This is a genomic window from Pontibacterium sinense (assembly GCF_015209595.1).
In the GTDB taxonomy this organism is placed as follows: domain Bacteria; phylum Pseudomonadota; class Gammaproteobacteria; order Pseudomonadales; family Balneatricaceae; genus Pontibacterium; species Pontibacterium sinense.
Genome location: NZ_JADEYS010000001.1, coordinates 57,672 through 288,357 on the forward strand (window position 1 = coordinate 57,672; position 230,686 = coordinate 288,357).

The window sequence follows — 230,686 nt, forward strand, 5'->3', positions numbered from 1 at the left end:
AATAAGCTAACTATCAAGCAACAGATTACGTTAAGATTTGTGCAAATACTACGCGCTTTTAGTGACCTTTCGGCCGAATCCGGGAGCGAATTCTACTGGGCGTAACACCGTTATTCATTGCGTCTGGTCAGGTTGTTGAATGAACAACCGTCTTATCAGATCGTGATGTCATATTACTGTCATGATTTTCGAGTCCAATCTCGTGCGAAAGAAGGATGTTGCCCGTGGCCTTTAACAATAGCCAGCGTTTCTACCCCGAGACCCGTATGCGTCGCATGCGAGCTGATGATTTCTCCCGTCGATTGATGCGGGAAAATACACTGACACCGGATGACCTGATCTATCCTATGTTTGTGATTGAAGGGCAGAACGAAACAGAGGTTGTGCCTTCAATGCCGGGTGTCGTGCGAATGAGCATCGACCTGCTGGTAAAAGAAGCGAAAGAGTTAGTGTCTTTGGGTGTACCGGCGATTGCGCTTTTTCCGGTGACGCCACTGGATGTAAAAACTGAATTTGCAGAAGAAGCTTACAACCCGGATGGGTTGGCACAGCGTGCGGTTAAAGCATTGAAAGATGCCTGCCCGGAACTGGGTGTCATGACGGATGTGGCATTGGACCCGTTCACCACACATGGTCAGGACGGCATTATCGACGTGAACGGTTACGTGCTGAATGACCGTACTGTGGATACATTGGTACTGCAGGCACTGTCTCACGCTCAGGCGGGTGCTGATGTGGTTGCGCCAAGTGACATGATGGATGGCCGTATTGGTGCAATACGCAATGAGCTGGAAAGCAATGCCCATGTGAATACCCGAATCATGGCGTATTCTGCTAAGTATGCAAGTGCTTACTACGGACCTTTCCGTGATGCCGTGGGTTCTGCGGGGAATCTGGGTAAAGGTAACAAGTTTGGTTACCAGATGGATCCTGCCAACAGCGACGAAGCGTTGCACGAAGTAGCGATGGATCTGGCTGAGGGTGCAGACATGGTGATGGTGAAGCCGGGTATGCCGTATCTGGATATCGTTCGCCGGGTTAAAGATGAACTGTCTGCGCCGACTTTTGTGTATCAGGTCAGCGGTGAATACGCGATGCATATGGCCGCGTTCCAGAACGGCTGGCTAGACGAAAAGTCGGTCATGATGGAATCCCTGATGGCGTTTAAACGCGCAGGTGCTGATGGCATTCTCACCTATTTTGCCAAGCGTGCAGCACAATTGATGAATGAATAGGCAGTAGCCCGACTTCGAAGGGCTGCTGACCACTACAGGAGTAGAGAAGATGGTTGAAGAGACCGCTGTAGCGCAGAGTGAAGCGGCAGTAGCCCTGCTGGAAAGCCGGGAAAGTGTGCCGATTACGGATGAACCGGTGGAAGAGCCGCCGGTCGACCTTAAAGCGCCCGAGCTTTATATCAACCGTGAACTGAGCCACTTGCAGTTTAATATCCGCGTGCTGGAACAGGCGCTGGATGAGAAACATCCGTTGCTGGAACGTCTGATGTTCCTGCTGATTTTCTCCAGCAATCTGGATGAGTTTTTTGAAATTCGTGTCGCCGAGCAGCTGCATCAGCTCAAATACGGTCGCGAAGCGGTGGGTCCTGATGCGATGCATCCGGAGAAGATCATCAGCCGTATCGCGGAGATCTGTCATGCGCAGATCGAGCGTCAGTATCAGATTCTCAACGAAACTTTGTTCCCGGAGATGGAGAACGAAGGTATCCACTTCCTGCGTCGCCGCATCTGGACCGACAAGCAGCGTGAGTGGATCAGAACCTACTTCAACGATAATGTTGTTCCTGTTATTAGCCCGGTCGGGCTTGATCCCTCACACCCGTTCCCACGCTTGGTGAACAAAAGCCTTAACTTTATCGTTGAGCTGGATGGTAAGGATGCGTTTGGTCGTCAGACCGGTATGGCGATCATCCCCGCGCCACGTTCTTTGCCACGTTTGGTGCGTTTACCGAACGAGATCTGTGAAGGTGATGGCGATCATCTTATTTTCCTCTCCTCACTGATCCATGAGTTTGCGGATGATCTGTTCCCGGGCATGAAAGTGAAGGGCTGCTTCCAGTTCCGCATTACCCGAAATGCCGATTTAACGTTCGATTTCGAAGAGATTGAAGATCTGGCGAATACCCTGCGTGGCGAGCTGCATTCGCGTAAATATGGTGATGCGGTGCGGCTTGAGGTTGATAACCGTACCCCGGAAGAGCTGATTCACTTCCTGCAACAAGAGTACACGCTGAACGAAAGTCAGACCTATCGTGTGAATGGGCCGGTTAACCTGACGCGTTTGATGGCGGTGCGTGATCTGGTCGAACGTAATGACCTGCGCTGGAAACCGTTCTCTCCGGGTATACCGGGAAAAATTAAAGATCAGAAAGATATCTTTAAAGCCCTGAAACAGAGTGACCAGCTGTTACTGCACCCGTTCCAGTCGTTCATTCCGGTCGTCGATTTGCTGCGTCAGTCGGCGAAAGATCCAAATGTGGTGGCGATAAAACAGACGTTGTACCGTACTGGTGTGAAATCCGACATCGTTAATGCGCTGGTGGAAGCCGCGCGTAGCGGTAAGGAAGTCACCGTAGTCATCGAGCTGCGGGCACGTTTTGACGAAGAGAGTAACCTGCATCTGGCAAGCCGTCTGCAGGAAGCTGGTTGTCTGGTGGTCTATGGCGTGGTGGGCTACAAATGCCACGCCAAAGCGATGCTGATCGTGCGTCAGGAAAACGGCAAGTTGGTGCGTTATTCCCATTTAGGCACAGGTAACTATCACTCCGGTACCGCACGTTTATACAGTGACTACAGTTTCCTGACGGCCGACCACGAGGTGGGTGAAGACGTACACAAAGTCTTCCAGCAACTGACGGGTATGGGCAAGATTCAGAAACTGAAGAAGCTCTACAACGCCCCGTTCACCCTGCATGCGAAGATGCTGGAAATGATCCAACGTGAAACGCGTTTGGCCAAGTCTGGCAAAGACGCACATATTATGGTGAAGGTAAATGGACTGACAGAGCCAAAGATGATTCGTGCTCTCTATGATGCATCACGTGCCGGGGTGAAGATTGATCTGATCATCCGTGGTATGTGCCGCTTGCGCCCTGGGATTCCTAAACTGTCCGAAAATATCCGTGTCCGCTCCATCATCGGCCGTTTTCTTGAACACACCCGCGTTTGTTATTTTGCCAATAATGGTAAGCCGGAAGTGTTTGCTGCCAGCGCCGACTGGATGGAACGTAACATGCTTAATCGTGTAGAAACCGGCTTTCCGCTGTTTGGTAAAAACGCCGACCGCATGAAGAAAGAGCTGGATTACTACATGATGGATAACTGCCAGAGTTGGGAGTTGCACGCTGATGGTAGTTACACCCAAAATCATCCGGAAGAAGGTGAAGAGCGTTTCTCAGCGCAAGACCGGCTGATGGATGACTTTGCTCGCTGATCTCACATAAACCACGGCCGATAAAACCCCCGCTTTTATCGGCCAATATGTTTTTGCCCATCCCATTTCTTTACTCTTTTTTTGTGCTACAAGTATTTTCTTTCAATGATGGTTTTTCGTATCACTAATACCAAAGTGGATGCTGAATGGTTGACTGTTGCTGTTTATTTATCACTTGGTAGCCGGTACTTTGTAATTGTGAGCATTCATGAATAAGCGAGGGACCGTTGATGTTGGATCAGAAGCAGATCGAGATACTGGATCAACTCTATAAATGTATCCTTAAACCCGACCATTGGGGTGACCTGATGGAGCGGATCAACGATGACCTGAATGCCAACGGTACCAATGTGTTCGTCGGCGACCGCATATTTCAGGAGCTTCATAACAGCTGGATTACCACGGATATGCAGACGACGTTTCAGGGTTTTATGGAAAATGGCTTTGTTAAGTACGAGTTGCCGCTGGGCGAAACCCTCTCGCGTATCACGCCCTCTCCACAGTTCCGCTTGATGCCGGAAATTGAAACTGAGCACAACAAACTATCAGAACATAAGATGGATAATGGCTTTATCCACGACTGGTTGTATCAACACCATCAGATCAGGCATCGTTACCTCTCTCCGCTCAATCACCACCCCACCCACTTCGATTCGATCTGTGTCAGCTTCCAAGACCGCCCAGAGGTTGAGATCGAACGGGGTATTCAACGGGGTAACTTCTACCTGCCCCATATTGCCAACCTGATCAACGTTTCCCGCCCGTTTATGCTGCTGCAGGCGCGTTTTAACGGGGTGCTGGAAGTGCTGGATCGGTTGCGATTGGGTGTTTTCCTGCTCTCCTTTGACGGTGAATCAATCGAGAAAAACTCAGCAGCAGAGAATGTACTGGATCAACAGGACGCCCTCTTCCTTGATGGCAAACAGATCCTGCGCTTTAGCGATCCCGATACACAGACAGGCTTTACCCAGGCCATGGCACAACTATCAGCCTTTGAAGGCGGTGATGTCGCTCAGGCGAAACAGCGCTTCCTGGTGCCCAGGGCGTCCGGAAAGCGGAACTATCTGATTGAGCTATCGCCCCTGCTGCATGATGACATGCCCCTGGGTGTACTGATGATCGTTGCCGATCCTGACGAAAAGACACTGGTCGACACCGCACACTTTGGTGACCTGTTTGGCCTCACTGAAGCCGAACAGACGGTTTGCCAGCTGTTGGTTGAAGGCCACAAAGCCGGTGATATTGCCGATATACGCAGCACGCGGGTGGATACCGTGCGTGGGCAGGTTAAATCGATCCTCACCAAAACCGAAACCTTCCAGCAAACCGAGCTGATCCGCCTGGCGTTGTCGATCAATATTCCGGTGGATTAATCCCTGGAGCCGAGGCCGCTTCTCATTCAATCGAACTCATGCCCGTGACTTGAGTGGAAGGGCGGGCAGTAAAAGGAAAAACCGGGATGTTAGATCAAAAGCAGTTAGCGATTCTGGATCGGTTATATAAGTGTATTCTCAACCCCGAAGGCTGGGGTGACCTAATCGAATGTATTAAGGACGATGTTGGAGCCTATGGGACCAATATTTTTGTGGGCGACAGGATATTCTTCGAACTGCAAAACAGTTGGTTGACACAGGATATTCAAGCGAAATTCCCGGCATTCGCAGAGCAAGGTTTTATTCAGCGGGAAATACCCGTGAATGAAACGGCAATCAAGATTGTGCCGCAACCCAAGTTCATCTTGATGACCGAGATTGAAGACGCCCATAATCGCATTTCCGACAACAAAGTTGACAATCGCGAGGTGCATGACTGGTTATACGCCAACGAGGGGATTCGGCATCGATATGTTACCCCCATGAACTACCATCCAACACACTTCGACTCTATCTGCATCAGCTACAGAGATGGATCTCAGGCGGCCATCGAACAGGGTGTATCCCGTGGCAATTCCTATCTGCCACACTTGGCCAACCTGATCAACGTATCACGCCCCTTTCTGCTGCTGAAAGCGCGCTTTAACGGCGTTATGGAGGTGCTGGACCGCTTTCGATTGGGTGTCTTCCTGCTCACACTGGATGGTACCTTGGTGGAGCAGAATGAAGCCGCCCGTAATATCCTTGATGCGAAGGATGCTATCCGGCTGGGCCAGAAGCACCGGCTGACGCTATCTGATATGGATAAACAGCGCGAGCTTCAGCATGTCATAAAACAAATGGCATCCACTGAGCAGGGAGCCAAGGGTGCTTTGCAACACAGAATGCAAATACCGCGCGCAGCAGACCAGCGGGATTTACTGCTAGAGGTTGCACCCCTCCTACATAAAGATCTCCCCATCGGTGCCATTGTTATCGCGATAGATCCGGATACCAAAGCACTGATCAATACGTCTCACTTTGGCGAGTTGTTTAGCCTCACTGATGCCGAGCAATCCGTCTGCCAGTTGCTACTGGAAGGCCACAAATCCGGGGATATTGCCGATATGCGTAGCACCCGGGTAGATACAGTGCGCAGCCAGGTGAAATCCATCCTCACCAAAACTGAAACCTACCAGCAAACTGAACTAATCCGCCTGGCATTGTCGATCAATATCCCTGTGGATAAGTAAAAATCGAATACTAAGTACTACGAAGAATTTCGTGTTTTGCAACGGCGTACCCCATATGGGGGATGAAGCCGTTGTAGAGCCGTTGTTAAAGTTGCCTCAATTCTAACCTTATTACCCAAATTCTCACTTCACTGCGTTTTGTGCTGTAAGCAGGAAGCTTGATTACTCAAAGGACCTGGACGATGGCGCAGAATATTCCTACTGATAATGGTTATGTAGTTGTTTGGCAGTCCGAAGGGCAAGATGGCTCAGGTTATGGCATCTACGGGCAACGTTACGATACCAATGATAAATCCGTAGGGGGCGAGTTCCAGATCAATACCCATACCGTAGGCAGTCAATATGCACCGTTGGTTAGCGGTTTGGTTGACGGAAGTTTTGTAGTTACCTGGAATGGGGATGATACTGCTACGGGAGATGCCTCGGCTTCAGGTATCTCTGGTCAGCGCTTTGATGCGGACTGTAACGCCGTTGGTGATGATTTTATAGTCAATACCCACTTGAATGGTAACCAATATGCAACATCGGTTACTGGTTTGGTTGATGGTGGTTTTGTGGTGACTTGGACCAGCTATGATGATGAAAACGGAGATACGTCGTACTCCAGTATCTTGGGCCAGCGTTTTAATGAGGACGGCAATGCGGTGGGTGACGAGTTCTTGGTGAATACGCATACGGTAAGCGACCAGATTGAATCATCCGTTACAGCTTTGGCAGACGGTGGCTTTTTGGCGGTCTGGGTGAATGGTGGTTCTGCAAACGGGCCCACAATTTCTGTTCAGCGTTTTGATGCCGAGGGTTATTTAGTCGGAGAGGAATTCCTGGCTCATTCTGATGCGTCGAACTTTAACTTTTCTCCTTCAGCAACAGGCTTACGAGACGGCGGTTTTGTCGTGACTTGGGATGCCGATGGTGACTTGGAAGGACAACTGTTTGATGCGAGCGGTGATAAAATCGGTTTAGAGTTTCAAGTCAACACCGATGAAAATGCTGCCTACTCTTATCCTTCTGTCGCCGCTTTAAGAGACGGCGGCTTTATTGTGACATGGACGAGTACGAGTGAAAATCGTGACATGGATGGCGAGAGCTTGGAGGATATTCTGGGCCAGTGTTTTGATGCACATGGCGAGAGAATCGGTGATGATTTTAGGATCAATACAAACGCTGACCATACTCAGGAGTGCCCATCTGTTACAGGCCTGAGCGACGGCGGATTTGTTGTGACTTGGGCAGGTAACAGCGATGTTACAGACGATAGCTTGGGTTACGGTGTTTTCAGCCAACACTTTGATGCTACTGGAAATAAAGTTGGTGATGAATACATCGTCAATACCTACATAGGGGATTATCAACGATGCCCGGGCGTTGCTACTTTGGGTTACTCCCCAGTCTTTGAAAAAGCATCGTGAAGTGGTCAAGTAGAACTGGCCACCACTTTGTAGTCATTCCAGTATTTCTGTTCTGCCAGGTTCGGTGGCAACATCCCGTTGTACTGATGTGGCCGCTGCTGGCTGTAATATCCAACGATGTAATCTGTTATCGCGTGTTTGGCTTCTGAGAAAGAGCCATAACCTGTTTCAGGTATCCATTCATGCTTCAGGCTCCTGAAGAAACGCTCCATGGGCGCGTTGTCCCAACAGTTTCCTCGGCGACTCATACTCTGCTTAATTTGATAACGCCACAGTAATCGGCGGAACTTTAAGCTGGTGTACTGGCAGCCCTGATCCGAATGGAACATCAGTCCCTTAGGCTTTCCGCGTAGCTCATATGCCATCGTTAAAGCTTTCTCTGTCAGATCGCTATCAGGATTAAGTGACAAAGCCCATCCCACGGGTTTCCTCGCATATAGATCCAACACTACTGCAAGATAGGCCCAGCGTTGGCCCGTCCAAATGTAGGTGATATCACCACACCAAACTTGATTGGGACGATCAACAGCTTCAGTTCATACGATCAGGAGAACGTTGAAGTGGGCGAAGAGCTTCAGTTGAACTGTTACGCCCAAATGCATCAGGAAAATACGGTTGTGACTAATCCGGCTACCGATCATACACTGGGTGCGCCAGATAGCTTTACATACACCTCAACTGTGTATATCAACGGGGCTCAGATCGGCCTGTTGCAAACCGATGATGGCTTTGTATTGAGTGATATCGTGGCGCAGTTTGGCAATGCTGATACGCTCGAGCTGTCAGGTAGCGAAGTGGTTGTGGATCAAAGTGCACTGCTGGCGCGCATCGATATGGATAATACATTGTTTAGTACCGACGAAGCGGGTGACAGCGTACATTTTGTCTATGAAGGCTGGGTCGAAGTGGCTGCGAGTGGTCTGGACGGTATGGAGATTGATTTAGCAATGGCGAGGTCATTATGATGCTAGATCAGGTATTGTCTGACTTCGATATTTAGGACTTCAACGATTAAACCGATCATTTGAAGCCAAACCGCTAAACAGCGGTGCTGGTATTCTGGCGCTGATTATTTTTATCTTTTCTCAGCCTTAATTACCGATTATCCCTCTATTGTCGATCGCAGTTTGCGACCTATAGGCGCAATAACAAACTGCTAGAAAATTCTGTATTCAGCGGTTACATACCCCATCTGGGGGATGATCCCATTATTGAACCCCTGCTAATATTTCTCTCAATTCTAACGTTATTGTAACAATATCACTTTACTGCATGTATGGGCTGTCAGCAGGAAGTTTAAATATACAGAGAGACTGATGATGGCACAGAGAACGCCGACCGATATCGGTTATGTGGTTGTTTGGCATTCGTGGGGGAAGGAAGGCAATGAAGCAGGATTATATGGACAAAGTCACGATTCAAGTGGAATGCCTTTAGATACTGAGTTTCTTATTAATGCTTATACTCAGGGCTCTCAGGCAGAGACGTCAGTTTCTTTACTGTCCAGCGGAGGCTTTGTCGTTGCATATCAGGGTGAGAATGCCATTTCAGATGATCCGTCAGGTACAGGGATCTCGGCTCAATTGTTTGATGCGAGCGGGAATAAGAAAGGTACTGAACTTCTTGTAAATAGCCAGACTCGAGTCATCGTTCGTGCTGATGAGTTACTGATCTTCCAACTGCAGTCTGTCTGTACTCATATTTCCCGCCAAACGCTCGGTTGAAATATCTGCTGTGGGGCAGCTCGATTTTGCCTACTCCACGTGGAAAAAAGCTTAAAGATAAAAAATCGTATTGAAGCATGGCATCCCGCACACGGGGATGAGGCCGTCTTAGTTCCGGTTCAACCAGCCAGATATCCGGCGGCGAAGGTGCAGATCGGGTCTACAGTGTGGGATACCGGTATTTCGCTAACGAGATTGACGCTGTGGATACAGTGCGGGTGATGACCTGTTCTTTTGTGGTCAGGGCTTCGGTAGCGATATCATCACCGGCTCCCAATCCAGATTGTAGTTGGCTTCTTGTATATGTTCTTTTGGTGGCTGATATTCGGTGTAGGCATCTTCAGAAAGCGGAGTTGCTTCACATAACTTGAGATAATGTCCTATTGTTTTTTTACTTTGTGTTCCAGACTGGAACGGTTAAAGAAAACACTCTTTAGTTCTGATGTTGATAAAGCGGTTCTGCATCCCTCAGCACCGCTTTTTTATTGCCTGTTCAATAGGTTAAGGCATCAGAAGATATACGTTTGAAATCATGCCTAAATGCAGCAGAGTGATGGATTATTCACCAATTGCGCTTTTAGTAAATATCCGGCAAAATTGATCTCTTTTATTTCTTATGCGAAATAAGTGTTTCTAATCCTGCGCGGGCGACCCCCGGCAGTTGACCGCCACAGACGCACAAACACGTGCGCTAAACATGGCTTAGGAATCAGAATATGATCAACCAGCAATCTGCACTTGAGCTTGTTGATATACATAAATCGTATGGTGATATTGAGGTCCTGAAAGGGGTGTCTCTGACCGCCAACGAGGGTGACGTTGTCTCCATTCTGGGCTCCAGTGGCTCGGGCAAGAGTACCCTCCTGCGTTGTATCAATATGCTTGAGCGTCCAAATCAGGGACAGATCCGCGTTGGCGGAGAAGAGCTGGCCCTAAAAACTGCCAAAGACGGCGCGCTGGTGGCTGCCAATCGCAAACAGTTGGAACAAATGCGTTCCCGCATCGGCTTTGTGTTTCAGCAGTTCAATCTGTGGCCGCATAAAACCATCCTGCAAAACATCATCGAAGCGCCGGTTCAGGTGCTGAAACAGCCTAAAGACCAAGCCGTTGTGCGTGCTCAGGAATTGCTGCGCAAAGTCGGCCTGCTGGACAAGCAAGATGCTTATCCGGGTAATTTGTCGGGTGGTCAGCAACAGCGTGTTGCTATTGCTCGTACCTTGGCGATGGACCCTCAGCTGCTACTCTTTGATGAACCGACTTCCGCACTGGACCCAGAGCTGGTCAATGAAGTGCTGAGTGTTATGCGTGGGCTGGCCGAAGAGGGGCGCACGATGCTGATCGTAACGCACGAGATGCGTTTTGCCCGTGATGTCTCGTCACAAGTGATTTTCCTGCATCAGGGACAGGTTGAGGAGAGCGGTACAGCGGAACAGCTGTTCGATGCACCGAAATCTGCCCGTGTGCAGGATTTCATGGCCAGCCACCAGTAAAAAAAATCAAACAACAATAAACTCAATAGAGAGAACCTAGAGATGAAACTTCATAAGCTGATTGGCGCAGTAGCGCTTATGGCAGGCTCCCTGGTGATGGGAACCCAGGCTATCGCCGGTGATAAACTGCGCATCGCAACCGAAGGTGCATATGCACCGTTCAACATGGTGAACGCTCAAGGCGAGCTGGAAGGTTTCGATGTTGATATCGCCCGTGCACTGTGTGCAGAAATGAAGGCTGATTGCGAAATCGTGGCTCAGGACTGGGACGGTATTATTCCGGGTCTGCGTGCGCGTAAATATGACGCTATCGTCGCCTCTATGTCTATCACGCCTGAGCGTCAGCGTGTTGTTGAGTTTACCGAACGTTACTACTCCAACGTTCTGGCATTTGTTGCGGGCAAAGATCAGGCAGCAGATACCTCTGAAGCGGCTCTGAAAGGTAAAACCATCGGTGCACAGCGTGCAACTATCGCGGGTCAGTACCTGGAAGACAATCTGGGTGACATCGTTGATGTGAAACTGTATGACACTCAGGATAACGCCTATCTGGATCTGACCTCCGGTCGTCTGGACCTGCTGCTGTCTGACAAATTCCCAGCGTACGATTGGTTGAATACTGATGCCGGTAGCGCGTTTGAGTTTAAAGGCGACGATATCGATATCAACGATGAGATCGGCATCGCACTGCGTAAAGGCTCTAAATGGCGCACCCGTATCAACGATGCACTGAAAGCGATCGTTGAGAATGGCACTTACGAGAAGATCAACGCGAAGTACTTCCCGTTCTCCATCTACTGATCTGACTGCGGGGCTGGCTTTGCTGTCCCCGCCACTATCCGGTTGAATACATGGATCTGCAAGGATTTGGGCACCTCCTGATTTCAGGCGCATGGGTCACAGTACAGCTGGCGTTAGCCAGTCTGATTGTTGGTCTGATGTTTGGCCTGATGGGCGCTGCCGCTAAACTTTCCCCTTTTCGTGTCCTGCGTGGCATTGCAACGTTCTACACCACGGTTGTGCGTGGTATCCCTGAACTGTTGCTGGTGTTGACCCTCTACTTTGGTGGCTCCCAGCTGCTGATGTGGTTTATGGGTTTTTTCGGCTACGAAGAATACATCGAAATCAGCCCCTTTATCGCGGGGGTTGGCGCGCTGTCGATCGCTTTTGGTGCCTATGCCACCGAGGTGTTCCGTATGGCGATGCTGGCCATTCCGAAAGGGCAGTGGGAGTCGGCTTATGCGTTTGGCATGAGTCCGTTGCAGACGTTCTTCCGGATTATCTTGCCACAGCTCTGGCGTCTTGCGATTCCCGGACTGGGCAACCTGTTTCAGGTGCTGCTGAAAGATACCGCGCTGGTGTCAGTAGTGGGCTTGAACGACCTGATGCGACAGGCGTATGTGGCCTCTGGCTCGACCAAAGAACCGTTCACTTTTTATATGGCGGCGGCTTGTATCTATCTGGGGCTGACCGTGCTGGCGACGTTGACCACCCAGTGGCTGGAGCGTCGTGCTGATCCGGCTGGCAAAGGAGCGCGCATATGACTTGGGAATGGGGCGTTATCCTGCAATATCTACCCCGCCTGCTGGACGGTGCATGGCTCACGCTTGAGCTGGTGCTGGTCTCTGGCCTGATGGGGTTGTCGCTGGCTGTTCCGCTGGCGCTGGCGCGTTCATCTGAGAACTTCTGGATTCGTGTCCTGCCGTTTTGCTACATCTTCTTTTTCCGTGGTACACCGTTGCTGGTGCAGATCTTCCTGATCTACTACGGCGCATCGCAGTTTGCGGCGGTGAAAGAGTCTGTGCTTTGGGTTGTTCTGAAAGAGCCGTACTGGTGTGCGATTATTGCCTTCACCCTGAACACGGCGGCATACAGTGCCGAGCTGTTTCGCGGCGCGATTCAGGCGATCCCTAAGGGTGAGATTGAAGCGGCACAGGCGATGGGCATGAGCCGTCCGTTGATGATCCGCCGCGTGGTATTACCGCGTGCGTTTGGTATTGCTCTGCCAGCATATGGTAATGAGATGGTATTGATGCTGAAAGGCAGCGCATTGGCGTCGACTATTACGCTGCTGGATCTGACGGGTATGGCCCGTACGATCATTGCGCGCACCTACACGCCGCTGGAGATGTTTATGGCGGCAGGTATGGTGTATCTGATTATCGGTGCGCTGATGATCGGTATCTTCCGTCTGCTGGAATATCGCTTCAACCGTTATCAGTATTACAAGCACACGCCGCTGCCTGCGACGCTCGACCCGCAGCTACGCGACGAGCATCTGGATCGTTAATTGTCGGTATGTAATACCGAAAGATAACCTTCCCGATAGGTTGGATAACGGAAGTTGTAACCGGTTGCTCTCAGTAACCGGTTACTGCATCGCTTACTTCCCGTGCGACGACCTGCACTGCGATCAGTAATGTCCACGCCTAGTTTCTGTGCCAGCCATTCAGACACTTCATGCAGTGGCGCGGGTTCGTCGTCGGTTGCCAGATAGACGCGGGCAAGTGGATTTCCATTCAGGCTACGGCTGACCAGGTGGGCGAGCACATCGGCGCAATCATCCCGGTGAATTCTGTTGCTGAACAGCACGAGTTCTGCGGGTGCGCTGCGGCCGTTACGCGCTTGATTGATCAAATGATTCCGTCCAGGGCCATAGATGCCACTGAAGCGCACAATTGTCGCTGGAATTTTGCTGTGCAGAGCGATGTGTTCCGCTTCCAGCATGATCTGGCCAGAGAAGTTGGCAGGTTGTGTTGGACTTGTTTCATCGACCCAGCCATTGTCGTTTTGGTGATAGACCGATGTGCTGGATGTAAAGAACAGATGTTGTGGAGATTCCGGTAGACCTGCCAGCAAATTTTTCAGTCCTTCGCAGTATGCACGGCGATATCCCTCTTCATCATGGCTCGAAGCCGCAACGGCATACACTACAATGGTAGTTGCAGGTAGATCACGAAGTGTCTCAGGATTACCGAGGTCTGCTGCGATACCTTGGATGCCGTCGGGTAGCTGGTCTATATTGCGACGAAGGCCATATACCTCCAGACCCTGATCTAGTAAGTTAAGTCCAAGTTGGCAACCAACATCGCCACATCCGGCGATTAGAACTGACTGCTTCGGCATCACTCTCTCCATATGGTGTGTGCAGGCATAATAGCAAAGGAAGTCTCAGGATGACCCTCACTGAATTGCGTTATATCGTGACCCTCGCTCGAGAGCAACACTTTGGCCGTGCGGCCGAACGTTGCTTCGTTAGCCAGCCTACGCTGTCAATCGCGGTGAAAAAGCTGGAAGAGGAGTTGGGTATACCGCTGTTTGAGCGCAGTAAGAACTCCGTACAAGTGACCCCGGTGGGTGACAAAATTGTGCAGCAGGCACAACGCGTATTGGAGCAGGCGGAAACCATCAAAGATCTGGCGCATGAGGGTAAAGATCAGCTCAAAAGCCCCCTGCGTATCGGTGCGATCTATACGATCGGACCCTACCTGTTTCCCCATCTGGTACCGGAGGTGCAGTCCTTAGCACCGCAGATGCCACTCTACATCGAAGAGAACTTTACCGAAACGCTGCGATTGAAGATCCGTAACGGTGATCTGGATGCGATTCTTATCGCCATGCCGTTTCAGGAACCGGATGTGCTGACACGTGAGCTTTACGATGAAAACTTCGAAATGCTCCTGCCTGCTGAACACCCGTGGGCTTCGAATAAAGAGGTCGACAGCGGTAAGTTATCGGAGACTCAGCTGTTATTACTGGGGGAGGGCCACTGCTTCCGGGATCAGGTGCTAGAAGCCTGTCCTACCCTGAATCAGTCAATGCATGAGCAACATACGGTGATGGAAGGCAGTTCGCTGGAAACGATACGTATGATGGTCGCGTCCGGCTTAGGCGCTAGCGTATTGCCGTCCTCGGCCGTTAAAAATACCCACTACCGTTCTGATATGGTGGTGACACGTCCATTTAAAGCGCCGGGTCCGATGCGCACCGTGGCGGTTGCATGGCGTGCCAGTTTCCCCCGTCCCCAGGCGATTGATGTGCTGGTACAGGCGATTAGTCGTTGTCGATTGTTGGGAGCCAGTGGTCGCTGATGTCCCAACCGCTCGCTGAAATACCGGTTACCGATCTAAAAGGCGTAGGGACCGCGCTGGCCCTGAAGCTTGAGCGTCTCGCCATTCATACCGTACAAGATCTGTTGTTTCATCTGCCGCTACGCTATCAGGATCGTACCCGAATCGTACCGATAGGCTCTCTACGGCCGGGTGACGAGTGTGTAGTAGAAGGTGAAGTCAAAGTTGCAGATGTGGTGCAGGGGCGTCGTCGTAGCCTGCTATGCCGTATTCAGGACGGTACCGGCACGCTGACGCTACGCTTTTTCCACTTTAACGCCGCACAAAAAAACAGTCTGAAGCCAGGCAGTCGTATCCGCTGTTTTGCCGAAGCCAGAACCGGTGCGGCGGGACTGGAAATGGTGCACCCAGAATATACCAAGCTTGATAGCGATAAGCTGACACCTGTGGCAGAAAACCTGACGCCGGTTTATCCCACAACAGACGGACTACACCAAACGCGTCTGCGTAGCTTGGCGACCCAGGCATTAACGTATCTGGATCGTCAGGGCTTGCAGGAACTGTTACCGGACAACATCCGCCAGCAATGGCGATTGCCGGAGTTGAACGATGCGATCCGCTACTTGCACCATCCCCCAGCTGATGTTGATCAGCCCTTGTTGCTGGATGGCAAACACCCCGCCCAGCGCCGGTTGGCGTTTGAAGAGCTGCTGGCACACCATTTTTCCTTGCTTAAGTTGCGTGAGAAAACACGTGAAAAAGGTGCTCCGGTTCTGCAGGCCAGCGGTCAGCTGACGCAACCGTTCTTACAGGGGCTTCCGTTCCCGCTGACCGGTGCTCAGCAGCGAGTCGGTGCGGAAGTTGCGCAGGACCTGCAGCAGCCTTACCCGATGTTGCGTCTGGTTCAAGGTGATGTTGGTTCAGGTAAAACGGTGGTGGCTGCGCTGGCAGCGTTACAGTCGGTTGAAAGTGGCTTGCAAGCCGCGGTGATGGCGCCGACCGAGATCCTTGCTGAACAGCACTTCAATAACTTTACCGCCTGGCTGGAACCGTTGGGCATTAAGGTTGCGTGGCTGGCCGGTAAGCTTAAAGGTAAGCAGCGGGAAACTCAGCTGGAAGCGATGCGCAACGGAGAGGCGCGCGTTGTTGTTGGTACCCATGCATTGTTTCAGGAAGAGGTTGTGTTTCACGACCTCGGATTGGTGGTGGTGGATGAGCAACACCGCTTTGGTGTGCACCAGCGGTTGAGTCTGCGCGAAAAAGGCCGCAACGGTGAATTATCTCCACACCAGTTGATTATGACAGCCACACCGATCCCTCGCACATTAACCATGAGCGCCTATGCCGATCTGGACTGTTCTATCATTGACGAATTGCCGCCGGGACGCACGCCGGTTGCAACCGTGGTCATCGGGGACGAGCGTCGTCATCAGGTGATTGAGCGGGTGCGCTCAGCCTGTCGTGACGGGCGTCAGGTGTACTGGGTTTGTACACTCATCGAAGAGTCGGAAGCATTACAGTGTCAGGCTGCGGAAGTGACTGCTGAGCAGTTAACGGAAACCTTACCTGAATTGCGTGTTGGTCTGGTTCATGGACGGATGAAACCGGCGGAAAAAGCGGAAGTGATGGGCCGTTTTAAAGCCGCTGAATTGGACCTGTTAGTGGCGACAACTGTGATCGAGGTTGGTGTGGATGTGCCCAATGCCAGTGTGATGATCATCGAAAACCCGGAACGTTTGGGGTTAGCGCAATTGCACCAGTTGCGTGGTCGAGTAGGTCGAGGTTCGGTCGAAAGTTTCTGTGTACTGATGTATCACGCACCGCTTTCCAAACAGGGGCGGGAGCGTCTTAAGGTGATGCGTGAAACGACTGATGGTTTCAAAATTGCTGAAAAAGACCTGGAGCTGCGTGGTCCGGGGGAGGTCTTAGGCACCCGACAGACTGGTATGATGCAATTTAAGATTGCCGATCTGCAGCGAGATTCAGACCTGCTCACCCGTGTAAAACAAGTGGCGGGTCAGATGCACGGTTATCCCCAGCATGTCGAGCCAATGATCCGCCGTTGGTTAGGTGTGGGGGAAGAGTACGGCAACGTTTAACGCTATAATGTCGCCTGTTTTAACTCACCTACAAATTGCTGGAATCCCATGTCTGAGCCCTCCGCACACCAACTTGAACTGATCGAAAAACAACTGGGTCGTAAACCCCGTGGTCTAGCCGGTGTCGCCGTTGCGACGGATACGGGTGTGCCGTTGGTGCTTCAGATGCAGTCGCTGGTGGAAGATCAGCCATTTCCCACGCTGTTCTGGTTGTGTTCCAAAGATCTGTACCAGGCGATCGCAGAGATAGAAACCTCGGGTTGGGTGAAACAGATCGAAGCTGAACTGGAAGCCGACGATGATCTACGTACCGCATTCTTGGCGAATCAGCAGGCCTATGTTGATCTGCGCTGGAAACTGATGCGTAAGGAAGACCAGCAACGCATTGATGAACTCGGCTTTACCGATCTGTTTAATCAATACGGCATCGGCGGCATCCGCCACTGGGATAAGGTGCGGTGCTTACATATGCAATACGCCCACCATCTGGCTTCTCAGAATGTGATTGGCGAGCGTCTGGACGCTGAGTTTGAGCTGCACAAGCTGACTATCAATCTTTGATCTGCTCAGCCGATACCCTGATATAACGCAACAAACGGTTGTCATTAACGCTACGAAGCTGCAAAAGCCTTAGTTCAGGGCTATGCTGATTGTTTGCGATTGCGCTCTGCTGTTATTTTCAGCTGGATGAGATATATGGAGTTTCGGTCAGTGAAGAGCTTGTCACTTAAAGCCCTGTGGATATGTTTTTTGAGTCTGATCGGACTCGCGCAAAGTTTTGCCGCCACGCCTGAGTGCAGTGCGGTATTTCCTGACGGCGTGCAAACGAACAGTAACAGCGGCACGGTCAAGTTCGAATGGGCATCTAAAGTTACTGGTAGCCCAGACAACATCCTCTCGACAAAGCGGCTCACCGACAACTCCGGCGGCAACAGCTGCAATACCACCTCCTGTGGCAGTACTGGTTCCGCTGCTACCTCCATGGACTACAACGATTTTCCGAACAACAACAATGACGTTGAAATCGGTTATCGGGAAACGCGTACCTTACTGCCGGGCATTTACGACGATATTCGTCTGAACTCCCGAGCAGTGGCAACTTTGACACCGGGAGACTATCAGCTTCGTGGTTCCCTCACTCTGAAAAGTGATGCTCAGATCAATATAAGCGGTTCTGGTGTCGTTCGTATCCTGTTGAAAGGTAACGGTAAATTTGAGTCTGGATCAGATGTCAATAGTGGTGGTGATGCTTCCCAACTGGTGGTCTTCAGTCGCGGAGAAGTTTCGTTATCCAGCAATGTCACGGTTACTGGATTTATCTACGCTAAGAAAGTCCTGCGTCTCTACAATCGTGCTGAGGTGAATGGTGCGGTCAGCGGTAAGAGTGTCGAACTGCGCAGCTCAGCCTCTAAGGTGAATTACCTTCCATCTGCCGTTTCCGCGGCGGCTTTTGGTGATCTTTGCGGCGGCGGTGCTGTTACACCACCGCCTCCCCCACCAGCGGCGAGTGGCTGTGCGGCAATCTGGCCGGACGGTGTTCAGAGCCATAGCAGCAGTGGTGAAGTGAAGTTTGAGTGGGGCACCAAGGTGATCAACAGCCCTGACAATATTATCGATGCAGTTGAAATTGACGATGATTCGGGTGGTGTCAGCTGTGGCAACACCACCTGTACCGCCAGCTTCAATCCATCCACCGCAATGGACTTCAACGACTTTAAATCCAGCGGCGGTAGTGACTTTAAGGTGGAATACAAACAGAGTCGCACAATTTCTCCGGGCACATACAAGAAGATCGAACTTAAAGGTCAGGCCACACTGACCATGGAAGCCGGGGATTACTACGTCACCGATGATGTGAAGATGAAGTGGGATTCCAGCATTGTTTTGCCGTCCTCGGGTGTTGTACGGATGTTTGTTCGTAAGAAATTTGAGTCAGAGGGACGCGGAGAGATTAACAGCAACGGTAATGCCAACCAGCTGCTGATTGTTGCCAAAGAAGATGTGAAATTTAAAAATACGGATGACGTAAAAGCGCTGATTTATAGCCAGAAAAAGGTAGAGCTAGGGCATGGCTCAGATGTCACTGGTGCCATCAGTGCAAAAGAGGTAAAGCTCAAGTCGTCTTCATCTACAGTGACCTATGATGCTTCTGCAGTGACCAGTGCCCAGCTGGGCGAGATCTGTAGTGGAGGTCCCGCGGAAAGTCCTGAACCGATCGCTGAGTATCGATTTGATGAATGTACGGTGGAAAACGTCCTTGCCGATCAGCTGGACACCTATTCCGCAACTGCAAATGAGGTGGAGACGGTGGACGATGCGCGGGTGGGTAAAGCCCTCGATCTTTCTGCTACCGGTACTGATGACTGGTTGGATCTGCCTCGTTCATTGATTAATGGCCTTGATGATCTGTCCGTGTCCCTGTGGATAAAAACTTCGACCAGTAAAGGTCAGCAAGAGATTCTTCAGGCACTGGGCTCCAATACCGATGATGATGAGCTGGAGATCTATCTGGTCAATAGCAGTCGTGTACGCCTTCAGATCAAAGATGATGATGTTTATCTCGATAGCGGTGTCACATTGACCAATGGTGCCTGGCATCATCTGGTCATCACGCGTCAGGATGATCGCGGTTGCCTGTACGTTGACGGCAGCTTGCAGGAGTGTGATACCGGATTGGGTAGCGGCGCGTTGTCCGTGCCCAGAGATGCTGTGGTGATAGGGCAGGAACAGGATTCCTATGGCGGCGGTTTTTCGTCCTCTCAGAGCTTTGAAGGCCTGATGGATGAGTTCAAGGTGTATAACCGTACCTTGAGCAGCAGCGACGCTAGTAGCATCTATACCAATGAGCTGGCGGGGAATAATGCAGATGGCAGCACACGTGAGCCTTTGGATTGTCAGATAACGTTTGAACCACTCGCCGAGCTGCGCTTTGACGAGATTCGTTGGAGAGGTGTTGCCAATGAAGTCAAAGATAGCAGTGGTAACAATAACCACGGGTCCCTTGTGGGGTGGGTGGATGATGTCGATGTAACCAGCCCTGTCCAAAATATTGCGGAAGGTAAAATTTGTCGGGCCGGTAGTATCGGTTCCAATTCCGACGCGGATGCTATCTATGCGATTGATTCGGAGATTGACCTTAACGGTGTGGGTGATGCACATACGGTCAGCTTCTGGTATCGACCGAGCAATGCCTGGAACGATGGCAATACCCGGGTGCTGATGGATGCGTCGGGCACAACCGGGAGCAAGATCTATTACTATCTCGCCAAAGAGAGTGACGGGCGATTGGAGTTCGGTCTGAAAAATACCTCGGATGGTGATTACCGCCAGAAAAGCTCATCGAGTTATAATTTCACCTCTGATACCTGGGTTCATTTAGCGGTCACCGTAGACGCCGATAGCGGGAAAATGAAGGCCTACGTGAACGGTTCTAAAGCGCTGGAGAGAGATTTCTCCGGAACATTAGGCGATATCTTCAGCCTCTACTTTGGTGATAACCGTAGCTCTTATACTGCGGGCCCGGGAACCGGGCGTTCAGCACACGGTGATTTCGATGAAGTGCTGGTGTTTGATGACGATCTCAGCAGTGCTCACATCGCGACTATCTACAACTTCCAGAACGAAGGTAAGAACCTGGATGGGTCATTGCGGGAGTGTGCAGATGCCTCCCCTGTTGATCACTACGGTATCTCAGCTCCGGCAACCGCGTTGACCTGTGATGCCGCACAAGTAGTGATCACCGCGTATGATGTTGACGGTAATCCCGTCGCACCATTAGCCGACACCGTGATTACGTTAACCACTGATTCGGCTGTGGATGGCTGGTCTCTCAAATCTGGCAGTGGCTCGTTTGATACCCCCAATACCTATACCTTTGATGGTGAAGAAACTTCAGTGACTTTTGACCTGATCAACACCGATCCGGAAACCATCGATATTGATGTGATGGATGGGGAGGAGATCAGTGCGCCGGAAGCTGAAGGTACGATTATATTTCAGGATACAGCCTTCAGCTTCAGCACGATTGCTGCCCAAATTTCAGGAAAAGACAGCGATAACGTGACACTGAGTGCGCTCAAGACAGATGCTGAGACCGGTGCCTGTGTTGCCCTGAACCCTGGTTCGACTGTAGATGTGGGTATTGCGTACAGCTGTGAGACACCGGGTACCTGTGCGACTGCCCAAGACGGCTTAACCATCGATGGGACATCGCTTGATAGCTTGGCTGAGGGTTATACCACGGTATCGCTGGCGTTTAATGGGGATGGTGAAAGTGAATTCGAGTTTGCCTACCTTGATGCGGGTGAGATAAAACTCCATGCACAAGCAGAACTGTCAGTTGATGATGAGCTTGAAGGTACGGCTACGGTGACGGGCAGCAGCAATGCTTTTGTGGTGTCACCGGCAGGGTTGTGCATAGAAGCACTGGATGCAAGTGATGATCCTTTTGTCTGTGGTACCGGGGATGCGTCTTGTGATCCATATGCAGCTGCGGGAGCAGACTTTAAGCTGAAAGTGTCTGCGCGGCGATGGCAAACGGGAGAAAGCACCCCGGCCAATTATTGTGATAATAGTGGCCCCACACCAAATTTCTTGCTGAATGACATTGAACTCAGCCATAAACTCGAAGCACCTATTGTGGGTTCAGACGGGGATTTAGGTGTAACCTCCGTGAATATCGAATCCGGTGGCGAAGTGACCATCAACAATCAAACGATTGACGAAGTGGGTGTGTTTACTATCACTGCTGCGGAATCATCGTATATGGGGCAGACCATTCCTTCGGCAATCAGCGATGATATCGGTCGCTTTTACCCCGCCCACTTTGCTATTGGGGCAGGTGGGACCGGCGTTACAGATAGACATGATCTTAGCTGCTCACCGGCTTCAGATTTCACCTATATGGGGGAAGAGTTCGAAACTAATTTCGTATTGGTTGCGCAAAATACAGCAAACGAGGTCACACTAAACTATTCGGCTGAAGGTGGATTTGCCAAGTTAAACGACGTTGAACAGCTGGACCTTAAGCTGATCAACAAGCCGGATGGTGGGACAGTAAACCTTCTCAGTGACCGCGCACCGGATACCACAGTGACAGCTGAAAAGGATGCGATTTCTGATTCCTTTATCTGGTTTGAGGGCAGGGGCTCTATCACGTTGGAACTGTTGTTGAAGCGTTTGTCTACAGAAGACGGCCCCTATACCGATCTGACCTTAGCCATTGCTCCAAACGATGGTGATGCAACACTGAACAGCTTTGATGTCGATATTTCGGGAGATGGAGGCAACGATCATGCGGCGGTGGGAGCAAAAACCGAAGTTCGCTATGGGCGGATGCAGATCCAGAACACCTACGGGCCCGAAACCTCTTCTCTGAACCAGCCCGTGTTTATCCAGTATTACGACGGAACAGGTTTTGTAACAAATACCGATGATAGCTGCACGTTGCTGGCAACCGGTAATATCACCCTGCAGGTCGATGGGGAAGACGCGTTGGCTAATAAGGGTGTGGTCAGCAATGTCTCAATTGGTTCAGGTACCACGGATCTGGCGATCGAATCGAATGTTGACGCGGGTGAAGCGAATCTGACTTATACCGCGACGGGGGCGGGGAACACCGGCGCCGTGACTATAACTTACGATGTACCGGATTGGCTGGAATATGACTGGGGCGGATCGGACGATCCTTCAGCGACCGCAACCTTTGGCCGTTACAGAGGCAGTGACCGGGTGATTTACTGGTTAGAGCAGTAAGCTTAAGGAGACAGCATTCTGAATGCGATAAACCCGTAGCTGGATTCCGGTTACGGGTTTTTTAATGGTTTTCCTGATACCAATGAACGGCTTGGGTGCGGTTAACCACGCCAATTTTCTTGTATAGGTTATACAGGTGGGTTTTAACCGTATGCTGGCTTAAAAACAGGGTCTTGGCGATATCGGCATTGCTTTTGCCCTGAGAGGTCAGATCCAGTACTTCCATTTCGCGAGGACTAAGTGCTTCAGCGATTTTAGGAGCCGGTGTACGCGGCGCCTGACGGAAACTGGCCATCTGATTCATCTGACTGCGGGAGAACCAATAGCGGCCTTCCAGCAGTTCATCAAACCCCTTCAGCAACAAGTCAGCACCCATACCTGTGGTAAATATCCCGCGTAGTACCGGCCACTTCAGGGCTTGTTTAAGGCTTTGTTTTTCTGGGACATTCAGTAATGCGACAGTTGATCCCTGCGCATTCTTTTGAAGCTCTTCAAGTCGGTGAAGCGTATCTGTCCAGCGGCTGGAGGAGCAGTCGATCAGGATGAGTGTTATGGCCGATTTTTCAGTATCCAACATAGACGATACCGATGGGGAGATGTGCAGATCACAGGTAGCAGGAAACAGGCTTGTGAGGTGTGGAACAAGCGAAGTGTTATCCGAAATCAGGAATACATTCCTTACCTCAGAGGGCAGAGCTGCTACAGCCACGTCTGACATGATTCTATCCATAAACGATGATCTGAAAAAACTCCTATAGTCTAGGCTAATTTCCGTTGTGGAGGGGAGTTTTCTCTCAGAAAATTGGCATTAATACGTCAATCGCAGCGGTTTTTATGAGATAGCGCAAATTTTATGGGTATGTTGCGGCGGGATCGAATAAAAAGACAATAAAAAAGCAGGCATAAAGCCCGCTTTTTTGAAAGGAATCAAACGCTTATGAACCAGTCAGCAGCTTGTATTTTTCCATCAGCTGATCTTCGTTTTCCACGTGATCTGGATCTTTAGGGATACAGTCAACCGGGCAAACTTCTACACACTGAGGGGTGTCATAGTGACCTACACACTCAGTACATTTAGACGGTTCGATTTCGTAAATTTCGTCCCCTGGAGTGATCGCCTCATTCGGGCACTCCGGTTCACATACATCACAGTTGATGCATTCATCGGTAATGATCAATGCCATGACGGCTACCTCACTGATTCAAATAATTTATTAGTTGCCCAGATGCTCTTTCAGGGCTGACGCCACTGCTGGATGTACAAATTTGCTCACATCGCCTCCCAGCGTGGCAATTTCACGGATCAGGGTCGATGAAATGAACGACAGGTGTTCCGCTGGAGTCAGAAAAATACTTTCCGCTTGCGGGGCTAGCTGACGGTTCATGTTTGCCAGCTGAAACTCGTACTCAAAGTCCGATACAGCCCTCAGACCACGCAATATAATGTTAGCATTGTGGTCTTTGACAAGGTCGGCCAACAGGCAGTCAAAGCCTGCAACTTCTACATTGTCCAGATGGCCTACCACATCAAGGACCAGTGAGGTGCGTGCTTCTAAAGGCAACAGAGGTTGCTTTTTAGGGCTCTCAGCAATGGCGACAACAACTTTGTCGAATAGCTTTGAGGCACGTTCCACCAAGTCTGAATGACCATTGGTGATAGGATCAAATGTTCCTGGGTATACGGCGATATTCATACTTTACCCGCAGGGGTACGCTTCCGATGAAATATTAGCAATATTGCATTTGCGGCATATTATCCGAATTGCAAGTGCCGTACAAATACTATAATGGAATGGTTTGATTTGAATCAGGAATAAAAAACCGTCTTTTTATGCAATTTATCTATATAACGTAGGGGTATTATCTGATGCAACGGATGTTCAGGATGGTAGTTGCCGCAGGTGTGTTTGCACTTCTGGGTGGGTGCCAGACTTTACAGCAGATCGACAAAGGTCTGTATCAGGTGGCTGATGCTGTCAGTGAAGAAGATCGGGTGACCGGTCAGCGTAGTCTGAGTTTTGCGGGGCGTTCTGAGCAAATTGCTCAGGGTAACCGCTATGTAGAACAGATGCTGGCAAAAGAGAAAAAGGAAGGACGTAAGGTCGATGCGGCACTGGATCGCAATCAGTACTACCGCTTGGTACGGATCTTCGACCGGATTCATACATCCAGCCATCTGCGCAGCGAACGCTGGCGACCCGTGTTGATCGACCGTGACAGCTTTAATGCGTTTACCACCGGCGGCACCTATATCGTCGTGCATCTGGAACTGATGAAACAGCTGAAGAGTGATGATGAGTTAGCGGCGGTGCTGGGGCATGAGATCGCCCATACAGTGGCGAACCATGTATTCGAACGACAGAGTCATGCTCAGCTGAGTGCGCTGGCCCGCTCTAACTCTGCCCGTAAAGGGGGGTATCAGGCGGCCTTTACCCACGAAAGTGAACGTGAAGCTGACCGGATCGGTATCCTCTACAGTGCCTTGGCCGGATTTGATCCGATGGCGGCCAGTCGTATCTGGGCGCGTCAGTATAAGTTGGAAGGTAATGCCCGAGCGCTATTTGCCCATGATCATCCGGTGAATGCAGAGCGCCAGTCTGAGACCGCGAAGGTGGGGCAGGCTGTAAGGCAGTATTACCAACCGGGTAAACAGAACCCTCAATATGCCCGTTTGTTAAAAGATAATGTGCTCTGGCAGCAAAGTCAGGGTGCCAAAGCGGGTGAAGGTGGCGGTGTTCAGGCGTTATTAGGCACCGCGTTTGGTGCGTATGTTCAACATGAACAGGCGAAACAGGAAGCGCGTCGTCAGCAGGCGCAGGCGAACTTCGTAAAAGCAATTGAGTCGCGCCTGAAGCTGGAGAAAAGCTCATCGCCTGATGCCCGCACGCTGGATACAGTGTGGCGTTATCGTGAAGGGCCGTTGCTGAAACAGGTGGTCATGGGATTGTTGCTCAAGAAAGGTGATAAAACCCTACGCTCGGTTGCGCATGTAAGTGGTCAGGTCAGAGCGGGTGGGCAGTTTAAAGCGCGCTTTACGTTGCCGGCCGGGGTTACTGCCGGGGAGCTGAAGAATATGGAAGGGCGATTCTACCTGGATGATGCGTTGCCCGTGCGGTAACACCTCCGTCACCGTGCGTTAACCTTAATCTGTTTGTAACAGGGTGTTCCGGCGTTTTGCGCTAGCATAGCGAGGGCAGTACAAACAGGAGTTAACGTGGCCAGACGAACCAAAGAGCAAGCGGAACAAACGAAGCAGGCATTGCTGGATACAGCGCTTGAGATGTTCAGTCAGCAGGGAATCAGTCAGACCAGTCTGAAGTCGATTGCGGCGGGGGCTGACGTGACGCATGGCGCGCTGTACTGGCATTTCAAGAACCGGAGAGATCTGGTTGAAAACCTGTATCACGAACGACGCCTGCCATTGGATGAAGTGTTTCTTGATCAGCTTCAGGCTGCGCGTCAAAGTGCGGTGGTTGCGATTAAGCAGTTTCTGTTGGAGTGGTTTGATCTGGTGTTGGGAGATGATAGCTATCGCCAACGCTGGCAAGTGTTCCATCAACAGAACGGTGTAGCCTGCCCTGAGTTGGAAAGTTTGTCTGAGCAGATCAGGGAAGAGAGAGCTCAGTGGCTGGTAAGTCTGGGCAAATTGGTTAAAAAAGCGCGTAAGCAAAAGCAGATTGCGGCGAAACCCAATAAAGGTAAGCCGGATCTGCTGGCGGATAACTTGCTGGTGCTGATGTACAGCCTGATCAACACATCACTGATGACGCCTGCTTTGTGCAAAGGTCACAAGCAGGCGGAACAAGTGATAGATACCTATCTGAAAGGGGTGAGTCGTTAGCCCCTCTCACCGTGTTGGTTGAAGATCAGGATTGATCTTCGCGAATAAACAGCTGATAGCGTACCTGACCGGCTTCCTTTTGACGGTGAGGGTGCCAGTGAGCGGGTGCGATGCTATCACGCAGCTCTGATTCTGTTTCTACGTAGATCACGGCTTCAGCCGCCAACAGTCCCTGCCTTTCCAGTAATTCACAGCAGGGTGCGGCCAGATCTTTATGGAAGGGAGGGTCCATAAAGATGATGTCGTATTGTTGTTCCTGTCCCGCACAGCGATTTTCCAGCCAATTGAGCACTGAATCCTGCACCACTTCCGCTTTATTGCATTTAAGCAGCTGAAGATTGTTGCGTAGCTGGCGTACGACAGACGGTTCCTGATCGATAAAGGTGACTGTTTCAGCACCACGTGACAATGCCTCCAGACCCAGCGCGCCGCTTCCACTGAAGAGGTCCAGACAATGCGCGCCCGCGATATAGGGCTGCAGCCAGTTAAAGAGTGTTTCACGTACCCGGTCCGGTGTCGGGCGTAATCCCGGCACGGGCGTGAACGAGACACGGCGACCGCGCCACTCCCCTCCAATGATGCGTAGCTGAGAGGTTTTTTCTGTGGTCGGGATGTTTCTTCGGGGGGCGTTTCGTCTTCCCATTGAAGGTCTGGCTCACTCTTAATTAGCGGATGTACGGTTAGCTAACCGGATGCGGATCTGATTATCTGGCTGAACGCTGGCTTTGGCTAGTTTCACGATGTTGGAAATATCCACGCTACCGAGCCTTTTGCTGTAGGTATTTAGCGTATCAGCAGGCAAACCGTAAAACGCAACTTGTTGCAGAGCACTGATCTGGTTGCGCTCCTCTGTCATTCGCTCTCGCCACTGGCTGATTACCTGATCACGACTGTTTTCGGCCAGTTCTGGTGTGATTCGATTCTCAAGTGCCTGCATTAAATTGTCCAGGGGCTGGTCGGCATGCAGCAGCAAGGCTCGATAACCAACATCTTCCAACGATGACCAAAGCTGTCGATACTCAAACTTCAGACTGGTGCTGGTTTGAGCCAACGCATTCTGCAGGGTGTGAGCGGCAAGTTTATGCACAATGAAGTCAGCACTGTTGCGTACCGGAATCTCAGCGCCGACAAGCAAATGATAACGACGGTCATTACCTGACGGCAGAATCTTCTCAAGCTGACTGCTGGCGATATTCCGATCCGGGCGGGTGGACGGCACCAGTCGTGGCGGCTGATCCATCAGCTGTTCGGCCAACTCATCGCTGTCGTTTCCACTGATGAAAAAGCGCGCGTTATTCAGCATGCTTTGATAACGGCTATTGAGCAGCGCCAGGGGATCGCTCAGTTCACCACCTGTCAGCTGCTGAAAATAGCTGTTGAGCAGCTGATTATTGGTCTTGTGTGATTGCAGGTAATCACGGGCTTTCAGTTTCTCCAACACCGGTTGCCAGCGACTGGCTTCGATAGGAGACAGTAATCCGTTAAACAGGGACGACCAGTCAGGTAAATTGTCCTGATCTTCCCACTGGAACGTCAGAATCAGTTGATCGGGAGCCTGCTGGAGCTGGTATTCGATACCTTCTGGAAGAACCTGTGCAGCCATTTGATTCTCCAGCACCTGCGCGAGCAGTGTTTGGAGCTGCTTTTCGCTGCGGGTGAGTGCGCCGCCGGTAGGAAGCAAAACGGCTACGTTAGTCTGCTCAGATTCATTCTCAACCCAATAGATAGGGAGCTTTTCGGCACTATTGAGTTCCAGGTAGTCGGGTTCCCGGCTGCCCATCGTTGCCAGATACAGTACGGCGAATGCGGACAGCCACACCAGTATTTTCAGGTAGGTGCGATTAAACAGAGGCTGATAGGGTTCAGACATAAGTCTCTACTGTCCTTTCCTTTGTATGGATATTGGTGCTCTATGATAAGATACCGGGCGGTAATTCAAAAAGACTCCTGCATAAAAGTTTATCTGCAACGAGTCAGCGTTATATTGAGCTGGTCTTCTTTATCACTATTCGGGTTTTTTCACCGGATTACAACAGCATAGACCCTCGTCAGACGCCGGAACCTAATTTATTAATTTATGCGCTTGTATCACAGTATTGGCAACAACTGACGATGATTATATCGGTTGGGGTTGCGTACTGTATTGAGGAACACTGATGTTTAAAAAGCTGAAATCGCTCTTTGGTGGCGGCGACGCAGAAAAGGAACAGGTTGTTTCCGCCGAAGTAGCGGCAGAAGAAACAACGACCACAGAATCTGAAGCAGCCGCGGAGACGCAATCGTCGGCGGATGTGACGGCCGAGCCTGAAGCACGCACGGAATCGGTGCCGGAACCGGATGTTGAATCTAAACCTGAAACGGTTGAAGACGCTCCCGCTGTAGAAGCTCCGGTTGAAACAGTAGAAACACCTGCGCCGGAAATTGTTGAGCCAGAGCCAGAGCCAGAGCCAGAGCCAGAGCCAGAGCCAGAGCCAGAGCCAGAGCCAGAGCCAGAGCCAGAGCATGAGCATGAGCCACCGGTCGTAGCTGCTGAGCCTGAAGTGATTGTCGAGCCAGAACCTGTTGCCGAACCTGAACCTGTTGTTGCAGCACCTGTACCGGTTGCAGAGCCTGAGCCAGAGAAAAAAGGCCGCTTCTTCTCGCGTATTAAAGCAGGCTTGAGTCGTACCAAGGCCAATCTGACCAAGCAGTTGGGCAACCTGTTTTTAGGTGCCAAAGAGATCGATGATGATCTGCTGGAAGAGATTGAGACCCTGTTGCTGATGGCTGATGTGGGCGTTGAAGCGACATCGGACATCATCGAACGTCTGACGGACAAGGTTGAACGCAATCAGTTGAGTGATGCTCAGGCGCTGCAGGCAGCTTTGAAAGATGAGCTGGCTGGCTTGCTGGGTGATGTGGATGAGCCCTTGCAGGTTGAGTGCAAAGACGGTCCGTACGTGATTCTGATGGTCGGTGTAAACGGCGTGGGTAAAACCACCACCATCGGCAAACTGGCTAAGCGCTTCCAGAGTGAAGGTAAGTCTGTGATGCTGGCAGCCGGTGATACATTTCGTGCGGCGGCGGTAGAACAGCTGCAGGTCTGGGGTGAGCGTAACGACGTCCCAGTGGTCGCTCAGCATACGGGTGCGGATTCTGCGTCTGTTATCTTTGATGCGCTGCAATCTGCTCAGGCGAAAAATGTTGATGTGCTGATCGCGGATACCGCAGGTCGATTGCAAAACAAAGATCACCTGATGGAAGAGCTGGAAAAAGTGGTGCGCGTGATGAAAAAGCTCTCGCCTGACGCGCCTCATGAAGTGATGTTGGTGCTGGATGCCGGTACTGGTCAGAACGCACTGAGTCAGGCTAAGCACTTTAAAGACTCCGTTGGGGTATCAGGTATTACACTGACCAAGCTGGACGGAACAGCGAAAGGTGGTGTGATCTTTGCGATTGCGAAACAGATGGGACTGCCTATTCGCTTCATTGGTGTTGGCGAACAGATCGATGATCTGCGTCCGTTTAACTCCACGGAGTTCGTCGACGCACTGTTTGAAGAATAATAAAAAGAGTACAACGGATGATCCGTTTCGATAGAGTCGGTAAACGCTTTGTCACCGGGCAGGATGCCCTGAGTGATATCAGTTTTGACCTGAAGCATGGGGAAATGGCTTTCCTCACAGGGCACTCTGGGGCGGGTAAAAGTACTCTGCTGAAACTGATCATGCTGATGGAAAGGCCAACACAGGGCAGTGTCTTTGTCGGTGATCAGGACCTCTCCAGCCTGAAAAGCAGTGAAATTCCATATCTACGCCGCAAGATTGGTGTGGTGTTTCAGAATCATCAGCTGTTGTTTGATCGCACTGTGTTTGACAACATTGCGCTGCCGCTGGAGATCTCCGGTTACTCGCCGGAAGATGCAGCACGCCGTGTCCGTGCTGCATTGGATAAAGTAGGTCTGCTCACCAAAGAGAAGATGACACCGGTTATGTTATCCACTGGTGAGCAGCAGCGCGTGGGTATCGCGCGCGCGATTGTGAATAAACCTGAGCTGCTGTTGGCGGATGAGCCGACGGGAAACCTTGACCCGTCACTCTCGGAAGAGATCATGCGCCTGTTTATGGAATTTAATCGTCACGGGACCACCGTGCTGATTGCCAGCCATGACCTCAACCTGATCTCCCGGATGCGTAACCGTATCCTGACTCTGAAAGGCGGGAGGCTGGTCGCCGGTGCCTAATCGTACGGATGAACGTCGCCGGGGTGCTGTGCGTCAGCCATCGGCCAGTGCCACGCGTCAAACCAAGCAAGCGGCACCTGCACCACAAGCGCCGCCGCAAAAAGGGGCTGAGCGTCACAAGATCAGGTTTGCTGACCAGCGCCGAAACTGGACCCGCAATCACGTCAATGTTGCCGCGAAGGCGTATCACCGTCTCTGGGCATCCCCGCTCTCCACATTTATGACACTGGCCGTACTGGCGATTGCACTGGCGTTACCGGGTGCGTTACTCGCGGGTCTGAAAAACTTGCAGGAACTGAGTGCGAACTGGGGCGCAGAGCCTCGTATCTCGTTGTATCTGCATACCGAAGTGCAAAACGACAAAGCGGAACAGTTGAGCCGTGAATTGTTATTGCGCAATGATCTGGCAGCGGTTGAACTGATCAGCCGTGATCAGGGATTGCTGGAGTTCCGCCAAAGTACGGGTCTGGAAGATGTCTTACAGTATCTATCGGATAACCCACTCCCTACCGTGATTGTTGTCTTACCGTTAGATAAGAGCGCCACGGCGTTACCGATCTTACGGGAGAAACTGGCAGCTATGCCGGAAGTCGACGAGGCGGTGCTGGATATGGAATGGGTGCAGCGCCTGTCAGCCTTTGTGGCCGTGTCTGAACGCGGTGTTTTGGTCTTTGGTACGCTACTGGCCTTCGCTGTGTTGATGGTGGTGGGTAATACCATTCGTTTGCTGATCGAAAATCGCCGTGATGAAATTGTCGTCGCCAAGCTGGTGGGTGCCACCAATGCTTGGGTGAGACGTCCGTTTCTTTACACCGGCGCATGGTTCGGTCTGCTGGGTGGCGTAATCGCGTGGGTGTTAATCCAGGTGAGCCTGCTGCTCTTGGAACCGCCGGTTGAGCGTCTTGCTGAGTTGTACGAAAGCCAGTTCGAAATCAGTGGGCTGGGTTGGCAGGGATCTATCCTGCTGATTCTGGTGAGTACATTGCTGGGGCTGGCCGGGTCGTGGCTTGCTGTCGGTCGACATTTACGCGAAGTTGAACCGCGGTAACTAAAGCCCTCTGGTATGCGCTTTACCCCCCGTTTTTGCCATCATTCGGCCATTGTTGCATTTGCCGAACGCAGATTTGCTTGATTTATCTTCATATGAGGCGAATCTGCGCCTTCAGTGCCTTGTAATCTGTATGCATCCCCGCTAATTTACACTGTTCTCTTCGGGCGCAATTGCCCGTGTTGGAACTAAATCCTGCTAGGCGGGTCATATTGGCGAGTTTATTTTCGTCATATGCTATGAGGTCAAAATAAGTTGAGCAAAAGCTTACAAGTCATCACAAACCTCTCTCCGGGTCAGAATCTGGATGCTTACGTGCAGTCGGTCAGCTCGATCGCTGTGCTGAGCGTAGAAGAGGAACGTAAACTGGCGGACCGTCTGTTTTACGAAGAAGATGTGGAAGCAGCCCGTCAGCTGGTTATGTCCCATCTGCGATTTGTTGTGCATGTGGCGAGATCTTATTCTGGTTATGGTTTGCCGCTGGGTGATCTGATTCAGGAAGGTAACGTGGGACTGATGAAAGCGGTACGCCGTTTTGATCCGACCATGGGTGTGCGTCTGGTGTCGTTTGCCGTGCACTGGATCAAAGCTGAAATGCACGAGTTTATCCTGCGAAACTGGCGTATCGTAAAAGTGGCGACCACTAAAGCACAGCGTAAGCTGTTCTTTAACCTGCGTTCCATGAAGAAAGGCCTGACCTGGATGACCAATGACGAAGTCGATGCCGTGGCTTCTGATCTGGGCGTTGAAGCTAAAGCTGTACGTGAGATGGAAGGACGTCTGGCGGCGCGTGACTCGGCATTTGATGCGCCGGTTGCTGACGATGACGAAACCCCTGCCTACGCTCCGGCTAACTATCTCGAAGACATGAGTGCAGACCCTGCGTCTCAGGTTGAAGATGCCAACTGGAAAGCGGACTCTGAACAGCGTCTGATGGCGGCAATGAAGCAGCTGGATGACCGTAGTCAGGACATCCTGATTCAACGCTGGTTGCATGAAGAGAAAGCAACCTTGCATGAGCTGGCCGCGAAATATCAGGTCTCCGCAGAACGTATTCGTCAGCTTGAAAAGAACGCTATGAAGAAGATCCGAACCTCCCTGGAGGCTTAAAGCGGGGTAGTTACCCAACGGATCATCGAAGAGTCGCTATTACGCGGCTCTTTTTGTATCTGCCCGTTACGTTTTGTACGCTGTCCGGCGTGATTTCAAATCAAGACGATCCCCAACGCTTTGCGCTATAATCCCGCATCACGAGTATCAGAGACAGAACATGCCTGCATCCATCTTTCTGTTTATTGCCGCCTGTAGCGGATTTATCGCTGTTGCACTGGGAGCCTTTGGCGCTCACGGCCTGAAAGGCCGGTTGGCACCGTATCTGATGGATGTGTTCCAGACCGGCGTGCAGTACCAGTTCTACCATACATTGGCATTGTTGCTGGTGGCGGTACTGGTATTGCGTCAGAACGGGCGGGCCCTGCGGATTGCAGGCTGGAGCTTCACGCTGGGCATGATTCTGTTCTCCGGCAGTCTTTATTTGCTGGCCTTAACCGGCACGCATTGGCTGGGTGCGGTGACCCCTATTGGCGGTCTGGCGTTCCTGACCGGCTGGGCTGCACTGGCATATTCAGCACTACAACTGAGCAGGAATCCGAACAATGCAGATTAATCTTAACGGTGAATCTCTGGATGTACGCGACGGTGCATCACTGATCGATCTGGTCGAGCAGCTGGGTCTGACCGGCAAACGCATCGCCATCGAGCTCAATATGGAGATCATCCCGCGTAGCGAGCATCCTTCTACGATGCTGGCGCAGAATGACACTGTAGAAATTGTAAATGCGATTGGTGGTGGTTGATCGGTTCAACCTCATTTTTACGCACGCGACAACAGCCATACGATAACGATAAACCTGGGAACAATAAGATGTCAGAGCAAGCGAAAGACGCATTAGTAATTGCCGGCAAGAGCTACAACTCCCGTCTGCTGGTAGGTACCGGCAAATATAAAGATCTGGATGAGACCCGTGAAGCAATTGAAGCCAGTGGCGCTGAGATTGTGACGGTAGCGGTACGACGTACCAACATCGGTCAGAACCCGGATGAGCCTAACCTGCTGGACGTTATCACCCCGGACAAATACACCATCCTGCCAAACACCGCAGGCTGCTACACCGCTGATGATGCAGTTCGTACCTGCCGTCTGGCACGTGAACTGATGGACGGTCACGATCTGGTTAAGCTGGAAGTATTAGGCGATCAGAAGACGTTGTACCCGAATATGGTTGAAACCATCAAAGCGACTGAAACACTGGTCAAAGATGGCTTCAAAGTGATGGTGTACTGTAATGACGATCCAATCGTTGCCAAGCAGCTTGAAGAGATGGGCTGTGTGGCCGTTATGCCGCTGGGCTCCCTGATCGGTTCCGGTCTGGGCATCCTGAACCCGCATAACATCAAAATCATCATGGAAACCGCTCAGGTTCCGGTACTGGTTGATGCCGGTGTTGGTACTGCTTCTGACGCGGCTATCGCGATGGAGATGGGTTGTGAAGGTGTACTGATGAACACCGCGATTGCTGCGGCTAACGATCCTGTGCTGATGGCATCTGCCATGTGCAAAGCGATCGAAGCGGGCCGTGAAGCGTTTCTGGCCGGTCGTATGCCGCGTAAGAAGTATGCCAGCGCATCGTCTCCAATGGACGGCCTGATCAAGTAACACCCCTAGGGTAATATCCACAGGCCCGATGCATCCGTATCGGGCCTTATTATTTGTAAGACAGTATTAGACAGATCCCCATGACCGAAGAACAGAACAGCACCACACCCGAATCTGAAGCGGGCGAAGAAAAGAAATACATGCGTACCGTCCGCAGCTTTGTCCTGCGTGCAGGCCGTATGACCGAAGGCCAGCAGCGTGGTCTGGATGAAGCCTGGCCTAAATACGGACTGGATCTGGCAAACGGTGCGATTCAGCTGGATGAAGTATTCGGTCGTGATGCGCCAGTGGTGCTGGAGATCGGTTTTGGCATGGGCGACTCGTTGCTGTCGATGGCCAAAGATCAGCCAGAGAAAAACTACATCGGCATTGAAGTACACCGTCCGGGTGTTGGCCGTCTGCTGAACAACGCACAGCTTGAGGGTGTGGATAACATCCGTGTGTATTGTGATGACGCTGTAGAAGTGTTGGCGCAATGCATCCCTGACGGCAGCCTGGATACGCTGCAGCTGTTCTTCCCTGATCCGTGGCACAAGAAAAAGCATCACAAACGCCGCATCGTGCAGCCAGAATTCGCACAGACGATCCGCCGAAAGCTGAAAGTGGGTGGTGTTTTCCACATGGCGACGGACTGGGAAAACTACGCAGAGCACATGATGGAAGTGATGAATGTGGCTGAAGGCTACAACAACGTCGCAGGTGACGGTCAGTTCTCCCCACAGCCAGAATGGCGTCCGGTCACCAAGTTCCAGAAACGCGGTGAGCGTCTGGGGCATGGAGTCTGGGATCTGATGTTTGAGCGTACTGAGTAAGTCGGTATTCTCGGACAAAAATAAAGGGACCTTCAGGTCCCTTTATTTTTAGATAAGCTGTGGTTGTTTCTGCAGCTTACTTCGTCAATTCGTAAGACAGGCCATCGGTCTTAGCGGCTGCTGTTTGCTCATTTTCGTTTTCGCATTTGTCCGGATCATCGCCGCATACCGGGCAGGTGTAGTCTTTCTCACCCAGCGCTTTGCCCACACCACCGCAAGAGCCTTTGATCGGCTTGCGTCCCATCAGTACGCCTACAGATGCACCAATGACAACAACTAACAAAACAACAAACGCAAGAAATACAGTTTCCAAGGGCCACCTCCTCGAAGTGGGATAGCGTCGCGAAAGTTGTGCTTATGGCACTGGTATTTCGCGTGCAGCAGATTAAAGATCGATTAGCTCTGAAGCCAATATAGGCTGAATTGTGAGCAAGTTTACCACTTTACAGCCGCTTCGTGGGGGCTAAGTCTACCGTTACGCTCAGAAGTTTTAAAGTGTATTGATTATCCATTTTAAACCATGAAAGCATTAGAGGTGAACGATTAAAAATGTTTAATGTTGGTGTCTCCGGGGGCCGGTACGTAACTTGCTATAAGAAAAGGAGTTATTGGGTTGTCGGGGGATTCCGCGCTTTTTTGCGCAGGTTATTGCCGGTTCTGCTCTGTCGCACGCATCACATGCGGAAGGCACTTGCCGTGAGTATCACCGAGTGACCCCAACACTCACATTTTGAAGCAATAGGCATGGACTGCATATGAGCATCTCACTCTCTACCATTTTGCCGGGGATTACGCCCGGACAGATTCAATCTCACTCAGCAACCAGTCGTGAAGTTCAGGAACTGAAAGACGAAGGGCTGGTGGGTGAAAATACCACTGCCCTGAATGTGATGTCTGTGGACACCATGGACCGCTTCCGCGTGACCCAATGGAGCGAGGAGATCAACAGTCAGTGGTGGGGACTGACAGGGGAAGGTGATCTGGGAAAACAGGCCGCAGGTTATCTGGAGCAGATGACAGCCGAGCGGCGTCAGATCGCCACCGATTATCTGGATGATTTCTTTAGTCTGTCGAATACGCTGGCAGAAGCGCTACAGGATGATTATCCCGCATCGGCCGATATGGATCAGCTGCTGGACAATGTGGCCGCCGGGCGCAAATCCAGTGAAAATGCTGATGGCAGTATGTTACCCAAGGCGGACATTATTGAAGCCTTCTGGGCTGATAATCAGTCTTCGATCGAAACGCTGCAGCAACGTTATCAAGATCTGAAGGATTTCCCTGAGCATTTATCATCCTGGCTGGACAACAACAATATCGATCGTCCGCTGGCGCTGGATCAGCTTGTTGAGAAACACCGTTACAGTGGCCTGAACGGAAAATATGAGGGTGCAGGCGGTTTGCTGGATAGCGCAAGGTTCCAGCTGAATGCTGCGGGTGACGGCAGTCAGCTCGATGGGATCGGTAAGCTGGGTATCATGATGGATACCATGGATATGCCGATGACCGACCGTTACGACCTCAGCGCATCCGAAGCGATGATGCAACACAGCATCGAGATAGGACTGCGTCTGGGTGATGCGCGCACGTTAAAGCATGCGATTGCCAGTGAAATTATGCACAGTGAACGCAAAGCTACGCTTGTCGATTATCAACAGTCGTTCCAACCGTTGGCCTCGGCGTTTTATCAACAGCTGGGAGAGCTGGAGCCGCGCTTCAGCCTGCAAGACATGCTCGATAATATCGTTCAGGGTAATGACCTGTCTCAGCTGGACACGGGTGGACAGCATCCGCAGACAGAACAGATTCAGCAGTTTGCCGATCAGTACGCTGACCAGCTGACGCAATTAAATGAAAAACAGCAGGCCATGGATGAATTGCCGCGTACCCGCCTCGAGTGGCAGACCGATCCTGAAAATAATCGCCTCGCCCAGCAAGTGGTATATCAGGAGTACGGTCTGGAGCCTTGGGAGTTTGGTAGCAACAGCCGTGCTGCTCGTCCGGGGCAATGGTTGGGTCTGGAAAGTTTTGAAGCCGCCGGTGCCGTCACTCGGGAACAGATGCTGGAAGCTGCGCGCGAACGGACCTCTCATTTGCAGGGTTTAGTGCGGGAGACCGCAGGTTTTGGGGCAGGACAAACGCTTGATCTGGATCAGATAATTGATAATTTCCGCAGCGGGCAACCACTGGGCATGATGGAGAACGGCTCGCTGCACCCCAACTCTGTGGCAATTGATGAGATGTTCGCCGCCAATGAAGAGGATTTTATTGCCTATATCGATTCCCTCTGGATGTCGGGCCAGCAGGAAAATCTCAGTATGGTCGATTACCGTAGCTGGATGACGGAAGACAACCGGGCCGATTTCGCCGGGGAGCTGCTCGATCTCATCCAGCAGAGCCGGACGGCGATTAACTTTGATACGTTGAGTGAGCCGTCTGAGTCATTGCTGGCGGTGAACACAGATAACCCACTTGATAGGGTGTGATCCGATGGAAGGGGTTTCAGTTACTATTCAGTTCGTCCTGCCTACTCTGTGTCTATCAAGTGAGGAGGGGACGTGATGAAGCTCGCAACAAAAACACTGTGCTTAGTGTTGGGCGCTTGGATGCTGACCGGTTGCAGCCTGCACCCGTTGGGTATTGATGACGACGAGTGGGCCAGAATGAGTCAAAGCGATCAGCTCCGGGCTTATGAAAAGCAGGCCGAACTGGACAAGGTGCGGGCTGAGGCTCAGGCGCGGGAGCGACAAGCGCAGGCTGAAGCGGAGGCACGCAAATACGAAGCGATGGCTGAGATGCGGCGGAACGCGCAATATGGCGACATTGTGCAGTGTGTATTGGACCCCGTGGATGTGCTTTACAGCTCAGACTGGGTGGCGCTGAAACCACAGGTATTTGATCTGGTCAGAGGCGAAGAGCGGGCACTGAGCCTGCAAGAGCAGATAAAACACTACAGCACAAAAACGCGTGTCAGTTTTGCAGAATCGGGTCTCGAAGTGAGGCTGTGTCGTGACGACTATTACGCCAATCGTCGCGATGGATGTTTCCGGTTACTGGGCACCAGCCGTGATTTTCAGCGTGGGCTTCGTAAGGATTTCATGATTGATGGCTTTATGAAAGGTACGCTGCGCTGTGATCTTAAACCGATAGGGCGTCGGCGTTACTAAATCAAATTAGCCGGTCTTTACCCCTGATGGAGTAAAGACCGGGAGATCCGTTGGGAACGGTAAGCTTGGATCAGGTGCGGCAGTGCTTTCCACCTTTGCCTTCGCCGTTGTGACCACCGAAATGGTGTTTACCACGTTTATCCCATTTCTCTGCCATCTTCTCTTTCATGGCAGCCAGTTCAGTACGCTGTTCGTCGTTAAGAATGTTATTAAAGTCCTGACGCTGCTCTGCACGCATCAGCACCATTTTTTCAGTGGCTGTGGCGATGTCCGCCGCCAGCTGGGTAGATTTCTGCTGGTAGTCAGCCGCGGTTGGGTCCAGCTTACGCAGCTCCATGCGCAGGTCTTTCATGTTGCGGATGTTCTGGCGCATGTCTTTCACATTGGCTGCGATCATGTCGTCTACCTGACGCTGCTGTTCTTCAGTCAGATCAAGCTTCTGGCTGATGCGTTCCAGCATATGGCCGCCCATCATACCGTCCATACCGTGACCAAATTTACCGCTCGCAACGGCTGTACCCAGTCCACCCAGAGTCAGTGCTGCTGCAGTCAGTCCGATGATTAGTGTCTTACGCATTGTCATATCTCCAAGTTGTTTTGCGTTGTTGGATCTATTGTCGAATCTGTCATCGCTAAGTTGGGTTACGGCGGTGTAAAGATTGGTAAACGTGATATGCCAGGCAAAAAAAGCCGGCTGCGGGAGGGTCCGAGAGCCGGCTTAATAGAATGGAGTCCTTAAGAACCTAGAGCACTGAGGGTGTGGGTTATAACCACCTGTTGTGGTGATATAAACCGGGTTGTTCAGTCTCCATCCGAGGGGTTATTCACTGCCGCCAAAGACCAATAAGGCGCAGCACTGGTTCCAGATGTAGGGTCATAGAACGCAATCTATTCTGTGGCAGCCATCGGTTAACTTTAGTGTCGGTTGTGTAAAGTTTGGTAAATTGGGCTGGGCGTAGCGCCACGGGCGATTATGATTTAAGCACTGAACGAATATCTGGAGCAGATGATGAGCGAACAAACCCGTTTACTGATGGTGGATGACGATACTGAGCTGTGTGAGCTGATCGGCGACTATCTGGAGAACGAAGGCTTTCTGGTGGAGTTTGCTCACAACGCGGACGATGCGCAGCATAAACTGCAACGTGCTGAACGTTATCAGCTGATGATACTGGATGTGATGATGCCGGGGCGTAGCGGTATGGACCTGTTGCAGGAGATTCGTCCACGTTTGCAGTTACCGGTGATTATGCTGACCGGTCGTGGTGAGGATATTGATCGTATTCTGGGGCTTGAGATGGGGGCGGATGATTATCTCAGCAAACCCTGTAATCCACGGGAGTTGGTGGCGCGTATCAAAGCGATTCTGCGCCGGGCAGGCCCCAAAGAACACCAGACGTTGTTTCCCGACCAGCCGGTGTCAGAAGCGGGGATACAACTTGATCCCGGCATCCGTGAAGTGCGTATTGCTGAGCAGATGCTGGAGCTGACCGGTACGGAGTTCAACGTGCTGGCCTATCTGATGAACAATGCTGGCACGGTGATCAGCAAGGAGCAGCTCACAGAGTTGGTGTTGCACCGTAAATTAACCGCCTACGACCGGGCCATTGATGTGCATGTGAGCCGGGTCCGTCAGAAGCTGGGTAAGTTGTTACCCAATAGCGATGTGATTAAAACCGTGCGCGGTGTGGGTTATCAGTTTGTCCGGGGGGCCTGATGCGCTGGTATAAGCGGCTCTTTGTTAAGATCTTTCTCGCGATCTGGCTGGCCAGTACGATTGTGTTGCTGGCAACCATTGCCATCGTGGGGGGCGTGTCGGAGCGTTCCAATTTTCGCAACTTAGTGGTTGCAACCGCACAGGGGCACGCGGAGCGCGTCATAGACCGTTATGAAGGGGACGGAAATTGTGATCGTCCGCTCCGTCGTCCCCCGCCTATTCGCGCGCTGCGCTTTGATCGTCATGATTGGGACGATGATGACGGTGACCATCGTGGTCGAGACCGTCGTCACCACCGTGAAGAGATGTTTGAACGCTGGAAGAAGCGTAACCTGATTCGTATCACCGATACGGACAAGGATAAGATCGTCGTTGGTCCACGTGAGGGCTGGCCGACGTCGTTTGAAGTGATTAGCTTTGATTTGATCTCCGATCATCAGCGCAACTATCAGGTTGAGGTGGCACTGGACCTTAAGCACTCATCATTTATCCACATCCTACAGGTGCTGATCTCCTTCCAGATTGCGCTGAAGGTTATGCTGATGTCGGTGGTTGCCGCCAGTCTGGTGACCTGGATTATTGTACGACCGATTAATCGATTGCGTGATCACACACAGGCGCTTTACAGCGGTGAACTGGCAACCCGTTCAGACAAAGCGCTGAGTAGCCGGGGGGATGAGATCGGCGCGCTGTCGCGGGAGTTCGACCAGATGGCTGAGTTTGTCGAGCAGACGCTCACCTCTCATCAGAAGCTGATGCAGGATGTCTCCCATGAACTGCGTGCTCCTTTAGCGCGCTTGCAGGCGGCCGCTGGGTTAGCTGAACAGCGCTGGGGTGACGACGATAAAGTAGTGCAGCGGATTATCCGTGAATGTCAGCGACTCGATGCCCTGATCGGAGAGATTCTATCCCTGTCCAAGCTGGAAAACAGCGAAGCTTCAGGTCCTCCGTTTGCGTTGAGTGAATTGTTGCAGGAGATGATCGAGGACGTACGTTTCTCCAACAGTCAGCGTCAGGTTAACTTCAGTTCAGACTGTGAGTGTCATGTGGAGGGCAGCCGGGCTTTGCTGGAACGAGCGCTGAACAATGTGCTGGGTAATGCCTGCAAACATACCGCTGAGGATGTGGCGATTGATGTGGCGTTAAGTGAAGCAGGCAAGCAGTGTGTGATCCGTATCCGGGATTATGGTACGGGTGTGTCGTCGTCAGCGCTGGAGCATCTGTTCGAACCCTTCTATCGCAGTACAACCGAGAACAACGGTTACGGTTTGGGGCTGAGTATTGCGCAGCGTGCAGTGCAACGTTTGAGCGGTACGATTGAAGCGCATAACCATCCACAGGGCGGGCTGGAAGTGGTGATTAGTATCCCTTCGAAAAAGGTGTAGCGAGATAGCTGTGGCTCCGCCGGATCGGATGATCGGGAGCCGCAGGTTTGCCCATTACAACTTAAACAAAGTTGTACAAACCGGGCAGATCCAGAATTTGTTCGAGTACACCGAGTGCATTGTGGATCTCATCAATTAACGCCGGATCGCGCAAATCCTCCGGACCGAGCTGATCGCGGTAGTGGTGATTGATCCACCGCTGTAATGCCTGATATAGCGCGGGGGTGAGCAATACACCCTGATGCATGGCTGCCAGCTCGGTATCACTCAACGGGACACGCAACCGCAGGCACGCCGGGCCTCCACCGTTGTTCATGCTCTGGCGCAGGTCCATGAACTCGACCTGTGTCAGCGGATTATAGGACACCAGCAGTTTCTCAATCACGGCGCGGGCCGCGTCCTGCTCCTGGCACTCAAGGGGGGCCAGTAATAGCATCTCACCGGAGCTTAGCGTCAGCAGCTGGCTGTTAAACAGATAGCTTTTCACCGTGTCTTCTACATTCAGATCCCGACGGCTCACCTGCTCGATATAGAGCGGTGTATTGTCCGGTGTTAAGCGTTCCCAGCACCGCTGTATCTGGTCCAATGTGTGTGCCTGATTCAGCCACGCCTCTTCATGTAGCAATAACAGATTCCGGTGGCCGACAGCGATCACGTCGTTGTGAAATACACCCCGGTCGATACTGGCGGGCAGCTGTTGCATGCTCAGGCTATTGTGGGGTCCAAGCTGGTGAGCGCGAATGATAGCTTCGGTTGCTTGCCGACTGTGACGGGCGGGAAAGAGGTTGGGCGTGAGACTGTCCGGTTGCTGCTGATAACCATAGGTCAGCAGAGTCAGACCGGGTTGGTTATGATCGGCACAGAGTCGGGTGTGGTTGGCGGCGCCTTCATCACCGAACTCAATACTGGCGGGCAGTGGTGGGTGGTGGACAAAAAACTCGCTGTTGCCAAAAATCCGTTTCAGGATGCGGTTGCTCTCTTGTGCTTCCAGACTGCGATGCAGGTTAAACAACAGATTGGCGGGTGTGAAATGCAGCTTATGATCGGCGCTGTCTGCCGAACAGGTGACGGTTGCGCTATTGGCTGCCCACATACTGGATGCGGAATAACAGGCAGCCAGTAATTCAGGTGCCTGCCGCGCTGCTGCATCGATCAACTGTGTATTGTTTCCGCTGAAGCCCAGTGTTCGCAACATCTCCAGCCGCGGTCGTAGCTGGGGGGGCATCACCGCTTGCGGTATTCCCAGTTGATGTAAGCGCCACATCTTTTCCAGCCCTTGCAGAGCCGCTTGTTTGGGGGATGCGTCTTGCCCACGATGATCTTCGGACGCCAGGTTGCCCGGCGACAGGCCTGCATAGTTGTGACAAGGGCTGACCAATCCATCGAGGTTTAATTCCTGATAGCGCATACATCCTCCCACTTACTCTGTGTCGGGCGGGCTCAGGCCGGGTGGTTGTGCCGCGGGGGTAGTCAGTGTTTCGCTGAGTTGAGAGGCGACCGGATAGGCGCAGTAATCCGCTGCATACCACGCACTGGCCCGATGATTCCCGCTGATCCCTGTGCCGCCAAAGGGCAGGGCACTGGAGGCACCCGTAAGGGGGCGATTCCAGTTGATGAGTCCTGCCCGCACGGCCTGATCAAACTGATGAAAGACCTGTGGGTTGTCACTCAGTACCCCGGCGGACAGTCCGAAACGGGTGTTGTTGGCTTCCTGAACTGCATGATCCACATCGGTCACCCGTATCACCTGAAGTAAGGGACCAAAACACTCTTTATCATCTCGGTTTTTTATCGGTGTGACATCGATCAGGCCGGGTGTGAGATAGGCACGATGGGCCTCTGGGCGGGACAGCGGTACCAGCGGTTGTGCACCTTGGGAGATGAGCGCCTGTTCAGCAGATAAAACGTTGTCGGCCGCCTGGTTGCTGATCAGCGCACCCATAAACGGGGGCGGTTGCTGGTTGTAGGCACCAACTTGAATCTGACCGATGGCGGCGATCAATGCCGCGATAAAGCGATCACCCTCGACGCCGGTGGGTACCAATAACCGTCGGGCACAGGTGCAGCGCTGACCCGAGGTGATATACGCTGATTGAATCGTATGAAACACCGCCGCCGCGGTGTCTTTTACGTCGGTGACCAGTAAAGGGTTGTTACCCCCCATCTCCAGCGCCAGAATTTTTTCAGGTTGGCCGGCAAACTGTTGGTGCAGGTAACAGCCGGTGGTGGCACTGCCGGTAAAGTAGAGTCCGTCGACCTGAGGATGGGCGGCGAGTGCCGCGCCGGTATCCCGGTCACCTTGTACCAGATTGAGTACCCCGTCGGGCAGTTCCGCTTTTTGCCACAGATGGACCAGTAGTTCAGCCGTGCGGGGGGTCAGTTCGCTGGGTTTAAAAATGAGGGTATTGCCCGCCAGCAGGGCAGGCATGATATGCCCGTTAGGAAGATGTGCGGGGAAATTGTAGGGGCCAAAAATGCCCATGACCCCATGAGGACGGTGCTGTAACCGGGTGATCAGCTCGTTCTGACTGCTCTCCCTGCTGGGTGTGCGTTCCTGATATGCCCGGATGGAGATCTCCGCCTTGCCAAGCATCGCGGTAACTTCGGTTTCGGCTTCCCAGAAGGGTTTGCCGGTCTCTTGCCCAATCGTATCGGCCAGCAAAATACGGTAATGATCCACCACCTCGTTGAAACGTCTGACCTGAGCCACACGTTGCTCAAAGGTGTGGCCTGCCCATGCGGGAAACGCCGTTATCGCGGATCTGACCGCGAGATCGACCTGGTCTGCTGTGGCCGCGCGTCCTTTCCAGATCTGTTCACCGTTACCCGGATTGAGAGATTCCATCGGACTGCCTTCACCGGCGACCCAATCGCCATTGATAAACAGTGATGCGACAGGATTCATGTTGACCTCCCTTTGAGTTCGACGATGCGCAATGTATCCCCCGCGCTAACCTGCAACGCATCGGCCGTGGCCTGAGTAATCGTGGAGATGCTGCCACGTGTGTCTATGCAGGATTTGGTACAGCGGAAATCTGCCAGACCGGTGTTACTGAGTAGGAACTCAGGACCATCATTGTCCACGTCACCAATCGCGACCTTTTGATAGCGGCTACTGTGAATCGCCCGGATGTCGCCCAAACGGGTTGACAGGGTTGGGCCTCCATCAAAGATGTCGACGTACTCTTCGTAACGGAATCCTTCACTTTCCAGCATCCTGCGGGCAGGCTCCGTATTGGGATGGACCTTACCAATCACCGCTTGTGCGCTGTCGGGTAGCAGATGGATATAGATGCTGTGTTTGGGCATCAGCTCAGCGATAAAGACTTTGTTGCCGGAGCCGGTCAGGTAATCTGCTGTGCTGTATTCCATGGAGAAGAAACGTTTACCCAGCCCGTCCCAGAACGGCGACTCGCCATTGTCGTTGGTGAATCCGCGCAGCTCGGCGATCACCTTATCGGCGAACCGCTGAGGGTGTTCGGCCATGAATAAAAAGCGGCTCTTGGAGAGCAAGCTACCGTTGGCTGAGTGGCGGGCTTCGGGTTGAAGATACAAGGTACACATCTCGGAGCAGCCGGTGTAATCGTTACACAGATAGAGAGTGCGGAAGCTGTTGTGGACGTTCAACTCACGTGAGGCATGGACGACGGTGCCGATCCGGTAGTGATAAAACGGTGCGGTCATCCCCACGGCTGAATCAATGCCACAGGTACCCACGACTTCGCCGGTATCGGTCTCTTCCATAACGAACAGGTAGTGATCGGGATGAGACGGCTCCGTCTCTTTTACCAGTGCCTTTTCGGTCGCGGCGATGCGTTTCTCAAGTAACTCCCGGTTATCCGGCAGTGAGGTGAAGCCGGGTCCGGTATCGATAGCGATCTGATGCAGAACATCCAGATCTGCGGTGCAAATAGGTCGTATCACTTTCATGTGTTCGCCCCCCTAATTCACAACCCCTGAACCCGCGGCTCAGGTCTGCCGTTTCTGTCTCTGCGTATACAGTGTTATCTGGCAGATCAGTTGCTGCGTTTTACATCGGTACTTTCAAAGATACGATCAGCCGATGCGGCGACAAAACCCTGATAGAGCTGACCGTTGGCCAGCGGGTAACGCTGGGCAAACTCGTAGTAGCAGCCCGGAATTTCTGCGTTGCGGTCGCTGAACGGTACAAGAATGGGCTTCGCTAAGGTGGATGACTGCTCCAGAAACTCTTCCGGTGATCCTTTAACCAGACCGCCAGCACTGTTGAGTGCGAAGCCTTGCTGCAGCAGAAAGTCGTTTACCTTATCGATGGAGTGGTGCGACTGCAGGGCGTTTACCAACAGGGTGAAATGGTTAGGGCGGTAACCAAAGGCGCATAACCAGGCGGCGTATTCACTCTCGTCCAGCAGTTGCAGATAGGTATCATGACTCAGTGCCCAATGCCGGCCGGAATAGCTGAAACCGGTCTGGGCTGGTGCATCTTCAGGGATCTGGCTGACGCATTGATGGATGATTTCGGCGGCGCTGTCTGAGAGCTGGTCCACATGCAACTCACTGATAAAAATCTTGGGTAACGTGCTATCCGGGTGTTCAAAGTGTTCGGCAAACAGCTTCTTCGCCGGGAAGTAATATTCACCTCTGGGTTTGTAGCCGGCATCCACAAACGGCGCGGCGATCGTGCGGATACTGACCTTGGGCAGATCAAAGGTACGCAGCGCAATGTGGTCATTGATGAGGGTTGGGTTACGCTCGGCAAACAGCTGGTGGATCAATCGCGCATCAGGATTAATCTTCAGGTAGTCCTGCCACATCGCATCGAGCAGGTTACGCAGATCCTCGGTATTCATAGAGTTACCTCCCGTCCGGTGAGACCGGGTGGCAATCCATCGCGGGCCAGTTGAAACAGCAGTAAAGCGCTGAGGCTGGCACGTTCGGTCAGGCTGTCTAGACAGATAAATTCATCGGCGCTGTGGATAAGTCCCCCTCTTACGCCCAGCGTGTCGATATTAGGCAGGCCATGGCTACTGAGATTGTTGCCATCGCAGCACCCCCCTGTTGGTTGCCAGCTCAGGTCAAGATCCAGCAGGCCGGCACAGTTTTTTAATAGGCCATAAAGGGATTGGTGAGCATCGTCCATGACTTTTGGCATGCGGCCAAAGCTGCCGTGCAGGCTGGCACTGAAGCCTTCCCGCTGGTTGATGGATAGCTGAATGTTTTCAAGCTGAGTCAGGCACCAGTCGGCATCGTCCGGGCGCTGGATACGGATATTAAACTTCACCACGCAGGTATCCGGCACCTGATTGGTCGTTGTCCCGCCCTCAAGAATACCGGTGTTGAGGGTAAGGCCTTCGCGCGCACCATTCAGCTGTTCCAGTTGACTGATCGCCCATGCAGCGGCACTGATCGCGTTACGGCCTTCCTGTGGGTTGCGTCCTGCATGGGCACTGCGTCCGTTGATACTCAGGGTAAAGTTACCGCTGCCTTTGCGCTCCCCCGCCAAGTTTCCATCGGGCAGGGCGGGTTCAAATACCAGTCCCAAATGATGGCGTGGGGCTTCACGGGCAAACCAGCCGGATGATCCGGGGGAGCCGATCTCTTCATCCGGGTTAAGCAGTACCGTCCAGCCAATGTTGTGATGATCGGGATGTTGCTCAAGGGCTTCCAGTGCACTGAGCATCACCAGAATACCGCCTTTCATATCCGCTGCACCGGGCGCGTTTAAGGTGTTGTTGTCCTGGTACTGTGCGCTTTGGAAGGCTGAATCTTTGCCGAATACCGTATCCAGATGACCGGTGAGCAGAATACGGATGGGGGCGTCGGGACGTTTTCGAATTCGCCATAAGCCCCCCAATTCCTGTTCGATGACCTGGCCCTGCATACTGACCCGTTGCCAGGGATCGAGCGTGTACTTATCCACTGCGGCTTCCAGCCGTTCGGCAAACAGTGCGGCGTAATATTCGCCCACGCGATTGACCCCTATAGGGTTATGGCTTCCACTGTTGATACTGACCAGTTCCAGCAGTCTGTCTTCCATCCATGCGCGGTGCTGACTGAGCCAGTGTAGTGCGGGCTGATCGCTCTCGTGCATGCGCAGGTACATGGTCAGGCCTCCTCTGTACGTGTGTGCAGAAACTGCACCATAGCTTGACCCAGCCGTTCCAGACCGGTGTGGATATCGTCAGGAGGAATAATTAAAGACGGTGCAAACCGCAGGACATTGGGACCGGCAATCAGCACCATGACACCCGCGTCCTGGGCGTGAACCAGCAGGTCGCGCGCTTGCCCCTGCCATTGATCATTCAGTTGGCAGCCGATCAGCAATCCGTGTCCGCGAATATCGCTGAACAGATGATGCCTGTCGTTAAGTTCATCCAGTCCATCCATAAACATCAGATGGCGTTCACGCACACCGTCGAGCAGATCGCGATCATTGACTAACTCCAATACCCGAGATGCGATGCGACAGCCCAAGGGGTTACCACCATAGGTACTACCATGGGTACCCACCACCATGGCTTGAGCGACCTCGTCAGTGCATAGCATCGCGCCAATCGGGAAACCACCACCTAGTGCTTTGGCGGTGGTTAGGATGTCGGGTTTCACGCCAGTGCGCATGTAGGCATAGAGCTCGCCCGTACGGCCGACGCCGGTCTGAATTTCGTCAAAAATGAGCAGGGCGTTGTACTGGTTGCATAACTCGCGGGCACGGCGGATGAAATCAGGATCGGCAGGTAGAATACCGGCCTCTCCCTGTATGGGTTCCATGATCACCGCACACGTGTGGTGTGAGATCGCTTTTTCCAGTGCCTGGATGTCGTTAAATGGCAGATGGCTGATGCCCTCAGGCACCGGCCCAAAACCCTCGCTGTACTTGGGTTGACCACCTACGCTCACCGTAAAAAAGGTGCGTCCGTGAAAGGCGTTATCAAAGGCGATGATCTGGTGTTTGTCGGCGCTGTATTTATCCACCGCATAGCGACGTGCCAGTTTGAGGGCGGCTTCGTTGGCTTCCGCACCTGAATTGGCAAAGTAGACCTTGTCGGCAAACGTCATCTGGCAAAGCTGCTGCGCCAACTTAAGTGCCGGTTCGTTGGTCCAGACATTACTCAGGTGCCAGAGTTTATTGGCCTGATCGGTCAGTACCTTCACCAGCTCAGGGTGACAGTGCCCCAGCGAATTAACCGCAATCCCACCGGCAAAATCGATGTAGCTGCGACCGTCCTGATCCCAGATATGGGAGCCTTCACCACGCACGGGAATCACAGCTCCCGGCGCATAGTTGGGTACCATCACTGCGTCGAACGTGTGGCGATTAAGTTCATGAGCCATCCGGCACCTCCTGTGTTGGAGCGATACCTTTCAGTTTAGACACAGTTTCAGAAAGGAAGTTGTTAACTGGTCAAAAAGTGATTAATAGCGGATAAGCTGCAGTTATCTGACGTTAACTTCTGAAATCTTTCAAATCGGATGGAATTGTTGTGCAGGCAGAAAAAGGCGAAAAGGGGGGAGGTTGTGAGCGTCAGGCAATAAAAAAGCACCCCTTGAGGTGCTTTTCTAATTCGTGAGCAGTGTGATCGCTTACAGTGCGTCAGGACCGCTTTCGCCAGTACGGATACGGATAACCTGTTCCAGTGGCATAACGAAGATTTTACCATCACCGATTTTGCCAGTGTTTGCAGTAGAGGAGATCGCTTCGATCACCTGATCAACCATATCGTCGTCGACAGCGACTTCGATTTTTACTTTTGGAAGGAAATCTACAACGTACTCTGCGCCGCGATACAGTTCGGTATGACCTTTCTGACGACCGAAACCTTTGACTTCAGTAACAGTGACACCCTGGATACCGATTTCGGACAGGGCTTCACGGACGTCATCCAGTTTGAACGGTTTAATAACCGCGCTGACCAGCTTCATAACGTTCTCCTATTTGTCTTCTTGTCGCCCCTGCGGGCACGAGACATATTTATACTCAAAAGTAGATTTTGACCTAGTATACCCAGATTTCGCGAACTTTTCTCAGGGCTGTTTATAAATTGACCCTGTAGGTTTTACGAAAACGGAAAAAGGGTGCCGAAGCACCCTTAACTAATTGAGGCAGATGGATTATTTCGCAGAAGTGAATTCTGGATACGCTTCCATACCACACTCGGACAGGTCGACACCTTCGTACTCTTCCTCTTCGGATACGCGGACACCCATCACAGCTTTGATTGCCAGCCATACGACCAGGCTTGCTACGAATACCCAACCGAAGATAGTCAGTGCACCAATGATCTGACCGGAGAAGGTAACTTCACCGTTGGTAACCGGTACCAGCAGCAGACCCAGCAGACCCACTACACCGTGCACAGAGATTGCACCAACAGGATCGTCAATCTTCGCTTTATCCAGTGCCAGAATGCTGAAGACAACCAGCGTACCACCGATAGCACCAAACAATGTTGCCTGCAGTGCCGTTGGCGTAGATGGCTCAGCGGTGATTGCAACCAGACCGGCCAGTGCGCCGTTCAGTGTCATGGTCAGATCCGCTTTACCGAACAGCAGGCGTGCGACGATCAGTGCTGCAACAACACCACCCGCTGCTGCTGCGTTGGTGTTCATGAATACCACCGCAACAGAGTTAGAGTTTTCTACATCGGAGGTCGCCAGTACGGAACCGCCGTTGAAGCCGAACCAACCCAACCACAGTACGAATGTACCCAGTGTTGCCAGTGGCAGGTTTGCACCCGGAATCGCGTTAACCGCACCGTTTTTAGCATATTTTCCTTTACGCGCACCCAGTACCAGCACACCCGCCAGCGCTGCAGCAGCACCTGCCATGTGTACGATGCCGGAACCTGCGAAGTCAGAGAAGCCCAGATCGCCAAGGTTGTACATACCGAATACGTCGTTGCCGCCCCAGGTCCATGAGCCTTCCAGTGGGTAGATCACACCGGTCATCACAACTGCGAACGCTAGGAATGCCCACAGCTTCATACGTTCAGCCACTGCACCGGATACGATAGACATCGCCGTTGCAACGAATACCACCTGGAAGAAGAAGTCAGCCGATGGAGCGTAGGTTGCTGGCTCTTCAGCACCGGTGAAGCCGTCACCCGTGATGCCGCTCAGCAAATATTCACCGCCGTACATAATTGCGTAACCGGACACCAGATACATGGTGCAGGAGATCGCGTACAGAGCGATGTTTTTGGTCAGAATTTCAGTGGTGTTCTTAGCGCGAACCAGACCGGCTTCCAGCATGGCGAAACCTGCCGCCATCCACATGACCAGTGCACCACACACCAGAAAATAAAACGTATCCAGTGCATATTTAAGCTGGGTTACATCACCCGCTGTTGAATTCAGAAGTTCTTCCATTGGTAAGGTCTCCAGAAAATCTCAAATAGGGTTTATAGGGCGTCGTTACCGGTTTCACCGGTACGGATTCGAATAGCCTGTTCCAGCGGCATAACAAAAATTTTGCCATCGCCGATTTTTCCGGTTTGTGCAGCGGTGCTGATCGCTTCTACAACCCGATCAACCAGCTCATCGTTGACGGCTGCATCAACACGGACTTTTGGCAGAAAATCCACGACATACTCGGCGCCACGGTACAGTTCGGTGTGACCTTTCTGACGGCCAAAACCTTTAACTTCACTGACGGTGATACCGTTAATACCGATTTCAGATAGTGCTTCCCGGATGTCATCCAGTTTGAACGGCTTGATAACCGCAGATACCAGTTTCATTTGTGTTATCCCCCGATACTCTGTTGTTACTGTGAGTGCATGTCACAGCGTAAATGAATCAATTGGTTTGATCTGTGTATAGCGAGGGTCGTGCCATGTTTTTAAAAGTTGTTTTAAAACATGCGGTTACTCTATTTTGTGTGAATGGGTGAATGATTAAGGCGCAGTTATGGCGCACGAGTCTGTAGTCTGGCAGTGCACAATTCGGGTGCGTGCACCATTTTGAGGCGCGCCCCAATAGTGCGCGTGAACCTGCTATAGTCGGGGTCTGAAAAATGCATAATGTTGAGGCACAACATGATTAACCAGAAACTGATTGATGGTCTGAGTGACCAGTTTGCGCAACTGATGTCTGGACAGGCGCAACTGCCCGGTGAAGAGATGATGAAAGAGCAGGTGAGTGCGATCCTGCAAGGCACCTTTAACCGACTGGATCTGGTGACCCGTGATGAGTTTGATGCTCAGAAAGCTGTGTTGATGCGTACGCGCGAAAAGGTTGAGCAACTTGAGAAAACGTTAGCAGAACTGGAGCAGAAACTGACAGAGCGCGACGCCTGATCTATTTCTGACGAGCTGGTAGGCGACAACGGAACCTGTCGCGGCCAGCTTGCTGTAATCCCCGATCCAAGGAAGGATGTTATGTCACTCGCAATCGTCCACACCCGTGCACAGGTGGGTGTTGAAGCCCCTGAAGTTACTGTTGAAGTCCACCTGTCCGGTGGTCTGCCCGCACTTTCAATCGTCGGCCTGCCCGAGACTGCGGTGAAAGAAAGTAAAGAGCGTGTCCGTAGCGCGCTGATCAACTCCGGTTTTAAGTTCCCCCAACGCCGCATCACCATCAATCTCGCCCCTGCGGACTTGCCTAAAGAGGGTGGCCGGTATGATCTGGCGATTGCCATTGGCATTCTGGCGGCCAGCCAGCAGGTTCCGATGGAAGCATTAGAGCAGCGGGAGTTCCTTGGCGAGCTGGCATTGTCCGGGCAGGTACGCTCGGTGCGCGGAGTACTGCCTGCGGCGATGCGTTGTGCGGAGAAAGGTCATAGCCTGATTCTGGCGCAGGATAACCGCGAAGAAGCGGGTATCGTACGCAGTCTGGCCATCTATCCCATTGAGCACCTCCTGCAGCTGGTCTCACATTTGTTGGGCAGCGAGCCGGTGCCCCGATATTGTGCAGAAAACAGTCAGGCACTGGCTGCGCCGAAATACCCTGATCTGCAAGATGTTAAAGGACAGAGTAAAGCGAAGCGGTTGTTAGAGATTGCAGCGGCTGGGCAGCACAATCTGATTTTGGCAGGTCCGCCAGGTAGCGGGAAAAGCATGTTGGCGAACCGTTTACCCGGATTGTTGCCCTTGATGCAGGAGGGTGAGCGGTTAGATGTGGCGGCGGTGTATTCGGTGTCCGGTATCAGCGGGGATGTTATCAGCGGACGGCGTCCCTTCAGAGCGCCCCATCATACCGCATCGGCGGTGGCACTGGTGGGAGGGGGCAGCAGTCCCCGTCCGGGTGAGATCTCACTGGCCCATCAGGGTGTCCTGTTCTTAGATGAGTTACCCGAATTTAATCGCAAGGTGTTGGAAGTGCTGCGCGAACCGATGGAGTCAGGCGAGATCCTGATCTCTCGCGCGGCGCGCCAGTGTAGTTTTCCTGCCCGCTTTCAGTTGATCGCGGCCATGAACCCCTGTCCTTGTGGGTATTACAACGACGGCACCGAACGCTGTCGTTGCAGCCCGGATATGGTGCGCCGTTATCAGGAGAAAATATCGGGTCCGTTGCTTGATCGTATCGATATGCAGCTTTGGGTGAGCGCCATCTCCAAGCAGGAGATGTTAGAGCACACTGGCACCAATGAAACCAGCGCTCAGGTGCGGGAACGGGTGGTGGCTGCCCGTGAACGCCAGATTCAACGTCAGGGATGCTGTAACCAGCAGCTGGAAGGTCCTGAGCTGGAACGACAGTGCGCAATCAGTGAAGACGACAAGCTGTTACTGGTGAATGCGCTGGAGAAGATGCAGCTGTCGGCGCGGGCCTTTCATCGCATCTTGAGGGTCGCCAGAACCGTCGCGGATCTGGCTGGGCTGGAGCAAGTGGGAACCTCCCACCTGCTGGAAGCCCTGAGTTACCGCCGTGGACTTACGCCTGCTCCAGCATCTGCACGAAGTCTTTAAACGGCACCGGCGGGCTGTACAGATAGCCTTGTACCTGATCGCAACCGTGCTGGATCAGGAAGTCGAGTTGCTCAGGGGTTTCGACCCCTTCTGCGACTACTTTTTTATCCAGACTGTGGGCAAGGTTAATAATCGCACGCACGATTTCGGCATCGTTCGGGTTGTCTGCCACATTACGGATAAAGGAACGGTCTATTTTCAGGGTACTGATCGGCAGTTTCTGTAGCAGGGCGAAAGATGAGTAACCGGTGCCGAAATCATCCAGTGCAAAATCGATGCTTAGATTAGACAGTTCCTGCAGGCAGTAACTGACATGTTGTTCATCGCTGATCAGGGCGGACTCGGTCAGTTCAAACTCCAAAAATGCACTGTTGATCTGATTCTGGCTGATAATGCGATGAATAGTCTGTGACAGATTACTGTCCTGAAACTGGCGGAATGAGAGATTCACACCAATACGGCAGTTGTCGTAGCCCTGTAGCTGCAACTCTTTGAGTTTTATCCCGGCTTGGTGGATGGCCCAGTATCCAATCGGGATGATCATGCCGTTGCGTTCGCAGAGACTGATAAATTCCGCTGGCATAATCAGGCCCCGTTTAGGGTGACGCCAGCGGATTAAGGTTTCTGCACCGGCGATCTTGCCGCTTTCCAGATCAATTTGGGGTTGGAAAAACAGCTCAAACTGATTGGCCCGCAAGGCAAATGCCAGCTCGGGTTCCAATTCGCTTGCGCTGCACTGTTTGTCATCCAGCGACGGATCGTAGACCTGATACGTGCCGGGATGCTCTTGTTTAGCCTGCAAACGGGCGCGTGCGGCGCGGCGCATCAATTCATCCAGATCCAATTCATCGGATGAGGTGTAATAGGCAATGCCGATGCTACACGGAAGGATTGAACTGCGGTTGTTGGTTTTGTACGGGGAGCTGGTGGCGAGCAGCAGTGTTTTGACCTGGTGCCGGGTGATTTCGTGCAGATCATCGTTGGCATCGCACGCGAGCATAATAGCGAACTCGTCGTTGCCCAGGCGGTGTATGTTATGTGCGTGTGGTGTGGCGTTGATCAGCCGATCCCGAAGTTGTACGACAATCTCATCACCGGCCTGATGGCCGTGCTGGCTGTTAAACTTGCTGAATCCGTCCAGATCTCCGGTCAGTAGCGCTAGTTGATACTGACCGGAGACAACCTGCTTGATGAGGTTCAAATTAGTTTGGTAGAAGCAGCGGCGGTTACCCAATCCTGTTAAAGGATCGGCGTTACGTAGTTGATTAATTTCAGTTTTATTTTGATGTGCTTCGCGGGCGTAACGGAAAGCTCGGAACAATACTTCAGGTGTGGCGTGATCCAGCGAGATATAATCGCTGGCTCCTTGCGTGAGTAATTCGTTGCCAGGTTCGCCGCCGACCTCAGGAGCCAGTACAATGATGGGCTGGGTCGGTAGTTGAGCGGTGAGCAGGCGTAACGTATGGAATGCTTCCTCGCCACAATCACTTAAGCCCAGCAGAACAATGTCGTCGGCATGTAAAGATTCCGCAGACAGCGCGTGCAGGGTTGGAAAACAGAGCAATTGTGTCGCGGTGATACCTAAAATATCACGCAGCCGATCACAGCAGCCGCTGTCACCATCGATTAATAACAACCGTGGCTGACTGTTTTTAAGCTTTTTGGGTGCCGATAACATCGGACGTTTCCCCCTTCACGCCAAGGGTCCTGGGCTTAACTGAGCCATGTTGTTGAAATGCGAACATGTCATAATTGTGTTTTGACGATATCTGCATCATATAGTGTTCTTGAGCTAAATTTCAAACGTACGTTTTAATTTGTTTGTTCTCAGTGTGTTATGAGTTACTTAGTGTTTAAACCTCGGTCAGAAGTTACCTTTTTTGAATCATTAATCAAGTACTTGTGTCGACAAAATTTCCGGAGTGTCACTTAAATGTCCCGATTAAACCCCCGGCAGCGGGAGGCAGTTAACTACATCAGCGGTCCGTTGCTGGTGCTGGCGGGTGCTGGTTCAGGCAAAACCAGTGTGATTACCCGGAAGATTGCGTACCTGATCAATGAATGCGGCGTGTCCGCCCACAATGTGGCTGCGGTAACGTTTACCAACAAAGCGGCCCGTGAGATGAAAGAGCGTGTATCGTCGCTGCTGGTGGGGAAGCCGACCAAAGGACTGACGGTCTCCACATTTCATAACCTGGGTCTCAACATCATCCGTAAAGAACATCGGGTGTTGGGCTTTAAACCGGGATTTTCCATCTTTGATGATCAGGACAGCAAAGCGCTGCTGAAAGATTTGATGCTGCATAATGGCGAGGATACCGATCAGGTTGACGCTGTGGTGCATCAGATATCGAACTGGAAGAACGACATGGTTGAGCCGGAAACCGCGTTGGCCACAGCTCAGCTGCCGCAGGATATTCTTGCGGCACGTGCATATGAATCGTACAACAGCCATTTGCGTGCTTATAACGCGGTGGATTTTGATGATCTGATCCTGATCCCGGTGAAGTTGTTTACCGAGCATCCCGATGTGCTGGACCGCTGGCAGAATCGCATCCGTTATTTGCTGGTGGATGAGTATCAGGATACTAACTTGTCTCAGTACCGACTGGTGCGTCAGCTGGTCGGCCATCGCGGAGCACTGACCGTCGTAGGTGATGATGACCAGTCGATTTACGCGTGGCGTGGCGCGAGGCCTGAAAATCTGGTGCAGCTGAACGAGGACTTTCCGTCTCTGAAGGTGGTGAAGCTTGAGCAGAATTACCGTTCAACCAGCCGTATCCTGAAGGCGGCCAATACCCTGATCGCGAATAATCCACACGTGTTTGAGAAGACCTTGTGGAGTGAAATGGGGTTTGGTGATGAATTGCGGGTTATCCACACCCGGAATGAAGATGCTGAGTGTGAACGTATCGCCACCGAAATTCTTGATCAGCACCTGCGTAAAAAGGTGCAGTTCAAGGATTTTGCCGTGTTGTACCGCGGGAACTTTCAGGCGCGCCTGATGGAGATGAAGCTGCAGTCTTATCAGGTGCCTTACAAGCTCAGTGGCGGCACCTCGTTTTTTGCACGGGCTGAAATTAAAGACCTGATGTCTTATCTCAAGGTGCTGGTGAATCCGGACGACGACAATGCGTTCCTGCGTATTATCAACTTGCCGCGCCGTGAAATCGGGCCAAGTACCTTGCAGAAGCTGGGGCAGTACTCTGTCGAACGCCAGATCGGCATGTTTGCCGCGTGTGATGAGCTGGGGCTGGAGCAATCGTTGCCTGCCGCGGCGGTGGATCGGTTACGCCGGTTCTGTAAGTGGATGCACAATATCTATCGTAAGAGTGAGCGGGGCGATCCGATTGAGGCCGTACGTGAGCTGATCATGGATATTGATTATGAAGGTTGGATCCGTCAGAACAGTTCCAGCGAAGCGATGGGCGACAAACGCATACAGAATGTCTGGTTTCTGGTCGATTCCCTGAAGAATACGCTGGAACGGTTGCAGGAAGACGACCCCGATGCAGGCCTGAAGGAAACCATCGCGCGCTTGATGTTGCTCGATATGCTGGACCAGCAGGCGGAAGATGAAGACGACAACCGCGTTCAACTGATGACCCTGCATGCCTCCAAAGGTCTGGAGTTTCCGCACGTGTTTCTGATGGGTATGGAAGAGGAGTTGTTACCCCATCGCAACAGTATCGAAACCGACAATATAGAAGAGGAACGCCGTCTGGCGTACGTGGGGATTACCCGTGCCCGTGAAACCCTGACCATGACATTGGCCAAGCAGCGTAAGCAATACGGTGAAGTTGTGGATTGTGCGCCAAGCCGGTTTATCGCCGAGTTGCCGCAGGATGATCTGGATATTGAAGGTGGATCAGAAAGTTGTCCGGTGCGCAGTCGTGAACGGGGTCAGGCGACGTTATCTAACCTACGCAACATGTTTGATTGAAGCGACCGCTGAATATCAGGCACAAAAAAGGCCGCTCATCAGCGGCCTTCTTTTTCGACTCAGGCTAAATTATTTAGCGCTGTCCAGCATGTACTGGATAGAGCCCTGAATCTCATCGTCAGAACAGTCAGCACAAGTACCACGTGGTGGCATTGCGTTGATACCGTTGATCGCATTCGCCATCAGAGTTTCCATGCCTTTACCTGCACGGTCAGCCCAATCAGCTGTGCCGAATTTAGGAGCGCCAGCAACACCTGTACCGTGACATGCTGCACATTTAGTGTTGTAAACGTCTTCAGCAGAACGAGCACCGCCGGAAGCCGCAACCGCAGGAGCGCCACCGCAAGTGTCGTCGCCTTCTACGCAAACAGAGCCTACCGCTTTGATACGCTCAATAATTTTTTCTTCTTCAGTAGCCGCCTGAACAGAAGTAGCCAGCATAAAGCCCAGCCCCAGAGCGCACAGCATAGAAGCAAATTTCTTCACAGTTACGACCTCACAATCATCCTAAATTTAAAAATATTTCACAGTCTGGTCTGCCGGATGCCCCTCACGAGCGAGTGCAGACTCCACTGCGCAAAACTTAATCGGCGGGCATTATAACGGTAAATACGCACAACGGAAACGGGGCTTTGGCAAAGGTCTAAGGTGAAATTTACAAAAGCATCCACATTGGCGTGCTATTTGCCCGTTTTTTGACCTGAATTAACAAACTAAGCTGTCTGTTTTTTGTACGCCCCGCGGGTCTGGATAGATCAATCTTTAACCGCCTTAAACCCGCATGAACAAAGACTTGGCAAATGGGTCGCAGATACGTAATATTGGCGCCTGCAAACACTTCCTAGCGCCTGTAGCTCAGCTGGATAGAGTAGCAGGTTCCGATCCCATCACCTCTAATACCCTCTCAAAATCAATCAGATACGCCCTGAACGCTGCCTCACTATGTATTGGCGTTTTGGTCGGATCATCCTCTTTTCGTCAGTAGCTATGTTGTGATGCTCAGCGGCACATTGTGGTCACATGTTATGAAATAACAGTTATCATTTATTATGAGGCGCTCTACTAAATCAGTTTCCACTACTGCCTGTTTTCTGTCCTAAACTAGTCAGGTAAGCGCCTTGGTATACTTGCCACGGAGGATTAAACGAGTTAGGTTGTCTTAATTGGCGAACTAATAGATCAAAAAACACCCAGTTTCGTTTACACTATACGTAGTTACATGTATTATGTGCGTCCCGCTGAAAACGGCGGTGTTTTATATTAAGTAACGTGTAAGTAATGTTGTCAGTGTAACGTCTTGGGAAAAAGGACTAATAGGAATTCATCATGAGCACTCAAGAATTTTTACAGCAATGGGCTACGGATAACGGCGTTAAAGGAATCCGTTTTTACCCTACTAATCCAACTGCAGATTCTGCAGAGGGTATCCTTGCTGCAGCACATGAGGCTATTGTGAATCTTGATAACGGCCGTGCTGTTGCATTTGTAGATCCTATCCAAGCTTCTGAATAAACTATTCTCCTAATATAAAAGCGGGCCCTATTATGGCCCGTTTTTTATTGTCTGAGTTTTACTTCAACTTCGAAGTTATCTTTTCCATCTGAGCGGGCCTTTGCTCAGGTTATGTATCGGCGGGATTGCCATGACAGAATTTGAAAAGCTACTAGTATCCAGAGCTGAGGATGTAAGGATGTCCCTATATAATGCTCTGGAATTCAACCCATCAGTTAAGTATGCAACCGCACATCTTATTCATGCGATCGAAGAAGTATCTGGTTGTCAAATACGGTCACTGGCAGTGAATATGGAACGGGACGAGTTACGTGGAATGCTTGCTGTTTTTGATTCTCCAGGTGCTTTTAGTAAATGGTTAGATCAGCGTCCAGGATACAAAGCGCATCTGCAGCCGATTAGCGATGGAGCGAAAGGTGTGGGGCTCGTGATACTTAGCTCTAAGATCAATGATTGCTGGAAGCGATTCACTCTCATAAAAGAAGCGTCGCATCTATTATTTGAAGCAGATGAATTAATAACACATTCTACGGATATTCAGGCTCTAGCAAAGGCAGTTGTTGATATCCCTGCTCTGGGCAGGCCTGATGCGCAAGCAGAGCTTTTTGTTAGGGATTATGCGGGTATAGCAGCCGCACTTGAACTGCTTATGCCAGCACATATTAAAGAGAATGTTAGTCACTGGGTGAATGTTGACAAACAAACACCCTATCAGGTTGCTGAGAAACTCCGCATACCTGAAAAGTTTGTAGAGATAAGACTAAATCAGTGGAGCTTACCAGGAGGGTAATCTCCACCTAATCAACTGGAACGACTTTGACTTGGGTTTTAACTCGCTCAACAGATAAATAAACCGTTGTTCACTCACATGCTCAATACGAAGGGGAACCAGTAACCATGCTGCTTCCCCTTTGTTTTGCCTATTCCTCATATATCGTGCCGGATGTTCTGGTCACAATCTGATCACACTTCTTCCAATTTTTCCCCCGACACCGTGTGACCGGCCCCCTAAAATCGTTATCAGCTTATCAAGTTGATGTTGATCTGTCGGGAGTCGAAACATGGCAACAATCCGGAAGTTAAGAAACAAATGGCAGGCACAGGTGCGCCTGAAAGGGCACAAACCGCAAGCCAAGTCCTTCACGCTGAAATCAGATGCTGTGGCGTGGGCTAGAATGATCGAGGCTGAGATTCAGAAGGGTGTGTTTGTCGATACATCAGTGGCAGAGCGTATGACCGTCAGGGATGCGATTGAGAAATACCTATCCTTGTTAACCGATCCAAAGAAACAGCGCGTAGAGCGATCCACGGCGCGTCCAGTGATTGCTTTCCTCGGTCATACTTCATTGTTTAACCTTTCTAATCAAAACCTTGCGGATTTTCGGGATGATCAACTCAAGCAGGTCGGACCTACTACGGTTGTTCACCGTCTGTCTCTTCTGAGTAAAGTCCTGAAGCTCGCACATCAAGAGTGGGGCGTGCCTTTCCCGAAGGGTATTCCAACTGTGAGGAAGCCTAAACGCCCCAGAGGACGAGATCGACGGTTATTGGACTCTGAGTATGATCAGCTGTTGGTAGCGCTCACAGAGTCACCAGTGGTCCAGAAAGTTGTTGTGCTGGCAGTAGAAACCGCTATGCGTCGAGGCGAGCTGGCAAAGATCAAATGGGAACATATCGATTTCAAAAATCGGACGCTTCATATCCCTGAGACTAAGACTGGGGTGCCCCGTAATGTGCCGCTGTCAGATCGGGCCGTTGCGTTGCTTGAAGGTATGGATAGGAATGCGCAGAGAGTCTTTGAAATCCAGCCAGACAGCATCTCACAGGCGTTCGAGCGTGCATGTAAACGGGCTGACATCGAAGGACTTCGGTTCCACGATCTGCGGCATGAAGCCACCAGCCGCTTTTTCGAAAAGGGTTTGAATACGATGGAGGTGGCGACGATTACCGGTCACAAAACATTGGAGATGCTGAACCGCTATACCCATCTCCGCGCCGAGGATTTAGTCAGCCGAATCTGAAGTATAAGGTTACTGAGTGGCGGGCGGTTTTCATCGCCTGCACTACCTTCATCAACTCCGAAATTTTCTAGGGGTTATCCACGTCATCCGGAAAAATCATTGATGAACTGTTGACTCTGAAGTCTTCTTTAATTCCGCGAGCTTTTGGGTATGGATGGAATAACCCGTAATATAGAAAAGTCTTATTAATATAATGGAAGAGAGGCATATACCCAAAAACTCCATGGGGTTGGTTGGATGTTTGTTACCGGAGTAAATAATCATTGGCGGAGTAGCACTGACAAGAGTTAGAGGATGTTATGTGGCTTACGCCGAAGACATGGATCAATGCGTTAGCATGATGAATGGAATGAATTGGAGAAGATTGCTCATTAGGAAAGACATGACTTCCCCTACCCCACGGGAAGGGTTAAACCTTCAACCAGTGAAGTAAGTCGGGTCGATCCTAATGTCCTCAGACCGCGTATAGCGGCTTGCTCATTGAGGGGGCGACTTCGCTGTATTTTGTATTCAAACTATGGGGAAAGTTTGTCACTAGCAGACCTACAGCGACCTCTTTTTAGAGTAGACTCCGGTCATGAACCCTATGCCAGTTCCCTTCTGGGTTCCGTCAATCTTAGACTGACTTTACGACCATGCCCGAACGTTCGAACTCTCACCGATAAAGCATGGAAGGTAACAAGTATTTATTTTACTATGTCTAGCTTGTCTAAGTCAAAAATATCCTTTGCTATCAAATAGATAATTAAAAAATATTTAGTTTATAATTTCGCTCTGCTTCCGACATGTTTAAGCGAGTCTATTGCAATGATTGTCGAAAGGTCCTTGATTCTCTACAAGCTTTTTTGAGAGGCTGATCGCTGCAGTTTCTTCCTATCGCCGGCTTTGTTCAATGAGTGCATTTGACGGTGACAGTTTGGGCAAAGTGCCGCAACGTTGTCAGTGGTGTCCCGGCCGCCTTCGGATAGCCACTCAATGTGGTGCACTTCTAAATACGGCTCACCGCCAGGTTTCAGGAATGGAGCTGGTTGTTCGCAAAGCTCACAGCATCCCTGAGCCCGTCTGAGAGCGAATTCAACAACGAGTGGATCACGTGGATGCTGCACGGAACAAACGCTTCTATCTGTTCGTGCTGAGCTCTTAGGGCGATTGCGGAGTCTCCGTGTAAGGTCTTGATCTGAAAGTGCTTTAGCGGCCTTCTGGCGCGCGATTAACGTGACTGAGAGCTCGTCGACTTGAATCTCAGGTGCAGGAGCTCCTGTAATGAGCTTCAATGGGAAAACCCACACGCTGCGGTAATTTCCTTCGGTGTCGGGTTGGACCTCCTTATATGGGCTGTCAGCCAGTTCTACTTCGCCAACAAAGATGTAGTCAGTCGACTTTCCGGTGAATCTCTCGAAATAAAAAACTTGGATGCCGGTCATAGGAGACTCGGCGAGTGTCTTATTGCTCCTGGATAACGTTTGGTCGCCAATGAGCCCCATGCCGGTGTAGTGCAAAATACCGTTCTCGTCCCATCGATCGTCATAGAGAGACTTAGCGTGGTCTGTGAACAGCACCAAACAGTTGCGTCGGTTGCTTTTACGCATTCCACCTTGAGGTCCACACAGGAAGAGATCGCAAAGGTCCTGGTTGGAAATACGCTGCCCCGGGGCTAAGTTGGGCTGGAACGTCATGTCATCATTCCCTAATGAATATATGTTCGGGTAATGGATATTAGCAGCAATGCCTGTAGGTGCTAAACTGGCGGTCCCATAATCATGACAGGGATTTAATATGGCAAGGAAGCGCCGCACCTCACCTCTTGAAGATCTCGTTGAGATTGCTTCAATCCTCCCATATTGGGCGAGCCTGATCATTGCTGTGGTTTGCTACATGCTCTTTCACCATTACGCAACATCGGAACTAGATCTTGCAGTGAAGCAGGGATCAGCAAATCCATACGATATGAGTGGTATGCTGTTTAAGGCCGTTGCTTCGGCTCTGCAATACATCGTTCCGATGGCGTTTGTCATCGGTGCGGCAGTGTCCGGTCTGAAAGCGTTCAGAGGACGGAAACTGGCCGAATACTACGTATCTACACCTACTCAGAACACACCCCGCACAGAAGCACATAGCACGCCTGGCGATACATCCAAGCCCACGGACAGCATGAGCTGGACGCAGTTTGAGTTGTTGGTTGGTCATGCATTCAGGCAGCTTGGTTATAGCGTGATTGACGGTGGAGAGTCCGGTGCCGATGGCGGTGTTGATGTTCACCTCCGAAAGGACGGCCATGCTTACCTTGTTCAGTGCAAACACTGGAAGACAAAGAGTGTCGGCGTCTCTGTGGTGCGTGAACTCTATGGTGTGATTGCCGGTGATGGAGCACGAGGTGGATTTGTTGTGACCTCCGGTTATTTTACTGAGGAAGCCAAAGCATTTGCCAGCGGGAAACGTATAGGTCTTATCGACGGCGTTAAGCTCGATAAGATGATCCGGTATGCCAAGAAGTCAGTTCCGGACGATGCGCTGAGGCAGGTTGAGAGCGCTCCTGGGAGTCCGTCATGTCCAAAGTGTTCATCTGTGATGGTGAAGCGTAAAGCACGTCAGGGGCAGCATGCAGGGCTAGAGTTCTGGGGATGTTCGCAGTTTCCGAAGTGTCGTGGTATTAAAGCAAGCTAAGTGACCACACTCAGGTCACAGTGCTGAATCATAATCCACTGTGACCGCTTCTCCTCCGGATTTCGGTGTGATCACCTACCCTTATAAGGTCTGGAGATCCTTGTTTTGAAGGCTTCTGAGGGCTTCTTAGCCCGGTTAGTAATCCGTTGCCTAAATAGTTCAGGAGAATATAAGGGAGACAGTCAAAATGCTGGTTTCCCCTTTTATGTGATGGCCGCATAAATGGGTGTCCCTATTGATGCGGCGGCACTCCTAGAATGACTGACCGAGCAATAATTACAAATATCTACTAATAAATCGTTCATCTAGTTCAGAAAAGAGAACCCTTCTTGATTCTGCAACTAGAGCAGCATAACCGGTTTTAATAGCTTTTTCTGTTGCTGCACTTGCTTGAATCTCGATAACTTCATCGAAGAAATAACTTTTCTCGACCTTCCCGTTGTTTTCAATTTCTAGAAGGATTTTTAAGTTCATCCGATAAGGAGTATCGCTATCTACTGCTAACAAACCAAAAATTGGAAATTTTGACATCCCTCCCCACACCCAGTAGGCATCAGCTTTATAGATAGTAACTGTTACTGAATCCGAGGAGTTATGGTTTTCTTGAGTAGTTTCTACAAAGTAACGGTGTATATCATTTTCAATGGTCAACCTAGTTGGTTGTGCTGTCTGAATTGGAAAATGAGTATCTGAGCCCAGCATAGTGTTAACTAACTTGCCAGGCGTCGCTTTGTTTACGATGTTTAACGCACGAATGTTCATCTTATGAACAACATCAGATTGATATTGCGAGGATGACAAATCGACTTTAAGCGGCGCGGAAGAACAACCTACAACAAGTATGCTTGAAGTTAAAATCATGAGGATTTTTTTTAGCATGAGAGAACCTTTTCCTTAAGGTGAACTGAGCTACTCAGAGTAGCACTTAGCGTTTTTGCGCAAGATAGCAATTATTTTAAGCGCTTACAATACAACAGCTTATGGGCGATGCGGAGAGTTAGGCAAGGCGCACACTGGTCACAGTGCCGCTGTAATTTCACTGTGCCGGAACTCTTTGATATTGAGTGACTTTTGACCAAGTGTGCCGCTAAATCTTGCGCGCCTGGAGGGAATTGTTCCTCTGACCGTCAAGATCGGTAGGAAGCACTTGGCAAATGGGTCGCAGATACGTAATATTGGCGCCTGCAAACACTTCCTAGCGCCTGTAGCTCAGCTGGATAGAGTAGCAGGTTCCGATCCTGTTGGTCGGGGGTTCGAATCCCTCCAGGCGCGCCATTTTTTATTAGGTGGTTGGTGGGAGTTTGTAAACATCTCTTTGAGATATGTGCCGCTATAGCTCAGCTGGTAGAGCAACTGACTTGTAATCAGTAGGTCCCGAGTTCGACTCTTGGTGGCGGCACCATTTATAGGCTATTCCTCGATAGCTCAGTTGGTAGAGCAGTAGACTGTTAATCTATTGGTCGCTGGTTCGAGTCCAGCTCGAGGAGCCAAACCGTTGCGGAGCGGTAGTTCAGTTGGTTAGAATACCTGCCTGTCACGCAGGGGGTCGCGGGTTCGAGTCCCGTCCGTTCCGCCACTACTGCGGGGAAGAGTGTTGATAAACATCTTCACCACAGTGCGAGCCATGGCGTAAGTCATGTCTCTATGTAAATGCCGCTATAGCTCAGCTGGTAGAGCAACTGACTTGTAATCAGTAGGTCCCGAGTTCGACTCTTGGTGGCGGCACCATTTACAGGCTATTCCTCGATAGCTCAGTTGGTAGAGCAGTAGACTGTTAATCTATTGGTCGCTGGTTCGAGTCCAGCTCGAGGAGCCAATATTCAGGTGAAGCGCGGCGATATCCGCTTTATTGTCTTCGTTTGGATCAGAGTCATGACTCTCAGTCATGTCTTCACATCTTTTAGCCGCTATAGCTCAGCTGGTAGAGCAACTGACTTGTAATCAGTAGGTCCCGAGTTCGACTCTTGGTGGCGGCACCATTTCTCATAATCTACACCCCTCCTTTTTTGTGTTGAATAGGATAGTTAACACATGATCAAACCCATGATGATTGTTTTGATGGCGCTCATGCTGAATGGCTGTGTGTTGACTAAAGTTGTGACCGTACCTATGCGTGTGGGTGGTGCAGTTGTATCGGTGATCCCCGTGGTGGGTAATGCGGCGGATGCGGCAATCGACACGACCGCTGATGTGATTGATCTGGTACCGTTGTAATCACTGTTCAGCTTTATCTTAGTATGAGTTCGTTTCACTCCAGAGATGCAGCGATTACCTTCAGAACAGACTTTTTCGAGCTTAATTCCTTGGCTAAGAGTCCATACGCTGATTAAGATGGAATGAAGTGAAGGTCTGGTATTATTCGCCCCTATTTTCTTTGCTCTGATATCTAAGGGTTTGTATATGCTTAAAAATATTAAAAAAAGTCTCTTTGTATTTGCTCTCGGTTTTACAGCATTAACTTTACAGGGATGCTCGCCAGAGATCGGTAGTAAAGAATGGTGTGCTGATATGAAAGAGAAGCCAAAGGGTGAATGGACGGCAAACGAAGCGAAAGAATTTACCAAGAACTGCCTGCTTTAAAATGTTCTGAACAGAGAATGTTACCATGAGACGACTATTTTGTCGTCTCATGAAACTTTTCTAGTACTCTCGTATCCTACAGGACAAGATGTTATATCTTGGCAGCACTTAATCATTGATGGATCTATGATGCTCACAGCACTCAGAACAATCAGCAGCAGGACACTGGCAGCAATCGCATTGCTGTTTTTTGTCGTCTATTGCTCTGTGGGTGTGTGTACGAATTGGGTAGGTTCGAGCAATTCGGATCCATTCTTCACCCATGATCTGGTCATGGACCATAGTCAGCATCAGTCTGGCGATGCGCCTATGAGTGATATGTCCCATTGCGGCAGCGACGAAAGCGGCTGTGACTGGGGACGTAATCTGGTGGCTGATCCTATGCAGGATGCCGACCCATCCACCAGTTTCTTTGTTCTCTATCTCCTTTCTGCCAGCATTTTGCTGGTGATGCTCTGGCGGCAGCTGCGTCTGTCTGGCCCTTTTATCCGTGAGCGAGTTTTCCTCCGCGGTTATCCGCGTCTACATATTCAGCACGCTGTTTTCCTGAATTAAGCCCCCTGTTTTCTGCCTAAATTCGGTCCGCCGGCATGATTCCGCGCGGAGAGTTTTTCTATGCAAGAGACAGGATTATGCGTTTTTGTATTCCCACTATATTTGCGGCAGCCATTGCCATTACATTGCCGGTTCAGGCTGATTTGCGTCTTCAGGATGCCGTTGCTGAAGCGATTCACAGCGATCATTGGGCCCGCAGCAATAACTTCCAGGAACAGGCGCTACGTTCGCAGGCACTCGCCAGCGGTCAGTTGCCTGATCCGAAATTACGTTTGGCGCTCGCCAATCTGCCGACCGATACCTTCGACTTTGATCAGGAAAATATGACGCAGTTGCAGGTCGGATTGTCCCAGCAGTTTCCGCGTGGAGACAGTTTGAAAATTCGTCAGCAGCAGCTCGGTCAACAGGCTGATAAAGGCCCGATCCAGCGCCGTTTGCGCGCAGCAAAACTAAAACAGCAAGTCTCCAATCGCTGGCTCAAGCTGCATGCCTTGCAGGAACAGCTGATGTTACTGGAGAACAATCGCCATCTGTTTCAGGAGCTGGTGGATATCAGTCGAGCCAACTTTCGCAGTGGCAAGGCGCGGCGCTTTGAGGTGATTGACGCTGAGTTGCAGATTACCCGTCTCAATGATCGCATTACCCGTATGCAGCAACAGGACGCCGTGTTGCGTGGCCAGCTTAACCGTTGGTTACCTCAGGCGATGAGTGCTGAATCCCTGCCGATCTCTTTACCGGAAATTAAGCCATTGCTGGCGCTGGATAACGTGTCGGCATTGCAGTCTGCTGTGCAATCTCATCCCCAGTTACAGCTGTTGGCGCAAGACGTTGAAATCCGTCAACGAGGGATTGAGCTGGCGGATCAAGCCTATAGACCGGGCTTCCGACTTGATACCAGCTATGGCTTGCGCGATGACATGCCAAATGGGCGTGATCGTGCTGACTTTTTCAGTGTGGCGCTGACCTTTGACCTGCCGTTATTTCCTGAAAAGCGGCAGGATGCTAAACGCAATGCGGCGGTGCAGCAGCGGGAAGCAGCGCGGGAAGATCGTTTGCTCAGCCTTCGGGAGTACGAGGCAGAGCTTCACCAGGCGATCAGCAACTATCGGGGTTTGCAGCAGCGTTTAGCAATCTATAACCAAGATTATCTGCGTCAGTTACGTGAAAAACGTATCGCGGCGATCCGTTCTTATGCGGCTGCGGATGGCCGTTTCTCTGATGTGGCTGCCGCTGCAATGGGTGAGCTTGAAACCAAGCTGATGAAAGTTCAGCTAGAGCATCAACAGGCCCAAATGATTACCAACATGAACTACTGGCTGGCAGGTGCAGATCCGCTGTTGATGGCCAATGAAGGCGAGGTGAATCCATGAACAAGTTTCTTCTGACGAGCGCAGCGTTATTAATCGGTGCCGCTGGCGGCTATCTGGCACCTCAATATCTCGGCATGAACGGGGATATGGTTGGGGAAGCCGCACCTGCTGCCGATGAGCCGCTGTATTGGGTGGCCCCGATGGATCCGAATTTTCAACGTGATAAACCGGGATTGTCGCCTATGGGGATGGATCTGGTACCGGTCTATGCCGAAGATCTGGCCGGTGGCGGTGATTCGCCGGGTACGGTGAGTATTAATCCACAGGTCGAAAATAATCTGGGAGTGCGCACTGCACCGGTGGTATTCAGTCCATTGCAGGAAACCATCAATACGGTGGGTTATGTGGGTTATGACGAAGAACAGCGGATGGATGTGCATTCACGGATCTCCGGTTGGTTGGAAGTGTTGCATGTGCAGTCGGAAGGCGAGTATGTCGAAAAAGGCGCGCCTTTGTATGAGATCTATTCGCCGGATCTGGTCAATGCTCAGGAAGAGTATGTAGCTGCCATACGCAGCGGCAACCGGTATTTGCGAGATGCCAGCCGGGCAAAATTGAGCGCTTTGGGTGTCCCTGAGCAAGTCATTTCGAGGTTGCGTAAAAACCGAAAAATCCTGAACAGTATTCCATTTTATGCATCGCAGTCCGGTTTTGTCAGCATGCTGAATGTCCGTCAGGGGATGTTTATTAAACCGGCGACACGGGTGATGAGCATTGGTGCGCTGGATCAGGTCTGGGTAACCGCGGAGTTGTTTGAGCGGCAAGCCGCGCAGATCAATATCGGTGATCATGCGCGGATGAGACTCGATTTCCTGCCCGAACGATTCTGGGGTGGAACGGTGGATTACATCTATCCCACGTTGAATGAAAAGACCCGCACCGTGCAGGTGCGTCTGCGCTTTGATAACGCGGATATGGCGCTGAAGCCGGGCATGTTTGCGCAGATTGATGTGCAGGCCCAACCAACCGCGGAAACACTGAATGTTCCCTCCAGTGCAGTGATTATCACCGGTACACAGAAACGGGTGGTGGTGGCACTGGGTGATGGTAAGTACAAGTCTGTTAGGGTGGAAACTGGCACGCGTTTAGGGAACCGTACTGCGATTGTGGACGGTGTGTACCCGGATGATCAGGTGGTGGTGTCGGCGCAGTTTATGCTCGATTCGGAATCTTCCATCAACTCTGATTTTATGCGCATGACGCCCCCTGAAATGGGCAGAATCGACGAAACCTGGGCACATGCCAGTGTTCGCGAACTGAATGTCGAGAATCGTACGGTGTTGCTGCAGCATGCCCCGATTCGACTGTGGGATCAGCCGGCAATGCTGATGGAAGTGCCTGTGGACGATGCGGTTGACCTTGATCAGTTGCAGCCTGGTACGACCGTTCAAGTGTTGCTCAATGGCGGTAACATGCGTGAGTTAAAAGTCGTGGATGTGGTCCTGCCACAACCTAAAGCGCCACGTGAGCAAGGAGACGTTCTGTGATTAAGGGACTGATTTTCTGGTCGATCAGGAATCGCTTCTTTGTCCTGCTCACGACCCTGATTCTTGTGGGTTGGGGAGCGTTTACCCTGAAGCAAACGCCCATCGATGCGATACCGGACCTGTCGGATGTGCAGGTGATTATCAAAACCAGCTATCCGGGACAGGCCCCGCAAGTGGTGGAGGATCAGGTCACCTATCCGCTGACCACCTCGATGTTATCGGTACCGGGTGCTAAAACCGTACGGGGATTTTCCTTCTTTGGTGATTCCTATGTGTATGTGATCTTTGATGAAGATACCGATCTTTACTGGGCGCGCAGTCGGGTACTGGAGTATCTCAGTCAGGTCGCGTCACGCTTACCGGCCAGTGCCAAACCACAACTGGGGCCGGATGCCACCGGTGTCGGTTGGATCTATCTCTACGCGCTGGTGGATCGTACCGGTCAGCATGATCTGGCACAGTTGCGCAGCTTGCAGGACTGGTTCCTGAAGTACGAGCTGCAAACGGTGCCGGGTGTGTCCGAAGTGGCACCCGTTGGCGGTATGGTAAAGCAGTATCAGGTCAGCGTTGATCCGGAAAAACTGCGCGCGTTTAATATCCCGCTGTCTCATATCAACAACGCCATTAAACGGGCGAATCAGGAGAGTGGTGCTTCGGTCTTAGAGATGGCGGAAGCAGAATACATGGTGCGCGCCAGTGGCTATCTGGACGGTATAGATGCGATTCGTGCCATTCCTCTGGGCGCGACGGATAAAGGTACGCCCATCCTGTTACAGGATCTGGCGGAGGTAAACATCGGTCCACAGATGCGCAGGGGCATTGCCGAGCTGGATGGCGAGGGCGAAACCGTCGGCGGTGTGGTGGTGATGCGTTTTGGTGAAAACGCCCAAAAGACCATCAATGGTGTGAAAGCCAAGCTGGAGGAGTTAAAGCGCAGCCTGCCAGAAGGCGTGGAGGTGGTGACTGTATACGATCGTTCCGGGCTGATCGAACGGGCAGTGGATAACCTGGTCGAGAAACTGATTGAAGAGTTTATCGTGGTGATCGTGGTGTGTGCCGCGTTCCTGTTCCACTTCCGCTCCTCGCTGGTGGTCATCATCAGTCTGCCGATCGGTATTCTGGTGGCGTTTATCGTCATGTATTACCAGGGCATCAACGCCAATATCATGTCGTTGGGTGGGATTGCGATTGCGATTGGCGCGATGGTGGATGGCGCCATCGTGATGATCGAAAACGTCCATAAGCATATCGAACGCACCCCGCTGACGCCGGAAAATCGCTGGCAGGTGATTGGTGATGCCGCCGCAGAGGTCGGGCCCGCACTGTTCTTCAGTTTGTTGATTATCACCATGAGTTTCCTGCCGGTGTTTACACTGGAAGCGCAGGAAGGGCGGATGTTCTCTCCACTGGCGTATACGAAAACCTACGCTATGGCTGCGTCCGCAGGGCTAGCGATTACACTGGTACCAGTGTTGATGGGCTATTGTATCCGCGGCAAGGTGCTGCCTGAACACAAGAACCCTCTTAATCGACTACTGATCGCGATCTACCTGCCGGTGATTAAAGTGGTATTGAACTGGCCAAAAGCCACTGTCGTAACCGCATTGCTGATTACCGTGGTGGGTTTCTGGCCGCTGGACAAGTTGGGCAGTGAATTTATTCCGCCGCTCGACGAAGGCGATCTGATGTATATGCCGACCACTTATCCCGGCATCTCCATCGGTAAAGCGCGGGAACTGTTACAGCAGACGGATAAGCTGATCAGTACTGTGCCGGAAGTGGAACGGGTGTTTGGTAAGATTGGTCGTGCAGATACTGCCACTGATCCCGCCCCGCTGACGATGATCGAAACCTTTATTACGCTGAAACCCCGGGATCAGTGGCGTGAGGGGATGACCACCGAAAAGCTCACCAAGGAGATGGATAAGCTGGTGAAGTTCCCCGGTCTGACCAACGCCTGGGTGATGCCGATTAAAACCCGTATCGACATGCTCGCCACAGGGATTAAAACCCCCGTGGGTTTGAAAGTGGCAGGCCCTGATCTGAAGGTGATTCAGGATATTGGTCAGCAGCTGGAAAAGGTGGTGGCAGAAGTGCCGGGCACCGCGTCGGTGTATTCCGAGCGTGTCGCGGGTGGGCGCTATATCAAGGTAGATATTAAACGTCTGAAAGCGGCCCGTTACGGCCTCAATATTGCGGATGTACAGGCGGTCATTACCAGTGCGATTGGTGGTATGAATGTCTCTCAGACCGTCGAAGGGCTGGAACGTTATCCGGTAAACGTACGTTATCCACAGGACTACCGTAACTCGGTTGAAAAGCTGCAACTGCTGCCGTTGGTAACACCCATGGGGCAACGTATCGCGCTGGCGGATGTGGCTGAGATCTACATCGAAGATGGTCCGCCGGGGATCAAAAGCGAAAACGCCCGTCCTAACGGCTGGACCTTCGTGGATATAGAAGGTCGCGACCTCGGATCTTATGTGGTCGATGCGCAAAAGCATGTAGCGGAGAATATCGAGCTGCCACCGGGCTATTCGATCAACTGGTCGGGCCAGTATGAGTATCTGCTGCGGGCGCAGGAGCGTCTGACCTACGTGGTTCCACTGACGCTCGCGATCATCGTTATTCTGCTTTATCTGAACTTCCGGCGTTTTGCCGAAGTGGCGATCATTATGGGCACCCTGCCGTTGGCACTGATTGGTGGTATCTGGATGCTCTACCTGAACCAGTTCAACTTCTCCGTTGCGGTGGGTGTGGGCTTTATTGCCTTGGCCGGTGTGGCGGTAGAGATCGGGGTGATCATGTTGGTGTACCTGAATCAGGCATTTAAGGCCAAACAAGCGGAAAAACCGGATGGGCTAGCATTGTCGGATCTGCGTGAAGCGGTGATCGAAGGTGCGGGAATGCGCGTCCGTCCGGTGATGATGACCGTGGCGGCGATTATCGCCGGTCTGCTACCAATCATGTATGGCACCGGTACCGGTTCGGAGATTATGCAGCGGATTGCGGCACCGATGGTGGGGGGCATGGTCAGCGCGGTGGTGCTGACGCTGGTATTGGTTCCGGCGGTGTATTTTCTGTGGAAGAAGGGGGCGTTGAAATCCTGAACTGGGATTCTGATTGTGCATGAAGCCCTGTGCCTGCAGTGTTGTTGCAAAAGGGCAGCACTGCAGGGCTGAAAGGGGCTATTCAATTTAACTCACGATCATATCGGTCGTCAGGGAGGACTGACCGGCTGTTTCGATAAAGTGTCCAACATCGGCGGCGCTCAGGTCTTTGAACTCGGAGGATTCACTAAAGTTCTGAACGATCTGGGCACGACTGAGCGTATTGCTTTCTAATTGTCCGCTCCAGTATTGATGGCCCTCAGAATCAGCGTCACGATTCAGCACGTTGTTATAGAGAGTGTCTAGAAATTGTGAGTTATCCAGTTCTGAATAGGTGTTAATGAATTCGGGGCTGACCAGGAAGTTTTCAACGACATCATCAAAGTTGACTCCGGTATCCAGACGTTCGCTCCAATATTGGAAACCATCGGTGTCAGGCATGCGGTCAAACACCGCTTTGTATAGACGGGCGAGAGACTGGTCTTCAGCCAGTGCATGCTCAGGCGACTCGACTTCCCGATGGCTACCGTCTTCCTGTCGAATATTGATACCTTGTGGGGTTTCTTCATCAGGCGAGCTATAACGGTGCTCAATGGTGTGGGATTGGCCTTCATGCTCTAGCTGCTGGTCAGTGGTCTGGTAATAACCGTCAGTTTCACGTTCAAATACCTGACCGTTGATGACGTGGTATTCGTCATCGCCCACTGTATACACGCCGTCTACACGGGTATCAAACGGATAGCTCTCATGTTCGTTATCATCTCCATCGCTAGTTTCTTGGTGATCGTGATCGTCGCGATGGTCTAGATCCAGCCCGTCGTGCCCCTGTGATGATGACTCGTGTGTTTGATAATAGGTATCGGAACCGGGTGTTTTGAGATACACCTCGATTTCTTGCTGACCATGTTCGTTTTCTGTTTTGATGATGCGGTCTCCGGAGACATGATATGACTCTCCGGGTTCAGGGTATTCTTGTTGCCATTGGCCATGCTCAAATTCAAATATCCGAACTACAAGTCCGTTTACAATCTCAAACTTTTTATCGCTCATCACATTCACCGCTTTATTCGCTACTCGTCAGATGGGTAACAGCCTAAAAGGGCAAACTTAAAACAAGCTTAAAGCCGAGTGAGAAAGATCCAGATTTTTAGAATGTAGTCAGTGGCATTCCATCTCGGGCAACAGCGATACATGCTTCTGATAACTCATTGTCCAGCAGCCAATCGTCTAGCTCATGCCCAATATGGGTCAGAATCATCTGCGTTGGTCTTAATGCTTCGAAGGTCTGATTACTCAAATTCAGGTCGTTGTGATTCCGGGGAGGCTTGGCTTGGGGCGGTAGGCTGGTATCAAGCACCAGCAAGTCCAGTTTGAACTGTTGCAGGAATGTTCTTGAGGCCGTGGGCAGGCCCACGGTATCGGTGAGATAGGCGATGCGTTTGCCGTCCTGCTCGAACAGGTAGCCAAAGGTGGGTTTGGAGTGCTGCATCGGAATCGGGGTGATGCTGAGCCCCGGTTGCAGTGAAATCGATTCGAAGGCTTTCAGGGAAGGGAGAAATTCCAGGATACCCGGATGCTTTTTTAGATCATCACCTGCACCGCCGTCTTCAGGCCCATACACCGGAATATGGTCGTTGATACCCCAGCGCAGATGGAACAGACCCTGAATGTGGTCCATATGGTAATGGGTGAGCAGAATGCCGCTGAGTTGGCCGGGTCTGAATCGTTCACACAGATCGGTCAATCCACCATCAATGAGGAGGCGCAGGTCACCGCTTTCAAATAACGCGCTACAAGGTTTTCGACGCAATGCCGGTGTTTTCCGTGCGTTTTGGCAGGCGCGGCATTTGCAGCCGTATACCGGAACCTGACGAACATCGCCGGTGCCTAACAGAGTCAGTTGCATCAGGCCGTCACTCTTCGAAGTTATGTCGTGCTTTAGTGTCCAACGCCTGTCGGTCCATAGCAATCTTGTTTTCATGTGTATCAATAAATGAAGGTACCTCACTGGATGTTAACGGCGTTTTGGTAAAGCCGGATCAGTTGTGTCTTTCCCGTGGACGGAAACTGTCGTTCCGGGCTGCGGGTAGGCCCCGGAAACAACGATGTAGGAAGTTTGAGGTGGAAACCCGTAACGGTTTTGGCAGAAGGTAAGGAACGAAAGTGGAACATCTGATATGAGGGTATCGAAGGGTGTTGTGAAGGCGAGAATTTTCGTTTACTCATCCTGTGAATAATTGTCGGCATCCCTTCCCGCAATGTGGGTGATGTACAGAGATGACTGAGCGTAGGTGTGGTGGCCGTTGGTTTGGAGCAGGGTGTGGATAATATGTCGCTGATACCGGTTCAGTGAAACGACGTATATATCACGGAAGCGGAGGCGACGGGCAAAGGAGTGGATGTGATATCGACTGATAAATCACGCGCTTTGGTCCATAACAGTGACGTTGCTGTTTGGTCAACATGATGCTGTGGTACCTGCGGGGTATCGCCCGTGGTTTCTGTGCTTTGGGGATTTTTAGGTTGTGATGAAAGTTATCGCTTTCGAAACTGTTCGGTCAATCTCAGGTGCAAGCGGGACGATTGATCATGGGGCGGAGTCGCGATATGAAATGTGCTTAGAGAGGTACCATCCCTGGTCAGTCCTTGCCGGTGACACTCCTGACCGGTCTTGTGGAGTATCTTAACCGGACAGTGTGAAAGTTTTGTGAAACCGAGCGCCGAATCTTATCCAAGAAATCTGTGTATAACTGTGTGAATTACTTTGGGGCAGATGCTTGTAGCGCCCGTGCGCCGCAGACTGATCAGTTTTGCCTCGCTTTTATACAAGTGTAACAATTTTTTAGGCTAATTATTTCTTTTATGTATCATGTTATGGAGAGGGGATTCCGTTGCTAAGCGGTGATCGTCGCTTCATATTTCTAGAGGTGTTAATGAGTGAGTATTGATGGGTAATAAGGTACTTGATCGCTTTGCGGTCATCCTACTGCTGGGATTGTGTGTGATCTGGGGTTTACAGCAGGTTGCGATTAAATTTGCACTGGAAGGGATCTCGCCAATGATGCAGGCGGGGTTGCGTTCTATTGGTGCAACGATTCTGCTTTGTTTATGGATGCGTTGGCGCGGCGTCAAAATTTTCGAGCGCGATGGCACTGCCTGGTGGGGCCTGTTGGCGAGTCTGTTGTTTAGCGGCGAGTTTCTTTTGTTGTACTGGGCGTTGGAATACACGACAACGTCTCGTGGCGTTGTTTTTCTGTATACATCGCCGTTTATCGTGGCACTCGGCGTACATTTTTTTGTGCCGGGTGAGCGCTTACGCCTGCTTCAGGTGATTGGTCTATGTTGTGCGTTTGGTGGCATCGTGGTGGCCTTTGGCGATAACGGCGGAGCGGGAGATACATTGGTTGGCGATATGATGGCATTGCTGGCCGCAGTATTTTGGGGGGCTACGACTGTTGTAATCAAAGCCTCACCCCAGAGAATGCTGCCAGCTGAACGCGTTTTGTTATACCAGCTGGCAGGTTCTGCAGTCGCGTTGCCGCTCTTGTCTCTGGCCTTTGGGGAAGCCGGTGTCACGTCTTTGACCATGCCGGTGATTGCGTCGATGTTGTTCCAGATTGTGATGGTGGCCTTTGTCTCATACCTCGCCTGGTTCTGGCTGATTCATCGCTATCAGGCATCCAAAATTTCATCGTTTGGTTTCTTCTCCCCGTTATTTGGTGTGTTCTTCGGTTTCCTGATCATGGATGAAGCGATTACACCTATATTCATCGTGGCCCTGGTCTTGGTAGCGGCAGGCATCTATCTGGTGAATAAACCTCAGGCGGTAAAACAAACGCTCGTGGATAAAAGCTCGCTACCAGAGTCCTGATGCACGAACCCACATGCTTATTCACAGAATCTGTGTATAAGCATGTGCATAGGGTTTTGATAGCTTCCAGCAGCCCCGTGAGATGGGGGATGCTGAGGGTTGGTGGTAGATTGCACAGGCAGGACACAATATCAGGGCATACATGTACAAACGTTCGTTTGAATGTTGTGCGGGTCGAGTCTATCTTAACTGTTTGCGGTCACGTTGTTATGATGCTGACTAGCTTATCGGTAACCCACTGATGTTGTAGCAAAATGAATAGACTGAAGCAGATGTTTAATAACTGTGCCAAGGATGGGCTAAGTATGATCCTGGGCTTGGTGTTGATGCTGCCGGGTTTGGTGACCGCCAAAGAAAGTTACAGCTTTGCCGTTGTGCCTCAGTACAGTGCTAGTGAAACCTATCGGGTTTGGCAGCCAATCATTTCATATCTGAATAAACACCTCTCTTTCTCCTTACAGTTGGAAACAACGCCTGATATCGAATCTTTTGAAAAACAGTGTCAAAGAGGGATATTCGATTTTGCGTTTGTGAACCCCTATCACACCCTCTGGTTACATGAAGCTTTAGGATATGTGCCGGTGTTAACGGATCTGCAGAGTCAGGTGAACGGTATCATTGTCAGTCGTAAAGGGGCGGGGATCAGCCAAGTGACACAGCTGGCGGGAATGCAGCTGGTGTTTCCTTCGCCAAACTCGCTGGGTGCATCGATGATGATCCGGCGCGACCTCACCGAGCGGTTCCAGCTCTCTTTTTATCCGCGCTATGTAAAAAGTCATTCGTCGGTCTATCTGAATGTTGCTCTGGGCATGGCGGAGGCAGGCGGTGGTGTGCAAAAGACACTGGAAAGACAGCCTGCACATATTCGGGATAAATTACAGGTGATCTATCGCACGGAAAACTTTCCATCCCATCCGATCATTGTTCACCCTCGGGTACCAGACGTGATTCGGGAAACCGTGGTTGCCGAACTACTCAAGTTGTCTCAGAATGATGAATTCAGGGCGCTACTAAGGAATGTGCCTGTTAATCAACTGGGTCCAGTGTCTTTCAGCGATTATAAACCGCTGCAGCAGTCAGGATTGGAAGCCTACTACGAGGAACAACGCTGATGCGGAGCTTTCAGGCGAAGCTTGTACTGCCCTTGGTGCTGCTGGTTCTGCTGATCGGTGCATTCATGGAGTTTCACTGGTTGCCAAATTGGCAACAGCATGAGGTAGAAGATCGTCTGACGCAGGAAAAAGTTTATTTGGAACTGCTGGGGACAGTGCTGCGTAACCCCATACTGACCAGTGATATGGCGGCAGTTTACGATGTGTTAGACCAGCTGTCGTTAGACCGAAAACACTGGCAAAGCCTGACGCTGACCCGCACGGACGGTTTACTGCTCTATCCGATGACACAACCGGATCAACAGTTTGCCGCAACCCATTGGCTGGCCGCAGATGTGATGTTTGAGGATCGCGCGCTGGCAAAGCTGAGTCTCTCTCTGGATCTATCACCGTTCCTCGAAGCTGAACGGGATCGTTTGCGGATGTTAGAGCTGATATTGCTGGCGGTCGCGTTACTGGCGGCCGTTGTTATCGGCTGGATGCAGCGCCAACTGGTGTTGAAACCGATCGACCGGATATCCGGTACCGCCCGTCAGATCGCAGAAGGCGACTTCTACTCTCCGATTCCCGCCCATCCGCCACAAAGTGGATTGCAGGATTTCTTTCAAGCATTTCGCGTGATGCGCGATTCCATTGCGGAAAAACACGAAGAACTCAGTCAGCAGATTGTTGAACGTGAAAATGCTGAGCGTCGTTTGAACGATTCTCAGCGTGTAGCGCTACTGGGGTGTTGGGAGTGGCACGGAGAAACAAATAGTTTCTGGTGTTCTGACAGTATGCTGCCGATCATGTATTTGTCGGAACTGGGAACGCTGGATTTCGACAGTTTCTTTTCTCAGATCCATCCGGCAGATGCGTCAGCGGTGAAGTCGGAATTCGAACGCCTTGCTCAGGACGGTGGTTCATTTGAAGCCGAGTTCCGGGTGAACTCTCCCGCTGGATTGAAATATGTGCACATGATCGGGCAGCACGACCGCAGCAGCGGGCGGAGTTTTGGTACCTGTCAGGATGTGACTGAGCGGAAAGATATTGAGTCGTCTCTGCGGAAGTTATCCAGTGCGATTACCTACAGCGGCTCGTCGGTGATGATCACCGATATTATTGGCACCATTGAATATGTGAACCCTAAATACACGGAAGCGACCGGTTATCATCTGGGTGAGCTGCTGGGACAGCAACCCGAAATCCTCAGCCGACAGTGGATGTCGACCAGCAAATACGAAACCCTGTGGCAGTCTATCCTGGCGGGCAAAAACTGGCGGGGTGAACTGCAAAGCCTGCGCAAAGATGGTTCGACGTTCTGGTCTCTGGTATCGATCTCGCCGATTAAAAACGAATTTGGTGAGCTGACCCATTTCGTGATTGTGCTGGAAGATGTGTCTGAGCTGAAACTGGCCCATGCCAAAATGGAGCAACTGGCGCTCTATGATGAGTTGACGGGGCTGGCTAATCGTCGCCTGTTTTACAGTAAGCTCGGACTGTTGCTGGATAACCTGAATGAATCCACCATCGGTGCAGTGATGTTGCTTGATCTGGATTTCTTCAAAACAATCAATGACACCCGTGGCCACCATATTGGTGATGAACTGCTAAAAGCAGTGGCCCGTCGCTTACGCCATGCATTGCAGGAACAGGATGTAGCGGCCCGTTTAGGCGGTGATGAGTTTGCGTTGTTGATCAGCCCGGTGGAAAGTGAAGAGCGCGTGATGCATATCGCCGAGCGAATACTGTCTGCACTCACTCGGCCGTTCAGCATTGATGATACCGAGTTACAGGTCACCACCAGTCTGGGGATTGCACTGGTTCCCAAAGACGGTACCGAGCCGGATTCTTTGCTCAAACATGCGGACCTCGCGATGTACCAGGCGAAGGAGATGGGACGTAACCAGTTCCGTTTCTTTACTGAATCTTTACACGAACAACTACAGACCTATATTCGCTTTACCCGTGAAATGCCCGTCGCGCTGGAGAAAGGTGAGTTCTTGCTGAACTATCAGCCGCAGGTGGACCTGAAGACGGGCGAGATTATCGGCGCGGAGGCCCTGATCCGCTGGCAGCATCCGGAGCTGGGTATTGTGCCGCCGCCGGAGTTCATTTCTGTGGCAGAAGAGACCGGATTTATTGTCCCGCTGGGGCGCTGGGTGATCGCAACGGCATGTGAAGCCCTGCGCGAATTGAAAGCATCCGGGTATGGTCATCTGCGTGTGGCGGTTAACCTCTCTGCCCGCCAGTTCCGTGACCCGCAGTTGATTAGTATGATCAGTCAGATCCTTAAAGATACCGATGTCGCACCCGATCAGCTGGAAATTGAGATTACGGAAACCCTGCTGATGCATGATGTGCAGCAGGCGATTAACACGCTACAGGAGCTACAGGCGCTGGGTATGACCATTGCGATTGATGACTTCGGGATCGGTTATTCTTCGTTTAACTATCTGAAAACACTGCCGATTAACGTGTTGAAAGTGGATCGGGAATTTATCAAAGATATTCCGGATCATCTGGATGATATGGAGATAACGGCGGCTATCATTTCAATGGCTCACCGTCTCAACTTACGGGTAGTCGCTGAAGGGATTGAAACTCAGGTACAGCAGGTCTTTCTTGAAGAGCATGCCTGTGATTTCGGTCAGGGTTATTTGTTCAGCCGCCCCGTACCACTGGATCGGTTTATGGCGCTGCTACCGGCCACGGAAGCCCGTGCCCAGGAACTCAGTGACTGATCTATGTCGTTGAGATAAAGGAATATATGTCATATTGGATCGACTTGCTGGGTGCCGGTGTTCTGGATCTAACCACTGTACTGTTGTTGATTATTGCCGCAGCGTTCACTTCTTTTCTGACCGCTGCAGTGGGGATTGGCGGGGGCGTTCTTCTGCTGGCGATTCTGGCCAGTATTCTGCCGATAGGCGCGCTGATCCCGGTGCATGGGTTAGTGCAGGTCGGTTCCAACGGCAGTCGCGCGATGATGACATGGCGGCATATCGATTGGCCAATGCTACGCTACTTTGCCATCGGTGCGATCTTAGGTGCGGTACTGGCATCGTTTGTGGTGGTGCAGTTACCGCTGGAGTGGATTCAGTTCAGTGTCGCATTATTCATTCTCTATCTGGTATGGGGACCTAAACCGGCTAAGCGTGAGTTGAGCAGCCGTGGGCGTATCGGCGCGGGTGCGCTGACAACACTGGTATCGATGTTTGTCGGGGCCACGGGCCCGCTGGTGGCGGGTTTCGTTCATCGGCAGGACTATGACAAGTTACGCCTGACGGCAACATTTGCCAGCTGTATGACCTTCCAGCACCTGCTAAAAATGCTGGTGTTTACCGTGGTGGGGTTTGCCTTCTGGCAATGGTTACCGCTGGTGTTGTTGATGATCGCGGGTGGGGCCGTTGGATCATGGCTGGGTTTGAAAGTGCTGAACCGGGTGTCGACCCGGCAGTTTAAGCGTCTGTTCCGACTGGTTGTCTCTGTGATGGCACTGCGGCTCCTGTGGGAAGCCGCCAGTGTGTACATGATCTGACATTAGATCAGGTGTTTGGTGCTGAACAAAAGGCGCAGGCGGTCTGCTAACTCCATCTCCAGATGACGTACCTCTTCCCAACTGTCCGCATGATGAAAGTCCCAACGAATATGTTGAGTGTCTGAGGCCAGCTCAGGTAATGCCGCGTGTGACTTATCGCACAAGGTGATAATCATATCGAAGGCCTGATCTTTCATATCGTCCAGTGTATTGCTGGTCAAAGCAATCTCCGGGCCGTTCAGGTCGCTCGCAAGCTGGTGAATAAAGTCAGGAATAGCGTGTGGCTCGGGGCCTGCACTGTAGGCACTCACACGCCCATGGCTGATCTTTGTTGCAAGGATTTCGGCCAATTGAGAACGTACAGCGTTGTGGCGGCAGATAAACAGTACTTTCGCAGCAGTGGTGTCAGTCATGGAAAAGCTCCCTTCGTTATAAATGACTGTGTCTTATCTCTGCATAACGACAGCGCATAAGTACAGGATAATAGATACTGAGCATAGCCTAACTAACTGAACTGCAAACATAAAAAAACACCGTGTCATAAAGATGTAAACTTCTGTCGTTTGAAACTGAGTTCAAAACGTCGGAAATCTGTCTGTATGAGACGGTGTTTTTAGCAGACTTCGGGACGCGGGAAACGTCCCAAAGCCATTGGTCTGTATCAGTCCAGCTGACTCAGGTCGCGTACCGCGCCTTTATCCGCTGACGTTGCCAGTTTTGCATAAGCCTTCAGGGCTGCAGACACTTTACGTGGACGCTCTGCGACCGGTTTCCAGCCCAGCTGGTCCTGTTCCGCACGACGTTCAGCCAGCTCTTCATCGGACAACAGCACGTTGATCGTGCGGTTCGGGATATCGATACGGATGATGTCGCCGTTTCGTACCAGACCAATTGCGCCGCCCGCCGCCGCTTCCGGAGACACGTGACCGATCGACAGGCCGGAAGTACCGCCAGAGAAACGACCATCGGTCAGCAGAGCACAGGCTTTACCCAGACCTTTAGACTTGATGTAAGAGGTTGGGTACAGCATTTCCTGCATACCCGGACCACCACGTGGACCTTCGTAACGTACGATCACCACGTCACCGGCTTTCACTTTATCTTCCAGAATGTTGCTGACCGCTTCATCCTGAGATTCGGTGATGTGTGCAGGGCCTTCAAAGACCAGAATGGATTCGTCTACACCGGCAGATTTCACCACGCAGCCGTCCAGTGCGATGTTACCGTGCAGTACGGCGAGACCACCTTCCAGAGAGAAGGCGTTTTCCAGGGAACGGATACAACCGTTTTCACGGTCACCGTCCAAGGTAGGCCAGCGTGTTGCCTGACTGAAGGCGATCTGAGTTGGGATGCCTGCAGGACCCGCTTTATAGAATTCCATCACTTCTGGTGTTGGGTTGCGCATGATATCCCATTCGTCCAGCGCGTCTTTCATCGTTGGCGCGTGTACGGTGGGTACGTCGGTGTGCAGTTTACCGGCGCGGTCCAGCTCGCCCAGAATACCCATGATACCACCGGCACGGTGAACGTCTTCGATATGGTATTTCGGCGTGTTGGGTGCAACTTTACACAGCTGAGGGACTTCCAGAGACATACGATCGATATCTTTCAATGTGAAATCGATCTCTGCTTCCTGAGCAATCGCCAGCAAGTGCAGGATGGTATTGGTGGAACCGCCCATGGCGATATCCAGCGTAATTGCGTTTTCGAAGGCTTTAAAACCAACAGAACGTGGCAGTACGCCTTCATCTTCCTGTTCGTAGTATTTCTTCGCCATCTCAACGATGGTGCTACCTGCACGCAGGAACAACTGTTCACGGTCGGCGTGGGTTGCGACAACAGTGCCATTACCCGGCAGTGCCAGACCCAGCGCCTCAGCCAGACAGTTCATGGAGTTCGCGGTAAACATACCGGAGCAGGAACCACAGGTTGGGCACGCAGAACGTTCGACTTCGTCGACCAGTTCGTCAGAGGCATTTGGATCAACGGCCAGTACCATCGCATCGACCAGATCCAGCTTGTGCTCGGACAGTTTGGTCTTGCCGGCTTCCATTGGGCCGCCAGAGACGAAAATAACCGGGATATTCAGGCGCATCGCCGCCATCAGCATCCCCGGTGTGATTTTGTCACAGTTGGAGATGCAGACCAGAGCGTCAGCACAGTGGGCGTTAACCATGTACTCAACGGAGTCAGCGATAATGTCACGGGAAGGCAGGGAGTAGAGCATTCCGTCGTGACCCATTGCGATGCCGTCGTCGACAGCAATGGTATTGAATTCTTTAGCGACACCACCCGCTTTCTCAATTTCACGTGCGACCAGCTGGCCCATGTCCTTCAGATGGACGTGGCCTGGTACGAACTGGGTGAAAGAGTTGGCAACGGCGATGATCGGTTTATGAAAGTCATCGTCCTTCATACCGGTAGCACGCCACAGAGCACGGGCGCCCGCCATGTTGCGACCTGCGGTGGAGGTCTTGGAGCGATATTGAGGCATGAAAAGATCCTTCAGGCTTAATTCTTGGATGTCATTGGATCGGCCAGTATATCAGAACTGATGAATATCTGACCTCTACAGAGTGTCCTACACTGTAAGACTGTATCTCATATGACTTAATTTCATGGAATGGAGGTAGGTTATGCTGATTGGCATCCCCAAAGAGATCAAAGTGCATGAATATCGGGTGGGGTTAACCCCCGCGGGTGTGCACGAACTCATCAATCAGGGGCATCAGGTTCTGGTTGAGCAGTTTGCGGGCATGGGTGTTGGCTATGTGGACGACGACTACGCCAAAGTGGGGGCTTCAGTGGTGGGTACCGCTGAGGAGGTGTACCTCAATTCCGAAATGATCATCAAAGTGAAGGAACCGCAGCCGCGTGAGTGCAACATGCTTTCCGAAGGGCAGCTGCTGTTTGCCTATCTGCATCTGGCGGCGGATCAACAACAGACCGAAGCGCTGATGAGGTCTGGCTGTACAGCTCTCGCATTTGAAACGGTGACATCCCCCAGTGGTGGCTTGCCGTTGCTGGCTCCGATGAGTGAAGTTGCAGGGCGCATGTCGATTCAGGCCGGGGCACACTGCTTGGAAAAAGCGCAGGGCGGTAGAGGTATCCTGCTGGGAGGAGTCCCCGGCGTGTTACCAGCCAAAGTGGTGGTGCTTGGCGGTGGTGTGGTGGGTGAGAATGCAGCCCGCATGGCGTTGGGACTGGGGGCGCAAGTCACAATTATTGATCGCTCGATTCCCCGTCTGAAACAACTGGATGCGCAGTTTGGTGGTTGCTTACAAACGCTTTACTCCACACAAGACAATATTGAAAATGCAGTGTTAGCAGCAGATCTGATCATTGGTGCGGTGCTGATACCGGGCGCGGCGGCTCCTAAGCTGGTGACCTGCGATATGGTGTCGGCGATGAAGCCTGGTACCGTGATGGTAGATGTGGCAATTGATCAGGGTGGTTGTTTCGAAACCAGTCGTCCAACAACCCATCAGGAACCTGTCTACGAAGTGGATCATGTGGTGCACTACTGTGTGGCCAATATGCCCGGTGCTGTCGCCCGCACATCTGCACTGGCTCTGGAAAATGCGACACTGCCCTACGTTTTGGCCTTGGCGACAAAAGGTTGGCAGCAGGCTTTGTAGGACGATCCGTACTTTGCGAACGGGTTGAATATCCATCATGGTCAGATCACCTGTCCCGGTGTGGCGGATGCGTTTAATCTGCCCCTCATACCAATGGAGCAGGTGCTTGAGAATAATCGGACTTGATTGCTGGCGGTTGATCGGGGAGTCTATGGCAACCTTGTATAGGGAGACCAAGATGTCCTCAATTGATAAGAAAAAATTACGCTCCGATATTTGGATGCAGCGTCTGATGAAAACCGGGATTCCGGTGGCGATTGTCAGCGTTTTGAGCCTGTGGTTAGGCTGGTGGCTGCAAGAACCTGCATTGGGTCAGGTATTTATTGTGACGGCAGGGATTGCTCTGATTATCGGCCTGATCTACAACGTACGTTTTGTCATCCTGTCTGTGCGCCAGCTCAAAGATAAAGAAAAAGGCAGTAAATGAGTGCAGAGGCGCTGATAGATCGTTACTCAGCGCTGGCTGAGCTGGATGCAGAAGGGCGTGAACTGCTCTTGCAGGCACGCCGGGTTGAGTTACCAGCAGGCACGGTGATCTTTCGTCACGGAGATTCCTGCGACCATTTTGTGATGCTGGTGTCGGGGCGTATTAAGGTGATGACGCGTTCGGCAGCCGGACGGGAATTACTGCTCTATCGTATTGATCAGCTCGGTACGTGTGTACTGACGACGTCTTGCCTGCTTGGGCATCAGAACTACCCCGCGGAAGGTATCGCTGAGACCGATGTAGTGGCTTATCTGCTGCCGCGATCAGCTTTTCAACAGGCCGTGGATAATTCTCCAGCGCTGCGCACCTTTATTTTTGACTCCTACGCTGAACGGCTGGCGGGACTGATTCATCTGGTGCAGGCAGTTTCCTTTGAAAACATCGAACAGCGTTTATCCGCACACCTGCTGCAACGGGCCGATGAAAAGGGTGTCGTGCGTGAGTCCCATCAGTTGATTGCGGATGAACTGGGTACCGCCCGGGAAGTGATTAGCCGCAAGCTTCAGGTGCTGGCTCAAAAAAATATTCTGGTGTTAGGGCGTGGGCGAATCACTCTGCTTGATCCTGATGCACTGCAATACCCTCAATGTGACTAAAGTCACAGATGGCGAGCTCCTTGGACGGGATACTGAATGTAACTTCATGTTTATCTGTCCGGGAGAGCGTTATGGAAAAGAATATAGGTAGTTTGGATAAAGCTATTCGTGTCTTGGTGGGCCTCGTTTTACTGGCGCTGGTATTTGTCGGTCCGCAGTCTGTTTGGGGCTGGGTCGGGTTGCCGGTCATCCTGATCGCTTTGTTTGGTTGGTGTCCGCTATACAAAATATTGGGTGTGAGTACCTGTAAACGCTGCAATAACTGATCCACACAGGTTATTTCCTTCCTTACGATAAAACGCCGCTTCTTTAAGCGGCGTTTTTTTTCAGTTCAGTAAAGATTCATCCGCTGGCCCCTACTCTGTAGTCATTCTTACAACGAACCTGCTAAGCAGATAGGAGTGACGTGATGAAAAAGCTGATACTGACCGCCCTGCTCAGCGTGGGTGTGATAGCAACCCAGGCGGAGGCACGCAGCTGGGATAAGGGACATCCAAAACATAAGGACTTTGCCCGCGTTGTGCATGTACAGCCCATCTACCATCGGATTGAACGCAGTATTCCCCGCGAAACTTGCTGGAATGAGCGCGTACAGGTGCAGCAGCCACACCGTTATCGAAACGATTCTTATACGGATGAAATACTGGGTGGCATCATCGGTGGTGCTATTGGTAACGCCGTGGGGCATAACAAATCGAACAAAAAGGTTCAGGCCGCCATTGGTGCTGCATTGGGCGCTTCGATCGCGCACGATATGAACCGTCCCCGTCACCGTGATTACGGTGTAAGCTACCGGGATGAGCAGCGTTGTGCGGTCGAACATGATGTGGAGTATCATGAAGAAGTTTCTGGATACAACGTTACGTACCGCTATCACGGACGGGAATATCAAACCCGGACACGGCGGCATCCGGGTAAACGCATCAGAGTGCAGGTTGATGTTCGGCCGGTACACTGAGGTTAATGCTTAAGGGGTTGGGAATGTACAAAGGGATTGGCACAACGACGGCAAAAGCAGGCGGTGTATTAGGTTTATCACTGATGCTGATGTTCAGTCCGGCTATATCTGCTGCGCCGGTAACCAGCCCAGCGGCCAGTATGCTACTGGCCCAAAATTCGATCAGCCTGCAGCAGGCGGTCGCCCGTGTTAAGGAAAAATATGGCGGGCGGGTTTTGAAAGCAGAACCCGTTACAGTTAAAGGTCGGGCCGGGTATCGCATCCGGGTTATGAGTAACGGACGTATTCGTGAATTTCTTGTAGATGCGTCCAGTGGAAAGTTGATGCGACCCTGAACAGCCCGAAAGAGGAAGGTGCAATGAAACTGCTTGTTGTTGAAGATGAACCGGATCTACGTCGTCAGCTGGTCAAAGCGATGGAAGGTCGTGGTTACACAGTCGAAGATTGTGAAGATGGCGAAGAGGCGCTCTATCTGGGGCGCGAATATCCGTACGATCTGGCGATTGTGGATCTGGGCTTGCCCAAGTTGTCGGGCGTTGATGTGATTAAACGCTGGCGTGCTGAAGAAAAGCGTTTCCCCATCATTATTCTGACCGCCCGTGGTGATTGGCAGGATAAGGTGGAAGGATTGGAAGCGGGGGCGGATGACTATCTGGTTAAGCCGTTTCATATGGAAGAGCTGGCTGCACGCCTGAATGCATTGCTGCGTCGTACGGCGGGTCATGCTAAGCCGGAATTTGAATTCGGTCCACTGCGCATCGATACCACAGGCCGGGTGGTTTACCGTAACGATGAGCCGGTGTCACTCACCAGCTACGAATATAAAACGTTCGAATATTTAGTCCTGCATGCGGGTAAAACCGTGTCTAAGACTGAGCTGACTGAGCACTTGTACCATCAGGATTATGACCGCGACAGCAACGTACTGGAGGTGTTTATCCGCCGCCTGCGTCAGAAGCTGGATCCGGATCAGGATATACAACCGATCACGACCGTACGTGGTATGGGATATCGATTTGATTTGAAACCGGTGCAAAAAGACTGATGACAGCTGCTTGGCCCTTTCGCTTGTCCTTGTTGCGTTCGATTCAGGGCCGTTTGTTGGTGGCATCGGCGCTGATTCTACCTGTTGTTATGTTGCTGGCAGGGTTGGCGCTAAAAAATGCCTATTACAGCAGTCAGGAAGTGGCCGTGAAAGAGCGGCTGCAGTTACAGGTTTATCTCCTTTTGGGCAGTATCGAGCTGGGTGATCAGCTGGTGGTACTGCCACAATCTCTTCAGGAACCCCGTTATGCCCAGATTGGTTCGGGTTTATACGGTGTTATCCACAACGGTAGCGGACGACTGTTATGGCGATCGGAGTCTTCACGGTTGTTGCCCGAAAGCCAGGTCAGCGCCAATTTTCAGTTGCCGACCGTATTAACGGCAGGCGCATCCACGTTTGATCATTTGCCCGACGCGGGCATGTTCCGTTATCGCTTTAGTGTGATCTGGGAGCTTAATGGCAAAGAGATGCCGTTGCAGTTCACGGTTATGGAAGCGGATCAACCTGTGTTGAAAGCCTCTGCGGCTTATTTCCGACAGTTGATGTTCTGGCTGGCGGCGGTGTTAGTGGTCGCACTTCTGGCACAGGTGTTGATTATGCGCTGGGGTATTCATCCACTGAAAGGTCTGGCGCGTGATCTGAAAATGATCGAGCAGGGCGATGCAGATCGATTATCCGGGCGCTACCCCAGTGAAGTTCAGCCGGTGACCGATAACCTCAATCGCCTGATCGACAGCGAACGTCAGCAACGGGAACGGTATCGCAATACACTCGGGGATCTGGCCCACAGTTTGAAAACGCCGCTTGCCGTCATACGTGGTGCCGGCGAAGAGCAGTTACCTCTGCACGAATATGGATCGGTTGTTGATGAACAGGTCGAACGCATGGATCAGATCGTCCAGTATCAGTTGGCGCGTGCGGTCAAATCTCAAGGTGGTGGGTTGGCGCAGGCGGTCTCAGTTAAAGCGGTTGTGGATCGCATGCTGGGAGCGCTGGATAAGGTGTATCGGGATAAAGGTGTGTGTTCGGATGCGCAGGTCAGCGAAATGCTGGGTTTTGCCGGTGATGAACGTGATCTGATGGAAGTGCTGGGTAACCTGTTAGAAAACGCTTACAAGTATGGCGACAGTCAGGTACGGATTACCGGCCAGCTTGCAAAGGAAAGTCTGTACCTGGAGATCGAGGATGATGGGCCCGGTGTTAATCCGGAGGCACGGCAGGTGATTTTGGAGCGTGGTGCGCGTCTGGATACCTCTATTCAGGGACAGGGTATTGGTCTTTCAGTGGCAGTGGATATTGTGAGCTCATACGATGGACAGCTAGAAGTCGCAGAATCAGACTTAGGTGGTGCGCGGTTTAAAGTGACGCTGCCGGGTGGCAGCGTCTAATCCAGCTGTTCAGCGGGATTACTTGGCATCCTCTAGCATCTGCACACGACGCTCTGTGGCAGGATGGGAGCTGAACCAGTCGGGCATATTGCCGTGTTTGGTGTTGTTCTCCAGCTTTGTCAGCAACGCCGCCAAGTGTTTTACGTCCATATTCTCCTGTCGCATATAGTCGATGGCAAACTGATCTGCCTCTTCTTCAAAGCGACGTGAGTAGCTCTTTTCAACCAGTAAAGTGGGCAAAGCCGCGAGCACGGTGGTTGCTGCACTCATATCTCCGGTAACTGCCGTGATAATCAGCGGATAGGTGCTACTTTGCAAAATCATCCGCAGGCTGTGCCGGTGTTCCACATGACCAACTTCATGGGCTAATACACCCTGAATCCCTTGAGGGTGATCGGCGAGTTCGATCAACTGGTCGGTAATCACAATATCCCCTGAAGGCAGCGCGAATGCATTGGGGCCCATGATGCCACCGTCACGGAAATGCAGTCGATAATTGAAATCAGAATGCTGATTGTCGGCGATCTCGCGGAACTGTTGGCGCAGCGCCTGTTGCTGCTCCTCGGGTAATTTACTGTCGCTGAACAGCCCCGATTGATCCAATACTGTGAGTGTTTCAGCGCCCAGTTCCTGCATGATGCTGATAGGCAGGCGCTGTGCTACCTTGTCGGCGATAGCAGGCAAACCGGCGGCCATAAACCACCAGATCATCAGTCCGGTGATCACGACGGCGGCTAAGGCATAACGCAACTTGCTTTCCAGTGTGTGAATCAGATCAGGGCGCTTGTGGGCCTCCGGAATATACTGCTCACAGAGTTGATCAATCAGGTCGTTTTGGCTGGATTCCAGGCGACTGCCATCAGGCAGGTCCAGAAAACGTGGCGTATTACCGATACGGGGGCTGACCTTCAGCTGCTGCCATTGCCATTGCAGGTCATTCGGTAACTTGAAATAGCCGGACGGGCCAATCTCCAGCATACAGGCTGTGCGCTTGGAGGTTTGTCCATCGTAAAAATAGGCTTCGAGTTGCATTAAACACCAAACTCCAGATCCAGGGTTTCACCCAGTTCCTCACCTAACGCGTTCTGCTGATCCTGCTGTGCCTGTACAAACTGGTCCAGATCACCGTGTATGTGAGCCGATGTGCAGGTGGCGCGGTAATTCGCGCTGCGGATCATTGCCCAGGGAGTGGCCAATCCTAGCGTGAACACGATGGCAAAAGTATTGCTGATAAATATCCACAGGTAGGCCAGCGTTCTCATTCGGCTTTCAAAGCGGTGCTCACCCAAGCGCAAATTGTTCAGCGTTAGATTCATCACCTGAACTTTGATATACGCATAAACCAAATAGTAAAACGGCAGAATCACCAGTGGGATCAGCGGTATCAGTGTCGGTGCTGCAGTTTGTACCAAAAAGAATAAAACACCGGTAGAGATCATCAGAAACAAGGCTGACAGGTAGATGGAATAGAACGCACCCGCTTTAAATTCTGCAGACATTTGGGTATCACCAAAGCGGCTGTGGTTTGCCAGCCACCGTTGCTGTCGGCACACGGCGTAGGGATAGAGTAATCCGGCGGTGAGCGCACTGCCTATGGGTAGTAAGACATAGGCGATCAGTGCTTGCACATAACCGCCGTCAAAGCCAAAGCGGATGTTACGGTAACGGGTATTAAAGTGTCGGAACATCATGGAACGAACGATAATCCAGGGCAGCACTGCGGCGAATAGCAGCATTATCGGAAAGGCTGCGAGAGGGAAAAAATTAGTAATGACCTGATAGAGTATAAACAGACCGAATGCGATCAGGCGTCCTTTCAGTATCTGTATCGGTAGGGCGGTATACTCAAAACTGGAGCCGCCGAGGGTGGTATGTCCGTAAAAGTATTGATGCGTGCGGACTTTGGCCCAGGCTGAGTAGATGCCGAGCGTCAGAATCGTCAGGCATAGGTTGACGATCCAGATACGGAAGAATTCACCGGCTTTGCCGTGAAACTGAAAATCGAGTACCTGAGGCTCCTGTATAGCGAGCTTGGGTTGAACCGGTTCGTTCATGGATGATATTCCTTAATCAGTCTGGGGAGGCCTCATCCTGAGGCCATGGTTAAAACCGTATTTGAGTTTAGAGCGGTTTAGCGAACACTTTTGAGTTTCGCTGTAAATTGTAGAGTGACTTTTTCTCGGTGGGCAGAGAGCCTACCGGCACCTCTTTGAATCCACGCTCCACAAACCAGTGTGCGGTGCGGGTCGTCAGGACAAACAGCTGTTCCAACCCCTGAAGGCGTGCCTGTTTCTCCACGGCTTGCAGCAACATATCGCCGCGATCTCCTCCCCGGTACTCCGATGAGATCGCCACGCAGGCCAGTTCTCCGGTTTTCTCCTGCGCAAAAGGATAGAGCGCAGCGCAGCCGATAATCGCACCATCACGTTCCACCAATGTGAAGCGTTCGATTTCGCTCTCCAGCAACTCGCGGGAGCGACGTACCAGAATGCCCTGCTCCTCCATTGGCTGGATCATTTCCAGCAGGCCGCCAACGTCTTCAATGCTGGCCTGACGGATTTGCTCGTAGGACTCCTGCAGCACCATCGTGCCGGACCCTTCGCGGGTGAACAGTTCGGTGATCAGTGCGCCGTCTTCCTGATAGCTGATCAGATGGCAGCGGTTCACACCTTCACGACAGGCTTGTACTGAGGCCAGTAAGTTTCGTGACAGCTCCGTGTGGGGTTTATCGCTTTGCTCCAGCCCTGCCAGATAGCTGCTCACCAGCCGTTCGGCTTTCCGGGTGAGCACTTCACTGCGCAGTTGCTGTTTACTGTCGAGGACCCCTTTGTCCGCGCCAAACAGCAGTAGCTTGTCGGCGTTAAGCGATACGGCGGTGCGGGTGGCCACATCTTCAACGGCAAGGTTAAAAATTTCGCCGGTCGGTGAGTACCCCAGATGTGACAGCAGGACGATATTGCCCTGATCCAGGTGTTGATTGATCGCTTCACTGTCGACCCGGCGAACTTCGCCGGTATGCCCCAGATCCACACCGTCATCCACTCCGACCGGACGCGCAGTCACAAAGTTACCCGACACGACACGGATTCGGGCTCCGTGCATAGGGGTATTGGACAGGCCCATCGATAGCCGTGCTTCTATCTCGGTGCGCACCGAGGCTGCGGCCTCAATCACGCAGCGCAGCGTCTCGGCATCGGTGACACGGCGGTGATGATGCAGTTGTGGTTTTAACCCCTGCTGGGCCAGACGGGTCTCAATTTGTGGACGCGAGCCATGCACCAGCACCAGTCTGACACCGAGACTATTCAGCAGCGCAATGTCATGGACGATGTGGTCGAAGTTGGGGCTGGCCACAGCTTCGCCACCCAGCATCAGCACGAAGGTTTTACCCCGATGTGTATTGATGTACGGCGATGAGTGGCGGAACCAGTTAACGTATTGTTTTATATCGTTTATCACAGGCAGTACTTAGCGATCATTTGCTCTAGTATCGCAACTGTAGGCTTAATCTGGTCAAAAGCCAAATACTCGTCTGGTTGGTGCGCCTGATCAATTGATCCAGGCCCCATAACAATAGTATCCATGCCCAGATCCTGCAGGAACGGTGCTTCAGTGCCAAATGCCACACTTTGGGCTGTATAGCCCGTGAGCTTTTCGGCGGTTTGTACTAGTTCAGAGCTGGCGTCATTCTGAAACGGCGGAATGCCAGGAAACAGCGATTCAGAGGTGATCTGTACGCCGAACTCCTGTTCCAGCGGTTTAACGCGCTGCGCGACCGATTCACGTAAGTTATTGAGGTTCATGCCCGGCAGTGGCCTCAGATCGTATTCGAGATCACAGTGGCCACAGATCCGGTTCGGATTGTCTCCGCCATGCACGCAGCCCAGATTCAGCGTAGGTACGCTGACGGTAAAGTTGCTGTTGCTGTAGTCACGCTGAAGTTCCTGACGAAAGTCGATCAGCTTGCCCAGAACGGAATGCATTGCTTCCAGCGCGTTGGCACCCAGCGAAGGATCAGATGAATGACCAGCGCTGCCTTTGATGCGGATGCTCTCCATCATCATGCCTTTGTGCATGTATACCGGACGTAATCCCGTTGGTTCACCGATAACCGCATAGCGTGCTTTCGGCTTGCCGGCTTCTGCTAGCGCACGTGCGCCGTTCATGGAGCTTTCTTCATCCGCCGTGGCAAGAATAATCAGCGGTTGCTGCAGAGGCTGTTCGAGGAATTTTTTCGCCGCGGTAATTGCCAGTGGGAAAAAACCTTTCATGTCGCAGGTCCCCAGCCCGTAGAACCGATTATCTTTTTCGGTCAACCGAAACGGATTACTGGCCCAGAGTTCATCGTTGTAAGGCACCGTATCGGTATGGCCTGACAGAACCAGTCCCCCCGGACCACTGCCCAGTGTAGCGATCAGGTTCGCTTTATTGGGCGCCCCCGGAATGGGCATGACTTCGGTTTTGAAGCCCAGATTGGATAACCAGGTTTCCAGTTTTTCGATGACGTCGAGGTTGCTTTGATCAAGGCTGGGGTTGGTACAGCTGACCGATGGGCTGGCAATCAGTTCGGCAAGCATCGTAACAATATCGGGGCATTGATGGTTGGACATGGAGTCTCCGTTCTTCTTGTTATATGACCATCCCCATGACAGCAAACATGGGTGGGCGTCCGTATGGAATACCTTATTGTGCAACCATCAGGGACGAGGGTCTACGCTGGTCGGCGAAAAGTCTGAGATTCGTGTGCGGAGAGCGACAGGAAAGAAAAAGGATTTGAGGAGGCAGAAGGGAAGCTTGAAGAAGGAGGAACCTGCAAGAGCAGACGGTACAGGGTACCGTCTGCTCAACGGGGTATTAGCTAAACATGCCCTTGAACATAAAGAAGAACATGATTGCCAGACCCGCACCCGCAGGCAGGGTTACAACCCAGGATACGAAGATTGTACCGACAACTCGCAGGTTCAATGCAGCCATGCCACGTGCGATACCTACACCCAGTACAGCGCCGACCAGAGTGTGAGTTGTGGAGATTGGCAAACCGGTGCCGGATGCCACAACCACAGTCGTTGCAGCGGCCAGCGTTGCAGCAAAGCCACGGCTTGGTGTCAGCTCGGTAATGTTGTTACCAACCGTTGCGATAACTTTATGGCCGTACGTTACCAGACCGGCAACGATACCCCCACCACCCAGCAGCAGAATCCATGCCGGCATGGCTGACTTCTGCAGTACTTCACCACCAGCAGATACAACACCAACAATCGCTGCCAGAGGACCTACGGCGTTCGCTACGTCGTTAGAACCGTGGGCGAAAGCCATTGCACAGGCGGTGAACATCATCAGGATGCCGAACAGTTTCTCAACACTGGAGAAATGATACTCGCGATCTGCATCGGCATTCGGCTGGATCTTCTTCAGCATCATGGTGCCGATAAACATGGTGAAGAAACCGAATACGATCGAGATAAGCGCGCTCTGGCCCCAGCTCAGATCAAGACCTACGTGCTTCAGACCTTTAGTAAAGGTCACCATCGCGATGATAAAGCCCACCATGAAGATGTAGAACGGGATGTATTTCTTCGCGTTCTTAAATGGATCTTCAGTATCGAGGATGAGCTTTTGCACCGTTCGGAAGAGGAAGAACGATATGACCCCGGCGGTTAGAGGAGAGACCACCCAGCTCGCAACGATTTTAGCCACTTTGCCCCAGTTAACCGCATCAGCAGAAATACCCACGGCTGCGAAGCCTACAATCGCGCCGACAATCGTATGTGTCGTAGAGACCGGCCAGCCGAAGTAAGTCGCGATAAGCAGCCATGTACCCGCTGCAAGCAATGCCGCCATCATACCGAAGACCAGTAATTCGGGGGTGCCGGTGAGCAGTGCGGGGTCGATAATCCCTTTACGAATGGTGGCGGTTACAGCACCACCCGCCAGGTATGCACCGGCGAATTCGAACATGATGGCGATGATGATCGCCTGTTTCAGGGTCAGTGCTTTAGAACCAACCGAAGTGCCCATGGCGTTTGCGACGTCGTTTGCGCCAACACCCCAAGCCATGAAGAAACCAAAAATACACGCAAGGATGACAATCGTGTCACCATACTGAGCGATGATATCCATGAGGAATAATCCTGAAAAAACTTAAGAATTAACGAGCCATCAGCAGCTGTAAACGGCTGCCAACCTGCTGTGCGCGATCCGCCAGATCACCGATCCAGTTAATGATCTGATACAGGAACATCACATCAATCGGGTTCATATCTTTTTCGATCTGGAACAGTTCGAAACGGATGCCGCGTTCCAGTTCGTCGGTGCGGTGCTCCAGATCATCCAGTTCACCGATCATCTTCTCGACCAGATCGACTTCATGGCCACTGAAACCACTGGTCAGCAATTCATCCAGTTCATTCAGTGCAACCAGTGCTTTTTCGGACGTACTAAGTGCTGCGCGGACAAAATCAGTCATGTGGGGCTGAATAGCTTCCGGGATTGCCATCTGGCGACCCAGCATCAGTCCCGCGATATCCTTGGCACGGTTCGCGATCTTGTCCTGCATGCGCAGCAGTTCCAGCAGGTCCGTACGGGGTACCGGCAGGAAGATGCTTTTAGGCAGGTGTTGGCGAACCTCCTTTTTCATTACATCAGCTTCGCCTTCCAACGTTGCGATACGGTGCTGTACCTGAGAAGCAGTTTCCCAGTCATCAGCTTTTACCGCTTCGAAAAATGGAATCAGTTCTGAAGCACATTCCTGTGCCTTTGCAATGTGCTCCTGCATTGGTTTAAACGGCGAGCGCGCAAACATCTGCAAGATCGGATTATTGGTTACCATGGGAGTTAACCTGTGAGTGTAAAATTTGCGCGCCAGTATAAAGTGGCCTGTCACATGTTTGTAGTTGTATATACACGAAATATTCATGAAATTGACATCAAACTGACGCAAATCGAATTTGGACCCAAGACTGGGTTAGACTGTCGACTGAAGTAGAAGGAAGCTGTGGGTTATGGCGAAAGAAATCGAGTTAAAACTGAGTGTCAGTCGACACCACATTGAGTCTCTGAAACAGCAGCCGTTGTTTCAGTCTCCGCAGGTGATAGATCAAGGCGCTAAGGCGTTGAAAAATATCTATTTTGACACGCCGGAACAGGACCTGACGCAAGCGAGAGTTGCACTGCGCATCCGCGAGAAAGAGGGCCGGTATATTCAGACACTGAAAACCAGTGGTAAGGCTGAAGGTGGTTTGCATCAGCGCGCTGAGTGGGAATGGTATGTTGATCAGCCTGAACTGGACTTTGAACTGCTAAAGCAAACCGAATGGCCGGCGGCATTAAACGATCCCGCATTGCTGGCGCGGATCAAGCCTGTATTTGCGACGGACTTTATGCGCAATACCTGGTTGTATGATGGTGTTGGTGATGACGGTGAGCGTTTACTGATCGAAATTGCACTGGATCGCGGCCAGGCCTGGATCGGACAGGGTGAGGAGCGTAAACACGATGAAATCTGTGAGCTTGAGCTGGAATTGATGGCGGGCAGCCCGGCAGGCCTGTTCCGGGTTGCGCTGGAGCTGGGGCAACAGATTCCACTGTTGAGTTCTGATGTCAGCAAAGCGCAGCGCGGGTACCGGCTTTGCGCGCCGGAGAGTTATCAGGTGCGTGAACCTGAACAGAGTTTTGTCGAAGATGCGACGCTGGAACTGGCGTTCTGTCAGATGTTGCAGCGTGAATTGATGCTCTGGCCGCAGTATCTGGAAGCTTGGCAGTTTACGCGCGACTGGCAGTACGTGACGCTGGCACTGGAGTCATTGCGCAACATCGGCGGGCTGTATGAAAGTTTCAGCGATATCATTCCGGCTGATCCTGAAGGTGATCTGGACCAGTTGCTGACGAAACTGATTCGTCAGCTACGTGATGTGGATGCGTGGCACCGTACTGCGGGCCTGATGAACGGCAATGGCAAGGAGTGGCAGCACGAAGCGCAGAAAAAAGCGGAAGATCGTATGGAGGTGCTGTTGCAAACCGTAGGGCTGGGACAAATTGCTTTGCAGATCGGATTGCAGCTGGTTTCATTAAGTTGGCGAACACGCTGGAGTGAGGGGCACCAGGAGCGTGCGCAACGAAGATTGAATCTGGTGTGACAAAGCTCATGACCTCAGCTGCAGAGATTTGATAGGCTGGGGTCATGTCCGGCGAGCATTTGGGTTGTATCGCCTGCCGGTACAGCTGAACTCGCCGGGCTTTGATCTGATATGGCCCGGTTTGGACTCTTTTGGGAGAGCAAACGGACCATGTACACAGCGCTAACCGATACGGTAACCGACTCACTACACCCCCTGCTGGAGCAAAACTGGCAGCGTTTCGAAGAAAAGCTTAACGCAGTAGAAGGGGTATCCCCCGAACTTTTGACTGAGCTGACGCGTGTGAGCGTAGGCAGTGATTTTGTATCTGAGCAACTCAGTCGCTCTCCCGTCCTGTTACAGGACCTGCTCACCAGCGGTGACTTGCACCGCAGTTACGAGCCTGACTATTACGCAACTGCGCTGACACAGCGTCTTTCCGGCATTGATGCCGAAAACGATCTGCATCGTGAGTTACGTTTGTTCCGTAACCGCGAACAGGTACGCATTATCTGGCGTGACCTGACCCGCCGGGCCGATATGCGCGAAACCACCCGTGACCTGTCTTTGATGGCAGACGCTTGTATCGATGGTGCGCTGAACTGGTTATATGACTCGGCATGTGAACGCTGGGGCACACCCTATGGTATCGGTGAGAGCGGTGAAAAAGAGCAACAGCGCCTGGTTGTGATGGGTATGGGTAAGCTGGGCGCGAATGAGCTGAACCTGAGCTCCGATATCGATCTGATCTTCTCATTCCCGGAAAACGGCCAGACGGATGGCGAGAAAAAGTGTCTGGAGAATCAGGACTTCTTTATCCGCGTAGGCAAAAAACTGATTCAGGCGCTGGATAATATGACCGTGGATGGTTTTGTATTCCGTGTTGATATGCGTTTGCGTCCGTTTGGGTCGGCGTCTCCGCTGGCAGCCAGCTTTGATGCGATGGAGATGTACTATCAGGAGCAGGGGCGTGACTGGGAACGCTACGCCATGATTAAGGCGCGTATCGTTGCCGGTGACAAACAGGCTGGTGCTCAGTTGATGCAGCGCTTGCGTCCTTTTGTTTATCGCAAATATATCGATTTCAGTGCGTTTGAGTCTCTGCGTGAAATGAAGGAGATGATCAACCGCGAAGTGCGTCGTAAAGGGCGGGAGCAAAATGTAAAACTCGGCTCCGGTGGTATTCGCGAAGTTGAGTTTATCGCACAGGCGTTCCAGCTGATCCGCGGTGGTCGTGATAGCCGTCTGCAGCAACGTGAACTCTGTAACATCCTGCCTCTGTTACCTGATTCCGTTGGTATGCCGCAGGAGGCGGTCGATGACCTGCTAAACGCCTATGAATTCCTGCGTAATGCCGAGCACGCGATTCAGGCAGTGGCGGACAGGCAGACACAGGAACTGCCAATGGATGACAAGGAGCAGCTGCGTCTGGCGTACAGCATGGGTTTTGAGCAGTGGGATGCGTTCTATGATCAGCTGGAAGCTCATCGTGCCAATGTGCGCCGTCATTTTGCGGATGTTATTGCGCCTGCCGAAGAGCAGGAGGAAGGACAGACGGAAAATGCCGCAGAGGAGTGGCTGGAGCTGTGGGACGGCGCGCTGAATCAGGAACAAGGCATTATCTTCCTTGCAGAAAAAGGCTATGACGACGCTGAGGCCGCCTATAAGCAGCTGGTGGATCTGTATCGGTCACGCACCGTGCAAATGCTGCAGCAGATTGGCATGGAACGTCTGAGAGCGGTGTTGCCAACGTTACTGGCAGAGGTGTCGCGTACCGACAATGCGACAGAAACTTTGTCGCGTGTCCTGACATTGGTGAGCGCGGTCCTGCGCCGGTCTGCCTATCTGGTGTTGCTGGCGGAAAATCCGGGCGCGCTGAAGCAGTTGGTCCGTCTGTGCTCAGCCAGTGAGTGGTTCTCGGAAAAGCTGGCGAAACAGCCGATTCTGTTGGATGAGCTGATCGATCAGCGGACGCTGTACACGCCGCCGGATAAAGGTCAGATCAGCAATGAATTGCGTCAGCAGTTGTTGCGTATCCCGGAAGAAGATACCGAGCAGTTGATGGAAGCGCTGCGTTACTTCAAGAATGCGGTGACTCTGCGTGTGGCGGCTTCTGAGATCACCGGCGCGCTGCCACTGATGAAAGTCAGCGATTACCTGACCTGGACCGCTGAGGCTGTGTTGAACGTGGTGCTGGAGATCGCCTGGCGTAATCTGTCTGAAAAGCATGGCGTGCCGATGAAATCTCCCGGTGTGCCTTGTGATCCGAACTTCATCGTCGTGGGTTACGGAAAAGTCGGAGGGATTGAGTTGTCCTACGGCTCGGATCTGGATTTGGTGTTTGTTCACAATGCAGATCCTAACCTGTTCACCGATGGTGACAAACAGATCGCGAACTCCGTGTTTTTTACCCGTCTGGGGCAGCGCATCATTCACATTCTGAACACCTTTACCCCGTCCGGTCAGTTGTACGAAGTGGATATGCGTTTACGTCCGTCCGGTAACTCCGGCCTGCTGGTCAGCTCGTTGAAGGCGTTCACGGAGTATCAGAAGAAAGAAGCATGGACCTGGGAGCATCAGGCGTTGGTGCGAGCCCGTGTGGTCGCCGGAGACCCAACGTTACAGCGCGAATTTGAAGCGGTGCGTGCCGAGATTCTGGAATCGCAGCGTGAAAGTGGCGCACTGAAAACAGAAGTGGTTGAGATGCGTCAGAAGATGCGCGATCACTTGGGTAGCAAGAATACGCAGAATACCGAAAAGCCAGTGTTCCATCTGAAGCAGGATCGCGGTGGGATTGTGGATATCGAGTTTATGACGCAATTCAATGTGCTGGCCTATGCCCATGAGCATCCTTCGCTGACGGAGTTCACCGACAATATCCGTATCCTTGAAGGCGTTGAAGCCTGTGGATTGATGTCTGCGGATGAGGCTGAGAGCCTGCGGGAGGCTTACATCAGTTTCCGCTCAGTTGGGCACAGCCTGACGTTACAGGGGCGTTCCAGTGAGATTGCAGATGATGAGCTGCGTGAGAGTCGTGATCTGGTGGCAACCAGTTGGGACAAGATGATGCTGGACGCGTAATGCGTCACCCAGCGGAATAAGCAAACAAAAAAGCCAGACTTGATGTCTGGCTTTTTTACACGTGGATTAAGCAGTGATCAAACGCTGGTCAGCCAGCCGTATGGATCTTCCGCTTCACCCCACTGAATGGCGTTCAGTGCGGTACGCAGTTTCACGGTGGTTTCACCGATACCACCGTTACCTACATCCAGCTCCTGACCTTGGTAGATCAATGTGCCAACCGGAGCCAGTACCGCAGCAGTGCCAGACAGAGCTGCTTCACAGCCTGGCTTCGCCGCACGCTCCATCAGTTCCTCCACGGACAGTTCACGTTCCTGTACGTCCATGCCCATGTCGCGGGCGATGGTTAGGATCGAGTCGCGGGTCACACCGTGCAGGAAGCTTTCATCCAGCGACTTGGTGATCAGTTCATTGCCGTCGATCAGCAAGAAGTTGGCTGCGCCGGTTTCCTGAACGTCGCCATTTGGACAGAACAGAACCTGATCGGCCTGCACTTCCGCACGAGCGTGCATGATTGGCTGCAGTGCAGCGGCGTAGTTGCCACCACTTTTTACCATGCCCATATGCGGTGGGCAGCGCATGTTCTGATCTTCAATCAGCAAGCGCAGGGCTTTATCACCACCGGCAAAGTAGTCGCCAACCGGTGATAGCAAAATGTACTGACAAGAGGTCAGCGATGGAACGGCAGCCTTACCGATGGCCGGTTCCGTACCGATGTGCGTCGGACGGATGTACATGGAACCCGGAGGTGCCGGTACTTCGTCAGCAAAGCGTGCAACGATGTCGCGGATCATTTGCGAAGTGGTTTCTTTATTCAGTTCTGGCAGACCCAGCAGCTGAGAACTCTGCGCAAAACGATCGATGTTCTTATCCATGCGGAAGATCTTCACCGAGCCGTCTTTGTGGCGGAATGCTTTCAGGCCTTCAAAGCAGGTGCTGGAATAGTGCAGCACATGGGCACCCGGGTGTACCTGGATGCTATCGCTGGCGACGACTTCAGTCGCGCTCCAGTCAGAACCATCAAACCAGGAGATTGCCATTTCAGGCATGAACACGGAACCAAATGCTGTCATGTGAAGCGTCCTACAAAAGCGGTTAGGTGAAAACGCCCCGATGGATTGGGGCGGCTGAAACTGAGCGGAGTACGCCCAAGGATGTTGATTTTAAGCATCTGAGCCAAAAATGGAATTCCCAGATGCACAAAAACATTGCGTCCAGACGGATTACTGTGTGTTTAGCGGTGATTTTAGTATTATTGCGGCATATTAATTGATTACAGCCGCCATGCGGTTGTCCCTTTCCGTCGTATTTTACCAAGCAGGTCCGCCGTGACACAGATCTGGATCATCAGTGATGACAAACCGGGACACTTAAATCAGAGTCTCGGGCTGGCGGAAGCGCTACAGCGTCTTGAGCCTTCGATGACGGTGGAAACAAAACCCGTGCTGTCTAAATCGCAGGCATTTAAAACACTGTGTTTTGGTGTGCGTGACACCCAATCGGACCCACTGCCTGATGTGATTATCGGTGCCGGGCATCGTACCCATTTGACCTTGCTGGCGTATAAACGCGCCACGGGTGCACGGGCGGTATTGATGATGAAACCTTCGCTGCCAACCAATTGGTTTGATCTGTGCCTGATCCCTCGCCACGATGAGCCCACGCCCAAACCTAATATTGAGTTGACCGACGGTGCGCTCAATCGGATGCAACCTCTGGCGACCCGTTCAGCGGACGCGGTTCAGGGAATGGTATTGATTGGCGGACCCTCAAAGCACTTTGGCTGGGATGATCAGTCGATCATTGATCAATTGGCTGCGATTGTGGGCGGTGACAAGCCTTGGTTGCTCACCACCTCACGCCGAACGCCCAATTCTTTTTTGTCACAACTGCGTGCTGCAGATCTGCCCAATCTAAACATTGTACCGTTTGAAGAGACGGGGCCCGGCTGGTTAGGTGAACATCTGCCAAATGCCGAACAATGCTGGGTGAGTGGTGACAGTGTTTCGATGGTATTTGAGGCGCTGACTGCGGGATGTGCGGTGGGGATTCTGGATGTGCCGCAACAGAGCAGCAATCGAATTACCCGCGGTTTGCAGCTGTTGATCGATGATCAAAAAGTTACACCGTTCAGTCGCTGGCAGCAGAGTAATGCGCTGCCCAGTCCTGATAGTCCGTTTAATGAAGCTGCACGCTGTGCTGATCTGGTTCGCAAGAGGTTGTTGTCATGAAAGTTGTACAGTTATTACCAGATCTGGATGGTGGCGGTGTTGAACGTGGCACATTGGAAGTGGCAGAAGAGCTGATCAGGCGAGGTCATGAATCTGTGGTGATCTCTGCGGGCGGCGGTATGGTGAAACAGCTGGAAGCCGAAGGTACCCGTCATGTCAGCTGGGACTTGGGCAAAAAATCGCTCTGGACCTTTCGTCACGTTTGGGCGTTACGTCGCTGGTTGAAACAGGAAAAACCGGACATTCTGCACGTTCGTTCCCGTTTGCCCGCCTGGGTCGCCTGGTTTGCCTGGCGTGGCATGAACACATCAGAGCGTCCACATCTGGTCACAACGGTGCATGGTTTGTATTCGGTGTCTCGTTACAGCGGCATCATGTGCCGGGGCGAGCGGGTCATCGCCGTTTCAAAAACGGTTGAGGCCTATATTCGCGACAATTATCCACAGACGGATATGGCGAATGTGCGTCTGGTGTACCGGGGGATCGATCCGCAGGAATTTCCGTTGGGTTATGAGGCATCTGCCGAATGGTTGGCGCAGTGGCAACAGGATTTTCCTCAGCTGGTGGGTAAAAAAGTCATCACACTGGCCGGACGTCTGACCCGTCTCAAGGGTCACAACGATATGATCGATATGATCAAAGCCCTGTTATCGCAAGGAGTGCCGGTGCATGCGCTGATCGTAGGTGGTGAAGATGCAAAGCGTAAAGCCTATGCGCAGGAACTCTATCAGCGAGTGAAAGATGAAGGCTTAGGTGAGCACATTACCTTTACCGGTGCGCGTTCCGACATTCGTGATATCTACTCGGTGTCTGATCTGGTGTTGTCGTTATCGACCAAACCGGAATCTTTTGGTCGTACCGTTGCTGAAGCGATTGGTCAGGGCATCCCGGTGGTAGGGTATGACCACGGAGGGGTTGGAGAGATTCTCGCGGCGCTTTATCCACAGGGTAAAACGCCGATGAAGGATGTGCCTCAGCTGGTGCAGACCGTATCCGATGTATTGGCATCAGGTGTGCGCCCGAAAGGTAACCCGGAGTTTCTCAAAACCACTATGTTGGATAAAACCTTGTCCGTGTATGAGGAACTGTGTCCGTGAAGGTGCTGATGTTTATTGCGTCCAGTCTGGATGGTGGTGCTGAGAAAGTAGTGGCTGATCTCAGTAATACACTGGCCTTACAGAATGTTGATGTGGTCGTCGCTGCGTTTAAGGACAGTGTGTGGCTCAAGCGGCTGTCTGATCGGGTTAAGGTGCATGAACTCACGAGTAGTGAGGAATGGTACGATCCCCGACTGTACCTGCAGTTGCGCAGGATTGTTGCCGATGAACAGCCGGATATCGTGCATTCCAATGGCGCCAAAGCGTCTAAAATCATCCTGCGCGTGTCCCGGCTGATTGCACTGACGCAGGTCGCAACGAAACACAATTCGCGCAAAGGTAAGATTTTCAATCGGTTAGCCAATGTTACAGCGGTCTCCGGCATGGTGGCCGACTCTATCAGTCATCCCGCCACAGTGATCTACAACGGTGTGCAGCGCGATCCTGCACTGCAACCGGCGATCCCTGATGGCGAGTTTTCCATTCTGGCGGTGGGGCGACTGGATCCGATTAAACGCTTTGATTGGTTAATCCGGGAAGTGGCGGATTCGGAGATCGACTGCTCACTGGATATCGTGGGTGAAGGGCCCCAGCGCGCGGAGTTGGAAGCGTTAATCGATGAACTAGGTGTTGAAAGCCGGGTGCGGTTGCTGGGGCAGCAATCGGATGTGGCGCAAAGGATGATGCAGAAACATCTGGTGGTCATCGCATCGCGCAGTGAGGGCTTTAGTCTGGTGATGGTGGAGGCGCTGTTTTATGCAAATCTGTTTATCTCAACTGAAGTTGGAGCTGCACCGGAGCTTCTACCGGATGAACTGCTGATCAAGGATGTACAGTTGAGTGATAAACTTGCTCAGGTTGTAGCGGAATACCCGGCCTTGTCCGGTCAGTATCGGTCCTTTGCTGAAGATCAGGCGCGCCGATTTGAGATGCCAACGGTGGCTGCTGAGTATGTTGAATACTATCGTTCGCGGATTACCGGACAGGAGAGTCGTCATTAAATGTTAATCGTCATTGCTGTTATCGCGTTATTGCTTGTATCGCTCTATGTTTCAGCGCATTACAACTGGTGGCGTCCCCGTGTGGATACATCCTGTCCGAGAGTCCTGATGTATCACAGCATCAACGAATCCGCCGAGGGCATTTCACCGGATTTAGTGGTTCATCCGGAGATGTTTGAAAAACAGCTGCAATACCTGAAACAGCAGGGGTATCAGTTCCGTACGATTACGGAGTTGCTGGATACTCAGCCAGACGGGAAAAACGTTGTACTGACCTTTGACGATGGCTTTCGTGATAACTACACGCAGATGTTTCCGTTGCTGAAAAAATATCAGGCAAAAGCAACGATCTATCTGGCCCCGGAAATAGACGGTATTGAACGTCTGGATCAATCACAAATTCACGAGATGCGAGATTCTGGCTTGATCGAGTTTGGGGCTCATACCATGCACCATATCAATCTCGATAAAGCGGAACCGGAGATTGCGGCCGAAGAAATCAGCCAATCCAAAGCGGTCGTCGAAGCGCTGACCGGTGAGGCCTGTCATGCGTTTGCGTATCCGTTCGGACGTTATAACGATAGCAATGTTGAACAAGTCCAGCAGGTGGGTATGCGCAGTGCTGTCACGGTGAAAAAGGGGATCGAACAGATCTCTGATCCTTTTCGTATCAAGCGTATCTCTGTGTTGGGAAGTACCAACGCGCTTCAGTTCCATCTAGCCATAACCCGGGGTCGTTACCGCGTATGATCAGCGTATATCTGGTAGTCAAAAACGAAGAACATAATATTGAGCGTGTGCTGGATAGCGTGCGGGATTTTGACGATATTGTGGTGGTAGATAGCGGCAGTACCGACCGTACTATGGAACTTGCAGGCAAGTACACGGATCGCCTGTTTGCGCGTGACTGGACCGGCATGGCGGAGCAGAAAGAGTACGCTAAAAGCCTCTGCAAGCATGACTGGGTGCTCAATCTGGACGCGGATGAAGAACTGACGGATGTGTTACGTGCACAGATCTTTGAGGTTGTAGAGCAGCCTGATCTGTCTGGTGCCAATATCCCGATCCAGGAGCACTTTATCGGTCAAGCGGTTCATCAGAAAACTAAGCAAAATCGCCATATCCGCTTGTTCCGTCAAAGTCAGGGGGCGTACGGAAAAGAGCGTTTTCACGAGAGCCCTGTCGTAAAGGGCAAGATTGTTGAGCTGGACGGCGCCATCAATCACTACGGTGAAGTGTCCGTTGAAGTAAAGGTTGATAAGGTCAACCGCTACTCATCGGGTAAAGCGATGGATAAGTTCGAAAAAGGTAAGCGCAGCAGTTTGCCGAAACTGCTATTGGTGATGCCGGTGACCTTCCTCAAATCTTACTTTCTGCGCCGCAACTGTTACAACGGCCGCCGTGGATTTATTGGCAGTATGATCAATGCGTTTTATGCGTTTTTGAAAGAAGCCAAATTATATGAGTTGGAACTGCTTGCGCGGGATGAGCAAAAGCAGGACTCGTCCAAATAATCTAGCTGGGCGTGTGATCTATCTGCTGCTTGACGAGTGGCTCAAGCGCGAGTGCGACGTGCTGACAAGCCGGTTTTGACAGGTGGACTGCATCGTCGAACATCTCATCACGGGGTGATGCGGCAATGCTCAGCGTTGTGTCAAGATATAGGCCGTTATCGGCCTTGGCCACAGTCTTAAGAATGTCGTTGTACTCATCGAGTAGTCGATTTCTCTGTTCGTCGTCCGTGGGGGCGGCTCCCCAGAGCACCACTTTAAGCTGTGGGTTTCTCTGCCTGAGTACTTCAATTGTCTGCTCAATATTCTGTTGAAACTCTTTTTTACGTACGACCGGTCCGGTTGGTATCCAGTGTTTTAAAAGCGGATGCCGCAAGCGCTTTTTAAGTGACTTAAGGATTTTTCGGGTTCTGCGTTTCAGCTTATTGTCAGGGTAGTAACTGATATAAAACATCGGGATGGTGGTGATCCAGGCATCAACTAAGCCGAAGCTCAGTAGCAGGACATCTGCGGGTGTTGAATGAGCCTTGGCTTTGGCCAGCCCTTCTCTGGATGAGTTCATGGCATCGCCGAGATTGTCCAGAGAGCAGTTGATGCCGTCAGCGGCGAGTCGTTTTACGAGCGCTTTGGGAACGTTAGTATCAGGAGTTTTGCCACTGCTGTTGCAGTCTCCAATGGCGAGTAAGCGAAGGGTAGAGGGCATCGTTGTAAGAGCCTGCTTATTGCGACCAGTTCAATATATCTGAAACGAAAGCGTATTTGAGTATAAGTCGTATGGTTAAGTTTAGATATGCGAGCGCATCAGGCAATTTGTAAGGTGGGGAGTTTTACCAGATAATTCGCCCGCTAAGCAACCAATATCATGGATGAGCCCATCACGGGCCCTGATTGAACAAGAGATTTAGAGAGCTGACTTTCGATGATGGTATCTGCGGATAGATTAGGATTACCGAAGCGTTTTATTGAACAGTGGCCTCTTTGGTTAGTGGTCTCCGTTGTAGCACTACAACCCGTCGGACGTTTGCCTGAAGTACCACTCCTGGTGATGGCGTTGTTTGGATTAAAAGACCTTGTTCATGGTCGACAGGCGCTTTTTTCCAATCTTGGCTTTCGCTTATTCTCCCTGTTGTTCCTCTGTTTTTGGGTTCCTGCACTGGTTTCATTGCCGGATGCGGTTAACCTTGAAAAAGGACTATCGTCGACCTTCGGCATGTTGCGGTTTTATCTGGCAGGCATCTTTATCATCCACCGGTTAGATACGCTGGCGACTCATCGTCTGTTGTCGATGGCTGTGGCGGCTATTCTGGCCTTCTGGGCGTTGGACGGCATTGTTGAGTTGCTACTGGGGCACGATCTCTTTGGTCTGAGCAGCGGGTCTTCTCTCTATATCACGGGTATTTACGGCGACAATAAACGTCTCGGATATGCTCTGGTGGCTTTTCTGGGCGTGGCGCTGGCTGCAATCGTCAGTAATAAACAGCTCCTTTTGGGCGTGTTTTTCTCGATGTTGATGGCCTTTGTGATCTTTATCAGTGGTACACGGATGGCCTGGCTGGCATTGGCATGGTTTGTATTGATTGCGGCGATAGTGCTTTGGTACGCCGGATATCGACCGAATCGAAAATACCTGGCAGGTGCCTTGGTTATGCTGCTGCTTGTCGGTGCAGTGGGGTCACAAACACCGTCCGTGAAACAGAAAGTTTCTGCATCATTAGCCGCTTTTAATGGCAGCTCTTTGGATACCGCCTCGTCTGGCCGGATCAGCATATGGCAGACATCGGTCGATATGTTTTCCGACAATTGGATTAATGGTGTTGGCGTAAGGGGCTTCCGATATGCCTATGCCGATTACTCCCAGCCTGACGACATGTTTATCCATGGAGAAGAGCAGAAGATCGGTGCATTTCATCCGCACCAGATCGTACTGGAGATGATGGCCGAGATGGGTGTGATTGGTGTCACCGGTTTATTGGGCGCAGTGTTTATCATGATCTACCTACTGAAAGTGCTTGCTGCCCATACGCACCGCTTCAGTTTCCTCTATGCCGTGGGTATCGCAACATTATTGATGCCGCTGGGTACCCATCTTTCCATGTACTCATCCTATTGGGCGAGCTTATTCTGGTTTCTAGCGGCACTGCTGTTTGCTGCGGTTAGAGCTGAGGGTATTGGTCCTAATAAAGCTTAGCGTTTAGCGTACAAATGACTCTTTTCTGAATCGGGCTGAGTCTTAAAGCGCCGGTGTACCCACATATACTGGGTGGGAAACTGACGGATAGCCTGTTCCAGTCCCTGATTGACCAAGTTAGTATCGGCGGCTTCGTCGGAGGTTGGAAAAGGCTCTAACGCGGGTGAAATGGTTAATTTGTAGCCTTCGCCATTTGGCAGCCGGTGTTGGCCAAAGATCATCACCTTCGCTTTTCCAAGTCTGGCGAGCTTGGATGTCGCGGGTACGGTTGCTGCTGGCATACCGAAGAAGCGGACGAATATCGACTGTTTTGGCCCCATATCCTGATCCGGTGCAAACCAGACTATATTGCCCTGCCGCAACTGCTTCACGATTGCACGGCTGTTTTCGTTGTCGAGCATCTGCTCCACAAAGCGTGAACGGCCCTGGCAGATAAAACGGTCAAACAGCGGGTTGTTATGGGGTCGGTAAACCGTACTGAAGTTTAATTTCTGGCCCAGTAGAAAACCGCCCAGATCCAGCGTTGAATAATGCGCACCGGTGAGCAGAATGCCGTGTCCTTCCTGCTGGGCTTTCTCAATATGCTCCAGACCCTCAATGATCACTTTATCCTTAAAACGATCAGGCGAAGACCACCATGCCATTGAGGTCTCAAACATGCCGATGGCGTTGTTTTCGAAGACCTCAACCGCCATCTGTTTGCGCTCTTCTTCCGACTTTTCTGGGAAGCAGAGCTTGAGATTAACCTCAACGATATGACGGCGTTTGCTGATCAGGCGGTATAGCATTTTGCCTAGAAAACGGCCAAGAGTGTATTGTGCCGCCATGGGCAACAGGGAGATAAGGCGTAAAGCCATCAGTCCCAGCCATGTCGGCCAGAAGCGCGGTGATAAGAATGGCATCAGTATCGGATCAGTGCTTATGCTGTTTGAGTCGGACCATTGTACTCGTTCGCCAGTGGCAGGGACAATGGGAAGTGCTGTAAAGCACGGGGTGAATAGCGTTATACTCGCGTCTGAATTTATATACATATGTGACCTATGTCTGACCCTCAGAGCCCCGCATCCGAATCCTCCTGGCGTGTCTATCTCCGCCTGCTGAGCTATGTAAAAGTTTATTGGTTTGCCTTTGTTGTCAGTATCGTTGGCTTCAGCCTGTATGCCGCCACGCAAGCGGGTTTCGCCAAATGGCTGGAGTATGTGGTTGATAGCGTCAGTGAGGGCGACCTGGACCAGCGTACCTGGCTTGCAGTAGCCGTTGTTGGCTTGTTCTTTGTGCGTGGTATCGGCAGTTTCTTAGGCTTATACAGCATTGCGTATGCTGCACGACACGTGGTCAACAAACTACGAATCGATCTGTTCAATCATATGCTGCTGTTACCGAGCAGCTTTTTTCAGAGTAAATCTTCAGGGCAGCTGTTGGCCCGTTTTACCTATAACGTGGAGCAGGTAACAGATTCGGTGACGATCGCTTTGCGCCTGTTGTTGCGTGAAGGCCTGACGGTCATCGGGTTGTTTGGATATCTGCTCTATCTCAACTGGCGTCTGACCCTGATTTTTCTGGTGATCATGCCGTTGATTGCCTGGGTAGTCAGCCTTGCCGCAAAACGTTTTAAGAAGATCAGTACCCATATTCAACAGAGTGTTGGGGATGTGGCTCACGTCGCGACCGAGGTGTTTCAGGGCATCGATGTGGTGCGGGTCTTTGGAGCGACGCCCAAGGAAAAAGAGCGTTTTCGACAGGCCAGTGAAAATAACCGCCGCCAGTTTATGAAGCTGATCGTAACCGATGCGGTGAGCACGCCACTGGTACAGTTGATTGTCGCGTCAGCGCTGGCGTTTCTGGTGTATGTGGCAATGCACCCGTCCTTGATGGAATCGATGACTGCGGGGCAGTTTATCTCCTTCATCACCGCCGCCGGCATGATTGCCAAGCCGTTGCGCCAGCTAACAGAAGTGAACAGCATTGTTCAGAAGGGTGTCGCTGCGGCGGAAAGCTTGTTTGCGATTTTGGATCAGGAAAAAGAAAAGGACAGTGGGGTTGAAACGCTGCAATCGGTTGAACGGGGAGTCTCACTGGTCGATGTAGATTTTTCTTATAACGGACGGGATGAGTCTGTACTGAAACAGATTAACCTGCAGGTTAATGTGGGCGAATCTATCGCATTTGTAGGACGCTCTGGTAGCGGTAAATCGACGCTGGTGAGCCTGCTGCCACGATTTAATGAGCCGACTCAGGGCCAGATCCTGATCGACGATACCCCTTTGCATGAGTACAACCTGGAGTCTCTGCGCAAGCAGATCTCGATCGTGAACCAGAGTGTGGTGCTGTTTGATGGCACGATCGCTGAAAATATCGCTTACGGTGCGCTTGCCGAGTGCACTGAAGAACAAATTCGACAAGCAGCAGAAGCGGCTCATGTAGTCGAGTTTACGGACAAATTGCCAGCCGGTCTGGATACGGTGATCGGTTCGGATGGCATCAGCTTGTCGGGTGGACAACGTCAGCGAGTCGCGATTGCCCGGGCATTATTGAAAGATGCACCGATCCTGATTCTGGATGAAGCAACCTCAGCGCTGGATTCGGAATCTGAGCGCCATATTCAGGATGCCATGCACAATGTGATGCGTGGCCGTACGACCTTTGTTATCGCCCACCGTCTGTCCACAATTGAAGATGTGGACCGTATTGTGGTGTTGGATCAGGGTGTTATCGCTGAAGTGGGCAGTCATGATGAGCTGTTGGCTCAGAACGGTATCTACGCGCAACTGCACGCTTTACAGTATCAGCGTGCTGGCGAATAGAGACCACAACGGGGATTCATATTGATGGCACGTTGGTTCTATTCACTGGTTTGGTATCTGGCGCTGCCGTTGGTTTTATTGCGGCTGAAAAGACGGGCCAGACAGGCACCAGCCTATGGAGAACGGGTTGCGGAGCGCTTTGGTGATGTCTCTGCCCGTGATGATCGTCCACTCTGGATTCATGCGGTGTCGGTGGGTGAAACCGTCGCCATTGCCCCGCTCGTGACATTGTTGCTGGAGCGGGAGCCGGATCTGCCTATCTTAATTACCACCATGACACCCACCGGTGCAGAACGGGTCCGTTCCTTGTTTCCGGAGCGGGTTCAGCATCTTTACTGTCCCTACGATCTGCCGCATGCGTTAGCGCGTTTCCTTAAACGGATTAAACCCCGTGCATTGATTGTGGTGGAAACCGAACTCTGGCCCAACATGGTTGCGGCCTGTAAGCGGCGAAAGGTCCCGGTATTGCTGGCCAATGCCCGTCTGTCTGCCCGGTCTGCCAAGGGGTACGCGAAATTTTCAGCCCTGACACGCCCGATGTTGAACAATCTGTCGCTAGTGGTGGCTCAGAATCAGACCGATGGTGCTCGCTTTGTTTCGTTGGGCCTGCCCAATCAGAATCTGGTCGTGACGGGCAGTGTGAAATTCGATATTTCCGTGCCGGATCAGGCCCGGATAGACGCGGAAGTACTTAAACGTCAGTGGGGTAGTGAGCGTCCGGTGCTGGTTGCCGGAAGCACCCATGATGGAGAAGAAACAAAATTGCTGGATCTGCTGAGTCAGTTGCAGAAAAAGATACCTGATCTGCTGTTGGTGCTAGTGCCGCGTCACCCGGAACGGTTTGAAGCGGTGAATCAGCTGGCTAAAGAACGTGGCATGAATGTCTGTCGGCGCAGTGAGTCTCAACCTACTGCTGATACTCAGGTGTATCTGGGCGATACGATGGGTGATCTGCTGATGTTGTACGCCACGGCGGATTTGGCCTTTGTCGGCGGTAGTCTGATTGAACGTGGTGGGCATAATCCACTGGAACCGGCCGCACTCGCGAAGCCTGTGATTATGGGTGAACACGTGTTTAATTTTGCCGTGATCTGCGAAGCGTTAGCGCAAGCGGGCGGGCTGCTTCAGGTGGATTCAGATGCGGCACTTGAACAGCAGTGCCTGAGTGTATTGAAAGATCCGCAAAAGGCAGCGCAACTGGGTTCAGCGGCCGCTGCCTTTGTACAGGAAAATCAGGGTGCACTGGAACGACTCTACCAACAAGTCGAGTCGGTGTGCCTTAAAGATCGAAGTTAAAGTCTTCGCCCGCCTGATCTTTGAATGTCTGCTGTAAGAAGCCTGAAAGTGGCGTCTGATCGCTATCGCGTACCCAAGTATTTAAGGCCGCGTCAAAGTCGAAGTGGAAGCCGCCAGTCTTGGTTGCCAGCCACAGCTGCTTCACCGGAGCCTGACGGGTAAAGATGATCTGGCTACGATTCTCGCAGATCACGGTTAATACACCGCCGGTGTTTTCATAATCCAGATCAGTTTCCGCCTCATCCAGCATCTCTTCGATGGTTTCCAGAGTGGCATCAACCTTGTCATTAAATTCGCTTTCGGTCACTGGGTGGCTCCACAGGTTATCCAGATATTTGATGGCGCAGTATATCCGACTTCCCGGCTGTACTCATCATTCCCGCTGAAGGGTATAATCGACCGATTAACTAACCCTGGCTCCCTGTTTTCAGGCAAATTTTGCCTGTTTTGAACAGGAAGCTGAGCTGGCTGTGGAAATGACCGTGAAAAAGATTGGATTTGCATTCTTCGTAAGCGTGATGTTACTGGCGGGTTGTGGGCAGAAAGGCCCACTGTATTTGCCAGAAGAAGGTTCACAACAGACACAGCAGAAATAACGAGACAGTAGATGGACAGCTTTGAATACCGTAATGGCCGCCTGCACTGCGAAGAAGTGCCGGTCGCCCGTATTGCCGAAGAACTGGGAACCCCGGTTTATATCTATTCCCGTGATGCACTGGAGCGTGCTTACCAGAGCTACGCTGAAGCGTTGGTCGGGCGTGATGCATTGGTATGTTATGCCGTAAAGGCAAACTCAAATATCGGTGTATTGAACGTTTTGGCCCGTATGGGTGCTGGCTTTGATATCGTCTCTTTGGGCGAACTTGAGCGTGCGCTGAAAGCGGGCGGTTCTGCCGACAAAATCGTCTTTTCGGGTGTCGGCAAAAAGCCTGAAGAGATTGCCCGTGCGCTGGAAGTGGGTATTCACTGCTTTAATGTCGAGTCTGAAGCTGAACTGGGCCGTATTAACGCCGTGGCTGCAGAGATGGGCAAAGTTGCGCCAATCTCCCTGCGTGTGAATCCGGATGTTGATGCGGGCACTCATCCGTATATTTCCACCGGTCTGAAAGAGAACAAGTTCGGAGTCGATATCGACGAAGCCGTACGTATCTACAAAGCGGCCGATGCGCTGGAAAACCTCAATGTGATCGGTATGGACTGCCATATCGGTAGCCAGCTGACCGAAATTGATCCGTTTCTGGATGCTCTGGATCGCCTGTTGGTGCAGGTGGATCGTCTGGCAGAAGAAGGGATTCATATCCGTCATCTGGATCTGGGTGGTGGTTTGGGTGTGTGTTACACCGACGAACAGCCGCCGCAGCCGCAGGAATACATCGCGGCGATCCTGGAGCGTCTGGGTGATCGCAAACTGGGGCTGATCTTTGAGCCGGGACGATCCATAGCGGCTAATGCCGGTATTCTGGTGACGGAGGTTGAGTTTCTGAAACCGACCGGTAACAAGAACTTTGCCATCATCGATGCGGCGATGAACGATCTGATCCGCCCTTCTTTGTACAGTGCATACCAGGAGATTATTCCGGTCACTGTGCGTGAAGACGGTGAGACCAAGCCTTGGGATCTGGTGGGTCCTGTGTGCGAAACGGGTGATTTTCTGGGTAAAGATCGCGAGTTGAATATCGAAGCCGGTGATCTGCTGGCAGTCTGCTCCGCGGGTGCCTACGGTTTCACGATGGCCTCCAACTACAATACACGTCCGCGTGCGGCTGAGGTGATGGTTGATGACAATCAGTTCCATCAGATCCGTAAGCGTGAATCGATTGCCGACCTGATGCACGGTGAAAAACTGATCCCGCGCGATCATCGTTAAGGGGGCTGTCATGTTGGTACGTTTTACCAAAATGCACGGTCTGGGAAATGATTTTGTGGTGCTGGATCTGGTGACTCAGCGTATCAAACTCAACCCGAATATCGTCCGCAAACTGGGTGATCGTAATTTCGGTATAGGGTTTGATCAGCTGCTGATTGTTGAGCCACCGACAACGCCGGATGTGGATTTCCGCTACCGTATTTACAACTCGGATGGTTCCGAAGTCGAGAATTGCGGCAACGGAGCACGTTGTTTTGCCAAGTTTGTGCGTGATAAACGTCTGACGGGCAAAGATGAGATTGCGGTGGAAACGGCCAATGGCCGTGCTGTGCTGAAAATCCGTGAAGACCGTCAGGTCGAAGTGGATATGGGCGCGCCGCGTCTGAATCCAGCGGATGTGCCGTTTGAAGCGGATGCTGCTGCGGCAACTTATCCTATCGAGGTGGATGGCGAAACCTACGAGATCTCTGCGGTCTCGATGGGGAATCCGCACGGTGTGTTGGTGGTGGATGATGTTGATACTGCGCCGGTTGAAGTCCTCGGCCCTCAACTGGAGCCGCACGCACGTTTCCCACAGAAAGCGAATATTGGCTTTATGCAGGTTGTCTCTCGCAACGAAATTCGCTTACGTGTTTACGAACGCGGTGCGGGTGAAACCAAAGCCTGTGGCACCGGTGCATGTGCCGCTGTCGTGGCGGGTATTCAGCGTGGCTTGCTGGATAGCACGGTTAAAGCGCAGCTGACCGGGGGCGAGCTGGAGATCAGCTGGACCGGTGGTAATGCGCCGGTGATCATGACCGGACCTGCGACGACCGTATTTGAAGGACAGATCTTTCTATGAGTGAAGAGGCTGCAGTAGAGATGAGTAATTCAGTCAGCGAAGCAGATGTAGCCGAGTTTCTGGCGCATAACCCGGATTTCTTTAGCCAACATACCGACCTTTTGGCGAAATTGAACGTACCTCACGAAAGTGGGCGGGCAATTTCGCTGGTGGAGCGACAGACCTCTTTGTTGCGCGAAAAAAATCAGCAACTCAATGAGCATTTGTCTGATCTGATTGAGACGGCACGTTATAACGATCTAAAGTTCGAAAAGACTGAACGAATGGTATTGGCGTTGCTGGATTGTATGACGCTGGATGAGATTGGCATTGTGATAAAAGAGAGTCTGTGCGAAGACTTTCATGGTGATGCATCGACGCTGCTTTTGTTTAGCCAGGACGATCTCAATGTGAATGATCTGCGTGTCGTGGATCCGCGCCAGCTCGGTCCGATCACCCCGTTGGTGGACAGTAACCTGCCGAGCTGCGGGCAACTGAGCCGGGAACAGAATGCGTTTATCTTTGATGAGATGGCGATCCGCGTGCAGTCTGCTGCGGTTGTCCCACTGGTTAAAGGTGAATCTCTGGGTTTGCTGGCTATTGGTAGCTTCGAAGCCGGTTACTTCCACAGCGGTCAGGGAACGGTGTTTCTGAGTTATGTCGGCGAAGTGTTGAGTCGCGTCTTGTCTCGCGTGTTACACCAGCTCGATCAGTAAATACAATCCACACGCAGGAGAGCACGGATGACAAACGCAGAAAGCCATTGGCTGGATGAGTTTTTTCGTTATCTGGCCACAGAGCGGCAGCTCTCCGCTCATACCCTGAAAAATTACCAGCGTGATCTGGACGCGCTGCACGCCTTTATGGCCGAGAGTCATATTGATGCCTGGAGCGCACTGGATGCAAATCACGTGCGCCAGTTTGCAGCGCGCCAGCATCGCAAAGGCCTGTCAGGTTCCAGTATCCAGCGAGCCTTATCGGCGGCGCGCACATTCTACAAATTCCTCGCTCGAGAGCAGTGGGTCGAACACAACCCTGCACTCGGCGTTCAAGCGCCTAAATCTCCCCGTAAATTACCGCAAACACTGGATGTGGATCAGATCAGCGGCTTACTGGATATTCCGGTAAACGATCCCTTGTCGGCACGTGACAAAGCGATGATGGAACTGATCTACTCGTCAGGGTTACGTGTGTCTGAATTGGTCAGTCTGGATCTGAGCGATCTGGATTTTCACGATGCGTCACTGGTGGTGACCGGTAAAGGCCAGAAAAGCCGGATGTTACCGATTGGCGGCAAAGCGCTGACCGCGATTGATCGCTGGCTGAAATACCGGGATCAGATTACGCCTTATACGCAAACGGCACTGTTTGTCAGCAACCGGGGCAACCGTATCAGCGTGCGCAGTGTCGAACAACGTATGGAGTATTGGGGTAAACGTCTTGGCGTTGAGGGGCAAGTGTACCCGCACCGATTAAGGCATAGTTTTGCCAGTCATATGCTGGAATCCAGTGGTGACTTGAGGGCGGTGCAGGAGTTGCTGGGACATTCTGACATCTCCACCACCCAGATCTATACTCATTTAGACTTTCAGCATTTGATGGATGTGTATGAGAAAGCACATCCACGGGCCCGTAAAAAAGATGATTAAATGTATAACGTTCGACCTCGATGACACCCTCTGGGCGGTAAATCCCGTGGTAGATCAGGCTAACCATACGTTGTTGGAATGGTTACAACAGAATGCTGCCGCGTTTACGCAAACCCATAGCCTGAGCGATTTCCCGCGCCTGCGACGGGAGGTATTGGAGCGCCACCCTGAGATTACCCACAGTGTGACTCAGATTCGTCTGAAAATGCTGGAGCATGGCTTACGTCTGGCCGGATATTCTAACGAAGAGACTGAAACCCTGACATTGCAGGCTTTTGAGGTTTTCTACGAAGCCCGTCAGCAGGTGACATTTTTCGAACATGCACTGGCGATGCTAAAAAATCTGCATCAGAACGGTTATGCACTGGGTGCGCTGAGCAACGGAAACGCAAATATCCACAAGGTGGGTTTGGGCGATCTGTTTGATTTTCAGTTCAGTGCTGATCAGGTGGGTCAGGAAAAGCCACATCCCTTAATGTTTGAACAGATGCTGCATCATGTCAGCCTGCGCCCTGAGCAGGTTATCCACATTGGCGATAATCCGGCGCATGATATTGAAGGCGCCAACAACGTAGGCTTATGGTCAATCTGGGTGAATTTGGATGGTAAATCCGATCATGTGGCCGCGACCCGCACGGTCACTTGTCTGAGTGACATCCCCGCAGCAGTAGCAGAGATCGAAGCACTGGCGAAGACGCGAGTGACGATCTAATTCCGACCGTTAATGCCTCATGTTGGTGACATTCCACGGCTACCCTTGACGCGATAAGCGGTGACTGAACTTCGGTACTGAGAAGTACCGTTTGAGGTCAAAGGGGGCCATGGCGGTCACCAGCTTATAGGGTTGCAACTGATCTGCGGGGTAATGCAGCTGATCTAATGTGGCTTGTTTCTGAAAGTTCTCATACAACGCATCCACATCGTCCTGGAGCTGTTTAATGCTCTGCGGGCTGAGCAGTCGGCTGGTGGAGTAGAAGGGATATTTGTGTTTGCTCTGTTTGTCCATCGTCTCCTGAATGAAGTCCCGGTTTACCCGCACTAGCATCGGATGTAGTGGCCCGTCTAGGCGCCATCGAATGGGGCGTTGAACGAGCAAATGGACCCGATTGTCTTTGCCTATCCGGATCAGCTCCAGCTCCTCCAGCGCGCGCAGGTATTGGTAGCTATCAATCTCATCTAACCGGTTCTGACGGACGATCTCTTTTGGATCAAAGTGGCTGATCAGCAGGATAAAGAACGAGAACAGGGCCGGATCGTTGGCCAGCTTGCGTTCAGTCTCCATCGGTAGAAGTGAGTGCGGCGTGGCACTGGAACGATTGATCTCCGCCAGCTCCGAAAAGCTCAGACCGATCTGGTCGCAGATCTCCATTAACCGACTGAGTTTACAGTCCTGCTCCTGAAACATCCGCTTCACTGTGGGTTCGGACATACCAATCATCTCAGCCAGCTGTTTGTACTGAATCCCCTGAGCCTTGAGGATCTGTTTGAGTGTAACAAACAGACTGGAGCGTTGACGCTGGCTTTCCATGGTTTCATCCCTTAGTGCGGTGAAGGTATCGTAAAATGATGCTCGTATTAAAAATAATTGAGCTTCTGGATCAGAATAATAACCTTACTCCAAATTAATAAAAGGAGTTTCTCATGTTCCAGTACACACAGAATGTCGTGCATTCGGTAAAGCGTTTGGCTCAGAGCGCATTGATCGCAGGCGGTGTCGCGCTTGTTTCTTCTCCGTTGATGGCCGCTACCGCGGAGAATCGACTGGGTACCGAACAGTGGAGTATTGAAAACCTGGATCAGCCCGAATCGGTGGTGATTGAGCATCAGACCGGACGGGTGTTTATCAGCAATATTAATGGTCAGCCGATGGCATTAAACGGAAAAGGCTATATCAGTCTGGCGGATCAGAACGGAAACTTGCTGAAGAAACAGTGGGCCAAAGGGATGGATGCACCCAAGGGTATGGCGATTGCCGGAAGCTATCTGTACGTGGCAGATATGCAGCGTGTTCATATCGTCGACCTGAAAACCGGTGAGACCGTGAAGCAGCTAACTGCGGCGAACGCCAAGATGCTGAACGATGTGACTGCCGCCCCGGATGGCACGGTGTACATCTCTGATATGGCGGGGGGTGGTATCTATCGTATTCAGAATGACACGTTAGAGTTGTGGTTCAGTTCTGATCAGCTGCCCCATCCGAACGGTGTGTTATGGCATCAGGACTCGCTGCTAGTGGCGGGTTGGGGGATATCTATGCACAGCGATTTTACGACCGATCAACCCGGCACGCTGTATCAAATGGATATTAACACCCCCGCGTTAAAAGCTGTTCCCACCGGATATCAGCTGGGCAATCTTGACGGTGTTGTTGCGATCAACGATGCACTTTACGTTAGCGACTGGATCAGCGGTGAGCTGTTTGTGCTGGAGGGTAAAGAGCGTCGTAAAGTGCTGAGTCCCGGTGCCGGATTAGCGGATATTGGCGTGTCGGGTAACACCTTATACGCCCCCATGATGATGGATAACCGGGTTGTGGCCTGGCAGGTGGTTCAGTAACTCCGTTTATCCTCAGTGACGGTTAGTCGTCGAGAAACATCTCCAGCAGGTTGTTGAGGAACAAACGACCCTGCTGGGTAGGTGCAAGGCGTGATGGGTCTGTGTCTAGCAGCCCCATCTTTCTGGCCTTCTCGGTGATCGGGTCCAAGGTACTCAGGTCCAATCCAGTACGGGATGGAAAGAGCGTGCTATCCACACCGTCCGTCAGACGCAGGGCGTTGAGCATGAACTCAAACGGCAAGGCATCGGCCTCGAGTGTTTCACTGCCACCTAAGCGTTTATCCACCTGCATGTAGGCTTTGGGTTGCTTCTGCTTCCAGCGTCGCAGGATGGCGCCATCTTCCTGTGTGACCTTGCCGTGAGCGCCGGCACCAATGCCGATATAATCACCAAACTGCCAGTAATTGAGGTTATGGCGGGCTTGTTTTCCAGCCTGTGCATAAGCTGAAATCTCGTACTGTGCATAACCGGCTTCAGCCAAAAACAGTTGTCCACGCTCCTGAATATCCCATAAGGTTTCATCCACAGGCAGTGATGGCGGACGGGCGTGAAACTCGGTGTTAGGCTCGATGGTGAGCTGATACCAGGAGATGTGGTCCGGTTTCAGGCTCGCGGCAATTTGCAGGTCCTGTAACGCTTGCTCGGTGCTTTGGCCCGGTAGACCATGCATCAGGTCCAGATTCATATTGTCGAACAGTTCGCGTGCCACACCTGCTGCTTTGATCGCTTCTTCACCGCTGTGAATGCGCCCCAATGCCGTCAGCTGCGTATCGGAAAAGCTCTGGATACCCAGTGATAGACGATTGACGCCCGCCTCCCGATAGCCCCGAAACTTCTCCTGCTCGAATGTGCCGGGGTTGGCTTCCATCGTGATCTCGATATCCCGGGCGAAGCTGATCCGCTGTTCCACCTGATTCAACAGTGTGTTGATCATCGCGGCCGAAAACAGGCTCGGGGTGCCGCCGCCGATAAAGATACTCTGCAACGGCCGGACACTGGTCTCTTTTAGCTCCTGCTCTAAGTCATCCAGCAGCGCTGCCACATAGGCTTCTTCGGGAATCTCTTCACGTACCGCATGCGAGTTAAAGTCACAGTATGGACACTTTTGGACACACCATGGGATATGGATGTAGAGACTGAGAGGGGGCAGCGCAATACTCATAGGACGGGCGTTATACCTGCAGGTAAGGTTTGATACGGCTGATCAGTTCAGTCACCGCTTGTCCGCGGTGGCTGAGGACATTTTTCTGTTCCGGTGGTAGCTGGGCCGAGGCTTTATCCAGATCAGGGATCAGGAACAGGGGATCGTAACCAAAGCCGTTGTCACCGCGGGCTTCGGTCAGAATCTGACCTTCCCACGTACCCTGGCAGATCAGCGGGGTTGGGTCTTCGGCGTGGCGCATGAAGACCAGCAGGCAGCGAAAGCGTGCAGTACGTTTCTCTGCGGGCAGATCTTTTAACAACTCAAGTAGCTTGGCGTTGTTATCTGCATCGCTGGCATCGGGACCCGAAAAGCGAGCGGAATAGATACCCGGTGCACCCTGAAGGGCGTCCACTTCGAGCCCTGAGTCATCTGCCAGTGCGGGCAGACCGGTGATTTGTGCGGCGTGACGGGCTTTGAGGATCGCATTCTCAACAAAACTCAGGCCGGTTTCGTCCGCATCGCTAACGTTAAAGTCAGATTGCGGTACGACCTCAACATCCATCTGCCCCAAAACCTGATTGAATTCGCGCAGTTTGCCTTTGTTGCCGCTGGCGAGAACAATTTTGTTGATCATCTGTAGCCTCATAAGAATAAAAGTCACGTCTCAAACGAACCTCGGTGCGCGTCGAGTATCGACGTGCCTGATCCATGGGGTGGTCTGAGAGATGTTCAAAAGGTACGCGCTTACCGGTGGCAGGCGCGTATTTTTCATAATGGATTAAATCTGTCAGTCGGCAAAAAAGCGTTGCTCAAACTGCAGGTCATAGGCGGGTTGGTTCGGATCAGGTTGCACAGTGACAGAGATACGCATCAGCATATCGTCACTAAAACCAAACTGACCGATGTAATAGACGGCGTTACCTTCATCGACCTTCTTGAAGTCGAGCTGCTGAGTCTGTTGTAGCAAGTTAGCTGCAGACCCGGAAATCAGCGCGGAGATCGGTTTTTTATTGCCATCGGCTTCTTTTTTAAGCACAGAGACATTAATCATCGCACGACGTTTGCCTCGCAGTAACCCGTAGGTTTTAGCAATATCCGGCTCAACAAAACTGCTGTTGAATGCGTTGTAGTGGATTTCGTAGTCGCCGTATGCGACAAACTGAGCGGCCTGCGCGGGAAGCGCCATAAACAATAAACTGATTGCTGCCGTACTCAGCAGGCGCTGCAAAAAATGAGAACCTGTTTTCATAACCTGCTTAGCCTCTTATCGGGTAATGCGGTAGATTGCGATCTCGCCCAGCATGTTGGGCCAGAGATGGATCCACCAGCGGTGGCGATGCTCATTATCCACAACTGTGCGTTCCATGATGTAGATATTGCGCTCTACACACAGACTTTCAAAGTCTTTGAAGGTGCAGAAGTGAATATTGGGCGTGTTATACCAAGTATAGGGCAGGAACTTGGATACCGGCATTTTCCCACGAAAAGCCAGGTAGCCACGGGCCCGCCAATGCCCAAAGTTCGGGAAGGTGACAATACACTCTTTCCCGATACGTAACAGCTCGTCAACGATCTGATCCGGGCGATGCATTGCCTGCAAAGCCTGTGTCATCACAACCGTATCAAAGCTGTTACTTTTGATACTGGATAAACCGGTATCAATGTCCTTTTCGATGACGTTTACACCATTTTCTATACACGCGGTGATATTGTCCGCGTTAATTTCCAGTCCGTAACCACTCACCTCTTTGTGCTGTTGCAGATGGTGCAGCAGTTCGCCATCACCGCAGCCGACGTCCAGCACGCGGCTACCGGGTTCGATCCAGTTTCGGATGATTTCTAAATCGGCGCGCATCAGGCTGTCTCCCCGGAAGTCTTTGGAATATCCGCTTCAACCCGTTTCATGTAAGCCCTGAAGATCTCCATATAGCGTGGAATGGGGATCAGGAAGGCATCATGCCCCTGTGGTGAGTCGATCTCCGCGTAGCTGACCTGTTTGCCCGCTTCTACCAATGCATCGGTGATCGCGCGTGAACGTTCCGGAGAGAAGCGCCAGTCCGTGGTGAAAGAGATCACCATAAACTTACACAATGCCCGTTTGAGGGCCGCAGGCAGATCATGGTTGAAGTCTGCAGCCGGGTCGTAATAGTCCAGTGCCTTGGTCATCAGCAGGTAGGTATTGGCGTCAAACTCGGTCGAAAAACGCTCGCCCTGATAACGCAGGTAGGACTCCACTTCAAACTGTGGGTTAAAATCGAAGCTGATTTTACCTTCCCGCAGTTCACGCCCGAACTTGTCGCGCATACCATCATCGGACAGGTAGGTAATATGGCCAAGCATACGGGCCAGCATCAGTCCCACCTTGGGCACTTCGTCCTGCTCGTAGTAGTGGCCGTTGTGGAACTGTGGATCTTTGCTGATGGCCTGGCGGGCCACCTCATTAAATGCGATGTTTTGCGCTGAGAGTTTCGGCGCGGCGGCAATGACCATGCAGTGTCGCAGGCGCTGGGGATAGTCGATGGACCATTGCAATGCCTGCATGCCACCCAGACTACCACCAATTACCGCTGCCCACTGTTCGATACCGAAGTGGTCGGCGAGGCGTGCCTGACTGTTGACCCAGTCGGCGACGGTCATCAGCGGGAAATCGGGGCCATAAGGCTTGTTGGTGTCAGGGTTTGTCTGATTTGGGCCGCTGGATCCATGACAGCCTCCCAGATTGTTCAAACCGATGACAAAGAACTTATTGGTATCGATCGGTTTGCCCGGGCCAATCGCGGAATCCCACCAGCCGGGTTTACGGTCATCGAGGCTGTTGTATCCCGCCACATGGTGATTACCAGATAAGGCATGGCAGATCAGAATGGCGTTGGAGCGCGCCTCATTCAGCTCACCATAGGTTTCAACCATCAGATGATACTGATCAAGGGTGCGGCCGCAGGCCAGTTCAAGAGGTTGGTTAAACAGAATTTTTTCGGGTTGGACAAGACCAACCGAATCGTCAGGAATAATTTCGGGCATCACTCAATACTCAACAATAAAACGGAAAACAGAAAGCCGTTGTGCAGTTGAGCTTCACATCTCGTAAAACAGCAGGCTGTGTTGTACCAGAAGTGTCATGGTTGAGTTCACGTCCGTTTCTCAATATTCAATAAAGCCGGCAGCTTGGCCGGTTGTTCAATTCTGATCCGTTTCTGGCGGCCTAGTTCACCGCTGATGATGCGGATATCGCGTTTAGCCACGCCAAACTGCTTCGCCAGAAATTTGATCAGATGTGTATTGGCCCGCCCGTCAATGGGCGGTGCCGTGATGCGGATTTTAACACTGTCACCGTGTAATCCGACAATCTCATCTTTTGCTGCTTTGGGCTGCAGGTGGCAGCTCAGGAGCAGGTCATCCTCTTGCCACTGATAAACCGTCATTAAATGACGTAAGGCGCCAGCTGCCCTCGGATAATCTGAATCACCAGAAAGATCAGAATCGGTGACAGGTCCAGACCACCCAACGGTGGAATGACTTTACGTGCCAGCTCCATCAGAGGTTCGGTCAGCTGCTGAATCAATTGTGGTCCCGGATGATAACTGCCCGGTGCAATCCAGCTGATGATCACCGATGCCAGTACCGCCCAGAAGTACACCATCAGCACAGTATCAACCACGGTGATCGCAGAGAAGATCAGCATGCTTGGTATCTGCAGAGCCCCGCCGTTGATCATAACGATCAGGGCAAGTGTGACAAACTTAACCAGCAGGGCCAGTATCAGTGCGGACAGATCCCAACGACCCGCGCGGGGCAGTACCTTCTGGAATGGCACCAGCGGTTTATTGGTGAGACGAACCACCGCCTGCGAGATCGGGTTGTAGTAATCGGCGCGGGCCAACTGCAACAAGAAACGCAGAATAACGATGAATAAGTAAAGGCCACCTACTGTGGAGATTATGAGCGTTAACGGATCCTGTCCCATCTCTTTTCCTGTCTCGGTAATACGGCTGGGTTTGAGCACATAATTGCTGGAAGTATAGAGCCTTACGCCGGGATGTTGAACTCCGAACATACCGGTATAAGGCTGGTTTAGCCGCAGTTTTTACTGACCAAGCTCTTTTGCCAGTTCGACAGAGCGGTCATTGCAGGCTTTTAGCGCGGTATCTACCAGTTCTGGCAGGCCGCCATCGATAAAGCGTTTGATCGCTTGTTCGGTGGTTCCGTTTGGAGAGGTGACACGGCGACGTAATTCACCCGGATCAACGTCGCTGCTGCTGGCCATCTTGGCGGCGCCCAGTGCGGTTTGCAGCGTCAGCTGGGTGGCTACCTCTTCGCTCAAGCCCAATTTCTTACCTGCTTCGATCATGCTTTCCATCATCAGGAAGTAATACGCAGGGCCTGAACCGGATACCGCTGTCACAGCATCCAGCTGGCTTTCTTCATCGACCCACAGGGCGATACCGATCGCTGCCAGAATTTCTTCAGCCTGCTGGCGTTGCTCATCGCTGACAAAGGTATTGGCATATAAACCGCTTGCGCCGGTCTGTACCAGTGCTGGGGTATTTGGCATACAGCGAACAATCGCGTTGCTGGTACCGAGCCAGTGATCAATAGTCGGTGACATGATGCCTGCTGCAATCGAGACAATCAGCGGTTGCTGAGTTTGTACTGCATCAACAATCTCGTCACATACGCTCTTCAGAATCTGTGGTTTTACGGACAACACGACAATATCGGCGCTGGCTACGGCTTCACTGTTGTTATCGCTGGTCTTAACGCCCTGAATCGCCAGATCGGTCAGCTTGGCCGTAGTCGGCTCGGTTGCCCAGATCTGTTCTGCCGGATAGCCGTTGTCGATCAGGCCACCGATAATCGCGCGGGCCATGTTGCCGGCACCGATAAACGCCAGAGTAGGTTGTTTGTTCAAAGGTCTGTCCTCAATTCTGCTTGTTGCTGTAATCACGTGCGCCAAAAATAGCGGTGCCGATACGCACGATAGTCGCGCCTTCAGCGATGGCCATCGCCATATCGCCGGACATCCCCATCGATAGAGTATCTAGCGTTGGATGGTTTTGTTTAAGTTCCGTAAACAACTGCTGCATGCGGTGGAACGCATCACGCTGTTGTTCTGGGTCATCGGTCGCCTGTGGAATGGCCATTAGACCACGCAGCTTAATGCGTGGTAGGGCGGCGATCTCTGCGACCAATGTTGCTGTATCTTCCGGCAGACAGCCTGCTTTACTCTCTTCACCGCTGATATTGATCTGGAGACAAATATTCAGTGCAGGTAAGTGTTCGGGGCGCTGTTCTGACAGGCGACGTGCAATTTTAATCCGGTCGACGCTATGAACCCAATGAAAACTTTCAGCAATCGGTCGGGTTTTGTTGGACTGAATAGGACCAATAAAATGCCAGCAAAGGTCGTCTAATGCCGATAATGCGTCTATCTTTTCCAGACTCTCCTGCAGGTAGTTTTCGCCAAAGTGGCGTTGACCGTGGTCGTAGGCCTGTTTCAGTTCATCCGCAGTGCGGGTTTTACTGACCGCCAGCAGGGTAATGTCAGCCGGCTCACGACCGGTGGCGGTTGCAGCTTCATGGATCTGCTGCTGAACCTTAATCAGGTTGTTGTTGATACAGGGCATGGAGTAAATAACCTATCAGATTGGCTTGCTGCGTCTATTCTGCTAGAACTAGTGACTTCGTTGAAGGGGTCTTGGAAAACCACATATTATGGATATTACTGAACTTTTGTCATTTGCTGTACAGCAGAATGCTTCTGATCTTCATGTGACGGCTGGGATGCCGCCGCTGATCCGCGTTGACGGCGATGTTCGGCGGATAAAATTGCCGGCAATGGAACACAAAGAGGTCCATTCGCTGGTCTATGAAATCATGAACGATAAACAGCGAAAAGAGTACGAAGAAAATCTGGAAGTGGATTTCTCGTTCGAGATTCCGGGGCTGGCGCGTTTTCGTGTGAATGCGTTTAACCAGAACCGTGGTGCAGCGGCTGTATTTCGTACTATCCCCAGTAAAGTATTGGGTATGGAAGAGCTGGGCATGGGCGGTGTGTTTCGTGACCTGTCAGAAAAACACCGGGGACTGGTGCTGGTTACAGGACCGACCGGTTCCGGTAAGAGTACCACGCTGGCGGCGATGGTCGATTACATCAATGAAACCCGCTCAGACCATATCCTGACTATTGAAGACCCGATTGAATTTGTACACGAGAGCAAAAAGTCGCTGATCAACCAGCGTGAAGTACATCGTGATACCCACGGTTTTTCCAACGCGCTGCGATCTGCCCTGCGTGAAGACCCGGATATTATCCTGGTCGGAGAGATGCGAGATCTGGAAACAATTCGTCTGGCACTGACCGCCGCCGAAACGGGCCACCTTGTTTTTGGTACACTGCATACGACCTCAGCGGCAAAAACCATCGACCGTATTATCGATGTATTCCCCGCTGCGGAGAAATCGATGGTGCGTTCAATGCTGTCGGAATCGTTGCAAGGCGTTATCGCTCAGACGTTGTTGAAGAAAAGTGGCGGTGGCCGTGTGGCGGCACATGAAATTATGATTGGTACACCTGCGATCCGTAACCTGATCCGTGAGGACAAGGTGGCTCAGATGTACTCCGCTATCCAGACGGGTGCTGCTTTCGGGATGAAAACACTGGACCAGAGTCTGGGAGAACTGCTGCAGAAAGGGCTGATCGGCCGGGAATCGGCACGCGAAAAAGCTCAGAACCCAACTGCGTTCTAAATGCTGATGCTGTAAGGAGCATGCTGTGGATTTTACTCAGCTACTGAAAGTGATGGTCGACAGGGAAGCGTCTGACCTCTTTGTAACGGCGGATGCACGTCCCACCATCAAGGTGGATGGTACGTTGAAGCCGTTAACCCGTGAGCCGATTAGCGGTGAGCAGTCTCGGGCGCTGGTCTTCAGCACCATGAATGATAAACAACTGGCGGAATTTGAAGGTACCCGCGAGTGTAACTTTGCCATCTCCATTCCTACGATGGGGCGTTTTCGTGTTTCGGCCTTCTATCAACGTGATGTTCCCGGCATGGTGTTGCGCCGTATTAACGATTACATCCCAAGCTTTGACGAATTGAATCTACCAGACGTGTTAAAAAGCCTGACGATGACCAAGCGAGGCCTGATCCTGTTTGTCGGCGGAACCTCGACCGGTAAATCTACCTCCCTGGCCTCGATGATCGATTACCGAAACAGCAACAGCCGTGGTCATATCATCACGATTGAGGATCCTATCGAGTTTATGCATCCGCATAAGCAGTGCATCGTAACTCAGCGAGAAGTGGGTATTGATACGGATTCCTTCGACGTAGCGCTGAAAAACACCCTGCGTCAGGCGCCGGATGTGATCCTGATGGGAGAGATCCGTACCAAGGAAACGATGCAATACGGTATGACCTTTGCTGAGACCGGCCATCTCTGTCTCGCAACGATGCATGCCAATAACGCCAACCAGGCGTTGGACCGGATTATCAGCTTCTTCCCGCCGGAACATCACGATCAGCTGTGGATGGATCTGTCGTTGAACCTGAAAGCGATTGTGGCGCAGCAGCTATTGCCCGCGAAAGACGGCAAAGGCCGCCGGGCCGCGATTGAGGTGCTGATCAATACGCCATTGATTCAGGACTTGATTCGCAAGGGCAATGTCCACGAAATCAAAGAGGTCATGAAAAAGTCCACCAACCTGGGCATGCAAACTTTCGACCAGGCCTTGTTTACACTGTTCAAAGAAGGTGTGATTGATTACGACGTGGCACTGAACCATGCGGATTCAGCCAACGATCTGCGTCTGATGATTAAGCTGGATGCAAAGGCGAACCCTGAGCTGGATAAGATCGACGAAGCGGAATTTTCGCTGCAGGGCGAAGATGACTATATCGACGACCTGGGTGGAAATCCGATCAAGCCAAAGGGTAAATGATTCACAAGCCACCTTGGTACTTTGACGTTGAGTGGGGCCAGATTGTTATCGCCGCTAAGCAATCAGCATTAACCGGCGGTGCTGGCGACAGGTGACACGCGAAAACGTTGGCTTGGGGCCGGCTTAGGAGGCGTACCTAGGACCGCCTCAGGGGTGCCATCAGCAACGATCCGGCCTTCTGCCATGACAATGACCCGGGTCGCGATTGCTGCGGCGATAGAGGGACGGTGTGTCGACAGCACTAACATATCGTCCGACCTCATGCGTGCCTGCAGACACGTCAGAACATTTTTCTCTGTACGACCATCTAATGCCGCCGTTGGCTCGTCCAATAGCCAGATTTTAGGTGCTGCGAGGCAAACACGTCCCAATCCAACCAACTGCTTTTGTCCACCCGAGAGGCCTTCACCGCCTTCGCTCAGCGTCAGCTGCATGCCTTTAGGGTGACAGCTTGCCAACTGATCCAGCCCGAGTTGCTGGCAGACATCCTGAATATGATGGTCCTGAATCTGACCTGCCAGTGTCAGGTTATCCAGCAATGTGCCTTTAAACAGCTGTACCGTTTGAGGCAGGTAGCCGATTGTTGCGCTCATGGCATCTGGTTCCTGTTGCCGGCCCGCATGGTCAGCTAACAGTACGTCGCCTTTGCTGGGGCGATAAAGTCCTGCGAGCAGTTTCAGTAGCGTGGATTTTCCGGAGCCGATGGTGCCTAAAACCACCACGCGTTCTCCGGCGTTGATACTGAGCTGCTTAACATCCAGTTGCGTCAGGGGCGAATGGTCGTAAGCGAAACGCAGATTGCTTACTTGCAGCTGTTTAGGTGTGCTGCTGGAGGTGGCTAACGTCTCCTCTTGAGGGGTGATGGTTTCCAGCACAAGCAGTTGATCCAGATTCCTGAGGGTCTGAGCTACGTTTTGCCACTGGGCCATGTAGTTCACACTTTGGGCAACCGGAGAGATAACACGCCCGCCCAGAATACTGCAGGCGATCAATGCGCCCATCGTCAGGTTACCCTGGGCAATTTGATAAACCCCCACCAGAATCGCTAGTACGTATGCACAGGTGGCGAGACTGGATGATGTGATCAGACCGAAGTTGTTAATATCTTTCTGTTGGATGCTCTGTGTGTTGATTGACTCTGTAAGCGTTGCCCAGCGAGACTCAAACTGGGCGGTGGCATTACCCGCGCGGATGGTTTCAGCACCCTGAATGGCTTCCACCAATAACCCCTGGCGTTCATTACTGCGCGCCAATTGTGATTGGGTGAGGGTGTGTAAGCGTTGTTGCGTCACAAAGCCTAGCAGTAATGCCAGTGGAAACATGGCGGCGTATACCCAGCCCACCATCCCGCCGATGAGGCCGATAAACAGCACAAACACGAGTGCAAATGGCAGATCAACCAGCGCAAATAATATGCTGGCAGATAAGAAGTGGCGGACATTGTCTAAACCGGATACCTGAGACGCTAAGGTACCTAAACTGCGGGGGCGCTTGTCGAGCTGCAGATGCATGATATGGGAAAACACCTGTTGCGAAATCGCTTTGTCGACCTGCGTGGAAACCTGATCAAGGATCCGTCCACGCAAACGTTTTAGTAACCAGTCGATCAGGATGACCCCGGCCATGGCAGAGACCAGCATCCACAAGGTATCAAAGGCCAATGTGGGTACCACCTTATCGTAAACCTGAATGGCAAACAGGGAGGTGGCTAGCGCCAGTAGGTTGATAACAATGGTGGCTGTTGCAACGATGATAAACCAGCGCGTGTTGAGGAACGTTTCACGCACGATCATCTGGGCCGCGATGCTGGTGGTTGAAAACCACGTGAAAGGTGTCCATCGAGCCTTGCGTTGAGGCGTTGCCTGTTCAGTCATCATTGCATCAGTGGGTCAGGTCATTAAGGGAGTCCTTAGATGCTATCAATCGACTGTACGAGGCATCTACCGATGCTTTCTGATGGTTCCTGACATTTCCTGACACGCGCTTAGGAATAGACCTGCCACCGTCTGACGGGGATCGTGTCGGCAGTGTTACCTCAATTGCCAGAATGGGGCGGCAATGATGAACACTAACCTGATCAAAGAGGGGTGACCCCCAACGTTAGGTAGCAGGCCTATTCCTGAACTCGCTCAGGGAGAAGACTGATGCGAACAGGCTATATGGGCATGGCCAGGCTTTCCGGCGCGGCCGTGAGATGCAGCAGATCAAAGGTATTGGTGGCGATGTCCCGGCTCTCATCTGAAAACTCAGCCGAGGTACCGGTGTTAAGGTTAAGCATCTGAGTATCTGATACCAATGTGTCCGGGATCAGGTGCTCATAGAACTCCCCCATTGTTTCCTGTTCCCAAAGATCACTTACGATCTCTTGTGCCAGGTTCATATCTGTCTGGCTGATCGCCGTTGTGTCAGGTGTCGATGTCTTAGTGTCGTTCGCAAACTCTGTCGGATTTAGGGGACACGTGGAAACGCTGTTGTAAGCGTCTTCATCGAGAGACACTGCATCATAGATAGTATCGACTTCCAAAATAACCGAAGGGCTGGGGGTACCGTCATTGATCTGGTAGTTCACCGAGAGGTAACCAATGCCTGCGGTGCTGATAATGGCGCTGTTAATTTCGATATGGGCCATACCATCTGGCTGAACGTCCGTGGTGCATAGGACCTTTGTAACGGACTTATCGCCCCAGTTCACAGTGACGGAGTCACCCACGTCAACACCGGATACAACGACCGATACGCCTGAATTCCGAGCTTGAGCATCGACGCCATCTGCGGGTACGTCCACGATGGGCGGCTGGATCAGACTCATATTGATGTCCGCCAGATGGGCATTCGTGCCCGCCTCAAATGCGCCAATGCCTTCTTTAAGCAAAATGACCGCACCCTGGGTCAACGCCAGCACATCGCCATTAGAGGTGATAGCGCTTTCCAGATGGTTAAGTGTGGTGCTGATATGTCCGGTTGTGTGGTCTGCGCCGGAGAGAGACGCGAGTACCAGACCGTAGTGTTCGGAGACGCTGACACCATCATCCGCCGCGAAGTGCTGATCCAACACTGTTGTGACGGGCGCCAGAATGTCCTCGACACCAAACAGTTTGCCAATTTTATCGTTCATCTCCAGATTACTGGATGTCACATTGTGACCAATCAGGTTTGCTTCACGTGCGGCTAATTCTGTCAGCGGGGTGACACTGACAAAGAGATCATCGCCATCGGCCAGGGCCATTGCGCGGAGAGATGTATCCAGGCTGGTGAGATCGTCAGTTGTTTCGTCGATATAATCGCCGGCCTCGCCGTTATTGTCTTCCAGTACGACCAGGATTGGCCCCTGATAGTCTTTAGTGATGGACAGTTCTGACTGGCTGGTGGCGGGATCGATGGTGCCCATGCCGATCAATGTACCAAAACGATCATAGATCGAGATGCTGGCATCGGACTGGAACTGGCCTGCGGTAGCAGCAACAGTCAGGTTGGCATGCTCGCTGACCGTAATCTCGTCATCCTGTGCAGCTTCAGTTGTGACGGCAACAACGTTAGTTATATTTTCTGAGCTGTTTTGCGTGAGATCTGTTTCGCTATTGATTGGAACGTATTGCCACCAAACAATACTTTCGAGAGAGTTGGGTGTTTGGTTGCCGCTGACAGAAAGGTCTGCGGGTGGCTGCAATGCACCGTTAACGCTATACAGCGTGTCATTGCCAGTCCCGTAGAAGTCATCGATATTTGCCACAGCTTTATCGGCGACGCGGACTTCCAGCTGGTCACCTATGCGTACGAGCAGCAGGTCGTCGGGATTGATCTCGGTATTCGTATCAATGACAGAATAGATAGCACCTTGCTTGGCGGTAATCTGGAAAATCTGATCCAGAGGGTGCTCGACCACTTGCTGGTCCTTCAGCACTTCTCTTAGTACGAGATTTTTCATCGCTAAGCTCCTGTTCTTATGAATTCACCGCGTGGCGGCAAGGTATGAACAGGATATTAGCAAGAACACAAATTCAACAACCACCTACGAAAAACGATGGTTTCTGACATTTTCTGACATTCAGGAAGAGGCGGTTGTGATTAGCAGCTCAGTTTGTATCCCAAGCCGTGCACCGTCACGATAGGGCTTTCATGTTCCGTTTCTTCTTTGAGCTTTTTTCTCAGGCGACGGATCAGTGATTCCAGCGCCCGGTTTCCGTATTCGTCGTCGGGATAGGACAGGGCCTGTAAAATTTCGTCACGGGTAGTTTCGCCGCCGTTGTCTGAATGCTGGCTTAAGGTGCGGATCAGGCGGTGCTCTTTGGTGGTTAATTTACAGCTGACGTTATTGGGTGACGTTAGCGTTGCGCTTTCATCGCAGAATATCCAGCGATCACTGTGTGTGCTTTGGGGTTCTGCAACCACGTTAACCCGGCCATGCAGGTTGCGGATGGCAAACACTAACTCTTTTGGTGAAGCCGGCTTCTGGATGAAAATATCGGCGCCGTTCTCATATGCGGCGACCCGGTCTGGATTACTGCAGCGGGCACTGAGGACGATAATTCCCGGCTTATTTTCTGAACGGGCAAGCTGTGAAACGATGGTGTGACCACAATCGTCCGGCAGTCCTAGGTCTACAATTGCGACATCGCAGGCGGCTTCCTGGTAAGCGGCCATGAACTCCGTTACCGAGCCCGTTCCCCGTGCGTTGATGCCACTGAGCTCAAGAAACTCCAGTAATAATGAACGAAGGTCCTCATCGTCTTCCGCGACAAGGGTGTTGATATCAGTCATAGTCCGGCTCAGATCCATTCTTCATTCCGTTTGCAGGTTGCTGTAGAGATTGTCTCTCTATGACCTGATCCTGATAGAGCTCCGTGGTGCTGCGCAGACGGCTGCTGAGCGACTTCAGCATTTCCAGTGCGAATGTCGGGTCTTTCCGAATCCGATGCATCAAACCGCCGCCGCCAATGGTGGTGACGCGCGTCTCACCTACTGCGTGGATATCTGCACTGCGTGGCAGGCCTTCTAGCAATGACATTTCACCAAAAAAATCGCCTACCTCAAAACGTTGCAGCAGTACTTTCTCGCCGTTGATGACATTGGAGGCCTCTGCTCCCCCTTCTAGAATGATGAACATTTTAGTGTCGGTTTCTCCTTGCGCGACAATGAGTTCACCGTCGGAGAAACTGAGTGCAGATGGGGCTTTTTGATCTGGCATGGACATTATTCGGTAACAGCCTCAACAAGAAATAGACAGAGTCTTTAAAGGTTTTCGTCATTAAAATACGGGAACGAAAGTGTCACTTTTGTCCCAACTGCGACGGTGCTTTCAAGTGATACCGTGCCACCAGCGCTCTCAGTGTAGAGTTTTACCAGATAAAGACCAAGACCCATGCTTTGCTTGGGATCGGTGTTTTTTCCCCGGTAGTAGCGTTCAAATATATGTGCTTGTTCCTCCGGGGCAATGCCTTTGCCGTTGTCCGACACGGAGACATAAATATTGCGCTCATCCAGCGTTGTATTGATCGTCACTTCTTGGCCATCAGAATACTTGGCGGCATTGCTGATAATGTTATCGAGACATGTGGCGAGTATTTCCGGCGAGGTATTGATATAGATTTCATCGTCGACACAGCGATGCACATCAAATGGGTTCTTATAGATAATCCGCGCTGCATTCACCGAGTCATTCAGTCCATAGAAAACACCGCTGACGTTGTCGTCATTCTCGAATTTACGCTTTTTACCCGGGATGGTTTCGATCAATGCCACTAAGCGCTTGATCGCTTTTTCGATGGCGTTAAATTTGGCCTGAGAATTGGTGATCTTACCGTCGATCTGTTGTTCCAGAATCGAGCAAGAGTTTTGGATGATCGCCAGCGGTGTGCGGTATTCGTGGGAGATCATATCAAGAAACGTCTGTTTCTCTTCCTTGGTTGCGACCAGTTGATCCAGGCTATGGGCCAGATCGTTTTCGGCCGCTTTACGGCGTTCAATTTCAGCTTTTAAGTTCCGTCTGCCGAGGATCAGGTAAAGGGCGAATGCCAATAGAATCAGGGTAAGTAGGGAAAAAATGATAAACACGGTGGAACGATAAAAGGGTGTTTCCGGCTGTCTTGTTTGGAACAGCAGTGCATTTAAGTCGGGTTTTTCTGTAAGAATCCCACTGCGTAAGAACGTATCCGCAATATGTTGCCAGCGCCCCGAATTCATATACCCGATCTCGACCAGATCTGGGCGGATGAGCTTACTCATCTCCTGTGCTTCAAACCTCAGGTGTTCCCGGCTGTGCTGGGCGTCGTAATGGGTCTGAATCACATTGATGGTTTGTTCCACATGCTGAAGCGCATAGTCCCAACCTTTCAGGGTGGCATCACGAAAGGCCTTAACCAGTTCCGGCTTGTCGTTGATCAGCGCGTCGGTGGTGAAGAAGTTATCGCCGTAAAAATCGATGCCGCGACTTCTGGGGTGGAAGATCTGATATTGAACGCCTTGCTGATTCAGCAAAAAAGGTTCGTCGGTGGTGTAGATCGACATGCTATAAATCTGATCATCGATAAATGGCTGCACGGAAAATGCATGCTTTTCGATGTTCAATTTCCCGATATTAAGGCCTTCATCGCGGAACAGAGCCCAGAGATCGGCAGCGTGGGGTTCCAGCATCAATGTCTGGGTTGATATGTCCTGCAATGTGGCCGGTGTGTTCTGATAACGGCTGATCAGTGCCTGAGGCGAGTGTTGGAAAATCACTCCCAGAACGACGACCGGTTTACCCTGGGCGCGGTGATAGATCAGATCGGATGTGCCAACGCCAAATTCGGCCTGACCACGCGTTACCTCATCGACCACACTTAACCCCGGACTCGCGGGTTTTAATGTCACGTCCAGTCCGGCTTTTTCGTATAGCCCCAGTTCTTTGGCCATGTAATAACCGGCGAACTGAAACTGATGGCTCCATTTAAGCTGAACGGTAACAGGCGTTAACGCCGCGAAGACCGTTGGCATACCACAAAAATAGATCAACACCGCGCAAGGCAGATAGCGTCTGATAAACCGGGTGCGGTGAAAAAAGGTATGAAAATTTCGCATCAATGGGCAGCATAGATTAGTTATTTTTAACTAATGCTACCTTTGAAATCGGGCCGAGGCGAACCCTGTTTTCTGTAGATTTTATGAAAGAGGAACAAAACCAGAGGATGGGACCACCCTCTGGTTTAATCGACGAGTGAGATCGAACGCCTCACCAACCGATAGAGAGATGCTTATCGCTGAAAGACAAGCTTACCGTCAACCAGAGTATGGGTGACCTGACCTTTTAGCGTGAAACCCATAAATGGCGTGTTCTTGCCTTTGGAGAAGCTATCTTCTTCGGTCAGCGTCCAGCTGGCATCAGGATCAAACAGACAGATGTCTGCGGCAGCACCGGTCTGCAGCGTACCACTCTCCAGTCCCAGAATCTGTGCCGGTTGGGAGGTCAGTTTTTCCAGCAGTTGTGGCAATTCCATCAAGCCCTGATCGACTAGCATCAGCGACAGTGGCAACAGGGTTTCCAGACCGGTCATGCCGGGCTCGGTGGCTGCAAATGGGGCATCTTTCGCTGCGGCTTCGTGTGGCTGGTGGTCAGAACACAGTGCCTGAATACCACCGGAAATCAGCGCCTGACGCAGACCTGCACGGTCTAGCTGGCTGCGCAGTGGCGGGATCAGATGGAACGCACTGTTAAAGCCGTTGACGTTCTCGTCAGTCAGCAACAGGTGGTGGATCGCCACATCGGCGCTGACATTCAGACCACGTTCGCGGGCTTCCATCACCATGCGCACGGATCGCTCGCAGGAGAGTTGTCCAAAGTGAGCACGGACACCGGTCTGCTCAACCAGCGTCAGGCAGCGCGCGACTTCGATGGTTTCCGCCGCTTCCGGAATGCCGTTCAGACCCAGTCGGGTAGAAGTGGTATCTTCATGCATATGACCGCCCGCAGTCAGCGATGCGTCCTGTGGCTGAAACTGCACCAGCAGATCGTGGGTTGCGGCATACTCCAGACAGCGCATCAGCACCAGCGAATTGGCCACTGGCTCACGGGCGTTAGTAAATGCGATACAGCCGGAGCTGGCCAGCGCATGCATTGGCGCCAGCTGTTGACCGGATAATCCTTTGGTCAGCGCACCCATTGGCAACACTTTGGCTTTACCCAGATCTTCACAGCGTTCAAGGATCAACTCGGCAACGGCCGTCGTGTCGACCACCGGATTAGTCGTCGGTGGGGTAACCAGTGTGGTTACGCCACCTGCCAGTGCAGCCTGAGTTTCGGTCGCAAGTGTGCCTTTAATGGTATAGCCGGGTTCGCGCACATGGGCGCAAAGATCGACAAAACCGGGGCTGACGACCTGACCGGTTGCGTCGATGGTTTGCTCGGCGTTAAACCCTTCCGGTGCATTGCCAATGCCGGCAATTTTACCTTCACTGATATACAGGTCGGTTACCTGATCCAGCTGCTGTGCCGGATCAATAACGCGTCCGCCCTGAATCTTAATATTCATCTGCGTTATTCCCCACTCTTCAGCTGCAGTTGTTTCTCAGTGGCCTGTCCGCTCATCGACATCGACATCACGGCCATTCGCACGGCGATACCGTTGGTAACCTGATCAAGGATCAGGGAACGAGGGCCATCTGCGACCGATGAGGCGATCTCTACGCCACGGTTGATGGGGCCCGGGTGCATGACCACTGCTTCAGGGTGAGCCAGCGCCAGCTTCTCTTCGCTCAGGCCGTAGAGTTTGTAGAATTCAGACTCACTTGGCAGCAGGGCACTGTTCATACGTTCTTTCTGCAGGCGCAACATCATCACGACGTCGACGTCTTTCATGCCCTGTTCCATGTCGGTGAAAACACGCACGCCCAATGCTTCGATATGACGCGGCAGCAGCGTTTGTGGTGCGATAACACGGATCTCGGCAGCACCCAGAGTACGCAGTGCGTGGATCTGTGAACGTGCTACACGGCTGTGCAAAATGTCGCCCACGATGGCCACGGTCAGCGGGGCAAAATCGCCCTTGTGGCGGCGGATGGTCAGCATATCCAGCATCGCTTGCGTTGGGTGGGCATGACGACCGTCACCGGCATTGATCACCGCAACTTTAGGGGTGACATGCTCAGCGATAAAGTGTGCCGCACCGCTGTCTGAGTGACGCACGACAAACATATCGGAGTGCATCGCTTCCAGTGTCATCAGGGTGTCTTTCAGGGTTTCGCCCTTAGAGGTGGAGGATGTGCTGATGTTCAGGTTCAACACATCCGCCGACAGCCGTTTTGCGGCCAGTTCAAAGGTCGACAACGTACGGGTACTGGATTCGAAAAACAGGTTCACGACGGTCTTACCACGCAGGAGTGGGACCTTTTTTACCTGTTGTTCGCCCATATCCACGAAAGAGTCTGCTGTATCGAGAATCTCAGTCAGGATTTCGCGGGACAGACCTTCAGTGGTCAGATAGTGCTTCAGCTGTCCTTCGCAATTGAGTTGGATCTGGTTGGGATCGGTTTGCTCAAACATAACGCTCGCTCAAATTCTGTCTCAGGGACGTTCGCGGATTTCGAGGGTCAATGGATCGGGGCCTGTCAGCTTGATCAGCTGATTGTCACCCAGACTCAGGGTACCGCCGACGACATCGGCCTGAATCGGCAGTTCGCGCCGTTCCAGATCCAACAACGTAATCAGGGTCACTGATGCTGGACGGCCATAATCAAACAGCTCGTTCATTGCGGCGCGGATAGTGCGACCGGACATGATCACATCATCAACCAACAGGACGTGGCGTCCCTCGGTGGCGGCTGGCAGCTGTGATGGTTTCACTTTAGGGTGGAGGCCCACCTGGGTGAAATCATCACGGTAGAAGGAGATATCCATTACGCCCAACGGGTCTTTCAGACCCAGCTGTGTGTGCAGGCGTTCGGCAAGCCAGACGCCGCCGGTGTGGATACCTACCATTAAAGGGTCTTCAATCTTGCGCTGGCTGATCAGGGCGCTAAGCTCCTGACTCATCTTATCCAGCAGTGCGTCTACACTAGGACTGCCCGACGTCATAGAGGTCCTCCAATCGGGTATGGCTTGGGATGCGGGTAGGGCTGTTAAACCAGCTTTCGAGAATCAGTTGTGCCGCGATTCCGTCCACAGATTCTTTACGAAAGTTACTGCTGCCACCCGCAGCAAAATGAATTTCTTTGGCTTCTGATGTACTTAAGCGTTCGTCCATCAGAAAAACCGGGCACTTATAGCGTTCATGCAGACGGTTGGCGAATTTACGCGCGCGGCGCGCCATCTCGCTGATTGTACCGTCCATGTTGAGGGGGATACCCACCACCATAGCCTGCGGTTGCCACTCTTTGATGACGGTGGAAAGTTTGTCCCAATCGGGAATACCATCGCGAGCTGCCATGGGAGGCAGTGCGGTTGCTGTGCCGGTGATCGACTGTCCATAGGCAAGGCCCATGCGGGATGTGCCAAAGTCGAACCCTAGCACCTGTTGAAAATCATCGCTCATGGAAACTCAGGCGTGTCCGGTGTCTGCTGTCAGGAGATCGAGGTTGATGCCGAGCAGCATTGCGGCTGCAGTCAGGCGCTCCTCAATCGGAGTGCGGAACATTATATCGGAATTCGCCGGACAGCTTAACCAAGCATTATCGCTGATCTCCTGCTCCAGCTGACCTGCACCCCAACCGGCGTAACCTAGCACGACTAACCGTTCTTTTGGCCCTTTGCCGGCTGCGATATCTTCCAGAATATCGATTGATGTGGTGAGGCTGGTGCTGACGTCAACATCGCAGGTAGCGTTCCAGTGACCCGAGTCTGCAGGGTGAAGGATAAACCCGCGTTCGGGCTGTACTGGGCCGCCGAAATATACGGTTTCATCCTGAAGGTGATCGGTTGTACCCAGGTCAAGATGACTGAATAAGGTACGTAGTTCGATTGGCACCGCACGATTGACGATGATCCCCATCGCACCCTCATCATTATGCTCACATAGATAGATAAGCGACTGTGCAAAGTAGCGATCTTGCATGTGGGGCATGGAGAGCAGGAAGTGCCCACGGAGGTTGGTGGTATGTGACATTACGACTCCTGCTGTTTCGAGATACGCTCACTGGTTTCAGTATACGACAGTATCGTTTTCAAATTTCCATACCCGGATAATTTCAAGTCGGTCCGTTGTCTTGCGCATTTCAACCGGAAAGGGCCGGAAGGGCGCTGCAAGCTGCACGATGCGGATGGCGGCCTGATCCAGCTCGGGATATTCGGACGGAGACAGTATAGCGACTTCTTCCAGAGTACCATCGGCATTCAGCGAAACCAGCAGTCGAAGCTGCCCGCTCAATTTCTGACGTCGGGCTGACTCCGGATAGTTTATTGCACCAATGCGTTGTACTTTCTCGCGCCAGTGCATCAGATAGCTGTTCTCCAATGCACTGTTATAACGACTGCCTTGCAACCGTTTAATGCGTTGGCCAAGAGGTGCTGGTTCAAGCTCTTCAAGTGGTGTTGCTCGTGCCATGTTGAGACTGCGGGCGAGCAGGCTGCTGGCCGAAATTTGAGGCGCCGAAGGCTTGGTTTCTGGCTCAGGTGTTGGCTTTTGTGCCGGGGGAGCGGCTTTCGGGGGAACTGGTTTTTTACCCGGCGAAGGGGCAGCCGTTGATGGTGTTGGCCGTTGTTTCGTCGCTGGCGTGGCTTTTACCGGTTCCGGTGAGCGTTGGGTTTTGGGCGCAGAGGTCGGGGTAACAACATCCGGTTTAAGTACGTCAGGTGCTGATCGAGTTGTAAGGGTATTGGCTGGCGCTGTAGTCAGAGACTTGGACTTAACGTTGGGCACTGCGTGGTGCACAGGTGCTGGCGGAGCCAGGTCTTTCTCGGTAGGCGGAGGTGGTTCGGGAGCCGTCTCGACAACCGCTTCAGATTCGGATGGATTGTCGGTAGTCAGAGAAGTCAGATTAATCTGCAGCGCGCTGGAGGTAGGAGGGGTGAGCACCGGCTCTGCGGGTATCCCCAGCAGAAACACCGTATGCAGCCCGGTGGCTAAAATCAGGGTGAACAGGAGGCGTCCAAGCGCCTTAAATCCCGAGTCACCGTTCACCCTGTACCGCCTAGTGGGTCGTCAATTTACGCTCGATGGCATCCATCAGGCGCATACCGATATCCAGATTGAACTGCGTGTCCAGTTCGCGGATACAGGTTGGGCTGGTGACGTTGATCTCAGTGAGGTAATCACCGATCACGTCGAGTCCGACAAACAGCAGACCTTGTTCTTTCAAGCGCGGAGCAACCTGTTCGCAGATCCAGCGATCTCGCTCCGTCAGTGGACGACCTTCGCCCGTGCCACCTGCGGCCAGATTGCCACGAGTTTCACCAGCCATCGGGATACGGGCCAGTGCGTAAGGAATGGCTTCTCCGTCGATCATCAAAATACGCTTGTCGCCGTCTTTGATCTCCGGGATATATTTTTGCGCCATGATGGTTTCAGTACCATATTTGGTCAGCGTTTCGATGATCACGCCCAGATTTGTGCCATCTTCCCGAATATGGAAAATCTGTGATCCGCCCATCCCGTCCAGCGGTTTAAAGATGACATCACCGTGCTCCGCATGGAAGGCGCGCAACAGATCTTCGCGACGGGTGACCAATACCGGTGGACAGCATTCCGGGAACTGGGTAGCAAATAGCTTTTCGTTAAAATCGCGTAACGCCTGAGGTTTGTTGACGACCAGCGTGCCTTCTTTTTCTGCCTGTTCCAGCAGATGAGTGCTGTAGATAAATTCGTTGTTAAATGGCGGATCTTTACGCATCAGAATGACGTTCAGATCTGACAGATCCCGTTCTTTGTATTCGCCGCGATAAAACCAGTCATCGGGGTTCATCTCAACCGTAAGCGGGGCCATCATCGCTTTCGCTTTACCGTCGCGAGAGAACAGGTCCTGCTGCTCCATGTACCAGATCTCCCAGCCTTTCTGCTGTGCGGCCCATAACATGGCCAGAGAGCTGTCTTTCTTAAAGTTGATGTCCTCAATCGGGTCCATCACGATGCCGATTTTAATCGTCATGAGAGCTGTAAACCTCTATCGCTTGCGAGTCAGCGCCGCTGCGGGTGCGGTCTCTGTCCTGAATTGGAGTGGTTGCAAAAGGTCTGCATCCGCTTCTTTTATGCGGGCGTTTCGGTACATTTCAACCGCTTAACGCCAATCTCCCCAGAGATACTGCAGCAAAGCAAGCGCTGCAACGGGAGCTGTTTCGGTGCGCATGACCCGGGGACCGAAGGCGACCGGCTGAAAACCGTGATCCCGTGCCAGTTCAACTTCCTGCTCGGTGAATCCGCCTTCGGGGCCAATGAGCAATGCAATGGATTCAGGTGTGTCCATCTCTGCTAGCGGTGTTGCGGTATGGTGGTGGAGTACCAGTTTCAGTTCAGCATCTTCCTGCTTGATCCATTGCTCTAATGTTTGGGGAGCACTGATCGTTGGGACCTTACAACGTCCACTTTGTTCACAGGCACTGATGGCGACTTGCTGCCAGTGGCGGATACGTTTGTCCTGCCGATCGGTGCTGAGTTTTACTTCACAACGCTCTGAAAAGAGCGGGAACATCTGCTGCATACCCATCTCAGTGGCTTTTTGTACGGCATAGTCCATACGTTCGCCACGGGATAAACTCTGGCCAATGCGGATATCCAGTGGGGATTCAATGCAACGATCATCCTGCTGGATGATGCGGGCACTGGCGCGGCGTTTTTCGACCGTTTCCAGTTGCGCTTTATATTCCAAACCGTCGCCGTTAAACAGGATCAGTTCGTCACCGACACGCATACGCAATGCGCGGCAGACATGTTGTACCACAGAATCATTCAGCTCAACGAGCTGATCCAGCTGCAGTGATTGGGGGTCATAAAAACGGGGAATGCGCATAAATCTCTCGCAAGTGATCGGACAGGATTAGTCGACTTCGATGACCAGATCCTGTTCCAGTAACTCTTCAAAGGGTTCGGCTTTCAGGGGGCGGCTGAGGAAGAATCCTTGTACCGTATCGCAGCCCTGCTGACGCAGAATACTCAACTGCTCCTGGGTTTCCACGCCTTCCGCGATCACGCTCAGATTCAGGCCATGTGCCATCAGAATGATCGCCTCAACAATTTTCAGATCTTGCTGGCAGGTGTCGAGATCGTCGATAAAGGAACGATCGATTTTGATGTTGTCGATGGCAAGATTTTTGATGCGGCTAAGGGAGGAATAGCCTGTACCAAAGTCATCAATCGAGATGCTGACCCCGGTGGCGCGAATACTGTTGAGCTGATTGCTGATCCGGTCGAGATCATCGATCAATACACCCTCGGTCAGTTCGAGTTCAATATGATCCAGCGAGACATCGTATTTGCCGAAAATGGTTGTCAGGGTTTCGATAAAGTCTGGGCGCAGGAAGCTGATGCCGGATAAGTTAACCGCGATACGCGGCGGTGTCAGCTGACGGTCGAGCCAGTTACGAATCTGTTTTGCGGCGGCTTCCAGTACCCAGGCATCCAAACGAGAAATCAGGCCGCTTTGTTCTGCCAGTGGAATAAACTGTGCCGGTGAGATAAAGCCTTTTTCCGGATGTTCCCAGCGGATCAGGACTTCGGCCGAGATCAGTGCGTTGTCCTTCAGATCAAACAGTGGCTGGAACACCAGATAGAAATGGTCTGCATCCAGTGCTTTCTGCATCTCCTGCCAAAGTTCAATACTGTGATCTGTCTCGTTCAGCGCGCGTGGATCGTAGAACATCAGATCGCGCTCTTGTTTCTTCGCCAGATTGACCGTGGACTCTGCGCGTCCAATCAGCTGGAAATCATAACCGCCATCATCCGGGAATACGCTGATTCCAAGGCGACCCGCCAGCTGAATATGGTTTGCATCCAGCGGAATGGGTTGAGCAATAGTATCGAGCAGGTGGCGACAGATCCCTTCCAGTGATGGGCGATCTTCAATATTGGGCAATAGCAGGCCGAATGTATCTTCCGACAACCGGGCAAGAATATCATCCGCGTGAAGCTGATCATGAACTCGTGAAGCCAGTTCGACCAGTACTTGATCGCGTCTCTCGCTGCCCATTTCGATCGTGATTTCGTGCAGCAGATCGAGGCGGATAACCACAACCGCCAGTTGTTTCTGATCGCGATCATGGCGAGCAATCTCTTTGTTAATCGCTTCGCCCAGTGCCTGACGGTTATGCAGTCGCGTAATGGGGTCAAACGTCTCGAGAAAAACCACTTGCTCCTGAATCTGACGCAGACGTTGGTTTTCTAAGAGATGATCACGAAAAGCCTGTACCGCGCAGGCGATATCTCCAACTTCGTCCCGGCGTCCACAGTCTTCAACTTCATGCAGATCAATCTCACCTTTGGCCAGTGCATTCATCTGTGTGGCAAGTCGGGTGACGGGGGTGCTGATATTACGGGCGATGAGGTAGCTGACAACCAAGGCAATAAACAACACCAGCAAGGTAATGCTCATATACGTATAGGCCCGAGACTGATAAATCGGCTTCAGGTCATCAAGGTATATACCGGATCCCAGAACCAGATTGGTACCGGGAACGCGTTCAGCGTAGCCCAGCTTAGGAACGGCAGGTCCCCCCTCAGGCTTTGGCCAGCGAAATTCCCAGAAAACCGTACCGTTGGCTTTAACCCCCTCGACCATCAGCTGGACAATAAAGGTGCCCGCGTCATCTTGTATCTCCATCTGATTTTTACCTTGCATGTCAGGCAGGATCGGATGAGCGATGCTGGTGCCGGAGATATCGTAGAGATAGAGATATTCATTACCGGAAAAACGGGTGGCGTTGATCAGTTCCTGTAGCTGACGATCAAATTGCTGTTGAGAGACCGTGCCATTTTTCAGGTGCTCATCAAGCGCCATAATCTGGCTGCGCCCGGCCTGTACAACGCTTTGCACACGGGCTTTACGATTGTCGAGAATATCTTGCTGGTTAAAACGATACGCAAGGCTGGCAGTGATCAATGTGCCACAGACTAATATGAGCACCAGCAGGAATAATTTGCGGTGAATCTTGATATCGCTAAGACGCATAGTCAGCCAGAGTAGAATTTGGTTTATTGATTTCTATAGGTTAGCGCGCTAAGTGTCAAATTCTTAAGGATTTTAGACGAAAAAAAAGCACCCGAAGGTGCTTTCTTAAACCGCTGAGCCGGTTATAGACCAGCAGCAGCGCGAAGGTCGTCTGCTTTATCGGTACGTTCCCATGTGAATGCAGTAAAGGTATCGTCACCCACCGTCATTTCGTAAGGATCGCGACCAAAGTGGCCGTAGGCTGCAGTTGCTTTGTACATTGGATGCAGCAGATCCAGCATCTTAGTGATCGCATATGGACGCAGATCAAAGTGCTCGCGCACCAGCTGGATGATCTTGTCGTCAGAGATCTTGCCGGTACCAAACGTATTGATGGACACGGATGTCGGTTCCGCTACACCAATCGCATAGGACACCTGGATTTCGCAACGATCAGCCAGACCTGCGGCAACGATATTCTTCGCCACGTAACGGCCTGCATAGGCTGCAGAGCGGTCTACTTTGGATGGATCTTTACCGGAGAAAGCACCGCCGCCGTGGCGTGCCATTCCACCGTAGGTATCAACGATGATCTTACGACCGGTCAGACCACAGTCACCCACAGGTCCGCCAATAACAAAGTTACCGGTTGGATTGATGTGGAACTGAGTCTCTTTGGTGATCCACTCAGCAGGCAGCGTATGTTTGATGACCAGTTCCATCATCGCTTCACGCAGGTCGCTCAGTTTTACGTCAGGATCGTGCTGCGTGGACAGTACCACGGCATCGATACCCGCTGGCTTGCCGTTTTCGTAACGGAAGGTCAGCTGAGACTTTGCATCTGGACGCAACCACGGCAGCAGGCCTGATTTACGTGCTTCTGCCTGACGCTCGACCAAGCGGTGTGCGTAGCAGATAGGTGCAGGCATCAGTACATCAGTGTCGTTGGATGCATAACCAAACATCAGACCCTGATCACCCGCGCCCTGATCTTCAGGACGGGAGCGGTCAACACCCTGTGCGATATCCACAGACTGTTTGCCGATGATGTTGATCACGCCACAGGTTTCACCGTCATAACCAACGTCAGAGGAGGTGTAACCGATGTCGCAGATCACTTTACGTGCAAGATCTTCCAAATCAATCCACGCGGATGTGCTGATCTCACCAGAGATGATTGCTACACCGGTTTTAACCATCGTTTCGCAGGCAACACGTGCATATTTGTCTTCAGCGATGATCGCATCAAGCACTGCATCAGAGATCTGGTCCGCAATCTTATCCGGATGACCTTCGGACACGGATTCGGAAGTGAATAAGCCGTATTCGCTCATTTCAGCTAAGTATCCTCATCAAATTTGGGGGTAAATCTGAGTTGCTGGGACCTTTATGAGAAGGTGGCAAACTCGATTGAACGGTAATTTGGGGCACATTTTATCCGTCTATCTGAACAATTGCATGATTTACACCACGGTTTTTCATGAATTTTTCATACTTCTATATGAAATTGACTCATTTTTTGCGAAAAGATCGATTTCTTATTTGAAGCGAGTACCTATCTGCGAGAAAATTACGCCTTCAAAAATTTTGGGTCTTATCCTTCCGTAATTTAATGGGTTCAACCCCCAGGAGCAGATTGAATGTCCTCTCGCAGAGAACTGGCCAACGCAATTCGTGCGTTGAGCATGGACGCGGTTCAGAAAGCTAAATCCGGTCACCCGGGTGCCCCAATGGGCATGGCGGATATCGCCGAGGTGCTCTGGAATGATTTTCTGAAACACAACCCGACTAACCCACTGTGGTTTGATCGCGACCGTTTCGTGCTGTCTAACGGCCACGGCTCCATGCTGATTTACTCTCTGCTGCACCTGAGCGGCTATGACGTATCTATCGATGACCTGAAGAACTTCCGTCAGCTGCATGCGAAAACTGCAGGTCATCCTGAGTACGGTTACTGCCCCGGCGTTGAGACAACCACGGGTCCATTGGGTCAGGGCATCAGCAACGCGATTGGTATGGCGGCGGCTGAGAAGATTCTGGCGGCGCAGTTTAACCGTGAAGGTCACGACATCGTTGATCACCACACTTACACCTTCCTGGGCGATGGCTGCATGATGGAAGGCATCTCCCATGAAGCATGTTCACTGGCTGGGACCTTGGGTCTGGGCAAGCTGATCGCGTTCTGGGATGACAATGGCATCTCCATCGACGGTGAAGTGGAAGGTTGGTACACCGACGATAACGTGAAGCGTTTCGAATCTTACGGCTGGCAGGTTATTCCGGGCGTTGATGGTCACGATCCGGATCAGATTCGTGCCGCGATCGAACAGGCAAAAGCCAACACAGAGCAGCCAACGCTGATCTGCTGCAAAACCATCATCGGTTTTGGTTCCCCTAATAAAGAAGGCAAAGAAGATTGCCACGGTGCGCCACTGGGTGACGACGAGATCAAACTGACTCGCGAACGTCTGGGCTGGGAGCACGGTGCGTTCGAAGTGCCGGAAGATATTTATGCGGACTGGAATGCCGCTGAAGCCGGTTCTCACGCTGAAAACGAGTGGAACGAGCGCCTGGCTGCATACAGCAAAGCCTACCCTGAGCTGGCTGCGGACTTGCTGCGTCGTCTGAGCGGCGATCTGCCTGCTGACTTCTCTGAGAAAGCGGATGCTTACATTGCTGATGTGGCTGCGAAAGGTGACACTATCGCATCCCGTAAAGCCTCTCAGAACTCTCTGAATGCTTATGGCCCGATGTTGCCAGAACTGCTGGGTGGCTCTGCTGACCTGGCGGGTTCTAACCTGACGTTGTGGTCTGGTGCGAAAGGCGTTGAGAAAAACGATGCCTCCGGCAACTACCTGTTCTACGGCGTACGTGAATTCGGTATGTCTGCGATGATGAACGGTATTGCACTGCACGGTGGTTTCATCCCGTACGGTGCAACCTTCCTGGTCTTCATGGAGTACGCACGCAACGCTCTGCGTATGGCGGCTCTGATGAAGCAGCGTGCGATCCACGTTTACACTCACGACTCTATCGGTCTGGGTGAAGACGGTCCAACGCACCAGCCGATCGAACAGGTTGCTAACCTGCGTCACACACCAAACATGAGCTGCTGGCGTCCATGTGATGCGGTTGAATCCGCGGTTGCATGGAAAGCGGCACTGGAACGTACCGACGGTCCTTCTGCGCTGGTTTTCTCTCGTCAGAACCTGCCTCACCAGGCGCGTACTGATGCACAGATCTCCGACATCGCTCGCGGTGGTTACATCCTGCGTGATACCGATGGCGAGCCAGAAGCAATTCTGATTGCAACCGGTTCTGAAGTCGGTCTGGCAATGGATGCGGCTGACGTACTGGCCGCTGAAGGCAAGCAGGTACGTGTTGTATCTATGCCTGAAACTAACCTGTTTGATAAACAGGATGCGGCTTACCGTGAGTCCGTACTGCCCGCTGCTGTGACAGCACGTGTGGCGGTTGAGGCTCTGCAGGCTGACTTCTGGTACAAGTATGTTGGCCTGAACGGCAAGATCGTGGGTATGACTACCTTCGGTGAGTCTGCACCGGCGGGTGAGCTGTTTAAACACTTCGGTTTCACCACCGAAAACGTAGCTGAGACTGTTAAGTCTCTGCTCTGATCTGTAAGAAAAAGAGGCAGCTTTCGGGCTGCCTCTGTTGTTTTGAGCCCTTTCGATGACCTATCGCGTCGCTATTAATGGTTACGGCCGTATCGGCCAGTGTGTTTTGCGCGCCATCTATGAGAATGGCTATCGCGATACGCTGGAAGTTGTGGCAATCAATGAGCTGTCTGACATTGATACCGTCACCTATCTGACCCGCTACGATACCACCCATGGACGTTTTCCCGTGGGCGTGGATCATGACGGAAAACACCTGAAGGTGAACGGCGATCAGATTCTGGTCCTGAACGAGGCGGATGCGAATCAGCTACCTTGGGCAGAATTGGATATCGATCTGGTGTTGGAGTGTTCCGGTGCGTTTAAGTCGCGTGATGCGGCTGAAGAACATCTGAACGCAGGCGCAAAGCGCTTGCTGTTTTCACAGCCCGCCACTGATGAAGTGGATTCTACGATTGTTTATGGTCTGAACGAGCAGTTGTTAAAGGCCGAACATACGATTGTCTCCGCTGCGTCCTGCACCACAAACTGTGTTGTGCCGGTGCTGGACCTGCTCGATAAGGCTTTCGGTATCGAAAACGGTGTGACCACAACGATTCATTCAGCGATGAATGACCAGCCGGTCATTGATAGTTACCATCAAACCGATCTGCGTTTGACCCGCAGTGCATTGCACTCGATTATTCCGGTCGATACCGGTTTGAACCGGGGTATTGATCGCTTGTTGCCTAACCTGGCACAACGCTTTGAATGTCTGCACCTGCGTGTACCGACTATTAATGTATCGGTGATGGATCTGTCGCTGAACCTGAAACAGCCCACTGACCGTGATCAGGTCAATGCGATCTTTAAGCTGGCAGCGTACTCCGAGCTGAACGGACTATTGGGCTATACCGAGGAGCCTCATGCTTCGGTAGACTTCAATCGTGATCCACGTTCTGGTGTTGTTGATGGCACCCAGACCCGGGTCTCCGGTGGAACGCTGGTCAAAATGCTGTGCTGGTTTGATAACGAATGGGGCTTTGCTAATCGGATGCTCGATGTGGGTCGACACTGGTTGCAGCTAAAAAGCTAATTTCAATTACTTTTCATTTTAGAAAGAGTTAGGACACGTCAATGAGCGTACTGAAGATGACTGATCTGGATCTGAGCGGCAAACGCGTTCTGATCCGTGAAGACCTCAATGTCCCTGTCAAGGATGGCCAGGTAACCTCTGATGCCCGTATCCGCGCATCTCTGCCAACCATTGAGCTGGCATTGAAAGCGGGTGCAAAAGTGATGGTGATGTCCCACCTGGGCCGTCCAACAGAAGGCGAATACGAAGAGAAATTCTCTTTGGCGCCAGTGGCTGATTACATTTCTAATCTGCTGGAGCGCCCGGTACCGCTGGTAAAAGACTGGCTGGACGGCGGCTTTGAAGTGGCTGAAGGTGAGTTAGTCTTGCTGGAAAACGTCCGCTTTAACGCAGGTGAGAAGAAAAACAACGAAGCGCTGTCAAAACAGATGGCAGAGCTTTGTGATGTCTACGTGATGGATGCGTTTGGTACGGCTCACCGTGCTCAGGCGTCTACGCACGGCGTTGCGCAGTTTGCACCTGTTGCCTGTGCAGGCCCGTTGCTGGCAGGCGAGTTGGAAGCCTTGGCGCAAGCGCTGGAAACACCGGCTCAACCCCTGACTGCGATTGTGGGTGGCTCAAAAGTATCGACCAAACTGACCGTACTGGAGTCTCTGTCTGACAAAGTTGACCAGCTGATTGTTGGTGGCGGTATCGCAAATACGTTCCTGGCCGCTGCAGGTAAGCCAGTGGGTAAGTCTTTGTATGAAGCTGACCTGATTCCACAGGCGAAAGCGCTGATGGAAAAAGTAAACGTACCGGTGCCTACCGATGTGGTTGTGGCTAAAGAGTTTGCTGAAGATGCAGAAGCGGTGATCAAGTCTGCGGACGATGTTGCTGAAGACGACATGATTCTGGATATCGGTCCTGAATCCGCCAAAGTACTGGCTGCGATGCTGAAAGATGCGGGCACTATTATCTGGAACGGCCCTGTAGGCGTGTTCGAGTTTGATCAGTTTGGTGAAGGCACTAAGACTCTGTCGATGGCGATTGCAGACAACAAAGGTTTCTCCATTGCAGGTGGCGGTGATACGCTGGCGGCTGTCGATAAATACGATATCGCTGAGCAGGTGTCCTACATCTCTACCGGTGGTGGTGCTTTCCTCGAGTTCGTGGAAGGTAAAGTCCTGCCGGCAGTGGCAGTATTGGAAGAGCGCGCAGCTCAGTAAATCCGTTGCTCATCCGACAGATGGGGCGTGCAGGTCATGCCCCTGTCAAACACGGATGATATAACAACAGTTATCAGAATTTTTGAGGTTCAAAAAATGGCTTTGATCTCTATGCGTCAGCTGCTGGACCATGCAGCCGAAAATGGCTATGGCATTCCAGCATTCAACGTAAACAACGTAGAACAGATGCGCGCTATCATGGAAGCCGCGGACAAAACCAACTCTCCGGTTATTGTTCAGGCGTCTGCCGGTGCACGTAAATATGCAGGTTCTAACTTCCTGCGTCACATGATTCTGGCTGCGATTGCTGAGTTTCCTCATATTCCTGTTTGTATGCATCAGGATCACGGTACGTCTCCGGCAATCAACCAGCGTTCTATCGCAATGGGTTTCTCCTCTGTGATGATGGACGGTTCTCTGCTGGAAGATGGTAAGACACCGTCTTCTTACGAGTACAACGTTGAAGTGACCCGTCGCACTGTTGAAATGGCACATGCATGTGGTGTTTCTGTAGAAGGCGAGCTGGGTGTACTGGGCTCTCTGGAAACCGGACAGGCGGGCGAAGAAGATGGCGTGGGTGCTGAAGGTATCCTGTCTGAAGATCAGCTGCTGACCGATCCAAACGAAGCAGCAGACTTTGTGAAGTCTACCGGTGTTGATGCGCTGGCGATTGCTTGCGGTACGTCTCACGGCGCTTACAAGTTCACCCGTCCACCAACCGGTGACATTCTGGCGATCAACCGCATCAAAGAGATCCATGAGCGTATCCCTGATACGCATCTGGTCATGCACGGTTCCTCTTCCGTTCCTCAGGAGTGGTTGGCAGTGATCAACGAATTTGGCGGTGAGATCCCTGAAACGTACGGTGTGCCAGTTGAGCAGATCGTTGAAGGTATCAAGCACGGTGTACGTAAGGTCAACATTGATACTGACCTGCGTCTGGCATCAACTGGTGCCGTTCGTCGCTTCATGGCAGAAAACCCAGCCGAATTTGATCCACGTAAATACCTGAAGAAAACGATCGATGCGATGAGCGAGATCTGTATCGCACGTTATGAAGCGTTTGGTACTGCAGGTAATGCGTCCAAGATCACCCCGATCTCTCTGGAGAACATGGCTTCTCGTTACGAGAGCGGTGAGATGGATCCTAAAGTAGTCTGATCCCAGCGATCAAATTTAAAAGGGCGATTTCTTTGCAGATTTCGCCCTTTTTTGTGTCCGTCAGTTACGCGGCTCCTTCTGCTTGATTTTAGAATACTCAGCGTCACGCTGGAGATCTTTACCGATAGATACCGCCCCCAGAATGAAGCCGATAATCACCAGTACGATGGACATTTCTACCAGCGTAAAACCTTGCTGGTGCATGCGGTTCATTCTTGAATCCGTCATCTGTATCTCTCTCATTAGCTAGATCGTCTACATGGATAATCCGACGATCAGTTATCTGGGCGCACTGTTCCCATAAGCGGAAGTGGCGTCGGAGTCATGAGTTGTAAGGATTACCTTACCAATGAGAGAGGGGGAGCCGTTTGACGTTGCGTCTCGAATTATTGGCAATACGTCTCAGAGTCGAGATGAGGAGGTCGTACGAAACTGGGGACTTAAATGGGGAGAAGAAGGTTTTCTTCAAGCGGATCGTGCGCGTGTTGGTGGTTGTACCCGTCGCTGACGGTGTGGTTGAAGTCAGGCGCAGACATTGGATATCCGTGTAGCCAACCTTGTTGTAGATGGAACCCCATCTGGCGCAGCATGTCGGCTTGTTCTTGCTTTTCTACCCCTTCGGCAATGGCGCTCATGCCGAGTTTCTGAGTCAGCTCGAAGATCGTACTCAGCACGTCAGCATTGATCGAATCGGTACCGAGTGCAGCCACAAAGCTGCGATCAGCTTTTAATATATCGATGGGAAGAGTACTCAGATAGGTGAGACCACAATAGCCGGTACCAAAGTCGTCCATAGCGATTTTGATCCCGGCGCCCTGAAACTGATGCAAGGCATTCTGAATCTGCTCTGAGCCATGTTCGACCACTTGATGTTCGGTGATCTCTACAACCATGCCGGGTAAGAACGTTGCCCGTTCGATGATTGCGCTGACAACCGAGTTATCCAGCATATGGGCAGCACAGATATTGATGCTGACTTTAAAGCGGGGATGTTTTCGCAGCGTCGGTGTCAGTTCGCGGATGGCCTGATCAATCTGACGCAGTGTCATCTCTTTAATAAGCCCTGATTGTTCGGCCAGAGGAATAAAGGTCATAGGAGGCAACACGCCTTTGAACGGATGACGCCAGCGCATCAACACTTCACAGCCCACAATGTGATGGGTTTTTGAGCAGACCAGCGGTTGGTAGAGGTTGAAGAACTCGTTCCTTTGGGTGGCTGATTTGAGTTGTCGGATGGGGTCGGAAAGTCGGCGTTGAATACGATAGCTGACTAAAAGGATGAGTACAAAGGCGCCACAGGCGGTGCTGATCCAGGATGTGTTAAAACCGAAAACCCCAAGGTAGAGACTGTCCAGATCCTGACTGATAATGACGCTGAGCTGGGGTTGAGTCAGCAGAGGCTGGATGAATGTGTAGTGTTCACGGTTATTGTCCATGCGGCCTTCATAGCCGATGGCAATATTCACCGGGAAGAGATTCTCCGGGGTGCCCACCGGCAGGGCATATCGGCCGTTCAGTACGATGGGAACACCGCTGTCACTGTCGATAATAGACATGTATCCGAGAGGGTCGTGGAAAAACTTCACCTGATTTCTAAGCCAGGCTTTGCGGATAATCGCCTGTATCTTTCCGCCTTGGGGATGGTCTCTGAATAGTTGAAATCCGGGGCCGGGATGGTCGTCAATTAAGAGAGGGCCAGAGAAGTTCAGACCTTTGTGCTTGTTTGGTGTATGGATTTCGAGTGGTGGATCATAGTATTGCCAACTGTTGCAGTTCACGTTGCCCTGAGCATCGGTATAACGTAACTCAGCAATCTGAGGCAGGGTCATCAGCTGTTCATTAGCAAAACGAAAGAGTTGCGGGGAGCAGTTGAGCGGTTGTTGTGCGCTGTCGATGAGGGCAAAGTTGACGTCGGTGAAGCTCTGATCGAGATGTTCGCTCAGGGTAACCGCTTTTTGTGCAAGTTCAGTTCGCTTGAGTGCTTTGCGGTTTTCCAGATCATAGGTGTAAAGCGCAGCGGTGACCGCGGCGGTGATCACAAAGCTGATAAGTGCAGGTACCAACAGTAGTTTAAGCGTTCCTTTGTGATCCGAGCCTGCCATACACTCTCCCTAGTATGTATTGGTCAGAAGGGCCGTTCGTCTCCGGTTGTTCGTACTTCGGAAAACGATCAGTCACTAGGGTAGTTGAGAATTACTGATTTTGTACAGTTCTTGAGCAGTTTTAGCCTGTGAATTTCTGTGAGATAGGCAAATAGATCAATAAATACCTACGGCTTGTCAGTTATCTCTCGAATGGCTTATGTCTGAGGCGTAGGGTTTGAATACAAAAATCTTTCATGTGGCCAGCATGTTGTTCCTTCTGAACAAGGGAACAGTAGAGGAGCCTAATCGATCTATAACAGGTCGAGGCAGGCGTCTAGCGTGGAAGTAATGGGCTGATCCAGCTTCAGACTCAGCAGGTCGTCCGCCCGGGTTTTCCCCCGGTTGAGGGTGCAGATAGGGATATCCCATTCATATGCCCGGCGGCAAAAACGAAAACCGGAATAGACCATTAACGAAGAGCCGATGACGAGTAAGGCATCGGATTGCTGCAGTTTGTCCAGCGCAGTATGTACGCGGGTTTTAGGCACGTTATCCCCAAAGAAGACAACATCCGGTTTGAGAATCCCGCCGCAGTGCTGGCAGTCAGGCACCCGAAACAAACTGAACTCCACGCCTTCCAGATCGGCATCGCCGTCGGGCGCTGTGGTCGCCGTATAATGAGCAAATGAGGGGTTGTGACTGGCAGATTGCTGGTGGATTTCGGTACGTGGGTAGAGTTGATCGCACTGCATGCAGCGAACCTGATCAGACCGACCGTGCAGGTCGATTACCTGCTGGCTGCCGGCATGTTGATGTAAGCGATCAACATTCTGGGTAACGATCTGGTTGATGTGACCGAGCTGCTCGAGTTTAACCAGTGCATGATGTGCAGAGCCGGGTTGTGCATCACGAATCACCGGCCAGCCGATCAGACTGCGAGCCCAGTAACGCTGACGTACATGTAGATTGTCCATGAAGTCTTTATGCTGTACCGGTTGTTTCCGCTTCCAGTTACCGTCCTTATCCCGGTAATCGGGGATGCCCGAATCGGTACTGATTCCCGCGCCAGTCAGGATGAAAAGACGCGGATGGTCTTGAATAAAGCGGGCCAGTTCTGCACTGCTGGGTTCAATCGTCATAGAGGTCATCATATAAGGTTGTGGCGATGCTGTCAGGATTGCCTGTCATGAATATCGAACAGTTGCAGGCTGCGAAGGGGGTGGAACAACAGCAGATATGCATCATCATCCGTTATGTCGGCTGACTGCCACTCAAGGCCATGCAGCGATTCGGGTAGCTGAATGTCATGTGTGTTGAATAACTGACAGAGTTGTTCCAGCGCCGGAAGGGTGCTGATGTTGTCCAGTTCTACCTGATGACGCAGTTCTCGCCACTGACAGTCGTTGATATTGATGAGCAGGAGTTCTTCGGTGATTGAGGCGGTGATCTCAAAGCGGCCGGGTTGTTCTGCCAGCCGCGAACGGTTAGCGCACCAAATGCTGGCGGCATTACTATAGATGCCACAGTGATACAGATGGGTGCCTTGAGGAAGGTGATGAAACTGTTCCTTCTCGGTGGCTTCATTCAGTATGTGTAATAACTCTGAAAGGCTTTTTGGTGTGCTGAGCATAGTCGCTTTAATACGCTGGATATACTCTCAAGCATAGCTCAGCCGGATAGGTGAGTTAGATTGCGGTACTGTTAGAAGGAATATAGAAGGCATAAAAAAACCGCGCCGGAGCGCGGTTTTTCTGATGACCGAAAGCTTATGCGCCAAATTTGGCTTTAGCTTCCAGGCGACGACGGTGCAGAACCGGCTCGGTATAACCGTTTGGCTGCGCGCAACCTTCAAACACCAGCTCGCACGCTGCTGCGAACGCAATGCTGTTATCAAAGTCTGCTGCCATAGCGCGATACAGAGGGTCGTTTTCGTTCTGGCGATCAACGACGGCTGCCATGCGCTTCATGGTTTCCATCACCTGCTCTTCAGAACAGATACCGTGATGCAACCAGTTAGCAATGTGCTGGCTGGAGATGCGTAGTGTTGCACGGTCTTCCATCAGGCCCACATCGTTGATATCAGGCACTTTGGAACAACCGACACCGGAGTCAACCCAGCGTACAACGTAACCCAGGATACCCTGAGCGTTGTTGTCCAGCTCGTTCTGAATCTCTTCAGCAGACCAGCTTGGGTTTGGCTCAACCGGAACGGTCAGAATTGCATCCAGATCCGCACGACCGCGAGACTTGATCTCTTCCTGACGCGCGAAAACGTCTACCTTGTGGTAGTGCAACGCGTGCAGGGTAGCTGCCGTTGGAGATGGAACCCATGCGGTATTTGCACCGGACATTGGGTGACCGATCTTCGCTTCCAGCATGTTAGCCATCTGATCTGGGATTGGCCACATGCCTTTACCGATCTGTGCGCGACCGCTCAGACCGCATGCCAGACCGTTGTCCACGTTCCAGTTTTCGTAAGCGCCGATCCATGCAGAGGCTTTCATGTCGCCTTTGCGGATCATCGGGCCTGCTTCCATGGAGGTGTGGATCTCGTCACCGGTACGGTCAAGGAAACCTGTGTTGATGAATACCACACGCTCTTTCGCTGCGCGAATACACTCTTTCAGGTTTACGGTTGTACGGCGTTCTTCGTCCATGATGCCCATTTTCAGGGTGAACGGAGACAGACCCAGTGCGCTTTCTACACGGCCGAACAGTTCGTTCGCAAACGCCACTTCTTCAGGACCGTGCATTTTCGGTTTAACGATGTACACGGAACCGGTTGTGGTGTTGCTGTACTTACCGTTGCCTTTGATATCGTGGACAGAGATCAGCGTCGTAACCATCGCATCCATGATGCCTTCAGGTACTTCGTTGCCGTCTTTGTCGATGATCGCGCCATTGGTCATCAGGTGACCCACGTTACGTACGAACATCAGGCTGCGGCCTTTCAGGTTCACATCAGAACCGTCTAAACCGGTGAAGGTGCGATCAGCGTTGACCGTACGTGTAAAGGTTTTGCCACCTTTGGAGACTTCTTCGCTCAGAGTGCCTTTCATCAGGCCTAACCAGTTACGGTAAGCCAGAATCTTATCAGCGGCATCGACTGCTGCGACAGAGTCTTCACAATCCATGATCGTGGTCAGCGCAGATTCCATCTGGATATCTTTCACGCCAGCCGCATCATCTTTACCGATCAGGCTGTCACGGTCGATCTGCAGTTCGAAATGCAGACCGTTGTTGACGAACAGGATCGACTCAGGTGCTGCTTCGTTGCCGGTGTAACCGACCAGCTGCGCGGCATCTGCCAGTGTTGTTTCGCTACCATCGCGCATCGCAACAACCAACGCGCCTGCATTGATGCTGTAACCGGCGGAATCCTTGTGGGAACCGGTTGCCAGCGGAGCGGCTTCATTCAGGAAGTTACGTGCGAATTCGATAACTTTGGCACCACGGGCTGGATTGTAACCGCCGGTTTTTTCTGCGCCGCCTTCTTCGGAGACTGCATCAGTGCCATACAGGGCATCGTAAAGGCTGCCCCAACGTGCGTTCGCAGCATTCAGTGCGAAGCGTGCATTCATGACTGGAACAACCAGCTGCGGACCGGCCATGGTAGCCATTTCCGGGTCGACATTGCTGGTTTCAGCGCTGAAGTCTTCGCCTTCTGGCAGCAGGTAGTTAATGTCGGTCAGGAACGCTTTGTAAGCGTCCAGATCGAATGCCTGGCCCTGGCGTTCCTTGTGCCAGCTGTCAATCTGCGCCTGAATCGCGTCACGTTTTGCCAGCAATTCGCGGTTGCGCGGTGCCAGCTCGTGCACGATAGCGTCAAATGCAGCCCAGTACTGATCGGCTTCTACACCGGTCTGTGGCAACGCTTCGTTATTGATGAAGTTGTATAGATCCTCAGCAACCTGCAGGCCGCCGGTCTGTACCCTTTGACTCATAATTTATTGCCCCAGTTGTAAATGTATCAGTTCCGGAGCGAGGCAGCCGAGAACTGTATTATGTGTATATATTTTGCTCAGTGAGCATTGTGCATTGCAACAGTAGCGAAAAAACGGCGATCTGTCGCCCCTTTCCAGCCTAAAGTATGAGAAAGATTCACTCATAGTCGCAGTTGGCTGGAGGCCTAGTGCTGGCGGGGCTGTTAGCTTAGTCCAGATGCATACGGATGTTATCCGGCAGCGGCACAGAGCGGCCGGTTGTATGATCCATCCAGACGACCTTGGAATAGCCTTCGCTGACCGGTGTTTCCAGATCATTCTCGGAAAACAGACGGTAGTAGGTCATAAAGCTGGAGCGGCCGGGATCGGCTACATAGCAATCAATTCGCAGCGTGTCAGGGTAAGTCACCGGTTTCAGGAAGGTGCAGCCGACATTAATGACCACCGGGTCTACGCCATTGCCATCCATTGCAGCCCCCAGCTCCGCTAATAATTGGACGCGGGCCTCTTCCAGGTAGCGCATATACAGCGCATTGTTTACATGTCCGTAGGCGTCCATATCGCCCCAACGAACCGGAATAGAGCAAGTGTAGATTTTCTTACCATGAATCTCTGACATGGATCTGATTTCCTTAAGGTTAAGTATACGAAACGGTGCGGTCACGCTTAAAAATACGTGTTTTTCCTAATGCTGAAAAGATGCCTGGGAATCGCTGAGCTAGACTTAACGGATGTGGTGCAAGTCAGGGAATTATTATGACGTTCAGCAGGGATCAATTAATCGGCCAGTTACCACGGTGGCAGTCAGCGACAGATATTGGCCAACCCGATGACGTGTTAAAGGCCTATCTCTGCCAATATCAATTGGCGGAGATCGCGGCATGTCATCATTATCAGATCGGTCTGATGGAGATGCCTGAGCTGCCATTTGCTGTGCAGCGCTTTACGCCAAAAGAGGGGGGCCGGGCCACAGTGGTTGTATCACACGGATATATGGATCACATGGGCTTATATGGGCATCTGATCGAGCATCTTCTGAATCTGAACGTTGAAGTGTATCTCTATGATTTGGCGGGACATGGCCTGTCTGGCGGTGAACCTCTGGCGGTGGACAACTTTGATGTGTATGCCCGCCAGTTGCAGAAAGTACTGACGCATATAGAGGTCACGGAGCACCCTTTGTTGCTTATTGGGCAGAGTACAGGAGCGGCTGTGATCGGTGCACATGAATGGTTGATAGGGGAAGGCCAAGTGCCTCCCGTTCGGCAGCGCATCTTACTGGCTCCCTTGGTCAGACCCGCGTTATGGCGTGCAATCCGACGCCAGTTCCATCTGGTGAAACACTTTCTGAAACAGGTGCCTCGCCGATATACGGCAAATTCACACGATGCGGCGTTTATGCGCTTCCTGCGCCAGAGTGACCCGATGCAACATGGGGATATTCCGTTAAGCTGGATCGCGGCCATGCAGAGCTGGGCTGACTACATAGAATCCGCTGAACCACATGCTAGCGCGGTGACTTGTATCCAGGGGATGGCGGACAGCACGGTTGATTGGCATCACAATCTACGGGTGTTACATCGGGTCTATCCCGAGATGAAGGTCGAGTTGATTGAGGGCGCGCGTCACCATCTGGTGAATGAATCAGACACCTATCGGCGACTGGTATTTCAGCGTATCTCCGAGGTGATCAATACGGTCTGTCCAGACGTCAACGTCACCGAAAAAGCGGTGTGAATAGCGGCGTGGCAGGCCAATAAAAAAGGCAGCCCTGAGGCTGCCTTTTTCAGGATCAAGCTAAATCAGAACAGACGACGTACGCGGATGGTACCTTCAACCTGTTTGATCTTATCAACAGCGATCTGAGAAGACTCAGCTTCAACGTCGATAACAACATAACCCACCTTGTCATTGGTCTGCAGGTACTGACCAGAGATGTTGATGTTGTTTTCGGAGAAGATGGTGTTGATAGCAGTCAGTACACCTGGCACGTTGTTGTGGATGTGCAGCAGACGGTGAACATTCGGATGCTCTGGCAGTGCCACTTCCGGGAAGTTTACGGAAGTAATAGAGGTACCGTTATCACTGTACTTAGCCAGTTTCTCAGCCACTTCGTAACCGATGTTTTCCTGAGCTTCCATGGTGGAGCCGCCCACGTGTGGGGTCAGGATTACATTGTCGAATTCGCGCAGAGGAGAGATAAACTCATCCTTGTTAGTGCGAGGTTCAACCGGGAATACGTCAACCGCTGCACCCAACAGGCGACCTTCTGCCAATACGCCACACAGCGCGTCGATATCAACGACAGTACCGCGTGCTGCGTTCAGGAAGACAGAACCTTCCTTCATCTGAGAAAACTCAGTTTTGCCCATCAGGTCTTTAGTCGCGCCAGTCTCAGGAACGTGCAGGGAGATGACATCACACATACCCAGCAGCTCTTTCATGGACGCGATCTGAGTAGCGTTACCCAAAGGCAACTTCGTCACTACGTCGTAGAAATAGACTTCCATGCCCAGAGATTCAGCGAGTACGCTCAGCTGGGAACCGATGCTACCGTAACCTACGATACCCAGCTTTTTGCCACGGATTTCGTAAGAGTTCACTGCAGATTTCTGCCACTCACCACGGTGTGCTTTAGCGTTCTTCTCAGCTACGCCACGCAGCAGGATGATCGCTTCCGCCAATACCAGTTCCGCTACGGAACGGGTGTTGGAGTATGGTGCGTTAAAGACAGCGACACCACGCTGAGTTGCTGCAGTCAGGTTCACCTGGTTGGTGCCGATGCAGAAACAGCCAACGGCAACCAGCTTTTCAGCGGCGTCGAAGACTTTATCAGTCAGCTGACTGCGTGAACGGATACCGATAAAGTGAACGTCTTTCACCTTTTCGATCAGTTCTGCTTCAGGCAGTGCGCCTTTCACGTATTCAATGTTGCTGTAGCCGTGTGCGTTGAGGGTATCAACCGCAGATTGGTGCACGCCTTCCAGCAGCAGAATTTTAATCTTGCTCTTTTCAAGAGAAGTAGTTGGGCTCATCTTCTGCTAACTCTCGTATGGGGCGGAATATTCCGCCGGGGTCAATCGGCCTAAAATCAAGGGCGATATATTAGCACAGGGCCACATGAAAAGGACGCGGCTTGACGGGAGTTTGCTGGAAAAATATTCAAGATGAAGTGAGGCAGGGTACAGCAGATCGAATCGTAGCAGGCGGGATAGGACAGGGGGGTAACCCCCTGTCGACGGCTAAAGACACCGTAATAGCATGGCTTAGATCAGCCGTAGAAGCACAGGTACGCAGTAGGCTGTTCGATTTTGACCTGGAAACTCTGGTTGGCTGCAACCTTGAATTCGGTACCGCTTGGGTACGCGTTGAACTCTTCTTCGCCTGGCAACTTAACAATCAGTTCACCGGAAACGACTTTCATCAGCTCATTTTCGCTGGTGCCAAATTCGTACTCACCCGGTGCCATTACCCCTGCAGTGACACGGCCTTCGCTGTTTTCGAAGCCAATGGATTTTACGTTACCGTCGAAATATTCGTTTACGTTCATATTTTACGTCCTCTAAATAGCTGCGCAGCATAATAGAGGGTCCGTTGCAGGCTGTCAGCTGTGTTCCAGCAGAAAGTCGACAAAGGCTTGATTTGCCCGCGAGAGATAACCATCGCGACGCCAGGCGATAGAGAGGTCCAGCCAGACCGGTTCTTCAAAGGGTAGCCCGATCAGGTCGGGATCTTCCTCAATCACCATGCCCAACAACGTGCTGATACCGAAGCCTTGATTGACGATCGCTTTAATGAGGGGGATCAGGTTGGTTTCAAAGCTAATATTGGGTGTGCACTCGGTTCTGGCCGCCAAACGGTCAACAACCTTGCGGTGAAAATAGCCCTCTTTAAACATCACCAGCTCTTCACGGAAGAAGTCGTCGTAACTGACAGCGGCTTGTTGAGCCAGAGGGTGGTCTTTCGCCACGGTGACAAGCATTTGTTCACGCAGAAAGGTGCGTGCATGTAGCTCCTGCGGTAGAACATCGGCCACGATGATCGCCAGATCAAGCTCGCTTCGCTCCAGCATCTGTTGAAGCTGCCAGGTACCGCCTTCAATCACTGACAGATCCAGCTCAGGATAGCGGTGACGGAAGGCCATCAGAATGGGGGGGAAATAATAGGACCCCAACATGCTGGGAATGCCGACCCGCACTTCGCCTTTAGTGAGGCCTTTGAGTTCTTCCATCTCCAGGCGGGCATCATCAATGGCGCGCAGAATACGACGACTGTGCAGGAGTAATTTTTTGCCTTCGTCGGTGAGGCTTATCTGACGTTCATGACGGTGAAACAGTGTGAGATCCAGCTCGGCTTCCAGTTTTTTAATAGCCATGCTGATGGCAGGCTGTGCCACGTGTAGCTGTTCAGCCGCTTTGGTAAAGCTGCTGGCCTCGGCGATAGCCTGAAAGTAACGTAGGGGCTTAATATCCATGGTGATCAATAAATCTTATGTAAGTGATCAATAGTATATATTTTAATGATTCCTTAGGCGTTGCTAATCTTCCGGACTGAATCTGGGAGGTTTTATGACAGCGACAGCGCATTCATCTGATATCGAAACTGGCAGTGCGCTGTTCTGGCGCGCGACGCTGGCACTGTGTCTGGGCTCCTATACGATTTTTGCCAACCTCTATCTGACCCAGCCGTTGTTACCGATGCTGGCGCAGGACTTTAACGTCAGTGCGCTGGAGGCAGGCTGGAGTTTTACCGTTTCGACACTCACGTTGGGGTTGTCGCTGCTGGTGTATGGGCCTTTATCAGATGCGATTGGACGCAAGTGGCTGATGATTTTGAGTATTGGTGGGACCAGCCTGATCACGTTATTACTCTCGCAGACGCAGGATTACAGCACGTTGCTCTGGTTACGGGGTATTCAAGGCTTTTTGATGGGCGGACTTCCGGCGATCGCCATCGCGTATATGGGGGATGAATTCAGTAGAAAAGCACTGATGGTGGCGGTGGGGATCTATATCAGTGGTAACACTCTGGGTGGGATCAGTGGCCGTTTGATTGGTGGTTTTGTGGGGGACTGGCTGGGTTGGTCGGATGCATTTCTGGCGATGACGCTGGTCAGTGTGGTGTGTTTGACTGCCTTTGCGCTGTTGCTACCAAACTCCCGCCAGTTTAAAGCCAAGCCGCTGCACCCGGTTGCCATGGGATGGGATCTGTTAGGCCACTTGCGTAATCCTCTGTTGCTGGCCGCGTATCTGATTGGTGGCTTTAACTTCTTTATCTTTATCAATCAGTACAGTTACATCACTTTTGTGTTGTCGGATACGCCCTATAACCTTCCTGCATCGTTGTTGGGTATGTTATTCCTTACTTACCTGACAGGTACGATTGGTTCGGCATTCTCAGGCAAGATTGCTCAGTATTTGCCACAGCCGCTCGTTATCGCGCTGGGCATCGGTGTGCTGATTCTGGGCTCGCTGGTGACTTTGTCGTCTGATTTGTGGGCGATCATTGCGGGCTTTTTGCTGAATAGCTTTGGGTTCTTTCTGGCGCATTCATCCGCCAGCAGCTGGGTCAGTCGGGCAGCGCCCCATGCCCGTGCCAGTGCCAACTCTCTTTATCTGGTGTTCTACTATCTGGGAGCAAGCTGCGGTGGCTTTTATCTTGACCCGTTCTGGCAGTGGGCCGGTTGGCATGGCATCGTGGTTGGGTCTTTACTGGTGCTGAGTTGTACCTTGCTAGCTGCACTCTGGTTGTATCAGCAGGATAAACGACAGTTACAGTTTTCCTGATCCTGTGTTTTATAAAGTGATAGCGCCCGCGACTGGCTCTCAGCGCGGGCTTTTGTCGTTAACCGGAGTTTGCAACTTTTACCGGAAGCAACAGCAAGCTAAGATGGCGCAGCTGAACAGAGAGGGGAGGCACTATGCAATACACGCACCGAATGAAGGATAGTACTGAGATCGATCTGCCACTGGGTAAAGTGGTTTGTGTGGGGCGTAACTACGCTGATCATGCTGCTGAGTTGAACAACCCGATTCCGACTGAGCCGATGTTGTTTATCAAACCGGCGAGCAGTGTTGTGGCGCTGGAAGAACCGTTTGTGGTACCGCAGGGATTAGGCTCTGTGCATTTTGAAACGGAGATGACGATCCTGATCGGCGAACGTTTACAGCATGCGGATCTGAGCGCGGCGAAAGCAGCGATTGCTGGTGTGGGTTTGGGCTTGGATCTGACATTGCGTGATTTGCAGGATGAACTCAAGAAGAAGGGACATCCGTGGGAGAAGGCGAAAGCCTTTGATGGAGCGTGTCCGCTGTCTGTATTTGTACAACCCGAGCAGGTGGCTGACCTTCAGGATCAGCAAATACGGTTGATCGTGAACGGCGAGCAGAGACAGAACGGTAACAGCAGCCAGATGCTCAATCAGGTGTTGCCACTGATCAGTTATATCAGTGCCTTCTTTACGCTGGAGCCGGGGGATGTGGTGCTGACGGGTACGCCGGCAGGTGTGGGTCCTGTAGTACCGGGTGATGAGTTACTGGTGGAACTGGCCGATCTGCTGAGTGTGAAGACGAGCGCTCGATAAGTTTCAGCGTAGTATCGTGATACGAAATATCAGAGCGGGCTTCAAAACCCTCTGAATCCAAGGACTTTAGTGAGGAACAGAAATCGATGTTGTGGATAAAAACCTTTCACATTCTGGCAATGACCAGCTGGATGGCGGGTATCTTCTATCTGCCACGTATCTTTGTACATTACGTGGAAGGACGTGAAGCAGGACAGGACGTTGCACGGCTGGAGATCATGGCGAAGAAGCTGTACGGCTTTATGACCATTATGGCGGTGTTTACGCTGGGTCTTGGCCTTTGGCTCTGGCTGGGGTTTGGCTTTGGCGGCGGTTGGCTGCATGCCAAGCTGACCTTTGTGGTGTTGCTGATTGGCTATCATCACTGGTGCAAAGCGTATCTGAAAAAGATGCAGGCAGGTGCACTCGATCGCAGCGGGCGTTATTTCCGTCTGTTTAACGAACTGCCATTGCTGATCTTTATCCCTATCCTGATCTTTGTCGTGGTGAAGCCGTTCTGATCGGCTGGATATGACATTGTCTATCAAACCCGGCTGGCAGCGGCTCGCGTCGATGCTGGCGGGGATGTCTCCAGCCGACTCCGATGCGATGATCGTGCAGATTCGTCATGATGACCCGGCTCTCGCCGATTGGCTGATAGAGCAGCGCTTTTCCTTCACTGATCTGATTGCTCTGGCTCCGGTTCAGCTGGCGCGGCTCCTGGCTGAGGTTTCGGATAGCGATCTGATACTGGCTCTGCGTGGATTAGACACGCAACAGCAGCAGGCGTTGCTTATAGGGATATCAAAGGGGCGGGCGGCCAACATCCAGGCTGAGCTGTCTGTCATGACGCCGGTACCAAAGCGAAATGTTGAAGCGGCACAGCAGCGTACTATTGATCGGGCGAAGAGATTGGAAGTAGAAGGCCGGCTCACCTTAACGGATGAGCCGATGCTGGATTGAGCGACGGGTGACTCAGTTACTATGCAGCGCGTGTTGCAGTTGCTGAATACGTGCTTCAATACGTTCGACTGAATCACGCGTCTGATCAACGTTCTTCAGAAAGTTATCCACTTCCGGACGGCTCGGCAACATACGGGCTTCTTCCGTCAGGTATTCTTCGAGGTTGTGGATAAAACTGCTGCCCGTGCGTTTGTAACTGCTGGCTTTCCAGTTCAGGAAGTTCGTCAGCTGGTGGGCGGGCAGATCACCGATGATATCTCCCAATGCGCCTTCCCAGTCGATCTGAGTATCGGCCAGAATCTCTTGAAAACGGTTGGCTAAGCCACTGTCGCCTGTCACGATAATCCCTTTACCAAACATCGCCTCGGCAGAGTCTTTGCTGGTCAGCAATTTGCTGAAATCAGTGGGGCCTCCGCTCAGGATGACATCCGCATCGTCTTCAATATGGGATTGAAGTTGCAAGCCGGTGCAGTTGGGTAGGATATAGAGTGTGATCGCCGGCAGCGTAAGCTGGATAGCGATCACTTTACCGCTGAGTTTACCCAGCCGCTCAAGCGTGACTTCGTCCCGCTGCAGCAGGCTATTGACCGCTTCTTCTGCGACGGTAAAAGCAGTGGCGTTGAGCAGCTCAATCATCGTTGTGATCCTGAGTAATCTTTAAGGTTTGATGCCCGTATGCAGGGCAACGATACCACCGGTCATATTCTGGTATTTACACGAGGTCAGGCCCGCGGTTTCCATCATCCCTTTCAGAGTATCCTGATCCGGGTGCATGCGAATGGATTCTGCCAGATATTTATAGCTTTCTGCGTCTCCGGCAATCATCTGACCCATCTGAGGCAGAATGTTGAAGGAGTAAAAATCATACAGCTTGGTCAGCACCGGATTGTCAGTTTTGGAGAACTCCAATACCATCAGCTTTCCGCCGGGCTTCAGAACACGGGCCATGGAGGCCAGTGCCTGATCTTTGTAAGTGACGTTTCGCAGACCAAACGCGATGGTAATGACATCGAAGGTGTTGTCCGGGAACGGCAGGCTTTGTGCGTTGGCCTGCACAAACTCAACGTTGCCGGTAATGCCGCGGTCATAGAGACGGTCACGGCCGACTTTCAGCATGGAATCGTTAATATCCGCCAATACGACTTTGCCCGTGGGGCCGACCAGACGTGAAAAACGCATGGTCAGATCACCGGTACCGCCTGCAATATCCAGTACCGTACCGCCGGCCCGTACGCCGCTTTGCTCGATGGTCAAACGCTTCCAGATGCGGTGAACACCACCGGACATCAGGTCATTCATCACATCGTATTTAGCCGCCACACTGTGGAACACATCAGCGACTTTTTTCTGCTTCTCATTCACATCGACAGTATCGTAGCCAAAGTGAGTGGTCTGGTCTTTGTTTTGGTCGGTCATGATTCTGGATATCGCTTAACGATTAAATTGCACGCATTGTACCGGCACGGTTCGAATTTGTCCCTAACCGGTATCAAGTCCGCTGCTAGGTTCCTTAGCCGCGGGCGATCATGCCGTCATTACGGCTGGCCCCGGCGTCTTGCAGTTGTTGCAGATAATCTTGCCAGTGCTGATCATGATTCTGGCAAAGATCCAGCAAGTATTCCCAGGTGAACAGACCGCTGTCGTGCCCGTCGTCAAAGATGATTTTGAGGGCGTAGTTTCCGGCGGGCTGGATGCCCTTGATACCAACCAGCTGTTTGCCGGTTTGTAATACGCCATTGCCGATGCCATGGCCACGGACTTCGGCGGAGGGCGAATGTACACGTAGGTACTCGGCGGTCAATTCATAGTTGATGTCGCCATAGATTAGCTCAAGAGTGCGGGACTTTTTGTGTAGCCGGATATCGGTCGGAAGCGTGTGGCTCATTGGAGGACCTCAAAACAGGTGTCTTCAATACGATGCGCTAACTGTGTTGAAGACGGCAAAAAATAAAAAGGGCGTATCTCAGATCACCGTTGAACAGACTGTGTTCAGCGACTTCTTAAGTATACGCCCTTAGTGTGTAACGGATGATCCGCTTTACAGAATGTAGTGGCTCAGATCTTCGTCCTGGCTCAGCTCATCTAAGTATTTGTTCACAAATGGTTTATCCACAGTGATGGTTTGACCGGCCAAATCTGATGCGTTAAACGACAGTTCTTCCAGCAAACGTTCCATCATCGTGTGCAAGCGGCGCGCACCGATGTTTTCGGTTTGCTCGTTGACCTGGAATGCCAGCTCAGCGATACGGTGTATACCTTCTTCAGTAAACGTCAGATCGACGCCTTCCGTTTTCAGCAACGCCTGATATTGCTCTGTCAGAGAAGCATTAGGCTCGGTCAGGATACGGCGGAAATCTTCCGGTGTCAGGGCGCTCAGCTCCACACGAATCGGCAGTCGGCCCTGAAGCTCTGGGATCAGATCCGATGGACGTGCCAGATGGAACGCTCCGGACGCGATAAACAGGATATGGTCCGTTTTGACCATGCCGTACTTAGTGCTAACCGTGCAACCTTCAATCAGAGGCAGCAGGTCGCGCTGTACGCCTTCACGGGATACATCACCACCGGTATTTTCGGTACGTTTGCAGACCTTATCGATCTCGTCGAGGAAGACGATACCGTTCTGCTCCACAACATCAACTGCCTGCTGCTTAAGTTCATCCTCTTTGACCATGCCTGCAGCTTCTTCATCCGTCAGCATCTTGAAGGCTTCTTTCACCTTCAGGCGACGGTTCTGCTTGCGCTGGTTGCCCATGCCGGAGAACATGTTCTGCAGCTGGCTGGTCATCTCTTCCATGCCCGGAGGTGCCATGATCTCAACACCGACCTGAGGCTGAGCGACTTCGATATCGATCTCTTTGTCATCCAGCTGACCTTCACGCAGTTTCTTGCGGAAAATCTGGCGTGTGGCGCTGTCCGTGCGGGAGGTTTCAGCCGGTTCGTTGCTGAATCCGGTATCACGCGCCGGTGGCAGCAATGCATCCAGAATGCGCTCTTCAGCGGCTTCTTCTGCGCGGAAGCGAACCTTTTCCATCTCGGTTTCGCGCAGCATTTTGATCGCCATATCCACCAGATCGCGGATGATGGTTTCAACATCACGTCCCACGTAACCGACTTCGGTGAACTTTGTGGCTTCGATTTTGATAAACGGTGCGTTGGCCAGTTTTGCCAGACGACGGGCAATCTCGGTTTTACCGACCCCGGTAGGACCGATCATCAGAATATTCTTGGGTGTTACTTCTACACGCAGCTCTTCATTCAGCTGCATGCGGCGCCAGCGGTTGCGTAAGGCGTTCGCCACGGAGCGTTTAGCTTCATCCTGGCCGACAATGTGGCGATCCAGTTCGTGTACGATTTCGCGAGGGGTCATATTAGACATTAAAAACTCCCGTTGGAATCAGGCTACTGAATCCAGCTCTTCGATGGTCAGGTTGTCGTTGGTAAACACACAGATGCCTGCGGCGATCTGTAGGCTTTTTTCTACAATGTCGCTGGCAGCCAGCTCGGTGTTGTCAGTCAGTGCACGGGCCGCAGCGAGTGCAAAGTTACCGCCAGAACCGATGGCAATCACGCCATCTTCCGGTTCGATCACATCACCGCTGCCGGAGATCAGATACGTTTTCTCTTCGTTGGCTACCAGCATCAGCGCTTCCAGGCGGCGCAGCACTCGGTCGCTACGCCATTCGCGCGCCAGATGGATAACCGCATTGACGATGTTACCCTGATGTTTGTCCAGCTGCTGTTCGAACAGATCACGCAGAGTGATGGCATCAGCAGTTGAACCTGCAAAACCGGTAATCACGTCATGTTTTGGCAGACGATTAACCTTCTTCGCGCTGCCTTTCATCACGGTGTTGCCCAGGGATACCTGACCATCACCGCCTACAACAACTTTGTCACCGCGGCGTACTGAAACAATGGTAGTCATGAAGCACTGAACCTTTTATGGATAGATGTAGTTTATCGAATGACTTAGATATGGATGCGTGCGGGGCTTTTTCAAGGGCTGCCCTGCAAGGTTCGACCAAAGCAGGGCATTTTAAAGCGAATGAGATCAGTTGGCTTTGATCTTAAGCGGGAAGATGTTCTGTTTTGCCAGCTTGTTGGTGGCGTCTCTCAGGTCCGAGCGATTTTTAAAAGGGCCGGTACGCACACGGTACCAGATACCGCCGTTACCGCTGGCCGTTTTTTCACTGCGCACGTTTGGCAGTCCCAGCAATATCAACTGGGCGCGCATCCGATCAGCATCAGCCGGATTACGGAAAGATCCCGCTTGCAACAGGTACTGGGTGACGTTGACCGCGTTGCGAGGTGTGGACTTATAAACCGTAGGGTCGGACGTCGTTACCTCGCTTTTGGGCAGCATCTGATAAAACTCGAAGCGTTTTTCATCCTTAGAAGCAGTGTCCGGTTTGGGCGGTTTTGCCGCCACCGTTTTAGGCTTTTCGGATTTCTTCTCTTCGGTTTTAGGTTTAGGAGCGGGTTTGCTGACAGTCGTCACTGTACCCGTGTTCCCAGGTTTTACCTGTATCAGACTGTACAGAAGATAGCCCAGCGCGCCAGACATCAGCACCGTGACCAGCAGCAATTTTAGCGGGAAGGGCTTTTTGCTCTTCGCTGCCGGTTGCTGCTTGCGTGGCGCTGCGGGTTTTTTGCCGCTGCTGCGGGTGGCGGTTTTGCCATTCCGCTTTTTAGAGGCAAAGTCTTTGCGCGCTGCCATGCTTACATGTGCTCCGGTGCGCTAACGCCGAGCAGCTGCAGGCCGTTAGAGATCACCTGACGCGAGGCTTCACTCAGCGTGAGGCGAGCATTACGCAGTTCTGCATCGTCAATCAACATCTTCTGCGCGTTGTAATATGTATGGAAATCGCTTGCCAGCTCTTTCAGGTAATTTGCCAGCATGTGAGGCTCGTGAGAAAGACCGGCATTTTTCAGGACATCCGGGTACTTGGACAGCTTGGTGATCAGGTCTTTTTCGTGTTCGGTTTCCAGACGTGACAGTGCTGCGAGGCCCGCAGCCTTATCCCAGGACCAGCCCGCTTCGTCCAGCTTGCGCATGACAGAACATACACGGGCATGGGCGTACTGAATGTAGTAAACCGGATTGTCCTTGGATTCTGACTTCGCCAGCTCCAGATCGAAGTCCATGTGCTGTTCCGCTTTGCGGGTCACATAGAAGAAACGACAGGCATCGCTGCCAACTTCGTCACGCAGTTCGCGCAGGGTCACAAAAGAGCCGGAGCGCGTGGACATCTGTACGCGTTCTTCGCCACGGTACAAGATGGCAAACTGAACCAGACGGACCACCAGACGCTCTGGATCATAGCCCAGTGCCTGAATGGCGGCTTTTACACGGGTGATGTAACCGTGGTGATCGGCGCCCCAGATGTTGATAACTTTGTCGTAGCCACGTTCAAACTTATTCATGTGGTACGCGATATCGGAGGCAAAGTAGGTTGTCTGACCGTTAGCGCGTTTCACGACGCGGTCTTTGTCATCGCCGAATTCGGTGGAACGGAACCAGAAGTTACCGTCGGTTTCATCTTTATAGATGAATCCTTTCTCGGTCAGGGTTTCCAGCGCACGATCGACATCACCGGTGCTGGTCAGGGAGCGTTCGGAGAACCATGTCTGGTAGTTCACACCGAACTCACCGAGGTCATCACGAATATCGGTCAGAATTGAATCCAGACCGGCGTCAAAAACGATACGGTAATCATCTTCACCCAACAAAGCGTTTGCACGCTCGATCAGGGCATCGATATGGACCTCTTTGTCACCGCCGAACGGCTCATCATCAGGAATATCTGCAAAGACATCTGCAACCGGACGGCTCAGGCGATCGCCTTCTTTCGCTTGCAGCTCGGCAGCGATATCGTGGACGTAAGCGCCTTTGTAACCGTTGCTTGGGAAGGTGAGTTCCTGACCGCATTTCTCCAAATAGCGCAGCCATACACTGGTAGCCAGAATGTTCATCTGACGACCGGCGTCGTTGACGTAATATTCACGATCTACGTTCACGCCAGCGGCTTCCAGCAAATCAGATACAGTTGCACCGTAGGCTGCACCGCGACCATGACCTACGTGCAGTGGGCCGGTTGGGTTTGCAGAGACAAACTCGACCTGAACTTTTTCATCACTCTTTTTCTCGACCAGACCAAAGCTTTGGCCCTGCGTCAGGATCTGTTCCACAACCGCAGCCGTGGATTCCTGATTCATAAAGAAGTTGATGAAACCGGGACCTGCGATTTCAGTGCGATCCAGCTGTGGCGATGCCGGCAGTGCATCAGTGATCATCTGAGCCAGCTCGCGTGGATTGCGCTTCGCCGCTTTCGCCAGTGTCAGGGACACGTTGGAGGCGAAGTCGCCGTGGCTCTTGTCACGGGTGTTTTCTACCATGATGCGCGGTTGCACATCTGCAGGCAGGACCCCGTTTTCCAGCAGTGAGTTCAGGGCAGACTGGATCAACTCTGCAATATGTTCTTTCATCAGCGTACAGATACCGGTTAACTGTTCAGGAAGGCAAAATGTCTCTATGCAGCAGGCGGCGTATTATGCGACCACACCACTGGACAGAGACACCTCAGGAAACCGGATATTATCCCTGTATCGCAAGGAATTGTTAAGCCCCAATACCGCGCTTGAGTGGTCTATTGCAGACCACTCATTCTAAGTGGCGGATTCAGACGGAAAAACGCCCTAATAAGCGTTGCTGTTGTTGGGCAAAATTGAGCAGTTCACTGCTGCCACTCGCCGCTTGATCAGCGCCTTGTGCCGTTTCTGCGGCCGCGCTGTTAATTTCAGTGAGTGTGCGGCTGACCTCTTCCACAGCGGAGGTCTGCTGTTGAGCCGCCTCGGCTATCTGCGTATTCAGCTCGCGGATGTAGGAGATGGCGTGGTTCATCGCATCCAAAGCTTCCTGTGAGGTGTTGGCGTGATCCACACATTGTTGCGCCTGTGTATAACTTTCATTCATCACAGTGACCACACGACGGATACTGGATTGCATGTTATCCACCATCGACTGGATCTCCTGTACCGAATTCTGGGTACGGCTTGCCAGCTCACGGACCTCATCAGCAACCACCGCAAATCCCCGGCCATGGTCACCGGCGCGTGCCGCTTCAATTGCCGCATTCAGGGCCAGCAAGTTGGTACGTTCGGCGATGTTCTCAATGGTGGTCAGGATGGATTCGATCTCGTTGCTGAAACCGGCCAGTTCCTGGCTCGCGCCTTTGGCCTGGTCGATACCACTGGCCTGTGTTTCTATACTGGTCAGGGTATTGGATACCTGCAGATTCACGTTACGGGTGAGGTCTTCGCATTCACGGACAGCATCCAGCGTTGTGTTACTGTGGCTGGCCACTTCGGAAACACTGCTTTCCAGTTCGGTGGCGGCAGCGGCGGTGAGATCCAGCTGAGAGCTTTGCAGGCTCATCGACTGAGTGGCTTGCTGGCTGATGGACGCATTTTGTTGGGCGACGTCCGACAGGCGCACAGAGCCGGTTGATATCTGTTCGAGAATATCTTTCAGGCCCAGCGTTACTGCATTCAGCGACGTGCCTAAATCACCAAACTCATCCTTACGCTCCTGATCAAAGCTGACCCGGAGGTCGCCCTGTTGCAGCTGAGACAGGCGGTCACGAATTTCAGCTAGAGGTTTACGGAAGGTGTTGATGGTGAGCAGTGCGACGACCAGAGCAACCACAATAGAGCCTGCCATCAGACCAAGAATCAGTAGACGACTGAAACTGATGGTCTGATTAGCTTCGGTGCGCGCTAGTTCTGCATGGGCACGTGCATTGGTAATAAAACGGTCTACGGCTGCCCGGGAATCCTTGATCAGGGAAGCCGTCTGGGCCAGATCTCTATCCAGAGTATTACCCACGGCTACACGCTGACGGTAAAAGGCGACCAGGCCCGTATCGCCGTACAAGTTCAGTTCTAAGTCGTCGATCAGTGTGCCAATTTGTGTCGCTTTCTTCTCAAGTGCGACAAACTCATTGTGGGAGGTTCGCAGCTCTCCCTGAGTCTCTTTTAATGCTGAATTGAGAGTGGATAAGTCGCGTGAACGCATGTAATTGATCAGCTGAAACTTGTGCGCGCTCAGGGCTCGGGTCATCAGGCGTGCTTTAATCATGCCATCGAAATTTTCACCTTTGCTCAGAAAGCGCTGGCTCCATGATGTCAGGGCATCACTCAGGCCTTGAAACTTAATTTGTGCTTCGACAATACGACGGTCGAGAATCAAACGTTGTTTTTGCTCTTTGATAACGTTTTTGGCGACCGTTGAGAATTGTTTGCTGAGCGTTTCTATCTGCTCAAAAGAGGCGCGTAACTCGGGATCGTTTTCCACGAGAGGACGCATCAGCTGCAGTTCCTGATTAAAGCGCTTAACCTCAGTTTCAAAGATCTTTCTTTGATCATTGAGATCTTTGGCATTCTGCTGAGCCAGCGCCTTAAATAGCGCTTGGTTGGCTTCCTGCAGATTTACCAGCTGCTCAAAACTGGCGGATAAGGTGGGCAACGCGTCTTCAGTGACGTTGTTTAGTTTTGCATAGATGTTGTTGTTGCTAAGCAGACCGCCGCTACCAACAACCGCAATAAATAGCACCATAACGGCGAAACCCAGAGCAATTTTCTGGGTAATACTCAGCCTCATAGCATCCCTCGTTCTCTTCTTATTCTACTTTTGGGTAGAGGCAAGCATAGTTACAGAATGGTCAAAATGTAAACCAAAGAATTAGGTATAACCCCGTATTTCTTTGTGAATCGACCAAAAGGCTTAGATTGTGTGTTGTGCTAGAAGGTATCAACGGGATCCACATCGATGGACCAGCGTACCTGGCGCGCTTCTTTTGTTTGCTCAAGATAGTGGGTCAGAGTATCCAGTAACTGGTGCAGGTGGCGGCGGTTGTTACCCTGAATTAGTAGTTGTGCTCGGTGCATCCCCGCCCGTTTTTCCATGGGGGATGGAAAAGGTCCCAGCCAACGTACGCCTTCTGGCATCAGAATATCCGTTTCCATCTGTTCTCTAATGGCGCGTAGAAACGCTTCGGCCCGGCCGCTGCCATTGGCTTCTGCACGGACTAACGCATAGTGAGTGAACGGTGGAAGCTGCGCGTTTTGACGCTGGATTAACTCTTGTTGAGCAAAGGCGTAATAACCCATCTGAACCAGGTGTTGCAGGGTAGGGTGATCCGCTTGGTTTGTCTGCATGACCACTGAACCCGGGTGGTCGGCGCGCCCCGCACGTCCCGCAACTTGCAGGATAAGCTGGGCGGTACGTTCCATACCTCGAAAATCAGCACTGAACAGGCCGCTGTCAGCATTAAGAATGGCAACAAGGGTGACTTTCGGGAAATGGTGACCTTTGGCGAGCATCTGGGTGCCCACCAGAATACAGGGCTCGCCTGAGTGGATCTGAGCCATCATTTTCGCCATCGCATCTTTGCGTTGGGTGGTATCACGGTCAATACGTAGCACTGGTGTATCAGGAAACAGTTTCTGCAGTGTATCTTCGGTGCGTTCGGTTCCCGCTCCAACAGGCTTGAGTTGGTCGCTGCCACAATTCCCGCAACGGGCGGGTATGGGGGTTTGCTTGTCACAATGGTGACAGTGCAGATGGGGTGGGGAGCGATGCAATGTCATGTTCGCATCACAGCGGTTGCAGTCTGCAATCCAGCCGCAATCGTGGCAGCTCAGGGTCGGGGAGAATCCGCGCCGATTGATAAAAACCAGTGCCTGTGTCCCTTTCTCGAGTGTCTGACCGATCTTTTTAATCAGCGGTGTGGATAAGCCCGATTGTAAGTGCGTATTGCGAGTGTCGAGTAACTCAAAGGAGGGCGCCTTGGCGTGGCCTGCTCGTTCAGTCACACGTACCCACTGATAGCGACCTTGTTGAGCATTGTGCAATGTCTCAAGTGAGGGGGTTGCACTGCCGAGCACCACAGGGATCTGCTCACGCTGTGCACGCAATACCGCAAGGTCCCGGGCAGAGTAGCGATAACCGTCCTGCTGCTTAAAGGACGCATCATGCTCCTCATCGACGACAATAATGCCGGGCGCCCGCATGGGTGTAAAAATGGCGGATCGGGTACCGATGATAATGCGGGCTTCGCCTTCCCGGGCATCCAGCCAGGCATCCAGACGTTGTCGATCGCTCATGTTGGAGTGGAGGGCCACTACCGGTACGTTAAAACGTTGTTTAAAGCGGGTCACAGTTTGTGGTGTGAGGCCGATTTCTGGCACTAGTACCAGTGCTTGCTTGCCTCGGCTGAGTTGCAGCTCTATTGCTTGTAGATAAATTTCGGTTTTGCCTGAACCGGTAACACCTTCCAGCAAAATGGGGGCGAAGCCATCACTACTGTTGATCTCTTCCAGCGCTGCGCTTTGTTGAGTATTGAGCGTCAACGGGGCTTCGTGTATCAGATTTTCGGTACGTTCCGAGTTGGCATGGTGCGGGTGATGAATAAAGCGCTCTGCCAGTGCTTTTTCTTCCAGCGGTTTGAGCAGTTCGGGCCGATAGCCTTCTGCCCGTATAGCATCGGTACTGATGCCCTGTGGATGCTTAATTAGCAACGCCAGCATCGCTTGCTGTTTCTTTGCCTGCTTGCCTGCATCTTCAGGCACAGCTCCGTCGCATGCACGCCATAAATGCTCGTGCGCATATTCACAGGCATTGCCCTTGCGCAGCATGACGGGCAGTGCTTGCGCCAGTGCATCGCCGATCGGATGTTGATAATAACTCGCGGCCCAGCGTGCCAGATCCAGCAGGTGGGCAGGTAACGGAGGGGTGTTGTCCAATACCTCCAGCGCCGCCTTTAGTTTATGGATAGGGAACTCAGAGTGATCGCTTACGTCCAATAGCATACCGATCAACTGGCGATTGCCAAAAGGCACGCGTATCCGGATGCCGGGTACTAATGTCTGTGGATCGATATCGGCGGGTGGCAGATAGTCGAATACCCGACGCATCGGGGTAGGCAGGGCGAGTCTGAGAACGACCATCGGATCTGTTTAACCTGAGTGTGAAAGAAGCGCTTTAGTGGAGGGCTAAGTCTAGGGGCTTTTCTGTCAAGAATAAACGGCCTGGATGATTGCGATGGTCAAGTAGTGTGCGTATAATCCGCGACCTATTCTCACGGCGTAGGCTTTTGCGTGCGCTAAAATAACCGGTGCGGTGCTTGGCAAAGTTGACCAAGTGGCGGCACGTCAATTGAGGTTTTTTACGATGAAAGCTGGAATCCACCCAGAATACAAAGAAATGTCTGCAACCTGCTCTTGCGGTAACGTAGTGAAAACTCGTTCTACTCTGGGTCAGGACATGCACCTGGACGTATGCTCCGCTTGCCACCCGTTCTACACTGGTAAGCAGAAAGAAGCGACTACTGGTGGCCGTGTTGACCGCTTCAACAAGCGTTTCGGTGCTCGCTCTCTTAAGAAGTAATCAATGCTTCGAGCAGCTTCAAGAAAAGCACTCCTCTGGAGTGCTTTTTTGTTTCTGGTCGTTACGCCGACATTTGCGGCGTGTCCCACACCGGATACTGTTCAAAAGATCCGTGTTGAAAAAGCCGTTGATGGCGATACTGTACGCTTGAGTTCGGGGCAGTCTGTCCGACTGATCGGTGTGAATACACCTGAAATGAATTATAAGCAGGGCAAGCCGGAAGCGGGTGCTCTGGCCGCAACACAGTTCGTTCGATCTCTCCTCTCTGACATTTCCTATATTCAACCCGGCATTCAATCCCGTGATCGGTATGGTCGTACGTTGGCACACCTGTTTTTGCATGATGGCCGTAGTCTGGAAGAAGTGTTGCTGAAGCGAGGGCTGGGCTATTACCTGGCGATTCCGCCGAACCTACAATTGCGAGATTGCTTGCGCGCAGCTGAACATGAGGCGCGAGAGCACGGTCTTGGTGTGTGGCGTGATGGTCGATGGCCTCAAAAAGCGACGGATCTCAAACCCGGAACGACGGGCTTTGTGATTTTGCGCGGACAGATTACGAAAGTGAGTCGTTCAAATAAAGCGTGGTATCTGGAACTCGATAACCGTATCGCGCTTAAGCTTGATGCCGATGTACTAGTGCTATTTGACGATAGCGGGCGGGCGCATATTCGACCTAAGTCCAGACTGGAAGTCCGGGGTTGGTTAATTGATCGCAGTCGCCATTCCTCGGTGAAGAAAAACCGCTACAAGCCTTTGTTTATCAATGTTTCCCATCCTGATCATCTGCAATTTTTGACCGACTAATCAAAAGGTCCAATTGTATAAATTTTGACTGGCAGGATAGGCCCACTGGTTGTGGGGATGTGGGCTTTTCTATATGATGCTGAGTTCGTCTTTTGTTAACTATTTGGAACAGCAGCCATGTCTCAAGATATGAAACAAGCCGCACTCGATTACCACGAGTTCCCGCGTCCGGGTAAGATCAGCGTAGAGTTGAGCACCTCCGCTGAATCTGCGCAAGACTTGGCATTGGCATACAGCCCTGGTGTGGCTGAGCCGGTGCGTGAAATCGCGAAGGATCCTGAATTAGCGTACCGTTACACTGCGAAGGGTAACCTGGTAGCGGTAATTACCAACGGTTCCGCGATCCTGGGTCTGGGCGACCTGGGTCCTCTGGCATCTAAGCCAGTTATGGAAGGTAAATCCTTGCTGTTCAAGAAGTTTGCCGGTCTGGATTCCATCGATATTGAAGTTGACGCTGAAAGCCCACAGGCTTTCATTGATACGGTTGCCCGTATCGCTGAAACTTTTGGTGGTATCAACCTGGAAGACATCAAAGCACCTGAGTGTTTTGAAATCGAGCGCGTTCTGATCGAGCGCTGCAACATCCCTGTATTCCATGATGATCAGCACGGTACGGCTATCGTAACGGCTGCTGGCATGATCAATGCTCTGGAAATTGCAGGTAAAGAACTGTCTGAAGCAAGCATTGTTTGCCTGGGCGCTGGTGCTGCGGCTAACGCATGCATGAAGCTGCTGGTGAACATGGGTGCGAAAGTAGAAAACATCTACATGCTTGACCGTAAGGGTGTGATCCACTCTGGTCGTGAAGAGCTGACGCCTGAGAAAGCGGCGTTCGCAACCGAAACTGATAAGCGTACTCTGGATGACGCGATTGACGGTGCTGATGTATTCGTTGGTCTGTCTGGTCCTGATCTGCTGTCTGCTGAGCAGCTGGCTAAAATGGCTCCAACTCCGGTTGTTTTCGCATGTGCGAACCCGGATCCAGAGATTCGTCCAGAGCTGGCTCACGCGACTCGTGATGACGTTATCATGGCAACTGGCCGTTCTGACTTCCCTAACCAGGTTAACAATGTACTGGGCTTCCCATTCATCTTCCGTGGTGCGATGGACGTTCGCGCGTCTGCAATCAACGAAGAGATGAAAGCGGCAGCGGTACGCGCTATTGCTGATCTGGCGAAAGAGCCTGTGCCTCAGGAAGTATTGGATGCGTACAAACTGGACTCTCTGGAGTTTGGTTCTTCGTACATCATTCCTAAGCCAACTGATACTCGCTTGTTGGGTGCTGTATCTGGTGCGGTTGCTCAGGCGGCAATCGATAGCGGTGTAGCGCGTCTGCCTCTGCCAGACCACTACCCACTGACGACTGCAGCTGACCTGAAGTAATCAGGACAGATATGCTTTGAAAAGCCCGGCTTCGGCCGGGCTTTTTTGTGCCTGTTGTTTTGCGTAATTCGCTTCTGTCTGTCTTCGGGCACAAAAAAGCCAGCACTCAGGCTGGCTTATGTTTGTTCACGTTCTGGGTCAGAAGATATCTTCTGTCTCGCTGCCGCCCTGTTGCTTGTCTGATTGAGCAGCCATCTCTGTTGGTGCATCATCTTCGCGGAAATACTCGAACAAAGCGTTGCTCTGCCCGGGAGTGGCAAGAAGTCCTGTCTTGGGGTCTATCTTGACGCTTACGATGCCTTCAGGGGGAACCGGCGCGCTCTCCGGTTGATCCTTCAGCGCAATGCGCATGTAGTCGATCCAGATTGGTAGCGCGGCAGTGCCACCAAACTCTCGGCGTCCCAGTGTTGCTGGTTGATCAAATCCGACCCAAACCGTCGTGGTCAGGTTGCGGTTGAAGCCAGAGAACCAAGCGTCTTTCTGATCATTTGTGGTACCTGTTTTCCCCGCCAAGTCGTTGCGTTTCAACACCAAAGCGCGTCGCGCCGTACCTCGTTTGATGACATCTTGCATCATGTTGTAGATCAGGTAGGAGGATTGTTTATCCACCTTACGTTCAGCCAATGGGAGCGAGGTGATTTGTTGGCCAGGCAATGTGACCACGGGAGGTTGTTCGGGATCGATGAACTGGCAGTCTTCACACACTGTGACCGGTTTCGCTTGGTAAATCAGATTGCCTTCGCTGTCTTCAATGCGTTCGATGAAGTGTGGAGAAACACGGTACCCGCCGTTTGCCAGTATTGCGTAACCCTGCACCACTTGCAGTGGGGTCATATCCGCACTGCCGAGAGATAGCGACAGATTATGTGGCAACTTGTCTTTGTCAAAACCAAAGTTTTCCAAATAGCTCAGTGTGTTTCTGATGCCAACCTGGCGCAGTATTCGGATAGACACGAGATTGCGGGATTTAAACAGTGCTTCACGCAGTCGGGTTGGACCGTAGAATTTCTTGCTGTAGTTTTCTGGACGCCAGTTGGATTCCAGTTGATCGTCATGGAATACCACGGGCGCATCATTGATCAGTGTTGCTGGCGTATAGCCGTTAGCCAGTGCAGCCGTGTAGATAAATGGCTTAATGTTGGAACCAGGCTGGCGGATCGCCTGAGTCACACGGTTGAACTTGTTGTGGTGGAAATTGAAACCACCTACCAGCGATACGATCGCGCCATCTTTAGGGTTGATGGAAATCAGGCCGCCCTGAACTGACGGCACTTGGGTTAAGTGCCATACCTGCTGAGGTGCTTCTGTTGCGGTATCTTTTGCTTTCTTTTTTGTTTTCTTCGCTTCCGCTGTGCGCAACTGAATACGGACCAGATCACCCAGTTTGAATGCATCGGCTGCTTTTTTCAGCTTGGCGCCCTGGCGGTTCGCTGATTTGTATTCGCGAGCCCAGCTAAGTTGCTCCCAGTTGATGGTGACGCGGTCTCCGGTCTTGCGTAGGACTTCGATATTTTTGTCTTGCAGGCTCACGACAACAGCTGGTTCTATATCGCTGACATTGCCAATCTTGTTCAATGTCTTAAGCAGGTTCTCTTCATCCTGTCGCTCAGCTTCGGAGAAGCTTTTTTCCGGTCCGCGGTAGCCGTGGCGCTCGGTGTAGGCCAGTAAGCCTTGTTGCAACGCGTGGTTTGCAGTGGTCTGAAGATCGCTTTTGACCGTTGTATAAACCCGGTAACCGTCGGTATAGAGTGATTCGCCGTACTCAGAAAAGAGTTTGCTGCGGACCATCTCGGCAATGTACTGCGCATCTACTTCAATGTCCGCTCCGTGGCGGTATGCGCTGAGCTCTTCTGTGCGGGCATCTTCATACTGCTGATCATCAATGAAGCTCAGCGTATGCATGCGTTTAAGAATCCAGTTGCGTCGTTCTAGTGCGCGTTTAGGGTTGGAGATTGGGTTGTTGGCTGAAGGCGCTTTAGGCAGACCGGCAATCATTGCGAGCTGTGCTATAGACAGCTCGCTGAGATCCTGACCGTAGTACACGTTTGCAGCAGCCTGAATACCGTAGGCCCGATGACCCAGAAAGATCTTGTTCACATAGAGTGCAAAAATCTCTTCTTTACTCAGCTCTTGTTCAATACGCAGGGACAGGAGTATCTCGCGAAACTTACGATCAAAGGTACGTTCGCGTGTCAGAAAGAAATTTTTCGCGAGCTGCATGGTGATGGTGGAGCCACCACTTTTGATTTTACCCGATGAAGCAAGCTGGTACGCAGCTCGGGCTAGCCCTTTGATATCGATGCCGTTGTGTTCGAAAAAACGGCTGTCTTCGGCGGCAAGCAGTGCATGAACGAAGTTGGTTGGGATCTGTTCGTAGCTGACGGGCGTGCGTTTGTTCTCACCGTATTCTGCAATCAGCTTTTCGTCTTTGCTGTAGATGCGTAACGGTGTCTGGAATTTGATGTCTCGCAGGGTGCCAACTTCGGGCAGATCCTTGGAAAAATGCTGATAAGCGACAAAGCCGCCAGCAGCGCCAAGCAGCGCAGCGACGACGCCGAATGCAAACAGGTACTTAAACAGTTTTTTTATGGCGCGCATGCTACTGTATTTTCAAGAAATTATATTATATGCCGCTTATTATACTGCTACTGGTGCATCACTCTACCGACAATTTGATTTATTTCAGTCAAATTGATTTTAAACTCATTTAACATGTAGGGTTCGCTGACCTTTTGCGTTACAGCAGGTATGCTAAGTATTCATACGAACGTTTGGCGCCAGTAGCGGCTTAGTCCTGAAATATGGACTACAGTTAGCGACGAATATCAGTGGTCTGATGGCGATAGTGCCGTTCAGGTGAATTTGGCAAGGATAAGGATTGACCTAGTGTTTGCTCTTTTTGGAAAAAAAGATGCTGGTCTGGTCGGGGTGGATATTGGTTCCTCCTTCGTCAAACTGGTTGCTCTTACTGATCATTCCGGCCAGTTTACGCTGGATGGTTATGCTGTGGTTCCTGTACCGCCTGCGGCTGTCATCGATGGCAATGTGCAAGATGTGGCGCAAGTTTCGGAAGCCGTCGAACGTGCGGCTAAAGTTGCCGGGACGAACCTGAAAAAGGTTGTTGTTGCTGTGCCCTCTTCCGCCGTTATCAGTAAATCCCTCACCATAAACGACTCTTTCACTGAAATTGAACTGGAAGAACAAGTCAAACTAGAAGCTGATCAATTTATCCCCTATCCGCTCGATGAGGTCGCTATAGACTTTGAGGTTAAGGGCGTATCTGAGCATAACGCTGACTTTAATGACATTCTGGTTGTTGCCTGCCGTCGCAGTGACGTAGAAATGCGTGAAGATGCAATCAACGGTGCGGGTCTTAAATGTGACGTGGTGGATGTTGATACCTATGCAGTCGAACGTGCATTTGCCCAGCTGGAAAATAATACCGATAGCGATGAACTGGTGGGGATCGTCGATGTGGGTGCGGCAACACTGACATTGAATGTTTTTCGCAATGGGCAGATTGTATACAACCGAGAGCAGGCGTTTGGTGGAAACGAGCTGACCAACAGTATCCATCAACATTACGGTATACCGCTGGGTGAAGTTGAACAGAAGCTTCGACAGGGTGAGCTAAATACTGAAATTCAGCAGTTATTTGTACTGCCATTTCGAGGCAATGTGGCACAACAGGTATCCCGAGCGTTGCAGTTCTTTTATTCGTCGGGCGTGCATAGTGAACTCAGCCGTCTCTATGTGATGGGTGGAACGGCGGCAATTGATGGTATTGCAGAACAGATCGAACAAGAGATCGGTGTAGCAACACTGACAGCGAATCCTTTTCAACAGATGAAAGTCAGCAGCAAAATCAGCAGTGAAAAATTGGCGGCGGACGCCTCTTCACTGGTGAAAGCATGCGGGTTGGCTATGCGTCCGGTTGGGGAATAAATCTTTTATGGCATTGATTAACCTCAGACCTTGGCGCGAAGAGCAGAAAGCTGCGCGGCAGAAGCAGTTTGTGACTAATGTGGCCGGTGCGGCGATCTTTGCAGCGGTTGTTGTGCTGGGGATCGGTTACTACTTCGATGTACAGACCGAACGGCAGCAAAAGCGTAACCAGTATCTGAAGGTCGAAACGGCTAAGCTTGATCGTTTGCGTAAGGATATTAACGATCTTAAAGAGAAGCGGGGGCGATTGTTGGATCGCCTGCAGGCTATTCATGAGTTACAAGGAAATCGGCCGGTTATTGTGCGCAACTTCGACGAATTAGTCCGGGTGTTGCCGGATGGTATTCACTATACGTCTCTGACTCGTCGAGAGTCGGTTGTTAGCGTAACAGGACTGGCGAAAGATAATCTGGAAGTCTCTACGTTGATGCGAAATCTGGATCAGTCGCACTGGTTTGGTGAGCCAAATCTGAGTCAGGTTGATAGCAAACAGGGGCTTAAGAATTTCAGGTTGACGGTGAAGCTGGAGAAACCGCAGGCGGAGGCTGAAGAATGAAAGCTGATGGTCTGAAAAATGCGTTTAAAGGCTTCGATGTAAATAATCTCGACTTTGCGACGGCAGGTAGTTGGCCTGTGGGCGCTAAGGTGATTACCTATTTGTTGGTTTTTGGTGCGATTTTGGCAGCCGGTTTGCACTTTTATGTGACCGATAAAACGAACCAGCTTGATCGTGAAGTTCGTAAAGAAGTTGAGCTAAAACAGATCTACGAAACGAAGTCCTTTGAAGTGGCCAATCTTGATGCGTTGCGTAAGCAAATGGCTGATGTAGAAGGGCGATTTGCCGAGATGTTACGTCAGTTGCCAACGCAAAATGAAGTCCCCGGGCTGCTGGATGATATTACGCGTATCGGTCGTGAAAGTGGCTTGGATATCGAGTTAATTGAGCTGCAGGACGAGAAAAAGAGTCAGTTTTATATTGAGCTGCCGATTAAGATTACTGTCGGTGGTACTTACCACCAGATGGGGCAGTTTGTGAGTGGTGTGGCGGCGATTCCACGTATCGTGACGTTACATGATTATAAAATTATTCCGGCGGAAAACGGTCGCTTACAGATGAATATCAGCGCCCGAACATACCGCTACGATGACACTCAGTAGGTGATTTAGGGATGCTGTTACGAGTATCGTTGATTGCGGTTATCAGTATGTTTTCCTCGGGTTGTATGGTCTGGGTGGAAGATAAGAGCGATCTGGAACGCTTCGTCAATAAAACCCGTGCGAAACCCGCTGGAAAAATTGAGCCGCTGCCTGAGTACAAGCCTTACCAAAGTTTTGTATATGAAGGTGCGAGTCTGCGGGAGCCGTATGTGCCTTTGCAGCCAATGCAGGCTGTAGGTCAGTTGGCTGAAACTAAACGCGATATCAAAAATGATCTGAAGCCGGATATGGTGCGTCCAAAGGAGTATCTCGAAGAGTTTTCTCTGGATGATCTGGTTATGGTGGGCACGATTACACGCCGGGGCAAGGATAAGCTCTGGGCTCTAATCAAGGATGGAGAAAGGGCTGTGCATAGGGTGAGTGTTGGCGATCATATGGGACTGGACTACGGAGAAGTCATTGCCATTGATGAACGCAAGGTTGAGCTGGTTGAAATCGTGTCAAACGGTCGCGGTGGTTGGATGAAACGCCCGCGCGTTGTTGCTCTGGAAGAGCGCGGCACAGAAGCTAAGAAGAGATAAAGGATCACTAAGTGGCTAGATTAAATCTTGGAAAACAGATGCTGAAACAGTCTTTCAGTCATTTGGCAGGTCTCTGTCTTGCGCTGCTGATGCTCAGTGTGGCTTCGACAGCATCCGCTGAACTTTTGCTGAAAAAGGCCAATTTTGTGGCGTTACCGGGGAAAAAAGTCGAGTTGCGTTTTGACTTCGATGCTCCGCCGCCATTACCTAAAAGTTATCAGATCGATCAGCCTTCACGGATTGTGATGGATCTTTGGGGTGTTACGAGTGATCTGACTGAGAAAAATCTCGCGGTGGCAACCGGTGTTGTCAAAGGCGTGAGCTTTGCTCAGGTTGAGGGGCGCTTACGTATCGTAACCAACTTGTTTGAGTCGGCTGGCTATCGCGCTTTTACGGATCAGAACAGCTTGTTTGTAGTGATCGGGGAGGGAGATGCCACGATTACCGAAAAGCGTAAGCCAACAAAGTTAGAGCAAGCCAAAGCTGCTGCCAACCCGGATGCAAAACCAGACCCTGAAACAACCCGTATCACCGGCATCGATTTTAAGCGAGTTGGCGAAGGTATGGGGCGCGTAGTGATTAGTCTGTCTGATGACAAAGCGGGTGTAGATATTCAGGAAGAGGGTAATAACGTTGTGGTGAATTTGCTGGGGGCGAGTTTGTCTCGAGCGCTTGAGCAACGTGTGGATGTACAGGATTTTGCGACGCCCGTTTTGTTTATAGATTCGATGGGCGCCGGCGAAAATACAACGGTACTGGTAAAGCCGGGTGCTGAACCTTATAACTATTTGGCGTATCAGACAGGAACCCAGCTTGTATTGGACTTTAAGCCGGTGACTGAGCAGGAAAATGAAGAGCGTCAGAAAGAGTTGTTCCCATACAGTGGTGAGCCTATCGACCTGAACTTCCAGGATGTAGAGCTGCGTTCAGTGTTGCAGATTATCGCTGAAGTCGCTGAGCTCAATCTGGTCGTCAGCGATGAAGTTGAAGGCAATATTACGTTGCGACTGAAAAATGTCCCTTGGGATCAGGCATTGGATATCGTATTGCGCACCGAAGGCTTAGATAAGCGAGTGCTGGGCAATGTTCTGTTGGTGGCAAAAGCAGAAGAGATCGCCAAACGCGAAGAGCAAGAGCTGGAAAATAGTAAAAAGATCGAAGAGTTAGCGCCTTTGCAGACTCAGTATATTCAGGTGGATTTTCGTAAGGCATCTGAAATGAGAACTCACCTTGAAGATGCCAAGCTGATTACACCGGAGCGTGGTTTTATCATGGCTGATGATGAAACCAATGTGCTCATGGTGCGTGATACGGAGAAGGCACTACAGGAAATTCGAAAGACGCTGCGTAAATTTGATGTTGAAGTCCAGCAAGTACTGATTGAGGCTCGATTGGTGACGGCGCGTTCTTCCATCACCAAGGATCTGGGTGTGAAGTGGGGCTTTGGGTATGAAGACATTGATAACGGTAAGGGCATAATACTCAACAACTCTATCGGTGGTGTTGATTTCGCGAATCCCCCGACCACCGCAGGTTTGGCGGTTGATCTGGGCGCTACCGCTGCTAATCCAACCTCTTTCGCCATTGGTATTAAGCCGGGAGCCAGCTCACTATTGGCGTTAGAGCTGTCTGCGTTGCAAAGTGATGGTCAGGCGGAAATTATCTCGCAGCCTAAAATTGTGACGATGAACGGTAAAACGGCCAGCATTGAATCGGGCCGTGAGATCCCGTTTCAGACCGTTGAAGACGGCGAAGTTAAGATTGAATTTAAAGATGTTGTGCTGCGTCTTGAAGTGACGCCACGTATTAATCCGGGTGATCGTATTGCGATGGATCTTCTGATCAAGCAAGATTCCCTTGGAGATACAACATTTAACGGCCAGATCACCATAGACAACAACGAACTGGTGACATCCGTTGTAGTACCGGATGGTCAGACAATCGTGCTAGGTGGTGTATTTCAGAACGAAACTTCGGAAACAATTAACAAAACACCTTTGCTAGGCGACCTTCCGGTACTTGGCAATCTTTTCAGGAACAAAGAGAATACAGGTGTGAAAACGGAACTCCTGATCTTTATTACGCCTAAATTGATTCGAGAGTCCCTGAGCATTAACTAACGGACTTACATGAATTGAATATTTTTTTAGTAGGACCTATGGGCGCTGGTAAAAGCACCATAGGTCGTTTGCTTTCTCAGGAACTGAAACTTACCTATATCGATTCCGATCGTGAAATTGAAGATCGGGCCGGGGCTGATATTCCCTGGATCTTTGACGTAGAAGGTGAAGACGGTTTCCGGGATCGTGAAGAGGCGGTAATCCGCGAACTGTGCGAACGCAATGACATAGTACTGGCGACCGGCGGTGGAGCGATTCAGCGTGAGGCGAACCGTACGTCTTTGCAGGCTTCTGGCTATGTGGTGTATTTATGTACCTCTGTCGAGCAGCAGTTGGAGCGAACAGCGCGGGATAAAAATCGTCCGTTACTTCAGACTGAAGATCCAGAGCAGGTATTGCGAGACTTGTTGGAGCGGCGTGATCCGCTCTATCGTGACGCTTGCGACCTGCTTGTACGTACGGATAAGCGTCACCCGCGGTCTGTTGTGACCGAAATAATCCGCAATTACCAGCAGCGCATCTAACGCTGTCGCATCTATTTGAGCCAAACCCAATTATGAGCAATGCAATGAAAACACTGAATGTTGACCTAGGTGAACGTAGCTATCCGATCTATATTGGTGAGGGCCTACTGGATCAGGGGCTAATGTGTCAGCACATTCGTGGTAAACAAGTCTTAATTGTTACTAACGAAACGGTGGCGCCGCTTTATCTGGCGCGATTGCAGGCGAGTCTGGGTGAACACTATCAGGTCGATACTGTTGTACTGCCCGATGGTGAGCAATATAAAGACCTGACGCAAATTAATACCATCTTTGATCGCTTACTTGAGTGTCGTCACAACCGCACGACCACGTTGGTTGCGCTGGGTGGTGGTGTTATTGGTGATATGACAGGTTTTGCTGCGGCCTGTTACCAGCGTGGTGTGGATTTTGTTCAGGTACCGACAACGGTGTTATCGCAGGTTGATTCATCTGTGGGTGGTAAAACCGGTGTCAATCATCCGCAAGGTAAGAACATGATTGGTGCATTCCATCAGCCACAGTGTGTCGTGATCGATACCCAGGTACTTAATACGCTGCCTGAACGTGAGCTGGCTGCTGGACTGGCTGAAGTGATCAAGTACGGTCTGATCTACGATGCGGAATTTCTGGATTGGCTAGAAGAGAACATGGACGCGCTCAATGCGCGTGAACCTGAGGCAATGATCCAGGCGATCTATCGTTCCTGCGAAGTAAAAGCAGAGGTTGTTGCTCAGGACGAAAAAGAATCCGGTATTCGCGCATTGCTCAATCTTGGACATACATTTGGTCATGCCATCGAAGCGCATCAGGGCTACGGTCAATGGTTGCACGGAGAGGCCGTGGGTGCAGGTACTATGATGGCCGTAGATCTGTCTCAGCGTTTGGGCTGGATCAGTGCTGACGATGTTGTACGAGCCCGCAAAATTTTATTGGCAGCAAAGTTACCGGTTATTGCCCCTGACAATATGACGGCAAATGACTTTATGGATCTGATGGCTGTGGATAAAAAAGTGATCGACGGTCAATTACGACTGGTATTGCTCAAACAGCTGGGTGAGGCGGTTGTGACTGCGGATTTCCCTGCTGCGATGTTAGAGCAAACACTGGCGGCCGGAGATCAGCTGGGACAAATAACCAGCGCGTGAGGATCAATCTGTGAGTGGCGGATCTACAGCTATCAATGCTTCCCAAACCAGTGGTTACTTTGAGCCGGAATCCCGGCTGCAACTGGTTGATAAGGTTCGTCACCTGATCCGCTTTTCTGATTTTTTACTTGTGCTGACCGGCGAGGTTGGGGCAGGGAAATCGACTCTTTTACAGCAAATTTCTCCATCATCTGTCGACAGTAGTGTGCACGCGTGTCTTGTTTGTGCAACGTCTGGGTTGTCTGTTGGGGCGCTACTTGATGGTTTGCTGACTCAGTTACCTAGCCATGTAAACTTTCCAGATACCGATCAGGGGCGTCTTGAGGCGCTCAATGAGCAGGTCAAAGTGACGCGGGCGCAGGGGCAACGTCTACTGCTGATGGTCGATGATGCGGATCTGCTGTCAGATGATGCGTTGGCATTGCTGATCAATCTGCAAATTTCACATGAAAATAATGATGGTACGGCCCCGCAATTGCTCTTATTGGGTAAGCCGGATCTGGCCGACCGGTTAGAGCGTGAAAGTTGGCTGGAAGCGCTTGCCGGTCGCGTGCATCATTTGCCATTGGCGCCGTTTAGCGATGCCGAGATGCAGGACTTTATTCGGCAAACGATGCCAGCTGGGCATGCGATGACTGAGAAACAGCTCAAGGCGATGTCTGCGGCTTCAGGTGGATTTCCCGGACGGCTCGGTGATGCGCAGGTCAAACCGCAGAAAACAGTACCATCCGTTACGACTGAGCCTGTTCCAACGGGGCGAAAAGCATTCCCTTTGCCTCCCTTGCATATGGCGGGGATTGCTCTGCTGCTGGTGGTCATAACCGCTGTAGCTGCATGGACTTTCACACCTGAGAATGAACCCGTGGTGACGGTGGATAGCGGAGATGGCCGTGTGAAGGTGCCTCTGAGCCTGTCCGTTCCGGGGAAGGCCAACACTGAGGTGGAGACTGAAACGCTGACTGCGCTTAAAAGCCGCCTGGCAGCGCAGGAGGGAAGGCTGAAGACAGAACGCACGGTAGAGCCCGCTATGGTGGCTAAAGAGCGTGAATCTATCACGTTGACCCCTAGGGTGTCTGAAACTGCTGTGCCTGAAGTGACGTCCGGAGTTAAGACGCATCGTGAGCATTTGGCGGCTCTAGGGGCTTCTAACAAGGCTGATTCCCCAGAGGAGAAGATAGGGAAAAAAGCGTTAAAGCCGGTTGTGAGCACTAAGCCTGTTCAAGCTGAAGTGACTGATGCTGCTGTCGATAAACAGAACGTAACTATCAGTCAGAAGGATCCCGAAGTTGTCGCGCCTGTCATTCCTACTCCTATCGTACCTATTCCCCCTGTTGTTGCTACGCAGCCAGAGGTTAGCCTCCCGGAAAGCAAAAAGCAGCCGAGCGCGGTGTCTGAAGAGAAACCAAAATCAGCCAGCCTTGCAGATGTCGGCGAAGCAATCAAACAGCCTGTTGTAAAGCAGGTAGTGCCTCTACAACCGGCCAACAAGTCAGCGGATAAGCCTTTGGTTGTTGAACGATCGGCGCCAGTATCAAAAGAGGCGACTCCAACCGTAAGTGTGCCGGAAACGATTACCCGTAAACCTGTGGTGGCGGTTAAAAAAGACAAGGTGCCGCGGACTGCGCGTATTCTGGCGGATGAAAAGGTATTGCTTGCATTGCCTGCTGCTAATTACACCTTGCAGTTGTTGGGTGCGCGTGAAAAAGAGAGCATCGAGAGATTTTTGCAGGCTTACAGTCAGTTGGAGGGTGTGAGATCATTTGCAACCTTGTTTAAAGGTAAACCTTGGTATGTGGTTGTTTATGGCTCGTTTTCAGACCGGAAACAGGCTGTTGCTGGGATAAAAACACTGCCAGAGCGGTTGAAAAAGCAACGTCCATGGGCGCGTAGTATGAAGGGAATTCATAGCGATATAAATAAAAGATAATCTTTTATAAACAACAGGTTATCCATTTTTTAGGGGGGATTTGGTGGTCTCTCCGGCGCCTCTCTGCTTGTCTAAAATTTGTTCTTCCCCGCCTTCGTGTGTAAAATAGCCGTCCCTTTTTGTCTGCACTGCGCAACTGCAGCATGAGGGCGGATTAAATAACGTCTTGATTATAAAGAATTTTTTGAGTGAGGGCTTATGAGCAAGGGTCTTTATCGCCCCGGCGAGTTCAAGGATAACTGTGGCTTTGGCCTGATGGCACACATGCAGGGTCAGCCTAGTCACGATCTGCTGGAAAAAGCGATTGAAGCACTGGCATGCATGACTCACCGTGGCGGTATCGCAGCTGACGGTAAGACAGGTGATGGTTGTGGCCTGTTGATGCAGAAGCCGGATAGCTTCCTTCGTACCGTGGCACAAGAAGAGCTGAATGCTGAGCTGGGTGAGCAGTACGCTATTGGCATGGTATTTCTTCCACGTGACGCCGCTTCCGCTCAGACAGCTCGCGATGCAGTCAATGCAGCGCTAGAAGCTGAAGGTCTGGGTGTAACTGGTTGGCGTGTTGTTCCAACCGATGATAGTTGTCTGGGACCGATCGCTAAGGATACCTTGCCTCTGATCGAGCAGGTCTTTATCGCAGATGGCGGCAAAACCGCACGCGAATTTGCAATCAGTCTGTACGTATCTCGTCGCAAGACTGAGATCGCAATGTCTACAGAAGAAGATTTCTACATTGCGAGTCTGTCCGACAAAGTTATTTCCTATAAAGGTCTGACGATGCCGGTTGACCTGCCTGTGTTCTTTAAAGATCTGGCAGATCCTCGTCTGGAAACAGCGGTGTGTACATACCACCAGCGTTTCTCTACAAACACGGCCCCACGCTGGCCGCTGGCGCAGCCATTCCGCTTCCTGGCCCACAACGGTGAAATCAATACCGTTGACGGTAACCGCAATTGGGCGAAGGCGCGTGCCAAAAAGTTCAAGACCGATTTGCTGCCTAATCTCGATGAGCTGCAGCCAATTGTAAACACCACCGGTTCTGACTCCTCTTCCATGGATAACATGTTGGAGTTCCTGTTGGTTGGTGGTGTGGATATCTACCGTGCTGTGCGCATGATCGTTCCGCCAGCTTGGCAGAATGTAGATACCATGGATTCCGAGCTGCGTGCTTTCTACGACTATAACTCCATGCATATGGAACCGTGGGATGGCCCTGCGGGTATGGTAATGACTGATGGTCGTTACGCCGTATGTATGCTGGATCGAAACGGTCTGCGTCCTTCCCGTTGGGTGATGACTAAGCAGGGTTATATCTGTACCGCATCTGAAATCGGTGTGTTCTCCTACGAGCCTGAAGATATTGTGGCTCAGGGCCGTGTTGGACCGGGACAGATTCTGGCAATCGACACCGCTAAAGGTGAAGTGCTGCATACCGAAGACGTAGACAATCGCCTGAAAAAGGCGCAGCCGTATAAAAAATGGCTGAAAGAGAATGCGCTGCGTCTGGAACAGACCATGAACCTGACCGAAGAGTCGCGCTCCTTCCGTGAAATGTCTGCGGATGAAGTGAAGACTCACATGAAAATGTTCCAGGTAACATTTGAGGAACGTGATCAGGTCCTGCGTCCACTGGGTGAAACCGGTATGGAAGCCGTGGGCTCCATGGGTGACGACAAGCCAATGGCTGTGTTGTCCAGCCGTGTCCGCTCTGTTTATGACTACTTCCGTCAGCAGTTTGCGCAGGTTACCAACCCGCCAATCGATCCGCTGCGTGAAGCGATTGTTATGTCTCTGGAAACCTGTGTTGGTGCCGAGCGTAATATCTTTGAAGAAACACCAGAGCATGCACGCCGTGTCATTCTGACTACGCCGGTGCTATCTGCGAGCAAATTCCGTCGCCTGCGTGATAACGAGATCGAGGGTTTTGAAGTTGAGATCATTGATCTGAACTACAACCCGGATGAAATCTCTCTGGAGCAGGCGATTGTTGCCATTGCGGATAAGGCTGAAGAAGCTGTCCGTAACAGCAAAGTTATTCTGGTGTTGTCCGATGCCGCGATTGCCCGTAACTGCCTGCCTGTGCATGCAGCGATGGCGACCGGTGCGGTGCATCACCGTCTGGTCGAAAAAGGCCTGCGTTGCGATTCCAACATCGTTGTTGAATCCGGCACGGTGCGCGATCCGCATCACTTCGCTGTGTTGTTCGGTTTTGGTGCGACGGCCGTATATCCATATATGGCTTACCGTGTGCTGAACGACCTGTGCACCAGCGGTGAGTTGACGCTGGATCCTCTGGATTCACACGAGAACTACCGTAAAGGCATCAACAAAGGCCTGATGAAGATCCTGTCTAAGATGGGTATCTCCACCGTTGCGTCTTATCGCGGTGCGCAATTGTTCGAAGCCATTGGCTTGAGCAGTGAAATTGTTGATCTGTGCTTTAAGGGCGTGGCAAGCCGAATTGAAGGTGCTCGTTTCGAGGACTTCCAGTTTGAACAGAGCCTGCTGGCCAAAGAAGCCTGGACTGCGCGTAAGCCAATTCAGGCAGGTGGTCTGCTGAAGTACAAACACGGTGGCGAATACCACGCGTATAACCCTGATGTTGTACGCACCATCCATGAAGCGGTTGAATCCGGTAACTACTCTGATTACCAGAAGTATGCAGATCTGGTGAATAACCGCGGTGTTGCTACCCTGCGCGACTTGCTCTCCCTGCGTAAAGATGTGAAATCCATCTCGCTGGATGAAGTTGAGCCAGTCGACAATATCTTCAAGCGTTTTGACTCCGCTGCGATGTCTCTGGGTGCTTTGTCTCCAGAAGCACATGAAGCACTGGCGGTAGCGATGAACGAGCTGGGCGGTCGTTCCAACTCGGGTGAAGGTGGTGAGGATGAAGCTCGCCACGGCACCATGAAACGCTCCAAGATCAAGCAGGTGGCTTCTGGCCGCTTTGGTGTGACACCAGAATATCTGGTGAACGCTGAAGTTATGCAGATCAAAGTTGCGCAGGGTGCGAAGCCGGGTGAAGGCGGACAGCTGCCTGGTGGTAAAGTAAATCAGCTGATTGCACGTTTGCGTTATGCCGTGCCGGGCGTCACGCTGATCTCTCCTCCACCACACCACGATATTTACTCTATCGAAGACTTGGCGCAGCTGATCTTCGATCTGAAGCAGGTTAACCCTGAAGGTCTGGTCTCCGTTAAGCTGGTTTCCCGTCCGGGTGTTGGCACCATCGCGTGTGGTGTTGCTAAAGCCTACGCGGATCTGATCACGATCTCTGGTTACGACGGCGGTACTGCTGCGTCTCCACTGACCTCTATCCATCATGCCGGTTCTCCTTGGGAACTGGGCTTGTCTGATGCTCACCAGTCTCTGCGTGGCAACCACTTGCGTGGTAGCGTACGTCTGCAGACAGATGGCGGTCTGAAGACCGGCCTGGATGTGGTTAAAGGCGCAATTCTGGGTGCAGAGAGCTTTGGTTTCGGCACGATGCCGATGGTCGCGCTGGGTTGTAAATACCTGCGAATCTGTCACCTGAATAACTGTGCGACCGGTGTTGCAACTCAGAACGATAAACTGCGTGATGATCACTTCCGCGGTACCGTTGAAATGGTTAAGAACTTCTTCCGTTTCGTTGCAGAAGAAGCGCGTCAGTGGATGGCTGATCTGGGTGTTCGCTCTATGGAAGAGCTGGTCGGTCGAGTTGACCTGCTGGAAATCCTGAGCGGTGAAACCAGCAAGCAGAAAAACCTGGATCTGGGTCCGATCATCAGTGATGGTGGCGTACCGGCTGAGTATCCTCAGGTTTGTCAGGTTGAACGCAACCTGCCATACGATCCGGCTACGCTGAACCAGCAGATGCAAGAGCTGACTCAAGTTGCCATCGAAGGCAAGCAGGGCGGTGAATGGTCGTTGAATATCACCAACTGTGACCGTTCTGTCGGTGCCCGTACTTCCGGTGCCATTGCAAAAGTGCATGGCAACCAGGGTATGGCCGATCAGCCAATTACCTTCAAGTTCAAAGGCCATGCAGGCCAGTCCTTCGGTGTATGGAATGCCGGTGGTCAGAACCTGTATCTGGAAGGTGATGCTAACGATTATGTTGGTAAAGGCATGGCGGGCGGTAAGGTTGTCCTGCGTCCATTCGACGAGGTGACCTACAACTCGAACGAAACCTCCATCATGGGTAACACCTGTCTGTACGGTGCTACTGGCGGCAAGCTGTTCGCAGCAGGCTGTGCCGGTGAGCGTTTTGCAGTACGTAACTCCGGGGTTCACGCCGTTATCGAAGGTGCTGGCGACCACTGTTGTGAGTACATGACCGGTGGTCTGGTCACTGTACTGGGTGGCACAGGTTACAACTTCGGTGCAGGCATGACCGGCGGTTTTGCCTACGTACTGGATCAGGAAAATACCTTTGTGGATAACTACAACCACGAGCTGGTTGAGATCCACCGCATCCATACTGAGCAGATGGAAGCGTATAAAAACCACCTGCGCTCTGTGATCACAGAGTTTGTTGCAGAGACAGGCAGCGCCTGGGGTCAGACGATCCTGGATGACTTTGACGACTATATCGGTCGTTTCTGGCTGGTGAAACCTAAGGCAGCAAGCCTGGGTGATCTGCTGGATAACATGCGCAGCCGTCCTGAGTAATAGCGTCAGGCGTTTTTATTAACAGGTAAAAGAGTAACGAGCGCCTGCCAGAGCAGGCGCCCAGATGAGGTGGGAACATGACTGAGCGTTTACACAACGATTTCCAGTTCCTCGACGTGTCCCGTGAAGGACCGAAAAAGATTGAGGCTGAAGTTCGTAAACAAGAATTTGCCGAGATCTACGAGCCGTTTGCTGAAGAAGATGCGTCCGACCAGGCACACCGTTGCCTGGAGTGTGGTAACCCGTACTGTTCATGGAAGTGTCCGGTACACAACCATATCCCTAACTGGCTGAAGCTGGTTTCGGAAGGCAATATTATTGAAGCGGCTAACCTGAGCCATCAGACAAACTCACTGCCAGAAGTATGTGGCCGCGTTTGTCCTCAGGATCGCCTGTGTGAAGGGTCTTGTACTCTGAACGACGGTTTTGGTGCTGTGACAATCGGTTCAGTAGAGAAATACATCACTGATACCGCGTTTGCGATGGGCTGGAAGCCGGACATGTCCGAAACTCCAGAAACCGATAAAGTGGTTGCGATCATCGGCGCAGGCCCTGCGGGTCTGGGGTGTGCAGATATTCTGGCTCGCAACGGCGTTAAACCTGTCGTTTTTGACCGTAATCCCGAAATCGGTGGTCTGCTGACCTTTGGTATTCCAGAGTTTAAGCTGGAAAAAAATGTGATGTCACGTCGTCGCGAAGTGTTCGAAGAGATGGGCGTTGAGTTCCGTCTGAATACGGAAGTGGGTAAAGACATCACGATGCAGGAGCTGATCGACCAGTACGATTCAGTATTCCTCGGTATGGGAACCTACACCTACATGAAGGGTGGTTTCCCGGGTGAAGACTTGGACGGCGTGTACGATGCACTGCCATTCCTGATCTCTAACGTTAATCATTGCCTGGGCTTTGAAAAAGACCCGGCTGAGTTCATCGACCTGAAAGATAAGAAGGTTGTGGTACTCGGTGGTGGTGATACGGCGATGGACTGTAACCGTACCTCTATCCGTCAGGGTGCTGAGTCTGTGGTATGTGCATACCGTCGAGACGAAGCGAACATGCCGGGTTCCAAGCGCGAAGTAGAAAATGCGCGTGAAGAAGGTGTGCAGTTCATGTTTAACCGCCAGCCTGTTGAGGTAGTCGGTGAGAACGGTCAGGTAACCGGCATCAAAGTGGTTTCAACCCAGATGGGTGAACCCGATGAGAACGGTCGCCGTCGCGCAGAAGTCGTTGCGGGATCTGAAGAGATTCTGCCTGCTGATGCTATTTTGGTGGCATTTGGTTTCCGTCCAAGTCCGGCACCTTGGTTTGCTGACTTTGGTATCGAACTTCACGAAGATGGTCGCGTCAAAGCCCCGGAAGCGGGTAGCTTTGCTTTCCAGACAACGAATCCAAAAGTGTTTGCCGGTGGCGACATGGTGCGTGGTTCTGATCTGGTGGTAACGGCGATTTTTGAAGGTCGTACAGCGGCAGAAGGCATTCTGGATTACCTGGAAGTCTGATCTGAGCTTGTACTAAAAAAGGCCGCTGATTGCGGCCTTTTTTATAGCGAACAAACAACTGATCGAAGCGTTGATCTGCTTCAGAAACCTATGCTCAAGTTGCAGCGCATTTATGCTGTGAAGTAAGTAGAATAGGTGCATTCGAATTTCTTAACTCTGTGTATGGCTGACAAAATGGCTGAATTGAAAAACGATCGTTTTTTGCGTGCATTGCTGGGTGAACCAGTTGATGCAACCCCGGTTTGGATGATGCGTCAGGCTGGGCGCTATCTGCCAGAATATCGCGCAACCCGCGCTCAGGCCGGTGATTTTCTGAGCTTGTGTAAAAACAGAGAGCTGGCGTGCGAAGTGACCATTCAGCCGCTGGAGCGCTACGAACTGGATGCGGCGATCCTGTTTTCAGACATTCTGACCATTCCTGATGCGATGGGACTGGGTCTGTATTTTGAAGTCGGTGAAGGTCCGCGCTTTAAGAAAATCATCCGTACGGAACAGGATGTTGCTGACCTGCCGGTGCCGGATTCCGCATCGGATCTGGATTACGTGATGAACGCGGTGAAAACCATCCGTTCAGAACTGAACGGTCGTGTGCCACTGATCGGCTTCTCTGGCAGCCCCTGGACGCTGGCAACCTATATGGTTGAAGGTGGTTCCAGCAAAGATTTCCGTCACATCAAGAAGATGATGTATGCAACGCCGGAAATCCTGCATGAACTGCTGAATAAGCTGGCGCTGTCAGTGACGGACTACCTGAATGAGCAGATTCGTTCTGGTGCTCAGGCCGTTCAGATCTTTGATACCTGGGGTGGTGTGTTGAGCGGTCCGATGTACCGTGAGTTCTCCCTCAAGTACATGCAGCAGATCGTTTCCGGTTTGATCCGTGAACACGATGGTCGTAAAGTACCGGTAATCATGTTCACCAAAAACGGTGGTCAGTGGCTGGAGCATATCGCTGATGCCGGTGCCGACGCGCTGGGTCTGGACTGGACCACTGATATCGGTAACGCGCGTAGTCGTGTGGGTGATCGTGTCGCCCTGCAAGGCAACATGGATCCAAGTGTTCTGTACGCACCGGAAGCACGTATCCGTGAAGAGGTCGGCAATATTCTGGCTTCATACGGTAGCGGCAGTGGCCACGTATTCAACCTGGGTCACGGTATCCACCAGTTTGTGGATCCGGCAGCACCAAAAGTCTTCGTGGATGCAGTCCACGAGCTGAGCGCCAAGTACCATGAGGCGCAGAACGGCTAAATAACAATAGAAAATAAAGGGACTTAATGGTCCCTTTTTTGAAGGCGGAGCATACCGTCTCGGGCGTACCAAGCCCTTTAATTTGGATAGAGTTAAGTTTAGAAAGATATGAAACCACTAACGTCTTTGCTTGAAAGTAATCGCGAATGGGCTGAAAAGATCAGTCAGAATGACCCACAATTCTTTGAGACGCTGGCGCAGCAGCAAGCTCCAGAATATCTGTGGATAGGCTGTTCTGACAGCCGCGTACCCGCCAACGAAATTGTCGGCAGGTTGCCGGGTGAGCTGTTCGTGCACCGCAACGTGGCAAACGTCGTGGTGCACACCGATATGAACTGTTTGTCGGTGATTCAGTACGCAGTACAGGTCCTGAAGGTTAAGCACATTATGGTTGTTGGACACTACGGCTGTGGTGGTGTTCAGGCCTCTATCGATCCTACACCACATGGCATGATCGATAACTGGCTGCGCAACATCCGTAACGTGTACAACAAGCATAAGGATCTGCTGTCCGCATGGAGTGATTCAGAAAAAGAGCACTTGGATCGCCTGTGTGAGTTAAACGTCATTGAGCAGGCATTGAATGTCTGTGAAACCACCATCGTGCAGGAGGCTTGGGCAAACGGTCAGGAACTGAATGTACACGGTTGGGTGTACGGTCTTAATGACGGTCTGGTGAATGATCTGGAGTTCAACGCCAGCAGTCCTGTAGAGGTGGAAGAACAATACCGTGTGGCGCTGCGTAAGATCGAGCTGCTGGGCGATATGATGAAGAAGGATACAGATGAAGAAACGGACGCCAACAGCGCCCGTTCCCTATGGGGCAAACTTAATCAGCTGTTTCGCTGAATAAGGAGTTCTTAGCTGCCGCCCTTTCATTAGATTAGGGCGGTTACTGTTTGTCTAGAGGCTGGAGCCTCCCATTGTATTAGTATTGCCGACGAGTATGTATCATTTCAAATGACTTCGGGTAAGGCTGACTTTTACGAACATTTTTACTCAGCGTAGCTATTGATTTAATAGCATTTTCACGAGAGTCATAGGGGCCGTTTAGAACGATAAAAATACGCTCTGAATTGTGTTTACTAGGGTAATAATAGCTTGTGGAATCAAGTCCATTCTTCTCAATAAAACGTATTGCATTTTTTTCGGAGTGAAAGGCTCCCAACTGTAGTACATACAGGTTCTTGGGTTGGTTAAAGATCCAATCACGTGTCCGCAGTAATGACGTCGATGACGGGCTTTCCATTCTTCTTCTTATTTCGCGTTTTAGCTCAGTGCTTTGAGTAATGCCTGATGCAATTGCTTCATCGACGAGCGATAACGCCATGACATAATCTTTTTTAACCTGCTTGCCTGACATGTATAGGCGGGCCAAATTATGTTTGGCAAAAGGGTTTCCGCGCGATGCTGACTGTTTGTACCAATGGAGAGATTGTCCAGGATTTGATTCTTGTTGTGCAACGCCAAGCATATACATTGCATCAGTGTTTCCTGCGCGCGCTGCTTTGTGTAGCCACTCCTTAGCCTTTAGGGTTTGTCCATTTTCGAGATAATACTGCGCTAATTTAATTTGAGAAGGAGGGTGTCCTTCTTGGGCGGCGTTGCGATAAAAACTTAGTGCATTCTCAGGCGCTTGATTCGTTTGAGACATCATTTCAGCCAGTTCAAACTGTGCTTGAAGATTTCCTAGCGTCGCGGCCTTTTTATATAGTTCAATGGCACGTTGTTTATCTTTGGAGACGTGAATACCGTGAAAATAAGCATAGGCCAGATTATAGGTTGCATCTTTATCGCCTAGCTCTGTGCCTTGTTTCAGCCATTGTATGGCGGATTCATTATTGCCTTGCGCTGTGAAAATTGCGGAAAGTTTAAGTGCTGCTGCGCTATTGCCTCTTTCTGCTTCCAGCTGGCATTGAGAAATAGCGTTGTCATACATTCCAAGATTAAATAAAAGCTCGCAGCTACTTGCGTGCAGCTCTTTTTCCGGGATGAAAAGCGTCAATACGAAAATAAAACGAAGATAATGATGCATTCGGTTGTCTGCTAAAAGATGTGGATTTCGTTTGTAGGTCGATGAGCCTTCGAGGTCGTTGCCCTTAATGTGGGGCGTAAGGGGCTACCGCGAAATATTATTTGGATAGCCCTAAAGGGAAGCGAGAAGTACTGGGTTTAAGGTGAATTAGAAGGATGATCCCATATTCAATTTAAATCCATTTACTTCACTACGGTCGGTGAATACATAGCTCGCGCCGACTTTAAATTTGAGGTAAGTCGCTCGTTCTGGTGTGGCAACGGCAAAACCAATTTCATTTGAACGCTCAGAGAACAGTTCGTCACCAAAGTAGCGAGTATCGGTGAAGAAAACTTCGGTTTCTAACCAGTTTAGAGGTACTGATTGCCAAGTGATTCCATTGACCATGATGGTGTTATTCAGGTCGGGATTGATGGTGTAATCATCAAAATCCAGCTCAAGGGTTCGCACGCGTGCAAGCGTATTACCGAAACGCCATTGTTGATTGAAGAGCTCAAAGTCATATCGGGTAGTTAAAGAAATTGATTCCAATGCAGCAACACTACCCAGATCCACTGAGCCAATCGCACCATAGCTTATGCCGGGTGTAAATGAAAGGTTGTCAGTCACAGGGTAAGTATAGGCGATGCCCGCACCCAAACTATAGGTTTCTGCTTTGTCGTTCGTGCGAGAATAAGAAACAGGGAGCTGTATCGATAGTTTGTGGCCGGGTGCAGAATCGAAGTTAAACGTATAGGCTAGCGGTAAATGGATTGACTCGACATCTGAGCCGTTTACCTGATAACTCCCAAAACGAACCCCTAGATCGAACTTATTATCTGTATCAAAGGTCTCTTTATTGGTGCTGGTATTGGTATCAGAGATGGTTCCACTGTGAATATTGGCGACTTGGGTGGCCATCAGGCTGTCTGGGTTGCCGGCAACCGGGTCAGTTGGAGACACGGCAGCGAGTGCCTTGTTGATTTTATTCAACATGTCGCCGCCTTCACTTTTCAGGTAGTCGCCCAACTGATCAGTACTTTCTTCACGAGTTGCGCCGTTAAAGGTTTCATCTATATTAATGGAAGGTACGGAAAACCGGACAACAGACGAATCTTTCAAATATTCGAAGCGCATTTCTAGGCCTCGATAATTCAAAACGCCTAACGCAGCGTCAGTTATCTCGTTGAAGTTACTTAGATTGGCATCCAAGTTTGAAGTGTCGAAAGAATCAATAGATTCTTCTGCATTTTCAAAGGATGCTTGATAAGTTTGGCCGTTAGCAGATACGGAAATATCAAATAAGCTGGCGTAACTCATCGTGGATGTAGTAAGTGATGCTGTTATCAGTGCTGGTAGTAAACTTTTTTTAAACATGACCTTAAGTCCTCTCCGTGTCAGGTGGTTATCCTGTTGTCCATACTTGCTGTTGGGATAAAAGGATTAGATAGAAAAGTGCTGAGCATTTTAGCTATAAATTGGCAGTTTGTGCATGAACTATTTGGTCTAAGGCTAAGATGTTAACTTGAAGATTTGTGACAAAGGGCATCATTAACTTCTGCTAATGCTACCCTTTGGGAGCGTTGAGTTCTTATGTCGAGTTAAACTGCCGCTAGCGCCTGTTCCAGATCTGCCAGCAGATCATCGATATGTTCGATGCCCACGGACAGGCGCACCATTTCAGGAGATACGCCCGCGGAAGCCAGCTCTTCATCGTTCAGCTGACGGTGAGTGGTTTCAGCTGGAATAGATGCCAGTGACTTACAGTCACCGATGTTCACCAAGCGGGTGAAAATCTGCAGAGCATCGTAGAACTGACGGGTTGCTTCACGTCCGCCTTTTAGACCAAAGCTCAAAATACCGGAAGCGTTTCCGTTCATGTATTTCTGCGCCAGCGCGTAGTCTGGGTGGCTTTCCAATCCTGCGTATTTCACCCAGCTTACCGCATCCTGCTGTTCCAAATACTGTGCTACTTTCTGTGTGTTCTCATTAATACGTTCCATGCGCAGGGACAGGGTCTCGATACCCTGAATCAGCAGGAACGCGTTCATTGGTGACAGTGCAGCACCCATGTTACGCAGTGGAACAACACGACAGCGGCCGATGAACGCAGCAGGACCAAAGGCTTCAGTGTAAACCACACCGTGGTAAGACACATCAGGGGTGTTCAGCAGAGGGAAACGATCTGCATTATCTGCCCATGGGAACTTACCGGAATCGACAATTACGCCACCGATAGAGTTGCCGTGACCCCCAATGTATTTAGTAGCCGCGTGTACAACGATGTCTGCACCTTGTTCGATTGGGCGCCACATTGCCGGACTTGGTACGGTGTTATCCACAATCAATGGCACGCCGTGACGGTGTGCAATTTCTGCCAGCTTTTCGATATCCGCGATACCGCCGGAAGGGTTGCCGACTGATTCGCAGTAAACCGCTTTGGTTTTGTCGTTGATCTTGCTTTCGATCTCTGCAAAGTCGTCTTTGTTGGCAAAGCGTACTTCGATACCCTGACGTGGCAGTGTGTGAGCGAAGAGGTTGTAGGTGCCACCGTATAATTCGGAGGTGGAAACAATGTTGTCACCCACTTCAACAATGGTCTGAATGGTGTAGGTGATGGCTGCCATACCGGATGCAACGGCCAGTGCTGCTACGCCGCCTTCCATCTCTGCAACACGTTTTTCCAGCACATCCGTGGTTGGGTTCATGATACGGGTATAGATGTTACCTGCTACTTTCAGGTCAAACAGGTCGGCACCGTGTTGTGCATCATCAAACGCGTAGGAGGTGGTTTGGTAGACCGGTACAGCCACTGCTTTAGTGGTTGGGTCTGGTTCAAAACCGCCGTGTACGGCAATGGTTTCCAATTTCATCACTTCTATCCTCAGGCCGGTCTGAAGACCAGCTCATTGTTATATCGTTATGCGGTCCATCGATTGTAATTGCTGCGTTCTATAAATAAAGAAGACTTTCCGCCGAAGTCATGCATTTTGTAGAATGTGCGGTTCATCTACCTGATCGGAGAACGGCATGGCCCGGCAAAAAACAGCTTACGTATGTAATGACTGCGGCGCGGATTACAGTAAATGGCAGGGCCAGTGTACCGCCTGTAATGCCTGGAATACCTTGACCGAAGTCCGTTTATCCAGTGCCAGTGGGGGTACGGCGTCGCGCAACGTCCGTTTCGACGGTTATGCCGGTGGTGCGGGGCAGCAGAAGAGAGTGGTCAGTCTGTCTGAGGTAAACCTAGAGGAGATGCCGCGCTTTTCCACCGCATCGGTTGAATTGGACCGTGTGTTAGGTGGCGGCTTAGTACCGGGCTCCGCCATTTTGATTGGCGGTCATCCAGGCGCTGGTAAAAGTACCTTGTTGCTGCAAACGATGTGTCATCTGGCGGCACAAATGCCCGCACTCTATGTGACGGGTGAGGAATCCCTGCAGCAGGTTGCGCTGCGAGCCAATCGTTTGGGGCTACCCACCGACCAGCTGAAGATGTTATCCGAGACTTCGGTTGAGCAGATCTGCACAACGGCGGATCAGATCAAACCTAAGCTGATGGTGATCGATTCCATTCAGGTTATGCATGTGGCCGATGTCAGTTCCGCGCCGGGCTCTGTCTCTCAGGTGCGAGAAGGTGCTGCGTATCTGACGCGCTATGCAAAGCAGACAGGCACGGTGTTGTTTCTGGTAGGACACGTCACGAAAGACGGATCGCTGGCGGGACCTAAGGTGCTGGAGCATATGATCGATTGTTCGCTCCAGCTGGAAGGCTCCTCAGATTCCCGTTTCCGCACACTACGCTCCCATAAAAACCGCTTTGGCGCCGTGAATGAGTTGGGTGTGTTTGCCATGTTGGAAAACGGCCTGAAAGAGGTGCGCAATCCTAGCTCAATATTCCTGCAGCAATCGGAGAACCCCAGTCCCGGCAGTGTGGTCATGGTTGTATGGGAAGGCACGCGCCCGCTATTGGTAGAAATACAGGCGCTGGTGGATGAGTCCCACGTCAACAATCCCCGTCGCGTAGCGGTGGGGCTTGAACAAAACCGTCTGGCGATGTTGCTGGCGGTGCTGAACCGTCACGGGGGCTTGATGACCGGAGATCAGGATGTTTTCGTCAATGTGGTGGGGGGCGTTAAGGTGCTCGAAACTGGAGCCGATCTGGCGTTGTTGCTCGCTGTGGTGTCCAGTTTCCGAGACCGGGCATTGCCGCAGGATTTGATGACATTCGGTGAGGTTGGACTATCGGGAGAGATCCGCCCAGTGCCTAATGGTCAGGAACGCATTCGCGAAGCGGCAAAACATGGTTTCCGTCGCGCGATTGTGCCTAAAGCGAATGTACCTAAAGATCGTCTGAATGGTATGGAAGTGGTTGGCGTAACCTGCCTGTCAGAAGCCTTGGACGCTATCTGACAGAGGGAGAATACTTAAATAACTAGCTACGGCTAATGGCTGTTTGGGATCAGGTGTTCCAGCTCGCGCTCAAACAGCTTCTCATCACCCAGATTTAATTCAACCAGACGGTGCAGGTGGGTTGCACTGTCGATATCCAGGTTCTCCATGCGGAACCCGTAGTGATCATTGTGACAGTGTGCCAGCTCGACAGGTATTTTCAGCAGGTTATCACCAAGATGAATCTGTACTTCAGCTGTTTCCCCTTGTGTAACCGGTAGGGGGGACTCTGACTGGACCAGCATGCCGTTGAATGAAATATCCACGAGCTGTACAGCTCGCTGTTCACCTTGATAACACACCTCGGTTTGAGCATCAAAATGGATCCGCGTAAAGCGGCGGCGTTCATCGGATGTATCGTTGACAGTCACAGTCTATTCCTTGTCGTTGTCGGGTTCTCTCATATTAGCATCATATTTTATGGCGCAGGTAGTTGGGCGCACACAACAGGGTCCGGAACTTGATGTGGATGTGTAGAGCCGAGTGTTGTAAGCAGTTGCGGTCCCTTTGAGTAAAGACAAAATCAAACCAGCAAAGTGAGGTTTTAGTGATATTCCGTTTGCAAAATCGCTGGATTGTTTGAGGTTTCTTGTTGTGCTGAATCGAAATGTAGAATATGCGTGTTTTAGTTTTTTAAACAGTGATTACACCATCTAAATGGTTATTTTTATCCCGTCTTTATAATGTTGAATATACAACGTCAGTTTAATTTTGGATTTTATTTGTATTTATTTTTGTTATTCAGTTTCGTTTCAGTAAGTGGGTGTATTATTGATCTCAACTTCAACGAGAAACGAGGACATCACAATGAAAACTTTAACTTCTGCAATCGCTCTGGGACTGGTTTTGGCATCAAGTGCAGTATCTGCGTCGAGCTACTACGAGTTATCAGCCAAGGAAGCAAACTTTGCAGTAGGCACGAGCTTCTCCAGCACTGTAGACCTGTCAAGTAACAATTTTGCTCAGGCATTTGATCAGGCAGATTTAAGTGCGGTGGTTCAAGGCGGTACTTTTAATTATGACGCTGAATTGTATCGTGGTAATTAATTCGAAGTGTAAGATTTATAAATAAAGGCCGTATTGGTTAATGCGGTTTTTAATGGCTGATAATGGAAAAGTTTAGTTTTTTCTAAATAATGGTTTTGTATGTTTTTAGATCTTAAGAGTATATATGAGTTTTCCAGTTTCAGGTTCGTTTCATTCTAGTTTCATAGTATTTAATTCAAGATTAACGACATGTAATACGAGAGGGTATCATCATGAAAGCACTAACAACTGCAATGGCTCTTGGTCTGGTATTGGTTTCAGGTTCTGCAATGGCTGCAAGCTACTATGAGCTATCTGATACTGAGCGCAATTATGCAAACGGAACGCAGCTACGTGAGGCTACCCACTATCTGGATCGTAGCGAATTCGTGGACTATGGCCAGAGTGCTAAAGACACCGGTAATACAGCTCAGTCACACATCTACAACACGGATATTTATCAGGGTAACTGATCGTACCGCTGCTACAGGGCGTAATGGAGTATAAGTGTGGAGTCGTAGCGAGGTAGATACGTGAAGATTAAATACAGTACTAAAGAAAAAGGGCGCATCGATAATGCGCCCTTTTTTCGTTTAATACCCTAAATTAGCGATCAGACATCCGCTTGTACTTGATGCGCTCAGGCTGGTGCTCTTTGCCGTGACGGCGCTTGTAGTCTTCCTGGAACTCGGTGTAGTTACCTTCGAAGAACTCAACGTTGGAATCACCTTCATACGCCAGCATGTGAGTACAAATGCGGTCCAGGAACCAACGGTCATGCGAGATCACAACGGCACAACCCGGGAACGCCAATAGCGCTTCCTCAAGTGCACGCAGGGTTTCGATATCCAAATCGTTGGTTGGCTCATCCAGCAGTAATACGTTACCGCCTTCTTTCAGCAGCTTCGCCATGTGCAGGCGGTTGCGTTCACCTCCGGACAGGTCTTTAACAAACTTTTGCTGGTCACCGCCCTTGAAGTTAAAGCGACCGCAGTAGGCACGGGACGATGTGGTGTAGTTACCCACCACGATGTTGTCCTGACCGTCAGAGAGCTCTTCAAAGACAGTTTTATCGCCGTTCAGGTCTCGGTTCTGGTTAACGTATGCCAGCTCCACGGTAGAACCCAGCTCGATGGTGCCGGTGTCCGGCGTTTCTTCGCCCGAGATCATCTTGAACAGTGTAGATTTACCCGCACCGTTACCACCGATGATGCCGACAATTGCGCCCTGAGGAATGGAGAAGCTCAGGTTTTCGAACAGCACTTTATCGCCAAATGCTTTGGAGATGTTGTTGGCTTCGATAACCTTGTCGCCCAGACGTGGTCCTGGCGGAATGTAGATTTCCTGGGTTTCGTTGCGAGTCTGGAACTCTTTGGACTGCATCTCTTCGAACTGTTTCAGACGTGCCTTGGATTTAGACTGACGGCCCTTCTGACCCTGCTTAACCCACTCAAGCTCGGAGGCCACAGACTTGCGGTGTGCTGCTTCCTGTTTTGCTTCCATCTCTAGGCGCTGTTCTTTCTGTTCCAGCCAGGAGGAGTAGTTGCCTTCGTAAGGAATGCCGCGCCCGCGGTCCAGTTCCAGAATCCAGCCAGCGGCATTATCGAGGAAGTAACGGTCGTGGGTGATGGCTACCACGGTACCCGGATATTCCTGCAGGAAGCGCTCAATCCAGGCCACTGATTCGGCATCCAAGTGGTTGGTCGGCTCGTCCAGCAGCAGCATGTCCGGCTTATCCAACAGCAAACGGCAGAGTGCTACACGGCGACGCTCACCGCCGGAGAGATGCTCAACTTTCGCATCCCATGCTGGCAGGCGCATTGCATCGGCAGCGCGTTCCAGTGCTGTTTCCAGATTGTGGCCGTCTTTTGCCTCAATCAGGTTTTCAAAGTGCGCCTGCTTCTTAGCCAGCTCGTCAAAGTCAGCGTCAGGTTCAGCATAAGCGGCGTATACCGCGTCGAGGCCTGCCAGTGCTTCTTTCACATCTGCTACGGATTCTTCAACCACTTCACGGACGGTTTTGCTTTCGTCCAGCTGAGGCTCCTGCTCCAGGTAACCCACATTGATACCCGGCATCGGGCGAGCTTCGCCGATGTATTCCTGGTCTACGCCGGCCATGATGCGCAGCAGTGTGGATTTACCCGCACCGTTCAGACCCAGTACACCAATTTTGGCGCCCGGGAAGAAAGAGAGGGAGATGTCTTTAAGGATTTCGCGTTTTGGCGGAACAATTTTGCCAACGCGATCCATGGAATAAACGTACTGTGCCATGCGCTCAGAACCTGTCAGTGAATCAAGATGCAGGAATTTTAAACGATTGCAGCTATCAAACGCCAACTTGATACGGGTCAAATCTCCAATCTGACAGTAATAATTTGCCGGACTAAGCTCAAATTAGGAGTGGTTAAATAATATACAGCTAACTTGGAGGGTAATGAGATGAAAGAGATGACTCCTTTTAACAGCCTGTTTGATGATGCGTTTTTTAATGACTTCTTCCGACAACGCAGAGGTAGTGGCGACCAGATGCCCGCCATTGATGTGCAGGAGGACAGTGACTGCTACCACATCAAAGCCGATCTTCCGGGTGTTGATAAGGATGATATCAAGGTTACTCTGGAGAATGGTGTGTTGAGTGTGACTGCTGAGACACATAACGAAGATTCGGAAGAAAAAGAGGGGCGAGTTATTCGACGTGAACGTCATATTGGGCGTTACCGTCGTTCGATGTCCGTTGGCAGAGATATTGATGCGGACTCGATCAAGGCCTCGTTCGAAAATGGGGTACTGGCGCTGGATCTGCCCAAGCTGGAAACGCGATTGCCAGAAAGTACGCGTATCCGTATCGAATAGATCGCAGATAACGTTGCAAAAGCCCCGTCAGAGTACGGGGTTTTTGGTATAGGGCTAAATGAATTTGACTGATGAAATTTTGAGCCTGTTTCAAGTGCCGAGGCTGAGATGTTCAGTTATAATGCGCGTTTTCCAAAAAGCTGTATCAGGTTGTCCCGGACCCACCGGTATCCGACACTGCACCGTCGCCGCAACCTGACGCTTTCATTCCTAGTCTAGGGGACAGTCACACCATGTTTAGCAAAGATATGTCGATCGCTGATTTTGACGCTGACCTATGGTCTGCAATGCAGTCAGAAGCTACTCGTCAGGAGGAGCACATCGAGCTTATCGCTTCAGAGAACTACACCAGTCCACGTGTTATGCAGGCGCAGGGTTCTGTGCTGACTAACAAATACGCGGAAGGCTACCCGAATAAGCGTTACTACGGTGGTTGTGAATACGTTGATGTAGTTGAGCAGCTGGCAATCGATCGTGCTTGTGAACTGTTTGGTGCGACTTTCGCGAACGTCCAGCCACATTCTGGATCTCAGGCTAACGCGGCTGTATATATGGCGTTGTGTAAGCCGGGTGACACAGTATTGGGCATGAGCCTGGCACACGGTGGTCACCTGACCCACGGTGCGAGCGTTTCTTTCTCCGGTCGTATCTACAATGCAGTACAGTACGGTTTGAACGCAGAGACTGGCGAGATTGATTACGACGAAGTTGAGCGTCTGGCGGTTGAACACAAGCCAACCATGATCGTAGCGGGTTTCTCTGCATACTCTCGTGTTGTTGATTGGCAGCGTTTCCGCGATATTGCGGATAAAGTAGGCGCTTACCTGTTTGTCGATATGGCACACATTGCCGGCCTGGTTGCGGCAGGTGTATACCCGAGCCCAGTTGGCGTTGCTGATGTTGTAACTACAACGACTCATAAAACACTGGGCGGTCCACGTGGCGGTCTGATTATCTCTGCCCGTGCGGATGAAGATCTGCAGAAGAAATTGAATTTTGCGGTTTTCCCTGAATCTCAGGGTGGTCCTTTGATGCACGTGATCGCAGCAAAAGCGGTTTGCTTTAAAGAAGCGCTGGAAGATGAATGGAAAGCGTACCAGGCGCAGGTTGTGAAAAATGCTCAGGCGATGGCTGAAGCGTTTATCGCACGTGGTATCAACATTGTATCTGGTGGTACTGACGATCACCTGTTCCTGGTTGATCTGATCGACAAGGACATTACCGGTAAAGATGCAGATGCGGCGTTGGGTCGTGCAAACATCACCGTTAACAAAAACTCAGTACCTAATGATCCACGCTCTCCGTTTGTTACCTCTGGTCTGCGTATCGGTTCTCCAGCGATCACCCGTCGTGGTTTCAAAGAAGCGGAAGCGGTTCAGCTGACGAACTGGATCTGCGATGTGCTTGACGACATCAATAGCGAAGAGACTATCGCAAACGTTAAAGCGCAGGTGAAAGACCTGTGTGCACGCTACCCGGTCTACAAGTAATACCGGAAAGCCTGTACAATCGCGGGGCGGCTAATTAGCCGCCCTTTTTATTTGGGTAAAAGGTTCTGCTTACCCTCGCTCTTTTTGACAGGAAACGGCCATGCATTGTCCATTTTGTGCTGCGAACGAAACTAAGGTTGTAGATTCCCGTTTGGTTGCTGAAGGCCAGCAAGTCCGCCGTCGTCGCGAATGCATCCACTGTCACGAGCGTTTTACCACCTATGAAACTGCTGAGCTCTTGATGCCGCGTGTGATCAAGGCTGACGGCTCCCGCCAGCCGTTTGATGAAGATAAATTGCGTGCGGGTATCCATCGGGCCCTGGAAAAGCGGCCTGTCTCTATGGAGGAATTTGAAGCCTCCATCAATCGCATTAAACACTGTCTTCGTGCTGCAGGGGAACGTGAGTTACCGTCCCGTCAGGTGGGTGAAGAGGTGATGTCTGAACTGCGTAAACTGGATGAAGTGGCTTACGTACGTTTTGCTTCTGTGTATCGAAGCTTTCAGGATATTAACGAATTTAAAGAAGAGATCGACCGTCTCTCTGCTGACCATGACGAAGGCACCGGAGAGCAGTAATGGCGTCGTTTTCTGAACAAGATCGCAGCTGGATGGCGCGGGCGATCCAACTGGCGGCCCAAGGGCGTTATACGACACACCCCAACCCGCGTGTGGGTTGTGTACTCGTGCGTGATGGCCAGATTGTCGGTGAAGGTTTCCACGTCCGTGCAGGTGAAGGTCATGCTGAAGTGAATGCTTTGCGCATGGCCGGCGATCAGGCCGTGGGCGCGACGGCGTATGTCACGCTGGAACCGTGCAGTCACCATGGCAAAACCCCGCCCTGCGCTGAAGCGCTTGTTCAGGCGAGAGTTGCGCGTGTTGTGTCCGCGATGGTAGATCCAAACCCTCAGGTTGCTGGGCGTGGTATTAAACGGTTGCTGAAGGCTGGAATTGAAGCCTCCTCTGGGTTGCTTGAAGCTGAAGCCAAAGCGCTGAATCCGGGTTTTATCAAGCGCATGGAGCAGGGGCTTCCTTACGTGCGGGTTAAAACCGCCAGCAGCTTGGACGGTCGTACCGCCATGCAAAGCGGTGAGTCCCAGTGGATTACCGGCGCGGCCGCACGCAGCGATGTACAGCGTTTACGTGCGCAAAGCTCAGTGATTGTGACCGGTGTTGATTCGATTTTGCACGACGATTCTTCCCTGACCGTGCGTGAAAATGAACTGCAGTTGGATAACGCTGCTGACATCGTCCAGAAACAACCCCTGCGGGTGGTTCTGGACAGTCAGCTACGGATGCCGTTGAATGCTAAAATTCTGCTGCAACCGGGGCGGACGTTAATTGCAACTGTCAGTCAGGACGCAGTGAAAACTGGCGCGTTAATACAATCCGGCGCTGAAGTTGTTCAGCTGGCAGCAGAGCAGAATCGTGTATCAATTAGAGCATTGCTGGAGCATCTGGTGACGACAGAGCAGTGCAATGAACTGCTGGTGGAAACCGGTGCCAGCCTGGCGGGTGCGTTTATTTCTGCGGGTGTTGTTGACGAGTTGGTGGTTTATCAGGCGATGACCCTGATGGGGTCCGACGCACGGCCGATGTACAGGTTACCGTATTCGAAGATGGATGAGCAGATCCGTCTTCAGTTGCTGGATAGCAGAATGCTGGGCGATGATCTGCGATTAAATCTACGCCCTGTTTATACTGAGAAGAACTGATGTTTACTGGAATTATTGAGGCCATCGGCACCGTTGCTGCTATCGAAGAGCAGCAAGGCGATCTGCAATTGTATATTCGCACCGCAGATCTGGATTTAGGTGATGTAAAGCTGGGTGATAGCATCGCGGTGAACGGTGTCTGTTTGACGGCGATTGATCTGCCGGGTGACGGCTTTTGGGCTGATGTATCCCGTGAAACGCTGATCCACACACGTTTTCCATCTCTGTCTGTTGGTGAGAGGGTTAATCTGGAAAAAGCCCTGATGCCCACCAGTCGTCTGGGTGGACATATTGTGACCGGCCATGTGGATGGATTAGGTGAAGTGGTTGATCGGCGTGATGATGCGCGCTCTGTACGTTTTACAATTAAGGCGCCTGCCGCACTTGGGCGTTACATTGCAGGTAAAGGCTCGATCACAGTAGATGGTACCAGTCTGACAGTTAATGCAGTGCAGGGTGATCAGTTTGAGCTCAATATTGTGCCGCATACAGTGCAGGAAACCATCATCGATCATTATGAGCCGGGCCAGCAGGTGCATCTGGAAGTTGATATTATTGCACGTTATCTGGAACGTATGATCGGTCACCGGGCTATGCCGGAAGAAGAACACAATACGGACAGCGGCGGGTTAACACTCGATAAGCTGGCTGAATTCGGATTTACGCGCCGCTAATGCGGACGAGACTTTTAAACCGCTGCGGCGGAAGAGATTTTTAGACCGCTTAGGCGGAAGAGACTAAGGCAATGAAACTGAACAGCACCCAGGAAATTATCGACGATATCCGTCAGGGCAAAATGGTTATCCTGATGGATGATGAAGACCGGGAGAACGAAGGTGATCTGGTCATCGCGGCTGAAATGGTGCGTCCTGAAGATATTAACTTCATGGCAACCCATGCACGCGGTCTGATCTGTCTGACTCTGACCCGTGGACACTGTGAAAAGCTGAACCTGCCGTTGATGGTACAGAGCAACGGTGCACAGTTCTCCACCAACTTCACCATGTCCATCGAGGCGGCAACCGGCGTGACCACCGGTATTTCCGCAGCAGATCGTGCGCACACCGTACGCGTAGCGGTTAAAGACAGCGTGAAGCCGGAAGATATCGTACAGCCTGGCCATATTTTTCCACTGATGGCTCAGCCTGGTGGTGTTTTGAGCCGTGCAGGCCACACCGAAGCCGGTTGTGATCTGGCACGCTTGGCGGGTATGACACCTGCTGCAGCCATTGTCGAAATCATGAATGAAGACGGCACAATGGCGCGTCGTCCTGATCTGGAAAAGTTCGCTGAAAAGCACAACTTGAAGATCGGTACGATTGCAGATTTGATCCACTATCGTACGACCAACGAGCATACCGTAGAACGCGTCAGTGATGGTGTGTTGCCAACCGAGTTTGGCGATTTCAACTACATCACATACCGTGATGAAATTCAGGATTGCACTCACCTGGCATTGACGCTGGGTGATGTTGAGCCGGAAAATCCGACGATGGTGCGTGTACACATCCGTAGCGAAGTTATGCGTGATGTTGTGGCTGTTGCACCGGGTGGTGAGTTGAAGTGGACGGTGCGTAAAGCGCTGGAACGTGTTGCTCAGGAAGGTAATGGTGTTGTGCTGTTGCTGGATACTGGTGCACGCATCGACTTAGGTGATGCGCTGGAAAACGTTCTGGCCGGTAAGAAAAAATCCAAAGTGGATGTGAGTTCTTCGGGGGCTTACCTGACGGTAGGTACCGGTTCTCAGATCCTGCGTGATCTGGGTGTGCGCAAGATGCGTCTGCTCAGTTCGCCAATGAAGTTTAATGCGATCTCCGGGTTCGATCTGGAGATTGAAGAATACATCCCTTGTGAAGAGTAAGCTGGATAAGAATCATGGCAGTTAAAACGTTTGAAGGCGATTTCATCAGCGGTAACGGCAATTACGCAATCGTAGTTGGCCGTTTCAACGCATTCGTGGTTGAGAGCCTGCTGGAAGGTGCACTGGATACGCTGAAGCGTCACGGTGTGGACGAAGACAATATTCGTGTTATCCGCGTGCCGGGTGCATTTGAGATCCCATTGGCAGTGAAGAAAATTGCTGCTCAGGGTGATGCGGATGCGATTATCGCGCTGGGTGCGGTTATCCGTGGTGGTACGCCACACTTTGAATACGTTTCCGGTGAAGCGTCTAAAGGTGTTGCTCAGGTATCCCTGGAGTATGACGTACCGGTAGCGAACGGCATTCTGACCGTGAACAGCATTGAACAGGCAGTTGAACGTTCTGGCACTAAGATGGGTAACAAAGGCGATGAAGCTGCCCTGTCTGCGCTGGAAATGGTTAGCCTGCTGCGTAAGCTTGAGGTTTAAGGCTAGATGAGCGACAACACTACGCCTAAATCGAACAAAAAAGCTTCCCTGACCGCTCAGCGCCGTTCTGCACGCAGCTTCGCGTTGCAGGCGCTGTATCAGTGGCAGTTAGCCGGTCAGCCGGTGAACGAGATTGACGCTCAGTTCCGTGTGGATAATGACATGCGTAACACTGATGTACGTCTTTTCTCTGAATTGCTGATCGGTGTTGCCAGTCGTAAAAGTGAGCTGGATGAACGGTATAAGCCGTTTCTGGATCGTGAACTGAGCGAACTGGATCCGGTAGAACTGACCGTCCTGCGCATTGGTGCATACGAGCTGATGCATCGTCTGGAAGTGCCTTACCGTGTAGCAATCAATGAAAGCGTTGAGCTGGCGAAGGTTTTCGGTGCAACTGAGAGTCATCGTTACGTAAACGGTATTCTGGATAAGCTTGCACAGCGTGTTCGTATGGCTGAGGTGAAAGCTAAAAGCTCCCGATGAGTACCCCCTCCCTAGGTGAGTTTGAACTGATCCGGCGTTACTTTGCAGAGGCATCAACCGATGCTTCTGTAGCGCTGGGGATCGGTGACGACTGCGCACTGCTTATCCCTGCACCTGATGAAGTCATGGCTGTGTCGATTGATACGCTGGTGGAAGGTACGCATTTCTTGCCGGGCACAGCGCCAGAGCATCTGGCGTCCCGTCTGTTAGGCGCATCGGTCAGTGATTTGGCTGCGATGGGCGCGAGACCTGCCTGGTTTACCTTGGCTTTGACGCTACCAGAAGCCACTGAAGCCTGGCTGGAGCCTTTTGCGACAAGCCTTATCGCGATTGCCAATGCGCTGAATATTCGCTTGGTGGGCGGTGATACGACCCGTGGTCCATTGTCTTTATCCGCGCAAGTGCATGGTTTTGTGCCTGTGGATAAAGCCTTGCGTCGCCAGGGGGCTGCAGTCGGGGATCTCGTCTGTGTGACCGGAACACTCGGTGACAGTCGCGCGGGATTAGAAACCTTGCTGAAACAGGAACCGCAGAGTGCCACGGTCGACTATCTGCAAGCACGTTTTAATGCCCCAACTCCTCGGCTGAAAACCGGTCTGGCGTTGCGGGGGATTGCTACGGCCTGTGTGGATATCTCGGATGGGGTTTTGGCTGATCTGGGCCACCTGTTGAATAACAGTGCCTTAGGGGCAGATCTGAATATCGATACACTGCCGTTATCGCCACAACTGCTGGCATATGCCGGTCTGAAACAAGCTCAGCAATGGGCGCTAACTGGTGGTGAGGACTTTGAGCTCTGCTTTACGTGTCCAGCCTCCATGCAGGATACGTTGGCTTCACTCCCAGAGCCGGTCGCGGTGATTGGACAGATAAGTCCTGTACCGGGTATCCGTTTAGATGGTCAGCCGGTAAGTGGTGCCGGTGGGTATGACCACTTTGCCAAGGAATCATCATGAATGTTGTCCCTGCATCGGTCTGGCGTAATCCGGTCCATTTTCTAGCCTTTGGTTTGGGCAGCGGTGCCGCACCGTTCGCACCGGGTACGTTTGGTACGTTGGCTGCGATCATTCCCTATTTCTGGTTCCAGCAGCTCTCATTGCCGATGTACGCCTTGATGTTGCTGATCACAACACTGGTGGGTATCTGGCTATGTGACCGCACCTCATCTGATATTGGCGTGCATGATCATGGTGGTATTGTTTGGGATGAGTTTGTAGGGTTCTGGATTACGATGTTTGCAGCGCCAACCGGGTTGATATGGATATTGGTCGGTTTTCTATGGTTCCGCTTGTTTGATATTCTCAAGCCCTGGCCAATCCGTTGGGCAGATAAGCAAGTGTCTGGCGGATTAGGAATTATGCTGGACGATATTCTGGCGGGCATCTACGCCTGGATCGCCTTGCAATTGACGTTCTTCCTTGCAGCTATAACGCTAGGTGGAATGGTTCTAAACAATACCTGACCTTTCAGCTTGGTTTCAGGTGGCCGCGCTAAATTGAACTCCGAGACTACTTAACAATCTTGGAGGGTCACCATGAAAACTTTCTCAAAATATATCGCCGCTGCTGCTATCGGTACTGCCTTGATGACTTCTCAGGCGTTTGCTGCAACAGGTTCTTTATATCCATTGGACAGCTGGGATCATCCGGTTGAAGGTCATTTGTCAGCAGAAGATACCAATATTAAAGATGAAGCTCTGCGTAGTGGTTACGGCAGTCCTGTCCGTGATCTTTGGGGCGAAGATGTATATTCCAATCAGTAAGCGTTTCATTGATTGCTTACGGCCGCACCGGTAGGCTCTGTACTCAGAGTCTACCGCTGTATATATTGACTGAATGTGAAGGAACCACCTAGCCTAATTTGGGGGAGGTTTTATGCGAAGCCATGTAAAGCGCTTGATGTTTGCTACCCTGATTATGCTTGGTGGCACTTTTACTTTATCTGCGCAGGGGGTAAGTAGCCTCCCTGCAGGATATGAAAGCCCGATGTCTGTTCGTGATAAGGCAATGGAACGGTTAGATGCTGATGAATGTCGTGTGCTGGCGGAATCAGGTGTCATCCTATCGATGATGGAATTGATGGATAAGGTCAAAATGCTGACCGATGGCCACATGTTAGATACATCATTGATCAAGCAGGGTGAAGAATACATCTATGAGATGGAAGTGGCGGGCAAAGACGGTGTGGTGCGCATGCTGTTGGTTGATGCCCGTACAGGAGACATGATTAAGGAGAAGTAACCCATCATGAGGGTGCTACTGGTAGAGGATGATCCCCATCTGGGGCCTGACCTGCGGGCTGAGCTGCTTCGCAGCGGTTATGCGGTAGACCTCGCTGACAATGGTGTTGATGGTGAGGCGATGGGGTATGAAGATATTTACGATCTGGTAGTGCTTGATCTGGGCTTGCCGCAACGGTCTGGCCTGGAAGTGCTGCGTAACTGGCGTAAACGTCGGAATAATGTACCGGTGCTCATTTTGACGGCGCGTTCTGCTTGGCAAGAGCGCGTAGACGGCTTCGAGGCGGGTGCTGACGATTATCTTGGTAAACCTTTCCACAATGAAGAACTCTTCGCACGTATGACCGCTTTACTAAGGCGTGCTCATCAGCAGATCAGCAGCACGTTGGAAGTCGAAGGCTTAGTTCTGAATGAAAAAACCCAATCTGTAGTGCTTGATGGGAACGAAGAAGTGTCCCTGACCGGCACAGAATATCGTCTGTTGCGTTACTTTATGCATAACCCCTCTCGCGTATTATCGAAGCTCCAGCTTGTCGAGCATCTGTACGATGATGGCGCTGAAAATGACAGCAATGTTATCGAGGCCTACATTAAGATGCTGCGTAAGAAGATTGGTAAAGAGCGTATCCAGACCAAACGGGGTCAGGGTTACGTCTTCATTGCGACACTCTGAGCGTCTGCCGATGCTGAAATCTATTCAGACCCGCCTGAACAGTGGTTTTATTTTGGTCTCGATGGTGGCCATTGTGGTGCTTTGGCTGGCTAACAGTTGGTACCTACGTCAGACCGCCTACGAATTTGTTAGTGCACGCCTGTCCAGTGATGCATATACGATTTTGCGTGCCGTTGAAATGGATGAAGCGGGGGGCTGGCGAGTCAACAGCGATATGATCGATCCTGTCTATCTTCAGCCGATGTCCGGCCATTATTTTCAAGTACGTGTAGAAGATAAGTGGCTTTATTCCCGCTCTCTCTGGGATGAGATGATTCCCACCAACGGGGGCGAAGATATCGGTCAGGAATACGTGCGTTTAGTGCATAAGGCTAAACATCCCTGGCTGGTATTGGATCAGACCTTTATGAAAGAGGGGTTGAAGGTTCAGCTGGTGTTAGCTGAAGATGTGGATCGGATCGACAAATCGCTGCGTAAGCAGGGGTGGGCGGTTGCAGCGTCCGGACTGGTGTTCCTGATCATATTGCTTGTGGTGCAGGTAGTGATTATTCGTCGGGGGCTGCGTTCTCTGGTCAGTGTGCGGGGTGATATCTCTCGTCTTAAGCAGGGAGAGGTGCGTCAATTGTCACCAGTGAATACGACTGAAGTGGATCCTCTTGTTACAGAAATCAATTATCTGGTTCAGGCAATGGAGCTGCGGCTACAGCGCTCACGTAATGCCGTCGGAAATCTGGCTCATGCCGCTAAAACACCGTTAACAGTATTGGATCGGCAGATTGAGGCACTTAAGGTGCGAGACCCTGATCATGCGGCGGATATGCAGGAGCAGTCGGTACGCCTGCGGGATTTGATGCATCGAGAGCTCACCCGTGCACGTATTGCGGGAGCCGCGTTGCCCGGTCAGCGGATCTATATGCTGCCCGAGATGGATAAACTGCTACGGACACTAAAAGCGATATACCGCGATAAGGCGCTTAATATTCAGCAGAATGTCAGTGACAAGATTTACTTCCCCGGCGAACGTGATGATCTGATGGAGTTGTTGGGCAATTTGATGGATAACGCCTGTAAATGGGCGCATTCAGCTGTATCGATTACCGCCGAGACGGATGATGATTGTCTTACAATGATCATCGAAGATGATGGCCCGGGAATCGCAGAAGATCAGATTGAGCGCCTGCTTACACGGGGTGAACGGTTGGATGAGTCGACCGATGGGCATGGGCTGGGAATGAGTATCGTGACCGATATTGTTCGGCAGTATGCGGGTAAACTGTCTTTGGGGCGTTCTGAGCGTCTGAATGGACTTAGGGTGATGATCATGTTGCCCCTTCACACCAAGGCCGGGATTCTGGCTTCCGAGTAACCGATATTTACTAGGGCCAGATAAAAATAGCCCGCTTCCTTGCTGAAAGCGGGCTTTTTTTAGAAATACGGGTTTTCCATAGGCGACAAAGGTTGTAATTCATTAATTTGCCTCCATTAATGCAGGATGCGCCCGGAAGGACAAGACTGTAGAATATCGGGCTTCGATTCATGAGGTAAGTTGAGTGACTGTTGAGTTTGTGGCCTCCTGCAAGCTGCCGACCCCTTGGGGTGTGTTTCAGATGGTGGGGTTTGAGGACCGGGAAACGGGTAAAGAGCATGTTGCGCTGGTGTACGGAGAGCCGAGTGGGGATGCCCCAGTACTGGCCCGTGTGCATTCGGAATGCCTGACCGGTGATTCACTGTTCAGCTTGCGTTGTGACTGTGGTTTTCAGTTGCAGGAAGCGTTGAAACGTATTTCTGAAGCGGGCGAGGGCGTTTTGCTCTATCTGCGACAGGAAGGGCGCGGCATTGGTCTGTTAAACAAGGTCAAGGCATATCATCTGCAGGATGGTGGTGCGGATACGGTAGAGGCCAATGAGCAATTGGGTTTCGAAGCCGATATGCGTGATTACACAATGTGCCAGCCGATGTTGAATCATATCGGTATCAAGCAGGTCCGCCTGATGACCAACAATCCACGCAAAGTTAAAGCGCTGGAAAAATACGGTGTTGCCGTTGCAGAACGGGTGCCGTTGCAAGTGGGTAAAAACCGTCACAATGAAGACTATCTTGCGACGAAGATGGGGAAACTGGGTCATATGATGACCGAGCACCATTTTAAAGACGATGAGTAATATGCTCGACCAGTAAAAAAGCCGCTTATTTAGCGGCTTTTTTGTGGGCGATGGTTACGTTATGGCTCAAGTCGTGACTGGATAGCGTTAACAATACCGGCTGCATCTAATCCGCACTCAGCCAGCTGCTCACTGCGAGTGGCATGATCGACCCAATAATCGGGGATACCAAGCTGTAACAATGATGTCTGGATATTGGTTTGATGCAGGTATTCACCCACGGCAGATCCGGCACCACCTTGTAAGGCATGATCTTCCAACGTGATCAGCAGATCGTGTTCATCACACAGCGTTTCAATGACAGCCGTATCCAGTGGTTTTACAAAGCGCATATCGACCAGTGTCAGATCGAGTGTCTCAGCTGCTTGCTGCGCTGCCGGTAGCAGCGTACCAAAGTTAAGTAGAGCTGCTTTATTGCCCGTACGTAGTGTTTGGCTGCGTCCCAAAGTAAGTTTCCTCGGGCGGCGTTGAATATCTATACCACTGCCGCCGCCACGAGGGTAACGCACGGCGGCCGGACCTGGATATAGATAGCCCGTGGTGAGCATGTCGTAAAGCTCCTGCTCGTCTGACGGGGTCATGATGATCATCCCCGGTAAGCAGCGCAAGATACTGATATCAAAGATACCGGCATGCGTCGCGCCGTCTTCGCCGACTAAACCGGCCCGGTCTATTGCCAGCAATACATCCAGGTCCTGGATAGCGACATCGTGCACCAGCTGGTCATACGCACGTTGTAAGAATGTGGAATAGATCGCTACAACGGGTTTCATGTTCCGACACGCCATACCGGCAGCGAGTGTCAGGGCGTGTTGTTCAGCGATGGCGACATCAAAGTAACGTTCAGGGTATTGCTGTGAGAAGGCGATGAGATCGGACCCTTCGCGCATCGCCGGAGTAATGCCGATCAACTGGGACTCATCAGCGGCGGTATCACAAAGCCACTGGCCGAAAACATTACAGTATTTCAGGCGCTTAACTGCGGGTTTCGCCTGGCTCTGGGGTTCGATCTTAGTCAGTGCATGATAGCCGACCGGATCGGCTTCTGCAGGAGCAAATCCTTTACCCTTGCGAGTGACGACATGCAGAAACTGAGGGCCTGAGCGCTGCAGTGCTGCGGTCAATTCAGGTAGCAGGGAGTGGAAATTGTGACCATCTACCGGGCCGCTGTAGTGAAAGTCTAATGCTTCAAACAATGCCGAAGTGGTTTCACCTTCTGCACGGTTTTTTAAATTCTTTGCCAGATACGTCGCCAACCCGCCCACATTGTGGGAGATCGACATCTCATTATCGTTAAGAATGACCAGCATGTTGGCATTGGTGTGTGCGGCATGATTGAGCGCTTCAAACGCCATGCCGGCGGTCATCGCACCATCGCCGATGACGGCAACGGTTTTGTGTTCCAGTCCTTGCAGACGGTCCGCAATCGCCATGCCTAAGGCTGCACTGATGGAGGTGCTGGAGTGTCCGGTGCCAAAGTCGTCGTATTCACTTTCAGAACGCTTAGGAAAGGGGGACAGGCCGCCTTGCTGACGTATGCTGAGCATGCGTTGCCGACGCTCGGTTAGAATTTTGTGTGGATAACTTTGATGGCCCACATCCCAGATCAGGTGATCTTCCGGTGTTTTCAGAAGATAGTGCAACGCGATGGTCAGCTCTACAACACCTAAACCTGCGCCAAAATGTCCGCCAGTTTTTCCTACGCTGAATAATAGAAAGGCACGCAGTTCTTCCGCCAACTGTTCAAGACTGTCTGCAGATAGATTATGCAGATCAGGCGGGCTGTCGATGCGGTCCAGCAACGGTGTCGCTGGACGCTGTTCGGGAATAGTCTGAAACATTAATGGTCGCGATAGACAATGAAGTCAGCCAGCTCGACCAAAGGCTGAGCAGCATCACCAAAAGGCTGCAGCGCGGATATTGCTTCGCTGTGCAGTTGGCTTAGTTTGTCTTTAGCTCCGGACATGCCAAGCAGTGCCGGATAGGTCGGTTTATTCTGTACCACATCTGAACCCTGAGGCTTACCAATAGTTTCAGTATCGCCTTCGATATCCAGAATGTCATCTTTCACCTGAAACGCCAGGCCGATGGCATCGCCATAACGACGCAGTTGCGTAAAGGTTTCGACATCTGTGCAACCGCTGGAGAGCGCACCGAGATCCACGGCGGCATTCAGCAGAGCACCCGTTTTGTGCTTATGCATCGCTTCAAGCTGTTCGAGTGTCAGCGCTTTGCCGACATGACTAAGATCAAACGCCTGTCCCACGACCATGCCGCTGTCACCCGACGCCTTAGCCAGTACTTTGACCATCGCCAGGTTGCGGCCGGGTTGAGTCGTGTCCAGAGTCAGTAGCTCGAAACCAGCGCATTGCAGGGCATCACCTGCGAGAATAGCCGCAGCTTCATCAAATGCGATATGGCAGGTTGGTTTGCCGCGGCGCAGATCGTCATCATCCATTGCAGGAAGATCATCATGCACCAATGAGTAGCTGTGGACACATTCGATCGCGCCCGCAGCTGCATCTGCGTCTTCCAGCTTCCCATTCAGCATCTGGTTAACCATATACACCAATATTGGACGCACGCGCTTACCGCCATTAAACAGGGCGTAACGCATCGCTTCCTGTAAGCGTGGCTCTATGCTGTCACTGAGTAAGGTGTCGTCCAGATAAGCATCAACGCGTTGCTGATACTTATGGAGGGTGTCTTTTATGGTCAAGATTCAGTCGTCCTCGCCGCTATTAAAAGGCTGACTGTGAAGTTCGCCATTCTTCTCTATCAATACCTGAACTTTCTGTTCAGCCTGATCAAGAATAGTCTGGCATTCGCGAGTCAGTTTAACCCCTTGTTCAAAGGCACCGAGCGCATCTTCCAGAGAGAGGTCACCCTGCTCGATCTGGTTGACCAGGGTTTCAAGCTCGTTCAATGACGTCTCGAAATCAGTGGTTTTTTTGCTGCGTGGCATGGGGATTACCTGCTAATTAAAGGCGTACACGTTACCGAAGCCGCAGGTATTTATCAATTAGCTTAGATTAATCAAAATCATACGTTCGTTTAGGGGGTGATTGCATGAAATTTTTTGCTATGATGGATTGCTTGTAACACCTTGAGAATGCTGTGGTTGTGATCTGGAGACTATAGAGTGGATATAGCAACGCTCGTCGGATTGCTGGGCTCATTTGGCCTGGTTGTCGCTGCGATGGTAATGGGTGGAGATGTTGGCGTATTCGTTAACATTCCATCGTTGTTGATCGTAATTGTCGGTACCCTCTTTGTGGTGATGATGAAATACACGCTGGGAACCTTCCTCGGTGTGGGCAAAGTCATTGGCAAAGCTTTTATGTTCAAGTCTATCAGTCCCGATACGATTATCGCTGAGACTGTTGAGTTGGCGGATGCTGCACGTAAAGGTGGTTTGTTATCACTGGAAGACAAAACAGTGACCAGCGACTTTATGCAGCGTGGTATTCAGCTGCTGGTCGACGGGCATGATCCCGAGGTCGTGAAAACGCTGCTGAACAAAGAAGCGAAATTAGGTGCAGATCGACACGACAACAGCATTACGATGCTTGGCGCTATGGGTGATGTTGGCCCGGCAATGGGGATGATCGGTACCTTGGTTGGTTTGGTACAGATGCTGTCGAACATGTCGGATCCAAAATCGATTGGTCCGGCCATGGCTGTCGCACTGCTGACAACGCTCTATGGTGCGATGTTGGCAACCATGTTTGCGCTACCTGTGGCTGATAAGCTGGGACAGCGTAAAGATGAAGAGGCCTTGAACCAGTCCTTGATTACCGACGGTCTGTTGGCGATTCAGGCGGGTCAGAACCCGCGTGTCATTGAACAGATGCTGAAAAACTACCTGCCGGAAGGCAAGCGTGCGACAGACGGCTAATATCGGGTGGATATGTCATGAGTGACGAAGAACACGAATGCCCCCCCTGTCCCGCGGGGTTACCAGGCTGGTTAGCAACCTTTGCCGATCTGATGTCGCTGCTGATGTGCTTCTTCGTACTGCTGCTCTCGTTTTCAGAGATGGACGTACTGAAGTTTAAACAGTTAGCCGGTTCCATGCGTGAAGCCTTTGGTGTTCAGAACCAGATTAAAGTCGAGGATGTGCCAAAAGGTACGTCTATTATCGCGCAGGAATTTAGTCCGGGTCGTCCTGAGCCTACCCCTCTGAACGAAGTTCGCCAGATGACGGTGAACAACGATATGAATACGCTGGATATTCGATCGGAAGAAGGTGAAAACGAGATCCAGGATCAGCAGGCGAGCGAAGCCTTTGAGGAGATGCAGAAGGAGCAGGAGCGAGAGGCGGAAGAGGAAGCCGTTGAGTTTGCTGCTGCATTAGCCAAAGAGATCGGACAGGGCAGTATTGAAGTTGAATCGGAAGGCCGCAAGATCATTATCCGATTGAAGGAACAAGGTTCTTTTGATTCTGGTCGTGCTGAGCTGAAGTTTGCAGCGATTCCGGTACTGGCTAAAATTCGCGATATGTTGCTAACGGTGCAGGGCAAAGTTGCCATCGAAGGACATACAGACAACATCCCGTATAAAGGTCGTCGCTTCGAATCCAATTGGGATCTGTCGACAGCCCGTGCGTTGGCGGTTGCACACGAACTTTTTGGTGACCCGCGTATTAAGCAGGACCGTTTCCGTATTTTAGGATATGCAGCTACCAAACCTCTGACACCTAATGAAACCCGCGCCCAGCGTGGGCGTAACCGTCGCGTCGAGATCGTGGTACAAAAAGGGGAGGATCAGGAGTTACTGAAGCGTTTGCAGGCATCCGATCCGGAAGACATCAGACGCGAGAATCAGCCTCCTAAAGAAGTGTTCTGATAATTTATCGTTTAAATAAAAAACCCGGCAGATGCCGGGTTTTTTATATCTACAGCGTCAGCTCTTATTTAGAGTTGTCCAGCATGTATACGATAGCGCCTTTCAGCTCTGCATCGTTGCAATCCATGCACAGGCCTTTAGGTGGCATAGCACCTTTACCTGATTTAGCTGTTGCCATCAGTGCGTCGATGCCCAGAGCAGCGCGAGGGCCCCATGCCGCAGCATCACCAAGCTTAGGTGCGTTAGCTGCACCGCTAGCGTGACATACCGCACATTTGGTGTTGTAAACTTCCTGGCCAGCGCGCTCTGCCATTGCGTTGGTAGACATCAGAACAGCTGCAGCTGCAAAAACAATCGCCTTTTTCATAGTGTTAGTACCTCAGTGCTCACTAGGTGGATATTTTAGTTATCTATTAACCCGGAATCTTGAAGGGCGCAGTTTAGTCATAACCCCTTAGTACTGTAAATACACAATTGGAGGTTAACTGATACTGAACAAGGGTCTGAGATGAAAAAATGTATAGTGCGGAAGTATGACGAAAGTGTGCGGAAAAGCAGGGCAACGAGACGACTTAACGTCCGCTACCCAAGTGCATAGCGTACTCTGCTTGCTGACGCTGAATGTTCATGTTCTGTCGATGGGAGCGATGTTCTTGTTGGTACTCTGCTACCACCTGATCGATCAGGTTTTTGGGTGCAGTCAGCATATGCTTCACATCATTGATTGAGTAGCCGCGGCTCATCAGCTGTTTCAGTTGAGCGCTTAGATGCATCTTATCCATTATTCTGTCCTCTTTATATTTCACCCGGCTATAGTGGCGGGTGAATATGTCAGAGATATTGCAGAGACCACATTTATTCTATTGTCCCGCAGTGTTTCAGTTAGTCGGGAACAGGGTATGCGGGCTACGTCTTTGCTTTGATCCCCAGCTTTTGTTCAGCTTCGCGAATAATCGCCGGGTCTAGTGGTGGTGGCGTCATATCTACACCGTCCGACAACGCATCTGCAATGGTCTTAAGTACTTTAATGCGAGCGTACCATTTGTGGTTCGCCGCGATGAGATGCCACGGTGCTGACCTCGTTGAGGTGTAAGACAGCATGTCGTTGATTGCCGTTGAGTATTGAGGCCACTTCTCCCGATTGCGAATATCTTCTGAAGTGAGTTTCCAGCGTTTATAGGGGTTGTTTAGTCGTTCCTGAAAACGGTGCAGTTGTTCGTTTTGATCGATGTGCAGGAATAGCTTTACGATGCGCACCTCATCGTCCATCAGCATACGTTCGAATTCATTGATCTCTTGATAGGCGCGTTGCCAATGAGATTCAGGACACAACGCTTCGACACGTTCGACCAATACGCGTCCATACCAGGAGCGGTCGAAAATGGCCCAGCTTTGCGGTTTTGGAAGCCGTGCCTGAAAACGATAAAGATAGTGTCTGCCTTGTTCATTGGGACTAGGGGCTCCGATGGGATGAACATGGAATCCTCTGGGATCAAGGCGTTCGGTCAAACGGCGGATAGCGCCGCCTTTGCCACTGGCATCCCAACCTTCAAACACGATAATGGCCCGCTTATGTTGGTGATGATATGCCTGTTGGATGGTCAGAATTCGCTTCTGTAAGCGTTTGAGCTTGGTCTCGTAAGTATCCTTGTCATCGATAAAGCTACTGTCCAATGCGACATCGTTTAAGCACGGAGGTGTTTTCTGAAGGGTGATCTTACTGGGCATATGCATCGGTTAACATCCTGTACGGCAACACTCTCAGGTTAGCGGCATATTGTTCGGTGAACAATCTTGATGATGTGCGACACCTATACTGCACGTAGATCCGAATATCGTATCGATGCCAGAGAGTGCCTATGAGCAGTATTTATTTATCAGTACATATGTCAATGGTATGGGCATGGGGACTACTGATTGTCCTAAGTGGGCTGTCGCCTGTTACTCAGGCTGGCAAATGGCCGTTGATGGAAGAACAGGATGTTGTAGGGGAAGTTCGCTGGTATAGGGTGTCTGAAGCCGACACCTTGGTGAGTATTGCGCGGCGTTTCGGAATTGGTTACGAGGCGATGTTAAGAGCCAATCCAACGTTTGATATCTGGTTGCCAGAGTCAGAACGTTATCTGCGCCTACCCACGCAATTTATTCTTCCCGCTGGGCCCAAGCAAGGGCTGGTACTGAATCTAGCTGAGATGCGCCTCTATCACTTTCCGAAAGAAGATCCTCATAAGGTATATAGTTTTCCGGTTGGGATTGGTCGAGAAGGCTGGGAGACTCCTATTACCATCACTCAGGTTGTTAAAAAAGTAGTCGCTCCTGCGTGGTATCCACCAAAATCAATTCGGGAAGAGGCCTTAGCAAAAGGTCATCTATTACCCGATGTGGTGCCTGCAGGGCCGGATAACCCGTTGGGGAGTCACGCGTTGCGACTTGGGCTGTCGAGTTATCTGTTGCATGGAACCAATCGTCCGGCAGGCGTAGGAATGCGTGTCAGTCACGGTTGTATCCGGCTTTATCCAGAAGATATTGTCGCGCTGTTTGATCGGGTTAACGTTGGCGTTGAGCTTCGCATCGTTGATCAGCCTTACAAGATGGGGTGGCGTGATAACGAGCTGTTTCTTGAGGTGCATCCCGCAGCATATCGCAAGGAAACCTGGGATCAGAGTGAGCAAACGTTACCCAGCGCCTTACAGGTGTTGATGGGACGTGTAACACAGGACTTGGAGGTGCTTCTGGACTGGAATCAGATATACGACGCGTTGGCAGAAGCAGATGGTGTGCCCGTTGCCGTTGGTATTCGTCGGGAGTGGTAACCCTGAAGGTGTCGCAGGGTTACCACGACCTGAACTGTTATTTCTGCATGGACTCTTCAAAGGCGCGATTGATTCGGCGGGTATTTGCCTGACAGCAAGCCTGCGCATCACGTGCCGCTTCCATTGCCGCAGCCGCATTTCGGTCGGCAGCGTCGGCTTTAGCGGATGCTTGTTTTGCCATCGCCTCAGCGGCAGCTGCACGATCCATCGCTTGTTTAGCCATATCTTGCATGGCCACCATATCTGCTGAGTTGGTACTGGCACAGCCGGTCACCAGCGCAGCGACAACTAAAGGTATTAATGCCAAATGGGATTTCATGAGAACTCCCTCAATAGTTGTTATTGGGTTTTTAGTCATGAAAAGTATAGGCGATAGAACCGAAATCAGACTGTGATGCGGGATTCATTTTATTGAAAGGGCTCGAATGACCCTTCGTCCCGGTTAAATCGGGTCTGATATCGCATGGGATTTTGTGAAAGGGGTGAGTGCAAAATGAAGATGGAGCCAGCCCGGCACTCTTTTTTTTTGGAAAAATAGTCAGGAGTTAGATGAGGGTATGGCCGTTACTTGAGTGCCAGATCAGACTGTGGCCAGAAGTGACCAAAATCATAGGCGAGTAAGCTGTCCGAAGTGTGCTCTGCTAAGGTTAACGTAAGTCGCTGGGTGTACGCCGTTCACATCGATTGTCTGTCCGAAAGTTCACACAAGGATAGTCTGGCACTGAATTAAAAGGCCGTTCTATGTTTGCTCCTTCCGTGGTTCTCGCCGTTATTCTGGGTTATATGGCGCTGTTGTTTGTGGTTGCTCAATGGGCGGAACACCGTGCGACAACAACAGGGCGTAACAACCATCCTTTGATTTATGCGCTGTCTTATAACGTGTACAGCACATCTTGGGCATTCTATGGGGCAGTGGGATTTGCCGTGGGAGCTGGCTGGATGTTTACCGCATTTGATAGCGGTGTAATTTTTGGAATGCTGTTTGCTGCGTTGATCCTGCGCAAAATGGTACGCCTGAAGCAATCCTTCCGACTCACGAGTATTGCTGACTTACTTTCCACCCGTTACAACCGTTCCCAAAGTATGGCGACAGGGGTCACGTTGGTCCTGTTATTCGGTGTGATTCCCTACATTGCTTTGCAGCTTAAAGCCGTTGTAGCCACCTTTGCACTGCTCACCGTTGGGCCGCAGGTCGATTCTGATGGGGATTGGAGTGGGGTGTTAGTGGTCGTGCTGATGACGTTATTTACGGTGATATTTGGTGTGCGTCGTCTGGATCCGACAGAGCGGCATCAGGGGATGATGGCCGCTCTGGCATTGGAGTGTGTGGTCAAGCTGTTGGCGCTTATTGTCGTGGGGGTTTTTGTAACCTTTATCTTGCACGATGGTGTTGGTCACCTGTTTAGTCAGCTGGCAGATGCGGATCGACAGCGATTGCTAAGCTTTAACGCGGAAGCACCGGTACTGCAGTGGAGCACCAACTTCGTGTTGGGTTTTGTGGTGATCTATCTATTGCCCAGACAATTTCACATCGGCGTTGTAGAGAATGCTAGTGAACGTCATCTGATGTGGCTGATCTGTTTACTGCCGCTGTATCTTATCCTGATTAAACTGTTTGTTTTGCCACTTGCCGCCGCGGGGATTGTTCTGGACTTGCCCCGCTCTCAGGCTGACAGTTTTGTGTTGTTGATTCCGCAGAAGGTCGGGAGCGACTGGTTGGCGTTGCTTGTGTTTATGGGAGGTTTCTCAGCAGCAACAGCCATGGTGATGGTCAGTACGATGACGTTATCCACAATGGTCAGCAATCATCTGCTTCTACCGCTGCTTGAGAGCAGTCAGGCATTGAAACGAATGCGACGGCACCTGCTGCAGTGTCGATGGGGAATAGTGGCGCTGATTATGGTGGTCAGCTATGGCTTCACATTGATTGTCGGTGAATCCCAGATGCTGATTTCACTTGGCAGTTTGTCGTTTGTCGGGCTGATTCAGCTGGCTCCGGCAACGTTAGGAGCCCTCTATTGGCCAAGGGGCAACCGAGTGGGGGCCTTGCTCGGGTTGAGCGCGGGTGTTTTGATTTGGCTCTATACCATGCTTATCCCACAATTGGTCGATCAGGGGTGGATAGCAACCAAGATCCTGATTGATGGTCCTGCCAATATTCACTGGCTTCGGCCAGAAGCGCTGTTTGGTCTCGACGTTCTTCCTCATGTGACGCACAGTTTGTTGTGGTCGATTTCAGTCAACTGCCTGCTCTATGTAACAGGTTCTTTTTATTTTCTAACGCCCAAATCCGAACGTGAATTGGCACTGCAGTTTGTAAATGTCAGGGCTGAGCAAGAAAGGTCTGAAGAGGTACGCCCAACTGGGTTGAGGGAATATATCTCTCTCGCTCCAAAATTAACCGAGGCGCAGCAGTTATTGAATTGTTATCTGGCCGAAACCAAGACCGCACGACTGTTACAGCAGATCATCGACGATCTGGCTATTGAGGGAAAAAGTCAGCTGACAATGATGGAGCTTGTTGAGTTTCATTGGCGGATTGAGCAGCAACTGTCAGGTTCGATTGGTGCGCCAGCGGCTCACCGGGCAATGGAAGCGGGAATCCATTATACAGAGCGTGAAGCGACCGAACTGAAGATTGTACACAATCATATACTGGCTGAACTGCAATGCCTTCCAACGCACCCCGAAGCGGGTGCCGTGCATCACGCCGATAGACCTGACATCAATGAAATTGCTGGCCTGCAAGCGGTCATTAGCGGGTTAGAACAACAGGTACAGGCGCTAGAAGAGCGATTAGAAAAAGAGCGGGAAAAAGATTTCGATCGGCGCCTTGAGATACAGCGCTTAAAAACAGAAAAGCGTGATCTTCAACATATGCTTGCCGAAATCGACCGGAAAAAGGAGATCGAAGAGTGGGGGCGAACACCAAAAAAACGGAGTTAGGATGCAATGCTTCCCGCGTTATCAAAGATGGTATTTCATATGTTGATTTTTTGAATGTAGCGGCTTCGAAGAACATCATAGAGAGATGAAGGGAGCTATACTCCAAGGTGAATAATTTCATTTGATTCCTGACGTTCGGAGAAAAATCGGACATGGCAACTCAGCAGTTTGAAACCCTTAAGGATATGGGGATTGATGACGTACATGACATCGAAAAATACACATCACGTATTGAAGGTGACATGGATATCCTCAAGATCTACTTACATCGTCATCAGGGTGAGTGGTTCGCCAAAAGCAAGAAGTTCAAGTTCAAGCGCGTGCATAAGAATGTACCGGTGAAAGAAGGGCTGCAGCCTTTCCGTGTGATTACTGAGCCTTCTCCTTATTACCTGCGTGCCGTTGCAGAACTGGATTTGCTGGTGACTGAAGAGAAGACCACGCAAAACAAGAAAGAAGTGTTGTTGGATGAACTGGAGCACCTAGAGAAAGTGGTTGCTCGTAAGATTGAAGACATTCGTCGTCAAATTGACGAAATGTGATTCTGTCTTTTGTGGGCTGCAGGTGGCCCCTTTCATTGGAGGGTCTTTGTGAGCCTAAGCGGAAAATAATTCAATAAACGGGGCTGTAAATTTCAGTTCTTAATGTCTTAGAAATTCATGCTGTTGTTTGTTCTGCGCAGATTGCGTGGTAGCGCTGATCCACTAATTCTGCATACTTCGGTTTATATTCCTCTGGAATATGGGCGTTCTCTATTAATGCTTTAATTTTTTGCATGGCTTGAGTGATCGCCTTAATCGAATTATCTGCTGCTTTTGCAGGTAGCCCAATGTTTTCTGCTAGCTTCATGAAATCGGCGCGTGTGTAGAAACCAAAATATTGGTACGCCTCTGAAAAGCCTTGGGATGCGTCGTTATCGGCATCCAGCAAGGACATTGCCAGACTATTCAGCATTCCTGTTTCGTAG

At 51.6% G+C, this 230,686-nt stretch carries 211 protein-coding genes, 7 tRNA genes and 2 pseudogenes (1 of these 220 running past the window's edge); 127 read left to right on the top strand and 93 right to left on the bottom strand.

The annotated features are described in order from the left end of the window. Window positions 1-224 precede the first annotated feature (224 nt). From hemB to IOQ59_RS00260, 5 genes are all read left to right on the top strand, one after another. Window positions 225-1,235: a porphobilinogen synthase gene (hemB, locus tag IOQ59_RS00240; protein ID WP_193951245.1), complete on the top strand. Its 1,011-nt coding sequence runs from the start codon at window positions 225-227 to the stop codon at window positions 1,233-1,235. 49 nt (window positions 1,236-1,284) lie between these two features. Then, complete coding sequence (gene ppk1, locus IOQ59_RS00245) at window positions 1,285-3,447, top strand: polyphosphate kinase 1 (protein WP_193951246.1); 2,163 nt, start codon at window positions 1,285-1,287, stop codon at window positions 3,445-3,447. Window positions 3,448-3,677: 230 nt separating this feature from the next. Then, window positions 3,678-4,820, top strand: coding sequence for a helix-turn-helix transcriptional regulator (locus IOQ59_RS00250; RefSeq protein WP_193951247.1), 1,143 nt, complete (start codon window positions 3,678-3,680; stop codon window positions 4,818-4,820). A gap of 86 nt (window positions 4,821-4,906) precedes the next feature. Then, window positions 4,907-6,052 carry a helix-turn-helix transcriptional regulator gene (locus IOQ59_RS00255; RefSeq protein ID WP_193951248.1) on the top strand — a complete coding sequence of 382 codons (1,146 nt, stop codon included), beginning with the start codon at window positions 4,907-4,909 and terminating at the stop codon, window positions 6,050-6,052. Window positions 6,053-6,234: 182 nt separating this feature from the next. Beyond that, the gene (locus tag IOQ59_RS00260) at window positions 6,235-7,461 is read left to right on the top strand and encodes a hypothetical protein (protein ID WP_193951249.1); all 1,227 of its coding nucleotides are present in this window, start codon (window positions 6,235-6,237) and stop codon (window positions 7,459-7,461) included. A gap of 5 nt (window positions 7,462-7,466) precedes the next feature. Here IOQ59_RS00260 and IOQ59_RS00265 read toward each other — a convergent pair. Continuing rightward, a pseudogene (locus IOQ59_RS00265) lies at window positions 7,467-7,991 on the bottom strand (IS3 family transposase); the annotation flags it as partial. Between IOQ59_RS00265 and IOQ59_RS00270 the strand changes: the two are divergent. From IOQ59_RS00270 to IOQ59_RS00295, 6 genes are all read left to right on the top strand, one after another. Continuing rightward, window positions 7,932-8,426 (top strand): hypothetical protein, encoded by a 495-nt coding sequence (locus IOQ59_RS00270; RefSeq protein ID WP_193951250.1) that lies wholly within the window; start codon window positions 7,932-7,934, stop codon window positions 8,424-8,426. The pseudogene IOQ59_RS00265 and the gene IOQ59_RS00270 overlap by 60 nt on opposite strands. Before the next feature lie 351 nt (window positions 8,427-8,777). After that, window positions 8,778-9,185, top strand: coding sequence for a hypothetical protein (locus tag IOQ59_RS00275; RefSeq protein ID WP_193951251.1), 408 nt, complete (start codon window positions 8,778-8,780; stop codon window positions 9,183-9,185). A 716-nt stretch (window positions 9,186-9,901) separates the two neighbouring features. Further along, window positions 9,902-10,675: an ABC transporter ATP-binding protein gene (locus IOQ59_RS00280; protein ID WP_193951252.1), complete on the top strand. Its 774-nt coding sequence runs from the start codon at window positions 9,902-9,904 to the stop codon at window positions 10,673-10,675. Between the two features lie 42 nt (window positions 10,676-10,717). Beyond that, window positions 10,718-11,476, top strand: a complete 759-nt coding sequence (locus tag IOQ59_RS00285) for an ABC transporter substrate-binding protein (RefSeq protein WP_193951253.1) — start codon at window positions 10,718-10,720, stop codon at window positions 11,474-11,476. A gap of 50 nt (window positions 11,477-11,526) precedes the next feature. Beyond that, on the top strand, window positions 11,527-12,219 hold the full coding sequence (locus IOQ59_RS00290) for an ABC transporter permease (RefSeq protein ID WP_193951254.1): 693 nt from the start codon (window positions 11,527-11,529) through the stop codon (window positions 12,217-12,219). Then, a complete protein-coding gene (locus IOQ59_RS00295; protein WP_193951255.1) occupies window positions 12,216-12,965 on the top strand; it encodes an ABC transporter permease in 750 nt (249 codons plus the stop codon). The genes IOQ59_RS00290 and IOQ59_RS00295 overlap by 4 nt, the downstream gene beginning before the upstream one ends. Here IOQ59_RS00295 and IOQ59_RS00300 read toward each other — a convergent pair. After that, window positions 12,962-13,801: an SDR family oxidoreductase gene (locus IOQ59_RS00300; protein ID WP_193951256.1), complete on the bottom strand. Its 840-nt coding sequence runs from the start codon at window positions 13,799-13,801 to the stop codon at window positions 12,962-12,964. The two genes, IOQ59_RS00295 and IOQ59_RS00300, sit on opposite strands and share 4 nt — an antisense overlap. A 50-nt stretch (window positions 13,802-13,851) precedes the next feature. Between IOQ59_RS00300 and IOQ59_RS00305 the strand changes: the two genes are divergently transcribed. The 4 genes from IOQ59_RS00305 (at window position 13,852) to IOQ59_RS00320 (ending at window position 22,598) form a co-directional block, all read left to right on the top strand. Further along, window positions 13,852-14,766: a hydrogen peroxide-inducible genes activator gene (locus tag IOQ59_RS00305; protein WP_193951257.1), complete on the top strand. Its 915-nt coding sequence runs from the start codon at window positions 13,852-13,854 to the stop codon at window positions 14,764-14,766. Further along, entirely contained in the window at window positions 14,766-16,844 is a 2,079-nt protein-coding gene (gene recG, locus IOQ59_RS00310) for an ATP-dependent DNA helicase RecG (RefSeq protein WP_193951258.1), read from the top strand. Before IOQ59_RS00305 ends, recG begins: the two co-directional genes overlap by 1 nt. A gap of 48 nt (window positions 16,845-16,892) precedes the next feature. After that, window positions 16,893-17,405: a DUF501 domain-containing protein gene (locus tag IOQ59_RS00315; protein WP_193951259.1), complete on the top strand. Its 513-nt coding sequence runs from the start codon at window positions 16,893-16,895 to the stop codon at window positions 17,403-17,405. Between the two features lie 189 nt (window positions 17,406-17,594). Beyond that, entirely contained in the window at window positions 17,595-22,598 is a 5,004-nt protein-coding gene (locus tag IOQ59_RS00320; protein WP_193951260.1) for a LamG domain-containing protein, read from the top strand. Window positions 22,599-22,659: 61 nt separating this feature from the next. Here the strand turns inward: IOQ59_RS00320 and IOQ59_RS00325 are convergent, their stop codons facing one another. The 3 genes from IOQ59_RS00325 to coaD form a co-directional block, all read right to left on the bottom strand. Further along, window positions 22,660-23,316 carry a LuxR C-terminal-related transcriptional regulator gene (locus IOQ59_RS00325; protein ID WP_193951261.1) on the bottom strand — a complete coding sequence of 219 codons (657 nt, stop codon included), beginning with the start codon at window positions 23,314-23,316 and terminating at the stop codon, window positions 22,660-22,662. 217 nt (window positions 23,317-23,533) lie between these two features. After that, complete coding sequence (locus tag IOQ59_RS00330) at window positions 23,534-23,782, bottom strand: YfhL family 4Fe-4S dicluster ferredoxin (RefSeq protein WP_193951262.1); 249 nt, start codon at window positions 23,780-23,782, stop codon at window positions 23,534-23,536. A 30-nt stretch (window positions 23,783-23,812) separates the two neighbouring features. Then, the gene (gene coaD, locus IOQ59_RS00335; RefSeq protein WP_193951263.1) at window positions 23,813-24,292 is read right to left on the bottom strand and encodes a pantetheine-phosphate adenylyltransferase; all 480 of its coding nucleotides are present in this window, start codon (window positions 24,290-24,292) and stop codon (window positions 23,813-23,815) included. Between the two features lie 191 nt (window positions 24,293-24,483). Here coaD and IOQ59_RS00340 point away from each other — a divergent pair, with 191 nt between their 5' ends. Together IOQ59_RS00340 and IOQ59_RS21435 are read left to right on the top strand one after the other, a co-directional pair. Then, a complete protein-coding gene (locus IOQ59_RS00340; protein WP_228050583.1) occupies window positions 24,484-25,716 on the top strand; it encodes a M48 family metallopeptidase in 1,233 nt (410 codons plus the stop codon). A gap of 96 nt (window positions 25,717-25,812) precedes the next feature. Further along, entirely contained in the window at window positions 25,813-26,439 is a 627-nt protein-coding gene (locus tag IOQ59_RS21435; RefSeq protein ID WP_193951265.1) for a TetR family transcriptional regulator, read from the top strand. Between the two features lie 25 nt (window positions 26,440-26,464). Here the strand turns inward: IOQ59_RS21435 and rsmD are convergent, their stop codons facing one another. Further along, the gene (gene rsmD, locus IOQ59_RS00350) at window positions 26,465-27,082 is read right to left on the bottom strand and encodes a 16S rRNA (guanine(966)-N(2))-methyltransferase RsmD (protein ID WP_193951266.1); all 618 of its coding nucleotides are present in this window, start codon (window positions 27,080-27,082) and stop codon (window positions 26,465-26,467) included. An 18-nt stretch (window positions 27,083-27,100) separates the two neighbouring features. Next, on the bottom strand, window positions 27,101-28,309 hold the full coding sequence (locus IOQ59_RS00355) for a peptidase M16 family protein (RefSeq protein WP_193951267.1): 1,209 nt from the start codon (window positions 28,307-28,309) through the stop codon (window positions 27,101-27,103). 286 nt (window positions 28,310-28,595) lie between these two features. On the opposite strand from IOQ59_RS00355, the gene ftsY reads away from it, so the two are divergent. The 8 genes from ftsY (at window position 28,596) to trmB (ending at window position 35,237) form a co-directional block, all read left to right on the top strand. Continuing rightward, window positions 28,596-29,984, top strand: coding sequence for a signal recognition particle-docking protein FtsY (ftsY, locus tag IOQ59_RS00360; protein WP_193951268.1), 1,389 nt, complete (start codon window positions 28,596-28,598; stop codon window positions 29,982-29,984). 17 nt (window positions 29,985-30,001) lie between these two features. Beyond that, window positions 30,002-30,661: a cell division ATP-binding protein FtsE gene (ftsE, locus tag IOQ59_RS00365; RefSeq protein WP_193951269.1), complete on the top strand. Its 660-nt coding sequence runs from the start codon at window positions 30,002-30,004 to the stop codon at window positions 30,659-30,661. Continuing rightward, window positions 30,654-31,709 (top strand): permease-like cell division protein FtsX, encoded by a 1,056-nt coding sequence (gene ftsX, locus IOQ59_RS00370; RefSeq protein ID WP_193951270.1) that lies wholly within the window; start codon window positions 30,654-30,656, stop codon window positions 31,707-31,709. Before ftsE ends, ftsX begins: the two co-directional genes overlap by 8 nt. A 255-nt stretch (window positions 31,710-31,964) precedes the next feature. Then, window positions 31,965-32,819 carry an RNA polymerase sigma factor RpoH gene (gene rpoH, locus IOQ59_RS00375; RefSeq protein WP_193951271.1) on the top strand — a complete coding sequence of 285 codons (855 nt, stop codon included), beginning with the start codon at window positions 31,965-31,967 and terminating at the stop codon, window positions 32,817-32,819. Between the two features lie 160 nt (window positions 32,820-32,979). After that, window positions 32,980-33,375, top strand: coding sequence for a DUF423 domain-containing protein (locus tag IOQ59_RS00380; protein WP_193951272.1), 396 nt, complete (start codon window positions 32,980-32,982; stop codon window positions 33,373-33,375). Further along, entirely contained in the window at window positions 33,365-33,565 is a 201-nt protein-coding gene (gene thiS, locus IOQ59_RS00385) for a sulfur carrier protein ThiS (protein ID WP_193951273.1), read from the top strand. Before IOQ59_RS00380 ends, thiS begins: the two co-directional genes overlap by 11 nt. 68 nt (window positions 33,566-33,633) lie before the next feature. After that, window positions 33,634-34,425, top strand: coding sequence for a thiazole synthase (locus IOQ59_RS00390; protein WP_193951274.1), 792 nt, complete (start codon window positions 33,634-33,636; stop codon window positions 34,423-34,425). An 80-nt stretch (window positions 34,426-34,505) separates the two neighbouring features. Further along, entirely contained in the window at window positions 34,506-35,237 is a 732-nt protein-coding gene (gene trmB / locus IOQ59_RS00395) for a tRNA (guanosine(46)-N7)-methyltransferase TrmB (RefSeq protein ID WP_193951275.1), read from the top strand. 76 nt (window positions 35,238-35,313) lie between these two features. Here the strand turns inward: trmB and nqrM are convergent, their stop codons facing one another. Next, window positions 35,314-35,550 (bottom strand): (Na+)-NQR maturation NqrM, encoded by a 237-nt coding sequence (gene nqrM / locus IOQ59_RS00400; RefSeq protein WP_193951276.1) that lies wholly within the window; start codon window positions 35,548-35,550, stop codon window positions 35,314-35,316. 442 nt (window positions 35,551-35,992) lie between these two features. Here nqrM and IOQ59_RS00405 point away from each other — a divergent pair, with 442 nt between their 5' ends. Together IOQ59_RS00405 and IOQ59_RS00410 are read left to right on the top strand one after the other, a co-directional pair. Beyond that, window positions 35,993-37,723: a hypothetical protein gene (locus IOQ59_RS00405; RefSeq protein ID WP_193951277.1), complete on the top strand. Its 1,731-nt coding sequence runs from the start codon at window positions 35,993-35,995 to the stop codon at window positions 37,721-37,723. A gap of 75 nt (window positions 37,724-37,798) precedes the next feature. After that, a complete protein-coding gene (locus IOQ59_RS00410; RefSeq protein ID WP_193951278.1) occupies window positions 37,799-38,404 on the top strand; it encodes a hypothetical protein in 606 nt (201 codons plus the stop codon). 70 nt (window positions 38,405-38,474) lie between these two features. Here IOQ59_RS00410 and IOQ59_RS00415 read toward each other — a convergent pair whose 3' ends face one another. Then, window positions 38,475-38,981 carry a Spy/CpxP family protein refolding chaperone gene (locus tag IOQ59_RS00415; protein WP_193951279.1) on the bottom strand — a complete coding sequence of 169 codons (507 nt, stop codon included), beginning with the start codon at window positions 38,979-38,981 and terminating at the stop codon, window positions 38,475-38,477. Window positions 38,982-39,413: 432 nt separating this feature from the next. On the opposite strand from IOQ59_RS00415, the gene IOQ59_RS00420 reads away from it, so the two are divergent. Continuing rightward, complete coding sequence (locus IOQ59_RS00420; protein ID WP_228050584.1) at window positions 39,414-40,121, top strand: response regulator transcription factor; 708 nt, start codon at window positions 39,414-39,416, stop codon at window positions 40,119-40,121. Further along, window positions 40,121-41,506: an ATP-binding protein gene (locus IOQ59_RS00425; protein ID WP_193951281.1), complete on the top strand. Its 1,386-nt coding sequence runs from the start codon at window positions 40,121-40,123 to the stop codon at window positions 41,504-41,506. Before IOQ59_RS00420 ends, IOQ59_RS00425 begins: the two co-directional genes overlap by 1 nt. A gap of 61 nt (window positions 41,507-41,567) precedes the next feature. Here IOQ59_RS00425 and astB read toward each other — a convergent pair whose 3' ends face one another. From astB to IOQ59_RS00470, 9 genes are all read right to left on the bottom strand, one after another. After that, a complete protein-coding gene (astB, locus tag IOQ59_RS00430; protein ID WP_193951282.1) occupies window positions 41,568-42,914 on the bottom strand; it encodes an N-succinylarginine dihydrolase in 1,347 nt (448 codons plus the stop codon). A 12-nt stretch (window positions 42,915-42,926) separates the two neighbouring features. Further along, window positions 42,927-44,411, bottom strand: a complete 1,485-nt coding sequence (astD, locus tag IOQ59_RS00435; RefSeq protein WP_193951283.1) for a succinylglutamate-semialdehyde dehydrogenase — start codon at window positions 44,409-44,411, stop codon at window positions 42,927-42,929. Further along, window positions 44,408-45,436, bottom strand: a complete 1,029-nt coding sequence (gene astA, locus IOQ59_RS00440; protein ID WP_193951284.1) for an arginine N-succinyltransferase — start codon at window positions 45,434-45,436, stop codon at window positions 44,408-44,410. Before astA ends, astD begins: the two co-directional genes overlap by 4 nt. Before the next feature lie 86 nt (window positions 45,437-45,522). Further along, window positions 45,523-46,335, bottom strand: coding sequence for a DUF1338 domain-containing protein (locus IOQ59_RS00445; RefSeq protein ID WP_193951285.1), 813 nt, complete (start codon window positions 46,333-46,335; stop codon window positions 45,523-45,525). Beyond that, on the bottom strand, window positions 46,332-47,588 hold the full coding sequence (locus IOQ59_RS00450) for a hydrolase (protein ID WP_193951286.1): 1,257 nt from the start codon (window positions 47,586-47,588) through the stop codon (window positions 46,332-46,334). Before IOQ59_RS00450 ends, IOQ59_RS00445 begins: the two co-directional genes overlap by 4 nt. 2 nt (window positions 47,589-47,590) lie before the next feature. Beyond that, the gene (locus tag IOQ59_RS00455; RefSeq protein WP_193951287.1) at window positions 47,591-48,817 is read right to left on the bottom strand and encodes an aspartate aminotransferase family protein; all 1,227 of its coding nucleotides are present in this window, start codon (window positions 48,815-48,817) and stop codon (window positions 47,591-47,593) included. A 249-nt stretch (window positions 48,818-49,066) separates the two neighbouring features. Further along, the gene (gene glnK, locus IOQ59_RS00460; protein WP_193951288.1) at window positions 49,067-49,405 is read right to left on the bottom strand and encodes a P-II family nitrogen regulator; all 339 of its coding nucleotides are present in this window, start codon (window positions 49,403-49,405) and stop codon (window positions 49,067-49,069) included. A 189-nt stretch (window positions 49,406-49,594) separates the two neighbouring features. After that, window positions 49,595-50,851, bottom strand: coding sequence for an ammonium transporter AmtB (locus IOQ59_RS00465; RefSeq protein ID WP_193951289.1), 1,257 nt, complete (start codon window positions 50,849-50,851; stop codon window positions 49,595-49,597). A gap of 32 nt (window positions 50,852-50,883) precedes the next feature. After that, on the bottom strand, window positions 50,884-51,222 hold the full coding sequence (locus tag IOQ59_RS00470; RefSeq protein WP_193951290.1) for a P-II family nitrogen regulator: 339 nt from the start codon (window positions 51,220-51,222) through the stop codon (window positions 50,884-50,886). Between the two features lie 297 nt (window positions 51,223-51,519). On the opposite strand from IOQ59_RS00470, the gene IOQ59_RS00475 reads away from it, so the two are divergent. Both IOQ59_RS00475 and IOQ59_RS00480 read left to right on the top strand, forming a co-directional pair. After that, the gene (locus IOQ59_RS00475; RefSeq protein WP_193951291.1) at window positions 51,520-51,780 is read left to right on the top strand and encodes an accessory factor UbiK family protein; all 261 of its coding nucleotides are present in this window, start codon (window positions 51,520-51,522) and stop codon (window positions 51,778-51,780) included. 81 nt (window positions 51,781-51,861) lie between these two features. Further along, window positions 51,862-53,388, top strand: coding sequence for a YifB family Mg chelatase-like AAA ATPase (locus IOQ59_RS00480; protein WP_193951292.1), 1,527 nt, complete (start codon window positions 51,862-51,864; stop codon window positions 53,386-53,388). Here the strand turns inward: IOQ59_RS00480 and IOQ59_RS00485 are convergent. Then, on the bottom strand, window positions 53,354-55,066 hold the full coding sequence (locus IOQ59_RS00485) for a putative bifunctional diguanylate cyclase/phosphodiesterase (RefSeq protein ID WP_193951293.1): 1,713 nt from the start codon (window positions 55,064-55,066) through the stop codon (window positions 53,354-53,356). The genes IOQ59_RS00480 and IOQ59_RS00485 overlap by 35 nt on opposite strands. A 255-nt stretch (window positions 55,067-55,321) precedes the next feature. Between IOQ59_RS00485 and rep the strand changes: the two genes are divergently transcribed. After that, window positions 55,322-57,331 carry a DNA helicase Rep gene (gene rep, locus IOQ59_RS00490; protein ID WP_193951294.1) on the top strand — a complete coding sequence of 670 codons (2,010 nt, stop codon included), beginning with the start codon at window positions 55,322-55,324 and terminating at the stop codon, window positions 57,329-57,331. A 69-nt stretch (window positions 57,332-57,400) separates the two neighbouring features. Here rep and IOQ59_RS00495 read toward each other — a convergent pair whose 3' ends face one another. Then, the gene (locus tag IOQ59_RS00495) at window positions 57,401-57,817 is read right to left on the bottom strand and encodes a c-type cytochrome (RefSeq protein ID WP_371871804.1); all 417 of its coding nucleotides are present in this window, start codon (window positions 57,815-57,817) and stop codon (window positions 57,401-57,403) included. An 840-nt stretch (window positions 57,818-58,657) separates the two neighbouring features. Between IOQ59_RS00495 and IOQ59_RS00500 the strand changes: the two genes are divergently transcribed. The 3 genes from IOQ59_RS00500 to IOQ59_RS00510 all read left to right on the top strand — a co-directional run bounded on the left by IOQ59_RS00500 (window position 58,658) and on the right by IOQ59_RS00510 (window position 60,864). Next, window positions 58,658-58,843, top strand: coding sequence for a hypothetical protein (locus IOQ59_RS00500; RefSeq protein ID WP_193951295.1), 186 nt, complete (start codon window positions 58,658-58,660; stop codon window positions 58,841-58,843). Window positions 58,844-58,973: 130 nt separating this feature from the next. Next, window positions 58,974-59,633 (top strand): hypothetical protein, encoded by a 660-nt coding sequence (locus IOQ59_RS00505; RefSeq protein WP_193951296.1) that lies wholly within the window; start codon window positions 58,974-58,976, stop codon window positions 59,631-59,633. 271 nt (window positions 59,634-59,904) lie between these two features. Beyond that, window positions 59,905-60,864, top strand: a complete 960-nt coding sequence (locus IOQ59_RS00510; protein WP_193951297.1) for a site-specific integrase — start codon at window positions 59,905-59,907, stop codon at window positions 60,862-60,864. An 833-nt stretch (window positions 60,865-61,697) separates the two neighbouring features. Here IOQ59_RS00510 and IOQ59_RS00515 read toward each other — a convergent pair. Continuing rightward, the gene (locus tag IOQ59_RS00515; RefSeq protein WP_193951298.1) at window positions 61,698-62,540 is read right to left on the bottom strand and encodes an HNH endonuclease; all 843 of its coding nucleotides are present in this window, start codon (window positions 62,538-62,540) and stop codon (window positions 61,698-61,700) included. A gap of 100 nt (window positions 62,541-62,640) precedes the next feature. On the opposite strand from IOQ59_RS00515, the gene IOQ59_RS00520 reads away from it, so the two are divergent. Further along, complete coding sequence (locus tag IOQ59_RS00520; protein WP_193951299.1) at window positions 62,641-63,528, top strand: restriction endonuclease; 888 nt, start codon at window positions 62,641-62,643, stop codon at window positions 63,526-63,528. Window positions 63,529-63,804: 276 nt separating this feature from the next. Here the strand turns inward: IOQ59_RS00520 and IOQ59_RS00525 are convergent, their stop codons facing one another. Then, window positions 63,805-64,407: a hypothetical protein gene (locus tag IOQ59_RS00525; protein ID WP_193951300.1), complete on the bottom strand. Its 603-nt coding sequence runs from the start codon at window positions 64,405-64,407 to the stop codon at window positions 63,805-63,807. Between the two features lie 319 nt (window positions 64,408-64,726). On the opposite strand from IOQ59_RS00525, the gene IOQ59_RS00530 reads away from it, so the two are divergent. The 13 genes from IOQ59_RS00530 to IOQ59_RS00590 all read left to right on the top strand — a co-directional run bounded on the left by IOQ59_RS00530 (window position 64,727) and on the right by IOQ59_RS00590 (window position 72,630). Then, window positions 64,727-64,803, top strand: a tRNA-Arg gene (locus IOQ59_RS00530). Window positions 64,804-64,854: 51 nt separating this feature from the next. Then, window positions 64,855-64,930 (top strand) — tRNA-Thr (locus IOQ59_RS00535). Window positions 64,931-64,942: 12 nt separating this feature from the next. Further along, window positions 64,943-65,018, top strand: a tRNA-Asn gene (locus tag IOQ59_RS00540). 9 nt (window positions 65,019-65,027) lie between these two features. Continuing rightward, window positions 65,028-65,104, top strand: a tRNA-Asp gene (locus tag IOQ59_RS00545). Window positions 65,105-65,180: 76 nt separating this feature from the next. Further along, a tRNA-Thr gene (locus IOQ59_RS00550) sits at window positions 65,181-65,256 on the top strand. A gap of 12 nt (window positions 65,257-65,268) precedes the next feature. Further along, window positions 65,269-65,344 (top strand) — tRNA-Asn (locus IOQ59_RS00555). An 87-nt stretch (window positions 65,345-65,431) separates the two neighbouring features. Next, a tRNA-Thr gene (locus IOQ59_RS00560) sits at window positions 65,432-65,507 on the top strand. A gap of 52 nt (window positions 65,508-65,559) precedes the next feature. Next, window positions 65,560-65,742: a DUF6726 family protein gene (locus tag IOQ59_RS00565; RefSeq protein WP_193951301.1), complete on the top strand. Its 183-nt coding sequence runs from the start codon at window positions 65,560-65,562 to the stop codon at window positions 65,740-65,742. A 186-nt stretch (window positions 65,743-65,928) separates the two neighbouring features. Beyond that, the gene (locus IOQ59_RS00570; RefSeq protein ID WP_193951302.1) at window positions 65,929-66,108 is read left to right on the top strand and encodes a DUF3012 domain-containing protein; all 180 of its coding nucleotides are present in this window, start codon (window positions 65,929-65,931) and stop codon (window positions 66,106-66,108) included. 126 nt (window positions 66,109-66,234) lie between these two features. Next, window positions 66,235-66,663, top strand: a complete 429-nt coding sequence (locus tag IOQ59_RS00575) for a hypothetical protein (protein ID WP_228050585.1) — start codon at window positions 66,235-66,237, stop codon at window positions 66,661-66,663. Between the two features lie 77 nt (window positions 66,664-66,740). Beyond that, a complete protein-coding gene (locus tag IOQ59_RS00580) occupies window positions 66,741-68,033 on the top strand; it encodes a TolC family protein (RefSeq protein WP_193951304.1) in 1,293 nt (430 codons plus the stop codon). Beyond that, window positions 68,030-69,520, top strand: a complete 1,491-nt coding sequence (locus IOQ59_RS00585) for an efflux RND transporter periplasmic adaptor subunit (RefSeq protein WP_193951305.1) — start codon at window positions 68,030-68,032, stop codon at window positions 69,518-69,520. The genes IOQ59_RS00580 and IOQ59_RS00585 overlap by 4 nt, the downstream gene beginning before the upstream one ends. Then, window positions 69,517-72,630, top strand: coding sequence for an efflux RND transporter permease subunit (locus IOQ59_RS00590; RefSeq protein ID WP_193951306.1), 3,114 nt, complete (start codon window positions 69,517-69,519; stop codon window positions 72,628-72,630). Before IOQ59_RS00585 ends, IOQ59_RS00590 begins: the two co-directional genes overlap by 4 nt. Before the next feature lie 87 nt (window positions 72,631-72,717). Here the strand turns inward: IOQ59_RS00590 and IOQ59_RS00595 are convergent, their stop codons facing one another. Both IOQ59_RS00595 and phnP read right to left on the bottom strand, forming a co-directional pair. Then, complete coding sequence (locus IOQ59_RS00595) at window positions 72,718-73,680, bottom strand: DUF4214 domain-containing protein (protein WP_193951307.1); 963 nt, start codon at window positions 73,678-73,680, stop codon at window positions 72,718-72,720. 97 nt (window positions 73,681-73,777) lie between these two features. Continuing rightward, the gene (gene phnP, locus IOQ59_RS00600; protein ID WP_193951308.1) at window positions 73,778-74,536 is read right to left on the bottom strand and encodes a phosphonate metabolism protein PhnP; all 759 of its coding nucleotides are present in this window, start codon (window positions 74,534-74,536) and stop codon (window positions 73,778-73,780) included. Window positions 74,537-75,577: 1,041 nt separating this feature from the next. Between phnP and IOQ59_RS00605 the strand changes: the two genes are divergently transcribed. From IOQ59_RS00605 to IOQ59_RS00620, 4 genes are all read left to right on the top strand, one after another. After that, window positions 75,578-76,501 (top strand): DMT family transporter, encoded by a 924-nt coding sequence (locus IOQ59_RS00605; RefSeq protein ID WP_193951309.1) that lies wholly within the window; start codon window positions 75,578-75,580, stop codon window positions 76,499-76,501. A 254-nt stretch (window positions 76,502-76,755) separates the two neighbouring features. Then, a complete protein-coding gene (locus IOQ59_RS00610) occupies window positions 76,756-77,613 on the top strand; it encodes a phosphate/phosphite/phosphonate ABC transporter substrate-binding protein (protein WP_193951310.1) in 858 nt (285 codons plus the stop codon). Further along, the gene (locus IOQ59_RS00615) at window positions 77,613-80,336 is read left to right on the top strand and encodes a bifunctional diguanylate cyclase/phosphodiesterase (protein ID WP_193951311.1); all 2,724 of its coding nucleotides are present in this window, start codon (window positions 77,613-77,615) and stop codon (window positions 80,334-80,336) included. Before IOQ59_RS00610 ends, IOQ59_RS00615 begins: the two co-directional genes overlap by 1 nt. 26 nt (window positions 80,337-80,362) lie before the next feature. Then, window positions 80,363-81,133, top strand: a complete 771-nt coding sequence (locus IOQ59_RS00620) for a sulfite exporter TauE/SafE family protein (protein ID WP_193951312.1) — start codon at window positions 80,363-80,365, stop codon at window positions 81,131-81,133. Between the two features lie 2 nt (window positions 81,134-81,135). Here the strand turns inward: IOQ59_RS00620 and IOQ59_RS00625 are convergent, their stop codons facing one another. Both IOQ59_RS00625 and ilvD read right to left on the bottom strand, forming a co-directional pair. Beyond that, window positions 81,136-81,546 (bottom strand): arsenate reductase/protein-tyrosine-phosphatase family protein, encoded by a 411-nt coding sequence (locus IOQ59_RS00625; protein ID WP_193951313.1) that lies wholly within the window; start codon window positions 81,544-81,546, stop codon window positions 81,136-81,138. A gap of 248 nt (window positions 81,547-81,794) precedes the next feature. Beyond that, window positions 81,795-83,627, bottom strand: a complete 1,833-nt coding sequence (gene ilvD, locus IOQ59_RS00630) for a dihydroxy-acid dehydratase (protein WP_193951314.1) — start codon at window positions 83,625-83,627, stop codon at window positions 81,795-81,797. A 142-nt stretch (window positions 83,628-83,769) separates the two neighbouring features. Between ilvD and ald the strand changes: the two are divergent. From ald to IOQ59_RS00670, 8 genes and pseudogenes are all read left to right on the top strand, one after another. Continuing rightward, window positions 83,770-84,897 (top strand): annotated as a pseudogene (ald, locus tag IOQ59_RS00635) (alanine dehydrogenase). Window positions 84,898-84,949: 52 nt separating this feature from the next. After that, on the top strand, window positions 84,950-85,198 hold the full coding sequence (locus tag IOQ59_RS00640; RefSeq protein ID WP_193951316.1) for a hypothetical protein: 249 nt from the start codon (window positions 84,950-84,952) through the stop codon (window positions 85,196-85,198). Further along, window positions 85,195-85,854 carry a Crp/Fnr family transcriptional regulator gene (locus IOQ59_RS00645; RefSeq protein ID WP_193951317.1) on the top strand — a complete coding sequence of 220 codons (660 nt, stop codon included), beginning with the start codon at window positions 85,195-85,197 and terminating at the stop codon, window positions 85,852-85,854. The genes IOQ59_RS00640 and IOQ59_RS00645 overlap by 4 nt, the downstream gene beginning before the upstream one ends. Window positions 85,855-85,925: 71 nt before the next feature. Beyond that, entirely contained in the window at window positions 85,926-86,120 is a 195-nt protein-coding gene (locus tag IOQ59_RS00650; protein WP_193951318.1) for a YgaP family membrane protein, read from the top strand. 143 nt (window positions 86,121-86,263) lie between these two features. Next, window positions 86,264-86,812: a glycine zipper 2TM domain-containing protein gene (locus IOQ59_RS00655; RefSeq protein ID WP_193951319.1), complete on the top strand. Its 549-nt coding sequence runs from the start codon at window positions 86,264-86,266 to the stop codon at window positions 86,810-86,812. 23 nt (window positions 86,813-86,835) lie between these two features. After that, complete coding sequence (locus IOQ59_RS00660) at window positions 86,836-87,147, top strand: PepSY domain-containing protein (protein WP_193951320.1); 312 nt, start codon at window positions 86,836-86,838, stop codon at window positions 87,145-87,147. A gap of 23 nt (window positions 87,148-87,170) precedes the next feature. Then, window positions 87,171-87,857: a response regulator transcription factor gene (locus tag IOQ59_RS00665; protein WP_193951321.1), complete on the top strand. Its 687-nt coding sequence runs from the start codon at window positions 87,171-87,173 to the stop codon at window positions 87,855-87,857. Then, window positions 87,857-89,245: an ATP-binding protein gene (locus tag IOQ59_RS00670; RefSeq protein WP_193951322.1), complete on the top strand. Its 1,389-nt coding sequence runs from the start codon at window positions 87,857-87,859 to the stop codon at window positions 89,243-89,245. Before IOQ59_RS00665 ends, IOQ59_RS00670 begins: the two co-directional genes overlap by 1 nt. Window positions 89,246-89,263: 18 nt before the next feature. Here IOQ59_RS00670 and IOQ59_RS00675 read toward each other — a convergent pair whose 3' ends face one another. The 6 genes from IOQ59_RS00675 to IOQ59_RS00700 form a co-directional block, all read right to left on the bottom strand. Then, window positions 89,264-90,277: a M48 family metallopeptidase gene (locus tag IOQ59_RS00675; protein ID WP_193951323.1), complete on the bottom strand. Its 1,014-nt coding sequence runs from the start codon at window positions 90,275-90,277 to the stop codon at window positions 89,264-89,266. After that, complete coding sequence (locus IOQ59_RS00680; RefSeq protein ID WP_193951324.1) at window positions 90,277-91,299, bottom strand: YjgN family protein; 1,023 nt, start codon at window positions 91,297-91,299, stop codon at window positions 90,277-90,279. Before IOQ59_RS00680 ends, IOQ59_RS00675 begins: the two co-directional genes overlap by 1 nt. A 67-nt stretch (window positions 91,300-91,366) precedes the next feature. After that, entirely contained in the window at window positions 91,367-92,704 is a 1,338-nt protein-coding gene (gene argA / locus IOQ59_RS00685) for an amino-acid N-acetyltransferase (protein WP_371871805.1), read from the bottom strand. Then, window positions 92,701-93,855: an acetylornithine deacetylase gene (argE, locus tag IOQ59_RS00690; protein ID WP_193951325.1), complete on the bottom strand. Its 1,155-nt coding sequence runs from the start codon at window positions 93,853-93,855 to the stop codon at window positions 92,701-92,703. The genes argA and argE overlap by 4 nt, the downstream gene beginning before the upstream one ends. Window positions 93,856-94,099: 244 nt before the next feature. Next, window positions 94,100-95,365 carry an inorganic phosphate transporter gene (locus IOQ59_RS00695; protein ID WP_193951326.1) on the bottom strand — a complete coding sequence of 422 codons (1,266 nt, stop codon included), beginning with the start codon at window positions 95,363-95,365 and terminating at the stop codon, window positions 94,100-94,102. Between the two features lie 28 nt (window positions 95,366-95,393). Continuing rightward, window positions 95,394-96,074, bottom strand: a complete 681-nt coding sequence (locus tag IOQ59_RS00700; protein WP_193951327.1) for a TIGR00153 family protein — start codon at window positions 96,072-96,074, stop codon at window positions 95,394-95,396. 172 nt (window positions 96,075-96,246) lie between these two features. On the opposite strand from IOQ59_RS00700, the gene IOQ59_RS00705 reads away from it, so the two are divergent. After that, entirely contained in the window at window positions 96,247-97,380 is a 1,134-nt protein-coding gene (locus tag IOQ59_RS00705) for a CYTH domain-containing protein (RefSeq protein ID WP_193951328.1), read from the top strand. A gap of 150 nt (window positions 97,381-97,530) precedes the next feature. Continuing rightward, window positions 97,531-100,440, top strand: coding sequence for a bifunctional [glutamate--ammonia ligase]-adenylyl-L-tyrosine phosphorylase/[glutamate--ammonia-ligase] adenylyltransferase (glnE, locus tag IOQ59_RS00710; protein ID WP_193951329.1), 2,910 nt, complete (start codon window positions 97,531-97,533; stop codon window positions 100,438-100,440). A gap of 77 nt (window positions 100,441-100,517) precedes the next feature. Here the strand turns inward: glnE and IOQ59_RS00715 are convergent, their stop codons facing one another. After that, complete coding sequence (locus IOQ59_RS00715; RefSeq protein ID WP_193951330.1) at window positions 100,518-101,513, bottom strand: branched-chain amino acid aminotransferase; 996 nt, start codon at window positions 101,511-101,513, stop codon at window positions 100,518-100,520. Window positions 101,514-101,768: 255 nt separating this feature from the next. Here IOQ59_RS00715 and IOQ59_RS00720 point away from each other — a divergent pair, with 255 nt between their 5' ends. Genes IOQ59_RS00720 through IOQ59_RS00740 form a run of 5 tightly spaced genes read left to right on the top strand, consistent with a single transcriptional unit; the run spans window position 101,769 to window position 106,283 of the window. Then, window positions 101,769-102,671 (top strand): mitochondrial fission ELM1 family protein, encoded by a 903-nt coding sequence (locus tag IOQ59_RS00720; RefSeq protein ID WP_193951331.1) that lies wholly within the window; start codon window positions 101,769-101,771, stop codon window positions 102,669-102,671. Then, the gene (locus tag IOQ59_RS00725; protein ID WP_193951332.1) at window positions 102,668-103,768 is read left to right on the top strand and encodes a glycosyltransferase family 4 protein; all 1,101 of its coding nucleotides are present in this window, start codon (window positions 102,668-102,670) and stop codon (window positions 103,766-103,768) included. The genes IOQ59_RS00720 and IOQ59_RS00725 overlap by 4 nt, the downstream gene beginning before the upstream one ends. Continuing rightward, window positions 103,765-104,769: a glycosyltransferase gene (locus tag IOQ59_RS00730; RefSeq protein ID WP_193951333.1), complete on the top strand. Its 1,005-nt coding sequence runs from the start codon at window positions 103,765-103,767 to the stop codon at window positions 104,767-104,769. Before IOQ59_RS00725 ends, IOQ59_RS00730 begins: the two co-directional genes overlap by 4 nt. Then, the gene (locus IOQ59_RS00735; RefSeq protein WP_193951334.1) at window positions 104,770-105,519 is read left to right on the top strand and encodes a polysaccharide deacetylase family protein; all 750 of its coding nucleotides are present in this window, start codon (window positions 104,770-104,772) and stop codon (window positions 105,517-105,519) included. It begins immediately after the preceding gene. After that, window positions 105,516-106,283 (top strand): glycosyltransferase family 2 protein, encoded by a 768-nt coding sequence (locus tag IOQ59_RS00740; protein ID WP_193951335.1) that lies wholly within the window; start codon window positions 105,516-105,518, stop codon window positions 106,281-106,283. Before IOQ59_RS00735 ends, IOQ59_RS00740 begins: the two co-directional genes overlap by 4 nt. 1 nt (window position 106,284) lies before the next feature. On the opposite strand, the gene IOQ59_RS00745 is transcribed toward IOQ59_RS00740, so the two are convergent. Next, window positions 106,285-106,983 carry an SGNH/GDSL hydrolase family protein gene (locus tag IOQ59_RS00745; RefSeq protein WP_193951336.1) on the bottom strand — a complete coding sequence of 233 codons (699 nt, stop codon included), beginning with the start codon at window positions 106,981-106,983 and terminating at the stop codon, window positions 106,285-106,287. Window positions 106,984-107,199: 216 nt separating this feature from the next. Between IOQ59_RS00745 and IOQ59_RS00750 the strand changes: the two genes are divergently transcribed. Further along, the gene (locus IOQ59_RS00750; protein ID WP_193951337.1) at window positions 107,200-108,468 is read left to right on the top strand and encodes an O-antigen ligase family protein; all 1,269 of its coding nucleotides are present in this window, start codon (window positions 107,200-107,202) and stop codon (window positions 108,466-108,468) included. On the opposite strand, the gene lpxL is transcribed toward IOQ59_RS00750, so the two are convergent. Beyond that, window positions 108,465-109,499, bottom strand: coding sequence for an LpxL/LpxP family Kdo(2)-lipid IV(A) lauroyl/palmitoleoyl acyltransferase (lpxL, locus tag IOQ59_RS00755; RefSeq protein ID WP_307726979.1), 1,035 nt, complete (start codon window positions 109,497-109,499; stop codon window positions 108,465-108,467). The two genes, IOQ59_RS00750 and lpxL, sit on opposite strands and share 4 nt — an antisense overlap. 9 nt (window positions 109,500-109,508) lie before the next feature. Here lpxL and msbA point away from each other — a divergent pair, with 9 nt between their 5' ends. Next, entirely contained in the window at window positions 109,509-111,272 is a 1,764-nt protein-coding gene (gene msbA, locus IOQ59_RS00760) for a lipid A export permease/ATP-binding protein MsbA (RefSeq protein ID WP_193951339.1), read from the top strand. A 24-nt stretch (window positions 111,273-111,296) separates the two neighbouring features. Continuing rightward, on the top strand, window positions 111,297-112,568 hold the full coding sequence (gene waaA, locus IOQ59_RS00765; RefSeq protein WP_193951340.1) for a lipid IV(A) 3-deoxy-D-manno-octulosonic acid transferase: 1,272 nt from the start codon (window positions 111,297-111,299) through the stop codon (window positions 112,566-112,568). Here the strand turns inward: waaA and cyaY are convergent. Continuing rightward, window positions 112,552-112,875 (bottom strand): iron donor protein CyaY, encoded by a 324-nt coding sequence (gene cyaY, locus IOQ59_RS00770; RefSeq protein WP_193951341.1) that lies wholly within the window; start codon window positions 112,873-112,875, stop codon window positions 112,552-112,554. The genes waaA and cyaY overlap by 17 nt on opposite strands. Before the next feature lie 169 nt (window positions 112,876-113,044). On the opposite strand from cyaY, the gene lptM reads away from it, so the two are divergent. The 6 genes from lptM to IOQ59_RS00800 are packed head-to-tail and all read left to right on the top strand — an operon-like array spanning window position 113,045 to window position 117,616. Next, window positions 113,045-113,164 (top strand): LPS translocon maturation chaperone LptM, encoded by a 120-nt coding sequence (lptM, locus tag IOQ59_RS00775; protein ID WP_193951342.1) that lies wholly within the window; start codon window positions 113,045-113,047, stop codon window positions 113,162-113,164. A gap of 11 nt (window positions 113,165-113,175) precedes the next feature. Beyond that, window positions 113,176-114,435 carry a diaminopimelate decarboxylase gene (gene lysA / locus IOQ59_RS00780; RefSeq protein ID WP_193951343.1) on the top strand — a complete coding sequence of 420 codons (1,260 nt, stop codon included), beginning with the start codon at window positions 113,176-113,178 and terminating at the stop codon, window positions 114,433-114,435. 10 nt (window positions 114,436-114,445) lie between these two features. Next, on the top strand, window positions 114,446-115,276 hold the full coding sequence (gene dapF, locus IOQ59_RS00785) for a diaminopimelate epimerase (protein WP_193951344.1): 831 nt from the start codon (window positions 114,446-114,448) through the stop codon (window positions 115,274-115,276). After that, window positions 115,273-115,971 (top strand): DUF484 family protein, encoded by a 699-nt coding sequence (locus IOQ59_RS00790; RefSeq protein ID WP_193951345.1) that lies wholly within the window; start codon window positions 115,273-115,275, stop codon window positions 115,969-115,971. Before dapF ends, IOQ59_RS00790 begins: the two co-directional genes overlap by 4 nt. 27 nt (window positions 115,972-115,998) lie before the next feature. Next, on the top strand, window positions 115,999-116,904 hold the full coding sequence (gene xerC, locus IOQ59_RS00795) for a tyrosine recombinase XerC (protein ID WP_193951346.1): 906 nt from the start codon (window positions 115,999-116,001) through the stop codon (window positions 116,902-116,904). Further along, window positions 116,897-117,616: an HAD family hydrolase gene (locus IOQ59_RS00800; RefSeq protein WP_193951347.1), complete on the top strand. Its 720-nt coding sequence runs from the start codon at window positions 116,897-116,899 to the stop codon at window positions 117,614-117,616. Before xerC ends, IOQ59_RS00800 begins: the two co-directional genes overlap by 8 nt. Window positions 117,617-117,655: 39 nt before the next feature. Here the strand turns inward: IOQ59_RS00800 and IOQ59_RS00805 are convergent, their stop codons facing one another. Further along, window positions 117,656-118,432 carry a helix-turn-helix domain-containing protein gene (locus IOQ59_RS00805; protein WP_193951348.1) on the bottom strand — a complete coding sequence of 259 codons (777 nt, stop codon included), beginning with the start codon at window positions 118,430-118,432 and terminating at the stop codon, window positions 117,656-117,658. A gap of 113 nt (window positions 118,433-118,545) precedes the next feature. On the opposite strand from IOQ59_RS00805, the gene IOQ59_RS00810 reads away from it, so the two are divergent. Next, window positions 118,546-119,460: an SMP-30/gluconolactonase/LRE family protein gene (locus IOQ59_RS00810; protein ID WP_193951349.1), complete on the top strand. Its 915-nt coding sequence runs from the start codon at window positions 118,546-118,548 to the stop codon at window positions 119,458-119,460. A gap of 22 nt (window positions 119,461-119,482) precedes the next feature. Here IOQ59_RS00810 and hemW read toward each other — a convergent pair whose 3' ends face one another. The 9 genes from hemW to IOQ59_RS00855 form a co-directional block, all read right to left on the bottom strand. Then, window positions 119,483-120,622 (bottom strand): radical SAM family heme chaperone HemW, encoded by a 1,140-nt coding sequence (gene hemW, locus IOQ59_RS00815; protein WP_193951350.1) that lies wholly within the window; start codon window positions 120,620-120,622, stop codon window positions 119,483-119,485. A gap of 10 nt (window positions 120,623-120,632) precedes the next feature. Beyond that, on the bottom strand, window positions 120,633-121,238 hold the full coding sequence (locus IOQ59_RS00820) for an XTP/dITP diphosphatase (protein ID WP_193951351.1): 606 nt from the start codon (window positions 121,236-121,238) through the stop codon (window positions 120,633-120,635). 153 nt (window positions 121,239-121,391) lie between these two features. Beyond that, entirely contained in the window at window positions 121,392-121,853 is a 462-nt protein-coding gene (locus IOQ59_RS00825) for a DUF4426 domain-containing protein (RefSeq protein WP_193951352.1), read from the bottom strand. 15 nt (window positions 121,854-121,868) lie between these two features. Beyond that, the gene (gene metW / locus IOQ59_RS00830; protein ID WP_193951353.1) at window positions 121,869-122,459 is read right to left on the bottom strand and encodes a methionine biosynthesis protein MetW; all 591 of its coding nucleotides are present in this window, start codon (window positions 122,457-122,459) and stop codon (window positions 121,869-121,871) included. Beyond that, window positions 122,459-123,625, bottom strand: coding sequence for a homoserine O-succinyltransferase MetX (gene metX, locus IOQ59_RS00835; RefSeq protein WP_193951354.1), 1,167 nt, complete (start codon window positions 123,623-123,625; stop codon window positions 122,459-122,461). Before metX ends, metW begins: the two co-directional genes overlap by 1 nt. A gap of 107 nt (window positions 123,626-123,732) precedes the next feature. Next, window positions 123,733-124,026, bottom strand: coding sequence for a DUF167 family protein (locus IOQ59_RS00840; protein ID WP_193951355.1), 294 nt, complete (start codon window positions 124,024-124,026; stop codon window positions 123,733-123,735). Continuing rightward, complete coding sequence (locus tag IOQ59_RS00845; RefSeq protein ID WP_193951356.1) at window positions 124,026-124,568, bottom strand: YggT family protein; 543 nt, start codon at window positions 124,566-124,568, stop codon at window positions 124,026-124,028. The genes IOQ59_RS00840 and IOQ59_RS00845 overlap by 1 nt, the downstream gene beginning before the upstream one ends. Window positions 124,569-124,688: 120 nt before the next feature. Then, complete coding sequence (proC, locus tag IOQ59_RS00850; RefSeq protein ID WP_193951357.1) at window positions 124,689-125,513, bottom strand: pyrroline-5-carboxylate reductase; 825 nt, start codon at window positions 125,511-125,513, stop codon at window positions 124,689-124,691. Between the two features lie 10 nt (window positions 125,514-125,523). Beyond that, the gene (locus tag IOQ59_RS00855; RefSeq protein WP_193951358.1) at window positions 125,524-126,228 is read right to left on the bottom strand and encodes a YggS family pyridoxal phosphate-dependent enzyme; all 705 of its coding nucleotides are present in this window, start codon (window positions 126,226-126,228) and stop codon (window positions 125,524-125,526) included. Between the two features lie 88 nt (window positions 126,229-126,316). On the opposite strand from IOQ59_RS00855, the gene IOQ59_RS00860 reads away from it, so the two are divergent. Then, window positions 126,317-127,351, top strand: coding sequence for a type IV pilus twitching motility protein PilT (locus tag IOQ59_RS00860; protein WP_193951359.1), 1,035 nt, complete (start codon window positions 126,317-126,319; stop codon window positions 127,349-127,351). Between the two features lie 25 nt (window positions 127,352-127,376). Next, window positions 127,377-128,546, top strand: coding sequence for a PilT/PilU family type 4a pilus ATPase (locus tag IOQ59_RS00865; RefSeq protein WP_193951360.1), 1,170 nt, complete (start codon window positions 127,377-127,379; stop codon window positions 128,544-128,546). Window positions 128,547-128,614: 68 nt separating this feature from the next. Here the strand turns inward: IOQ59_RS00865 and IOQ59_RS00870 are convergent, their stop codons facing one another. The 15 genes from IOQ59_RS00870 to metK form a co-directional block, all read right to left on the bottom strand. Further along, window positions 128,615-130,423, bottom strand: a complete 1,809-nt coding sequence (locus IOQ59_RS00870) for an ABC transporter transmembrane domain-containing protein (protein ID WP_228050586.1) — start codon at window positions 130,421-130,423, stop codon at window positions 128,615-128,617. A gap of 278 nt (window positions 130,424-130,701) precedes the next feature. Then, window positions 130,702-132,471 (bottom strand): hypothetical protein, encoded by a 1,770-nt coding sequence (locus tag IOQ59_RS00875; protein ID WP_193951362.1) that lies wholly within the window; start codon window positions 132,469-132,471, stop codon window positions 130,702-130,704. A gap of 140 nt (window positions 132,472-132,611) precedes the next feature. Then, window positions 132,612-133,322 carry a response regulator transcription factor gene (locus IOQ59_RS00880; protein WP_193951363.1) on the bottom strand — a complete coding sequence of 237 codons (711 nt, stop codon included), beginning with the start codon at window positions 133,320-133,322 and terminating at the stop codon, window positions 132,612-132,614. Beyond that, window positions 133,297-133,731, bottom strand: a complete 435-nt coding sequence (locus IOQ59_RS00885) for a Crp/Fnr family transcriptional regulator (protein ID WP_193951364.1) — start codon at window positions 133,729-133,731, stop codon at window positions 133,297-133,299. Before IOQ59_RS00885 ends, IOQ59_RS00880 begins: the two co-directional genes overlap by 26 nt. Before the next feature lie 44 nt (window positions 133,732-133,775). Next, the gene (locus IOQ59_RS00890) at window positions 133,776-135,602 is read right to left on the bottom strand and encodes an ABC transporter substrate-binding protein (RefSeq protein ID WP_193951365.1); all 1,827 of its coding nucleotides are present in this window, start codon (window positions 135,600-135,602) and stop codon (window positions 133,776-133,778) included. Window positions 135,603-135,775: 173 nt separating this feature from the next. Continuing rightward, on the bottom strand, window positions 135,776-137,050 hold the full coding sequence (locus IOQ59_RS00895; protein WP_193951366.1) for a dihydroorotase: 1,275 nt from the start codon (window positions 137,048-137,050) through the stop codon (window positions 135,776-135,778). A 5-nt stretch (window positions 137,051-137,055) separates the two neighbouring features. After that, on the bottom strand, window positions 137,056-138,060 hold the full coding sequence (locus IOQ59_RS00900) for an aspartate carbamoyltransferase catalytic subunit (RefSeq protein WP_193951367.1): 1,005 nt from the start codon (window positions 138,058-138,060) through the stop codon (window positions 137,056-137,058). A gap of 21 nt (window positions 138,061-138,081) precedes the next feature. Then, a complete protein-coding gene (gene pyrR / locus IOQ59_RS00905) occupies window positions 138,082-138,591 on the bottom strand; it encodes a bifunctional pyr operon transcriptional regulator/uracil phosphoribosyltransferase PyrR (protein ID WP_193951368.1) in 510 nt (169 codons plus the stop codon). Next, window positions 138,572-139,048 (bottom strand): Holliday junction resolvase RuvX, encoded by a 477-nt coding sequence (gene ruvX / locus IOQ59_RS00910; protein WP_193951369.1) that lies wholly within the window; start codon window positions 139,046-139,048, stop codon window positions 138,572-138,574. Before ruvX ends, pyrR begins: the two co-directional genes overlap by 20 nt. Window positions 139,049-139,054: 6 nt before the next feature. Next, window positions 139,055-139,618, bottom strand: coding sequence for a YqgE/AlgH family protein (locus tag IOQ59_RS00915; protein ID WP_193951370.1), 564 nt, complete (start codon window positions 139,616-139,618; stop codon window positions 139,055-139,057). A 36-nt stretch (window positions 139,619-139,654) separates the two neighbouring features. Beyond that, window positions 139,655-140,632 (bottom strand): energy transducer TonB, encoded by a 978-nt coding sequence (locus IOQ59_RS21545; RefSeq protein ID WP_193951371.1) that lies wholly within the window; start codon window positions 140,630-140,632, stop codon window positions 139,655-139,657. A 10-nt stretch (window positions 140,633-140,642) separates the two neighbouring features. Then, a complete protein-coding gene (gshB, locus tag IOQ59_RS00925; protein ID WP_193951372.1) occupies window positions 140,643-141,596 on the bottom strand; it encodes a glutathione synthase in 954 nt (317 codons plus the stop codon). 129 nt (window positions 141,597-141,725) lie between these two features. After that, window positions 141,726-142,454 carry a 16S rRNA (uracil(1498)-N(3))-methyltransferase gene (locus IOQ59_RS00930; RefSeq protein ID WP_193951373.1) on the bottom strand — a complete coding sequence of 243 codons (729 nt, stop codon included), beginning with the start codon at window positions 142,452-142,454 and terminating at the stop codon, window positions 141,726-141,728. Window positions 142,455-142,481: 27 nt separating this feature from the next. Beyond that, window positions 142,482-144,608, bottom strand: a complete 2,127-nt coding sequence (locus tag IOQ59_RS00935) for an EAL domain-containing protein (protein ID WP_193951374.1) — start codon at window positions 144,606-144,608, stop codon at window positions 142,482-142,484. A 122-nt stretch (window positions 144,609-144,730) separates the two neighbouring features. Beyond that, on the bottom strand, window positions 144,731-145,921 hold the full coding sequence (gene metK / locus IOQ59_RS00940) for a methionine adenosyltransferase (protein WP_193951375.1): 1,191 nt from the start codon (window positions 145,919-145,921) through the stop codon (window positions 144,731-144,733). Between the two features lie 306 nt (window positions 145,922-146,227). Here metK and tkt point away from each other — a divergent pair, with 306 nt between their 5' ends. The 4 genes from tkt to fba all read left to right on the top strand — a co-directional run bounded on the left by tkt (window position 146,228) and on the right by fba (window position 151,666). Next, entirely contained in the window at window positions 146,228-148,222 is a 1,995-nt protein-coding gene (tkt, locus tag IOQ59_RS00945) for a transketolase (RefSeq protein WP_193951376.1), read from the top strand. Window positions 148,223-148,277: 55 nt separating this feature from the next. After that, a complete protein-coding gene (locus IOQ59_RS00950; RefSeq protein WP_193951377.1) occupies window positions 148,278-149,297 on the top strand; it encodes a type I glyceraldehyde-3-phosphate dehydrogenase in 1,020 nt (339 codons plus the stop codon). Between the two features lie 41 nt (window positions 149,298-149,338). Next, the gene (locus IOQ59_RS00955; RefSeq protein ID WP_193951378.1) at window positions 149,339-150,505 is read left to right on the top strand and encodes a phosphoglycerate kinase; all 1,167 of its coding nucleotides are present in this window, start codon (window positions 149,339-149,341) and stop codon (window positions 150,503-150,505) included. Between the two features lie 96 nt (window positions 150,506-150,601). Next, entirely contained in the window at window positions 150,602-151,666 is a 1,065-nt protein-coding gene (gene fba, locus IOQ59_RS00960; RefSeq protein ID WP_193951379.1) for a class II fructose-bisphosphate aldolase, read from the top strand. 60 nt (window positions 151,667-151,726) lie between these two features. On the opposite strand, the gene IOQ59_RS00965 is transcribed toward fba, so the two are convergent. The 6 genes from IOQ59_RS00965 to IOQ59_RS00990 form a co-directional block, all read right to left on the bottom strand. Next, complete coding sequence (locus IOQ59_RS00965; RefSeq protein WP_193951380.1) at window positions 151,727-151,894, bottom strand: type IV pilin protein; 168 nt, start codon at window positions 151,892-151,894, stop codon at window positions 151,727-151,729. 212 nt (window positions 151,895-152,106) lie between these two features. Continuing rightward, window positions 152,107-153,768, bottom strand: coding sequence for an EAL domain-containing protein (locus IOQ59_RS00970; protein ID WP_193951381.1), 1,662 nt, complete (start codon window positions 153,766-153,768; stop codon window positions 152,107-152,109). Window positions 153,769-154,061: 293 nt separating this feature from the next. Continuing rightward, window positions 154,062-154,889 (bottom strand): NAD-dependent protein deacetylase, encoded by an 828-nt coding sequence (locus tag IOQ59_RS00975; RefSeq protein WP_228050587.1) that lies wholly within the window; start codon window positions 154,887-154,889, stop codon window positions 154,062-154,064. A 32-nt stretch (window positions 154,890-154,921) separates the two neighbouring features. Next, entirely contained in the window at window positions 154,922-155,380 is a 459-nt protein-coding gene (locus IOQ59_RS00980) for a hypothetical protein (protein ID WP_193951383.1), read from the bottom strand. 136 nt (window positions 155,381-155,516) lie between these two features. After that, complete coding sequence (locus tag IOQ59_RS00985; RefSeq protein WP_193951384.1) at window positions 155,517-157,694, bottom strand: malate synthase G; 2,178 nt, start codon at window positions 157,692-157,694, stop codon at window positions 155,517-155,519. A 208-nt stretch (window positions 157,695-157,902) separates the two neighbouring features. Next, window positions 157,903-158,313, bottom strand: a complete 411-nt coding sequence (locus IOQ59_RS00990; protein WP_193951385.1) for an acyl-CoA thioesterase — start codon at window positions 158,311-158,313, stop codon at window positions 157,903-157,905. Window positions 158,314-158,450: 137 nt separating this feature from the next. On the opposite strand from IOQ59_RS00990, the gene IOQ59_RS00995 reads away from it, so the two are divergent. Beyond that, window positions 158,451-159,431: an alpha/beta hydrolase gene (locus IOQ59_RS00995; protein ID WP_193951386.1), complete on the top strand. Its 981-nt coding sequence runs from the start codon at window positions 158,451-158,453 to the stop codon at window positions 159,429-159,431. Window positions 159,432-159,496: 65 nt separating this feature from the next. On the opposite strand, the gene serA is transcribed toward IOQ59_RS00995, so the two are convergent. The 3 genes from serA to IOQ59_RS01010 all read right to left on the bottom strand — a co-directional run bounded on the left by serA (window position 159,497) and on the right by IOQ59_RS01010 (window position 162,168). Next, on the bottom strand, window positions 159,497-160,729 hold the full coding sequence (serA, locus tag IOQ59_RS01000; protein WP_193951387.1) for a phosphoglycerate dehydrogenase: 1,233 nt from the start codon (window positions 160,727-160,729) through the stop codon (window positions 159,497-159,499). Window positions 160,730-160,965: 236 nt separating this feature from the next. Beyond that, on the bottom strand, window positions 160,966-161,244 hold the full coding sequence (ppnP, locus tag IOQ59_RS01005) for a pyrimidine/purine nucleoside phosphorylase (RefSeq protein ID WP_193951388.1): 279 nt from the start codon (window positions 161,242-161,244) through the stop codon (window positions 160,966-160,968). Between the two features lie 54 nt (window positions 161,245-161,298). Further along, window positions 161,299-162,168: a LysR family transcriptional regulator gene (locus tag IOQ59_RS01010; RefSeq protein WP_193951389.1), complete on the bottom strand. Its 870-nt coding sequence runs from the start codon at window positions 162,166-162,168 to the stop codon at window positions 161,299-161,301. A gap of 94 nt (window positions 162,169-162,262) precedes the next feature. Between IOQ59_RS01010 and IOQ59_RS01015 the strand changes: the two genes are divergently transcribed. The 4 genes from IOQ59_RS01015 (at window position 162,263) to IOQ59_RS01030 (ending at window position 165,219) form a co-directional block, all read left to right on the top strand. Beyond that, window positions 162,263-163,480, top strand: coding sequence for an MFS transporter (locus IOQ59_RS01015; RefSeq protein WP_193951390.1), 1,218 nt, complete (start codon window positions 162,263-162,265; stop codon window positions 163,478-163,480). Between the two features lie 134 nt (window positions 163,481-163,614). After that, window positions 163,615-164,277 carry a fumarylacetoacetate hydrolase family protein gene (locus tag IOQ59_RS01020; RefSeq protein WP_193951391.1) on the top strand — a complete coding sequence of 221 codons (663 nt, stop codon included), beginning with the start codon at window positions 163,615-163,617 and terminating at the stop codon, window positions 164,275-164,277. Window positions 164,278-164,363: 86 nt separating this feature from the next. Further along, entirely contained in the window at window positions 164,364-164,777 is a 414-nt protein-coding gene (locus IOQ59_RS01025; RefSeq protein ID WP_193951392.1) for a CopD family protein, read from the top strand. Between the two features lie 16 nt (window positions 164,778-164,793). Beyond that, window positions 164,794-165,219 (top strand): FliG C-terminal domain-containing protein, encoded by a 426-nt coding sequence (locus IOQ59_RS01030; RefSeq protein WP_193951393.1) that lies wholly within the window; start codon window positions 164,794-164,796, stop codon window positions 165,217-165,219. A 12-nt stretch (window positions 165,220-165,231) separates the two neighbouring features. Here IOQ59_RS01030 and IOQ59_RS01035 read toward each other — a convergent pair whose 3' ends face one another. From IOQ59_RS01035 to IOQ59_RS01075, 9 genes are all read right to left on the bottom strand, one after another. After that, the gene (locus IOQ59_RS01035) at window positions 165,232-165,855 is read right to left on the bottom strand and encodes a ubiquinone biosynthesis accessory factor UbiJ (protein ID WP_193951394.1); all 624 of its coding nucleotides are present in this window, start codon (window positions 165,853-165,855) and stop codon (window positions 165,232-165,234) included. A gap of 21 nt (window positions 165,856-165,876) precedes the next feature. Then, window positions 165,877-166,635: a bifunctional demethylmenaquinone methyltransferase/2-methoxy-6-polyprenyl-1,4-benzoquinol methylase UbiE gene (gene ubiE / locus IOQ59_RS01040; protein ID WP_193951395.1), complete on the bottom strand. Its 759-nt coding sequence runs from the start codon at window positions 166,633-166,635 to the stop codon at window positions 165,877-165,879. Window positions 166,636-166,729: 94 nt separating this feature from the next. After that, window positions 166,730-167,104, bottom strand: a complete 375-nt coding sequence (locus IOQ59_RS01045; protein WP_193951396.1) for a gamma-butyrobetaine hydroxylase family protein — start codon at window positions 167,102-167,104, stop codon at window positions 166,730-166,732. Window positions 167,105-167,257: 153 nt separating this feature from the next. Continuing rightward, window positions 167,258-168,598 (bottom strand): ATP-dependent protease ATPase subunit HslU, encoded by a 1,341-nt coding sequence (hslU, locus tag IOQ59_RS01050; protein ID WP_193951397.1) that lies wholly within the window; start codon window positions 168,596-168,598, stop codon window positions 167,258-167,260. An 18-nt stretch (window positions 168,599-168,616) separates the two neighbouring features. Next, window positions 168,617-169,147, bottom strand: a complete 531-nt coding sequence (hslV, locus tag IOQ59_RS01055) for an ATP-dependent protease subunit HslV (RefSeq protein WP_193951398.1) — start codon at window positions 169,145-169,147, stop codon at window positions 168,617-168,619. A gap of 126 nt (window positions 169,148-169,273) precedes the next feature. Then, window positions 169,274-169,939, bottom strand: coding sequence for an SPOR domain-containing protein (locus IOQ59_RS01060; RefSeq protein ID WP_193951399.1), 666 nt, complete (start codon window positions 169,937-169,939; stop codon window positions 169,274-169,276). Between the two features lie 2 nt (window positions 169,940-169,941). Then, window positions 169,942-171,708 (bottom strand): arginine--tRNA ligase, encoded by a 1,767-nt coding sequence (gene argS, locus IOQ59_RS01065; protein ID WP_193951400.1) that lies wholly within the window; start codon window positions 171,706-171,708, stop codon window positions 169,942-169,944. A 193-nt stretch (window positions 171,709-171,901) separates the two neighbouring features. Then, window positions 171,902-173,881 carry a HAMP domain-containing methyl-accepting chemotaxis protein gene (locus IOQ59_RS01070; RefSeq protein WP_193951401.1) on the bottom strand — a complete coding sequence of 660 codons (1,980 nt, stop codon included), beginning with the start codon at window positions 173,879-173,881 and terminating at the stop codon, window positions 171,902-171,904. Between the two features lie 140 nt (window positions 173,882-174,021). Beyond that, entirely contained in the window at window positions 174,022-176,229 is a 2,208-nt protein-coding gene (locus IOQ59_RS01075) for a primosomal protein N' (protein ID WP_193951402.1), read from the bottom strand. Window positions 176,230-176,452: 223 nt separating this feature from the next. Here IOQ59_RS01075 and rpmE point away from each other — a divergent pair, with 223 nt between their 5' ends. The 3 genes from rpmE to IOQ59_RS01090 all read left to right on the top strand — a co-directional run bounded on the left by rpmE (window position 176,453) and on the right by IOQ59_RS01090 (window position 178,855). After that, window positions 176,453-176,668 carry a 50S ribosomal protein L31 gene (gene rpmE, locus IOQ59_RS01080; protein WP_193951403.1) on the top strand — a complete coding sequence of 72 codons (216 nt, stop codon included), beginning with the start codon at window positions 176,453-176,455 and terminating at the stop codon, window positions 176,666-176,668. 48 nt (window positions 176,669-176,716) lie between these two features. After that, window positions 176,717-177,472, top strand: coding sequence for a thermonuclease family protein (locus IOQ59_RS01085; RefSeq protein ID WP_193951404.1), 756 nt, complete (start codon window positions 176,717-176,719; stop codon window positions 177,470-177,472). Window positions 177,473-177,589: 117 nt separating this feature from the next. Beyond that, on the top strand, window positions 177,590-178,855 hold the full coding sequence (locus tag IOQ59_RS01090; protein WP_193951405.1) for a malic enzyme-like NAD(P)-binding protein: 1,266 nt from the start codon (window positions 177,590-177,592) through the stop codon (window positions 178,853-178,855). A 138-nt stretch (window positions 178,856-178,993) separates the two neighbouring features. Here IOQ59_RS01090 and IOQ59_RS01095 read toward each other — a convergent pair whose 3' ends face one another. Continuing rightward, window positions 178,994-181,453, bottom strand: coding sequence for a penicillin-binding protein 1A (locus IOQ59_RS01095; RefSeq protein ID WP_193951406.1), 2,460 nt, complete (start codon window positions 181,451-181,453; stop codon window positions 178,994-178,996). Window positions 181,454-181,741: 288 nt separating this feature from the next. Here IOQ59_RS01095 and pilM point away from each other — a divergent pair, with 288 nt between their 5' ends. The 12 genes from pilM (at window position 181,742) to can (ending at window position 198,510) form a co-directional block, all read left to right on the top strand. Beyond that, window positions 181,742-182,800: a type IV pilus assembly protein PilM gene (gene pilM / locus IOQ59_RS01100; protein ID WP_193951407.1), complete on the top strand. Its 1,059-nt coding sequence runs from the start codon at window positions 181,742-181,744 to the stop codon at window positions 182,798-182,800. A gap of 7 nt (window positions 182,801-182,807) precedes the next feature. Next, a complete protein-coding gene (locus IOQ59_RS01105) occupies window positions 182,808-183,356 on the top strand; it encodes a PilN domain-containing protein (RefSeq protein ID WP_193951408.1) in 549 nt (182 codons plus the stop codon). Beyond that, window positions 183,353-183,958: a type IV pilus inner membrane component PilO gene (locus tag IOQ59_RS01110; RefSeq protein WP_193951409.1), complete on the top strand. Its 606-nt coding sequence runs from the start codon at window positions 183,353-183,355 to the stop codon at window positions 183,956-183,958. Before IOQ59_RS01105 ends, IOQ59_RS01110 begins: the two co-directional genes overlap by 4 nt. Before the next feature lie 11 nt (window positions 183,959-183,969). Beyond that, window positions 183,970-184,539 (top strand): pilus assembly protein PilP, encoded by a 570-nt coding sequence (locus IOQ59_RS01115; RefSeq protein ID WP_193951410.1) that lies wholly within the window; start codon window positions 183,970-183,972, stop codon window positions 184,537-184,539. An 11-nt stretch (window positions 184,540-184,550) separates the two neighbouring features. Further along, complete coding sequence (locus IOQ59_RS01120) at window positions 184,551-186,659, top strand: type IV pilus secretin PilQ (protein WP_371871806.1); 2,109 nt, start codon at window positions 184,551-184,553, stop codon at window positions 186,657-186,659. 14 nt (window positions 186,660-186,673) lie between these two features. Next, the gene (gene aroK, locus IOQ59_RS01125) at window positions 186,674-187,183 is read left to right on the top strand and encodes a shikimate kinase AroK (RefSeq protein ID WP_228050589.1); all 510 of its coding nucleotides are present in this window, start codon (window positions 186,674-186,676) and stop codon (window positions 187,181-187,183) included. Between the two features lie 44 nt (window positions 187,184-187,227). Continuing rightward, window positions 187,228-188,328: a 3-dehydroquinate synthase gene (gene aroB, locus IOQ59_RS01130; RefSeq protein WP_193951412.1), complete on the top strand. Its 1,101-nt coding sequence runs from the start codon at window positions 187,228-187,230 to the stop codon at window positions 188,326-188,328. Window positions 188,329-188,338: 10 nt separating this feature from the next. Further along, on the top strand, window positions 188,339-190,255 hold the full coding sequence (locus tag IOQ59_RS01135; protein WP_193951413.1) for an AAA family ATPase: 1,917 nt from the start codon (window positions 188,339-188,341) through the stop codon (window positions 190,253-190,255). A 198-nt stretch (window positions 190,256-190,453) separates the two neighbouring features. Next, complete coding sequence (gene gltB / locus IOQ59_RS01140) at window positions 190,454-194,911, top strand: glutamate synthase large subunit (protein ID WP_193951414.1); 4,458 nt, start codon at window positions 190,454-190,456, stop codon at window positions 194,909-194,911. A gap of 77 nt (window positions 194,912-194,988) precedes the next feature. Then, window positions 194,989-196,410 (top strand): glutamate synthase small subunit GltD family protein, encoded by a 1,422-nt coding sequence (locus IOQ59_RS01145; RefSeq protein ID WP_193951415.1) that lies wholly within the window; start codon window positions 194,989-194,991, stop codon window positions 196,408-196,410. Between the two features lie 174 nt (window positions 196,411-196,584). After that, window positions 196,585-197,661, top strand: a complete 1,077-nt coding sequence (gene hemE / locus IOQ59_RS01150; RefSeq protein ID WP_193951416.1) for a uroporphyrinogen decarboxylase — start codon at window positions 196,585-196,587, stop codon at window positions 197,659-197,661. 108 nt (window positions 197,662-197,769) lie between these two features. Then, window positions 197,770-198,510, top strand: a complete 741-nt coding sequence (can, locus tag IOQ59_RS01155; protein ID WP_193951417.1) for a carbonate dehydratase — start codon at window positions 197,770-197,772, stop codon at window positions 198,508-198,510. A gap of 79 nt (window positions 198,511-198,589) precedes the next feature. On the opposite strand, the gene IOQ59_RS01160 is transcribed toward can, so the two are convergent. The 3 genes from IOQ59_RS01160 to IOQ59_RS01170 form a co-directional block, all read right to left on the bottom strand. Continuing rightward, window positions 198,590-199,696, bottom strand: coding sequence for an SPOR domain-containing protein (locus IOQ59_RS01160; protein WP_193951418.1), 1,107 nt, complete (start codon window positions 199,694-199,696; stop codon window positions 198,590-198,592). A 147-nt stretch (window positions 199,697-199,843) separates the two neighbouring features. After that, window positions 199,844-201,052, bottom strand: coding sequence for a hypothetical protein (locus IOQ59_RS01165; RefSeq protein ID WP_193951419.1), 1,209 nt, complete (start codon window positions 201,050-201,052; stop codon window positions 199,844-199,846). A 224-nt stretch (window positions 201,053-201,276) separates the two neighbouring features. After that, window positions 201,277-202,548 carry an O-acetylhomoserine aminocarboxypropyltransferase/cysteine synthase family protein gene (locus IOQ59_RS01170; protein WP_193951420.1) on the bottom strand — a complete coding sequence of 424 codons (1,272 nt, stop codon included), beginning with the start codon at window positions 202,546-202,548 and terminating at the stop codon, window positions 201,277-201,279. A gap of 157 nt (window positions 202,549-202,705) precedes the next feature. Between IOQ59_RS01170 and radA the strand changes: the two genes are divergently transcribed. Further along, window positions 202,706-204,085, top strand: a complete 1,380-nt coding sequence (radA, locus tag IOQ59_RS01175; protein WP_193951421.1) for a DNA repair protein RadA — start codon at window positions 202,706-202,708, stop codon at window positions 204,083-204,085. A gap of 32 nt (window positions 204,086-204,117) precedes the next feature. Here radA and IOQ59_RS01180 read toward each other — a convergent pair whose 3' ends face one another. Then, window positions 204,118-204,495 (bottom strand): PilZ domain-containing protein, encoded by a 378-nt coding sequence (locus IOQ59_RS01180; RefSeq protein ID WP_193951422.1) that lies wholly within the window; start codon window positions 204,493-204,495, stop codon window positions 204,118-204,120. Between the two features lie 436 nt (window positions 204,496-204,931). Here IOQ59_RS01180 and IOQ59_RS01185 point away from each other — a divergent pair, with 436 nt between their 5' ends. Then, window positions 204,932-205,171 carry a hypothetical protein gene (locus IOQ59_RS01185; RefSeq protein WP_193951423.1) on the top strand — a complete coding sequence of 80 codons (240 nt, stop codon included), beginning with the start codon at window positions 204,932-204,934 and terminating at the stop codon, window positions 205,169-205,171. Window positions 205,172-205,383: 212 nt separating this feature from the next. Further along, window positions 205,384-205,623 (top strand): hypothetical protein, encoded by a 240-nt coding sequence (locus IOQ59_RS01190; protein ID WP_193951424.1) that lies wholly within the window; start codon window positions 205,384-205,386, stop codon window positions 205,621-205,623. Window positions 205,624-205,756: 133 nt separating this feature from the next. Here the strand turns inward: IOQ59_RS01190 and ettA are convergent, their stop codons facing one another. Further along, complete coding sequence (gene ettA, locus IOQ59_RS01195; RefSeq protein ID WP_193951425.1) at window positions 205,757-207,421, bottom strand: energy-dependent translational throttle protein EttA; 1,665 nt, start codon at window positions 207,419-207,421, stop codon at window positions 205,757-205,759. A gap of 168 nt (window positions 207,422-207,589) precedes the next feature. On the opposite strand from ettA, the gene IOQ59_RS01200 reads away from it, so the two are divergent. From IOQ59_RS01200 to ribA, 15 genes are all read left to right on the top strand, one after another. Then, complete coding sequence (locus IOQ59_RS01200) at window positions 207,590-208,003, top strand: Hsp20/alpha crystallin family protein (RefSeq protein WP_193951426.1); 414 nt, start codon at window positions 207,590-207,592, stop codon at window positions 208,001-208,003. Window positions 208,004-208,236: 233 nt separating this feature from the next. Beyond that, window positions 208,237-209,493 (top strand): serine hydroxymethyltransferase, encoded by a 1,257-nt coding sequence (gene glyA, locus IOQ59_RS01205; RefSeq protein ID WP_193951427.1) that lies wholly within the window; start codon window positions 208,237-208,239, stop codon window positions 209,491-209,493. A gap of 100 nt (window positions 209,494-209,593) precedes the next feature. Beyond that, window positions 209,594-210,070 carry a transcriptional regulator NrdR gene (gene nrdR / locus IOQ59_RS01210; RefSeq protein WP_193951428.1) on the top strand — a complete coding sequence of 159 codons (477 nt, stop codon included), beginning with the start codon at window positions 209,594-209,596 and terminating at the stop codon, window positions 210,068-210,070. Further along, on the top strand, window positions 210,070-211,206 hold the full coding sequence (gene ribD / locus IOQ59_RS01215) for a bifunctional diaminohydroxyphosphoribosylaminopyrimidine deaminase/5-amino-6-(5-phosphoribosylamino)uracil reductase RibD (protein WP_193951429.1): 1,137 nt from the start codon (window positions 210,070-210,072) through the stop codon (window positions 211,204-211,206). Before nrdR ends, ribD begins: the two co-directional genes overlap by 1 nt. Continuing rightward, a complete protein-coding gene (locus tag IOQ59_RS01220; protein WP_193951430.1) occupies window positions 211,206-211,880 on the top strand; it encodes a riboflavin synthase in 675 nt (224 codons plus the stop codon). The genes ribD and IOQ59_RS01220 overlap by 1 nt, the downstream gene beginning before the upstream one ends. 71 nt (window positions 211,881-211,951) lie before the next feature. Continuing rightward, entirely contained in the window at window positions 211,952-213,067 is a 1,116-nt protein-coding gene (gene ribBA / locus IOQ59_RS01225; protein WP_193951431.1) for a bifunctional 3,4-dihydroxy-2-butanone-4-phosphate synthase/GTP cyclohydrolase II, read from the top strand. A 14-nt stretch (window positions 213,068-213,081) separates the two neighbouring features. Next, entirely contained in the window at window positions 213,082-213,555 is a 474-nt protein-coding gene (gene ribH / locus IOQ59_RS01230; protein ID WP_193951432.1) for a 6,7-dimethyl-8-ribityllumazine synthase, read from the top strand. A 6-nt stretch (window positions 213,556-213,561) separates the two neighbouring features. Then, window positions 213,562-214,038 carry a transcription antitermination factor NusB gene (nusB, locus tag IOQ59_RS01235; protein ID WP_193951433.1) on the top strand — a complete coding sequence of 159 codons (477 nt, stop codon included), beginning with the start codon at window positions 213,562-213,564 and terminating at the stop codon, window positions 214,036-214,038. Further along, window positions 214,035-214,994: a thiamine-phosphate kinase gene (gene thiL, locus IOQ59_RS01240; RefSeq protein WP_193951434.1), complete on the top strand. Its 960-nt coding sequence runs from the start codon at window positions 214,035-214,037 to the stop codon at window positions 214,992-214,994. The genes nusB and thiL overlap by 4 nt, the downstream gene beginning before the upstream one ends. Continuing rightward, window positions 214,991-215,500 (top strand): phosphatidylglycerophosphatase A family protein, encoded by a 510-nt coding sequence (locus IOQ59_RS01245; protein WP_193951435.1) that lies wholly within the window; start codon window positions 214,991-214,993, stop codon window positions 215,498-215,500. Before thiL ends, IOQ59_RS01245 begins: the two co-directional genes overlap by 4 nt. 72 nt (window positions 215,501-215,572) lie before the next feature. Next, window positions 215,573-215,800 carry a hypothetical protein gene (locus IOQ59_RS01250; protein WP_193951436.1) on the top strand — a complete coding sequence of 76 codons (228 nt, stop codon included), beginning with the start codon at window positions 215,573-215,575 and terminating at the stop codon, window positions 215,798-215,800. Between the two features lie 223 nt (window positions 215,801-216,023). After that, entirely contained in the window at window positions 216,024-216,278 is a 255-nt protein-coding gene (locus tag IOQ59_RS01255) for a PepSY domain-containing protein (RefSeq protein ID WP_193951437.1), read from the top strand. Window positions 216,279-216,284: 6 nt separating this feature from the next. Next, window positions 216,285-216,950, top strand: a complete 666-nt coding sequence (locus IOQ59_RS01260; RefSeq protein WP_193951438.1) for a response regulator transcription factor — start codon at window positions 216,285-216,287, stop codon at window positions 216,948-216,950. Between the two features lie 10 nt (window positions 216,951-216,960). Further along, window positions 216,961-218,316 (top strand): ATP-binding protein, encoded by a 1,356-nt coding sequence (locus IOQ59_RS01265; RefSeq protein ID WP_228050590.1) that lies wholly within the window; start codon window positions 216,961-216,963, stop codon window positions 218,314-218,316. A gap of 184 nt (window positions 218,317-218,500) precedes the next feature. Next, window positions 218,501-219,112, top strand: coding sequence for a GTP cyclohydrolase II (gene ribA, locus IOQ59_RS01270; protein ID WP_193951439.1), 612 nt, complete (start codon window positions 218,501-218,503; stop codon window positions 219,110-219,112). Between the two features lie 59 nt (window positions 219,113-219,171). Here the strand turns inward: ribA and dxs are convergent, their stop codons facing one another. From dxs to IOQ59_RS01285, 3 genes are read right to left on the bottom strand one after another with little or no spacing between them, the layout of a single operon-like run. Further along, a complete protein-coding gene (gene dxs, locus IOQ59_RS01275; RefSeq protein ID WP_193951440.1) occupies window positions 219,172-220,953 on the bottom strand; it encodes a 1-deoxy-D-xylulose-5-phosphate synthase in 1,782 nt (593 codons plus the stop codon). Beyond that, a complete protein-coding gene (locus IOQ59_RS01280) occupies window positions 220,953-221,831 on the bottom strand; it encodes a polyprenyl synthetase family protein (protein WP_193951441.1) in 879 nt (292 codons plus the stop codon). Before IOQ59_RS01280 ends, dxs begins: the two co-directional genes overlap by 1 nt. 3 nt (window positions 221,832-221,834) lie before the next feature. Continuing rightward, the gene (locus tag IOQ59_RS01285) at window positions 221,835-222,077 is read right to left on the bottom strand and encodes an exodeoxyribonuclease VII small subunit (RefSeq protein ID WP_193951442.1); all 243 of its coding nucleotides are present in this window, start codon (window positions 222,075-222,077) and stop codon (window positions 221,835-221,837) included. A 177-nt stretch (window positions 222,078-222,254) separates the two neighbouring features. On the opposite strand from IOQ59_RS01285, the gene pomA reads away from it, so the two are divergent. Both pomA and IOQ59_RS01295 read left to right on the top strand, forming a co-directional pair. Further along, complete coding sequence (gene pomA / locus IOQ59_RS01290; protein WP_193951443.1) at window positions 222,255-223,010, top strand: flagellar motor protein PomA; 756 nt, start codon at window positions 222,255-222,257, stop codon at window positions 223,008-223,010. A 17-nt stretch (window positions 223,011-223,027) separates the two neighbouring features. Next, window positions 223,028-223,960, top strand: a complete 933-nt coding sequence (locus tag IOQ59_RS01295) for a flagellar motor protein MotB (protein WP_193951444.1) — start codon at window positions 223,028-223,030, stop codon at window positions 223,958-223,960. A 64-nt stretch (window positions 223,961-224,024) separates the two neighbouring features. Here the strand turns inward: IOQ59_RS01295 and IOQ59_RS01300 are convergent, their stop codons facing one another. The 3 genes from IOQ59_RS01300 to IOQ59_RS01310 form a co-directional block, all read right to left on the bottom strand. Continuing rightward, window positions 224,025-224,327 (bottom strand): c-type cytochrome, encoded by a 303-nt coding sequence (locus tag IOQ59_RS01300; protein WP_193951445.1) that lies wholly within the window; start codon window positions 224,325-224,327, stop codon window positions 224,025-224,027. Window positions 224,328-224,532: 205 nt separating this feature from the next. Continuing rightward, the gene (locus IOQ59_RS01305; RefSeq protein ID WP_193951446.1) at window positions 224,533-224,742 is read right to left on the bottom strand and encodes a hypothetical protein; all 210 of its coding nucleotides are present in this window, start codon (window positions 224,740-224,742) and stop codon (window positions 224,533-224,535) included. A 124-nt stretch (window positions 224,743-224,866) separates the two neighbouring features. Further along, a complete protein-coding gene (locus IOQ59_RS01310) occupies window positions 224,867-225,694 on the bottom strand; it encodes a polyphosphate kinase 2 family protein (RefSeq protein WP_193951447.1) in 828 nt (275 codons plus the stop codon). A 125-nt stretch (window positions 225,695-225,819) separates the two neighbouring features. On the opposite strand from IOQ59_RS01310, the gene IOQ59_RS01315 reads away from it, so the two are divergent. Then, complete coding sequence (locus IOQ59_RS01315) at window positions 225,820-226,773, top strand: L,D-transpeptidase family protein (RefSeq protein ID WP_193951448.1); 954 nt, start codon at window positions 225,820-225,822, stop codon at window positions 226,771-226,773. A gap of 37 nt (window positions 226,774-226,810) precedes the next feature. On the opposite strand, the gene IOQ59_RS01320 is transcribed toward IOQ59_RS01315, so the two are convergent. Beyond that, complete coding sequence (locus IOQ59_RS01320) at window positions 226,811-227,092, bottom strand: Lpp/OprI family alanine-zipper lipoprotein (RefSeq protein ID WP_193951449.1); 282 nt, start codon at window positions 227,090-227,092, stop codon at window positions 226,811-226,813. Between the two features lie 422 nt (window positions 227,093-227,514). Between IOQ59_RS01320 and IOQ59_RS01325 the strand changes: the two genes are divergently transcribed. Further along, on the top strand, window positions 227,515-229,719 hold the full coding sequence (locus IOQ59_RS01325; protein ID WP_193951450.1) for a sodium:solute symporter family protein: 2,205 nt from the start codon (window positions 227,515-227,517) through the stop codon (window positions 229,717-229,719). Between the two features lie 152 nt (window positions 229,720-229,871). Then, window positions 229,872-230,261 (top strand): DUF3461 family protein, encoded by a 390-nt coding sequence (locus tag IOQ59_RS01330; RefSeq protein ID WP_193951451.1) that lies wholly within the window; start codon window positions 229,872-229,874, stop codon window positions 230,259-230,261. Between the two features lie 115 nt (window positions 230,262-230,376). Here IOQ59_RS01330 and IOQ59_RS01335 read toward each other — a convergent pair whose 3' ends face one another. Continuing rightward, on the bottom strand, window positions 230,377-230,686 hold the 3' portion of the coding sequence (locus IOQ59_RS01335) for a type II toxin-antitoxin system HipA family toxin (protein ID WP_193951452.1). 638 nt of this gene lie beyond the right edge of the window; the window shows 310 of its 948 coding nt (coding positions 639-948); its start codon lies off the right edge, out of view — the gene reads right to left on this strand; its stop codon occupies window positions 230,377-230,379.

Excerpts from the sequence above, each read along its gene's own strand:
- ppk1 (WP_193951246.1), top strand. The coding sequence starts at position 1,285 with ATGGTTGAAGAGACCGCTGTAGCGCAGAGTGAAGCGGCAGTAGCCCTG.
- IOQ59_RS00250 (WP_193951247.1), top strand. The coding sequence starts at position 3,678 with ATGTTGGATCAGAAGCAGATCGAGATACTGGATCAACTCTATAAATGT.
- IOQ59_RS00255 (WP_193951248.1), top strand. The coding sequence starts at position 4,907 with ATGTTAGATCAAAAGCAGTTAGCGATTCTGGATCGGTTATATAAGTGT.
- IOQ59_RS00260 (WP_193951249.1), top strand. The coding sequence starts at position 6,235 with ATGGCGCAGAATATTCCTACTGATAATGGTTATGTAGTTGTTTGGCAG.
- IOQ59_RS00275 (WP_193951251.1), top strand. The coding sequence starts at position 8,778 with ATGATGGCACAGAGAACGCCGACCGATATCGGTTATGTGGTTGTTTGG.
- IOQ59_RS00280 (WP_193951252.1), top strand. The coding sequence starts at position 9,902 with ATGATCAACCAGCAATCTGCACTTGAGCTTGTTGATATACATAAATCG.
- IOQ59_RS00285 (WP_193951253.1), top strand. The coding sequence starts at position 10,718 with ATGAAACTTCATAAGCTGATTGGCGCAGTAGCGCTTATGGCAGGCTCC.
- IOQ59_RS00290 (WP_193951254.1), top strand. The coding sequence starts at position 11,527 with ATGGATCTGCAAGGATTTGGGCACCTCCTGATTTCAGGCGCATGGGTC.
- IOQ59_RS00295 (WP_193951255.1), top strand. The coding sequence starts at position 12,216 with ATGACTTGGGAATGGGGCGTTATCCTGCAATATCTACCCCGCCTGCTG.
- IOQ59_RS00300 (WP_193951256.1), bottom strand. The coding sequence starts at position 13,801 with ATGCCGAAGCAGTCAGTTCTAATCGCCGGATGTGGCGATGTTGGTTGC.
- IOQ59_RS00305 (WP_193951257.1), top strand. The coding sequence starts at position 13,852 with ATGACCCTCACTGAATTGCGTTATATCGTGACCCTCGCTCGAGAGCAA.
- recG (WP_193951258.1), top strand. The coding sequence starts at position 14,766 with ATGTCCCAACCGCTCGCTGAAATACCGGTTACCGATCTAAAAGGCGTA.
- IOQ59_RS00315 (WP_193951259.1), top strand. The coding sequence starts at position 16,893 with ATGTCTGAGCCCTCCGCACACCAACTTGAACTGATCGAAAAACAACTG.
- IOQ59_RS00325 (WP_193951261.1), bottom strand. The coding sequence starts at position 23,316 with ATGTCAGACGTGGCTGTAGCAGCTCTGCCCTCTGAGGTAAGGAATGTA.
- IOQ59_RS00330 (WP_193951262.1), bottom strand. The coding sequence starts at position 23,782 with ATGGCATTGATCATTACCGATGAATGCATCAACTGTGATGTATGTGAA.
- coaD (WP_193951263.1), bottom strand. The coding sequence starts at position 24,292 with ATGAATATCGCCGTATACCCAGGAACATTTGATCCTATCACCAATGGT.
- IOQ59_RS00340 (WP_228050583.1), top strand. The coding sequence starts at position 24,484 with ATGGTAGTTGCCGCAGGTGTGTTTGCACTTCTGGGTGGGTGCCAGACT.
- rsmD (WP_193951266.1), bottom strand. The coding sequence starts at position 27,082 with ATGGGAAGACGAAACGCCCCCCGAAGAAACATCCCGACCACAGAAAAA.
- IOQ59_RS00355 (WP_193951267.1), bottom strand. The coding sequence starts at position 28,309 with ATGTCTGAACCCTATCAGCCTCTGTTTAATCGCACCTACCTGAAAATA.
- ftsY (WP_193951268.1), top strand. The coding sequence starts at position 28,596 with ATGTTTAAAAAGCTGAAATCGCTCTTTGGTGGCGGCGACGCAGAAAAG.
- ftsE (WP_193951269.1), top strand. The coding sequence starts at position 30,002 with ATGATCCGTTTCGATAGAGTCGGTAAACGCTTTGTCACCGGGCAGGAT.
- IOQ59_RS00380 (WP_193951272.1), top strand. The coding sequence starts at position 32,980 with ATGCCTGCATCCATCTTTCTGTTTATTGCCGCCTGTAGCGGATTTATC.
- thiS (WP_193951273.1), top strand. The coding sequence starts at position 33,365 with ATGCAGATTAATCTTAACGGTGAATCTCTGGATGTACGCGACGGTGCA.
- IOQ59_RS00390 (WP_193951274.1), top strand. The coding sequence starts at position 33,634 with ATGTCAGAGCAAGCGAAAGACGCATTAGTAATTGCCGGCAAGAGCTAC.
- trmB (WP_193951275.1), top strand. The coding sequence starts at position 34,506 with ATGACCGAAGAACAGAACAGCACCACACCCGAATCTGAAGCGGGCGAA.
- IOQ59_RS00405 (WP_193951277.1), top strand. The coding sequence starts at position 35,993 with ATGAGCATCTCACTCTCTACCATTTTGCCGGGGATTACGCCCGGACAG.
- IOQ59_RS00410 (WP_193951278.1), top strand. The coding sequence starts at position 37,799 with ATGAAGCTCGCAACAAAAACACTGTGCTTAGTGTTGGGCGCTTGGATG.
- IOQ59_RS00415 (WP_193951279.1), bottom strand. The coding sequence starts at position 38,981 with ATGCGTAAGACACTAATCATCGGACTGACTGCAGCAGCACTGACTCTG.
- IOQ59_RS00420 (WP_228050584.1), top strand. The coding sequence starts at position 39,414 with ATGAGCGAACAAACCCGTTTACTGATGGTGGATGACGATACTGAGCTG.
- IOQ59_RS00425 (WP_193951281.1), top strand. The coding sequence starts at position 40,121 with ATGCGCTGGTATAAGCGGCTCTTTGTTAAGATCTTTCTCGCGATCTGG.
- astB (WP_193951282.1), bottom strand. The coding sequence starts at position 42,914 with ATGCGCTATCAGGAATTAAACCTCGATGGATTGGTCAGCCCTTGTCAC.
- astD (WP_193951283.1), bottom strand. The coding sequence starts at position 44,411 with ATGAATCCTGTCGCATCACTGTTTATCAATGGCGATTGGGTCGCCGGT.
- astA (WP_193951284.1), bottom strand. The coding sequence starts at position 45,436 with ATGAAAGTGATACGACCTATTTGCACCGCAGATCTGGATGTTCTGCAT.
- IOQ59_RS00445 (WP_193951285.1), bottom strand. The coding sequence starts at position 46,335 with ATGAATACCGAGGATCTGCGTAACCTGCTCGATGCGATGTGGCAGGAC.
- IOQ59_RS00450 (WP_193951286.1), bottom strand. The coding sequence starts at position 47,588 with ATGTACCTGCGCATGCACGAGAGCGATCAGCCCGCACTACACTGGCTC.
- IOQ59_RS00455 (WP_193951287.1), bottom strand. The coding sequence starts at position 48,817 with ATGGCTCATGAACTTAATCGCCACACGTTCGACGCAGTGATGGTACCC.
- glnK (WP_193951288.1), bottom strand. The coding sequence starts at position 49,405 with ATGAAGCTGGTCAGCGCGGTTATTAAACCGTTCAAACTGGATGACGTC.
- IOQ59_RS00465 (WP_193951289.1), bottom strand. The coding sequence starts at position 50,851 with ATGGAAGAACTTCTGAATTCAACAGCGGGTGATGTAACCCAGCTTAAA.
- IOQ59_RS00470 (WP_193951290.1), bottom strand. The coding sequence starts at position 51,222 with ATGAAACTGGTATCTGCGGTTATCAAGCCGTTCAAACTGGATGACATC.
- IOQ59_RS00475 (WP_193951291.1), top strand. The coding sequence starts at position 51,520 with ATGATTAACCAGAAACTGATTGATGGTCTGAGTGACCAGTTTGCGCAA.
- IOQ59_RS00480 (WP_193951292.1), top strand. The coding sequence starts at position 51,862 with ATGTCACTCGCAATCGTCCACACCCGTGCACAGGTGGGTGTTGAAGCC.
- IOQ59_RS00485 (WP_193951293.1), bottom strand. The coding sequence starts at position 55,066 with ATGTTATCGGCACCCAAAAAGCTTAAAAACAGTCAGCCACGGTTGTTA.
- rep (WP_193951294.1), top strand. The coding sequence starts at position 55,322 with ATGTCCCGATTAAACCCCCGGCAGCGGGAGGCAGTTAACTACATCAGC.
- IOQ59_RS00500 (WP_193951295.1), top strand. The coding sequence starts at position 58,658 with ATGAGCACTCAAGAATTTTTACAGCAATGGGCTACGGATAACGGCGTT.
- IOQ59_RS00505 (WP_193951296.1), top strand. The coding sequence starts at position 58,974 with ATGACAGAATTTGAAAAGCTACTAGTATCCAGAGCTGAGGATGTAAGG.
- IOQ59_RS00510 (WP_193951297.1), top strand. The coding sequence starts at position 59,905 with ATGGCAACAATCCGGAAGTTAAGAAACAAATGGCAGGCACAGGTGCGC.
- IOQ59_RS00515 (WP_193951298.1), bottom strand. The coding sequence starts at position 62,540 with ATGACGTTCCAGCCCAACTTAGCCCCGGGGCAGCGTATTTCCAACCAG.
- IOQ59_RS00520 (WP_193951299.1), top strand. The coding sequence starts at position 62,641 with ATGGCAAGGAAGCGCCGCACCTCACCTCTTGAAGATCTCGTTGAGATT.
- IOQ59_RS00525 (WP_193951300.1), bottom strand. The coding sequence starts at position 64,407 with ATGCTAAAAAAAATCCTCATGATTTTAACTTCAAGCATACTTGTTGTA.
- IOQ59_RS00565 (WP_193951301.1), top strand. The coding sequence starts at position 65,560 with ATGATCAAACCCATGATGATTGTTTTGATGGCGCTCATGCTGAATGGC.
- IOQ59_RS00570 (WP_193951302.1), top strand. The coding sequence starts at position 65,929 with ATGCTTAAAAATATTAAAAAAAGTCTCTTTGTATTTGCTCTCGGTTTT.
- IOQ59_RS00575 (WP_228050585.1), top strand. The coding sequence starts at position 66,235 with ATGATGCTCACAGCACTCAGAACAATCAGCAGCAGGACACTGGCAGCA.
- IOQ59_RS00580 (WP_193951304.1), top strand. The coding sequence starts at position 66,741 with ATGCGTTTTTGTATTCCCACTATATTTGCGGCAGCCATTGCCATTACA.
- IOQ59_RS00585 (WP_193951305.1), top strand. The coding sequence starts at position 68,030 with ATGAACAAGTTTCTTCTGACGAGCGCAGCGTTATTAATCGGTGCCGCT.
- IOQ59_RS00595 (WP_193951307.1), bottom strand. The coding sequence starts at position 73,680 with ATGAGCGATAAAAAGTTTGAGATTGTAAACGGACTTGTAGTTCGGATA.
- phnP (WP_193951308.1), bottom strand. The coding sequence starts at position 74,536 with ATGCAACTGACTCTGTTAGGCACCGGCGATGTTCGTCAGGTTCCGGTA.
- IOQ59_RS00605 (WP_193951309.1), top strand. The coding sequence starts at position 75,578 with ATGGGTAATAAGGTACTTGATCGCTTTGCGGTCATCCTACTGCTGGGA.
- IOQ59_RS00610 (WP_193951310.1), top strand. The coding sequence starts at position 76,756 with ATGAATAGACTGAAGCAGATGTTTAATAACTGTGCCAAGGATGGGCTA.
- IOQ59_RS00615 (WP_193951311.1), top strand. The coding sequence starts at position 77,613 with ATGCGGAGCTTTCAGGCGAAGCTTGTACTGCCCTTGGTGCTGCTGGTT.
- IOQ59_RS00620 (WP_193951312.1), top strand. The coding sequence starts at position 80,363 with ATGTCATATTGGATCGACTTGCTGGGTGCCGGTGTTCTGGATCTAACC.
- IOQ59_RS00625 (WP_193951313.1), bottom strand. The coding sequence starts at position 81,546 with ATGACTGACACCACTGCTGCGAAAGTACTGTTTATCTGCCGCCACAAC.
- ilvD (WP_193951314.1), bottom strand. The coding sequence starts at position 83,627 with ATGCCTCAATATCGCTCCAAGACCTCCACCGCAGGTCGCAACATGGCG.
- IOQ59_RS00640 (WP_193951316.1), top strand. The coding sequence starts at position 84,950 with ATGTCCTCAATTGATAAGAAAAAATTACGCTCCGATATTTGGATGCAG.
- IOQ59_RS00645 (WP_193951317.1), top strand. The coding sequence starts at position 85,195 with ATGAGTGCAGAGGCGCTGATAGATCGTTACTCAGCGCTGGCTGAGCTG.
- IOQ59_RS00650 (WP_193951318.1), top strand. The coding sequence starts at position 85,926 with ATGGAAAAGAATATAGGTAGTTTGGATAAAGCTATTCGTGTCTTGGTG.
- IOQ59_RS00655 (WP_193951319.1), top strand. The coding sequence starts at position 86,264 with ATGAAAAAGCTGATACTGACCGCCCTGCTCAGCGTGGGTGTGATAGCA.
- IOQ59_RS00660 (WP_193951320.1), top strand. The coding sequence starts at position 86,836 with ATGTACAAAGGGATTGGCACAACGACGGCAAAAGCAGGCGGTGTATTA.
- IOQ59_RS00665 (WP_193951321.1), top strand. The coding sequence starts at position 87,171 with ATGAAACTGCTTGTTGTTGAAGATGAACCGGATCTACGTCGTCAGCTG.
- IOQ59_RS00670 (WP_193951322.1), top strand. The coding sequence starts at position 87,857 with ATGACAGCTGCTTGGCCCTTTCGCTTGTCCTTGTTGCGTTCGATTCAG.
- IOQ59_RS00675 (WP_193951323.1), bottom strand. The coding sequence starts at position 90,277 with ATGCAACTCGAAGCCTATTTTTACGATGGACAAACCTCCAAGCGCACA.
- IOQ59_RS00680 (WP_193951324.1), bottom strand. The coding sequence starts at position 91,299 with ATGAACGAACCGGTTCAACCCAAGCTCGCTATACAGGAGCCTCAGGTA.
- argE (WP_193951325.1), bottom strand. The coding sequence starts at position 93,855 with ATGTCCAACCATCAATGCCCCGATATTGTTACGATGCTTGCCGAACTG.
- IOQ59_RS00695 (WP_193951326.1), bottom strand. The coding sequence starts at position 95,365 with ATGGATATCATCGCTCAGTATGGTGACACGATTGTCATCCTTGCGTGT.
- IOQ59_RS00700 (WP_193951327.1), bottom strand. The coding sequence starts at position 96,074 with ATGGTAACCAATAATCCGATCTTGCAGATGTTTGCGCGCTCGCCGTTT.
- IOQ59_RS00705 (WP_193951328.1), top strand. The coding sequence starts at position 96,247 with ATGGCGAAAGAAATCGAGTTAAAACTGAGTGTCAGTCGACACCACATT.
- glnE (WP_193951329.1), top strand. The coding sequence starts at position 97,531 with ATGTACACAGCGCTAACCGATACGGTAACCGACTCACTACACCCCCTG.
- IOQ59_RS00715 (WP_193951330.1), bottom strand. The coding sequence starts at position 101,513 with ATGACAGCATTTGGTTCCGTGTTCATGCCTGAAATGGCAATCTCCTGG.
- IOQ59_RS00725 (WP_193951332.1), top strand. The coding sequence starts at position 102,668 with ATGAAAGTTGTACAGTTATTACCAGATCTGGATGGTGGCGGTGTTGAA.
- IOQ59_RS00735 (WP_193951334.1), top strand. The coding sequence starts at position 104,770 with ATGTTAATCGTCATTGCTGTTATCGCGTTATTGCTTGTATCGCTCTAT.
- IOQ59_RS00740 (WP_193951335.1), top strand. The coding sequence starts at position 105,516 with ATGATCAGCGTATATCTGGTAGTCAAAAACGAAGAACATAATATTGAG.
- IOQ59_RS00745 (WP_193951336.1), bottom strand. The coding sequence starts at position 106,983 with ATGCCCTCTACCCTTCGCTTACTCGCCATTGGAGACTGCAACAGCAGT.
- IOQ59_RS00750 (WP_193951337.1), top strand. The coding sequence starts at position 107,200 with ATGATGGTATCTGCGGATAGATTAGGATTACCGAAGCGTTTTATTGAA.
- lpxL (WP_307726979.1), bottom strand. The coding sequence starts at position 109,499 with ATGTATATAAATTCAGACGCGAGTATAACGCTATTCACCCCGTGCTTT.
- msbA (WP_193951339.1), top strand. The coding sequence starts at position 109,509 with ATGTCTGACCCTCAGAGCCCCGCATCCGAATCCTCCTGGCGTGTCTAT.
- waaA (WP_193951340.1), top strand. The coding sequence starts at position 111,297 with ATGGCACGTTGGTTCTATTCACTGGTTTGGTATCTGGCGCTGCCGTTG.
- lptM (WP_193951342.1), top strand. The coding sequence starts at position 113,045 with ATGACCGTGAAAAAGATTGGATTTGCATTCTTCGTAAGCGTGATGTTA.
- lysA (WP_193951343.1), top strand. The coding sequence starts at position 113,176 with ATGGACAGCTTTGAATACCGTAATGGCCGCCTGCACTGCGAAGAAGTG.
- dapF (WP_193951344.1), top strand. The coding sequence starts at position 114,446 with ATGTTGGTACGTTTTACCAAAATGCACGGTCTGGGAAATGATTTTGTG.
- IOQ59_RS00790 (WP_193951345.1), top strand. The coding sequence starts at position 115,273 with ATGAGTGAAGAGGCTGCAGTAGAGATGAGTAATTCAGTCAGCGAAGCA.
- xerC (WP_193951346.1), top strand. The coding sequence starts at position 115,999 with ATGACAAACGCAGAAAGCCATTGGCTGGATGAGTTTTTTCGTTATCTG.
- IOQ59_RS00800 (WP_193951347.1), top strand. The coding sequence starts at position 116,897 with ATGATTAAATGTATAACGTTCGACCTCGATGACACCCTCTGGGCGGTA.
- IOQ59_RS00805 (WP_193951348.1), bottom strand. The coding sequence starts at position 118,432 with ATGGAAAGCCAGCGTCAACGCTCCAGTCTGTTTGTTACACTCAAACAG.
- IOQ59_RS00810 (WP_193951349.1), top strand. The coding sequence starts at position 118,546 with ATGTTCCAGTACACACAGAATGTCGTGCATTCGGTAAAGCGTTTGGCT.
- hemW (WP_193951350.1), bottom strand. The coding sequence starts at position 120,622 with ATGAGTATTGCGCTGCCCCCTCTCAGTCTCTACATCCATATCCCATGG.
- IOQ59_RS00820 (WP_193951351.1), bottom strand. The coding sequence starts at position 121,238 with ATGATCAACAAAATTGTTCTCGCCAGCGGCAACAAAGGCAAACTGCGC.
- IOQ59_RS00825 (WP_193951352.1), bottom strand. The coding sequence starts at position 121,853 with ATGAAAACAGGTTCTCATTTTTTGCAGCGCCTGCTGAGTACGGCAGCA.
- metW (WP_193951353.1), bottom strand. The coding sequence starts at position 122,459 with ATGCGCGCCGATTTAGAAATCATCCGAAACTGGATCGAACCCGGTAGC.
- metX (WP_193951354.1), bottom strand. The coding sequence starts at position 123,625 with ATGCCCGAAATTATTCCTGACGATTCGGTTGGTCTTGTCCAACCCGAA.
- IOQ59_RS00840 (WP_193951355.1), bottom strand. The coding sequence starts at position 124,026 with ATGACGGTTTATCAGTGGCAAGAGGATGACCTGCTCCTGAGCTGCCAC.
- IOQ59_RS00845 (WP_193951356.1), bottom strand. The coding sequence starts at position 124,568 with ATGGGACAGGATCCGTTAACGCTCATAATCTCCACAGTAGGTGGCCTT.
- IOQ59_RS00855 (WP_193951358.1), bottom strand. The coding sequence starts at position 126,228 with ATGCCCTGTATCAACAACAACCTGATTAAGGTTCAGCAGCAGATCCAT.
- IOQ59_RS00860 (WP_193951359.1), top strand. The coding sequence starts at position 126,317 with ATGGATATTACTGAACTTTTGTCATTTGCTGTACAGCAGAATGCTTCT.
- IOQ59_RS00870 (WP_228050586.1), bottom strand. The coding sequence starts at position 130,423 with ATGATGACTGAACAGGCAACGCCTCAACGCAAGGCTCGATGGACACCT.
- IOQ59_RS00875 (WP_193951362.1), bottom strand. The coding sequence starts at position 132,471 with ATGAAAAATCTCGTACTAAGAGAAGTGCTGAAGGACCAGCAAGTGGTC.
- IOQ59_RS00880 (WP_193951363.1), bottom strand. The coding sequence starts at position 133,322 with ATGGATCTGAGCCGGACTATGACTGATATCAACACCCTTGTCGCGGAA.
- IOQ59_RS00885 (WP_193951364.1), bottom strand. The coding sequence starts at position 133,731 with ATGCCAGATCAAAAAGCCCCATCTGCACTCAGTTTCTCCGACGGTGAA.
- IOQ59_RS00890 (WP_193951365.1), bottom strand. The coding sequence starts at position 135,602 with ATGCGAAATTTTCATACCTTTTTTCACCGCACCCGGTTTATCAGACGC.
- IOQ59_RS00895 (WP_193951366.1), bottom strand. The coding sequence starts at position 137,050 with ATGAATATTAAGATTCAGGGCGGACGCGTTATTGATCCGGCACAGCAG.
- IOQ59_RS00900 (WP_193951367.1), bottom strand. The coding sequence starts at position 138,060 with ATGTTTGAGCAAACCGATCCCAACCAGATCCAACTCAATTGCGAAGGA.
- pyrR (WP_193951368.1), bottom strand. The coding sequence starts at position 138,591 with ATGACGTCGGGCAGTCCTAGTGTAGACGCACTGCTGGATAAGATGAGT.
- ruvX (WP_193951369.1), bottom strand. The coding sequence starts at position 139,048 with ATGAGCGATGATTTTCAACAGGTGCTAGGGTTCGACTTTGGCACATCC.
- IOQ59_RS00915 (WP_193951370.1), bottom strand. The coding sequence starts at position 139,618 with ATGTCACATACCACCAACCTCCGTGGGCACTTCCTGCTCTCCATGCCC.
- gshB (WP_193951372.1), bottom strand. The coding sequence starts at position 141,596 with ATGACGATTAAAATCGGCATCGTGATGGACCCGATTGAGGACATCAAC.
- IOQ59_RS00930 (WP_193951373.1), bottom strand. The coding sequence starts at position 142,454 with ATGCGCATTCCCCGTTTTTATGACCCCCAATCACTGCAGCTGGATCAG.
- IOQ59_RS00935 (WP_193951374.1), bottom strand. The coding sequence starts at position 144,608 with ATGCGTCTTAGCGATATCAAGATTCACCGCAAATTATTCCTGCTGGTG.
- metK (WP_193951375.1), bottom strand. The coding sequence starts at position 145,921 with ATGAGCGAATACGGCTTATTCACTTCCGAATCCGTGTCCGAAGGTCAT.
- tkt (WP_193951376.1), top strand. The coding sequence starts at position 146,228 with ATGTCCTCTCGCAGAGAACTGGCCAACGCAATTCGTGCGTTGAGCATG.
- IOQ59_RS00950 (WP_193951377.1), top strand. The coding sequence starts at position 148,278 with ATGACCTATCGCGTCGCTATTAATGGTTACGGCCGTATCGGCCAGTGT.
- IOQ59_RS00955 (WP_193951378.1), top strand. The coding sequence starts at position 149,339 with ATGAGCGTACTGAAGATGACTGATCTGGATCTGAGCGGCAAACGCGTT.
- fba (WP_193951379.1), top strand. The coding sequence starts at position 150,602 with ATGGCTTTGATCTCTATGCGTCAGCTGCTGGACCATGCAGCCGAAAAT.
- IOQ59_RS00965 (WP_193951380.1), bottom strand. The coding sequence starts at position 151,894 with ATGACGGATTCAAGAATGAACCGCATGCACCAGCAAGGTTTTACGCTG.
- IOQ59_RS00970 (WP_193951381.1), bottom strand. The coding sequence starts at position 153,768 with ATGGCAGGCTCGGATCACAAAGGAACGCTTAAACTACTGTTGGTACCT.
- IOQ59_RS00975 (WP_228050587.1), bottom strand. The coding sequence starts at position 154,889 with ATGACGATTGAACCCAGCAGTGCAGAACTGGCCCGCTTTATTCAAGAC.
- IOQ59_RS00980 (WP_193951383.1), bottom strand. The coding sequence starts at position 155,380 with ATGCTCAGCACACCAAAAAGCCTTTCAGAGTTATTACACATACTGAAT.
- IOQ59_RS00985 (WP_193951384.1), bottom strand. The coding sequence starts at position 157,694 with ATGAGTCAAAGGGTACAGACCGGCGGCCTGCAGGTTGCTGAGGATCTA.
- IOQ59_RS00990 (WP_193951385.1), bottom strand. The coding sequence starts at position 158,313 with ATGTCAGAGATTCATGGTAAGAAAATCTACACTTGCTCTATTCCGGTT.
- IOQ59_RS00995 (WP_193951386.1), top strand. The coding sequence starts at position 158,451 with ATGACGTTCAGCAGGGATCAATTAATCGGCCAGTTACCACGGTGGCAG.
- serA (WP_193951387.1), bottom strand. The coding sequence starts at position 160,729 with ATGAGCCCAACTACTTCTCTTGAAAAGAGCAAGATTAAAATTCTGCTG.
- ppnP (WP_193951388.1), bottom strand. The coding sequence starts at position 161,244 with ATGAACGTAAACGAATATTTCGACGGTAACGTAAAATCCATTGGCTTC.
- IOQ59_RS01010 (WP_193951389.1), bottom strand. The coding sequence starts at position 162,168 with ATGGATATTAAGCCCCTACGTTACTTTCAGGCTATCGCCGAGGCCAGC.
- IOQ59_RS01015 (WP_193951390.1), top strand. The coding sequence starts at position 162,263 with ATGACAGCGACAGCGCATTCATCTGATATCGAAACTGGCAGTGCGCTG.
- IOQ59_RS01020 (WP_193951391.1), top strand. The coding sequence starts at position 163,615 with ATGCAATACACGCACCGAATGAAGGATAGTACTGAGATCGATCTGCCA.
- IOQ59_RS01025 (WP_193951392.1), top strand. The coding sequence starts at position 164,364 with ATGTTGTGGATAAAAACCTTTCACATTCTGGCAATGACCAGCTGGATG.
- IOQ59_RS01035 (WP_193951394.1), bottom strand. The coding sequence starts at position 165,855 with ATGATTGAGCTGCTCAACGCCACTGCTTTTACCGTCGCAGAAGAAGCG.
- ubiE (WP_193951395.1), bottom strand. The coding sequence starts at position 166,635 with ATGACCGACCAAAACAAAGACCAGACCACTCACTTTGGCTACGATACT.
- IOQ59_RS01045 (WP_193951396.1), bottom strand. The coding sequence starts at position 167,104 with ATGAGCCACACGCTTCCGACCGATATCCGGCTACACAAAAAGTCCCGC.
- hslU (WP_193951397.1), bottom strand. The coding sequence starts at position 168,598 with ATGTCTAATATGACCCCTCGCGAAATCGTACACGAACTGGATCGCCAC.
- hslV (WP_193951398.1), bottom strand. The coding sequence starts at position 169,147 with ATGACTACCATTGTTTCAGTACGCCGCGGTGACAAAGTTGTTGTAGGC.
- IOQ59_RS01060 (WP_193951399.1), bottom strand. The coding sequence starts at position 169,939 with ATGGCAGCGCGCAAAGACTTTGCCTCTAAAAAGCGGAATGGCAAAACC.
- argS (WP_193951400.1), bottom strand. The coding sequence starts at position 171,708 with ATGAAAGAACATATTGCAGAGTTGATCCAGTCTGCCCTGAACTCACTG.
- IOQ59_RS01070 (WP_193951401.1), bottom strand. The coding sequence starts at position 173,881 with ATGAGGCTGAGTATTACCCAGAAAATTGCTCTGGGTTTCGCCGTTATG.
- IOQ59_RS01075 (WP_193951402.1), bottom strand. The coding sequence starts at position 176,229 with ATGGTCGTTCTCAGACTCGCCCTGCCTACCCCGATGCGTCGGGTATTC.
- rpmE (WP_193951403.1), top strand. The coding sequence starts at position 176,453 with ATGAAAGCTGGAATCCACCCAGAATACAAAGAAATGTCTGCAACCTGC.
- IOQ59_RS01090 (WP_193951405.1), top strand. The coding sequence starts at position 177,590 with ATGTCTCAAGATATGAAACAAGCCGCACTCGATTACCACGAGTTCCCG.
- IOQ59_RS01095 (WP_193951406.1), bottom strand. The coding sequence starts at position 181,453 with ATGCGCGCCATAAAAAAACTGTTTAAGTACCTGTTTGCATTCGGCGTC.
- IOQ59_RS01105 (WP_193951408.1), top strand. The coding sequence starts at position 182,808 with ATGGCATTGATTAACCTCAGACCTTGGCGCGAAGAGCAGAAAGCTGCG.
- IOQ59_RS01110 (WP_193951409.1), top strand. The coding sequence starts at position 183,353 with ATGAAAGCTGATGGTCTGAAAAATGCGTTTAAAGGCTTCGATGTAAAT.
- IOQ59_RS01115 (WP_193951410.1), top strand. The coding sequence starts at position 183,970 with ATGCTGTTACGAGTATCGTTGATTGCGGTTATCAGTATGTTTTCCTCG.
- aroB (WP_193951412.1), top strand. The coding sequence starts at position 187,228 with ATGAAAACACTGAATGTTGACCTAGGTGAACGTAGCTATCCGATCTAT.
- gltB (WP_193951414.1), top strand. The coding sequence starts at position 190,454 with ATGAGCAAGGGTCTTTATCGCCCCGGCGAGTTCAAGGATAACTGTGGC.
- IOQ59_RS01145 (WP_193951415.1), top strand. The coding sequence starts at position 194,989 with ATGACTGAGCGTTTACACAACGATTTCCAGTTCCTCGACGTGTCCCGT.
- hemE (WP_193951416.1), top strand. The coding sequence starts at position 196,585 with ATGGCTGAATTGAAAAACGATCGTTTTTTGCGTGCATTGCTGGGTGAA.
- can (WP_193951417.1), top strand. The coding sequence starts at position 197,770 with ATGAAACCACTAACGTCTTTGCTTGAAAGTAATCGCGAATGGGCTGAA.
- IOQ59_RS01160 (WP_193951418.1), bottom strand. The coding sequence starts at position 199,696 with ATGCATCATTATCTTCGTTTTATTTTCGTATTGACGCTTTTCATCCCG.
- IOQ59_RS01165 (WP_193951419.1), bottom strand. The coding sequence starts at position 201,052 with ATGTTTAAAAAAAGTTTACTACCAGCACTGATAACAGCATCACTTACT.
- IOQ59_RS01170 (WP_193951420.1), bottom strand. The coding sequence starts at position 202,548 with ATGAAATTGGAAACCATTGCCGTACACGGCGGTTTTGAACCAGACCCA.
- radA (WP_193951421.1), top strand. The coding sequence starts at position 202,706 with ATGGCCCGGCAAAAAACAGCTTACGTATGTAATGACTGCGGCGCGGAT.
- IOQ59_RS01185 (WP_193951423.1), top strand. The coding sequence starts at position 204,932 with ATGAAAACTTTAACTTCTGCAATCGCTCTGGGACTGGTTTTGGCATCA.
- IOQ59_RS01190 (WP_193951424.1), top strand. The coding sequence starts at position 205,384 with ATGAAAGCACTAACAACTGCAATGGCTCTTGGTCTGGTATTGGTTTCA.
- ettA (WP_193951425.1), bottom strand. The coding sequence starts at position 207,421 with ATGGCACAGTACGTTTATTCCATGGATCGCGTTGGCAAAATTGTTCCG.
- IOQ59_RS01200 (WP_193951426.1), top strand. The coding sequence starts at position 207,590 with ATGAAAGAGATGACTCCTTTTAACAGCCTGTTTGATGATGCGTTTTTT.
- glyA (WP_193951427.1), top strand. The coding sequence starts at position 208,237 with ATGTTTAGCAAAGATATGTCGATCGCTGATTTTGACGCTGACCTATGG.
- nrdR (WP_193951428.1), top strand. The coding sequence starts at position 209,594 with ATGCATTGTCCATTTTGTGCTGCGAACGAAACTAAGGTTGTAGATTCC.
- ribD (WP_193951429.1), top strand. The coding sequence starts at position 210,070 with ATGGCGTCGTTTTCTGAACAAGATCGCAGCTGGATGGCGCGGGCGATC.
- IOQ59_RS01220 (WP_193951430.1), top strand. The coding sequence starts at position 211,206 with ATGTTTACTGGAATTATTGAGGCCATCGGCACCGTTGCTGCTATCGAA.
- ribBA (WP_193951431.1), top strand. The coding sequence starts at position 211,952 with ATGAAACTGAACAGCACCCAGGAAATTATCGACGATATCCGTCAGGGC.
- ribH (WP_193951432.1), top strand. The coding sequence starts at position 213,082 with ATGGCAGTTAAAACGTTTGAAGGCGATTTCATCAGCGGTAACGGCAAT.
- nusB (WP_193951433.1), top strand. The coding sequence starts at position 213,562 with ATGAGCGACAACACTACGCCTAAATCGAACAAAAAAGCTTCCCTGACC.
- thiL (WP_193951434.1), top strand. The coding sequence starts at position 214,035 with ATGAGTACCCCCTCCCTAGGTGAGTTTGAACTGATCCGGCGTTACTTT.
- IOQ59_RS01245 (WP_193951435.1), top strand. The coding sequence starts at position 214,991 with ATGAATGTTGTCCCTGCATCGGTCTGGCGTAATCCGGTCCATTTTCTA.
- IOQ59_RS01250 (WP_193951436.1), top strand. The coding sequence starts at position 215,573 with ATGAAAACTTTCTCAAAATATATCGCCGCTGCTGCTATCGGTACTGCC.
- IOQ59_RS01255 (WP_193951437.1), top strand. The coding sequence starts at position 216,024 with ATGTCTGTTCGTGATAAGGCAATGGAACGGTTAGATGCTGATGAATGT.
- IOQ59_RS01260 (WP_193951438.1), top strand. The coding sequence starts at position 216,285 with ATGAGGGTGCTACTGGTAGAGGATGATCCCCATCTGGGGCCTGACCTG.
- IOQ59_RS01265 (WP_228050590.1), top strand. The coding sequence starts at position 216,961 with ATGCTGAAATCTATTCAGACCCGCCTGAACAGTGGTTTTATTTTGGTC.
- dxs (WP_193951440.1), bottom strand. The coding sequence starts at position 220,953 with ATGTTTCAGACTATTCCCGAACAGCGTCCAGCGACACCGTTGCTGGAC.
- IOQ59_RS01285 (WP_193951442.1), bottom strand. The coding sequence starts at position 222,077 with ATGCCACGCAGCAAAAAAACCACTGATTTCGAGACGTCATTGAACGAG.
- IOQ59_RS01295 (WP_193951444.1), top strand. The coding sequence starts at position 223,028 with ATGAGTGACGAAGAACACGAATGCCCCCCCTGTCCCGCGGGGTTACCA.
- IOQ59_RS01300 (WP_193951445.1), bottom strand. The coding sequence starts at position 224,327 with ATGAAAAAGGCGATTGTTTTTGCAGCTGCAGCTGTTCTGATGTCTACC.
- IOQ59_RS01305 (WP_193951446.1), bottom strand. The coding sequence starts at position 224,742 with ATGGATAAGATGCATCTAAGCGCTCAACTGAAACAGCTGATGAGCCGC.
- IOQ59_RS01310 (WP_193951447.1), bottom strand. The coding sequence starts at position 225,694 with ATGCATATGCCCAGTAAGATCACCCTTCAGAAAACACCTCCGTGCTTA.
- IOQ59_RS01315 (WP_193951448.1), top strand. The coding sequence starts at position 225,820 with ATGAGCAGTATTTATTTATCAGTACATATGTCAATGGTATGGGCATGG.
- IOQ59_RS01320 (WP_193951449.1), bottom strand. The coding sequence starts at position 227,092 with ATGAAATCCCATTTGGCATTAATACCTTTAGTTGTCGCTGCGCTGGTG.
- IOQ59_RS01325 (WP_193951450.1), top strand. The coding sequence starts at position 227,515 with ATGTTTGCTCCTTCCGTGGTTCTCGCCGTTATTCTGGGTTATATGGCG.
- IOQ59_RS01330 (WP_193951451.1), top strand. The coding sequence starts at position 229,872 with ATGGCAACTCAGCAGTTTGAAACCCTTAAGGATATGGGGATTGATGAC.